Genomic DNA, 230686 nt, shown 5'->3' on the forward strand with positions numbered 1-230686 from the left:
AGAATCGGTTCCAGCGCTGCGGCCATATCGCGCCCCGCCAGAAACATCATGGCCTGCGCCAGCCGGAGCTGCTCTTCCCGCAGGAACAGCAGGCCCGCCCCGGCTTCATCATGCGGGCGATATCCGGTTGTCATCAGCGCCTGCCCTTTTGCCGCATGGCGTGGCGCTCAAACTGTAGCCGGACGCGCAACAGGCCGCCGGCCACTCAGCCGGGCCCGCAGCTTACCAAGACGCAGCACCCCGGCCAGACGACGGTCAATAAACGCCGCCAAAGCGGCTTCATTCTGCCCGCGCGCCAGCCAGTAGAGCAGAGTCGTGCCGTAAACTGCACCCAGCGTCAGACGCTTGGTGACGTAGGTCATGCCCGACGAGTCATCCTGCGCCGCCTGCCAGATCGCATTGATGGTCCGCATCAGTGACCGCCGCAACGCGCCGCGCGCACAGGGCGTGGCCAGCGTTGCAAATCCGGTTCTGGCCCCGGCCCGCATGGCCTGATCCACCGGCAGACGCAACAAAAGCGCCTCCCGCACGCGCTGGCTCAGGCGCGGTTCGGTTGTCTCCAGCATGGCGGCCACCATTTCGCGGTCACACAGGTCAGACCAGGCCTCCACCATTTCCACCGCCCCACCCGGGAACAGCAGGTCCGCTTCCGGCCCGGCTACATCCCGCAGCACCGGCACGCTCCAGCCGCGTTCTCCGGCTACAGCAGCCAGCTTGCGCAGAGCGTCATCCCGCACGGCATCCCGTTCTATGGGCGCGGGCATACTGCCTGTGGCCAGCCCTGCCACGGCAAGAGAAATTGCCTGCTCGACCTTGCCCCATCCTGTGGTCATGTCCGCACTCCGTATCGCGTTATCTCGGTATCAAATCCGAGCTTTCCCAGATCATCCATTCGCATGGGATAGAGAATCCCGTCCAGATGATCCATTTCATGCTGCATGACATTGGCCCGAAACCCCGAGGCTACGCCTTCCACGGGTTTGCCCATGTGATCATATCCCGCATAGCGGACCCGTTTGTAACGCGGCACTTCCCCGCGCAGGCCGGGAATAGAGAGGCATCCTTCCAGACGCGGCACCAGGTCATCCCCCACCGGCTCCAGAACCGGGTTAATGAGCACCTGCACACCGCACGGCGGATCATCCTCGCCCTCGCTTCGACTCTCCGGCACGGAATACAGAAAAATCCTTTTTGAAACATAGACTTGTGGTGCAGCCAGCCCAACGCCTCCGGCATCTGCCAGCGTTTCCATCATGTCCTGAATCAGTAGCCCGATGTCCGGCGCGTTCACGTCCGCCACATCTTCCGCCCGTTTGAGCAAAACCGGGTGCCCCATCCGCGCAATTTTCAAGATAGCCATACCCGCCTCCTTATAGCTCTGTTAAATAGTCACAAGAGTTTGTTGCTGAGAGGCAAGAACGAATTGTGTCTTTCCGCAAGCCCGTGCTATAGACGCCGCCAATAGAGGAATCGGTAGCACGCAGGTGCTTTACCGAGTCTTTTTCCATATCACGTCAAAACCGGGATTATCCGGGTTTTCTGAAACAGGGGTTAGTGGCCAAGTGCACGTTCTCGTCCGTGACAACAATGTCGATCAGGCTCTCAAAGCGCTCAAGAAAAAAATGCAGCGTGAAGGCATCTTCCGTGAAATGAAGCTGCGTCGTCATTTCGAAAAGCCTTCCGAGCGTAAAGCGCGTGAGTCTGCTGAGGCCGTGCGCCGCGCCCGTAAAATGGAACGCAAGCGTCTCGAGCGCGAAGGCTTCTAAAGCTTCCGCACTCCATGCGCTAAAAAGGGCGGGGCACAGCACGTGTCCCGCCCTTTTTTTGTTTTGCGCCAGACCAGTCAACGCGGCAGAACAGGATAGAACCGGAAACAGGCCACCCTGCCCCCGGCTCTCCCATCATCAGGCAACGAAGCGGCCTGACACAATTCCTCAGTCCGCATCCATCAGACGATGAGACAGGTAGATGGCTTCCAGCGCTCTCTCATGCGCCACTTCCGGTGCATTGACCGTGCCGGAATGACCGCCTTCAATATCTTCATAATAGAAGAACGGTTTGCCTAGCGCTTCCAGCCGTGCCGCAAAGCGACGGGCATGCACCGGGCCAACGCGGTCATCACTGGTCGCTGTAAAAATGAACGGCTCCGGGTAGGACACGTCTGCTTTCAGATGCTGCACCGGTGAAATGGAACGCAGGAAATCCGCCTCTGCGGGAACAGACATGGAGCCATATTCCGCAGCCCATGAAGCCCCGGCGGACATGGTTTCAAAATGCTCCATATCCAGCAGCGGCACGCCGATAATCACCGCATTCCACAAATCCGGGTGCTGCGTCATCTGCACGCCAGACAACAGGCCACCATTGGAGCGACCACGAATACCCAGACGGCGCGGGGATGTAATCTTGCGGCTTATCAGGTCCCGCCCAACAGATGCAAAGTCATCATAGACCTTCTGCCGCCCGGACTTCCGCCCAGCTTCATGCCAGGCCGGACCAAACTCACCACCGCCCCGGATATTGGCCACCACATACACGCCGCCACGGTCCAGCCAGAGCTGACCAATTTCCGGCGCATAAAGAGGGGTGTAGGAGACCTGAAAGCCACCATAAGCCGTCAGCAGCGTCGGGTTTGCACCGTTCAGCTTCATGTCGCGCCGATGCACGGTAAAATACGGAACCCGCGTGCCATCCGTGGAGGTCGCCCAGAACTGCTCTATCACCAGCTTGTCAGTTTTGAACCGAGCCGGAGCAGATTTGACCTTGTGCGGCTGCCCCTTACCTTCCAGCAACCAGAGCTGTGACGGCTCCAGATAGCCTTCTACGCTGAGAAACGCCGTATCCGACGCATGATCGGTATCCACAATATGAACCGACGTCATGTCCGGCAGCGCAAGAGCCGTAGCCTGCCAGGACTTGCCCGCCTGTGTGGGCGTAAAGCGCATGGCGCGGCCACGCACGTTATCAAACAGACTGACCAGAACGGTATTTTTAGTCACACCAACCTGATCAATCGACTGAGACGGACCAGGCGTGAAAATCACCTGCACACCCTGCTCCACCACACCCGGATCAACCGAAAGCAGGCTACCGGCAGGAATGGTAGCCTGTCCGGCCGGGTGCCAGTCTTCCTCAACAGAGACAATCAGACGGCCTTTGAGCAGCCCCTGAATTTCGCTTTTGGCCGGCAGCGCCAGCCAGCGCAGGGCTTTGCCTCCGTCGACCACGGCATAACGCGTTTCAAAGAAGTTCACGCTCCGCTGGATCATCACCAGTTGATGCCCATCGCCATCTGTCAGCACCATGGGCATGACGGCCATATCGGAGGCCTCTCCCCGAAAGAGTTCCTTTTCCTCTCCCGCAGTTGCTCCCCGCACCATGGTTTTAACCACAAACGGATAGCCGGATGGTGTCAGCGTGGTGCCTTTTCCATCCCAGTCACGGGCCAGAAGAATCGTGTTTGCATCCACCCAGGCTGCTGTCTGTTTGGAGCGTGAAAACACAAAGCCACCGGGCACAAACTGGCCGGTTTTTGTGTTGAATTCCCGCAGCGTCTCGGCATCTTCCCCACCATCGGACAGCGCCACAAGACAATGCTCATCCGCCGGGGCAAGACAGTTTGCACCTTTAAAGACCCAGTTCACGCCGTCCTGTTTCGCCAGAGCGTCCACGTCCAGCCGCACGGCCCAATCGGGTGTTTTTTTCAGGTAAGAGGCCTGTGTAGCTTCCCGCCAGATCCCATGCGGATGGGCGGCATCCTGCCAGAAATTCCAGATTGCCCCGCCCATAAGCGACGGCATGGCCAGACGATCCGGAGCCTGAAGGCCAGTCAGCACATCCTTATAAAACCCGGCATAGCGAGGGTCTTTTTCCAGTGTGCTGGTGGTGTGCAGGTTCTGGGCGCGCACCCACGCCATCGCCTGCTGCCCGTGGATGTCATTCAGAAACGTGGTGTTTGTGGTCGCCGTGATAACCGGTACAGCGCCTGCAGGCGCATCGGCTGCCTGCGCATCCGGGGCAGCAGCTGCCATGACAAGCGCAGAGGCCGCCCCTGCCAGAATCCAATGTTTCAAACGCATTCTCACCGTTCCCGGAATTCTCTGATGTGTCATGCGGACTGTTTTTCCACCGTATTGAAAAACAGTCCACCAAAAGAAAAACCCCCGATGCAAGGCACCGGGGGTTTAATCTGGTCAGGCTACAAAACAGCTAGAGAAAGGCAGTCTTATTTCTGAAGCTTGTCCAGTTCACGGACAATGGCTTCACCCATAACGGACGAGCCGACACGAGCCATGCCTTCGCTCATGATATCCGCCGTGCGCAGGCCGCTTTCCAGCACGCGGGAGACGGCTTCTTCCACCATCTTCGCTTCGTCCTGCAGGTTCAGCGAGTAACGCAGCAGCATGGCGAAGGAGAGGATCTGCGCAATCGGGTTGGCAATGCCCTGCCCGGCAATATCCGGTGCGCTCCCGTGGATCGGCTCATACAGCGCCGCACATTTCCCGTCAGCCCGCACTGCACCCAGCGTGGCGGACGGCAGCATGCCGAGGCTGCCCGTCAGCATGGAGGCCAGATCGGACAGGATGTCACCAAACAGGTTGCCGGTCACAATCACATCAAACTGGCGCGGGTTACGGACCAGCTGCATGGCGCAGTTATCGGCCAGCATGTGTGTGAGTTTCACATCAGAAAATTCACGCGCATGGAGGTCGGTCACAACCTCTTTCCACAGCAGGCCGCTTTCCATCACGTTGCATTTTTCAACGGAACAGACATGGCCAGACCGCTTGCGGGCCATTTCAAACGCTACACGGGCCACGCGCTCGATTTCCGGCGTCGTATAGACTTCCGTGTTAATGCCACGACGTGTGCCATCCGGCAGGGTTTCAATCCCGCGCGGATCACCAAAGTAAATGCCGCCCACTGTCTCGCGGACAATCATAATGTCCAGACCACGCACCACGTCGGGCTTCAGCGTGCTGGCATCAACCAGCGCATCAAACACCTTGGCGGGGCGCAGGTTGGCAAACAACTCGAGTTCCTGACGGAGCTTGAGAATGGCCACTTCCGGGCGCTTATCAAAACCGACATGGCCCCAGCGCGGGTCCCCCACGGAGCCAAACAGAACCGCATCCGCAGCACGGGCTTTTTCAATTACCTCATTGCGGATTGGCTCGCCATATTCTGCCAGAGACGCGCCGCCGACCAGATCTTCCGTGATTTCAAACGCAATGCCACGGTTCTTTTCCAGCCAGCTGATAACGCGGACGACTTCCCGCATCACTTCCGGACCGATACCATCCCCCGGCAGAACAAGCAGTTTTGCAGGCTGAGCACTCATGACTTTTCCAATTCTTCAATCAAGGGTGATTGTCGGCATCCAGGGGCGTTCCCCGGCAACCTTGTGTTCAAAGGACTTAATTTCAGTCTCGTGCTGAAGCGTCTGGCCAATATCATCCAGCCCTTCAAGCAGCATGTGCTTGCGGAACGGATCAATCTCAAACGGCACTTCCTCACCATCCGGGCGGATCACCACCTGCCGGGGCAGGTCAATGGTCAGCCGGGCATTGCTGCCCATGGTGGAGTCAGACATTAGCTGATCACACACTTCACGCGGCAGCTTGATGGGCAGGATGCCGTTCTTGAAGCAGTTATTGAAGAAAATATCCGCAAAAGACGGGGCAATCACACAGCGAATGCCAAAATCCAGCAGCGCCCAGGGGGCATGCTCACGAGAAGAGCCGCAGCCGAGATTGTCATAGGTGACCAGAATCTCGGCTTTCCGCCAGGGCTCCTTGTTCAGGATGAAATCCGGGTTTTCAGAGCCGTCCGGGCGATAGCGCATGCTGTCAAACGCATATTTGCCCAGGCCCGTCCGCTGCGTGGTTTTCAGGAAGCGGGCCGGAATGATCTTATCCGTATCAATGTTGTCTTCCGGCAGAGCCGCAGCAACAGCGGACAGCGTGGTAAATTTTTCCATCAGACCAGCTCCCTCGAATCCGTCAGACACCCTGTAACAGCCGCCGCAGCCGCCATGGCGGGAGAGAGCAGATGCGTCCGCCCGCCGGGGCCCTGACGCCCTTCAAAATTACGGTTGGAGGTTGAGGCGCAGCGCTGGCCGGGTGTCAGCTTGTCCGGGTTCATACCCAGACACATGGAGCACCCCGCCTCACGCCATTCAAACCCGGCATCCAGAAAAATCTGGTCCAGACCTTCTTCTTCCGCCTGCATTTTCACCAGACCAGAGCCCGGTACGATCATGGCGCGCACGCCGTCCGCAACCTTGCGACCTGCGGCAACCTGAGCGGCGGCGCGGAGATCTTCAATCCGGCTGTTGGTGCAGGACCCAATGAACACGACATCCACCGGCGTTCCGGCAATTTTCTGCCCGGCTTCCAGCCCCATATAATCCAGCATGCGCTGCATCTGGGCCCGTTTGGACTCTTCAGGCTCCTGCGCCGGGTCAGGCACTGTGCCCGTAATCGGCAGAACCGTTTCCGGGCTGGTGCCCCATGTCAGGCTCGGGGCAATATCTTCGGCCCGCAGAGAGACTTCTTTGTCAAAATGTGCGCCGTCATCCGTCGCCAGCGTGCGCCAGAACGCAACAGCTTTTTCGAAATCTTCCCCTTTGGGGGCAAACGGACGGTTGCGCACATAGTCAAACGTCGTGTCATCCGGAGCCACAAGCCCGGCACGTGCGCCAGCCTCGATGGACATGTTGCAGATGGTCATACGACCAGCCATATCCAGCCCACGAATGGCGGAGCCTGCGAATTCAATCACATGCCCGGTGCCGCCAGCGGTGCCGATATGCCCGATAATAGCCAGCATGACGTCCTTGGCGGACACGCCCGGTGCAAGCTGGCCTTCCACCGTCACGCGCATATTTTTGGCGGGACGCTGCAGGATGGTCTGGGTGGCCATCACATGCTCGACTTCAGACGTGCCGATACCGAACGCCAGAGAGCCCATCGCGCCATGTGTGGATGTATGGGAGTCACCACACACAATGGTCATGCCCGGCAGGGAAATGCCCTGCTCCGGTCCGACCACATGCACAATGCCCTGCGAGGCGGAAAGCAGCGGGAAATACGGAACCCCGAATTCCTTCACATTCCGTTCCAGCGTTTCAATCTGGTTCCGGCTTTCCGGTTCTTCGATGGGTTTGGTACGGTCAGACGTGGGAACGTTATGGTCCACCACAGCCATGGTCATTTCAGGATGACGCAGCTTACGCCCGGCCAGACGCAGGCCTTCAAACGCCTGCGGGCTTGTCACTTCATGAAGAAGGTGACGGTCGATATAAAGGATAGAGGTGCCATCCGGCAAAGTTTCGACAACATGGTGGTCCCAGATCTTGTCGAATAACGTACGCGGCGCCATGGCCCTCCCCTTTCATGGAACGGCACGGACTCGCGCAGATCAGCCTGAACTCAGCCCTGGTCTGACAGACGAAAAACCCGCGCCTTCATCTTCTCAGCACCCGAAAACCCGGCGAGCCGAAGCCCCACCGGGTTTTTGAGGTCAGGCAGGCCACCCGAAGGCAGCCTGCTTTAACGCGATATTAGCTGGCAGCTGCCGGAGCAACAACGTCACGCGGACGCTCAGCGATACGAGCGGACTTACCGCTACGGCCACGCAGATAGTACAGCTTTGCACGACGCACTTTACCGCGACGCACAACCTTGATTTCAGCAATGGTCGGAGCGTACAGCGGGAACACACGCTCTACACCTTCACCATTGGAAATTTTGCGCACGGTGAAGTTGCTGTTCAGGCCCTTGTTGGAACGGGCAATCACAACACCTTCAAATGCCTGAAGACGCTTACGCTCACCTTCAACAACCTGCACGGACACGCGCACCGTATCACCGGCTGCGAATTCCGGCACGGCGCGTGCGGCGGTCAGACGTTCGATTTCTGCAGCTTCATACTGCTGAATAATGTTCATTTCGGTATCCTTCCTCAAACCCCTGTTGGGTCTGTCTGCCCGTTTTTTCCGGTAGCAGCAGTCCCGTTTCTCTCCCTGCGAGCCAGCCAGGCAGACCACAGGTCCGGCCGTCTTTCCCGCGTGATTTCTTCCGCCTGCTTCTGGCGCCACGCTGCAATAGCCGCGTGGTTTCCTGACAGCAGGACTTCAGGCACGTTTTGACCTTCCCATACAGCAGGACGGGTATAGTGAGGATATTCCAGCAGGCCTTCGGAAAAACTTTCCTCAACCCCGCTTTCCTCACTCCCCATCACGCCGGGCAGCAGTCGGACGCAGGCATCCAGCAGCACAAGGGCGGCAGTCTCTCCGCCGGACAGAACATAATCCCCTATGGAGATCTGTTCGATTTTCCGGCTTTCAAGAACCCGCTCGTCCACCCCTTCAAACCGGCCACACAGCAGCACGAGGCCCGGCCCCTGTGCGTAACGCTGCACGTCCTGCTGGCGCAGTGGCCGGCCACGCGGTGTCAAAAACACCCGCGGCACATCCACCGGAGCTTGCGTGGCAGTCAGAGCAGCATCCACCACATCGGGGCGGATCACCATGCCTGCGCCACCACCAAACGGGGAATCATCCACCGCCCGATGCCGGCCCAGACCCTGCTCACGCAGGTCCTCCGCAGCACAGGACCACACACCGTTTTCCAGCGCACGTCCTGCCAGAGACAATCCCAGCGGACCGGGAAACATCTCCGGGAACAACGTCAGCACCGTTGCCTGCCAGCTCATGCCGCAGGCCCCGCTGCTTTAGCCGTTCCTACTCCACGCCCTTCCTCACCAGAGACCTCCACAGGGCGCACGATGGTGACCACCCGCCCCTTCAGATCAATCTCCGGCACGCAGGCGCGCGTGAACGGAACAAGCACGCCGCCGGTCAGCTCCAGACTGGCGCCAGCCCCGTAATCATGCACCATGACAACCTGCCCCAAAGAGCAGTCGCCTTCCCGCGCCTCCATGCCAATCAGATCAGCATGGTAGAATTCTTCTTCCTCAGGCTCGGGCAGCACATCACGCGGCACAAAAAGACGGGTATTGACCAGCGCCTGCGCTGCGGTCCGGTCGGCCAGCGGCTTACCCTGCGCATCGCGCAGCTCCGCCACACCGTCCGCCCCGCGCCAGCGCAGAGACCATTCCCGCCCCTTTTCATCCACCAGAACCTTATAGGCTTCCAGCGCGGCCGCATCGGCAGCGTAGCTGTGCACATGCACAAGCCCACGCACACCATGCGGTCTGCCAACAACGCCTATCTGGATAAGGTCTGCGCGCATGATCGGGTCAGCTTAGCTCGCTCTGGCCTCAGGCTGCGGCTTCAGCAGCTGCAGCAGCGGCTTTTGCGCGTTCCTGGGCTTTCTTCTTCGGAGCAGATTTTTTGGGCTGCTCGTTGTAAGCGGGCTTGGGAGCCAGACCGGCGTTCCCCAGGAAGCGAGCAACACGGTCGGTTGCCTGCGCACCCTGAGACAGCCAGTGCGTGATGCGCTCATCAACCAGACGCACGCGTTCAGCATGGTCGGACGGCAGCATCGGGTTGTAAGACCCTACTTTTTCAATAAAGCGGCCATCACGCGGGGAACGGCTATCAGCCACCACGATGTGGTAGTAAGGACGCTTCTTGGCCCCTGCGCGGGCAAGACGAATTTTAAGACTCATTCAGACTTCTCCAAAACCCTGAAAAACTTCGGATAGAAACAGGCCGCTTTAGCGGAAGGGAGAACCGCCACCCGGCGGCCCTCCACCCATTCCTTTAGGCATGAGCGCGGACATTCCCTGGCGCATGAGACCTTTCACGCCCAGCTTGTTAAAGCGCTTCATCATCGAGGACATCATATCAAACTGCTTGAGCAGCTTGTTGACCTCCTGAACACTCGTCCCTGACCCGGCTGCGATCCGCTTCTTGCGGGAAGCCTTGATAATGGCCGGCGCTTTGCGCTCGCCCCTGGTCATGGAAGAAATAATGGCCAGATGCGTCTTCAGGATAGAGGTATCAAGGTCCTTGTCGCCAATGGCTTCCTTGATTTTCCCCATACCCGGCAGCATGCCGACAATTCCGGAAATAGACCCCAGCTTGCTGATCTGCTTGATCTGCGATGCGTAATCATCAAGATCGAACTTGCCGGCCATCATCTTCTTGGCCAGCCGTTCCCCTTCTTCATGATCAAGGGTATCAGCCGCTTTTTCCACCAGCCCGGCAATATCGCCCAGACCGAGAATACGGCTGGCAACACGCTCGGGGTGGAATTCTTCCAGCGCATCCAGCTTTTCACCGGAACCGGTCAGCTTGATGGGTGCGCCGGTAATGGCCTTCATGGACAGGGCCGCACCACCGCGGGCATCACCGTCCATACGGGTCATCACCACGCCGGTCACGCCCACGGCGTCATTAAACGCCTTGGCCGTATTCACGGCGTCCTGCCCGGTCATAGCATCCACAACCAGCAGGGTTTCAGCAGGCTGGGTCACGGCACGAACCTGCCGGACCTCTTCCATCAGCGCTTCGTCAATGGACAGACGGCCTGCTGTATCGAGAATAACAACGTCGTAGCCTTCGCGCCGGCCCACATCCATCGCACGCTGTGCGATTTCAACCGGGGTCTGGCCCGCTACGATCGGCAGGGAAGCGACATGCGCCTGCTCGGCCAGCTGTGCCAGCTGCAACTGAGCTGCCGGACGCTGGGTATCCAGAGACGCCAGCAGCACCTTCTTCCGCTCACGCGTGGAGAGGCGCAGGGCGATCTTGCCGGAGGTCGTGGTTTTACCAGACCCCTGCAAACCCACCATCAGGACGGGCACCGGCGACGTGGCATTCAGGTTGAGCGGAACAGCGCCCGCCCCGCCAAGGGCATCAATCAGCGCATCGTTAACAATCTTCGCAACGGCCTGACCGGGGGAAATGCTTTCCAGCACCTCCGCACCCACGGCGCGTTCCTTAACCTTGTTAACGAAGTCCTTGACCACAGGCAGCGCGACGTCTGCATCCAGCATAGCCAGACGAACTTCGCGCATTGCCTCCATAACGTCGGCTTCTGACAGCGCGCCACGTTTGGCGAGTCCATCAAAAACCCCGGAAAGCCTGCCTGAAAGAGCCTCGAACAAAAGCGTAATACCCCAAAAGGAGACGCGCCACTGCGCGAACACTCGCGGAGTGGCGGTCCTGATTTGTGAGAGGGAGTTACAACCCCACTCTCACCGAGTCAAGAAACGTCTGTTTTTTACTTGTCAGACGTCGGCGGGGCCGGGTGTTCAACTTCGCGCAGCTGTTCCATCAGATCATGGATTTTAGCCTGACGTGCCTTGACCTGAGCCAGCTGGTCCGCCGTCAGCACATCATGGATGCGGGACGCAACTTCCAGATGGCGCGCCTCAGCCTGCGCACGCAGGGTTGCCTGCTGCTGCTGCAGAGTCGCGACCTTGTCTTTATCGACCGGACCCGGCGTCGTCAGGATGTCCTGAATCTGCTGATGAATTTTGGAGGATTCATCACGCATATCATCTGCATGATCCTGATCGTGCGCTTCACGCAGGATGGTGTCGATCTTCTTGCGCTGCTGCTTCGTCAGGTCCAGCCCTTCCAGCATGCTCATGCCGCCACCATGGCCACCCGGCATGCACGCACCCGGACCACCAGGACCACCCGGAGGCGGGAAACCACCACCCTTACCGGGGTGAGCGTGGGCAGGCAGAGCAGCAACAGACAGGCCAATAACCGCTGCGGCGGCAAGGAAACCGTTTCTGTAATTCATGGGCTCTTACAACTCCTGAAAAATTCTATGTCCTGATAGATACTTGGCGATCATTTCTGCAGACGCAAGGTGTGTCACCACAGTGTCATCAGGGAGCTTTTGTCTCAGCTCATGGAATAGATGATGACCAGAACCGGAATCAGTCCCAGCAAAAACCATGATCCCATGGCACAGGTCGCAACAGCGTGGGCAACACGCCCATGCAACCGTGCCCGTGAACCGGGACCAGACAGAACCTGACGCCGAGGTTCTCCACCTTTGGATTCATATCGCATCTGAATGCTCCTCATCCGGTGACATGACCTTCCTTTCAGGCTGAGAGAACGCGCTCGTTCATCAGTCTGTGAGGTCATATCTGGAAGGAGACCGGGGCAAATTCATGGCATGTCAGTGTCGATCAACACACAAAACACGGCCTCGTGTGGCAGGCAGACTCAGCCCGCGTGCAAAAGCTCTAAAAAATGCGCCGCATCCGTCACATCGCGCAGCCGCATGGCAATGCGGTCCGTCACGTCCGTATCCTCACCCCAGATCGCCATCTGTTCGCGCTCATCCAGTGTGGCACAGGCCACCAGCTCTTCCGGCGTGCCCTGCCCCTTCACCAGAGCCAGCCCCAGATACAGGCTCCCCAGCGCAGGCACAGCCACACCCAGCACCGCCAGCTCCGCGTCGGAAAGAGACTCGAGCAGGGCGCGCAGCGTCTTCATGGTGGCGTCCGGCTGGGTGATCGGCATCACCCCCTCCGTCGTGCGCAGCTCCATGCCGAAGGTATCCTGACACCAGTCCAGCCAGGGGCCCCACAGTTCACGCTGCCGCCGCGCCAGTCTGGAATTTCCGGCCTCGCGATAACACAGCAGGTCACTGCCCGCATACGCCAGCAGGCTATCAATCACACCGGCCCGTGCACCAGGAATACGTTCCAGCATGGAACCCGCGATTCGCGTCAGCGGCAGATCTTCCGGGCGGAAATGGCCGCCAACAGTCAGGCCAGCCGCCTGCCATTCCGCCGCCAGCGCATCAGCCAGAGCGCGGGAGGACACAGAGAGCATGGTCTTTTCCGGCAGCCGGACCGGCCTGCCGTCCAACTGCACGGCAAAGCCCTCGTCCTGCACCGGCACAACCGTCGCCTGTTTCCAGAACCGTTTACGCGCGCCGGCAGGGGCTGGTTTTTTCTCCAGATCACTCATTTAAACAGCCCCAGTCCGCGCAACATGTTCATCACCTTTCCATCTTTTCCGGCTTTGGGAGCAGACGGCGCGGGACCAGCGCCCCCTTCCCGCGCAGCAGAGAGCAGCGTGGGGCAATTATCATTCCCGCCATCATCCCCGCCAATATTCAGGCCATAGCGCCCGCCATAAGAGGGCTCCATTTTTGGCACGGGAGCCGCAAAGGTGCCCGTTACCCGCAAGTCAGACGCAGCAGACGCACCGCCCAGAAGCACGCGCGGCGAGAGATGCAGATCCAGCGCATGCGTCCCCAACCCAACCGTGCCGTGACCATGCAGGGAGAGGAACGGCGTTTCCATGGCCAGCAGATCAACCTGCGCGGCCCCATCAGCAATCTGCATGTGAGTCCCAAAACACCGCACGGGCATTTTGCCTTTCAGCGGAATATCCGGCCCGAGCAGATTACGGAGCGCCGCGCCCCCAATGGAGCCATCCACGACGGACGCGCCGATATGCCCTGCCAGCGTACGCCGACGGGTTTCATCATCATCGCCCTGCATGCTGACAGTGCCGACAAGCATCAGCGGCCCCTGCATCAGAGACGGCGCACCCATCCAGCCCTGCACGGCAGACACCGGCAGCACAACCGGGTGCATCGCGACCTCGTAGGCCGGGACATTACCGGATGCATCATAAACAAACCGGGCGGACTGCGCGGTGCCTGAGCCGTCAGCCTGCACCGGGTCCGCCACCAGTCGCCCACCCTGCACCACAACGTGGCTGGTGAGCTGTGTCCATGTGAGGTCACGCCAGGCAACGTGCGGTGTTTCCACATTGGCGTTCAGCGTCAGGCCACGCACCACGTCCTGCGGCGTATGCTCTTTCACCAATGCCAGCGTGGAGGCTGTTTCCACATGGCCGTCCACCTTGACGTTTTCAGCCGTCGGGAATGTGCCGCCGGGTGCGAGCTGGTCCAGCACACCATGCACCTCCACGGAGGAATGCCCCCCGCCCAGCGTTCCCGCCAGTTTCAGATTGGACGCCCCATCGACAAGGGTCAGATCCACAGGCGTTTCCGTTTTTTCCGGAGCCAGTACGAGGGCCGTCATCTGCGCCAGTGTGCCGAGCGTGCCGCGCAGCCCCAGAGCCTGCGCCCCAAGCTGGCCGTCAATCTGCACAGCCAGAGGGTCATCAGGCTTCGTAGCATCCAGCATGGCGCGGCTCAGCTTGCTACCGGGCACAAAGCGCCCAAGCTCAACCTGTCCTGTATGCACATGCAGCCCTTGGGCCACCGGCTGCTGACCGGCACCGGCAATCTGCGCATCAACGGAAATATTCTGTCCGTCCGGCAGATCAGCCCGTGGGAAGAACTGCTCCAGATCCCGCAACTGCCCCAGCGAACCACCGACCTGCAACGCATAAGCGCGTGCGCCATCCGGGTCCGTGACCGTGCCATCCAGATGCGCCAGTCCGGCGGGGTGACCGGCAATTGTCAGTGCCAGCTTGAACTGCACAGGGAAGTCTTTGGCGCACACCGGCAACAGGCGGCCTGTCTGGCCTGTCAGGACAAACTGGCCTTTGCCTTTCTCGCCCTGCACGTCAAAGCTGGGAGTCGCGCCGTCCAGATCTTTTGCCTGAATATGCCCAAAGCTGATCTGGCCAGTTTTGTGCCGAATCTGATCTTCCCACTGCACATCTGCCTTGGAAATGCGCACAGTGGACACACTGACATCCCAGTGCATCTTGCCGGAAGACGGGCTGCCCCCTCCGGTATCCGGTCGCACAGACGGCGTAAAGACCCAGTCCGCCCGACCATCTGCCAGACGTCGTAGAGACACGCGAGGCTGAATGATGCTGACATCATTAAACACAATACGATGCTGAAACAGCGGCAGCAGCCCGAGGCGGGCACGGACTTCCCCTGCGTCCACCATGTTCGGCGCGGGCTGCCCGCTTCCTGCTGCGTCTGCCTCTTCCACGCCGGAAAGATGCACGCCACGGGCTTCCACCCAAGGGAACGGCAGAAGCCACACATGCAGCTGATCAACCGTCAGATGGCGGCCTGTCTGTTCTTCCACAGCTGCCACCAGCCGCACCCGCAGCCAGTTTGCATCCTGCATGGCGGAGACAACGCTGCCCCCGCCGACCAGCAGCACAGCAGCCCCGGCTACCAGACCGATCTTCCATTTCAGCCGCATTGGCTTTCCTCCTGTGTTCCGGAAGTCGCTGTTATCCGCCGCGACGAGACGGTTTGGGCGTAGCCCCCGGCGCAAACCCCAGAGCACGGAAGGTCTCACACATATGCGGCGGGAGTTCGGCAGTCACAGTCAGCCGCCCCCCTGCCGGATGCGGCATATCCAGTTGCCGGGCATGCAGATGTAGCTGGTCCGTAAAGCCATCCACATGTGCGGTGGCGCCACCATATTTCGGGTCACCCAGAATGGGCGTGCCGAGCGATTCACAATGCACGCGCAGCTGATGCGTCCGCCCCGTAAGCGGAGAGAGCGCCAGCCATGAGAATTTGCGGGCTGCCGAATCCACAACCTCATAGGTCGTGCGGGCATACTGACCGTCCGGGTCCTTACGGTCCGCTGCCACCATAATGGCATTGGCACCCACACCAAGGCGCGCCAGAGGCTGGTCAATCTCGCCCGCCATCGGGTCAGGACGGCCCACCACAACGGCCCAGTAGGTCTTTTTCACATCCCGCCCACGGAAGGCTTCCGCCAGCTTGGCCGCCACACCGGGCGTGCGCGCCAGTAGCAGCAGGCCGGACGTATCCCGGTCAATCCGATGCACCAGACGCGGGCGCGGATCATCCGGCTCGGCCCGCAGGCCATCCAGCATCATGTCCACATGTTTGGTAATACCGGGGCCACCCTGCACTGGCAGACCTGCCGGTTTGTTCAGAACAATCACCTGTTTGTCCTGATACAGCACCATGCCCTTGATCTCGCGCACCAGCCGCTCATCCAGCGGGCGCGGAGCATCCTTTGCCGGTCGGGCCGCCATGGGGATGGGCGGCACGCGCACGGACTGGCCCGGCTGTAGGCGGGTAGAGGCCTCAACGCGTTTACCATCCACCCGAATCTGGCCGGTACGGCACAGCTTTTGCAGCGCCCCTTGCGTCAGATGCGGGTAATGGCGACGAAAATAGCGATCAAGGCGAATATCCGCCTCGTCCTCGCTGACAGTCAGAATCACAACACTCATGCGACGATATTCACGACTGACGCCGATCCCGCAAGCGGGCCCATGTTTCCAGACGGTGGCGGATCTCCCGCTCAAAGCCTTTTCCGGTCGGATTATAGAAGGTCTGGCGCTTCATCTCATCGGGAAAATAATTCTGCCCGGAGAAGCCTTCTTCCGTATCATGATCATACTGATAGCCCTTTCCGTAGCCGATTTCCTGCATCAGCTTGGTGGGCGCGTTCAGAATATGCGCAGGCGGCATCAGGCTGCCGGTGGCTTTTGCGGCACGGCGAGCAGCTCCATAAGCTTTATAAACCCCATTGGATTTAGGCGCTGTGGCCAGATGCACCACAAGCTGCGCCAGAGCCAGTTCCCCCTCCGGTGAGCCAAGGCGTTCGTACGTCTCCCACGCAGCAATGGCCAGCGGGAGCGCATGCGGGTCAGCCATCCCAACATCTTCCGCGGCAAAGCGCGTCATGCGGCGTGCAAGGTACCGCGGGTCTTCCCCGCCCTCCAGCATGCGCGCAAACCAGTAGAGGGCGGCATCCGGGTCAGACCCGCGCATGGATTTATGCAGGGCGGAAATCAGATTGTAATGCTCTTCCCGGTCCCGGTCATACAGCACAGCGCGTTTGGCCAGCAGACGGGCCAGAGCCTGAGCATCCAGCGGTACCTCCGTCTTTAGGCTGAGAAGCTGCTCCACCATGTTCAGCAGATAGCGGCCATCGCCGTCTGCCATGGCGCGGAGGGTGGCGCGCCCTTCTTCCGTCAGCGGCAGAGGTCGCCCGGTTTCTTCCTCTGCCCGCGCCAGCAAGGCCTCTTCCGCCGGGTCATCCAGACGGTTCAGCACCATCACCTGGCAGCGGGACAGCAAAGCGGAATTGAGCGCAAAGGACGGATTTTCCGTAGTCGCCCCAACCAGCACAATGGTGCCGTCTTCCACCACAGGCAGGAAACCGTCCTGTTGTGCACGGTTAAAGCGATGAATTTCATCCACAAACAGCAGCGTACCACCACCGGCTTCTGCCTGCCTGCGCGCGTTTTCAAAGGCTTTCTTCAGGTCTGCCACACCGGAGAACACAGCGGAAAGCTGCACAAACCGCAGCCCCGCCGCCTGCGCCAGCAGGCGGGCAATGGTCGTTTTGCCCACACCTGGGCCGCCCCAGAGAATCAGACTGGCGAGAGAGCCCCGCTCCAGCATCCGCGTCAGCGTGCCGTCCGGCCCCAGCAGATGCCCCTGCCCGACTACATCTTCCAGCCGGTTTGGTCGCAACCGGTCCGCCAGAGGCTGATTAGGCGCAGGCCGCCCCGGATGCGCAGAGGATGGCTCACGGTCCAGTGGCGGAGCCTGATTGCCAAAAAGATCCCCACCCGGAGCCATGTCCGAAGGTGTTGTGCGCCGTGCCGCCATACCTGCCTGTCCTGAAGAAATACTATCCCTGATATCGGGCTGCCGTGCCTGTTTTGCCACCTCTGCGCTCAGAAGAAAGTCCGGCAGCCCGCCTGCGCTGGTTTATTCCGGCTGCGCAGGCAGCGTGAAAGTGCCAGCAGGAATATTAATCCCGCTCTTCACATCAAACAGGGTCACGCGCGTTTCGCGCCCCTGTGCATCCACAACGCTCCATGAGCGCAACGCCACCGGGTTATCATAAAACACCAGCGTCAGACTGCCATCTCCGGGGGAAGACGTGCGCACGACCGTAACCTGCACCAGCCCGCCCTCATGCTGGAAACCGGTAATGGTGACATCATTTTCCAGACTGACATGCTGCCGGAGCAACAGGCCGAGCGGTGTGCGCTCCATGGGGATAACGGTTGTCTGATCAAGCTGGTTATCGCGGAACACCACCTTGCCCTGATTAGCCACCAGCAGAAGCGGCGTTGGCGGATCATACGCCAGCCGCATCTGGCCGGGGCGCTGCATCAGCACAACGCCGGTCGTGCGTTTTCCGTCCGCATCCAGCTGCTGCATATGCGCCTGAAAGGTAGTGACGCTGTTGAGGGCTTTTTCAATCTTCCCCAGCCAGACCTTATCGGACGCGGAAAGGGTAATACCCTGCGGTGCGTCGGCCTGCGGAGCAGCCTGAGCCGCCCCCTGCGCCATGGCAGGCGCGACAGGAGCCAGAGCGCTCACACCGCCCCCCACGGAAAGAGCCAGACAGAGGGCTGAAAATTTGCCGGAACGTGATGTCATACGCGCTGTCATTCCCATTGGTGACCACAAGCCGCCAGCAAACACCTTGCCCGGGCCTTTATTATGGCAGGCGCAGTATGCCACCTGCCGCAGCGGGATAACAGAGGTGCGTGTTCAGGAACTGCCGATCAGCACCCCGGCCAGAAAAACCAGCGCCCCGCCAAACACAATCTGCACAATAGCCGAGCCAAAAGGCGTGTCCTGATAGCGCCAGCGGATCCATGAGATCAGGAACAGTTCAATCACCACCACGGCAATGGCCACCGTCATGGCTGCACTGAAGGACTCAATCAGGAACGGCAGGGTGTGGCCAATACCACCAGCCATGGTCATGGCCCCGCACACCAGCCCGCGGATGAGCGGTTTGCCGCGACCGGACAACGCACCATCATCAGAAAGGGCTTCGGCAAACCCCATGGAAATCCCCGCCCCCAGTGAGGCCGCCAGCCCGACCAGAAACGCGCTGTGTGGGTCATGCGTGGCAAACGCTGCGGCAAACACCGGGGCGAGCGTGGAGACGGAGCCATCCATCAGCCCCACCAGACCGGGCTGGACAATCTGGAGCACAAAACGCCGCCGGGCATTTTCGTCCTCATCGTCCCGCTTGTCATCGGTCAGATGGCGGGAGGCCATATCGCTGGCAGCCCGACCATGCTGGTCTTCCGCTGTTGCGAGGTCCCCCAGCATTTTCCGGGTCTCAGCATCATTAGTGCGCAGGGCGGCCTGACGGTAAAAGCGGGCTGCATCCCGCTCCATGTCTTCCGCATAACGCCGCACAACCTCAATGCCCTGTCCCTGAATTTGCCAGGCAGGCTTACGCGCCATGAACCCGGCAATGTCCTGACGGCGAATAAGGGGAATATGATCCCCAAAGCGCCGGACATAGACATCAATCAAATGCCGTCTGTGGTCATTTTCCTCATGCACCATGTCCGCAAAGATTTTGGCGGTGTCGGGGTAGTTTTCCTGCAAGGCATAGGAAAAATCCGCATAGATGCGGCCGTCCTCTTCCTCATTGGAAATGGCCAGAGCAAGAATTTCCTGTTCAGTCAGGGCAGTAAATTTACGCATCTGCCCTGCATATACATTTTCAGGATAAGTCTCAATTTATTCTTACATAATGAGAATATTTCGCATTTTCAGAGCAACTCTGTCGCCGACTTTTCTACAAAAACAGATAAGGGCACGATCATAACCTGACCCTGCCCTTATCATTACTGTCCCGACAGAAAGAGAATGGCTGCTTTTAAAAGGCGACCAGACCCGCCAGCAGCGCCAGTGCTACTGCAAAACCGATTTCCCGGTTGGCGCGAAACTGGGCCAGACACAAGGCCGGGTCCGACGGATTAACCCCCACAACCTGCCGCCACAGCAGGAACACCGGAAGCAACAGGACCGGCCAGAACAGAAGCCCCACACCAGCAAGCAGGGCCGCCACCGCCAGCAACACCACCATCAGCGCGTAACAGGTGCCAATAAAAGCCTTTGCCCGCCCAGCCATGAGGCGTGATGTGGATTTCACACCAATGCGGGCGTCATCTTCCATGTCCTGAAAGCCATAGATGGTATCAAACCCCAGCTGCCAGACGATGGTTGCCGCATAAAGCGCCAGCTGCGCGAGGGAGAGATGGCCCGCCGCAGCCGCATAACCCAGCGGCGCGCCAAACCCGAAGGTAAAGCCCATGACCAGCTGCGGCCACCAGGTAAACCGCTTGGCCAGCGGATACAGCGCCACCAGCACCAGCGAGGACGCCCCCAGAATCTGAGAAAGACCGTTCAGTTGCAGCAGGATGGACAGACCAATCGCCAGCAGAATGGCCAGAAACAGTACCGCGTGCCGCATCCGCAGAGCACCGGACGCCAGCGGACGGCCAGCCGTGCGGGCCACCTGCCGGTCAATATCGCGGTCCCACATGTCATTCACCACGCAGCCCGCAGCCCGCATGACAAGACTGCCAATGCCAAACAGCACAATCAGCCGCACCCGCTCCACAGCAGGCACGCCCTGCGGCAGCAGAATCCCCCATATGCCCGGTAAAAACAGCAGCCACGTGCCAATAGGCCGGTCCAGCCGCGCCAGCAGAGCATAAGGGCGCAGGGCCGGAGGCAGGCGGGCAATCCAGCCCGTCACCCGGATGTCGGTATGACCGGAAGAAGCTGACACGATACGGGCGGTCCTTTAACCAAACACAGCAGTGCCGGGGGTATGCCATAAATTCCCCTCTGGCATGAACCTCTTTGCGCAGAACGGCATTACCGCCTAAACAACCAACTCATTGCGAGAACGATCCACCGGACCGCGCTCCCCTTCCCGTTTCAACCTGCCTGATCGCTGAATGCCATGAGTTCGCCCGAGCATCTTCCCCGTCTTTTTGTGCCGCAGGACGCCGCAGGTGGTCCGGCGGAAGCTGGCACGTCCTGCCTGCTCAGCCCGGCACAGGCACGTTATCTGGGCACGGTCATGCGCAAAAAGGCCGGGGATTCTGTCCGCGTCTTCAATGCAGAAATGGGCGAATGGCTGGCCAGTCTGGGCGAGATTCGCAAGGATCGCGGCAGCCTGACGCTCACGGAGCGCCTGCGGCCGCCCTGCCCGCAACCTGACCTTGTTCTGGCTTTCGCCCTGCTCAAGCGCGATGCGACCGATATGGTCCTGCGCATGGGCACAGAACTTGGGGTCACGCGCTTCCTGCCCATCATAACCGAACGCACCAATACCCACCGCACCAACCCGGAACGGCTGGCGACCATCGCCGCCGAAGCCTCCGAACAGTGTGAGCGGCTGGATATCCCGACCATTGCCGAACCCTGCCCGCTCGCCACCCTTCTGGGCGCATGGCCTGAAGATGCACGCCTGTTTACAGCCATGGAACGGGCTGAGGACCGTGGCGTTTCCCTCCACAGCTCCCTGCGGAATGTCCGTGCGGGAGATGGCCTGCTCATTGGCCCGGAAGGCGGCTTTTCCGATACGGAATGCCGCGCCCTGCTTGCACGCCCTGCGATTACCCCTGTTTCTCTGGGGCCGCTGGTTTTGCGGGCTGATACCGCAGTTGCCGCAGGACTGGCGCTTATGGGCGACGGCTTGCGCTCTGCTCAGGATTAGTCAGAATACCTTTACCTTCGTTCTGGCCCGTGTCCTGCTGCCGGGCTGTTTTTCAAGGAACAGTGATTTCTAATGTCTCACGCCGATGCCCACGACGACACACCCGTTCGCTCAGTTTCTCAGCTGGCTGAGGTTTTTGCCAAAGGGTGCAAGCCCCGCGACTCATGGCGCATTGGCACAGAGCACGAAAAATTTGGCTGGGTACGGCCGGAAGCTGCCGCCAACGGTTCCAGCCCGCAGGCTGGCCGTCCGGCTTACGCAACCCCACCTTACAGCCCGGCCGGGATTGAAGACCTGCTGAATGGCTTTCAGGAAGTAGAGCCGGACGACTGGGAGCCCATTCTGGATGAAGGCAAGATTATCGGCCTGAAGGGTATTGAAGAGGCCAAAGGCGCAGGCATTTCTCTGGAGCCCGCCGGGCAGTTCGAGCTTTCCGGCGCGCCCCTGCAAACGCTGCATGAAACAGCGGAAGAGCTGGACAGACATTATGAGTCCGTGCGCCCGCTGGCCCGCAAGCTGGGCTTAGGGTTCAGCCCGCTTGGTTTCCACCCGACCGCCACGCGGGAAGACCTGCCGTGGATGCCCAAATCCCGCTACGCCATCATGCGCAACTATATGCCCAAGGTCGGCAAGCTAGGCCTGGACATGATGCAGCGCACCTGCACCGTGCAGGTTAATCTGGATTTCGGGTCCGAGCAGGACATGGTCCGCAAGATGCAGGTCGCCCTCGCCCTGCAGCCGGTTGCCACCGCTCTGTTCGCCAACTCCCCCTTCTTTGAAGGCAAGCCGAACAACTATCTTTCCAACCGCGCCCGCATCTGGACGGATACGGACAACGCCCGCGCTGGCATGCCTGCCTGCGTGTTTGAAAAAGACTTCGGCTTTGAGCGCTATGCAGAATGGGTGCTGGATGTGCCCATGTATTTCATCATGCGTGACGGCAAGATGCGCGATGTCTCTGGCCGTTCCTTCCGCGCATGGATGAACGGTGAGCGTCAGGACGGTCTGGAAGACGTTACCCCCACGCTGGCCGATTTTGAAAACCACATGTCCACCGCCTTCCCGGATGTGCGCCTCAAGCAGTTTCTGGAAATGCGCGGGGCGGATGCAGGCTCTGCGGAAATGATGCTCGCCCAGTCTGCCCTGTGGGTCGGCCTGCTTTATGACGATGCCGCTCTTGAATCCGCCTATGAACTGGTGTGTGACCGCCCGTGGGAAGATTACGTCAAGCTGCGCTCGCTGGTACCCTCTCAGGCGCTGAACACGCCGTGGGGCCAGGGCACGGTGCGGGATCTGGCAGCCCAGGTTATCGGCATTGCCATGGATGGCCTGCAGGCCCGTGGCTTTGTGGATGAGAACGAGCGGGAAGAATGGGCCTACCTGGCCCCGCTGACCGCCATGGCCGCTGGGGGCCCCACGCAGGCCGAACGCTGGCTGGAGCGCTATTACGGCGCATGGAGCGGCGATGTGACCCGCATTTTTGGTGAAAGCGAGATCTAATCCCGCTTCCATTTTTTCGGGCTGGCCGCTCCCCGCGCGCCAGCCCTTTTTTAACCGTTTTCTCTCAGGCCCTTTTGCCAGCCAGCAACCGGCTGGAACTCAGCAGCGCCGCAAAGGTCGCCACACAGGCAGCCATAAACAGGCATTTGAGCGCCGCTCCCTGCGCAAACAGGGAGAAAAAAGCCGCAACCCCCATTGCCCCGCACGTTTGCCCGGCCTGACGCGCGACCTGCACCATTCCGCTCGCACCGCCGGCCCGCGCATGGGACGCCGAGACCATCATGGCGCGGTTATTGGGCGGCTGAAACAATCCGAACCCGCACCCGGCGAGCCATGTCCGCCAGACGATATCAAAGGCAGTGGGGTGCGCTGGCATCATCCACAGCAGGAAAAACCCTGTCGCCGTCATCAGCAGACCGATGGATGAAAGCACCCCGGCAGATATCGTATCCGCCAGCCGCCGCACGAGCGGCGCTGCGGACATGATGCCGATTGGCCATGGCGTAATGAGCAGGCCCGTCGCAGCGGGGCTCATCCCCAGCACATCATGCAGCGTAAACGGCATGGAAATGATGTAGAAATTGGAGGCCACAAAACCGCAAAAGCCCGTCATGAACGCAATGGCAAAATCCGGTTTCGCCAGCATATCAACCGGCAGAATAGGCTGCGGCAACCCGCTTTCCCGGTGAATAAGCAACAGGCCGGAGAGCAACCCGACGGCAATCAGAACACAGGACAGCAATGTGCCGGACTGATGCGCCAACCCGTCCCCGCCCATCACCAGCGCGCCAAAGGCCAGCATGCACAAAACGCTGCCGGTAATATCCGGGCGAGACTTACTACGCGGTGTGGTTGGCAGCGCCCGAAACGCCATGAACAGGGCTGCGGCCCCCAGCGGCAAATTCACCCAGAACAGCCAGGGCCAGGACGCCACTGTGAGAATAGCCGCCGCAGCCGTTGGCCCAAGTGCGACCCCCATGGCCACCACAACGCCATTCAGCGCAATGCCCTTGCCAATTTCCGCATGCGGATAAATGTAGCGGACCAGCGCAATATTCACGCTCAGAATGCACGCCCCGCCAATCCCCTGCAACACGCGGGCTGCCGCCAGCGCAGGCAGTGTTGTCGCCATCGCACACAGCACGGAAGAGCCTATGAACAGGATAATCCCGAACTGGCACATGCGGGAAAACCCAACCTTACTCCCCAGCGCAGCCAAAGGGAGCAGAGAAACAAGGCTAGCCAGCTGATACGCGTTTACCACCCAGATTGACGCTGAGGAGGACGCATGCAGATCCCGCGCAATGTCAGGCAAAGCCACGTTGGCAATGGCATAGTCCAGCAAGGCCATCAGTACGGAGAGAGACACTGCCAGCATGGCCCATGTCCGGGCCGGACCAAACAGACCATCGGTGCTTTTTGTTTGGGAAGAGCTGCCTGCTGGTTGCGCAAGTTCATTCATCAGCCTGATCGTTCCTTTTCTGATACGTAACGTCTTGCGCCGGGGGGCTTCTGTGCCACCCTGAGCCCTAAAGGGAAAGGCCAAACAGGCCGCAGCGGTCTTTAGAGGAGCTTCATCACGCAGGCGGCCATCGGAGACGCACACGCGATTGTGCTGACATTTGAAATATTACTTATTCATTTTACAAATAAAGAAAATCTCTTTTTCTTGATTGGTTTAGGGTTTCTCACCCCTCTTCCTTTCAGAAAGCACCCCGGCAGTAACCCAAGCAAATGGTTGACATTCGCGCCGCGTCCCGCTCCATCCTCAGGAGATGACGCCCTTACTCGCCTCTGGCCTGACAGCCGCCGCCATCGTCCTGCTCATGCTCCTGATCGGCGTGGCGCGCCTCAACCCTTTCGTCACGCTCTTTATCGTGTCTGTCGGGCTGGCTCTGGCCACCGGCATGCCAACCGAGCAGGCCATTGCCTCTTTTGAAAACGGCATGGGCCATGTGCTGGGGCACGTGGCAGGGGTTGTCGCACTGGGCACCATGCTGGGGAAAATTCTGGCCGAAACCGGCGGGGCGGATCAGATCGCCCTGACCATCTCCCGCATTGCCGGTAAAAAGCGGCTGAACTGGGCCATGATGGTTATCGGCCTGCTGGTCGGGCTGCCGGTGTTTTTTGAAGTCGGCTTTGTACTGCTCATCCCGCTGGTCATCATCCTGTCCCGCAGGAATAATCTGCCGCTGCCCGTGCTGGCTTTCCCGATGGCAGCAGCCCTTTCTGTCACGCACGCGATGGTGCCGCCGCACCCCGCCACCTTGCTGGCCATTACCGCCTACCATGCGGATACAGCCCGCACACTGTTCTGGGGCATTGTGATTGGCACGCCTATCGCAGCGCTCGCCGGGCCGGTTTACACGTGGTACATCGCGCCTCGTATTGGCACGCTGGCCCCAACAGCGCTGGAAGCCCAGTTTACCGGCCAGATCGAGCACGACAAACTGCCCTCTTTTGCCCTCTCCTGCGCCACCTTGCTGATGCCGGTTGTCCTGATGCTGGGTGGTGCGCTGGCGGAACTCCTCTGGCCCGCAACTGCCCTGCCCTATCGGGTTCTGCATTTTCTGGGCAATACGGACATCGCCCTGCTGGTGGCGACGCTGATGTCCTTCTGGCTGATGGGGAGCCTGAGCGGCCTGTCCCGCGAGACCATTCTCCGCTTCAGCAATGAGTGCCTTGCGCCTACAGCCACCATCATGCTGCTGATTGGCGCAGGCGGCGGCTTTGGGCGGGAGCTGATTGACAGCGGGCTGTCTGCCTCCATCACAAATCTGGCGCTGGGAGCCCATGTCCCCCTGCTGGTTCTGGCGTGGATGCTGGCATTGCTGGTCCGCATCGCCACCGGCTCGGCCACCGTGGCCACCACTACAGCGTCCGGCATTGTCGGCCCTATTCTGGCCACCTCACACTCTGTCTCGCCCGAACTGCTGGTGCTGGTCACCGGGGCAGGTTCCGTGGGCCTGAGCCTGATGAACGATGCCGGGTTCTGGCAGATGAAGGAATATCTGGGCATGAACCTCTCCCAGACCCTGCGCAGCTGGACGATGATTGAAACGCTGATTGCCATCCTCGGCCTGCTGATCTGCCTGCCTCTGTCCTGGGTCATTCATTAAGGCAAAAGAAAAGGGCCTCATGTTTCCATGAGGCCCTTTTGAGCAAACCAGCCTTATGACCGGGATTTGGTATTATACGGGTTTTTCGTGCCCCGCGTTTGCAGACGGATCGGCACGCCCGGCAGATTAAATGTCTCACGCAGGCCGTTCACCAGATAACGCTTGTAGTCTTCCGGGGTCTGCTCGGCACGGGTGCCAAAAATCACGAACGTCGGCGGGCGAGACTTCACCTGCGTCATGTAACGCAGCTTCAGACGACGGCCTTCCACCAGTGGGGCGGCATGACGTTCCAGAGCATCCTCAAACCAGCGGTTCAGCTCACCGGTCGGCACACGGGCGTTCCACACGGCACAGGCCTCGCGCACGGCAGGCAGAAGCCGATGGATGGAAGCGCCTGTCAGGGCTGAGAACGTCACCACCGGCACACCGCGCATCTGCGCCAGAGAAATGCTCAGACGGTCCAGAATGGCCTGACGGGTGGCATTTCTGTCTTCCACCGCATCCCATTTGTTCAGCGCCAGCACACAGGCACGGCCTTCCCGCTCAATCAGGCGGGCAATCTGCAAATCCTGCTCATGCACCCCCAGCGTGGCGTCCAGAACCAGCACCGCCACTTCCGCCATTTTCAGGGCTTCAATGGAGGCTGAGACCGACATTTTTTCCAGCGCTTCATCAATCCGCGCTTTACGACGCAAACCGGCGGTATCCACCACCTCGAACACATCGCCTTCATCATGCAGCGTCACCGCCACAGAATCGCGCGTCAGGCCGGGTTCCGGGCCGGTAATCATCCGCTCTTCACCCAGTAGGGCATTCAGCAGGGTTGATTTCCCCGCGTTCGGGCGGCCAACAATGGCGATACGGATCGGGCCGGCGGGCCGGGCAGGAAGAACGATTTCCGCGTCCGGGTCCTGTGGCTCCGCATCAGCCTCGAATTCGTCCTCTTCTTTCTCAAACTCTGCTTCCGGTTCCGGCGGCAGATGTTCGACAATTTCGCCCATCAGGTCGGACAGGCCTTCCCCATGCTCGGCAGAAACCGCAACCGGTTCACCCAGCCCGAGAGAATAGGCTTCCATTGCAGAAGCTGCACCACCGCGCCCTTCGGCCTTGTTGGCCACCAGCAGAACGGGACGCCCCTGCTTGCGCACCCACGCTGCAAAGTGCTCATCAGCCGGGGTAATCCCCGCACGGGCATCAATACAGAACAGGACGAGCACAGCCTCGCGCACGGCGCTTTCGGAAGAGGCGCGCATACGGCCAAACAGGCTGGTCGGCGCAGCTTCTTCCAGCCCGGCGGTATCCACCAGACGGATGGTACGGCCGCGCAGCAGGGCAAGACCTTCCTTACGGTCACGCGTTACGCCGGGAGTATCCGCCACCAGCGCCTGACGGCGACCGACAAGGCGGTTGAACAGTGTTGATTTCCCCACATTCGGGCGGCCAACAATGGCGACCAGAGGGAGATCAGCAGAAGGTACAGGCGCAACAGGCCGCATGGGCCGCCGGCGATCAGCCATAAGAGCGAAGCTTTCCGTCGTTGGTGACAATCAGCAGCTGCTCATCAACAACAATTGGGGGAACAAAAGAAACCTGATCCGTGGAATCCACGGAAATGATAGCGCCGGTTGTCGGGTTGACGCGCGCAATGCCGTTGCCCGGCATGGTGCTGACGCACACAAGCTGGCCACCGGCCATGACCGGCCCAATCCATGTCACAATATTTTTGCTGACATCAACGCGTTCAAAGCGACGGAGCTGCGTAATCCAGCGCACATGGCCAGAGAGGCGGTCGATACAGGCCAGCTGATCATCCTGAGACAGCACATAGAGCCAGTCACCCACACACAACAGACTGTTCTGGCTACCAACGGCACGCTCCCACAGGCGGCGACCGGTCCGGATATCCACCGCAGCCAGAACCTGCGCCATGCTGACAGCGTAAACCGTGCTGTCCACCACCACCGGCAGACCGCGCACACAGGTAAGGTTCAGCGTGCTGGCCTGACTGCCGACGTTGCCGAGCATATCGCTCCACACAACCTCGCCACTCTCTGCACGGAAGGCGACAAGATCGCCCCCGCCAAAGCCAGCGACCACAACACCATTGACCACAGCCGGAGCAGGCTGACCAAATGCGGTCGTATCTGCTGCTGTCGCCGTATAGGACCACAACTGGTTACCGGTTGCAGCATCCAGCGCAAACAGGCGCTCATCAATGGTGGCAAAGAACACGCGACCATCCGCAATGGTCGGCGCTGAGCGGCCGGGGGTCCCAAAGTCGGAACGCCACTTCACCTTACCCGTCGCAGCGTTAACGGCCAGCGCCTGCGAGATACCGTCAACGATATAGACCGTATCCCCGTCCACACCGATGCCGCCGCCAACATTGCTGGACTGGAGCTTTTTCGGTTTGGGGTTGATGGTCCACAGATGGGACATATGCGGCCAGCTAAAGGCCCGCACCACGCAGCGCGCATCCATGATGAACAGACGCCCGTTATGCACCACAGGCGGAGACTGGATCAGCCCGCGCCCGAAATCACCCAGAGCAGCCCATGCCAGCAGGTCAGGCTCGGAAATACCGGCGCCAATATCTTTCGTCCAGCGCGGATGCAGGCCGCCCCACCGGTAGTTGCTACCGACATGCGACGTTACGCGACCCACCAGCGGCCAGTCTGAAACCGAAATCGCTTCCGGCAAGGTAATGGCCGTATGGTCTTCCTTATCAACCGTCAGCCCGGCACCGGAAGAGAGCACATTCGTGCGGTGGCCCGCCAGAATGGGCTTTTCATCTTCATCAAACAGGCTGCACCCTGCCAGCACGGGCATCATGGCAGCCCCGGCCAGCAGTTTTCTGCGCGCTACAGACGGACGACCAAAAAAACCGGAACGTGTTTTGTTACTCATGGTGCCTTACCCTGCCGACGGATCAAGAGCCTGGGACAGCGCCTGAGCCCTGTTCCGCACGCCCGAAGGAACGTCCTGCGCCGCGGCGAGCACGGCAAATTTCTTGCGGGCATCATCCAGATGCCCTTCACGAATATCCAGCGTCGCCAGAGCTTCTGTCGCCAGACCATTCCATGCCTTACCGCTCCCGGTCAGCAGGGAAAGGCGGGACCGCAGCGTTGCCGGGTCTCCCGCATCAAGCTGTTTCTGGCACCACAGAAGCGTCGCCAGATCTCGCAGAACCGGGTCTGCGCTCTGGTCCGTCTGCACGGCATCCCATGCCGCAAGTGCTGCTTTCACGTCACCATGCGCAGCCTGCACGCCGCCTTCCTGCAGGCGCGCAAGAGTTGCAACGCCTTTCGGCCCGGTGGCCACAAGCTTCTGCAGGGCTGCCAGCCCGGTCTGAGCGGTTTCGCCAAGCGGGGTCGGTGTTGCGGGAGCAGGCGGAAGGTGATCTGTCTCGCGCAGGGCCGTCAGATAAGACCCGGTTGCCGCAAGAGAGGCAGACTTCAGGCTGGACAGGTGCCAGGACCACGCGCCAGCCCCAATCACGACGGCGGCAATCACCCCCAGCCCCAATCCGGCATAACGGCGAGCCGTCTGACGCAGGCGTTCAGCCTTCAATTCGTCATCAACTTCCTTGAAAACATCTTCTGCCACGTCTGGCTGGTCCCGTTCTGACTATGATGCGTGTGTAATCGGCACTTCTGCCCTATGCACACACATCATACAAGTCACCTGCGAGAAAGACACCCCTTATCCTACGCGGCAGAAGGAAGCGCTTTAGTGCGCTCCACCGCCGAATTTTGCGCTGGCCGCTTTCAGGGAGGCTGTCAGATGCACAAAATTCCCGGCAATCCGCTTCTGCACCACAGCGCTGCCTTCATGAATATGCGCGATTTTATCACGCGCTTCATTACTGATGGCTGTCTCTTCCTTGTTCGCCGCACGTGCCACGCAGGTATTGTACGCCCGGGCGGCCTTTTCATACGCCGTCACCTTGTCCACGCTGGCATTGTAACGCTCAACGGAAGACACATCGACAGACGGTGCCGTGGGCTCTGCCCCACATGCAGGGGCACCCCATGCGCCGGTTGCTGCCTGAGCGGCCCCGGAGTCTGCCAGGGCAGCGCCAGCCAGCAGACCACCCAAAACCAGAAAAAAACCTTTCCTCATTCCCAATTTCCCTGTCCTGCACGACGTGTCCTGCCCGAACCTTCGGGCGGCTGTCGGAATACCTGCGGTTCATGACACAGGCCGTGCAAATGTCCATCCCCAGCCCTTGTGGACCCGCTTGTGGGCCAGAATACGGCATAATGAGGCTATCTCCTTCTGACACTTGGAAAAACAGGACGAGGCCCGTATAGAATCCATCAAATGCGCATTCTCTTCATCACGGCCACACGGCTTGGCGATGCCGTGCTTTCGACCGGCCTTCTGGCCCACCTCATCCGTACTTATCCGAATGCGCGCTTCACCATTGCCTGCGGGCCTGTGGCGGCCGGATTATTTGAGAATCTGCCCGGACTCGAGCGCGTGATCGTCATGACCAAACGTACGCATGACCGGCACTGGCTGGATTTGTGGAAAGCCTGCATCGGCCAGAAGTGGGATCTGGCAATTGACCTGCGCGGCTCGGCCACCACATTTTTCCTGCGCACCCGCAAACGGCTGATTATGCGCGGGGGCCGCCGCCCCGGCCTGCGGCTGAACCATCTTGGCCAGTTGCTCCGCCTTTCCCCGCCGCCGATGCCGACCGTGTGGCTCTCCGAGGCAGATAAGACACTCGCCAGCCAGATCACTCCCTCGGATGCCGGGCCGATCATCGCCCTTGGCCCCACAGCCAACTGGACCGGGAAAATCTGGCCAACTGAGCGTTATCTGCCGCTTTGGGCCGAACTGTCCCGCCAATACCCCGCAGCCCGACCGGCTATTTTCTACGGCCCCGGAGAACAGGAACGTGCCCTCGCCCTCCCCGTGCTGGAAGCCTTGCCTAACGCCATTGATGCCGGAGGCCGCTTCTCTCTGACGCAGGTTGCTGCAATGCTGGCCCGGTGCAGTCTGTTTATCGGGAACGATTCCGGCCTGATGCATCTGGCTGCCGCTGCGGGCACACCCACTCTGGGGCTGTTTGGCCCCTCCCGTGCCTCGGAATATGCCCCCTCCGGGCGCTGTGCCACATGGGTTGCCGCTCCCGGTCCGGAGGGAGACGCACCTATTGCCGGACTATCTCTGGCTGTTGTTGTTCAGGCCGCGTCCACCCTGCTGGCGGAGACCCAATCATGACTGCGCATTCCCCCACCGCTGCCCCGCTTCGCGTTGCGCACGTCATGGCGGGCGCGCCCACCGGCGGGGCGGAATTGTTTTTTGAGCGGCTTTGCATCGCGCAGGCTGCGTCCGGCCTTTCCGTTCTGCCCGTCATCCGGCGTGACGCTGCGCGCGCAGCCCGGCTTCAGGCAGGCGGCGTCAAACCCTGTGAACTCAAATTTGGTGGCCTGACAGACTGGCGCACCCGCCCGCAGCTCCGCACACAGCTCAAACAGTTTGCCCCGCGCGTTACCGTCGCGTGGATGAACCGGGCTGCCCGCTTCACCCCGCAAGGGGACTGGATTCTGGCGGGCCGCCTCGGCGGGTTTTATGACCTCTCCTATTACCGCCGCTGCTCGCACCTTATCGGCAATACGCACGGGCTGGTGCGCTGGATGCGGGAACAGGGCTGGCCCCAGGACCGCGTGCATTACCTCCCCAATTTTGCAACGGAACTGGCCAATACCGCGCCGGTCCGCCCAGCGGGCCTGCCCCCCGGCGCACCCTTCCTGCTGGCATTAGGCCGCCTGCACACCAACAAGGCGTTTGATGTACTCATCCGCGCCATGGCGCATTTACCGGGTGTCTGGCTCGTCATTGCGGGTGAAGGCCCGGAACGCGCCGCGCTGGAAGATCTTGCCCGCAAGGAAGGTGTGGCAGGCCGCGTGCTGATGCCCGGCTGGGCGACGCACCCGGGCGGCCTGATTCGCGCCTGCACAGCACTCGTCTGCCCCTCCCGGCATGAACCGCTGGGCAATGTGGTGATTGAAGGCTTCTCGGCCCAAAAGCCGGTCGTCGCGGCAGCGTCTCAGGGTCCGACAGAGCTGATCCGCTCCGGAGAAAACGGCCTGCTGGCCCCTGTGGAAGATGACCGCACCCTCGCCCGCCAACTTGCCGCCGTGCTGGAAGACCCGGTGCGGGCCAGCAAACTCGCAGCCGCAGGCCGGGCGGATTATGAGCAGACATTTGCAACAGCACCTGTGCTGAAAGCGTGGTCGGACTTTCTCTCCACCGTGGAGAAAGCCTGATGTGCGGCATTGGCGGTCTGGTTTACACACGCGGCACACTGCCCTGCGGGCAGGATGTGCTGGACCGCATGGCCGCCGCCCTGCAGCATCGCGGCCCGGATGGCGCGCATTTTGCCCGCTTTCCGCACGCTGACCTCATCCATACTCGCCTGTCCATTATTGATATTGCTGGTGGAGACCAGCCTCTTTCCGCCGGGTCTGGCACGCTGATCGCCAATGGCGAGATTTATAATGACCCGGAGATTCGTGCGCAGATCGGCCCGGAACACTTCAGGACCGGCAGTGATTGCGAATCCCCTCTCCGGCTGTGGGAACGCCACGGTGCAGATTTCCCCCGCCACCTGCGCGGCATGTATGCCATTGCACTGTATGACAGCGCACAGGATGAGCTGCTGCTCTCCCGTGACCCGTTTGGCATAAAGCCGCTCTATTTCACGGAGTTTGACGGCGGTGTCGCCTTTGCATCGGAACCCGCTGTATTACTGGCGGCAAATCTCGCGCCCCGCACAGCCTCCTCCACCGCGCGGGATGAACTGCTGCAACTTCAGTTCACCACCGGCCGGGAGACCATTTTCAAAGGCATTTCCCGCGTGCTGCCCGGTGAGACCGTGCGCATTGTGCAGGGCCGTATTCTGGACCGCCAGCGCCTGTCGCCCCTGCCGTTTCAGCCCAAAGCCCAGTCCCCCCTGACAAAAGAAACCGCGCTGGCGCAACTGGATGAGGCGCTGATGAACAGCGTGCAGGCGCATGAACGCGCTGACGTACCGTTCGGCCTGTTTCTATCTGGCGGCATCGACAGCGCCAGCCTGCTGACGGCCATGAATCGCCTGCCGCGCCCTGAAAAACTGCGCACCTGGACTGCCGTTTTTGATGCGCCCAATGCCGCGAATGAAGCGGAAGCCGCAGCAGCCCTTGCCCGTGGCGCACAGGCCGAGCACCAGACCGTACACATTACCGCCAATAAAGTCTGGCAACATCTGCCCGCCATTGTGGCCTGCATGGATGATCCAGCCGCCGATTACGCCATTATCCCCACGTGGTTTCTGGCGCAGGAAGCCACAAAAGATGTCCGCGTGATCCTGTCTGGTGAGGGCGGTGACGAACTCTTTGCAGGCTATGGCCGGTATCGCTCCGCCATGCGCCCGTGGTGGCAGGGTGGCCGCCGCATGTGGCGACACGGCATGTTTGACAGTCTGGACATCCTCCGCAACCGCCCGACCCGCTGGCGCGATGGTATTATGGCAGCCGAAATGGCTGCGCCCTCTGCCCCAACCCGCCTTTCCGCCGCACAGGCCGTTGATATTGCCGAATGGCTGCCCAATGATCTGCTGCTCAAGCTGGACCGCTGCCTGATGGCACATGGGCTGGAAGGACGCACGCCCCTGCTGGACCCGGTGGTGGCCGATCTGGCATGGCGCCTGCCGGATAGCCTGCGCGTGCGTGGAGACAAGGGCAAATGGCTGCTGCGCCGCTGGCTGGAACAGCACTGCCCGGCAGCCCGCCCCTTTGCCCCCAAGCGGGGCTTTACCGTGCCCATTGGCGCATGGATTGCAGCAGACGGTGCGCGACTGGGGCAACTGGTTGCACAACAGGAGTGCATTCAGGAAATTGCCAAACCCGAACGGGTACGCGCACTCTTTCAGGCTGCGGCTGGCCGTAAAACCGGCCCTGCTGCCTGGACGTTACTGTTCTATGCCTTATGGCACCGGACACATATCCGCGGGCTTGCCCCGGCGGGTGACGTTTTTGAAACACTCAACCAGTCCTCTTGAGGTCTGCACCATCATCGGGAGCACCTGTCATGCCGACCCCTTCCCATAGTGCCCTGCTGGAAAACCGGACCGTCCTCAAACTCTCAGGCGCGGACCGCGTAAAGTTCCTGCAAGGGCTTGTAACAGCGGATGTCGCCGCCCTTGAACCCGGACAGGCCACATGGTCCGCCTGCCTCACCCCGCAGGGCCGCTGGCAGGCCGATTTCTTTCTGGTGGCCGACCCGGATGACACCTGCCTGCTGCTGGACTGCGCCAGTGAACAGGCGGAGGGCCTGCGCAAACAGCTGCTCCGCTTCCGCCTGCGCGCCGATGTGCAGATGGAAGCCACCGGCATGCGCGTTATGGTCGCATGGGGCGAGGCTCCCGATGCCGCCCTGATGGAAAACACCATCAGCTTTGCAGACCCCCGCCTGTCTGCCGCCGGATGGCGTTTACTTGATGTGCCGGAAGGCACGCAGCCTACCGACACCCCGCAGGACTACAATCTGCACCGGCTGGTTCTGGGCCTGCCCGATGGCGTGCAGGATTGTGAAGTGGGCCGCACACTGGCCGCAGAAGCCAACATGGATCTGCTTGGCGGCGTCTCATGGAGCAAAGGCTGCTATATGGGGCAGGAAGTCACCGCCCGTATGCATTACCGCACTCTGGTCAAACGCCGGATGGTCCCCGTTGCCTGTACTGGCCCCTTACCTGCCCCCGGCACCCCGATTCTTGCGAACGGGGTAGAGGTTGGCACGCTCTGTTCCTCGCAGGATCATGTCGGGCTTGCCTTGCTCAAAACCAGCGCAGCGACGGTACAAACACTCGACTGCGGCGGCCACCATGTTGTGCCCCGCCCGCCGGCCTGGCTTACCGCGGCCCTCACGCCGCCTCAGTCTCCCTCTTCCACACCCAACCCGGACTCATCTGCATCCTCATGACCTATCAGGCTCCAACCCCCGCCGCCCTTTCCAGCATGCTGGACGTTGTAAAATTTGACGCCTCCGGCCTGATTGCCGCCATTGCCCAGCAGCATGACACGGGCGAAGTGCTGATGATTGCGTGGATGACGCGCGAAGCCCTGCAGGAAACGCTGGAAACAGGTCGCGTCTGCTACTTCTCCCGCAGCCGCCAGAAACTGTGGCGTAAAGGCGAAACCTCCGGGCAGATTCAGCATCTGGTTGAAGCGCGTCTGGATTGCGATGCCGATGCCGTGCTGCTGCTGGTCAACCAGATTGGTGTGGCCTGCCACACGGGTCGCCGCAGCTGCTTTTACCGCGCCTTCGGCCCCGAAGGACTGGTAGAACTGACCAAACCGGAAATCGACCCGAATGCTTTGTATGGCAAAAAGGCCTGAACAGACGTTCGAGCGGGGCGGCAACTCGGCCGCCCTTTTCTCTAACAGACTTATTTAAAAACCCGACGTTCTCGGATGCACTGCGTCGCCAAGCGCCGCGCCCCCGCGCAAAAAAAACCGCCAAAATCAGGCCTTTTCTGCGTTGGCCTTCTCCTGCCCCCCGTCAGCCAGAAGCTGAAGCACAGCGTCCGCCGCCGCATCCGCTGGCAGCTTACCCCCCGGGCCCTGCAAACCATGCAGAACGGTTTTAAAGGCGTCTTTCTGCCCATTCGCCAGCTTTGGATTTTCGAACAGGGCCCGCACGGCACTGGCCAGCACGGAGGGGCGACACTGTTCCTGCAACAGTTCTGGCACAATAGCTCGCCCGGCCAGCAGATTGACCATGGCCACATACGGCACCCGGATCAGCCGCCGCGCCATGAAGGCCGTCAGCGGATTAACGCGATACGTCACCGCCATGGGCACGCCTGCCAGCGCAAGTTCCAGCGTTGAGGTGCCGGATTTGGTCAGAGCCGCACCAGCAGCGGCAAACGCATCATGCTTGTCCTGCACGTCCGTCACAATCACAGGCCGAACTGGCCAGCGAGCTGTCTCTCGTGCCACCGTTGCTGCCACAACGGGAGACACCGGAATAACCGGCACCACATCCGGCATGTCCCGCTGCAACAGGGCCAGCATCTTCCCGAAGACTGGCAACAGGCGCGGTGCTTCTGAACGACGACTACCGGGCATCAGGATCAACACCCGAGCGCCTTCTTTCAGACCGTGTTGCTGATAAAACCGCGCAGCATCCCCTGTCTCCGCACCGGATTGCAAAACCGGATGCCCGACAAATTTGGTCAGCAGACCATGTTTGCTAAAAAACTTTTCCTCAAACGGCAGCAGGCACAGCAGCTCTTCCCACAGGCCGGGGAATTCCTTCACGCGCTTCTGTCGCCATGCCCAGACCTGCGGCGCCACATAATGCACACGCGGGATGCCGAGCCCGGCAATGCGCTTCAGCAACCGCAGGGCAAAGCCGGGACTGTCGATCGTCACCACAAGGTCTGGCTTGCGGGCTTCAATATCCTGCACGGCTTCATTCAGCCGGGCAGAGAGGGAACGCAGGCGCGGCAGCACCTCCACCAGCCCCATCACGGCGAGATCCCGCATCGGGAACAGACTGTGCAGCCCCTGCTCTTCCATGCGCACACCGCCTACACCCGCAAAGCGGATGGCGGGGTTCCGGGCGCGCAACGCGTGCATCAGGCGGGCACCCAGCACGTCACCACTGGCCTCACCAGCCAGAATCCAGATGAGAGGGGCGACAGAAGAAGGAGCATTCACAACCATTCCTCACGCATACCGGGCCACCTGAGGCAGCACAATGTCCACTTTATGTTCGGTATCGGCTTATGACGTCATAAAGCCCGGTGCACCAACGGATAGCGGCTGCTCACACACGCCAGGTGGCCACAGGGAGGGCCAGCAAGCCTCAGAAAAACCTTTTCGTTACAGCCGCGTCCATCTTATGCCCTGCTGTATAGGGAAAAAACACCAGACATGGCAGAAAGGGGTCTCGTGACTGTTAGCCAATATCTCAAAGAATGGACGGACGATCCGGTCAAAAACGTTCTGGCCGGGATGGTCGGAACCTTTGCGCTGATCCCGGAAGTCATCGCCTTTTCTTACGCAGCGGGCGTAGCCCCTGCGGTGGGGCTGTTTGCCTCCTTTGTCATCAGTATTGCCATTGCCATTACCGGCGGCAGACCGGGGATGATTTCCGGGGCCGCCGGCTCCGTTGCTCTGGTCGCAGCGGACCTCGTGCACGGATATGGATTTGATTATCTGCTGCTCGCCACCCTGCTGGCCGGTGCGTTCCAGATCGTGTTCGGCCTGCTCAAGCTGCAAAGCATGATGCGCTTTGTCTCGCGTGAGGTGGAGACAGGCTTTGTGAACGCACTCGGCCTGCTGATCTTTTCCGCGCAGATTCCGCAGATGCTGCATGTCACATGGCATACCTATGCGCTGATCGCTCTCGGGCTGGCCATTGTCTATCTGCTGCCGCGTATCACCACCATCATCCCCTCCCCCCTTATCTGCATTCTGGTGCTCACCGGCCTGACCATGGCGGTGCCCATGCCGGTGCATGTCGTGTCCGATCTGGGCGCGCTGCCCACTGGTCTGCCGTCCCTCACGCTGCCGCATGTGCCCATGACGGTGGAAACCTTTAAAATCGTGCTGCCCTATGCCTTTGCCATGGCCATGGTCGGGCTGCTGGAATCCCTCATGACTGCCACCGTTGTGGATGAAATGACGGACACCCACAGCAACAAGCGCATGGAATGTACGGGGCTTGGTATTTCCAACATGTTTGTCGGCCTGTTTGGCGGCATGGCAGGCTGCGGGATGATCGGCCAGACCGTGGGCAACCTCCGGTATGGCGGACGCGGTCGTCTCTCCACCTTTACCGCCGGGGCTTTCCTGCTTCTGCTGCTGGTGGCCTGCCACGGGTTTGTAGCCCGCGTGCCGGTGGCAGCTCTCGTGGCCATCATGATCATGGTGTCCGTCAGTACGTTCTCATGGTCGTCCCTGCGTGACCTTGTGCGGCATCCGCGCCTGTCTTCCACCGTCATGCTGGTGACCGTTATCGTGGTGGTCCTCACGCATGATCTGGCCGCCGGGGTGGCCTGTGGCGTGCTGCTCAGCGGGCTGTTCTTCTCCTTTCAGGTCATGACACTTCTGAAAGTGAACAACACGCTGAGCACCGATGGCACCACCCGTACCTACCATGTGCAGGGGCAGGTCTTTTTTGCCTCTGCCAGCCTGCTGTCTGACGCCGTTGATTTTCAGGATACCGCCAGCCACATCGTGCTGGACCTGAAAGACGCGCGGCTGTGGGACATCAGTGCAGCTGATACGCTGGAGAAAATCGTCTCCCGCCTGCAAGGGCGCGGCAAGACGGTGCAGATCATGAACCCGGACGCCCGCGCAGCACAACTGCTCAACGCGCTGGGGCATGACACCCTTCTGGCGGACACACAGACGCACCCTGCGGCTTAATCCACGTTTTACACCACTCTGCAAAAAGCCCCGCCAGAACCAGCGTCTGGCGGGGCTTTTTGTATCTGGGCATTTCCTCTGATGAAAAACTCAAACCTCAGACGGTTCGTTTCCCCGGTTTCGGCACCAGCCGCAAGGAAAGCAAAACGGCAGCAATCGCCGCGTAAATAAACGGCTCCGTGTGCCAGGTTTTAAAGGCAATGGCGTAGTGAACAGAGGCCAGAATCATGGCCACATAAACCAGCTTATGCAACTTCGCCCAGCGCCGCCCCAAAGCGATGATAGCCTTTCGAGTGGAGGTCAGCGCCAGCGCCAGCAAGATCAGGAACGTCAGCAGGCCGAAGGTCAGGAACGGACGGCTGGTAAAGTCCTTCCACAAGACATGCGTATCAAAATGCCGTGCCACACCAACATAAAATACCACATGCAGCGCCGCATAACTAAAGGCCAGCAACCCTAACGGGCGGCGATAGACCATAAAGTCCAGCCCGACAAAACGCTTAAGCGGGCTAACCGCCAGCGAGATCAGCAAGAAGCGGAACGCCCAGCGCCCGAAATCATGTAGGCAGACAGAAACCGGGTTCGGCCCTAATGTGTTCGCCATCCCCTGTGCAATGTCAGACACGGCGGGAATCAGACAAAACAGATAGAGAAAAATCTGCCGTGTCAGCGGAGAAAAACGGGAACGCCGCCGCCGGCCAGAAGAGGGTGGTGCCATCCGCCTAAAAATCCTTCCGCAAATCCATACCGCGATACAAACCGGCCACCTGTTCTGCATAGCCATTGAACAGCCGTGTGGGTCGCCGCGCCGTTCTGAACAGGCTGCCCTCCCCGATAATCTGCTCACTCGACTGGCTCCAGCGCGGATGGTCCACGTCCGGATTCACATTGGCATAAAACCCATATTCATCCGGGGCCATCTGGTTCCAGCTCGTCGGCGGCTGCTGATCTGTCACAGTAATACGCGTGATGGATTTGATGCCCTTAAATCCATACTTCCACGGCACCACCAGCCGGATGGGCGCACCATTCTGCGCGGGCAGTGCCTCGCCATACACACCTGTTGCCAGCAAGGTGAGCGGGTGCATGGCTTCATCCAGCCGCAACCCTTCCACATAGGGCCAGCGCAGGGAGAACAGGCCTCCCCGCTGGCCGGGCATTTCAGAAGGCCGGACAACAGACGTAAACGCCACATATTTTGCCCCCGCCTTCACCCCGGCGGCCCGCAGCAACGCTCCCAGTTCAAACCCCTGCCAGGGAATGACCATGGACCACGCTTCCACGCACCGCATCCGATACAGCCGGTCTTCATGCCCAAAGCGGGCATTTAGCGCATCCAGATCCCAGACCTGCGGATGCTCCACCAGCCCATCCACCTGCACCTGCCAGGGGCGAGGATGAAAGCCACCGGACAGTTCTGCCGGGTCGCTCTTCTCCATCCCGAATTCATAAAAATTATTATAATGCGTGACATCATCCCGAGGCGTCGGAGTTTCCGCTGCGGGCCAACCGCGTGCAGGCGCATCAGCCTGCGCCATAACGGGCTTCAACCCGCCAGCCAGAACCCCGCCCACTGCTGTGCCAAGCAAAGCCCGGCGCGAGAAAAACAGCCGCCGTGGCGTAATGTCCGAGGAAGCCGGGCGAGGATAGCGATACACAGCCATAGGAAAGCCCCTTCCTTTTTACGTGAGCAGAACTGCTCCGTGCAGTGAAAACAAAAGTGCCGCCATTGTATATGGAAAAACGTCCTGAATACGCTTTCTTCTTATGCAGCATTCAGCGCAAAGGAACCATGCAGGAAACCGCATGAGAACTTCTGCCGTTTCTGCCATAGTTGCCGCACGCAAAATAACAGGGACTTGCAGAATGACCACGCAGCAGACCATTGGATTTATCGGCTTTGGGGCCATGGCCAGCCGGATGGGGGATAATCTCAAAAAAGCCGGCTACGTTCTGGTTGCCTACACGCCCTCCGGCAAAGGCGGTGACGGCTCCACGCCCTTCCTGCCCTCCCCTGCCGACGTGGCAAAAAAAGCAGACATCGTCCTCGTCTGCGTGCCGGACGATGAAGCCCTTGCCGCCGCCATGTATGGCGAGACCGGCGCACTGGCTGGCATGCATGAAAATCAGCTTTTGCTGAACACCAGCTCCGTCTCCCCCGAAGCCACGGATGCCCTGCAGAAAGCCGGGGAAGAAAAAGGCATCAGCGTGATTGACTGCCCCGTTTCCGGCAGCACGCCGGAAGCAGAAGCCGGGGCTCTGGTTGTGCTGGCAGGCGGGGATGACACCCTGATTGCCCGCGCCCAGCCTGTCTTTGACTGCATTGGCAAAACCACCGTTCATGCAGGCCCCTCCGGCAGCGGCGCACGGCTGAAGCTGGTGATTAACGGCATTATGGGCGCAGGTCTGGCCGCTGTGGCGGAAACCATCGCCTATGGGCTGGCCGCCGGGCTGGACCGTTCCATGCTGTTTGATGCGCTGGGCGAGGTTGCCGTTATTTCCCCTCACCACAAACGCAAAATTCGTGCTGCCAAGGATGGTGATTTCACGCCGCAATTCCCCACCCGCCTGATGCAGAAAGACATGCGCCTGCTGCTGGATGCCGGAGCGCGGCTGGCTGTGCCCATGCCCACCATGGCCGCAACCACGCAGCAACTCTCCCTGACGCGCCGCGCGGCCGCGAACGAGGATTACTCTGCACTGATTGGCGTGATGGAACACATCGTCGCCAACGATGCCTGACGGCTTTGCCCCGCAGCAAGACACCCGCTCCCTTGCCGACCTCCGCAATATCGGCAAGGCGGCGCTGGCGGATTTTGCCGTTCTGGATATTCACACCGTGCAGCAGCTTGCTGAGCAGGAGCCAGATGCTCTGTATCTGGCGCTCTGCCAGAAAACCCGGCAACGGCATGACCCATGCGTGTATGATGTTTTCGCGGCAGCCATCCATCAGGCGCGCACCGGAGAGGCGCTAAACTGGTGGCGCTTCACGCCAGATCGCAAAACACGTCAGAAGAACGGAACCTTTCCCGTTTATGAGTCTACCGCGCCAGCACGCTGAAAGGCGCGCGCAGCCTTCCATCCTGCGCGCATCACAGCCAGCCGGTCTCCCAGCCCTCGGGGCAGACCAGCCTGCGCGCTGCCCCGCTTCAGATCGCGCTCAGCCAGCACGGCAGGCAACGCGGCAAGTTGGCCAGAAGTAGAAAGAGAAGCAGCATCACACGCACTCAGGAACGCCTCGCCTTCCTGCCGCAGCCCGACCTCATCGCCCGGAAACAGATAACGCCCACTCTGTCGCAGGCGCGGCCAGTGCCGCAGCATGGCCCCCGCGCCATAAGCCGCACCACAGGCCTCCAGCCGGACAAGCACGCCCTCATCCCGCACGCCCAGTGCTTCCCCTATGGCGCGTTGCACACCGCCCGCGCCATCCAGCATCATCTTGCGCCAGACATTGACATCTGGCTGTGGGTCCAGCTCCACCTCCCGCGCAGCGAGAATACGTAACAGCGTCTCCCGACAAAACACACCACGTTCCAGAGCCAACAGAAGCGGAGGGGCAAGCTCATGGTCCGGCGTTCGTGCGCCCTCCAGCACATCTCGCCACCACTGGAGCCTGATCAGCCCCGCCATGGGACCGGCTATCGCCGCAGAGCGGGCCGGAGCAAGCGCACGGGTCAGTTCCGTATGGAACGCCAGCAGCACCTCCACATCGGGGCGGACAGAGGCTGGCAGAAAACGCGCGCACAGAGCCCGATCCGGGTCCGCACGCTGCACAGCATCTTCCAGATACCCCGCCCCCAAAACGTCCTGCTGCATACGCTGCCCGTCTTTCTTCATCCCGCCCCTTTCCACTCCTTTACCCATCCTGACCGTCACCGGCTCTTCAAAAGGCGTGTGAAGGATCTTTTTCCCGCGTGCGACGTTAACGGCAAAGACGGGGCGGCAGGGACAACACTGTGTGACTGGCCCGACAGAAAGCAACATTGTCACACCCCAGTCCCTTGACGCATCTGCCGCCGCCCCATAGCTCTGGATCATGGCGCATGGTCGCCCGCTTTTACCTTTATGGAGTATGTCATGGCTTTTGAACTGCCAGCCCTTCCCTATTCCTACAACGCTCTTGCCGCACGCGGCATGTGCCAGGAAACGCTTGAACTGCATCATGACAAGCACCATCAGGCTTATGTCACGGCTCTGAACAATTTTGTTGAAGCCAATCCCGCTCTGCAGGGCAAGTCTCTCGACGAAATCATTCTGGCTGTTAAAGGCGACAGCGCTCAGGCTCCCGTGTTCAACAATGCTGGTCAGCATTGGAACCACATCCTGTTCTGGCAGAACCTCTCCTCCACGGGCGGTGCGATTCCGGACAAGCTGGCGGCAAAAATCAACGGTGACTTCGGCAGCGTTGATGCCTTCAAGGACCAGTTCAAGAAGGCAGCCGCCTCTCAGTTCGGTTCCGGCTGGGCCTGGCTGGTTCTGGGTCAGGACGGCAAGCTGGCCGTGACCAAAACCGCCAACGGCTCCAACCCGCTGGCTGAAGGCCAGGGCAAAGTGCTGCTGGGTCTGGATGTGTGGGAACACGCCTACTATCTGGACTTCCGCAACCGTCGTCCGGACTACATCACCAACTACCTGGACAAGCTGGCGAACTACGAGTTCGCAGAAGCTCAGCTGAACGCTGCCTGAGTTTTCCAGACTTAGTCCGGAAAGAACGCCTCCCTCACCGGAGGCGTTTTTTTTGCCTGCTTGCCAGCAAAAAATAGCAGCCCTGCATTACCCCCTCTTGATTGTTGCAACAGATATTCCAATCTTTGTTAGCGAGAAAAGACCATGCCGCCATTGCCATAATGGGATGGGGACAAGGCCTTCAGTCGCCTGAGTAGAAGGGACAAGAGGGAAACGATGGATATCGCAAAATTTACAGAACGCTCTCGCGGTTTTTTGCAGGCCGCACAGACTATTGCCATTCGGGATTTTAACCAGCAGCTCACGCCGGAGCATCTGCTCAAGGCCATGCTGGATGATGAGGAAGGCGCTGCGTCTTCCCTTATTCGCGCCGCTGGTGGCACGCCTGACGCAGTAAGAGCTGCTAACGAACAGGCTCTGGCCAAACTGCCCAAAGTACAGGGCGGCGGGGCTGGCCAGCCTTCTGCCACACCGGATCTGGTCCGTGTTCTGGATGCCGCCGAACAGGGCGCGCAGAAAGCCGGAGATTCCTTTGTGGCGCAGGATCGTCTGCTGGTGGCCATTGCCGCCTCCGACAGCCCGGCAGGCCGCGCTTTGAAAGAGAACGGCGCCGCGCCGGACGCTCTGGACAAAGCCATTGCCACCATCCGCAAAGGACGCACTGTGACCAGCGAAAACGCTGAAGCCAATTTTGATGCTTTGAAGAAGTATGCCCGTGATGTGACGGAAGTTGCTCAGGCAGGCAAGCTGGACCCCGTGATTGGCCGTGATGAAGAAATTCGTCGTGCCATTCAGGTTCTCGCCCGCCGTAGCAAGAACAACCCGGTTCTGATTGGTGAACCCGGCGTGGGTAAGACCGCCATTGTGGAAGGTCTGGCGCAGCGCATCGTCAATGGTGACGTGCCGGAAGCTCTGAAGAACAAAAAGCTGCTCTCGCTCGACATGGGCGCGCTGGTGGCGGGTGCAAAATATCGCGGTGAGTTTGAAGAACGCCTGAAAGCGGTTCTGAAAGAGATTGAATCCGCCGAAGGGCAGGTCATTCTCTTTATTGATGAGATGCACACGCTGGTGGGCGCTGGCCGTACCGATGGGGCCATGGATGCCTCCAACCTCATCAAGCCGGAACTGGCCCGCGGCACCCTGCACTGCATTGGTGCGACCACGCTGGATGAATACCGTAAATATATCGAGAAGGATGCCGCCCTTGCCCGGCGCTTCCAGCCGGTGTTTGTCGGTGAGCCGTCCGTCGCGGATACCATTTCCATCCTGCGCGGGATCAAGGAAAAGTACGAGCTGCATCACGGTGTCCGGATTACCGACGGCGCACTGGTGTCTGCCGCCACGCTGTCCAACCGCTACATCACGGACCGCTTCCTGCCGGATAAAGCCATCGATCTGATTGACGAGGCGGCCAGCCGCCTGCGCATGCAGATTGACAGCAAGCCGGAAGAACTGGACGAACTCGACCGCCGCATCATTCAGCTCAAGATCGAGCGTGAAGCCCTGCGCAAGGAAGATGACAGCGCCAGCAAGGACCGTCTGGAAGCCGTGGAAGCGGAACTGGCCGATCTGGAAGAAAAATCTGACGCCATGAGTGCGGCCTGGCATGCGGAAAAAGACCGTGTGAATGCCGTGCAGAAGTTGCAGGAACAGCTGGATCAGGCGCGGTCTGAAGTGGAAGTCGCTCAGCGCAAAGGCGATCTCGGCAAGGCATCTGAGCTGATGTATGGCGTTATCCCCAACCTGCAGGCCCAGATTGCGCAGGCGCAGGAAACGCAGTCCGAAGCCGGTAAGACAGACCTTGTGTCTGAAGCCGTGACGGATCAGGGCGTGGCCTCCGTTGTCTCCCGCTGGACGGGTGTGCCGGTGGACCGCATGCTGGAAGGCGAACGTGCCAAACTGCTGCGGATGGAAGATGACCTGCGGAAATCCGTGGTCGGTCAGGAACCTGCCCTTAAAGCCGTATCTAACGCTGTGCGTCGTGCCCGTGCCGGACTGCAGGACCCTAATCGCCCGATTGGCTCCTTCCTGTTCCTCGGCCCGACGGGTGTGGGTAAAACCGAGCTGACCAAAGCTCTGGCCCGCTTCCTGTTTGACGATGAAAAGGCACTGCTGCGCATCGACATGAGTGAATTCATGGAGAAGCACGCCGTTGCCCGCCTGATCGGTGCCCCTCCGGGTTATGTTGGGTATGAAGAAGGCGGTGTGCTGACAGAAGCGGTGCGACGTCGGCCTTATCAGGTCATTCTGTTCGACGAAGTTGAAAAAGCGCATGAAGATGTCTTCAACATTCTTCTTCAGGTGCTGGACGATGGTCGTCTGACGGATGGTCAGGGTCGCACGGTGGACTTCCGCAACACCATTATTGTGCTGACCAGCAACCTCGGCTCCGATGTTCTGGCACATCAGCCGGACGGTGAAACGACCGACATGGTACAGGCCCAGGTGATGAAGGTGGTGCGTGAGCACTTCCGGCCGGAATTCCTGAACCGTCTGGACGAGATCATCCTGTTCTCCCGTCTGCAGAAAGCGGATATGACAAAGATTGTCGATATCCAGATGCGTCGCCTGCAGAACCTGCTGGATGATCGCAAGATTACCCTCGGCCTGGATGATCTGGCCCACGCATGGCTGGCGAATGAAGGCTATGACCCTGTGTATGGTGCCCGTCCGTTGAAACGGGTTATCCAGCGCAGCCTGCAGAACCCGCTGGCGGAACTGCTGCTGCAGGGGACTATTCACGATGGCGAGAATGTCAAAATCTCCGCCAACGGGGATGGCCTGCTCATCAACGGTCAGGAAGCCGCTGCTGCTCTTGCCTGATCGCCCCGCAAACAGGCACAACAGAAACGGGAAGGCTCAGGCCTTCCCGTTTTTTATTGCGCGCATCACAAAGGGAGTTTCCTTATGGCAGAACCCAACTGGCTGATCTGGGCCCGTGAAATTCAGGGCATTTCCCAGACCGGCCTGACCTACGCCAAAGACCCTTTTGATAAAGAGCGCTATGAAATGCTGCGCGCCCTCGCCGCCCGCATGATGGCGGAAGGCAGTGGTCTCCCTGCCGGGAAAATTGAAACCATTTTTCAGGAACAGGCTGGCTACGCGACACCAAAACTGGAAGTGCGCGTCGGTGTGTTTGATAAAGACGGCCGTATTCTGATGGTGCGGGAAGTGCTGGACCAGAATAAATGGACCGTGCCCGGCGGCTGGACGGATGTGAACCTGACCGCCGCAGACTGCGCCGCCAAGGAAGTGTGGGAAGAAACCGGCTATACCGTCCACATTACCAAACTCGCCATGGCGCTGGACCGCACCACACAGGGGCACCAGCCCCCCGAAGCTTTTACCGTCACCAAACTGTTTTTTCTGGGAGAACTGACAGGCGGCAGCCCCACTACCAGTATTGAAACCAGTGAAGTGCGTTTCTTCGCCCATGATGAAATTCCGACGGATCTTTCAATAGGCCGGGTTCTGCCCCAGCAGATCGAACGCCTCTTCGCGCACCACGCGACCCCTACCCTGCCCACCGAGTTCGACTGAATCACCTTCCCCGCCACCCTCTCAGCGTCTTCATGACGAGAGGGTGCCGCAGGTGCTAAGACAGGCTTCCCTACCTTATCGAGACCCAACCTATGCCGAGCCCAAACCCCCTGATCCTGTCTTTTGGAAGCATTAATATTGACGTCACCGCCCGGGCTGTCCGTTTGCCTCGCCCCGGCGAGACTGTGCACGGCGAAAGCTATGCCGTCATGCTCGGCGGCAAAGGAAGCAATCAGGCCGCCGCTGCGGGGCGACTGGCTGCCGGATCAGGCATTCAGGTGGCTTTGGCCGGGTGCATTGGTCAGGACAGCTTTGGTGCGCAGGCCCGTCGGGAACTTGAGCGCTTTGGTGTGGATCTTTCTCCGCTAAGGGAAGATCCCGCGCAGGCAACGGGCATTGCACTGATTGGAATTGATGGCAGCGGAGAGAACTGCATCACGGTGGTCGGTGGCGCGAACATGGCTGTGGATGAAACGGACGTTGCTGCCGCGTCAGAATGGCTGGAACGTGCAGCCGTTGTTCTATTGCAGCTTGAGGTACCTCAGCAGGCCGTTCTGGCTGCCGCCCGCAAAGCAAGAGCGGCAGGTGCTCTGGTCGTGCTTGATCCTGCCCCCGCTCCGGAACACGGTCTTCTGGATGCGCTCTGGCAGGAGATTGATATTCTGACGCCAAACGAAAGCGAGACGTTCCAGTTAACAGGTCTTCGGCCAGACACTGTAGAAGACGCTGCAAAGGCTGCTGACCTGCTTTTGGCCAAAGGCGTAAAAGCCGTCCTCGTCAAAATGGGAAGCCGGGGTGTGTTCTGGCATGATGGAACGCAGAGCGGCCATAGCGCGCCCTTCCGCATTGAGCCTGTTGATACTGTGGCAGCGGGTGACTGTTTTAACGCAGGCCTCGCCTTCGCGCTCGCGCAGGGGAAACCTTTCCCTGAGGCTGTCCGTATAGCGTCTGCATGCGGCGCGCTGGCCACGACACGTCATGGTGCTGCTGATGCGGCCCCTGAATGGGAGGCTGTCACCGCGTTAATGGCGGCTCAGCCAGAGGCATAAACCCGGCTCCCGTGCTGCTCAGTTACGGGATTGCGCCAAACGTCCCACGCTCTCGCGATACGTTAACTGCCCCAACAGAGCGACAAGTGTTTTGGCACAATGCCCGTCCGGATCTTTCTCCGGATCATAAATGGAAACTGTCATTCCCAGACAGCGTCTGTCAGAAACCAGTGGATTGAGAAGCGAGACCATATCAGCCGATGAAAGCCCCGGTGAGCCCGGGCAATCAACGGCTGGCATGACGACCTGATCCAACACATCGACATCAAAATGCACCCAAAAACCCGCCCCTGAGTGTGACGACAGAAGAGCTTGAATCTTTGCCGAGACCGCCGCTACGCCGATCTTTTGGAAGTCAAAAATATCAATCTGTGTGATGGCGGTGTCGGCAATATCGGGCCATGCGAAATCGGCGTCATGGCTTTCCCGCTCACCAATCTGAATAACATGGTCATCCTGCACCAGAGGGCCTTCGATATCAGGCCATTGGGTCAGAAAGGTTTCCCCGCGTCCTGTAGCCAGTGCGAGATCCATTCCCGCAACGCCACTCATAATCTGGCTGGCGTCATAATTCCCCGGATGCCGAAAATCGCTATGTCCATCAAAATGAATAAGAGATAGTGGGCCGTTCCGCCGCGCACCCGCAAGCGCCCCGAGTAGAATCGAGCAGTCCCCGCCCAGCACCAGAGCAAAATTCCCGTTCCGGACACTCTGCCCCACATGCTCGGCAAGTGTCAGACTGAAGGCGCGGATCGCGTAGCCGTTCCGGATGAGTGTTCCCGCAGGAGGCACCCGGCAATAGTGGGGACGAGCCAGCCTTGTGACCGAAGCATTAGCCCCCAAGGCATCAGCCAGCCCGGCAGCCATCAGCACCTCCGGTGCACGCCATGTTCCCGGTTCATGCCCCGGAGAGAGCGGGCTCAGGCCAAGATTGGTCGGCGCCAGAATAACATCCATCTTACCCAGCCTCCCGCATGAACCCCTGAAAATATTACGGAAAAAGAATTGTCAGGCAATATGATAAAAAAACGGTCAGGCTCACAGAGAACCTGACCGTTTCCAAAGTATCCACTCTGCGAAAATTTTACGCCAGCAGCGGTTCAACCTGTTTGAACAGCATTTCAAACCGTGCGCGGTCTTCTGCCTTGATGCGTACGGTAATGTTGGCCCCGCTTTCATCATCCGTGCGGTTCAGCACTTCCCCGTGCTGATAGAGCCATGCAGACGCCGCCCCGTCGGAGAGTGGCACGCGGTAGCGAACCTCTTCCATGGTGGCCGTCATCTGCTCGTCAATCAGCGCCATCAGTTCCGGCAGGCCGTCTCCGGTTATGGCGGAAATACCGATAGCATCACCCAGTTGCGCCAGTTCTTCCGGGCCGCCCAGCAGATCAACCTTGTTCAGCACTTCAATCATGCGGCCAGACCAGTCCGGCTCAATCATGTTATCCCGCGCCATGCCTTCCAGAACGTGGAACACATCTTTTTTCTGGGCAGCACTATCCGGATGCGCAATGTCCCGCACATGCAGAATGATGTCGGCTTCCGCCACTTCTTCAAGTGTGGCGCGGAAGGCGGCAATCAGTTCCGTCGGCAGATCACTGATGAACCCCACCGTGTCCGACAGAATGACCCGACGGCCTGATGGCAACGTGATAGCCCGCATGGTGGGGTCCAGCGTCGCAAACAGCTGGTCTTTTGCGTAAACCGCAGCACCCGTCAGCGCATTAAACAGGGTCGATTTGCCTGCGTTGGTATAGCCAACCAGAGCCACCACCGGGAACGGCACCCGCTTACGCGCCTGCCGATGCAGCCCGCGGGTGCGGCGCACCTGCTCCAGATCTTTCTTGAGGCGGACAATCCGATCACCGATCATCCGGCGGTCAGCCTCAATCTGTGTTTCACCCGGACCACCAAGGAAGCCGAAGCCACCGCGCTGACGTTCCAGATGGGTCCACAACCGCACAAGCCGGGAACGCTGATATTCCAGATGCGCCAGCTCGACCTGCAGCGTTCCTTCCTTCGTCGCAGCGCGTGCGCCGAAGATGTCCAGAATCAGGCCGGTCCGGTCAATCACCTTACAGCCAAACTCGGTTTCCAGATTACGCTGCTGGGCGGGGCTTAGCCGGGCATCCACCACCAGAACTTCAATTTTCTCAGCCTGAACGGCAATTTTGAGCGAATCGACCTGCCCTTTACCCAGCAGAGTTGCTGAACGTCTGGTCCGCAGCAGCAGTGTTGCCTGTAAAACAATTACCAGCCCGATGGAGGCTGCCAGACCCACGGCCTCTTCCAGCCGGGCTTCCGCAGCCCTTACATCCTGATCGTGGGCAGACTTTTCCCAGGGGAGAATAACCGCGCCACGGGTGGCAACGGGTTTTGTATCAGATAAAATCGTCGCCAAGTGTGGGCTCTCTGTCTGTCTGAGCACCGGAATTTGGTGCTTCGAAGATATTGATAGGCACAGTCGGCATGACCGTGCTGATGGCGTGCTTGTAAATCAGCTGTGTATGCTCATCGCGTTTCAGCAAAACGGCGGCATCATCAAACCACGTAATATTGCCCTGCAATTTTACGCCATTCACAAGAAAAACTGTCACAGATGAGCGCGAACGGCGAATCTGACTCAGAAACGCATCCTGCACATTGTATCCGGTGTCCTTATCCACGATGGGAGGCCCTATTCTCATTTTTTGTTACAGCCGGACGATGGCTTGCAGAAGAACTGCAAACACGTCAGCCGACCCCTCGTTCCTCGGACGTTACACCAAGCTGCTTCAGTTTGCGATGCAGCGCACTGCGTTCCATGCCAACAAATATTGCCGTCCGGCTAATATTGCCCCCAAAACGAAGCAGCTGGGCCTGCAAGTACTGCGTTTCAAACATATCTCGCGCCTCGCGCAGCGGCAGGCTCATGACATCGGCCGAGGCATCAAACTTCAGCAGGGCCGGAGCCCCTTCCCCGATGGTGGACGGCAGCATTTCCGCGCGGATGGGCTCAACACTGTTGCCCGGCATCATGATCAGCACGCGTTCCATCAGGTTCCGCAGTTCACGCGCATTACCCGGCCAGTCATACGCCTGCAGGGCCGCAACGGCATCGGCCGAGAGTTCACGCTGGGGCAGACCAGCCATCTCCGCAGCGCGACGCAAAAACAGTTCTGCAAGGCCCGGAATATCATCCCGCCGTTCCCGCAGGCCCGGCAGGCGCAACGGTACAACCGCAAGCCGATAATACAGATCTTCCCGAAAACGCCCGGCCATGATCTCGGCCTGCAAATCCCGGTTGGTGGTGGCCAGAACGCGGACATCCACTTTCACGCGGGTTGAGCCACCCAGCCGCTCAAACGTCTGGTCCTGCAGAGCGCGCACAATCTTGCCCTGCGTTTCCAGCGGCATATCCGCGACTTCATCCAGCACCAGCGTACCACCATGCGCCCGTTCCAGCACACCGGTGCGCCGGCCGGTGCCATCAGGCGCGCCTTCCAGCCCGAACAGTTCTTCCTCAAACCGGTTTGGTGCGAGAATGGCGCAGTTCAGGGCTACAAACGGTCCATCGGTTCGGCGGGAACGCGCATGAATCATGCGGGCCGCCACCTCCTTGCCGGAACCGGGACCACCTGTAATCAGCACGCGGGAGCCTGTGGGGGCCACACGCTCAATCTGGCCACGTACCGCAGTAATCAGGGCGCTATTGCCAAACAGTTCCGTGTCCTGCCCGGCACGCAGGCGCAGTTCCTCATTTTCTCTGGCCAGACGGGACGCTTCCAGCGCCCGCCGCACCACAACCAGTAAACGGTCTGCCTGAAATGGCTTTTCAATAAAATCATACGCGCCGTGCTGGAGGGCCGCTACGGCGGTTTCAATCGTCCCATGACCGGAAATCATGATGACCGGCACGGACGGTTCTTCCGCGTGCAGGACATTCAGAATCCCCAGCCCATCGAGCTGAGAGTCCCGCAACCAGACATCCAGAATGACCAGAGACGGCCTGCGGGCCCGGAATGCGGCTATGGCTGCATCAGATGTCGCAGCTACCCGTGTTTCGTAACCCTCATCTTCAAGAATGCCCTCAATGAGCATCCGGATATCGGGCTCATCATCAACAATCAGGATTTCATGAGCCATGGTCGTCCTTCATCGGCAAAATCAGAATAGCCACAGTTCCTGTTTCCTCCGCCCTGTCTTCCAGACGCACCGCACCCCCATGGTCTTCCATAATCTTTTTGACAATGGCCAGACCAAGTCCGGTGCCCTTAGCCTTGTGCGTCACGTATGGCTCGGTCAACCGATGCCTGTCGCCCGAAGGCAGGCCAACGCCATTATCTGCAACAGAAATTTCGACGTTGCCTTCACTGTCCTTCAGGTCAATCCATACCGCATTGGCTGTGTTTGAGCCATTTCCCTCAACATCACCCTGTTTTGCTGTCATGGCAATGGCATCCGCTGCATTCTGCAGCAGGTTGATCAACGCCTGGCTGATCAGCCGCCGGTCACACCGCACCACCGGCCCTCTGTCCGGCAGGCTGACGTGATAGGTAATTTCAGGGTGCGCGTTCCGCTGGAGCACCAGAACTTCCCGTATAATGCGGGAAAGATCCTCATTGGTCATCACCGGCTGCGGCATGCGGGCAAAGGCGGAGAACTCATCCACCATGCGCCCAATGTCCCCCACCTGCCGCACAATAGTATCCGCACACTGCGCAAATGTTTCCGGGTCCGAGGTAATTTCCCGCAGGAAGCGCCGCTTGAGCCGCTCCGCGGCAAGCTGGATCGGGGTCAGCGGATTTTTGATTTCATGCGCAATCCGCCGCGCCACATCCGCCCACGCGGCTTTTCGCTGGGCCTGCTGCAGGGCCGTGATGTCATCGAAGGTCATCACGTACCCCTCCGTCACCGTCCCGCGGAGCTCCGCGCCAATCCGCACCAGCAGCATACGCCGGTTGGTCTCCGGGCCGGTCTGCACTTCCCGCGTAATCACCTGATCGGGCACAGAACGCACGTCGGCCAGCAGTTCCGCAAATTCCGGCACGCGGGTCGCCAGGGCTTCGCCAATAGCGTCCATCAGATCTGTTTGCAGCAACAGGCAGGCCGCACGGTTGGGTAGTTCAATCCGCTGCTCCACATCCAGCCCGATCACCCCGGCAGACACACCAGAGAGGACCGCTTCCGTAAACCGACGCCGCTCATTGATCTGCCCATACGCCGCCATCAGTTCCGAGCGCTGGCTGGCCAGCTGTTCCGTCATGCGGTTGAAGGCGCGGGAGAGGCTCGTCACCTCATCATCCCGGTTGGCCTCGGGCACATGCACGCCCAGATCACCCTCACTAATCCGACGGGCCGCCAGAATGAGCAGGCCCAGCGGCTTGGCAATTTGGTTCGCCAGCGCCAGCCCAATCAGCGCCGCTGCGGCCAGTACCAGCAGAGCCACCAGCGCAAAAATCATCACAAACGTCAGCTGGATCTTTGCCCGGTTGCCGTTCAGGCGCCGGTAATCCGCAATCACTTTTTCCGTGCGGTGCATGTGCTCCAGAATGGTGGGGTCCACCAGACGGGTAATCACCAGCATCAGCGCGGGGGTCTGAGAAAGCTCGACCACCGCCCGCACTGTGCGTTGATCAGGAGAATCCAGAATGGCCACGTCATTGGAACGCGCCAGCATGGTCGCAGCCGGGGGCGGCAGAGCCTGATCTCCGGCACGGCTCATCAAACCGCCCGAGGCCACAATCTTGTTGGTAATGGGGTCATACACCAGCGCATCCGTCAGCCCGCGCATGGTGGCCTGACTGTCCAGCATTTCCCCCAGCGCATCATGATCCTGCAGCAGGTTCATGCCGCTGGCCGCCAGTTCGTTCTGCGCGCTCATGATGTAGTTGGACATGGAGAACGCATCGGTGCGGATATTGGCGTTATGTTCCGCCAGATAGCCGCGGGAGGCCTCCATGGCTTCATTCAGCGCCGTATTCACCCGGTCGGAAAACCAGATCTGAATGCCGTAATGGAAAAACAGAGTGGCGAACACGCCCACCACCAGCGTCGGCGCGACCGCCACAATCCCGAACAGTGTGACCAGCCGAACATGGAGTCTGGCCCCGGCCAGCCCTTTCCGATGCTCCACCAGCATCGGCCCCACGCGCATGGCCACGGCCAGCAGCAGCAAACCCAGCACCAGACTGTTCAGCAGCAACACCAGCGGCTCGATCACCGCATAATGCCCGAAGGACATCCCGCCCGACAGCACCACAAAGGTTGCAAAGCCAAGGCATAGCGCCAGAGCAGCCAGCGTAAGAGCCACGCTTTTCCGCTCCAGAGACCGTAAAAGCCAGTGGAGCCGGGTCCGGGCCAGAAGAGTGCTCAGAGAAGAGAGGAAGCGCTGCATAAAGGCAGGTTAGACCACACCGCGCACAACGGGAATTTCAAGCTCACGAATTTTTTTACGCAGCGTATTCCGGTTCAGCCCCAGCATGGCTGCTGCCTTGATCTGATTTCCACGCGTTTCCTGCAATGTCATCTGGATAAGAGGTCGTTCCACCTCTGCAATCACACGCGCATACAGATCATGCAAGGGCATCCCTTCCCGCCCTGCGGTCAGGTAGCGCATGATATGGCGGGAAATGGCATCGGACAGCGGTTCTTCCACCGCCGCCTTTTCCGCAATGACCTCATGCGCCAGCGGTTCGGCCAGTTCCGCATCAATCAGATCACTGCTGATAGTCTCCTGCGGATAAAGGGCCACAATGCGCCGCATGAGGTTTTCAAGCTCACGCACATTGCCCGGCCAGCGCCAGGATTGCAGGCGCGCCACGGCGGAATCATCCAGCACCCGGCTCCCGGCCCCAGCCTCCCGGCTCTGCGCCAGAAAATGGCGGGCCAGTAACGGAATATCCTCAAGCCGCTCCCGCAACGGCGGCAGGCGCAGCGGCACAACGTTCAACCGATAATACAAGTCTTCCCGGAAAGTACCGGCCCGGATAGCCTGCCGCAGATCCCGGTGCGTGGCGGCAATAATCCGCACATCCGCCCGGATGGGAGCGCGGCCACCCACGGTGGTAAATTCGCCTTCCTGCAGCACGCGCAACAGCCGCGTCTGCGCTTCCGGCGGCATATCGCCAATTTCATCCAGAAACAGCGTGCCGCCCGTCGCCTGTTCAAAGCGCCCCGGACTTCGGCCTGTTACAGCTCCCGGCACGCGCTCCTGCCCGAACAGTTCGCTCTCAATCTGGTCTCGCGGAATGGCGGCCATGTTCACGGCTACAAACGGACCACCCCGCCTGCGCCCATATTCATGCAGCGCACGCGCGACCAGCTCCTTACCCGTGCCGCTCTCACCGCTAATCATCACGGTCAGGTCAGACGTCGTCAGGCGGGCGATGCTGCGATAAATCCCCTGCATGACCGGGGACTGACCAATCAGCGGCAGGCGTTCTTCCGGGGGGGAGGCCACCGCTGGCTTATCCGCCTCATGCGCCGGGGCCACCAGCGCGCGGGCCACCACACCGAGCAGTTCTTTCAGATCAAACGGCTTGGCCAGATATTCAAACGCGCCACGCTGGGTCGCCTTGACCGCTGTCACCAGATTGGACTGCGCACTCATGACGATAATGCGCAGATCCGGCCGGGCCTGCCGGATACGCGGGATCAGATCCAGCCCGCTGCCGTCCGGCATCACCACATCGGTAATCACCAGATCGCCTTCGCCTTCCTCCACCCACTGCCAGAGCGTTGCGGCGTTAGGGGTGGACTGAACCTGATACCCGGCCCGCCCCAGCGCCTGCCCGAGCACGGTACGAATGGAGCGATCATCATCAGCAACAAGAATAGTCGGCAAAGGTGTCATAGGGGTCAGGTTACACTCAGATACGAAAAGATCATTACAAAAAAAGAACGAAGCTGTCAGATGCTTTCGTTGCCGTCCGGCACTACGGGCAGATACAGACTGATTTCCGTGCGTCCGGGGCGGCTTTCCACTTCAATCACGCCGCCGTGGTCGTCCATAATCTTGCCGACAAGGGCCAGCCCCAGCCCGCTCCCGCTCATCTTGGTGCTGATGAAGGGTTCAAACAGATGCGGGCGAATGGTCTCTGAAATACCCGGCCCCGTATCCCGCACCGTCACCACCAGCGGCAGATGCCGCCATTGCGAGGTGCCAGGGACGGCCAGGCGAATTCCGGGCCGATAACTGGTGCTCAGCGTAATCTCACCCGGCTTTTCCGTCTCCCGGATCGCCTCGGCAGCGTTTTTGACCAGATTGAGCAACATCTGCACCAGCTGGTCCCGATTCCCCCAGACATGCGGCAGAGACGGATCATACCGTTCCACAATCCGCAGTCCCGCTGCACAACCTTTGCTGGCCAGCAGCCGCACATGCTCCAGAACACGATGAATATTCAGGGAGCGATAATCTGCCGGGGCCTCATTAAACACGCCCATCCGCTCAACGAGTGCGTCAATGCGATCCACCTCATCACAGATCAGCGTCGCGAGTTCCTTGTCGCTTTCCCCCACGGAATGCTCAAGAATCTGCGCCGCACCTTTAATGCCGGAAAGCGGGTTACGAACTTCATGCGCCAGCATTTCGGCCATGCCGGACACGCTGCGCGCCGCAGAGCGGAAGGCAAGCTGACGGTCCAGCGCCCGTGCTGCCGAGGAATCATGGAACGTCAGCAGAATGGAGCCGGGATAATCCAGCACATCCGCCCCCTGCACCGTCACCCCTTCATGGTGAAAGCGCGGGCTGCTAAACACCAGCTCATGCTCGGTGATGGTGCCGCCTTCCTTGCGCACATGCTGCACAAGCAAAAAGACCGGATGATCTTCCGGCACCAGTTCATCCAGCGCGCTCTGACATAGCTGATGGCGGGACGTCGCAAAAAACTCCTCCGCCGCAGCATTGGCAAAACGCAGCCTGTTCGTAGGGCCGAGCTCCAGCACCGGCACAGGCAGGCTGTCCAGAAGCAGACCAGCGGACGGGCTCCCGTCCTGAGGCGATGCGGGGCGCTTCATGCAGCCGGCGTCATGCCGCGTGCGCCTGCGCATCGGCATGGCGGGAGGCACGGGGTTCGCGCACAGACCCGTCAGCAATCTGCTGATCGTAGAAATCAGAAATCATCGCAATGGCATCCGGCGCGCAGTCCACGCGGTTCACGGCAGCGCGGAACCCGGCAGAATTCGGCAGACCGGCGGAATACCAGGAGACATGCTTGCGCGCCAGACGCAGGCCGGGGCGTTCCCCAAAATGCTCCAGCATCATTTTGTAATGCTCCAGCACAATGGCTTTTTCCGCTTCCAGCGTGGGGTCCGGCACTTCCTCGCCCGTCCGCAGAGCGTGCGCCACCTGCGCCAGAAACCACGGACGCCCGTAACACCCGCGCCCGATCATCACGCCATCCGCGCCGGACTGCGCCAGCGCTGTACGGGCATCATCCACCGTCAGAATATCGCCGTTAACAATCACCGGCAGACCAACGGCTTCTTTCACATTCCGCACAAAGGCCCAGTCTGCCGTACCGTTATAAAACTGCTGGCGGGTTCGGCCGTGCACGGTGATCATGCGAATACCAGCCTCTTCCGCAATCCGGGCCAGAACCGGTGCATTCAGGTGGGAATGGTCCCACCCCATCCGCATTTTTAGCGTAACCGGCACAGGAACGGCTTTCACCACGGCATCCAGCAGGCGCGCGGCACCCACTTCATCCCGCATCAGCGCGGAACCGGCCATCTGGCCAACCGCAACCTTCTTCACCGGGCAGCCGAAATTGATGTCGATCAGGTCCGCACCCCGCCCCACGGCAATCCGGGCAGCCTCTGCCATGGCGTTCGGGTCACACCCGGCCAGCTGCACAGCATTCGGGCCACCGGCATCTGCCACTTCGGCCATCCGCAGGGTTGTGTCATTTTCCCGCACCATGGCCCAGGACGCGATCATCTCGGAGACCACCAGACCAGCCCCCAGCTTCCGCGCCAGACGACGGAACGGCAGGTCTGTCACGCCGGACATGGGAGCAAGGATAACGGGCGTTTCCAGGCGCACACCGCCCAGATCAATCGGCCGCAATAACGGTTGCGTTTGCACAGTCTTTTCCACTTTGCCTATGATTTAGGCAGATATACGCATTTCCGAGTCGGGAATCAATCTTTTATATCCGTAACGTTTTGTCCGCCCAGGGTTTCCGAACGCCCTTATTTTCAGGCCTTTTCCAGCAACTGACGCGCCAGAGCGTTGTGCTTCTCCGCCAGCAATGCAGGATCATGGTTTACAAACTGACCATCACGGATCAGCCAGCGCCCGTTGACCATGGAATACGCAATACGCTGAGGCGAGCAGAACAGCAAAGCTGCAAACGGGTCCGACTGCGCGCCAGCATGATCAATTCCGCGCAGATCAAACGCCACAAGATCCGCTGCCATACCGGGAGCGAGATGGCCAATATCATCACGCCCCAGCACTGCCGCCCCGCCACGCGTGGCCAGTTCCAGCACTTCACGCGCCTGCATCATGGGCCGTCCGTCTTCTGTTTCCAGCAACCGGCCAAGCAGCATAGCCTGCCGGGCTTCCCCCAGCATGTGGCTGCCGTCATTGGACGCCGAGCCATCCACGCCCAGCCCAACCCGCATGCCGGACGCCACCATACGCCGCACGGGCGCGATGCCTGAGCCCAGCCGCATATTGGAACAGGGGCAATGCGCCATTCCGGTATGCGTTGCGCCAAAACGGCTGATGCCTGCCTCATCCAGCTTGACGCAATGCGCGTGCCATACGTCCGCGCCAACCCAGCCGACATCCTCGGCATATTCCGCTGGCGTCATGTTGAAGCGCTCACGGCTATAAGCAATGTCACTGGCATTTTCGGCCAGATGCGTATGCAGCATGGTGCCGGTCGCACGCGCCAGTTGAGCGGCCTCACGCATCAGATCCGGGCTGACGGAAAACGGTGAGCATGGCGCCACCACCACACGCTGCATGGCCAGCGGTTCAGGGTCATGGAACGCCTCAATCACCCGCTGCGTGTCGGCCAGAATGGCGGCCTCATCTTCCACCACACTGTCAGGCGGCAAACCCCCTTTGCTCTCCCCGACACTCATGGACCCGCGCGCCGCGTGAAACCGCATCCCCATCTGTGTCGCGGCCTCAATCTGATCTTCCAGCCGGCTCCCATTGGGAAACAGATAAAGATGGTCACTGGTGGTGGTGCAACCAGACCATAAAAGCTCAGTCATGGCTGTGCAGGTAGAAACGCGGATCATCTCCGGGGTCAGACCAGCCCAGATCGGATAAAGCGCCTGTAACCACCCGAACAGCGAACTATCCTGCGCAGCGGGAATAACGCGGGTGAGTGTCTGATACATATGGTGGTGCGTGTTCACCATGCCGGGCATCACGATATGGCCGGTCATATCCTGCACCCTATCCGCCTGCGGCAACGGGTCTGAGGCTGCACCAAGAGCCACAACCTGCCGCCCGCGCACAAGCACCCAGCCGCCCTCAAGCTCCTCACGCTGGTCATTCATCGTCACAACACGCAGGGCATTTTTCAGCAGGATGGTCGTCATTGGTCTCTTTTTCCAATCACTGAGGCAGAACATGAAAAAGGCCGCACATCAGCCCGATGCGCGGCCTTTGCCAAAAACCTTTTTCCAGAAACGCTCAGAGCGCTGCCGGATCAGGGCACCAGAACAGACACCGCCGCCGTGCAGGCAATGCCTTCTTCACGTCCTGTAAAGCCCAGACGTTCAGACGTGGTTGCTTTAACCGAAATCCGGCCAACATCCACTTCCAGCAGATCCGCCATCCTCTGACGCATCGCCTGCGCATGCGGCCCAATTTTCGGACGTTCGCAAATGAGCGTCACATCGGCATTGATCAGCATACCCCCGCGCTCCCGAATACGCTGCCCGGCATGCACGAGGAAACGCGCGCTGTCCGCGTCTTTCCATTCGTTCTTACTGGGCGGAAAATGCGTGCCAATATCGCCTTCCGCCAGCGCGCCATAAATGGCGTCACACAGCGCATGAATGCCAACATCGGCGTCTGAATGGCCAGCCAGCCCCTTGGTGTGCGGCACGGTAATACCGCAGAGGATCAGCGGACGGCCTTCTTCAAAAGCATGAACATCATACCCCAGCCCGACACGCGGCAGGAGAGTCGGACCAATCAGTCGTTCAAGGCGCACGAGGTCCTCCTCATAAGTCAGCTTGATATTGTCTTCATCACCGGGCACCAGCGCCACGCTAAAGCCTGCCTCTTCCAGCAGCTTTGCGTCATCCGTTGCCGTAGCAGACGCAGCCCCACGATGCAGGTCTAAAAACAGCCCAAAGCGGAAACCCTGCGGCGTTTGCGCCCGGAAAAGATGATCACGCGGAACAGTCCCGGCAATCACACCCTTGTCTTCACGCTTGAGCGTATCGGCAACCGGCACAGCGGGAATGGCACCGGGATGCTCAGCCAGCGCGGAAACAACATTCTGCACCAGTCTGGCCGTCACGTAAGGACGCGCGCCATCATGCACCAGAACCAGATCAGGGTGCTCGCTCTCAGGCAGAGCATCCAGCGCCTCCAGACCGGCCAGCACGCTGGCCTGACGGGTTTCCCCACCTGCTACAGGAGACAGGACAGCAACGCCGTCCAGCGCTTGCGCCAGCATTTCGGGGTCACCCACCGGCTGCACACAGCTTACATGAGGCAAAAGGGCTTCCGCAGCATGGCGGATAACCGGCTGGCCCGCCAGCATCACATATTGCTTCGGCGTTGCAGACCCGCTGGTCGCGGCGTAACGGCTGCCTGTTCCGGCAGCCAGAAGAATGGCAGCTACTCGCATAGTCGGAGCAATGCTGCGGGAAGCCCGAGACGTCAAGGCACAAAATGCGCCTCACAGAACTCTGCCTGCACCACACCAGCCCTTACAAAAGCTGTTTGCTTTTAAAAATCTGCCTCTTCCGTTTTTACATGAAACCGTTTCTTTCTTTATTCACGTAAATCTTATGAAGCATTCGTCAGCATAGAAAATTTCATCCCTCCCTCTCAAAATAATGATATAGCTCGCACCAATCACAGCCCCTTATCAGGCCCCATTCTTCTGCGGCTCAGACCAGAGAAACCATGAAAACACTCCTGCTCACTTTTGAATGCCCTCCTGATGTGACCGGGGGCGGCCTGTGCACGTATGTTCAGGAATACATCAACGCCAAAATAGAACGGAGAGAACCGACTGTTATCCTGACGGCCGATTTCAATGTGCATGATGAAGTCTGCACGTATTTTGGCTGCGTCAAGGTGATCCGCTTCAATCCATCCACCGGTGACTCCTTTAAACATATGGGTCACTGGGCGGCGATGAGCTACGAGTTCTCCAATCAGGTCAAAAAAATCATCACGGATGGTTTCAAACCGGACTGGCTTGAAGTGTGCGATGGTTTCGGTCTGGGTTATTTTACGCTTCAGAGAAAGCTCTGCCTGGAAGCACCGTTTACAGACCTGAAAGTTCTGGTGACCGCCCACACACCCGTCACCATGATTGATGAATGGGATAAGAAAAACATCTATGAACTGCCAACATATTTCACAAAATATATGGAACAGTTCTGCTTTCAGGCCGCAGACAAAGTCATTTCCCCCAGCACTTTTCTGAAAAAGAAACTGCTCACGGAATTTCTGGAAAAAGATCTTCCGATTGATGTTGTGCCCAACCCTTACGAAAAACCCTCCACCAGTCTGGTTTCGGGAAAAGAGGCCAGTGATAACGCGCAGGTTTACGACATTCCTGATTACGCCATTGCCTCCCGCGTTTGTTACTGGAAAGGCATAGAGCATGCTCTGGCGGGGTTTGACCTGTACTGGGCTAATGGCGGCCAGTCATCCCTGTATGTCTACGGGTCTGACACACATTATTTCAAAAACAACAAATCCCTGACAGAAACTCTCAGCACCAAATACAATAAATGGATTGAAAAAGGCCTCCTCAAATTTGCGGGCCTAAAAGAACATTCCGAAATTCTTTTCATCAAAAAACATCTCAAGGCTCTCTTTCACCCGTCCCTATTTGAAAACTACCCTTATTCCGTTATCGAACATATGGCAGATGGTGGCCTTGTTGCCGCCTCTCTGAGTGGCGGACAGGCAGAACTCATCCGGCATGGAGAAAACGGTTTCCTGTTTGACCCGCACTCCCCGAAATCAATTCAGGATGCCATTCTGACAATTGATGCTCTGGAGGATGTTCAAATCCGTTCGATTACGGAAAATGCCATTCAGACCATTAAGGATACCTGCTCTTACACAGCGGTTATGACGCAGAAAGAACAGGTTCTGGCCACAGCCAAACAGAACGCGTCTGGCGCTGCCTTCCCCTTCACATCTGGGAAAGAGCTGACCCATGCAGACGCAAAAAATGGCTCAGCGGTGACGGTTGTCATCCCGCACTACAATCTTGGCACATTGCTGATTGAAGCCATTGAAAGCGTCAAATTCAGCAGCCTGCCGGATATCAAAATCCTTGTCGTCGACGATGGCTCAACGGACAAAGAATCCGTCATTATTTTAAAAACTCTTGAAGCGCGTTACACAAACCTGAAAGTTATTTATAAGAAGAACTCCGGCGTAGCGGAGACCCGAAATATCGGCGTCCAGCACGCCACGACAGACTATATTGCTCTTCTGGATGCCGATGACCTCGTCTGCGTTCCTTACTATGAAGCAGCCCTGAAGATCCTGAACCGTTACAGCAATGTCGGTTTTGTGGGTGCGTGGAATGAGGACTTCAACCAACACGGCCGGCTCCGGCTCTGGCCGACCTTTAACCCTGAAGTTCCGCTCCAGATGATCATGAACACCACGAACTGTCAGGGACTGGTTGTGCGGCGTGATGCCTATCTGGCACACGGCCAGCATGACCCGAACCTTGGCATGTTCCTGGATGACTGGGAATCAACCATTTCCATGGTCCTTAACGGCGTCCGCGGCGTGATGATCCCACACCCGCTGTTCAAATACCGCATCCGGGAAGACTCGATTTTCCGTGACAAATTCAGGATGTTTACTATCAACTATAACTATATCATCGATAAACATCAGTCACAGCTATCAGGCTGCTATGGCGAAATGATCAAATTCCTGAACGCCAACGGCCCCAATACGCAGTATCACAACCCAACGATCCCATCAGCAAACAACACCCATCACACCTCGGCTCCAGTTCCGACCACTCAGCACGAGGGAGGCAGGCTGGTCCAGTTGGTGCATAAATATTATGATAGTGTGAACCAGCCTGGGACCATTCGGAATATCCGTATGGGGTTGCGCAAATTTGGCCCTGGTCAGTTAGTAGCTCATTTTCGAAAATAAGCTTTTGCGTTTCCGATGGCGCTTTTACAGAGCGCCATCGGAAAACTTGCGGTTCATGTCAGGCTTATTTTTCCGCCCCCCCACACACATCAGGAATAACCAGATTTGTGTAGTTATTTTTCTTAAACCTTCCCGCTTATCTTACGACCACTTTACGAACCATACGCAGCACAAACCCGAATACTGGCAACCGGAATATGCTGTAATATTTCTCTCCTACCCGATGCAGCCGAGACGATTGAATTTTTTCAAGTTCCTGACGAACCAGATCAAACTCACGATCTTTACGTGATATTTCACGCTCAAGATGATTGATATGGTTTGTAAAATCAGTCTGCTTTTTTACGGCTTTCTTTTTTTCTTCAGAAATTTCAGTCAGCTTACTTTGCAATTTTTCCAAACGGGACAAAAGAGCGTCATTCTGGCGCAGGACAGTTGTGCGTTGCTCCCACTCTGCCTGCCGGTCGAGATTAATTCTTTTAACCGTATCCCGAAGCAACTGAACTTCCGCACGTCCACCCTGTTCCGCGAGGGTATAATCTGACGTGCGGTCTTCAAACGTAACAGTCGGAAAGCGATGCAAAGTATAATCAAAAATCGCTTTAATTTTAAAGTAACTTGAAGGTTCAAGCTTAACAGTACGCCCAATCAACGCAGCCAGAGCAGCCATATGGAGACGATCCGTCTCTACGCATTCAAACTGACTCATCAATCCAGCAACAGCGCGAAGAGGTTTCACGCACTGTTCGACTGTCGACCACTGGATGTCATTAAACAAAAGCGGCAAATCGACAGAGTCACGAGGAGGCGTTTTTCGGCCACCCTCTTCATCAAGCCGGAAAATTTGGAGAACGGGGTACTGACCGTCAATTTCCAGATCAGAGAAATGCTCTTCTTTGGTGTAAAACGCCATATCCGGACAAACGAAAATCTGGCTTTCCGGCATCCCCTGACGAAGCAGTTCGTCGTAACTCCGCTGTTCACGGCAGAAAATTGTTACCTGATCTGCATAAGGAACAAATTCAGACCCAAACCCTGAAAAGCTTGTTGGAAGAATGAGTAACTGGCCACCATTTTGAAGAAAGGCGATTGTCTGCTCAAGGTAGGTTTCCCACATTCCCTTGACCCAGCCGCCACTCCCACCCATCACAATATGGGTGTAGCCAGAAAAAGCCTCTTTATGTCGGCCCTGAATGCGTTTGGGGTCCCAATCCAGATCTGCAAACAGATCAAGTGTCCCTAACGCAATCAACCCGTCGCCAAGGTTGCCATAACCCGGATAGAAAACTGCATCGTTCTCGGCAAAGCGCTTCAAGGATTCAATCAGAGAAGAATTCTCTCGAATTTCTGCACGAACAGCTCGCCTGATATTTTTATAGTTTTCATCCATTTAAAGCATTCCCTTTTGCAAGCTGTTCTTCCAGACGCGCATACACCGCAGCAACTCTCAAGCCATAAATGGACTGAGCATGTTGCTGCTCAAAATGTTGATGCAGACAGTGAACCTTATTCTGAATTTCCGCCTCAGACGCATTAAGAAATTCTTTAACCTTAGCGACATACCGCGCCACAAGTTCTGCATCATCAGCGCTGCCATGCACCAGGAAGCCAGATTTGTCCTGAATCAATTCCGGAACCCCACCAACATCCACCGTGATGATTGGAATTTGCATCTGGGCAGCTTCCAGCAGCACATTGGGCAGGCCATCAAAAAGCGATGTATATAAAAAAGCATCCTTATTCGTAAAAGGAATGCTCCCCAACCCACTAAAACCACCTTTATAAACAACATTAGGGCAGTCATCGAAATATTCAGGTTCAAATTGATCCAGAACAGGACTTCCATAAACATAAATTTTTGTTGCTATATTTTCTGCCAGTAGTTCAACAGAAATTTTATGGAGCAGGTCAGGACGTTTTTGCGCATCCAGACGGGAGGCCCATATTAAGCGCCTCGCCCCATCGCTGTGCTGAAGAGGATGTGAAACCGGCTGACTATAGGTGTAAAGAGTTTCAGTTCGCCCCTGATAGGCCGGGATGCGGTATTCCAGCTGTTTAAGATTAAGGCCGTGATCTGAAACGACATAATCTATATAATTTCTATATTCACTCAGGAAACGATATTCAGCACCATCTTCGTAAATAACACTATCCATAATATAATAAGAGGAACAGAAGTAAAAATAAACTAACTGCCTACTCTTAAAGAATTCGGCGTAGGCCTTCATAACGGCTTCACAGAACGGGCAGAATTTCATGAAAATTCTTGCATCCACCGCAAAATTTTCAATAACCCGAATTGCCATCTCAGGTATCCGCACAGCATCATGCGCATCCAGAATCTCATACAGATCGAGAACGTCCAGCCCATCAGGAATCTGATAGCGTTCTTTAGAGTGGCAAAGCTCCTGCCCCAGGATCAATAAGCACGATCTGTTGCCTTCTTGAATGGCTGTTTCTATAAAATTCAGAACGTACTTCTCGCCGCCACCTTTGGAAAGGAACGGCAGGAAAAATACGTCCGTATAGTGTTTTCCTTGAACAACCTTGCAGATTTTTTCATAAGCCTGTCCGAACGCCTGCGAAATCCCAACATTGGTAAAAAACTGGGCATCCCGAAGACTATAAGGATGTATTTCCGGCTCAATCAGATTTGCCTGATGAATGAGCTCTCGTAAATAAAATGATTTGGTATAGGATTTTTTAAAATCAATATGAATTTGTGGAAGAACAGTCCCCTGATCCCTCTGTTCCAGAAGCTTTAAAAACTCATTTCCTTCAAAAAAAGCAGAATTAGGCACCATCCGCTTCTGGTCTCTGCCAAGAGATGCCATGATGCTACCGTTTCTCTGCCGGTAAAAAACAATTGTATCCTGCGCCACAAGCAGATCAAAGCCTGCGCAAATCAAACGTAAATTAATATCATAATCTTCATAAGCATAAACGGTGCCGGATGAGCAATCCCTGTAAGGTATGCTTAAGAGGTCTGCGCGTCTTGCCATAAAACGGGAAACATAAGGATGTTCACCCGCCATTCTGTACAGACCAACCCGGTCCAGAGAATAAAATTTGCAAACATAACTGCCATCCCCGAAAGAATGATAATACTCGGGGAAGGCTACTATTTTCTTATTTTGGGAAGCCTGATGAAGTTGATAAAGCTCATAAATGAAATTTCTGGAAACTAAATCGTCGGCATCAGCTGTGACGATGTATTCACCAACAGCGACCTCAATACCATAATTGCGTGCCAGCCCCAGAGAACGCACTTCAATATTTTCAAGCCTGATAGCATCAAAACCTGTGTAATCATAATTCTTTAAAAGGGTCAGCGTTCTCTCATCAGCATAGTCCGCAACAATTACCAGCTCAGATTTAATTTCATGTAATTGTGCATGCTGCACGGTATCAAGCAGAGAGCGTAGCGTGGGGTATAATAAATCCTGTTCACGATGAACGTTCAAAACAAGAGAGACATCTATACCTGACATAAAAAATTCCCACGCAACGCTAAAAGTAAAATTAAAAAAGTGCCTTCCTTAAGAAAAATACCCATACGCAAGGAAGAGAGTATTCATGCCGTCAGGCAGGATCGACAAAGAAAGAAGGCAAAGACTTATCATCACTTTGCAGCAGGGCATCAATCTGGTCACAGGCTGCCAGAGCTTCCGTAATGGTCACATCCATATCCAGATAGCGATAGGTGCCAAGGCGGCCCATGAAAGACACACCACTTTCTGATTTGGCCAGCGCAATATAGCTGTCCAGCATCTTCTTTTCGTTCACCAGACGGATGGGATAGTATGGAACATCCCCTTCATCTGCCAGACGGCTATATTCGCGGAAACAAACCGTTTTGGAGAATTTTTCCTGCTCCCACGGGGCAAAATGCTTGTGTTCTGAAATCCGGGTAAACGGCACCGTTTCATCGCAATAGTTGATAACAGCAGTACCCTGATGATCGCCTTCATCAACAAACCGTTCAAAATCAAGCGTCCGATAGCCAAGACGCCCGAGACGAAACTGGAAATAGCGATCAATCGGGCCTGTGTAGAAGACGTGATCGTACTTTTCTTCTAGGCTTTCAAAGGAACAGCCCAGCCGAATATCAATCCCGTCTACAGCCAGAATATTCTGGATAATGCTCGTATAGCCGTCTTCCGGCATGCCCTGATACGGATGATTGAAGTAGTTATCGTCATAGTTAAAGCGAAGCGGCAGGCGCTTCAAAATAGACGCCGGGAGTTCAGTCGGCTCCAGCCCCCACTGCTTGCGCGTATAACCGTAGAAAAAGGCCTTATAGAGCTCCGGACCAATCATGCTCAGCGCCTGCTCTTCAAAAGAGCGGGGAGCCTGAATTGAACGGTCGGCTTTATTTTCAATAAAAGCCCGCGCTTCCTTCGGTCCCATGGTTGTCCCGAAGAACTGATTGATCGTCAGAAGGTTAACCGGCAGCGTATAGACACGATCTTTGGAAATTGCCTTCACGCGGTTGACGTAAGGCTGAAATTTCCCGAAGCGCTGGACGTAATCCCACGCTCTTTTGTCTGCTGTGTGGAAAATATGAGGGCCATATTTGTGGACCATCACGCCGGTTTCTGCGTCTCGCTCCGTGTGGCAGTTCCCACCCAGATTCGGGCGTTCATCTACAACCGTCACCTTATGGCCACGCTCAGCCAGATGCCGGGCAATGATCGCCCCGCTAAAACCAGCACCCACAACGCAGAATGATCTCAAAATTTGACTCCCGACACAATCAAACATGCGTTCAGCCAGAGCGACTATTGTCGAGCCACGCTAAACGCCTTTTTTCTCTTAGCAGGCCTACCCTTGCCCTCCGCTTTGGGCAAGTAACAGCCAGAAAGAACGGCAGTATTTTTTGAAAAAGAGTTGGCGCGCCCTGCTGGATTCGAACCAGCGACCCACAGCTTAGAAGGCTGTTGCTCTATCCAACTGAGCTAAGGGCGCGTACTCTGCACCCCCCCGATAGTCGGAAATATCCGGAAAATCAATGGGTCCAGTTCTGGATCCGGTCAAACCGGAAGTTATCCGCATAGACTTTAGGCTTACGGATACGCTGAACAGGGGTTTCAACTTCGTAGCCTATCTGCTCACGCTGAGCATAAGCCACAGCGTCCTCACAGGAGGCAAAATACAAACGCAGCTGAGACTGGGTATCCTGACTCCCGGTCCAGCCCATCAGTGGGTCCTGATGCCTTGGAGCCGTTTGTCCGTATTCAAAAACCCACTCACGCGTGCCAGCCAGTCCTGACTGCCCCGCCGCTTTAGGCTGCTTATAAATCCGTGCCGGCATGGTGATGCCTCCAGATATATGTGGTCGGGGCGCCCGGACTCGAACCGGGGGCCTCGTGTACCCAAAACACGCGCGCTACCAGGCTGCGCCACGCCCCGAATGCAGCGGAACCTAAGCGGCATTCGGCAGGCTGGCAAGCCCATTGCGGTAAAAAATCAGTCAGCCTTGTCCATTGTCTTGCTGGCAAGCGGCGGAACAAACAGCGGAGCCGTGTCCCACGGGAATAAAACCCAGGTATCCTGCGGCACTTCAACCACAAAGTGATTCGTCAGATCCATTCCGGCAGGCTTGGCATACAGACAGGCAAAATAGGCTTTGGGCAGCCGCTCACGCACCACACGGGCTGTCACACCAGAATCCACCAGGTCATCAATAACAAGGAAGCCCTCGCCATCGCCCGCTGCATCAGGAGACTTGATGATGGTGGGCTTGCCGCGCTCTTCTTCATCATAAGTGACAACGGAAATGGTCTCGACCAGACGGCAATTCAGTTCCCGCGCAATAATAGCTGCCGGGATCAACCCACCGCGTGTGACGGCCACCACGCCTTTAAACGGCATTTTGGGCACAAGAGCCTCTGCCAGAATACGAGCATCTCTATGTAACTGGTCCCACGTGACAGTCGCGTAGTTTACGGCCATCTGGCTCTACTTCCTCTTCAAACAAACATACAGGCCAGACAGACCCAGCCAACAGGCCCCCTTTTGGGCCTTGCAGCGCCCTTCTGCCACTAGTCCGGGCCGCGCTGCAAATTTCCATTAAGAAAAATTTCCTGCTTCGGGGAATATGGCGGAATTTTCTTTCAATCGTTATGCTTCCCCCATGACTTTAGAAACCCCTCCCCCCCTCCCTCCTGTGGTGCTTGATCACCCGCTCATCCAGCACAAGCTGACCCACCTGCGCCGCAAGGAAACTTCTACAGCGGGTTTCCGGCGGCTGGTGCGCGAACTCAGCCTGCTGATGTGCTACGAAGCCACGCGCGATCTCCCTCTGGAGCCGGTCGAAATTACAACGCCGCTCGAAACGATGCAGGGCGAACAGCTGGCTGGCCCGGATGTCTGCTTCATTTCCATTCTGCGGGCAGGCAATGGTCTGCTGGATGGCATGCTGGACCTCGTGCCGTTCGCGCCTGTTGGGCACATTGGCCTGTATCGTGACCCCGATAGCCTTGAGGCTGTGGAATATTACCTCAAGCTGCCGACGCAGATTGCCTCACGCCGCTGCATTGTTGTGGACCCCATGCTGGCCACCGGCCACAGTGCTGCTGCTGCTCTGACGCGCCTGAAGGAACAGGGGGCCAAACGTCTGCTGTTTGTCTGCCTGCTCTCCACGCCGGAAGGCATTGCCTGCCTGCAAAAAGCCCACCCGGATGTGCCCATCCTGACGTGCTCGATTGATCGCGGACTGGACGAACACGGCTATATCCGCCCCGGTCTTGGGGACGCTGGCGACCGTCTGTTCAGCACCCGTTAATCCGCATGGCGTCCGCTCCGGTTTTGGCATCCGCTCGCCGCATTCTGCTTCTTGGTCTGCTGGCGGGCTATATCAATGCGCTCAGCTTTATTGATCTGGGCGGGATGTTCGCGGGCGCCATGACCGGAAACACCATCCATATGGACGCCACTTTGGCAGCGGGAAACTGGCCGCATGGTCTGCAGGTTGCAGAACTCATTCTGGTCTTTTTCCTGACTGCCATTCTTGCAGCCTGCCTCAGACTTATTGCTCTGCCAGTCTATGGCTTTGTGATAATGGCTGTCCTGCTAGTTATCGCACAGAGCGTTCATGGCGCACCCAATCAGGTGCGTTATGAATGCCTTGTACTGCCAGCCCTCATGGCCATTCAGGGACAGACGCTGGCACGTTTTTCCGGCAATGCCATTCAGACCGTCGTCATCACCAGCAATCTGCTGAAATGCGCTGCGGCCTTTGCTGCATGGCTCATGTCTTGCCTGCCGGGCAGCGCTGTTCCGCGCCCCCCTCGCAGTGCCATTTTTCTACCCGGCCTGTCATGGGTGGCCTTTCTGATGGGGGCCGCAACAGCCTCCATCGCTCTGAGCCTGAAAAGCAGCCTGCCCTTCCTGTGGCCACTGCCGCTGGTCGCCTTACTGTGCTGGGACATCAGCCGGGCAGAACGCGCCAACTGTCTTGACTGACCCGCTCCGCTTTCCCGAATAGCTGACATGCCCGCGGGCTCTTGGTGCCACACGCCGTTCTCAGTAGGACACTCAGATGACAAAGACTGGGGAACAGGGCGGCCAAGTATGAGCATATCGTGGGGTGATTTTCAGGCTGTCGTGCAGCTCTCTGCGGGTCTTAACGTCGCCATTCTCAGTTTTGTCGATATCAGCCTGCCCGCCATCAAGGAGCGGCGTCGGGTCTTTGTCAAAGCCCGGCAGGAACTGGATATTCACCGCAAAAACCCCCACATGCGCACGGACGCCCAAAAAGAAAGCCATGCCAACGCCATAGATGATGTGGATCGCCGGCTTTTTGACCTCTGGCGCGAAACCTCAGCTTTTGAAAGCATTGAGGATTCCCTGATAAAATCCACCGGCGTCTTTGGATTTTTTGGCGCTGTGCTCAGCATTGGCCTGCTCTGGTATTCCGCCCTGCACTATAATGAAGACATCTCTTTCACAGGCGAATTGCTGACTGTCCTGTCTTTTTTCTCATTGCTAGCCGCGTTTCTCATCAATTTCGTCACGGCCTCCAAGGCGTCGCAATATACCAAACGGTGCAACGCCCTGCGCGACCATATGCGGGTCAAGCTCTAACCCGCTGCCCATCCTTACGGGCTCCCGCCATAAGTCAGTTTGTAGATCGTGCCGGACAAATCATCACTGATCAGCACACTCCCATCCGCCATGGGCTGCACATCCACCGGACGCCCCCATGCGGTCTGACCATGCCGAAATCCGCTCACCAGCACGTCCGGCGCCTGCGGTTTTCCATCCGGCCCGAAATGCACCGTGACAACCTGATACCCGGCAAGCGAACTGCGATTCCATGAGCCGTGCTCGGCAATAATCAGCGCGTTCCGATACGATGCCGGAAACTGCGTCCCCTCATAAAAGCGCAGCCCCAGAGCCGCCACATGCGCCCCCAAAAGCAAGGCTGGCGGTGTGAACTCACTACAGGCATGCTGCTTTCCAAATTGCGGATCAGGCAGATTGCCCTGATGGCAATATGGATACCCAAACGATTCTCCGGGGCGGCCAACCCGATTCAGCTCGTCCGAGGGAGTATCGTCTCCCAGATTATCCCGCCCGTTATCGGTAAACCATAAGGCACCGTTTCCCGGTTGCCATGTGAAACCCACCGTATTGCGAATACCAAAGGCAACGTCCTGTCGGTCAGTCCCATCCGGCTTCATGCTGAGCAGGCGACCAAATTTATGCCCGACATCGCAAATATTACAGGGCGCACCAATGGGCACATACAGCCTGCCATCTGGCCCAAAGGCGATAAATTTCCAGGAGTGGTCCCCATCCTCATACGGCAACGCATCCGCGACCACCTCCGGTGCAGGCGGAGCATCCAGATGGTGCTCAATGTCCCGCAGAGCCACAATGCGCTGAGTATCGGAGATGTAGAGATCACCCCGGTAAAACGCCACGCCAACCGGCAGATCCAGCCCATGGGCAATGGTCCGGACTTTGGTGGCATGGCCAGCCTGATCAGTGGAAATGGCATAGACCACGCCCGGCCCCATTGTACCGACAAACACTGTGCCCTGCGCCCCAATGGCCATTTCCCGTGCGCCGGGCACCTGAGCGGAGAAAATCCCGATATGAAATCCCGTCGGAACGCGTAGTTCAGCGAGCTTGGCTGCGGCCAGAGCGTGCCCGGACGTCAGCACTGTTGAAACGGCACTCACCACACACGCGAACAGTGCGCCGGCAGATCTGTTTTTGAAAGGTCTCTGCATCGCTTTCCCCCGGCCACGAAAATCGGTCCCTTATCTGCTGTAAACGCGCCATCCCGCATCTTCAAAAACAAATACGCCCCGGCAGGTCGTTCTGACGCATTTATGAAGAGGCCCCGTAGAACGATAACCCGCTGAGCTGTGTCCCGTATCTGAGAGTTGTATGACGTCGCCACCCACCCAATATAGAGGGCGGAAAAGGGTCTTCCTCATTATAGCCCTTCGATATTGAAGAAACGGATCGTAACAATGCGTCTTAATACTAAAGCGTCTCTGGCCGCCCTGGCTGTTCTGACAGCCACTCCGATGCTGGCCCACGCAGAAAGCCTCCATACCAAATGGGAAAACCTCAAGGCTGGCCGCGCCTTCCATCACCTGTCTGCCGACGGTCAGCGCGCCATGGCGGATATTGTGCAGGCGCGTGAAACGCTTGCCGCTGGCAACACCGATGCCGCCATCCCGGCCCTTTACGACGCCCAGAAGCGTCTGACGGCAGCCAGCAAGGCGGAAACGAAATTTGATGCCGCAGAAAGCCAGCTTCAGCCCGCCCCTCAGCACCCGGTTTCTCCGTCCCACATGCCGGTGACAACTCCGACCACATGGCTCCCGGTTGGCGGTGAATTTATTGCCACGGAAACGCTGGCTCCGGAAAAGAAAGCCGCCGTTGCGACAGCCAATGGCCAGCTTAAAGCCGGTCAGCCAGATCAGGCTGCTCAGACCATGCAGGTTATGGGAGAAGATGCCGATTTCATTATCGCGCTGACCCCGCTGGCTCAGACACAGGGTGCCCTGAACCGCGCAACGGTCTTTACTGAAGGCAAGCAGGCTCCGGAAGCCGTCGCCGCCCTCGACCAGATCCTCAACGGTCTGGTTTTTGTCTCAGAAGATTTTGCAGAAACTGCAATGCCGGATAACGGTAAAGCCCCCGCAAAATCCAGCCACTAACCCGTTTAATACTAAAGGCCGGAGGAGCAGACTGCCCCTCCGGCCTTCAGAGTTTCCTTACGCACAATCGTGCGTAAGGCTGCCTGTCAGATCAGGCTTTTAGAAGTCGACGCTCGCCGAGCCCATCACCATAAACGGTGCGGCGATGGAATAGGTCGTGCTGCCGCCCTTGATCTTGGAACCATACATCCCAGTTGTTGCCAGCGCATTGGCCGCGGTGCCATTCACAAAGCCGAGATAGTGACGGTCTGTAATATTCCGCAGGTTCAGACGCAGGGTCGGGGATTTCATGATACCCCAATCCTTGAAACGATAACCCGCATTGATGTTCATCGTCAGATAACCAGGGATATGCTGGTCATTCACAAAGGTTGAATACTGTTTGGCGACATATTTCAGGCTGTAGCCCCCGAAGAAGTGCCCATCATCATAATCCAGGTTGAAGCCCAGCTGATATTTCGGCGTCTGCGGTGCAAACTTGCCTTTACTGAACACAAAGTCACTGGAGCCACCGGCCGCAATATTGCTGTCCGTACGGGCGTTAATGTATTCCGCGGAGAAATACGGACGCAGGTGATACAGAATAGGCCGCGTGCCGATTTCCATATCCACACCATCAGCGTGGGAGTTCCCACCATTGATACTACGGGTGTAGGTATAGCCGGAATCCGTTGTGATCGTCTGCTGATACAGGCGGTTGGTAAAGTTATAATGGAAGTACGACACAGAGCTCATGATCGTCGGGCCCTGATAACGCCAGCCAAATTCTTCGGAAATAGAGATTTCCGGCTTCATGTTGGCATTGGCCTGCGTGCTGTAGCCATGCAGCGTCGTGCTATACGTCCCGGAGTCATACAAAGACGTATTCATCGGAATACGGAAGTTGGTGGTGGAAGAGGCAAAAATCTGGTTTTCATCGTTAATTTTATAACGAATAGACACAGCCGGCAGCGGCTGCTGCCAGGACCCTTTGATGTACGGCCCGGTGGACGTATTCGGCAGGTTATTCTGCCCGTCACGGTTCACCACAGCATATTTCAGGCCAGCTTCAAGAGTAAGGCGATTATTCAGCAGAGACAGACTGTCCACAATGAACATCGTATGAATACGGGTCTGTGTCAGTGTATCGCGATACTGAGCGGTCACCCCGTTGGAATAGACCATGTTCGGGCCACCACCCAGCAGGTCATTAGGCTGGCCGGTTTCGTTATCAATCAGGCTGAACGGAGCCGTCTGGCGCTGCTTTGAATATTCAAACCAGTACCCAACGGTCAGACGGTTGATACCGGTGTGCAGAGACAGTTTTGTCACCGCACCGGGGCGATAGGTCTGCGTGTTGGACGGATTATACAAAATCAGAGATTTTGTGTTGGACGCATTATACGGCCCGATAGACCCGGTCACTTTCTGCTCGCCATACTGCTGGCTGGTCAGGTTTTCGCTATAGGCGCCGCCACCGTTCCCGTTCCCGTACCAGAAATACGGTGTTTCGGTCAGGGTCAGGTTATCGGTCAGCGTAAAGGTTGAAGGCGCACTGGCGTAAATGTTGGTGAACGGGTTCCGGTGCAGCTGGTAGTAGTTGCTGCTCGGGTTCTTCGGATCCCATTTGCTGGCGTAGCTATTGTGAATACCCTTCTGTTGCCAAGTATCCATATAGGTCGTCGGGAAGAGAACGCCGGTGGACTGGTTCCCCACCAGAGAGAAGGACATAACGTTGCCCTTACCCCAGGCGCTCACCCATTTGGTCTCACCATGCAGCTTGTTCTGGCCACCCGGCCCGCGCCAGGACTGCTCAGCGGCATCGGAGAAGGACACAAAGCCTTTGACGTTGGTATGGCCAATATAACCGGTATCCAGACGCCCAAAAATACGGCGGGCGTTATAGTTCCCGTAGGAACCAACAACTTTTCCGCCCAGATGATCTTTCGGGTTCATCAGATACATGTTCACAGCACCGCCGGTGGCGCTGATATGCGGGCTGTCCAGATCTGCTGAACCCTGCTCCACGTTAATGGTGCGCAGGTTTTCAGGGTCCACAATTTCCTGCGGATAGACAGCGTAGCTGCCGATATCGTTGATCGGGAAACCTTCGAGCGTGAACCCGATCTGGCTTTCCGTCAGACCACGCATGGTCACATGGCCACCGGAAAGACCCATCGGATCTGTCGAGGTGGTATTCACACCCGGCAGCATTTCAATCAGCTGCATCGGGTTCAGACCAGCGGCCTGCTTTTCAATATATTCTGCGGTGACGGTGGAGCGCGACTTGGGCGCGTCTTCCTTAACCATCAGACCACCGCCAACCTGCCGGTGGCGCGCACCCTTCACTTCGACCTTTTCAGGCCCCTGATCTGTCGGTGCGGTTGAGCCCATCATGGAAGGCTCGCTGGTGGAAACTTTTGACGATGAAGCAGCGCGCACATGCCCGCTGTTCTTTTCCGTCGTGTCAGGTTCAGCAGCGGCAAAAGCCACTGAGAACGGGAGCGTTGTAAAGCCAATCAGCGCGGAAGTGGCCAAAAGTTTCTGCATAGTGGTCAACAGTTCCATTCAAAATATCGTTAAGCGCAGCCCTCCTTAACATTAGTAAAATCGGTTTTATTTTAAATTTTTATGACACGCATACGAAAAGGAAAATCATGATGCTTTTTTGCAACAATTCGATATCAGAACGATAATTCCGTTGCAGAGATTCCAAAAAAAATACAGAATTTCTCGAAAATTTTTCCGTTTCTTATTTTTTTATGTTGTCTCACGCCTCTAAATTTTCTTCATAAAAAAAACGGACATTCTTTAATTTTTATACATCTCCCTCGCCTGCTGACGTGTCGCAGACGTCCTCCCGGCGCACCGGGAGGACGAGGCCTTATGCGTGGAGAATGGGCTTACCCAAAGCCGGGTCTGTAATGCTGGGCCGTCCCGTTTCAACATGCCCTGCAAATCGGCTTGTCATGCCCGGCTCCGCGTCAACAGAGACCGTCAGGTCATACCAATGGTCACTTTTTGTCAGCATAACCTGCTCCTGCCTGACGCCACGCGCTGGCAGCACCACAGTCCGCTGCGAAAGCCCATAAGCATTATCATGCATGTGCACGGTTTGCGGTCGGTTGGTACGGTTGGTCAGCGTCACGACGACGGCCCCGGCTTCTGTCTGGTCAGCAACAGAAATCCCCACACCCGAACGGCCTTTGCGATGAAAATACCGCGCAAACCCATTAGGTCCGATCACCATCAGTCGCAGCATCTCACCAGCCGGCACAGACCATTGATCCTGCAAAGAGGCCCCTGCCCCCACCGTGTAGCGCCGCGGTTTTTCCTCTGACCGCTCCTGGTACACATAGAAACAGGCACCCGTTGTGCCCTCATTCTCGAACTGAAGCGTGCAGAAGCCAGCGGCTCCGTCCACTTCGTTCACAGCCAGAACGTAAGGCAGAGGCCGCGCTGGCCGATGGCCTTTTTCCTGTTCACCAATGTCAGACACACTGCTTTGAGCCGGAACAGCCGGGTCCGGCAGTTTGCAGGACAGATCGGTTTTGCTCTTGTAATCAGCTGTATCAGGAAGGCCGCCCTTCAGGCCCTGCTTGCGCGAGAAATCGAACGCACTGGTCAGATCTCCACACACAGACCGTCGCCAAGGGGTAATATTGGTTTCACGCACCCCAAAGCGGGCCTCGATAAACCGCAAGACAGACGTGTGGTCGAACACTTCTGAACACACAAACCCACCCGCACTCCACGGAGACAAAGCCAGCATGGGAACACGTGGCCCAAGTCCGTAAGGCAGCAGATCAGCCTTATACCGCTTCGGCTCATAGGGCGTGATACGGTCATGAATCTCGCCCCGCGTATCCACAGTGCTCTTGCCGGGCAGAACGGGAGTGGGCGGCTGCGGTGGCGGCATATGGTCAAAATAGCCGTCATTTTCGTCATACATGACCAGCAGAACGGTTTTTGCCCACACGTCCGGGTTGGCCGTCAGCGCATTCAGCACCCGGGCGATATACGTTGCCCCATAACCGGGGGTCCAACGGGGATGCTCGGAATACGCGGCTGGCGGCAGCAACCAGGAGACCTGAGGCAAACGATCCGCCAGAACATCCTGCTTCAGCGTATCCAGCGTGCGCTTTGTCATCGCCCGCTGGAACAGCGGAGAGCCTTCAGGGGCATCAACATAGTTCCGGAAATTCAGCAGCACATTCGTGCCAAAATTGCCGTTTTCCACATCGGACGGAGAAAGACCCTGCTGGTAAACCTGCCAGCTCACCCCCGCCGCTTCCAGCCGTTCCGGGTAGGTGGTCCAGTTAAACGGACCGGGAACCTGCGGGTAAAACGCACGATCAACCCAGTCCACATTATCCAGAACGGGGCCGCCGCCCACACCTTCCCCATCGACTGTTCCGGTCATCAGATAAAAGCGGTTCGGATGCGTTTGGGTGGGGGTAGAGCAGAAATAATGGTCACAGACCGTAAATGCATCGGCCAGCGCGTAATGGTAGGGAATATCCTCGCGCGTGTAGTACCCCATTGTCATGTCTGTCTTGTGCCGGGGCCACTGGTCGTTCCATCCGGCATTGATGGCCGCATGTGTGGGCGCCCAGTTGTGGTCGAGATCCAGAACGCATTGCGCGCTTGTGACATGCGTGCGCAGCTGGAAGGGCAGAACTCTCCCCTGCTCAGGCTTTGCCCGCCACTGTGACCAGACTGGCGTACCGTCCGGAGAGCGGACCGGGTGACGATCCCCGACCCCGCGCACCCCATTCAGGTGACCAAAATAGTGATCAAAGGACCGGTTTTCCTGCATCAGCACTACAATGTGCTCAACATCTTCCAGCGTGCCGCTCCGGCGCTCCGCCGGAATAGCCAGGGCTCGGTTGATGGAGGACAGAAGACCCGCTGTAACAAGTCCACCTCCGCCCTTCAGAAGTCCTCTGCGTCCGATCACCGACATCCATGCCCTCTCAATTTCAAATGCTTACACCAGTCTTTTAAGACCGCCCCACTCGCTTCTTTAAAAATCGTTCCAAACAGTGAGGGCAAGCGACAGCTGCCCTAAACAGAAACAGCGCCCACAACAACCGTAACAACACATTTCATCATAATGTCACATATCGGCACAGCCTGCGGACAGTGCTCCGTGAAACAAAAACAGGTGGAGGCAGCACAGTAAAAAAATATTACAATTCCGAATAGATATATTTTTCTGAAAAAACTATAATCTCAAAAACAATGAGACTTTTTGAGAGTATTCTTCATGAGATCACGTTTTAATATTTTCGCTGTTACAGGCTGCATGTTGCTCGGTTTAGCCACTACAAGTTCACAGGCTCTGGCCTGGGGGCGTGAAGGGCATCAGGTTGTCGCCGCACTGGCGTGGGATTATCTGACCCCGGACGTCCGCCAGAAGATCGACCTCCTTCTGAAGCAGGATAAAGACACACTGACACAGCCTGATTTCCTCTCCCGTTCCACCTGGGCGGATGCCTGGCGCAGTGGCGGGCACAAGGAAACGGGCGAGTGGCATTTTGTCGATATTGAACTGGACCAGCCCGACATCCATCAGGCCTGCTACAACTTCCCCGTCCAGAACGGACCTGCGAGCGCAGGCCCCGCAAAAGACTGCGTCGTTAACAAAATTCCTGAATTTGAAAAGGAACTCGCAGCACCCGACACAACGCCAGCTGAGCGCATTCTGGCGCTGAAATATCTGGTGCATTTTGTCGGGGATCTGCATCAGCCGCTCCATGCCGCAGATAATCATGACAAAGGCGGCAACTGTGTGCGGCTCGCACTGGGCGGCCCACGCACAACCAACCTGCATTCCTATTGGGATACGGCGGTGGTCTCTGAACTGGACCCCAATCCCAAAAGCCTGTCCGACACGCTGTTCATGCACATTACGTACGATGACAAACAGGCATGGCAACAAGGCACACCCTCAGACTGGGCGCAGGAAAGCTTCGGCCTGGCCCGGGACTACGCCTACCACCTGACCAGCGTAAAAGCGGGTTGCAACCAGGACAGTGCGCCGGTTGAACTCCCTGCCGGCTATGATGCCGCAGCCCAGACCGTTGTGACACAGCAACTCATGAAGGCTGGCGTCCGTCTGGCTTATCTGCTCAATACCGCATTGGCTGACGTGCAGATCTCAAAATAAATGGAACGCTGACGCTTTGACCGCAGGGCGTCAGTCCCACACCAGCATACCCGCAGGACGGGCGATGCTGGCGCAGAAAACCCCTTGAATTATCCACAAAAAAATATCGATTTAATCAGTGGTTTTAAAAAATCACTCTACCGAGAAAAAGCGTTCGGCATTTTAATTTCCGGCCCCAAAGGCCGCGCCAGCAGCTGCTCAATGACATCTTTTAAAAGCACTCGTCCTGTGACGATCGCAGCGACAGCATCCATGACTGGCACACTCACCTGAGAGCGCCGCGCCAGTTCAGTCAGCGCCTGTGACGTCGCCACACCTTCTGCCACTCCACCCGCAGCAGCCTCCGCCTCCGCAGGCGGCAGACCTTCCCCCAACGCCCGACCCACACGGAAATTGCGTGAGGACGTGCCAGTGCATGTTAAAAGAAGGTCGCCCATCCCGGACAGGCCCGACACAGTCGCCGCCTCGCCCCCAAGCGCCAGCGCAAGGCGACTAATTTCCGCCAGCCCCCGCGTTACCAGAGCGGCACGCGCATTTTCCCCGAGCCCTGCACCAATCGTCACGCCCGCAGCAATGGCGATGACATTCTTGGCCGCGCCACCAAGCTGCACCCCGATGGTGTCCGTACTGTCGTAAAGCCGGAAAGCCGGGGTCCCGAGCATGTCGGCGAGAGAACGCGCCAGACCATCCTCTCTGGCCGCAATAACAGCAGCAGCAGGCAACCCGGCCGCAACTTCATGCGCAAAATTAGGCCCCGAAAGAACAGCCCCCGCATGACCCGGCCTGATGGCGCCCAGAATATCCAGCGGAAAGTGCAGACTGTCGGGCTTCACCCCTTTGCAGCACAGAACGAGAGGCGACGTCGTTTCAAGCTGTGCCAGCACGGAAGCCAGATGCTTCATCGGCACAGCCACGAGCGTCATGTCCGCCTGCGGCAAAAATTCGTCTGTCACTTTTATGGTTGCGGGCAGCGGAAATGCGCTCAGGCGAGGCATTGCACCATTCGCAAGCTGCGCACTCGGATTACGCGCCCAGAGATGAACATCCGCCCCTGCTCGGGCTGCATGCAACGCCAACGCCGTTCCCCAAGCCCCTGCCCCGATCACTGCGATGCGCTTCATTCTCAGCCTTCCCTGAATAAAGGTACCCTTCATACTTTCCCTCACCAGAAAGCACAGATGCCCATAAAAATTTCAGAACAAATTCGCTTTACCGACATGAGCGTTCCAACTGACGCAAGAACTAACACATTCAAGCCGATTGCTATTCACACCGCATCAGGCAGATCTATGAAATGAAAACAGGCCCTGCTCCTTTCGGAACAGGGCCTGCATCATAACCTGCAGAATTAAGAAGAGATCAGGCGCTCAGAACCTGAGCGTCTTCCTTCTGTGCTTCTTCAACATACGGGCCAGCAGACAGGATATTAAGGCTCAGCAGCCCCATATTGCCTTCCGTAAGACCAGAGAGAGGCAGAACTGCATTGCCGGTGGTCCAGGCAACATCAGCCTGGCTCATGTCAGCATGCCAGCCTTCCGGCTTGGCTTCTGCCAGATGCGCCACAATGTTTTCCTGGCGTGCAGCCGTTACAAACGTAACGCTACCCACAGCCACACCCATCTGACGACGGTCATCAACAAACGGGCCGATCACATCAGCCGGACGGCTGGCGCGAGAAACAATGCGAACAGATGCCACATTGGCAGGCAGCATAAAGTTGTAACGCTGGCCATCACGACGAACCGGGCGGATAACAGCTCCCGTTTCCGTAACCAGATGCAGATTTGCATCATTCGTCAGCGCTACGACGTCCGCATTCTGCAGACCTTCCGTAATGCTGCTCTTACGGGCTTCCAGCTTACGGAACAGCGGCTCCACAAATGCACGGTCAACGCAGAGTTCTGCACCGGCATCAGCTTCCCATGTCTTAGCGCGACCACCAATGCTCGCAACCTTACCTTCCTGGCGGAAGGAACGACGGTTACCTGTATCCAGATAGCTTTCCGTCAGCATACCATCGGCAACAATAACAGAGTGCTCCGCCGTTTCCAGATGATAGTAATCATAGGACATGATGGATTTGTCGTAGAAAATGGAACTTCCATTCACCAACATACGCACCGGAACAAACTTACCTTCAAAGAAGAGGCAATGTTCAGGTGTAATCAGCATGTCCTTGTAAGGCACACCTTCTGCAACCGCGTTTTTCAGAACGCGCACTGGGTAGGCTGCTTCGTCATCCGCCAAGTGCGGCTGAACTGTGGCATGCGACTTACCGATCCAGATTACGGGACGTACGGTTTTTTCCCCGGTCTTCCAGTCAAAAGCAACAACGTCGTCACCGATCTGGAGGTTCTCAACAGCAACATCACCTTCAGTCGTAAGAATCATGCTGCCGGGAAGAAAGCAGACAACGTCTTGAGCGTTAAGAACTGTTTTGGTCGTGGTAGTGCCGTTGCCGTTATCAACCGTTACGGTACTAACCGTAAAAGTGGTCCCTTCATTTGCGGCAGGTAGCTGAAAAGAAGACGTCCCGGAAATAGCAGTGCCATTGCTAGTAAGAGTATAGACTCCATCAACATAAGTATAACCATTAGCATTAAGACCATCAATAATGATGGTATCATTCTCTGTAATGTTTGTGATGTATTGAATGATACTCGGGGTCGTGCCAGCCGCAATTTCAATAGTGCCGCCAGATCCATCAAACTGGATTAGATCAGATGTCGTCGTAGCGTAACCACCGAGAATCAAGGTGCCACCGTTACCAACAACAACATGAGAGTTAGGTGCTATTTTATCAGAGTTATCAAGCGTCAAAGAAGCGCCACTATCAACGGTGACAATAGCAGAGCTTCCAGTTTGACCGATATTCCAGCCAGTAGCAGAAACGGCTGCATTATTGGTAATTATTACGTTGGTAGTAGTCGCTGATGATGTGTCCGGCAGAGGAAAACCATCATAATACGCTGCGGCAACAATTGACCCAGACGTAGAAATTGTGATCACACCATCAGTCGGTGCGAGCACAGTATTTGAACCACCGCTTGGTTTGAAAACGACTGACTCTGCCATTGCTGAGTTTCCTTTTGAAATTTACTGGGCGATAGCAAGCTTCTTGCAATCGCCTAATGTTAAAAACCTATGAACATATTAACCTTCCTTAAACGTTAAGGCAAGAAAAACATTATTGGTTAATAAAAGTTAATCGCTCGAGATCGATACTAGGGCGTGTCGTCAGTTAGCATCTGGCGCTATGAGGCTTGTACTCCCGTTTGATCTGTGATGTTTTCTCTCTGTTTTCAGGGGGAGAATGAATGCGACGATATGGCCTGAGTGAGAGGCAGTGGGAACGGATAAAAGATCTTCTCCCGGGTCGTGAAGGCCATGTCGGCGGAGCGTCCGCCGATAACCGTTTGTTTGTGGAAGCGGTGCTGTATCGCTACCGCGCAGGCATTCCCTGGCGTGACCTGCCAGCGCAGTTCGGGGATGGGAAGAATGTTCACAGACGTCTGCGCCGCTGGTGCGAAAGCGGTGTCATTGAGCAGGTTTTCCGGCATCTGGCCGCCGATCGTGACAACGGATATATGATGATCGACAGCACGATTGTCCGGGTTCACCAGCACAGTGCGGGTGCCCGTAAAAAAGGGGCGCGGATCAGGCCATAGGGCGGTCCCGTGGCGGACTGACCTCGAAAATTCACGCCATTGTCGATGCCGCAGGAAAGGCGGTCGCCCTGCCCCTGACGCCCGGGAAGAGAGCGGACATCACGGAAGCAGACCGCCTGCTGGATGAAGTCGACCCTACAACCTTTATCGCCGACAAGGCTTATGACGCTGATCCGCTTATCGAAAAGCTCGAAAAGCGGCAGATCACACCGGTTATCCCTTCAAGGAAAAACCGACGCGATCCACGGAAAATAAGCTCCCAACTCTACAAAAACAGAAACATCATTGAACGCTTCTTCGCCAGGCTGAAGCAGTTCAGAGGCATTGCAACGCGCTACGACAAGTTGAAGTCAACATTCTTCGCAGCAGCGCAACTCGTCTCCACCATCATCGGAATTAACTGACGACACACCCTAACCAGTAGGGCTATTCACACAATCGGACCGCCAAATTTCCAAGATAGAAATTTCGAACTCATACTCAACGCTATATTCAAAAATATCTAGAAAATACCGATTAGTTTCTCATAGACTGAAATATAGAAATCGTTCGACCATGCGAGATCATGAGGCCCAAAAGTCCTACAGAACAGAGCACCCTCTATACTCTTTAAAAACAAAGCCAGCTCAGCATCTCCCAACACAGCATCAATACGTGCAGATTAGGCATCTACAATTTTTATTTTTAATGGGATTTTTTTACTGATGGCGGAAGGGGTGGGATTCGAACCCACGGTACGGTTACCCGCACGCCAGTTTTCAAGACTGGAGCCTTCAACCACTCGGCCACCCTTCCTGCATCAGATTGAAAGCCTTATAACTATGCTCGCGTTGCCTGTCCAGCGGGTGAAAATGGCTTTTGTCGGGGTTGTTTGTCTTCGCTCGGCTTGCTCTAAGGCGTTTGGAGTTGTAAAAGCCCGGTCCTTACATCCATCCATTCAGGGACGAGTTATGAAACAGCAGGCGAACCTGATCCGGGCCGGACAGGTCATCGAGCATGATGGCCGTCGCTGGACGGTGCTCAAACAGCAGATCATTACCCCCGGCAAGGGCGGCGCTTTCATTCAGGTGGAAATGCGCGACCTCAAGACGGGCAACAAAACCAACGAACGCTGGCGTACAGCTGACAGTGTCGAGCGCCTGATGACCGAGGACAAGGAATACCTGTATTCCTATACCGACGGTGAATCCCTCGTGCTGATGGACCCTGAAACGTTCGAGCAGACCATGATTCCGGTCGATCTGCTGGGTGATCAGGCACCGTTCCTGCAGGACAACATGACCATCAACATCCACCTTGTGGAAGGCGACCCGGTTGGGATCGATCTGCCGCCGCAGGTCACGCTGGAAGTTGTTGAGGCTGATCCGGTGGTCAAAGGCCAGACGGCCAGCTCCTCCTACAAGCCTGCCAAACTCTCCAATGGTGTAAAGACCATGGTGCCGCCCTTCATTGAAGCCGGTGAACGCATTGTCGTCCGGACTGAAGACGGCTCTTACGTCGAACGCGCCAAAGACTGATCTTCCGCATTACTCCAGACAGGACAAAACATAGTGGCCATGCGTCTTTCCCCCGTCATGATGGTGATGCAAACTGCCGCCCAGAAGGCAGCAAAGCGTCTCCTGCGCGATTTCAATGAAGTCGAGCAGCTTCAGGTAAGCATCAAGGGGCCGGGTGACTTTGTTTCTCAGGCAGACCTGCGTGCAGAACAGACCCTGCGTGAAGAGCTGGAACGGGCCCGCCCGGGCTATGCCTTCCTGATGGAGGAATCTGGCAAATCCGGTGGTGACAACTGGACGTGGCGCTGGATTGTGGACCCGCTGGACGGCACCACCAACTTCCTGCACGGCATTCCGCACTGGGCTATCTCCATTGGCCTCCAGCGCCGGCTACCGGACGGCAAGATCGAACTGGCTGCCGCTCTGGTCTACAACCCGGCTGCTAACGAAATGTTCTGGGCGGAAAAAGGCACGGGCGCATTCCTCAACGAACGCCGCATCCGTGTCTCTGCCCGTCGGGACATGCAGGAAGCTGTTTTTGCAACCGGTATCCCGTTTGCAAAAGTGCCTGCCCGCCAGCGCCTGCCGTTTGCCCGCGTCATGGGGAACCTCATGCCGCGCGTTGCCGGTATCCGTCGTTTTGGCGCAGCCGCACTGGACCTCGCATGGGTCGCAGCTGGCCGGTACGAAGGCTACTGGGAATTCGGCATCAAGCCGTGGGATTGCGCTGCCGGTATCCTGATCCTGCGTGAAGCAGGTGGTCAGGTCACAGATCCGGCCGGGCTGGATCTGGATGACATGCCGGATGACGTCATGATCGTGGCTGGCAATGGCTACATGCACAGCAAGCTGCTGGAAATTGTAGCAGACAGCCTGAAAGACGCCTCCTGACGATTCCCAGAAGGGAGCCTGCTCAGCCTGAACTGGCTCCCTTTTTTAACACCCCCTAGCCACACACCGCAGATTGCGTAAGGTGGAACCTCCATGCAGGCGTCCTTCCCCTCTGCGCACGACGCGCCCGCCGTTACGGCGCATCATCGTGGCTTCTCCCTTCTGACAGAAGACGGCGAGTTTCTTACACTCTCCGCATCAGAACTCCGCGCCCGGCTGGACAGCATGCCCTGCCCGCTGGTGGTTCACGCGCCCTCCGTTGCGCGCAAGCTGGACCTGCCGCCTCCGGGCCAGCCTTCCCCCTGGCTGGACCTGCTGGAGCTGTTCACCTTTGTCTACCCGGCTCGTACAGCTGCCCCGACACCACGTGGGCTGGCATTAGCACTCGGAGTAGAAGATGACCGGATTGGCCGCGCCGAAGCGGACCTTCTCCCCTTACTAGTAGAGATCATGCTGGCAGAACTGGGCCGCCAGAAATCCGGGCCATTGGGAGAAATGCTGGCTGCCCTGACCGTTCGGCTGGCACAGGCCGGATGGCCATGGGCTGGCACCGTAGCCGAAACATTGGGCCTGCCAGACAAGCTAGACGGCAAGGGCAATCTGCCAGAAGACGCTCTGCAACCGGGTGACGCCCTGCGCGTTTGGCGCGTTCTGCCCAAATGGGAAGATGTCGCCCCTCGCCCACCACCAGCCTCGCATCCCATCACACCGGCAGAAGCTCGCACACGGCTGCGAACCCTGCTGGGCGAAGGCTCGGAAAGCCGGGCTGGTCAGGCTGATTTTGCCAGCGTTTCCACAGCAGCGTTTGAACCCCGCACGCATCGCGGCAATCCTGCGGTGGTGCTGGCGGAAGCCGGAACGGGCACAGGCAAAACCCTTGGCTATATCGCCCCAGCCAGCGTCTGGGCGCAACGCAATGGCGGCAGCGTGTGGATCAGCACCTACACGCGCCATCTGCAACGCCAGATTGAACAGGAAACGCATCGGCTTTTTCCCGACGACGCGACACGACGCCACCATATTGTACTGCGTAAAGGCCGGGAAAATTATCTCTGCCTGCTGAACATGGAAGAGGCCGTCAATAGTGCCGCCTCCCGCCCGGCAGGTGTGACCATCGCCCTTGCCATGCTGGCCCGCTGGACCCGCGCCACCGCAGATGGGGACCTGCTGGGAGGCGATCTGCCCGGCTGGTTTGGCGATCTGTATGGTCAGGGAAGCGTGTTTGGCGTTGCGGACCGGCGTGGTGAATGTATTCACGGGGCCTGCCCGCATTATCAGCGTTGTTTTGTGGAACACACCATCCGCCGGGCGCGGGAGGCAGATCTGGTCATTGCCAACCATGCCCTGGTCATGTCGCAGGCAGCGTATGCACAGGCCGCTATGGGCGACAATTCCGAAGAAACGGAAGAAGACGCCACCCCCTCCCGTTATATCTTTGACGAAGGCCATCATCTGGCCGACGCAGCCGATGGCGCGTTTTCTGCCGAACTCTCAGGCCTGGAAGCCGCCGAACTCCGCCGCTGGCTGCTAGGGGCGGAAGGCCGTCGCTCTCGTGCCCGTGGTCTGAAACGACGACTGGATGATCTGGTCGTGGGGTTCCCCAAGCTGGAAGCCCCGCTGGATGCGGCCCTTATGGCGGCTCATGCCCTGCCCGCTCCCGGCTGGTCCGCCAGACTGGCGGATGCTGAGTCGTCCGAGACATCACCACCCGAGCCCCCCCCGATTGATGATCCGGACGCGCTTTTTCCGCCACAGCCCATTCTTCCGGAACCGGTGCTGGAAAACCCGACCGAGAGCTTCCTCCGCCTCCTCCGCCAACAAGTGCTGGCACGCAGCGAGGACCGACGGCAGACACATCAGTATGGGGCTCTGGAATGTGATCTGCATCCGCTTATCCCGGACCTTCCAGAAACCGGGCAAGCTCTGGCCCGCGCGCTCAGCCGGATTGCTGAACCATTGCGCACGCTTGCGGAGCGTCTACAGGCCCGCTTGCAGGATGATGCGGACTCTCTGGATAGTGTGACTCGTGGCCGCATTGAAGCCATGGTGCGCGGTCTTCGCCGGCGCGCCATCACGCGGCTGGATGCATGGATTTCCATGCTCGATGCTCTGGACCAGCCACCACCGGCCGATACCACGCCAACCCACATTCACTTCATCCGGCTGGACAGGCGGCAACAGCAGCGCCCCGGCGAACATGATGTCGGTCTCCACCGCCACTGGCTGGACCCGACTATTCCTTTTGCTGCTGTCATGGCTATGCCTGCGCAGGGGATGCTCATCACATCCGCCACGCTGCGCGATCAGTCAGACACGCCGCATGGACAGGATGAGCCGGAAAGCGAGGAAGCCGAGCGTGCGTGGGAAGCGGCGGAAGCCCGCACCGGAGCCAATCACTTTCCCTCTCCGGCCATTCGCGCCAGTCTGACCAGTCCGTTTGATTACGCGCGGCAGACGCGCACCTTCATTGTCACGGATGTGGACCACGCCAGCATTGCCGATCTGGCCGCAGCCTATCGCACTCTGTTTGAAGCCTCCGGCGGCGGCGGACTGGGCCTGTTTACCGCCATTTCCCGGTTACGCGGCGTGCATAGTCGCATCGCTCCCGCGCTGGAAGATCAGGGGCTCCCACTTTACGCCCAGCATGTCGACGCAATGGATAACGCAACGCTGGTGGATATTTTCCGCACAGAGGAACATGCCTGCCTGCTGGGCACGGATGCCATGCGCGACGGGGTAGACGTTCCGGGCAATGCCCTGCGTCTGGTTGTCTTTGAGCGGGTGCCGTGGCCGCGTCCAGACATTCTGCATAGAGAACGCCGTATTCACCTCTCAGGAGGTGACACCACGGGATATGATGACCGAATTGCGCGCCTGCGGTTGCGGCAGGCATTTGGACGGCTCATCAGAAGCCAGTCAGATAAAGGTGTCTTTGTGCTGCTGGATCGTCGCACACCGTCTCGCCTGCTGTCAGCGTTCCCCCCCGGAGCGGAAGTCCGGCGTCTGGGGCTGGCAGATGTAGCGCGGGAAATCAGAGTATTTTTGTAAAATCGCGCAGTCCGGCTGCCAGCTGGACCCCAATAAGCAGACCAAACAGGCAGACCAAAACGCACGTCCGGGCTTTGTGGCCCTTCGTCTTAAGCCGACTTAGATCGGCTTAAGTTCAGTCGCGGCAACTTTACCACGCTCGGTCACGAGTTCGTATGAGACTTTCTCATTCTCATTCAGACCACGCAGACCAGCAGCCTGCACAGCTGTGATATGAACGAAGACATCCTTGCCCCCATCGTCAGGTGCGATGAAACCAAAGCCTTTAGTGGCATTAAACCATTTAACTGTACCGGTCGGCATAGGCGGGTAACTTTCCCTGATATCTCCTACCGGACAACCATATGACCGGTTACAGGATGTACTTATCGGGTCACGAAGATGCGGTCTTGTCAATCAAAATACCCTCTGCCGGTGCTCTGTGTCCGGCGTGAGACCGCAGATGCGCTTCCAGAAAGGCAACACTGCGCTTCTGCGCCAGTTCGTAGGCATCCAGATCAAACGAAGCCCGCTGTGAGCAGCCAAAGCCGTGCCCTGCTCCGTCATACATATAAATTTCAATCTCAGGATGAGCGGAGCGAATGGTACTCACATCTGTGTGTGGAATGGTGGTGTCGGCTTCACCAAAATGAAGCTGAACAGGGCAGCGCGGAGTCTCATTAATACGTGCTGCAATGCCAGCACCATACCAGCCAACGGCAACCGCAAAACTGTTGGTCTGGGAGGCCGCTTCCCACGCCAGCAGGCCACCCCAGCAATAGCCGATAATGCCAACCTTTGCGGTATTCAGCGCAGCCGAGACAGCCTCCAGATCCAGCAGCGTTTCCGCCAGCGGAATACGGCTACGTAGCGCCAGGCCAGTCTGAATATCAGCTTTTTCGTAGCCCAGCTCCACACCCGGCTCGGCACGGTCAAACAATGCAGGGGCAATAACGTGGAAACCATGCTCGGCAAATGTGTCGCACACATGCCGGATATGGCTGTTCACGCCAAAAATTTCCTGCACCACAACCAGTGCATAGGGCATGTCGGCATGGCCAGCTTCATAGGCTGAAAATTCGTGCCCATCCGCAGCCTTAAGTGTGATGATTTGTCCCATGGTGCGACTCCCTGTGAGTGAAAATTAAAGGTTGAAGAAAGTTTTCCACATTTCTTGACTCAGGAGGAGGACAAACCTATCTCCTGTTTTGGCACTCCCGGGGTGGGAGTGCTAACGCAACGCGGCGTTTATTACGCGCGGTAGATGCAGGTGGTGTCGCTTCCTGACAAGGGCGCCACCGCAGCAAAAAAGAATGTGGAGCGATCCATAATGACGAAGTTTCGTCCTTTACACGACCGAGTAGTCGTTCGTCGTCTCGCAAGCGAAGAGAAGACGGTTGGCGGCATTATCATCCCTGACACGGCAAAAGAAAAGCCGATGGAAGGCGAAGTCGTTTCCGCAGGTCCTGGCGCTCGTAATGAGCAGGGGCAGGTTGTGGCGCTTGATGTCAAGGCCGGTGACCGCGTTCTGTTCGGCAAATGGTCCGGCACGGAAGTGAAGATCGACGGCGAAGAGCTGCTGATCATGAAAGAAAGCGACATTCTGGGCGTGATTTCCGCCTGAGTGTGACGCGCTGATCCGCTTTTCGACCTTATAAACTGATCTCTCACAGGAGAATTTGATATGGCTGCCAAAGACGTAAAGTTTGGTGGTGACGCTCGCCAGCGTATGCTGCGTGGCGTTGACATCCTTGCTGACGCTGTAAAAGTGACGCTGGGCCCCAAAGGCCGCAACGTTGTGCTCGACAAGAGCTTCGGCGCACCGCGCATCACCAAAGACGGTGTGTCTGTTGCCAAAGAAATCGAACTGGCTGACAAGTTCGAAAACATGGGCGCACAGATGCTGCGCGAAGTGGCCTCCAAAACCAACGATATCGCTGGTGACGGCACGACCACGGCAACCGTTCTGGCTCAGGCTATCGTTCGCGAAGGCCACAAGGCTGTTGCTGCTGGCATGAACCCGATGGACCTCAAGCGCGGCATCGACAAAGCTGTCACGGCCGTTGTTGAGGAACTGAAGAAGAACACCAAGAAGATCACCACCCCGGCGGAAACCGCTCAGGTCGGCACGATCTCCGCTAACGGTGAAGCCGAAATCGGCCAGATGATCTCCGAAGCCATGCAGAAAGTGGGCTCCGAGGGCGTCATCACGGTTGAAGAAGCCAAGCACTTCCAGACCGAGCTGGACGTGGTTGAAGGCATGCAGTTCGACCGTGGCTACATCTCCCCCTACTTCGTGACCAACACGGAGAAGATGACGGCTGATCTGGAAAACCCCTACATCCTGATCCATGAAAAGAAGCTGTCTTCTCTTCAGCCGATCCTGCCGCTGCTTGAATCTGTTGTGCAGTCCGGCCGTCCGCTGCTGATCATTGCAGAAGACGTGGATGGTGAAGCTCTGGCAACGCTGGTTGTCAACAAGCTGCGCGGTGGCCTGAAAATTGCTGCTGTTAAGGCTCCGGGCTTTGGTGACCGTCGTAAAGCCATGCTGGAAGATATCGCCATCCTGACCGGTGGCCAGGTCATCAGCGAAGACCTCGGCATCAAGCTCGAAACCGTCACGCTACCCATGCTCGGCACGGCTAAAAAAGTCCGTATCGACAAAGAAAACACGACCATCGTTGATGGTGCTGGCAAGTCCGAAGAAATCAAGGGCCGTTGCAAGCAGATCCGTGCGCAGATCGAGGAAACCTCCTCTGACTACGACCGTGAAAAGCTGCAGGAACGTCTGGCCAAACTGGCTGGTGGCGTTGCCGTGATCCGCGTTGGCGGCTCCACGGAAATTGAAGTCAAGGAACGCAAAGACCGCGTTGACGACGCTCTGCACGCAACCCGCGCTGCCGTTGAAGAAGGCATTGTTCCGGGTGGTGGCACGGCTCTGGCTCGCGCTTCTGCTAACCTGTCTCACCTGCACTACCACAATGACGATCAGCGCGTTGGTGGCGACATCATCCGCAAGGCTCTGCAGGCTCCCCTGCGCCAGATCGCTCACAATGCTGGTGAAGATGGTGCGGTTATCGCCAACAAGGTGCTGGAATCCAAAGAATACGCCTTTGGCTTCGACGCACAGGCTGGCGAATACAAAAACCTGGTTGACGCCGGTATCATCGACCCGACCAAGGTCGTCCGCACGGCTCTGCAGGACGCAGCTTCTGTTGCTGGCCTGCTGATCACCACGGAAGCCATGGTTGCAGAACGCCCTGAAAAGAAAGCCGCTCCGGCTGGCGGCCCTGACATGGGCGGTATGGGTGGTATGGACTTCTAAGAGTAAAGTTTTATTACTCTTAGAAGCTTCTAAAGCCTCTCGAAAGGTGGATGCACTCCATAGTGCATCCACCTTTTTTATTTTAAAACACTCGACACACAACAAACACATTCGTAATTTTCTTTTGTAATAATACCTCCTTTATTTATTATTTTGCACACAAGTCGACACATCGTAACCCTTATGAACTTATGTAACATTTTTTGCCTCCAACCTTTATCGCTGGATAGGCCTTACTTTATAATTTAGAGTAAGATCCAACTTGTTTTTTTAAGCTCGGGTTGATTACCTAAGAGGAATAAAATGTCAGATTCGCCCGCTTCTCCCAAAACGTTTTTAGAAGATGTGGAATGGACATGGGGTCCTCTTAATCTCTCTCCCCTGACAACATCTTTGCGGTTTGGCTCTAATGGCCTGATTAAGGGATACGAGCATGCAAACGAACACTCCTGGACGCTGAAGGACGATATTCTCGAAATTCATGCTGCGGACGGGCGCTGTATGTGGCGTTTTGAACAGGCCCTTGATTCTGGAAACACGCTGACTTTCATTAGCTACCCTCAGCAAGACCCACTGTGGAATGTTTTCTTTGGCCTGAGTGCTTTAAAAGCAGATATTACCGCAGTTATTGCGGCCAAAGGAGAATCCTTAGAGCCTCAAACACCCTCCGAAAAAGCAGACAAACCTGAAGGTATTCGTCTCGTTATCTGGGACCTGGACGATACATTCTGGCAGGGCACTTTGTCAGAGGGGGAAATTACGCCAGTTCAGAAAACTATCGATATCGTTAAGACCCTTAATAGCCGAGGCATTGTGAATGCCATCTGCTCCCGCAATACGTTTGAAGACACAAAAGAACGTCTGGAACAGCTCGGAATTTGGGATGATTTTGTCTTCCCACGCATTGCCTGGGCTCCTAAAGGTCCCCTTATTCAGGATATTATTGAAAAAATTCAACTCCGTCCTGAAACCGTCCTTTTTATTGATGATAATGTTACAAACCTTAATGAAGCCAAGCATTTTGTCCCTAAACTGAATGTGGCTGAGCCCGACATCATTGAAACGCTCCTTGATGACTCCAGACTAGTCGGTAAACCTGACCCCGACCTAAGCCGCCTCAAACGCTATCAGGTGCTTGAAACAAAGCAGAACGACATCTCTGCCAGCGGGGATGACAACGAAGCCTTCCTGCGGAAAAGCGATATTCGTGTCAGCTTCCATGCTGATGTCGAAGCAGAGTTCCCACGCATTCATGATCTGGTTAATCGGACCAATCAGCTCAATTTCACAAAAAACCGGTGGCCTGAAGACATCGAAGAAGCGCGCCTCCGTTTTCAGGAAGAACTTGAAGCTGACTTTGATACAGATGTTGGCTACGTAAAAGTTGCTGATGCTTACGGAAATTACGGCATTTGTGGCTTTTACCTCTCCCGGAAAAATAAATTCCACCATTTCCTATTTTCGTGCCGAACCATGAATATGGGAGTGGAGCAGTTTGTGTGGCGCAAGCTTGGTGAGCGTCACGTTCCCATTCAGGGCAAAGTTGGCTCAAAACTGGAAACGCCCGTTGTAGACTGGATTGCCGTTGTCGATGATGTCGACAAAAGCTCATCTGAAGACAACACGGCCGGAAAGCGACTGCAGGTCTGCATTCGCGGTGCCTGCGATATGATGATGACGTCCAATTTCCTGCGTACGAAAGTCAATACGCTCGAAGAACTCAATTATGCATACGAAGGTTGGGAAATAATTGCCTCACCTCGGTTTGTTGCTCTTTGTAAAGATATGAAAGATGAGCGAAACCGGGAAATTGTTGCCCGCCTCCCGGGCATTCCCCCAAATCGTTTTGAAACAGATGTTCTTGCTGAGACTTCAGATGTATATGTGTTTTCTTTCTCGCAAGAATCTTTCCACGGACTTTATCAATCCAAAACAACGGGGATGATCATCCCGATGGGCCATTTCGGCCTTCCCTATCACCTGCCCGGTGGCCCGAAAGACAAGTTTGATTATACCGCCGTAACGTATGACGAACTGCTCAAATTTGGCGTGGAAGGTGTTTCAGAAGACCAGTGGAATTTCTTCCGAAATGAATTCACGTTCCTCGGTGGCTTCCAGAAAGATATATTCCTGCGTGACCTGCGTTATATGTTTAATCGCCTCCTGAACGCTCAAAAACGCGTCATTATTATTGGTCTTAACCAGTCTGTCGGTCGTGATCAGAATTTTCTGGAATTTTTTGGTGAAATCAACTCTCTGGTACGTCCACTCGCAACGAAATATGGCTTTGACTATATTGATATTGGTGATGTGCTAAAAACAGAAGACGATTTAGCCAAAGATGGGATGTTTGGGGGGGCCCACTTTGACCGTCCGGTCTATAAGGCTATTTCAGACAGAATTCTTAATTTGCTTCAGCCTGTGCACTAAGTCACAGTCCTATTCACTGGGTATCACGTCTGTTTTTACATCGTAGGTTGAATAATGATTGAAACGAAAAACTTTCAGGGGCAATCCGCCGTTGTGTCCCCACCGGTTACTGATTTTCGCTGGGCTTTTGGGCCAACCAAAGGGACTCTTTTGTCTGACCAACTGATCCTCAGTCCGTCTGGAGAAATCAAAGGATACTCGCATCCTAATGAGCGATCCTGGCGAATAGAAAATTACCGTCTTTTGCTCCTGAATGAAGGCGGTGACATCATGTGGCGTTCAATCGAAGCCTTCAAAGATCCGGAGGGTCTTCTTACAATTGTCCTGGAACACCCAGGCAATCCGGACACACGCTTCATTCTCAAACAACACGCTATTATCGTGCCCGATGATACTCCTGCCTCCCCTGTTATAAAGCAGGTCACAGCGCCCGTTGAAACGCAGCCTACCTCGCAGCCCTCAGCACCGCTCGCAGGTCTGTCCGATGCTGAATTCCTGTTCCCATCTGACCTTGAAGTCACAAACGTAAAAATCGGGAAAGTGCTACTGGTAGGCTCCTGCCTAACCGCGCTTTACCATGAGCAGCTTCAGGCACGGCACCCTGAAACGACATTTGATTATATCCCTTATAATTTCGTCAGTGTTCTTCCTGAGGCCCCGCCCTCCCCTGTCTCGGACTACGATTTTCAGTATCTGCAAATCCCACTACGCTCCGTATTGAGCGACCGCGTTATCTGGGGTTTTCGTTTTAACGAGGAAGGCTTCACCAAGACCATCCTGCAGGACGCTTACAGCATTATTGATGCCATGCTTTCCAGCGCGATGATCTACAATGAGCGACATGGCCTGCTGACATTCGTCTCCAATTTCATTGTGCCGCAGATGAGCACAGCGTCCAGCATGTATGAACGCGGCAGCAATAATGATCTGTCGACAATTGTTCAGCGATTGAATGACTATCTGAACGAAAAAGTCGCAGGCTATAAAAATGCTTATCTTCTGAATGTTGATGCCGTGGCATCAACAATTGGCAAGCGTTATATTCTGGATGACCTCGTTTATTTCTATTCGCACGGCGCTGTGACCTATCAGGATTGGGATGACTTTGGCTCCATTGCCAGAAACGAACCCATTCCTCCGCTGGAAACAGTTTATCCTGTTAAAAAAGATGAATTCCTCGATGCCATCTTTCGTCAGATGGTCACAGCTTACCGGACCACAAAGCAGGTGGATCAGGTTAAGGCAGTGGTGTTTGACCTGGATAATACGCTGTGGCGTGGTCAGATTGCCGAACATTATCGACCGGAAGCACAGCCCTGGCCCCGCACTGATGGCTGGCCGCTCGGAATCTGGGAAGCCATTCACTATCTGCGAGCCCGCGGCATCCTTGTCGCAATCTGCTCTAAAAATGACTATGACTACGTTAAGAACAGATGGGATGATGTCATTGAGCCCAAGCTGATTTCTCTGGACGATTTCTCGTCGGTCAAAATCAACTGGACACCCAAGGCTCAGAACATTTCTGAAATCTGCAAAGAGTTCAACATAAAGCCAAAGAGCGTGGTTTTTGTTGATGACAATCCTGTAGAACGTGCCGCTGTTGCGTCTGCTCTGCCGGATGTCAGGGTTATCGGCGGTAATCCGTATCTGACACGTCGTATTCTCCTGTGGTCTGCTGAGACTCAGATCGCACGCATGACAGAAGAATCTGGCAAACGTGAAGAAATGATCCGCGGCCAGATTGAGCGTGAAGAAACCCGTTCCACCATGGACAGGTCAGAATTCCTTGCGTCTCTTCACTGCGAGGTCTCGTTCATCAACATCACCAGTACAGATCAGCCTGAATTTGGTCGCGCACTGGAACTGACCAACAAGACCAATCAGTTCAACACCAACGGCCAACGCTGGTCTTTTGAAAATATTGCAGATTTTCTGAAGGCTGGCGGGAAAATTCTTGCATTCAAAGTCAAAGACAAATTCACCGAATACGGTCTTGTTGGCGTCCTTTACCTGAAAGGTACCGAAATCACGCAATACGTGATGAGTTGCCGTGTGCTGGGAATGGAAGTGGAAGAGTTTGTTGTGGCAGAAGCGGTCAGGCTCCTACGCTCCGCCCATACAGGCGAAACAGACATCACGGCCACTATCAAAGAAACGCCTGATAACACCCCCTGCCGGGAAGTTTATCTGCGTGCAGGCTTCCGGGAAATTGCGCCGCAAGATGGTGTCAGGCAATTCATTCTGGATGGTGACGAAGTGCCAATGCTTCCACTTCACATCAAGAAGGCCTGATATAAAAACCCCCCGTATCCTCAAAGATACGGGGGGTTTTTCTTAGATAATGTAATCAATCGGTGGAAGCATCTGATCCATGCTTAACGCTGGCATGCCAGAATGCCTGGTTCCCACCTTCCGTGCAGGATTGCCGACCACCGTTGTGAAGGGAGGTACCGATTCCAAAACGATTGAACCAGCACCTATTTTAGCCCCTTCCCCAACTTCAATATTTCCCAGTACCTTAGCGCCTGCACCGATCAACACCCCGCGCCGCACTTTGGGATGACGGTCCCCGGAATGCTTTCCCGTCCCGCCCAAAGTAACTTCCTGCAGGATGGAGACATCGTCCTCAATGATAGACGTCTCCCCCACCACAATGCCTGTTCCGTGATCAAAGAGAATACGACGCCCAAGGCGCGCCGCAGGATGAATATCCACTCCAAAAAGCTCTGAGCCACGACTCTGCAAATGCAAAGCTAAATGCCGCCGCCCCGCACGCCAGAGCCAATGCGCCACCCGATAGCTCTGGACCGCATGAAAACCTTTGAAAAACAAAAATGGCGTCACGTAATCCGGGCAGGCGGGATCACGCTCACGAATGGCCACCATATCAGCTGCGGCAGCACAGACGATTTCTGGCTGTGCGTCAAAACTCTCTTTCACCAATTCCGCCAAGGCATCCGCAGCAACAGACCTATCGCCCAGCTTCCGCCCCAGCAAAGCCGCCAGCGCCGAAGCAAAATCTGCGTGGCTTCGTATTCCGGTAGCCAACAATCCCCTTACCAGCGGGTCATGACAGACACACGCCTGCTCCACCATTTCCTGCCATAGGAGCTCCAGCTTAGGTGAACACAGACTGAATTCGTCAAAATGGCTGGAAAGGATAGAAGACACGTGCGGCCTGTTCATACGCAGGTCCTTTCGTTCAGAAAGCAGCTGATTTTCGCGGGTGTCGTTCCGCTTTAAAGCCCCATGGCATGCTTTACAAAGGCTTTTCTCAGCTTGGGGAGACGGTGAACACCAGCAATCCCCACGTCCCGAGCTAGTCGGATCAGAGGGTTATCATTGCTAAACAGCCTATCCAGCGCATCCGTCGCTGCAAGCATAAGCATATTGGCGGGCCGACAACGCGCCTGATAGCGCGCTAACAGAGCCGGTGCCCCCAGATCTTCGCCTCTGGCATGAGCCGTCAGCAAAATATCACTGAGGGCGATAATATCCCGAAAGCCCAGATTCAATCCCTGCCCCGCAATCGGATGAATACCGTGCGCAGCATCCCCAACCAGCAACAACCGTGTATCCGTATAACGCTGAGCATATTGAGCAGAGAGAGGATAAACCCAACGGCGACCAACAGGGGTCACTTTGCCGAGCCGGTTACTGCCCATACGCCGCTCAACTTCGCGGGCGAACATATCATCGGGTAGATCGGCAAAACGCTGAGCCAGAGCATCTTTGTCGCTCCAGACAATAGCGGAAAGATAAGGATGCTCTTCAGTCCCCGCCATAGGCAGCTGAGCGAACGGCCCCGCAGGCAGGAAATGTTCCAAAGCCCCGTTATCATGCGGAAACTCATGTGCAATCGCGCATACAATGGCCGTTTGTCCATAAGACAGCTTCGTCAGCGGAATACCTGCCTCAGAACGCAAACGGCTTTTGCGTCCATCGGCAGCCACCACCAAAGAGGCCTTGAATGAGCGACCGTCCTTCAGGTGAATATCAGCACCGTCCGATTTTCTGACCACTTTGGCTTCTGCGGGGGCCAGCACCGTAATATTCGGCGTCGTATGAAGCTGGGCATTCAAAGCCACACGCAAGGCCCGCGCCTCGACCATCCAGCCAAAAGGCTGATGCGCATCTTCCCGGGTGAATTCCAGAAACAGAGAAGACGCAGGCTCACCCGGCCGACCATCTGTTACCAGAATATCTTCAATCGGACCGGCAGGGAGTGGCAGAACATCCCAGATACCGGCTTTTTCCAGGAGCTTTTTAGGACCAGCAGCAATGGCATAAGCCCGACCATCAAAATCCGGATGTTCCATAGGAGGCAAATCGGCACGGTCAACAACCGCAACCCGTATGCCTTCCACAGCCAGGCGACACGCCAGAGATCCCCCGACTGGGCCTGCGCCGATAATGCACACATCGACATCCTCCACTGGCGGATGCGAAGACGTGACAGCATTCTGAACAGCAGATGCAGACGTGGCAGCCATGGTCGTTTTTCCTCATACAGAGTGCCCGCTAAAAATGGCCAGGAAACGGGCCACGAGCAAAAAAGCTTTCTTCTTTTATCCTATCCCAGCAGAAAGCCCAAAGAGGGAGGCTCGTCAATCAGCCAAAAATCTGGCATGTTTGCGCATACAAGGCCTAATATAGAGGCGGAATGCTGGCGGCCCTCTTCGCCCTTCAGCCCGAGAAAAAGACAAGGATGTGGATTTCATGAAGCTGGTGACCGCGATTATAAAGCCCTTCAAGCTTGATGATGTCCGTGAAGCCCTTGCGCCGCTTGGCATTCAGGGCCTGACAGTCTCTGAAGTTAAAGGTTTTGGCCGCCAGAAAGGCCAAACAGAAATTTATCGCGGCGCAGAATACAGAATCAGCTTTCTCCCGAAGATCAAGGTCGAGATTGCGGTTTCCGATGCTCTGGCGGATCAAGTCATTGAAGCTGTTTTAGATTCTGCACACACTGGCAAAATTGGCGATGGAAAGATTTTTGTGAGTGAACTGAACCAAGTCATTCGGATCAGAACACGCGAGACTGGAAATGAAGCATTATAAAATATTCATCCATCATGCAAAAAATAAAAAAAGATATTTTTAGAGGCAGACCAGTTATTCGATCACTCATACGGTTTAAAAGATCTCTTACAATTTGAAAGATTATGTATTTTTTCTTTCTGCCGTGGCTTTAAGCCATAGGGATATTCGTATGAAACACAGCCTAGTTTTTTGACATGGAGGGTTCGAAGAACCGTTGATTGCTAGTTCCTGGAGCTGATTTTCGCTCTGCGTTTTGAGCAGAGTGATGGTTTCATGCTCTGGATTGCTACGCGGCGGCGTTAATCCGCTCCAGGAGGAGAAAGCGGCGCATATTATAGACGATATTGGCCAGCCCGATCCTCATGGTGGCTCGCGTTATGCCTACGGTTCGGACGAACAGTCCTGTCTGCGATTTCTGATCGGCAAAAACATGCTCGACACGCGACCGGATAACGGATTTTCCGGCGTTGGATCTTTGGATATGTCGTGGCATAGGCTTGAGATGCGGCTTTTTCCTGTGAACCTTCGAGACAAAGCCATGCTTTTCCATGAAGTCCTCATTGGCTTTTGAGCGGTAAGCTGTATCCGCCCAGACTGTTGAGGCCATATTGGTTTTATCCAGCAGCCCCTCGCGTAGTCTGGCGCTATCGCTGGCCGCCGCATCGGTCGCCATCCATTTACGGATCAGCCTAAACTTCCAATCAATGGAGACGTGGGATTTGTAGCCAAAGAACGGGATGGCAATATCCGTTGCGGGGATCGTCCCGTCATCCTGTCGCTTCGCCTTGGTGAATTTCAACGTCCAGCGTGCATGACGATCCTTGTGAGACAGCTTTGAGGGCTTGTCCTGCCAGTCCTGTGGGATCCGTCCTGCCCGAATATCCGCCTTCTCCGCGTTGGCATTGCGCTGCTTGGGAGCGGCCACCAGCGTTGCATCCAGGATCTGGCCTGACATCGGGAGATAACCAGCGCTCCGCAGGGTTGCATCAAAGCGATTGAACAGACTATCGACCGCACCCGCCTGTGTCAGACGCTCACGGAACAGCCAGACCGTTTTGGCATCAGGCACGCAATCTGAAAGCCCCAGACCAAGGAAACGCATGAAAGACAGGCGGTCGTTGATCAGATATTCCGTCCGCTCGTCAGAGAGGTTATTCACCGTCTGGATCATCAGGGTTTTGAACATCAGAACCGGATCAAAGGGCGGACGCCCGCCTTTGCTTCCATCCGAATAGGCCAGAGCCTTCTCCAGATCAGCGCGGAACACCTCAAAATCCACAGTCCGGGAAAAGGCCTCCAGCTGATCGCCAAGCCCGCTCAACCGGGCAAGCCGCTCTTCAACATCAAAGAAACCAGACTGCTTCATGTAATCCCCCAATCAATATCGGAGAATATGGAATCACAGGCATACACTCAAAACCAGAGGGTTTTTCGAACCCTCCAGGTTCTATCCTATATTCGGATGAAAAAAGGATGAACGAACGACCCTCAAGCGCTTTCTGTGACTAGGCTTAGGACACATTCTTTGAGTTAAATGATGGAGGGTTCGAAGAGCCATTGATTAAAGCCCTTGAGACCTGTTTTTGGGCGTCACAAAAGACGATTTCGGTCTCTGTGTGACGGAGAGTTTCGCTCTGCGTTGGGAGCATCTAAGTGGGCAACTCAGTCTTTCTGGAGTGTTACGCAGCGGCGCTAATCCGCTCCAGAAAAAAGGAAGCCAAACCATAATGCTTACCGCTCTGCCCATAGGCAGAGCGAAAGTCACTATCCAGAACCACCAACATCTGATCGTCAAGCCCAAAATCAGAAACAACGACTTAAATCAACAGTTCTGCAATCTCTCCAGATTCTTGTCCCGCTCACACTTACTGTCACAAAAACCATCCCGTCGCATCTGCGTATCTCGCTTAAAACATAAAGAAACATCACAAAACAAGCAGAAGCAACAGGACCGTACCTAACGCTTAACTGACGACATGCCCTCGATATTTGAAGGATAGTTACGAAAAACGAATTATAACAGCTCAGCCTATCTGCTCAACGGGCACAGAACCCACTGGATAATAAGAAAAACCAGCTGCGAAAAATTCTTCCTTATCGTAAATATTCCTCAAGTCCACAATTACCTTACGCGCCATTATGCTCGCAAAATCCTCGGGCCTTAACCCGCAGAACTCTTTCCACTCTGTTACAACCACAGCAACATCTGCGTCATGCAGAGCAGTGCTTACGTTATTAGTATAACATATTTCACTTGGTAGAATTGTACGAGCAACGTCCATACCTTCTGGATCATATGCTTTTACAATAGCTCCATGTTTAATCAAAGATTCTGCAAGAGGAATACTAGGAGAATCACGCATGTCATCTGTCCCTTCTTTAAAAGTCAAACCTAGAAGGGCAATTTTTTTACCTTTAACACTTCCTCCGCAAGCATAAAGCACGCGATCAATCATCTGAGCTTTACGTTCATCATTGCTTTTAACTGTCGCCTCAACCAAGGTAGCTTTACAATCATGGTCTGCCGCAATATTAATAAGCGCCAACGTATCCTTAGGGAAACAAGATCCCCCATAACCCGGCCCTGCTTGTAAAAAATTTCTTCCTATCCGATGATCAAGTCCCATACCTTTTGAAATATCATCGATAACGGCGCCAGAACTTTCACATAAATTAGCTATTTCATTAATAAAAGCCACTTTCATTGCAAGAAAGGCATTTGACGAATATTTAATGAGTTCAGCACTTTTTACACTAACAATTAGTAGTGGGTAACCATTTTTGGTAATTGGCTCATATAACTGTTCCATTTTTTCACGCGCATTCTGACTTTGCAATCCCACAACCACGCGATCTGGTTTGATAAAATCTTCGATGGCGCAGCCTTCTCGCAAAAATTCTGGATTAGAGACAACGTCAATTGTTACATCAGGATTAATCTCTTGAATGATTTTTCCGATCGCATCTCCTGTTCCCAACGGAACTGTACTTTTGGTAACGAGCACAACTGATTGTTTCACATTCTGTGCAATATCTCGAACTGCATTAAATACGTATTCAGTATTAGCGCGCCCGTCTTCTTTGCGGGTGGGAGTTCCAACGGCAATAAATATAACACTCGCATCTTTTATGCCTTCTGAAATATTAGCACAAAATTGCAATCTCCCGGCACTCACATTGGAGTGCACCAACCCTTCCAATCCTGGCTCATAAATTGGCACACCACCATTTATAAGAACATCTAGTTTTTCTTTGGCACTTTCAACAACCGTAACATGATGACCAATTTCTGCAAAACAAGCCCCAGAAACCAATCCTACATATCCGCCACCAATAACAGCAATACGCATCGACATTTACTAAACTCCTACCAAAGAACTTAATTTACGATTTTGATACATTAGAAAAATACTCGATAGTATTCTTAATGCCATCCTCCAAAATAACTTGCGGCGTCCAACCAAGTAAATTTTCAGCAAAAGAAATATCTGGACACCTCTGCAAAGGATCATCAACAGGGAGAGGAAGGTAATCTACCGTAGAAGCTGAATTAGTAAGTTCAATGACCGCATCAGCGAGCTGTTTAATAGTCATTTCACGTGGATTCCCTAAATTTAAAGGGCCAGTCACTTCTCGCTCGGTATCCATAAACCGAATAAATCCGTCAACTAGATCAGAGACATAGCAAAACGCACGTGTCTGACTACCATCTCCGTATATGGTAATAGGCTTATTCTGAAGAGCTTGAAGAATAAAATTTGATACTACGCGACCATCCTCTGGGTGCATTTGAGGGCCATATGTATTAAAGATACGAACCACTTTTACTTCCACGTCGTAGCTTTTGTTATAATCATAACAAAGAGTTTCAGCCACACGCTTCCCTTCATCATAACATGCACGTGGCCCCATGGTATTTACATTGCCGCGATAGCTTTCAGATTGAGGGGAAAGTGTTGGATCACCATACACCTCACTTGTACTAGCCTGCAAAACTTTTGCACCGTAACGTCGTGCGTTTTCCAAAACATTCAACATACCCCATACACTTGTTTTCAGGGTGTAAATAGGATCTTTCTGGTAATGTGGAGGAGAGGCAGGACAGGCGAGATTGTAGATTTCATCAACATCCAAATCAAAAGAATCAATAATATTATGATTGATAACTTTGAAATTTTCATCACTCAACAGATGAGAAATGTTTTTTTCACTTCCTGTATAATAATTGTCCATACATATAACTCTCTGTCCTTTTTCCAGAAGAGCTTTACATAAATGCGACCCAACAAACCCCCCGCCGCCTGTTACTAAAACTTTTTTTTGCTTCCCAGACAATAACACCTCCCACACACAATCACATTTCAACTCGAAAACTTAACAAACTCACGATTACGAACAAATCTCCTACCACGTTCATCACTGGCTATGAAGAAGAAAATCCCATGACGGATTTTCTTCCATCTCGGAATAATCGCTCGTCAAAAATTTTTTGGACGTGTCCCGGTTTAGTTCCGGACCATGGGTTATCTGTTAAGCGGCATTGCGCTCGTAATCCAGAGGGCTTTTCCATTGGAGTGCGGAATGCAGCCTCTGCGGATTATAGAAATCATTGATGTAGCATGTGATAGCCTGTTCGACGTTCTGGCGCGTCCTCCATGCCTGCCGCCACAGGAGTTCAGCTTTCAGGGTCTTGAAGAAGCTTTCCGTGACAGCATTGTCCCAGCAGTTTCCTTTTCTGCTCATAGACACGATAAAGCCATGAGCAGAGAGGAGCCGCCGGTAAGCCTCTGAACAATACTGACTGCCACGATCCGCATGATGGACGCAGCCTGGTGGTGGCTGACGCAAGGCAATAGCGCGCTGTAATGCTGTCGTGGCAAGATCTGCGGTCATGCGGACCTCAAGGTTCCAGCCGATGACTCTGCGTGAGAAGAGGTCCGGCACCACAGCCAGGTAAACCCAGCCTTCACATGTCCAGATATATGTTATGTCCGCTGTCCATTTCTGGTTAAGCGCTGGTGCTGAAAAATTCTGTCCCAGAAGGTTTGGTTCAATATTGTGCCTGTGCGAACTGTTCGTGGTCACCTTGAAGCGTCGTGTCCTGACAACACGAATGTCATGCTCGCGCATCAGACGTCCAACGCGACGATGCCCTACAGACAGACCGGCAGCCCTGAGTTTCTCTGTCATGCGGGGACGTCCGTAGCTTCGCCTGCTCTGCGCGTGAATGGTACGGATATGCACCATCAGGATATCATCCTGTCTTCTGCGGGCACAGACCGGGCGGCATCGCCAGGCTCTTAAACCCCGGTCGCTGACGCCAAACAGGCGGCAGACCCGGTCGCGTGAAAGCGGCCCATGATATCGAGCGATAAAGGCAAACCTCACGACCTTTGGCTCGCGAAGAACTGTGTTGCCTTTTTTAACAGTTCCCTCTCCTCCCGCAGCAGAAAGTTCTCACGTCGCAATCTCTCATTCTCACGCAATAACGCTGTATGATCCGTTGCGTCAGAAACCACAGTGTCGTGCTGCTGCGCATCACGGATCCATTTCTTCAACGTCGAAGACCCAATCCCCAGATCCTGAGCAATACGCTCACGCGACAGACCGCTACTCAGCGCCAAACGCACCGCCTCGTGTTTGAACTCGGCCTTGTAAACTCGTCCCATTCCAAATCTCCTTCATGACCATCTTCGGTCTTAAAGGTCCGGAACTAAACCGGGACACGTCCAAACCCTCGACGCTCTTCAAAATACCGTCTGTGGAGCAATTGACGATATCTCTCATCGCCCGGCCGCCGCGTGCTTCACCGCCGCTGGATATGAACCAGACTGATCGGATTATGCTCTAGCCAAAAACACTCATGCGACGCCATCCGATTAAGCCGCTGCATCAAAGTCTTATGCAGCCATATATTTTAAGGCGTATGGCTACTAACGGCCATTACAGATTACACAAAAGACTCCTCTCAGAAAGCAGAAAGACGTCACTCACAGCTTGCCTCCCTCGGTAAGCCTGTGAATGACAACGGCGCACTCCAGAAATTAATAGGTCTCAAGCCTTACCAAATTTTGTTTATATTGCATTACAAAGCTACAAACACGTTCTATGTCTACGTACCAGCCATCACCTTCTCCGTTCTTGAAGAAGAGCATCGAACAATATTGAGCACCAGAACTCTGAGCCAAACGCATTGGTGCTACATTCTGATAGCTTGCCTGTATTAACTCAAGCATAATAGACGATTTATTCATGAATAATGAATTAGAAATTCCGGCACCATGCCCCCCAATTACAAGAGCAGCATCAGAAAATATCTGTATTTGTTCTTTTACAGATTTACCCGTTAGTTCAATTGTTTTTACCCCTAAATTTTCGAGTGATTCTATTAGCGCATTTTCATTTTGAATTTTTCTAGCTTTAGTATCTTTCCTTGATATGTAGATCATTTCACTGGGAACTCGTGATGTTTCTATATTCGCCTTTTCCATAATAAAATCTTTGAAGCTTTGTCGCTCAGCTAAAAGACAAGGCTGGTGCGTCGTAAAACCTAATAGCTCAGGGCTATAATAAACTTCATCTGCAGATATATATTCTGACTCAGCCAACTCAACAATATTCACATTGGGATCATCAGAAAACAGGATATCAAAATATTCCCTAGAAAATCCTTTCAATTTACATGTTACGATATTAATAATACCACTATTTATCTGTCTTATTTTTTTATAAAGCAAATAAGCCGCTTGTAGACATTCAGATAAAAAGTGATAGTAATTAATATACAAATGATTAAATGCAATAATAGTGGGTCCGCCTAAAGACCGCAGGGGATGCAGACGCTCCAACCCTCTCCATATAGGCTGATAGATAGAACTCGTCAAAAAAGGTAGGAGGTAATCCGATCTAGCGATAGGCTTGTTGTCTGAATATAAAAACCCACATCCTGTAATTATGCAATTATGCAATTTTACGATTGAAACTTTTTCATATGCAAATGATATTAAATTATTCCATTCTTTTAATTTTTCATTCATATCATTTGTTTTGATGAGATAGTTATCTAATACTATAGGTTTCTTGATAGATTTTTTTAACTCCTCTATGTCGTAATCTGTCGTTTCATAGATGATTTGACCTATTTCTTTAGCATCTCGAAAATCTTGCAACAACATATTTCCTGCACTAGCATTTGGCTGTAGCAATCTATACTGCACAAGATCTAAATCTGATGAAAAATCAACCTTAGGGGAGTTAAACTGAGATAAAACAAAAAACTCCATGTCAAAAACAGGAAATGAAAACACTAGATTTTCACGACTAGAGATATTGTGGTAATCTATACCTATATTATTATCTGTTGCAATCAGTTGAGTCGATCTTACATTATATATTGGGTTGCATCCATATTCAGATACTGATGTTACATGATTCCTAAGACCAATACCACAAATAACATCAAATGTTATTTCTCCGAACATCTTATTTTCGGAAAAAACCTCATGTGTACTTTTATACCCTAAATCCCAGAGTTTATCGAAAGATAAAGAACTCGGCTCGCAGAATACAACGGACCTATATTTAAGTAAGTATTTTTTTATCCGCTCTTCCGCTTCAGAAACAGTAGCGGAATGCGTTAATTCAAGTGAACAAATCAAAATATCAGATTTAGGGTAGCATGCTATATCATCACTATAATCAACTTCTGTGTAATCTATATATTTTAAATAATTTTGAAGAGTTTTTTTTATATCAACTCCAGACCTTACTATCGTTGCTGAAATTTTTCCCTTTGTCATATTCATATTTCCCTATTTTTGGTATGCAATGGCATACTTGTTTAATAAATTTTACAATCATCACAAGACAATGGCAATATGAATATAAACGGATTGAATGCCGTTGATTGATATTGTAGCTGCCTGATTTTAGGCGCAGTTCAGAATGATAGATGGGTTTGTCGACATTTTTCGCTCTATTTTTAGGCAGGGCGGTGATCTCTCCATTCTGAATGGCTATAACTGTTGTACTGATTGACTCAAAGAAGCAAAAGCGGCGCATATTATGCCGATATCGGCTGACCGATTCTCATGATAACTGGTTCCGATCTCCACATTACGGATCAACAACTCTATCTGTGATTTCTGGATGGACAAGGCCATGCGAGACGCGAGAACGAATTAGCAAATCGGGGCAGGATTGGACGTTACAGTTTGACACCATAAGGATATTGTCGGCCTGCCGGATTACCATAACAGCAGTGCTACTCAAGCATCTGATACGGCGATACTGGAGGCTTAGGCTTAGACGCAGGGTCAAGAGCCCCACCTTCGCCGCTCAGCTCGAACACAATCCGATTGGAATACTTATAACCGTTCACGCGCAATACATAGGACGCCCAAACAGGATATTCTGCGCTTACGACAATACCATCTATATCTGTCACTATGGATTGAACTAGGGCCTGTTAGATCTTGAATTTCTTCCCATATTGTAGGGATGGAAGAAGGAGACAGAAGAGGCACCTTTACGGACGAGACATGGGCGATCTGGGAACCTCTGATTGAGGCGGTTCTCCTAAGGGGCAAGACGCAGCCCCATGATCTGCGGCGTACGATAGCAGCAATTTTCTGGCGTGATGAGAATGGCGCGAAATGGTGGAGCATCCCCGCTGAACTAGGGCCGTGGTGGCGAGCGGCCCAGCTTTTCATCCGCTGGACGAAGCTGGGTGTGGGAACGCCTGCTCGCACTGATTCAGGAACAACAGGGAGTAGCACTCGGCATGACTTTTCTGGATGGCACGAATATCAGAGCTCACCACAAGGCGGCGGGAGCCCCAAAAAAAGGGGCTCTTTTGAAGAACGAGACCATCGTGGAGCACTTGGCCGCTCTCGCGGCGGCTATGGCACAAAAATCTGCGTGATAGCAGACGGGCATGGAAAGGCTGTTGGTTTTGCCCTGGAGTCCGACCCGCCATTCCTGCGAAACGACGCGATGGGCCGGTCGCCTGCCCAAAATGGGCCTATCGGTGTCGACATCTTGTCGAGAACCTCTGGGCTCGCCTCAAGGAGTGGCGCGCCGTCGCAACCCGATACGAAAAAACAGCAACGTCGTTCCTCGCAGTCATCCACATCGCTGTCGCAGCAGACTGGATCAAGTGCTAACAGGCCCAAGCACTACTTTGGCAGAATGTGTTGCGGCGTCTGGAGTAGAAGGTTTCCACAGTGCGGGCATTGCCCGATGGGTGGTCGCAGGATGCGATCAAGAATGGCCTGTCGTATTGCTGGCAGGCTGGGCTGTGATGGTGGGCCGCCGACTCTTTTTTTTCCGCCCGACCGCCGTGAGGCGCCGGGACTGGAGAAAGGCGTAGGCCATCATGGACATCAGGGCGTATCGGTGCAGGCCTGTCCATAATCGCCCCTCAAAGTGATTGAGGTCCAGTTCCTCCTTGAGTTGCTGATGCGCCTGTTCGCAGACCCATCGCTCCTTGATTGCAGCGGCCAGCAGCCTGAGAGAGGTGTCGGCAGGCAGATTGGACAGATAGTATTTCCGTTCTCCGGTGGAACGGTGCTCGCCAATCAGCCAGACTTCATTACCGGGCATATAGAGATGGACCCGTCTGTTCGGACAGTTTTGTGGGCTTGATAAGCTATATCCGGTTGTCGTTATGCCGCCGTTCTAACGGCGCTGCTGTTAGCCATCTGGTCGGGGGTTAACCCCATACCAGATGGTGTCGGCACGTCATGATACGCCTCATCGGGCGTGCGTCCAGCCAGTGCCGAGTGCGAATGCTGCCCGTTATAATGGGCGATCCACCCGGCAAGCCCGGCCCGTAGCTCCGATCCGGTCTCGAACGCCTGCAAATAGACGCATTCGTATTTCAACGACCGCCACAGACGCTCGATGAAGACGTTGTTGAGCCGGCGGCCGCGGCTGTCCATGCTGATACGGATACGGCGTTCTTCCGGCACCTTGGTAAACCGATGCGTCATGAACTGCGTGCCTTGATCTGTGTTGAAAATCTCCGGCGCGCCGTAGCGCGTCAGCGCATCCCGCAGAGCCTCGATGCAGAATTCCGCATCCATCGTGTTCGACAGGCGCCAAGACAGCACCTGGAGGGTTCGAAAACCCCTTGGCTCTGACTGTTGGCTGTGATTCCATACCCTGTGTGATGATTGGGGGGATGGCTCATGAAGCAACCGGGTTCTGTGATGTGACGAGCGGCTTGCCCGGTTAAGTGGGCCCGGCGATCAGTTCGAGGCGTTTTCCCGGACTGTGGATTTTGAGGTGTTCCGCCCTGGTCTGGAGAAGGCTCTGGCCTATTCAGACAGGAGCCGAGGCGGTCATCCCCCGTTCGATCCGGTGCTGATGTTCAAGATTCTGGTCATCCCGACGCTGAACAATTTCTCCGACGAGCGAACGGAATATCTGATCAACGACCGCCTGTCTTTCATGCGTTTCCTTGGTCTGGGGCTTTCAGATTGCGTGCCTGATGCCAAAACGGTCTGGCTGTTCCGTGAGCGTCTGACACAGGCGGGTGCGGTCGATAGTCTGTTCAATCGCTTTGATGCAACCCTGCGGAGCGCTGGTTATCTCCCGATGTCAGGCCAGATCCTGGATGTCACGCTGGTGGCCGCTCCCAAGCAGCGCAATACCAACGCGGAGAAGGCGGATATTCGGGCAGGACGGATCCCACAGGACTGGCAGGACAAGCCCTCAAAGCTGTCTCATAAGGATCGTCATGCACGCTGGACGCTGAAGTTCACGAAAGCAAAACGGCAGGATGACGGAACGATCCCCGCAACGGATCTCGCGATCCCATTCTTTGGCTACAAATCCCACGTCTCCATCGACCGGAAGTTTCGGTTCATCCGGAAATGGAAGACGATGGATGCCGCCGCCAGTGATGGCACGCGATTGAGAGAGGGACTGCTGGATAAAACCAATACGGCATCAACGGTGTGGGCTGACACGGCGTATCGCTCGAAAGCCAATGAGGACTTCATGGACAAGGAGGGTTTCGTCTCGAAGGTCCACAGGAAAAAGCCGCATCTCAAACCGATGCCCCGACATATCCGGAAATCGAATGCTGGAAAATCGGTCATCCGATCGCGGGTCGAGCATGTCTTTGCTGACCAGAAGTCACAGACCGGGCTGTTTATCCGAACAGTGGGTATCACCCGGGCCACAATGAGGATCGGGCTGGCCAATATTGTCTACAACATGCGCCGCTTCCTCTTCCTCGAGAGGTTGAACGCGAGCGCGTGCCCCTCCCGGTGGCGATACTCCCCCCCCCCTGAAATCACGAGCCAAGCGCATCAACCAACGGTTCTTCGATTCCTCCATCTACCGACCGTGACACCGCGCCGACTTCTGGCCGATAAGGGGTATGACAGTGACAGGATACGGGAGAGCCTGCTTTTTCGAGGTATTCTTCCTGTTATTCCGCTGCGTTTGAGCCGGACAGAGGATATCCCCTGCGACTTCCGTCGTTATCGAGATCGCAACCGTATCGAGCGGATGTTCAACAAGCTGAAGCAGTTCCGACGTATCGCCACACGCCATGACAAGACAAGACAAGACAAGACAAGAAAATCGTTCCTCGCCTTTCTTAACCCAGCAGCCGTAAAACTGTGGCTACCGTCTTTTGTCAACAAAACCTAACTCTAGATGTTAAACGGCTCCTTTGCTATAGTAGCCAAATCATAATCAGTCGATGCTAATATTCCTTGTAATCTGTTCGTAAAAATGAATAAAAAGCATACTATGTTGGCATCACTAAAAAATTTTTAAATCATGCTCTACTGAGAGTTTTATGGAGATAAAAGGTAGTATGAAAACAGATATAATTTGCTCCATCACTCCGTTAGGAAATGTTGGCAATCAAATTATACAGATGATGGTTGCAAAGACTTTAGAGAAATATTCAGGAAAGATATTTTTCTATAATCATTTGTGTCCAGATTTTGGATATAAATTTAATAGCAATATGCATGAGGAACTACTGAATTCAGAAGATTCTCTTATTTTAAGAGACAATGAAATAAAAAATATACATGAAATAGCAGATAAAATAAAAAATAATGGGATAAATAATATCGTTTTAGATGGCTATTTTCAGCATTATAGCTTTTTATTGGATAGAGATCACTATAAAAACTCTTTCGATATTCTTGGAATAGATAATGATTTACATATTGCAGACAATGAAATTCTAATCAATATTAGAGCCGGCGAGATATGCAACGGGATATGGGCATACCCTCTTGTGCCTATATCGTTTTATAAATATTTAGTCGAGCGTACAGGATATCATCCTGTTTTTATGGGGCAAATAGATGAATCGTATTATGTTAAAAAACTAAAAATAAATTTTCCTTATGCTCGATTTGTAAGCAGCGGCGGCGCATTACGGGACATGGTGCGGCTTAGAGCAGCAAGTCGAATTTGCATTGCCATTAGTACTTTTTCTTGGGTGAATGCTTGGCTATCTGAAGCATTGGAAATTTATTATCCTATACTTGGTCTTTTGCATCCAAATGTAATGAATGGGTATGCTAGATGCGATGTAAATCTTCTACCTGTTAATGATTCTAGGTATAAATACTACTTATTCCCCATTATTAAAGGGGAAAAAGAAGATAGATATTTTCATAGAATTAAGAAAATTCACCCCCTCTTCAAGGAAGTTCCACAAGATTTTGCACGCTTTTTATCTAAAAACAAGAGTTTAGTTGAAAGAAAGAAAAATGTACACTATGAAAACGTAGATGAAGATTGGTACATTTCTCAATATATATTGTCAGCTTGGGAAATTAGTGAAGGTTTTTATGTAGATGCACAGCATCATTATAATGAAATCGGCAAGATGCGAGGATATGAACCATACAAAAAGGTCGCCATAGATCATTATGATAATATTTATACTAAAATTTCTAAATTTAATCACGTCACACAAAGTTCTGTTTGTGAATCTTCACATGGCCTAAACGTCGATGACGATGCGAAAAATGCCTTATCCCAAGCAGAATATCGTGACTATGCATTCCATACAAATTTTGAAAAAAATCCATGGTGGATAGTACAATTCGAAGAAGAGATAAATTTGCGAGCTCTTGCTATTTACAATAGATGCGATGATTTGCATTGCTCTTATAGAATATTTCCCTTATCGGTGGAAATTTCTACAGATGGTGATAATTTTATAGAAATCGCAAAAATACAAGAAAATTCAGAGAATGTATCTATATTGAGAACATCAGGTTTATTCTTTATTGACTTTAAGGAAGCGCATAAAGCAAAATTTTTACGGCTGATCATATACAAGCAACACGAGGCTTTGCATCTCAGAAAAATTGATATATATGTATAAATATTTATTGACTTGATAAATTTCAGGCACTTCATCAGTTAAGCCATTAGTATTTCCGTCAAATACGGATTATACTTTATGGCTTCACTGTGCTAATTTTCTCCTCAATTCTTTTAGAGGAAGCTTTAGACAGATCCGGAAACTATGATTTGCTCGATGATCCAAACTGCTTCTTCGGATCTTGGAAATCATATCGGCGACACCGCCTATCAGTCAATTGCTGGAAAATCCGTCGTTCAGCTCCTTGTCGAGCATGTCTTTACTGATCAGAAATCACAGACGGGGCTGTTGAGCCGAACAGTGGTATTGCCCGTGCAACCGTGAGAATCGGGCTGACCACTATCGTCTACAATATGCGCCAATTCCTCTTTCGCTAGCAAATCAGTATGCAGTATAGCAATGCAAAATGGAACAACCACTCCCCTGCCTAAAAAACTGAGCAAAAATGTCGATAAACCCATCAATCATTCTTAATCATGCCTGAAAGCAGGCAGCCACAATATCAATCAACGGTTCTTCGATTTCTCCAGATTTCACTACTTCCCCTCAACCTCACAACACGACGTTAATTGAGCTTGAGAAATCATATCAATCATTTTACCCAACCTATAATTATGGTTTTAAATATGATACCAAATCGAATCATCTTACCTTAGAAATCTATGGTAAAATTCACACGGAGCTCCAGATCAATGAACTCGAGGTTTTTAACAGGTTCACCTCGTGCAAGTGTCTTTAGCAAGCTTACAGCGTTATCCGCTTTAGCTGGTAGTGTTGTCTTCTTTTTAAGTCCTCGCATAGCTCACGCAGCCGACACCGCTCCCGCCATTGATACCGGAGACACCGCCTGGATGCTGGTCAGCACTGCTTTTGTGCTGATGATGACCATTCCTGGGTTGGCGCTGTTTTATGCGGGCATGGTGCGTAAAAAGAACGTGCTGGCTACGCTGATGCAGTCGTTTGCATTGTGCTGCATCATGTCCATTGTCTGGATGGTGGCAGGGTATTCTCTGGCCTTTACCACCGGCACACCGTGGATTGGTGGCGCGTCTCGCATGTTCCTGAACGGGATTGGTGCGCATATCCAGAACGGGGCGGATATTGCCTTCACGCTTGGGGCGGATTCTCCCAATGCCACGACGATGACGATCCCTGAGAGCCTCTTCATGATGTTCCAGATGACGTTCGCCATCATCACCCCCGCCCTGATTTCCGGCGCGTATGCAGAGCGTATGAAGTTCAGCGCCATGTGCATCTTCTCTATTCTCTGGTCGCTGCTGGTCTATGCACCGATCGCGCACTGGGTCTGGAGCCCTATGGGCTGGCTGGCCGGTCTCGGCACTGCGGATTTTGCAGGCGGCACCGTCGTACATATCAATGCCGGTATTGCCGGGCTTGTCTGCGCTCTTGTGCTGGGTAAACGTAAAGGCTTCGGGCAGGATGATCTCTCCCCTTTCAATCTGACCTACGCCATTATTGGCGCATCTCTGCTTTGGGTCGGCTGGTTTGGCTTTAATGCTGGTTCAGCTGTCGGGGCGAACGGTCGTGCCGCCATGGCCATGGCGACCACGCAGATTGCAGCTGCCGGAGCTGGTGTGGCCTGGATGCTCGTTGAATGGCTGCGTAGCGGCAAACCGACCGTGCTGGGTGTAATTTCCGGGGCTGTGGGCGGTCTGGTGGCCATTACGCCAGCCGCTGGGTTTGTGCTGCCGGGTAGCGCATTGATCATCGGCCTGATTACCGGGGTAATCTGCTACTGGAGCGCCACATCGCTGAAGCACGTGATGGGCTATGATGACAGTCTGGATGCCTTTGGCGTGCATGGTGTGGGCGGCATTGTCGGGGCCATGCTGACAGGGCTGTTTGCTTACGGTCCGCTCTCCGCCACGGACGCTAATCCGACTGGCATTACCGGCTCTCTGCATCAGTTCATGGTTCAGGGGGAAGCGGTTATCGTCACTATTCTGTGGTGCGGCATCATCTCCTTTGTTCTCCTGAAGGCCATTGACCTGACCATGGGCCTGCGCGTGACACCGGATGAAGAACTGGAAGGGCTGGACATGTCTCTGCATGGAGAGCGGATCAACTAACCCTCTCCTCATTTTCATCGTTCTGCTGTTTGAGCCCCTTCCTGCCTCTGTGCCGGAAGGGGTTTCTTTTATGCGGCTTTTTCAGTGTGCTTCCCGTGTTGGATCACTCCTTTGCATTTTTTCTGACAAGCATTCCCCGGTGATAAAAAATCCGTATCAGCGAAGATGAGGCTCTGCCGCCAGCATGATGAGGTAAAGGACCAACGCTGGTTGGGGATAACCCTTTTCCAAACACATTTATTCATCATAAGATGTAACGATAGTCAGGGCGCTGCGGCATGGTGCTGCATCTTCCAGCCCTGGTATTTGGATGAGGTTTTTTCCTTATGACATCTTCCGCTCGCTTTGCGCTTGCAGCACTGGCTCTGAGCTGTGCCACCGCCCTTTCCGCTCCGGCTGCTCATGCCCTGAGCGCAAAGGAATGTCATGCCAGCTTTGCTGCGGCCCGTACCGCCGGCACACTGGATGGCCAGAGCTACAAGCAGTTCAAAGCTGCTAAATGTGATGCTGCCGCAACGCCTGCCACGACCGCAGCAACTCCGGCAGAAACCGCGAAAGAGGCTGCTCCCGCTGCCCCGGCAACAGCACCAACCGCAGCCAGCACAGCAGCTCCGGCAGCTGCCGCCACAACGGCTGGTGTTGTCTTCCCGAGCGCTGTTGCTCCGCAGTATGCCAAGCTGAGCGCCGGGAAAGCCCGCATGAAGACCTGCCTTGATCAGTACAATGCTAATAAAGCCAGCACCGGCAATGGCAGCCTGAAATGGATCCAGAAAGGTGGTGGCTATTACAGCCAGTGCAACACCCACCTCAAAGCAGGCTGATTCAAAAACCGGGGCATCCACAAGGTGCCCCGGTTTTTCTCAAAGCCCGCCGTTAATCGCGCCGCTTGAGCGCCGGCATAACGTAGAGCATGCCCGTCTGATACGAAATCCAGACACGGTGCGCTGCAAACCAGTCTGACCCCAGCAGCATATCCACAGAATCATGAATGGGCGCCACCGTCAGAACCGGAGCTTTTTCCTGTTCCTGCCCGATCTGGAATGTGTGGAACTTATGCCAGTGATAGACTTGCCGGTGACCATCCACGCCACTGGTCAGGCCACCCGGGTCCGCCGCCAAAGTGCGGGCCGTAACCCCCAGCCTTTCAGCGGCTTTGTCTGACAGAATACGGGATCGAGCCCCGCTATCCACCAGAGCACGCACCGGCATGCCGTCCAGCAGAACCTGAACAATCACACGTCTCCCGGCGGACTCTAGCGGCACGGCACGATAAATCACATGCCAGTCCACCGGCCCGGCACAGGCGGAAGAACCGCTTTTGACGGACCAGAAAGTCAGCCAGCCCTCGGCAACATTGAATTCCACATCATAGTGCGAAAGCAGATCTCCTCCGACCAGACCTTCAACCGGAGGTTGCGTGACAGGCTTTCCCGGCAGATCCCCCACAGGCATAGAAATAGGACCGGTTTCCAGCCCGCCAAGTGTGAGGGACCGCACCACACCATTTGGCACCATCCGCCCGACGCCGCCCGTGCCTTGCATGAGGGTATGAACAGACGGGTCCAGCTGCACGTCAAAACCCTCGGCAGCCTCGGGGGAGAGCAGACTGCCCTCTGCCCCGGTATCAACAATCATACGCGCCGCATGTTTGTTGATTTCGACCGGGATGTTCAGAAACCCCAGATCATCATGCAAAGGCACACGGGCAATCCGTTCATGATGGCACAGCCCTTCCGCAGCAGTGGCCGCCTGCGTTAAAAACATAGGTGAGGCCGCCGCACAGAATGCGGTAAGAAGTGCTGCCTGAACTGCCCGTGTGCGCATGATCAGCCTAATTCCCGCGCAAAGCGGTCTGTGGCATCCAGCAATGCGCTGAGAATGCCGGGTTCAAACAACGCATGGCCAGCGGCGTTGATCAGTTTGAAGTCTGCTTCCGGCCAGGCTTTGTGCAGATCCCACGCGGTACGCACCGGGGTCGCCATATCGTAACGCCCCTGCACGATGACGGTTGGAATATGCCGGATGCGATCCACATCGCGGATCAGCTGGCCTTCTTCCAGCCAGCCCCCATGCACGAAATAGTGGTTTTCAATCCGTGAGAACGCCAGAGCATAATCGGTCTCTTCATGCTGGTTTTCAATGTCGGGGGCTGGCAGCAGGGTGAGCGTACGCCCTTCCCACACGCTCCATGCCACAGCCGCTTCCTGCCGGACGCCCACATCATCAGAGACCAGACGCTTGCGATACGCCGCCATCATGTCCCCACGCTCTGCCTGCGGAATGGGCGCCTGAAAATCTTCCCACTTATCCGGGAACAGCCAGGACGCTCCCTCCTGATAATACCAGAGCAGCTCAGCCTTCCGCAGCGTGAAGATGCCGCGCAGCATCAGGGCCGTCACACGGGTCGGGTGCGTCTGGGCATAGGCCAGCGCCAGCGTGGAACCCCATGAGCCACCAAAAACCGCCCATTTATCAATACCAAAGAAAACGCGCAGGCGTTCAATGTCCGCTACCAGATGCCATGTGGTGTTATTCTCAAGCGAAGCATGCGGTCTGGAACGACCACAGCCACGCTGGTCAAACAGCACAATCCGATAACGGGACGGGTCAAACAGACGCCGCTGTGCGGGGGAACATCCGCCACCGGGGCCACCATGCAGAAACACTACGGGGATACCATGCGGGTTGCCGCATTCTTCCCAATAGATCTCGTGCCCTTCTCCAGTATCCAGATAGCCGTGGGCGTAAGGGTCTATAGCGGGCCAGGGAGCGCGCAGGGCCTCGGTCATCAGTCTCGTGTTCCTTCTCTCGGCTGAGCAGTTTTTTGCGCACGCGGGTGCGCGCGGCTCCACACATCAAGCAGGCGCGCTTCATCCGCAAGAGTGTATCGTTGTGTGGTGGACAGGCTGGCATGCCCCAGCAGCTCCTGAATGACGCGTAAATCCGCGCCGCCTTCCATCAGATGCGTGGCGAAAGAGTGCCGCAGAGCATGCGGTGTCACATGATCCGGCAACCCGGCCAGCGCCCGCCATTCGCGCATGGCTTTCTGCGCCACACCGGCCTGCAACCGCCCCCCCCGCACACCGGGGAACAGTGGCGACTCTGGCAACGGAGACGGATGCCGCTTGCGCCACGTCTCCAGCGCCTGCTGCACAGCGGGCAGCACGGGCACCAGACGCTCCTTATTACCCTTCCCTTTAATACGCAGAACACCGCTGCTGGTCAGCGTACCAAGGTCGGAAATATTGAGATTCAACGCCTCGGAAATACGCAGCCCGCACCCATAGAGCAGCAGGAACAAAGTCCCATCCCGCTGCTGCGCCATGGGTGTCAGGGCTAAGGCTGCTATATCTTCCGGCACCGCCTTGGCGTCCGTCACACTTAGGGGGCGCGGCAAAGGTTTTTTGCTGCGGGGCGTCGCCAGCAGGGCCACAGCCGGATTTTCCACCCCCTGCCTGCGGGCCAGATACCGGAAAAAGGACCGTACAGCCGACACACGCCGCGCCCGTGTACGGGCGGCCCGGTCTGGTGTGCTTTGTCGAGTGCGGGATGCTGCGGAGCGGGCCTGTTCCTGCGCCAGCCAGGCACGAAAATCTCTCAGGCTGATACGCGCCAACCCGGCCATGTCCGGCAGGCCATCCAGATGCCCGGTCATGAAACCCAGAAACCGCGCCAGATCCGCCCGGTAGGCCTCAATGGTCAGGGGAGATGCCCGCTTTTCCGTCGCCATCCACTCCAGAAATTTCTGGACGGCTTCTTCCGCTGTCATCGCACCCTCTCAAACAGATCTGCACTCTTCAGCATGCTCTGAATGCCCTGCTGACTTGTTCAGAGTTTTTATGGTTTCGCAAGCACTGTTCTTTAACCGGACCTCCGCTTACATAGAACCCCATGGCGCCTGCACCTTCTCCCTCTCCTCAGCCTGCCCGGCCTCCGGCTTCTACTGCCGGGTCTGCACGCCTGAGAGTGTCCGTGCTGCTGCCCATGCCCTTCCCCGGTCCATTTGATTATGCCGCGCCGGCGGAAATGGCGCTCCAACCCGGCGATATTGTGACGGTTCCCCTCGGCCACCGCCGACAAACCGGGGTGGTGTGGGATGCCACCAGTTCTCTACCGCCGGAATTCGCGCCCCCACCCCAGCGCACTGTGGATGCAGCGAAACTCCGCCCTGTGGCGGAACGGCTGGAACTACCGCCACTCACTGCCGAACTGCGACGCTTTGTGGACTGGGTGGCGGCCTATACGCTCTCTGCCCCCGGCATGGTGCTGGCCATGACGCTGCGGCTCCATATGCGCGGCGTGCCCACACCCTCCACGGGCTGGCTGGCGGCCTCCCCCCAGCCGGATGGACTACGCCTGACCCCTGCCCGCCAGAAAGTGCTGAGCTTGCTGGCCGATAGCATGGCCCGCACCACCACGGACCTTGCAACCGCCGCAGGCGTTGGCCCCGGCGTGGTGAAAGGTCTGGCAGACGCCGGTGCCCTCACACTCGTCCCCCTCGGGCCGGAACGCGCCTTTGCCGCACCGGACCCGCTCCATAACTTACCCGTGCTGGAAGGCGCACAGGCTGAGGCCACAGATGCCTTGCGCCAGACGGTGGCAGAAGGGCGCTTTTCCGTCACGCTGCTGGAAGGCGTGACCGGCTCCGGCAAGACCGAGATCTATCTGGAAGCCATTGCCGCCTGTCTGGAACAGGGGAAGCAGGCACTGGTTTTACTGCCGGAAATTGCTCTTTCCGCCCAGTGGATGGAGCGCTTTACCCGCCGCTTTGGCACGCAGCCCGCCATCTGGCATTCGGAAGTCGGCCAGCGTGCTCGTCGTCTGACATGGCACGGCACCGCAGACGGCAACGCCACGGTGGTTGTGGGGGCGCGGTCTGCCCTGTTCCTGCCGTTTAAAAACCTTGGCCTGATTATTGTGGATGAAGAGCATGAGGCCCTGTTCAAGCAGGAAGAAGGCGTCATCTACAGTGCGCGGGATATGGCCGTGGTGCGGGCGCGACTGGCGGGGTTCCCCATTGTGCTGGTCTCGGCCACACCCAGTCTGGAATCTCTGGCCAATGTGGAAGCCGGGCGTTACCGACATCTGGTTCTGCCCTCTCGCCATGGCGGCGCGGCCCTGCCGGAAACCCGTATTCTGGACATGCGGGACCATCCCCCGCCCCGCGGCCTGTTTCTCTCCCCGGCTTTGACGGAAGAACTGACCGCGACCTTTGAGCGCAAGGAACAGGCCATGCTGTTCCTCAACCGGCGCGGCTATGCCCCCCTCACCTTGTGCCGGAGTTGCGGGCACCGAATGGAATGCCCGCACTGCACCGCCTGGCTGGTGGAGCACCGGAACCGCAAAATCCTCTCCTGCCATTTTTGCGACCATACAGAACCTATGCCCGAAGCCTGCCCCTCCTGCGGGGCAGAGCAAAGCCTGACGCCCATCGGGCCGGGCATTGAGCGGATTACGGAAGAAGCCCGCCATCTGTTCCCCGATGCCCGCATTCTGGTGATGGCCAGTGACACACTGGGCGGCCCTGCCGCCACGGCGGAAGCGGTTGGCAAGATTTCCCGCCGGGAAGTTGATCTGGTGATTGGCACCCAGATTGTCGCCAAAGGCTGGCATTTTCCGCATCTGACACTGGTTGGCATTGTGGATGCGGATCTCGGGCTTGGCGGGGGTGATCTCCGAGCGGGCGAACGCACCATCCAGCTTTTGCATCAGGTGGCGGGCCGTGCCGGACGCGCCAGCACACCGGGCCGCGTGCTTCTGCAAAGCTACACGCCGGAGCATCCGGTGATGCAGGCCCTCCTTTCGGGCGATTTTGATGCCTTCATGACACAGGAAGCCGAGCAGAGACGCCCCGGATTCTGGCCGCCTTATGGGCGACTGGCAGCGTTAATTGTGAGCGCAGACACCGCCGTAGCTGCTGATGACGCTGCCGCAGCCCTTGGCCGCGTGGCCCCTTATGGGGAGGGCATTCAGGTTCTTGGCCCCGCCCCGGCCCCCATGGCCATTCTGCGCGGACGGCACAGGCGGCGTTTGCTGCTGCGCACCCGTAAAACCATTGCCGTGCAGCCCATCCTGCGCCGCTGGCTGGGGCTAGTGAAACTGGACCGGCAGGTGCGGGTGGATGTGGATATCGACCCGGTCTCTTTTTTATAAACCTCTCACGTCGTATGGGCTGGCCACAGGACCTAAAATCTCCTTATTTTATTTATAACGGCTTTGTATCGTTTTGTCGTAAAACTGTGACTTAACGGCTTTCTGTTCCTGCCATCCCGAGAACAGAAACCAGTGAGCCGCAGCGTAAAAGCACGGAAACGACAGTTGAGGGCCGTATTGTGAAGCACTATTCCCTGATCGGCATCGCCATCTATTTTTCATCCTGGGTGGGAGTAGCCCTGCTCGGGCTGGCCTATTGTAACTGGCATGAGGTGGCGTCCACGGTTGTGCTGATGCCGCTCATATCCCTTGCCATTGGCACGGCAATCGTCCTGTTTCTGAAATTCGTGCTGAAAAAAGAGCGGAGGCTGGCCACATTCTATCGGTCCCGCATCCAGAAGCCGATCTGGCGGGCGGTTTTCTGGCTTTTACCCCTGCCTGCCCTCACGCCCCTTGTGCTGCATATTCTGCACGGCCACCCGCAAAGCAACGATACGCTGGGCCTGAAAATTCTGGTACTGTTGAGCATCATCATGGCAGGCGAAGTTCTGGCTCTGGATGTGACTGAGGAAATTGCCCAGAACGACACGGCGGACACTCGTCTGGCAGCCGAAGACGAGCCTCTCTAATTTGCCCCCCGGCCATAAAAAAAGCGGGCCAGAAGCCCGCTTTCTATCACAGCACGCAAGGTGCGCTGCCTGATGCGCCGTACGCTTATTTCTTAGCGTCCGCTACATCATTCGCCGGTTTCGCCGTGCTGGTCAGAACCGTGGTGACGGTGCTGCGCAGAACCATGACGCGGACGTTCGGGGCGATTTCGACCTCAATTTCCTGACTGTCGTCCCGGGATTTCTGCACAATGCCGATAATGCCACCAGCGGTGACAATCCGGTCGCCACGACGCAGGGACTTCAGCTCGTTCTGAAGCTGCTTCTGCTTCTGCTGCTGCGGGCGAATCATCAGGAAATACATGATGACGAACACACCGATGAACGGCAGGAACGACATCAGACTCGAGCCAGCACCCCCGCCACCGGCGGACTGGGCATAGGCTGCAGGAATAAGAAAATTGGACATGATGGCAGGCTTTCCGGAAAGGCTGGTTGCGTAATTAAGATGCGTGACCATAATTTTCACGGCTCACACGTCAAGCATCCCTTGAAGATAAGCCGTCGCACCACCTCCTTTCCTGCCGGAAGTTCCCCGGCGGCACAACCATGGACCCTGCCCCTGATGGATACCGCCCCTCTCTCCGTCCTTGAACGTATTGCCTCAGCGCTGGAGCGCCTTTCCCCTCCGCCGCCAAGTCTGGACGGCGTGGATCAGGCTGATGCGTTTGTCTGGCTCCCCGAGCGCGGGCGGCTGCTGCCGGTAGCCCATGTGGCCCATGTGCCTGCCGGTTTGTTGCAGGGTGTGGACTCGCAGCGCCAGACGCTAATGGACAATACCGAGCATTTTGCCCGGGGGCTGCCCGCCAACAATGCCATGCTGTGGGGCTCTCGCGGCATGGGCAAGTCCTCGCTGGTTAAGGGTGCGCATGCGCTGGTCAATCAGGTGGACGGCAAACCGTGCGCCCCCGGTCAGGGCCGGGTGGCACTGGTGGAAATTCAGCGGGAAGATCTGGCCACCCTGCCGGACCTGCTGGCCATGCTGCGGGAAAGCCCGCGCCGCTTCATCATCTTCTGTGATGATCTGTCTTTTGAGAAAGAAGACCGCGACTATAAGGCCCTGAAATCCGTTCTGGATGGGGGCATTGCCGGGCGGCCGGAGAATGTTCTGTTCTACGCCACGTCCAACCGCCGGCACCTGATGCCGCGTGAGATGATTGAGAACGAACGCGCCAGCGCCATCAATCCGTCTGAAGCCACGGAAGAGAAAGTCTCCCTCTCCGACCGGTTCGGCCTGTGGCTGGGTTTTCACGCCTGCCCGCAGGATGTGTTTCTTGACATGGTGCGGACCTATGCGAGAGAACGCGCCCTTCCCATCAGCGATGAGGATCTGACAGCCCGCGCCAATGCATGGGCCATCACCCGTGGCGGTCGCTCTGGCCGGGTGGCCTTCCAGTTCATTGAAGACCTGACGGCAGAACTGGCCTCCAGCCGCTAGATCCTCCACTCGCGCCCACTGTTCTGGCAGCAAGGATTTTCCGCTTCATGGCCCTTCCCGTTTTGGCAGGCATCTCCGCCGAACCGATTGATAGCGTCGCGCATATCATCCAGATCGCGCTGACGCCGGTTTTCATGCTCTCGGGCATCGGCACGCTGCTCAACCTGTTCAATACCCGTCTGGCCCGCGTGTCCGACCATATTGAACAGGCCAATGCCCTGCTGACGGACGATAATGATGACCCGGACCGCAACCAGACACTGGAGAAGCACCTTGTTCGCCTGCACCGCCGCACCCTGATGCTGGACACGGCCATTCTGGCCGGAGGGCTTGGGGGCGCGGCCTCCTGCGGGGCAGCGTTTGTGCTGTTTATGGGCAGTGTGCGGGATTCCTCCGTCGCCAACTGGCTGGTCATTATGTTCGGGCTGGCTCTGGCCTGCACGGTGGGGGCGCTGGCTCTGTTTCTGGGGGACAGCCTGATTGCCTGGCATGGGCTGAAGCGTGAAGGACCTATGCCCAGACCAGCGCCAAAAGCAGCCTGACATTCAGTTTCTGAATAATTTGCAAATAAAAAGAGAATAACCGGGCATTCCGCTCCCTCTGCGTCTTGCCTCTTTGTGTGATATACGGTTGCATGCATCCGCTAATCGGCAGTGTCAGGATGACGCGGCCCCGAACGTCATGACATAGAGGCAAGATGGACCAGACCGTTCAGACTGACACACCAGACGACACACCCTCTTTTGGCGCGGGGCATAATAACACCACAGGTACGGATCTGCGGCGCATCCGCTCCAATCCGGACTTCTGGTACCCGGTTGCATGGTCCAAAGAACTCAAGCCGGGCAAGACCATCGGCACGCGCTATGCCGGCACACCCATTGCCTTGGTACGCCCGACGGAAGGCGCCATTTTTGCGCTGGAAGACCGCTGCGCGCACCGGCAGGTTCCGCTTAGCAAAGGCAAGGTTTGCGGTCAGTCCGTTCAGTGCTGCTATCATGGCTGGGCCTATGGCCGCTCCGGCCGCTGCATTGATGTGCCCTATCTGGGCAAGGGCAAGCTGCCCAACGGTGTGCGCACCTTCCCCTGCCGTGAGCAGGACGGCCTGATTTTCATCTTCCCCGGAGACCCGGATAAAGCGGATTCCGTGCCGCTGGCTCCGCGTCTGGCCCGCGTGGGAGACCCGGCCTACAAGACCCGCTTCTTCGGGCAGGAAGTAAAGTGCCATTACAGCTTCATGCATGAGAACCTGATGGATATGAACCATCAGTTCATGCACATGAAGCAGATGGGCCAGATGCGCCCCCGCTTTCTGGGCCAGAAACGTGAGCCCGGTCTGGTGGAAGCGCGCTATTCCTTCGCCCGCACCAGCGGAAAGCAGCCGCTGGGGGAAGCTCTGATTTTTGGCGAACGCCGCGATTCCTCGGAAAAATTCCAGCATCGTGACGTCATGACCATCCGCACGGAATATCCGTATCAGACCCTCCGCATCCAGACGGGTGATGAAGACCCGGTGATGGATCTGTGGATTGTCTACGTCCCGCAGGATGCAGAAGAGCTGACCAACCGGACCTTTGGCCTGCTGTCTGTCAGGCGCCCCAAAGTGCCGGGCGTTCTGGAGCTGGCATGGCCGTTTCTTGTTGCCTTCACCGAGCGGATTTTTGCGGAAGACCGCGAAATTGTGGAACTGGAACAGAACGCATGGCGTGAGCTGGGCGGCGACCACAATGTGGAAGTCTTCCCCGTGATTAACGCCCTGCGTGCTCTTCTGGCAGAATGCGGTGTTCCCGCCGCACCGGCTGTGAATGCCTGAGATCACGTCTCTGGTTCTGGAGGCGCCGCCTTACCGGCTGCGCCCTCTTCTGCCTGATGATGCCCCTGCGCTCCACAATCTGGTCAATGACTGGGAAGTGGTGCGCATGCTCAGCCGCCTGCCCTTCCCCTACCCGCGGGAACTGGCTGATGACTGGATTGCGTCCACGCTCTCCATGCATCGGGCCAGAGAAGGCTGTCATTTTGCCATTCTGGATGAAAACGACACCTTTCTTGGCTGCGTTGGCCTGCGTGTGCAAACAGTGCCGCAGGTTGGGCGTGTTGGCATGCTGGGCTACTGGATAGGCCGCACGTACTGGGGCCGGGGCATTGCCACCCTTGCTGCAGGGCGGCTGGCCCGCTGGGCTCTGGCCAATCTGGATATTACCTGCCTGCGCGCCACGGTTGCGGACGATAATGCTGCGTCAGCCCGTGTTCTTGAGCATGTCGGGTTCCGGGCTATCGGAACAGACAAACAGATGTTTGTTGCCCGAGGGAAAGACCATCCCGTGCGGGTGTTTGAAGCCACGCGGGATGATCTCGACACCCCTGCAGGCACGCAGGCGGACGGTATCGCTACTCCCCGCAAGCTCGTTCTTGTTTCTGCTGCCGCGCTGATTGATGCGGAAGGGCGCATTCTTCTGGCCAAACGGCCGGAGGGGAAAAGTCTGGCAGGCCTGTGGGAATTTCCGGGCGGGAAAGTCGAGCCCGGAGAAACACCGGAAGCTGCTCTGGTGCGGGAACTGGAAGAGGAGCTGGGGCTGGATGTCTCCCGCGCCTGTCTCGCCCCGTTTACCTTTGCATCACACTCCTACAAGGGGTTTGACCTGCTGATGCCGCTTTATCTGTGCCGCCGCTGGGCTGGAACACCGACCCCGAAGGAAGGGCAGACACTGGCATGGGTGAGCCCGGAACACCTGCATGATTACCCCATGCCGGACGCGGATATTCCTTTTGTGCCGCTCCTGCAGGAATTGCTCTAAAATACGCCCGCCCCCGCTGCATGGCTGAGGCCGCGGCAAGGCGGGCGGATAGATGCTTGACGAACAGAACCCGCCTTTGCATAACAAAATGCTTGCGGTGTGTTAAAACACGCTAAAACCTCGTGATTTGTACGGCCGGCTTGCGGCGAGGTAAAATAAACGCGCTAAAGAGGCCATGGCGACGCTGTGCCGACGCCACGGTTTCCACGGTCACACTGCGCTGTATGACAGCAAAAGAACCGGATACCTCATTATGAGTGACAGCAAGACACCCTCTTCCAAAAGCTGGCGCCCCGCCACCCGCCTGTTGCATGCGGGGCTGGAACGCACCGAATATGGTGAAACCAGCGAGGCGCTTTTCCTGACGTCCGGCTTTGTTTACGAAAACGCCGAGCAGGCCGCTAAAACCTTCACCGGTGAAATCTCCCACTACCAGTACAGCCGCTTTGCCAACCCGACGGTTGCAGCGCTGGAGCGCCGTCTGGCAGATCTGGAAGGGGCCGAAGCCTGTGTGGCCACCTCCACCGGCATGGGCGCTGTCTCTTCCGCCCTGCTGTCTCAGGTCAAAGCCGGGGACCGCGTTGTGGCCTCCCGCGCGCTGTTTGGCTCCTGTCACTGGATTGTGGCCAACCTGCTGCCGCAATACGGCGTGGAAACGGTGTTTGTAGACGGCGGCGATCTTGCTGCATGGGACGAAGCTTTCAGCAAACCGACAGCCGCCGTGCTGCTGGAAAGCCCCTCCAACCCCATGCTGGACGTGCTGGACCTCGCTGCCATTGCAGAACGTGCCCACAAGGCCGGGGCACTGGTGATTGTCGATAACGTCTTTGCCTCCCCCCTCTACCAGAAGCCGCTGGAACTTGGTGCCGATGTGGTGGTGTATTCCTGCACCAAGCATATCGATGGGCAGGGCCGCGTTCTGGGTGGTGCCGTGCTGGGCAAGGAAGACTGGATTAAAGAAACGCTCCAGCCATTCGTGCGCAATACCGGCAACGCGCTCTCCCCGTTCAACGCATGGGTCATGCTCAAAGGTCTGGAAACACTCGCCCTGCGCGTGGAAGCCATGACCCGCAACGCCGCAGCCGTAGCGGACTATCTTGCCTCGGCTCCCGGCATTGTCAGCGTGCGCTATCCGGGCCGCAAGGACCATCCGCAGCATGACATCGCCCAGCGCCAGATGACGGGCGGCGGTACCATGGTCGCGTTTGAAGTGGAAGGCGGGCAGGACGGCGCATTTGCGTTCATGAACGCCCTCCAGCTCATCGCCATCTCCAACAATCTTGGCGATGCGCGCTCCCTCGTCACCCATCCGGCCACCACGACGCACATGAAAATTGGTGCGGAAGAACGGGCCAAACTGGGCATTTCCGAAGGGGCGATCCGCTTCTCCGTCGGGCTGGAAGACAGCGCAGATCTGATTGATGACCTTGCCCGTGGCGTGGCAGCACTCGCCAAAGGCTAACGCCTGACCACCGCCTGTCTGCTTTGTGCCGGAACAGCAACAGACCAGACAGGCGGCTTCCCTTATCCAATCGCTTCGTGATACTGCCAGCGGACTGTGCCGTGACGTCTGTCTTACGGGATGCCCCCGGATGGCATGAAGCTGGCCATGTTATTCTTATGCAGGAGCAGAACACCCCATGCCTGACTGGCCGGACTCACCGCCCATGTCCCCCGATCATGATGACGCCCTGAGCGAACTCTTCGCCTCAGCGCCGATGTATGAAGCCGTGACGGACGATATGCGCGTCTGCGTGCAGGTATTCTGGCTCCCGGAACAGTCTGAACCGGACGAGGATGTCTATTGCTGGGTGTATCGCATCCGCATTGAAAATGGCGGCACAGCCCCCATCCAGCTGAAGGAACGTACCTGGCAGATTACCGATGGCGCTGGCCGCACGGAATATGTGCATGGTGAAGGTGTTGTAGGCGAACAGCCCGTCATCCGTCCGCAGAACGGGTTTGATTACACATCCGGCGTCTCCCTCACCACGGCAGGCGGCTTTATGCGCGGATCTTACCAGATGTGGAATGTCAATTCCGGTAAACGGTTTGATATTGCCATTCCGGCTTTCAGCCTTGATAGCCCGTTCCAGTTCCGCCAGATCCATTAACCCGAACTGGCCATGACCGCTTCATCATCATGCAGACCGCAGGAGAATGGCATGAGCGACCCTCTGCCCAAGACTGACCGCCCAACCCGTGAAGAGGCGGAAGACGCCATCCGCACCATGCTCCGCTGGGCCGGGGAAAATCCGGACCGCGAAGGCCTGCATGATACGCCAGCCCGCGTTGCCCGCGCCTATGAAGAGTTTTTTGAGGGCTACGAGATCGACCCCAAAACGCTTCTGGAACGCACATTTTCCGAAGTTGAAGGCTATGATGAAATCGTGCTGTTGCGCGATATTCGCTTTGAAAGCCACTGCGAACACCATCTGGCCCCCATTATTGGCCGCGCACACGTGGCCTATCTGCCGCGCCAGCGCGTCGTCGGCATTTCCAAACTGGCCCGTGTAGTGGATGCCTATGCCCGCCGCATGCAGATTCAGGAACGGCTGACGGCCCAGATTGCCAACACCATTAATGATGTCCTGCAGCCGCACGGCACGGCCGTCATTATTGAGTCCAGCCATGAATGCATGACGACCCGTGGCGTGCATCGCCCCGGTGTGTCCATGGTCACCAGCCAGATGCTGGGCGTGTTCCGCACCAACTCTGATACACGGCGGGAACTGCTGGCCATGCTCAACCGTCCGGGTGCGAGCGAATACTAAGACGACCTGCCCCCACACAAACGGGGGCGCAGACCTGAACAGGCGGCGCTGAATTTACCTCAGAACCGCTGTTCGGGCCTGAAAGCCTTAATCGTTAGCTTTTTCCGTCAGGTGATAAGTCAGCGTGACGCGCTCATCCTTATGGGGAGCGCGGCTTTCCGGCACGATGGTCACGCCGATATTCTTCTTCACATACAAAGCCTGAATAGCTTTCTCATCTGCCAGCACGGTTGCAGGGGTAACCTGTTCGCCCGGCTGACGATGCACGGCCTGTTTCAAAGCGGAAGTTGAGACGTGCAGATTGCCGTCAAACCCAAGGCTTTCCAGCACCAGCGGCTTGTCAAAATGTGCGGGGCCGCCTGTTTCTTCAATGGCCCATTCCACCTTCACCCTTTTGCCGTCCAGGTTAAGGCTCTGGTGGAATTTACCGCCAACATTCTGCTGCTGGTACAGCTTCATGATATCCTGCAGGCCCTGCGTGATCTGCGCCTGCGTGACCATGCTGCCAACATGGAACGGCACCACAGCCATAATGGCCCCGGTGCTGACCTGTTTATTGCCGGAAACCTTGATGTCTTCCACCCTGACCGGCGTGTTGAGGGTCGGAAGCCTGACGTCCGGATGCACGTTCGGCGCCGGACTTGGAGCGTCATTTGGCGGGAGGGAGGTCGCCTGCTGTGCCCATGCTGCGGCTGGCGGCATGGCACAGGCCAGACTGAGAACCGCAGGGATAAAATGGGCAGTAAGACGTCTCATAAGAGGCTCCATCCTGTTGAACACAATTCTCTATGATGCACAACGGAAGGAGCCTGCCAATGCACTATATTGTCACAGTCGCGCCCAGCACGCTGAGGAACTGGGCCAGCCAGGCCGGGTGAGCCGGCCAGGCCGGGGCTGTAACCAGCTCTCCGTCCGTCACGGCCTCTGTCACCGGAATATCGGCGTACGTTGCGCCGGCCATTTCCACTTCCGGGCGGCAGGCCGGGTAAGCCGAAACCTTGCGGCCCTTGATGATATCCGCCGCAGCCAGCAGCTGCGCACCGTGGCAGATGGCAGCCAGAGGCCGGTCTGCAAAGGCTTTGACAATCTCAATCACCCGCGGGTGCATGCGCAGGTGCTCCGGCGCACGGCCACCGGGGACGATCAGGCCAATATAATCGTCCGTATCAATCTCATCGAACGTCGCATTGAGCTGGAAGGCATGACCGGGCTTTTCGCTGTAGGTCTGCGCCCCTTCAAAATCATGGATGGCGGTCAGGACCTTGTCCCCCGCCTTCTTGCCGGGGCTGACCACATCCACTTTGTAGCCCACCATCAGCAGCGCCTGATACGGCACCATGATCTCGTAATCTTCCACATAATCGCCTGCCAGCATCAGCAGTCTGACGTCTTCAGTCATGGGAATGATCCTCCTTCAATCCTTCACGCAACCGGGGCATGAGCTCCACAAAGTTACAGGGGCGATGGCGGCTGTCGAGCTGGAACACAAGAATGTCATCCCAGCCGTCTTTGACGGCCCCGGTTGAACCGGGCAGCGCAAACAGGTATGTTCCGTCCGCAACACCTGCGACAGCGCGGGACTGAATGGTGGACGTGCCGATCTTGCGGTAGGACAGCATTCTGAACAATTCGCCAAAGCCTTCGATGCGCTTTTCAAGCACACAGTCAAAGGCTTCCGGCGTCACGTCGCGCCCGGTTACACCGGTGCCGCCATTCGTGATCACCACATCAACCAGAGGGTCTTTTATCCAGCTCTTCAGCTGTTCCGTTATCTGTTTGACATCGTCCCGCACAATCGTGCGGTCTGCCAGCACATGGCCTGCCTGCTCCAGGCGGGAAACCAGGGCCTGACCCGATGTATCTGTCTCAAGCGTGCGGGAATCCGATACGGTCATTACCGCAATACGCACCGGCAGGAAGGGGCGGTTTGTGTCTATTTTTGTCATAAGCGGAATTCATCATCTGACGCAGCATGCGTCAACGCATTCCGGGCGGCACGTGGCTGGCGGTTGTCGCCAAAATACCACCCAACAGGCCGAAAGACCCAAAAGAGTGAAAAAAGTTTTAGACATTATGGTGCCGCTTTGAAACAATATGAATACTCGCCTCATGCATCCTCAACAAAAACAAAAAGAAACATGACAAGATTTTCATCCGGCTTTTCTTTCTTTTGCGCGCTCTCCTTTGCCTGTTGCCTGACGCCTGCTTTCTCCTCCAAGGCCTCTGCGCAATTGCTGACAGGCGGGAACAGTGCTGCTGGCCTCTGGCCCAGTCTGGAAGCCAATAATGAGGCCAACCCGGTGGAAGACCCGGGCCCGATGTTCTCAGCGCCCTATGGGAAAAACCATTTTTTTGGAGACTGGTGGGGCGCTCAGCCCTGGCTGCTGGACCACGGTATTCATATTCTGGCCGACGTGCATGAAGAACTGGCGGGGAACTTCCGTGGCGGCATGCGGCAGGGTGTGACCAATGCCGGGCAGGTTGGTGTCGAGCTGGATGTGGACTGGGGCAAGCTGACGGACCTCAATCTGCTCAAAGGCTTCTGGACCCACATGATGGTGGTGAACGGCCACGGCCAGAACCTGAGCACCCAGTATATCGGGGATTCGATTGGCGGTGTGCAGCAGATTTACGGCGCACGTGGTAACGTGGTGGCCCATCTTGTCTATCTGTATGGCGAAAAATCGTTCCTGAACAACCATGTGGATATCAGCGCAGGCTGGATTCCGGTTGGCAGCTTTTTCGCGGCGTCTCCGCTGTTCTGTATGTATATGAACGTGGCCGTCTGCGGGAACCCTGCCCCGAACAAATACACTGAAGGCAACCGTGACTGGCCATCAGGCAACCTTGGTGCCGTGGCGCGTGTCATGCCCACCAATGACACCTACATCATGGCCGGCCTGTTTGCCGTCTCCCCCCATGCCTTTAACGGCGGGATTTCCGGCTGGGCCTGGGCACAGGATGGTCTGGGCAAGTTCTCCACCCCGGTGGAAATCGGCTGGATGCCGTCCTTCGGCAAGAACCACCTCGTGGGCCACTACAAGGCTGGCTACAGCTACGATAACTCCAAATATAAAGACCTGTATGAGGACATTAACGGCAACCCCTGGGTGCAGACCGGCCAGCCAGCCCGCTACCATGCAGGCCGCGCCAGCGCATGGGTGCAGGCTGACCAGATGCTGGTTCGCAATGGGGAAGGCCCGACCAACGGTCTGATTGCCATGGGCGGCTATATGTGGACAGACGGCAAGACCACCGCGATGTCCCACCATCTGTGGGGCGGCCTGCTGGAAACGGGGAAGCCCTGGGGCCGTCCGAATGACAGCATCGGCATGATGTATCAGTGGATGAAGATGAGCCGTACCGTCGCGTTGCAGCAGGAAGCGTCCATTGTTGCCGGGCAGGATTTCCAGTCCAACCAGTGGGGACAGGTCTGGGGCGTGCAGTCTCATGAAAACGTCTATGAGTTCTTCTACAACGCGCATGTCGCGAATGGCCTGACCCTTCAGCCAGACTTCCAGTATATCAACCGGCCGGGTGCCACGACGACGTTCCATGACGCCGCCGTGATGGCCCTTCAGTTCAACGTCGTTCTGTAATCTGCGGGATGGGCCGCAGGCTGAGAGGCCTGCCGCCCAGTCTGGCAAAAGCTTCCACGCGGCAGGTCAGCACCAGAATCTGGAACCGCGTGGCCGCATCCGCCAACACATCGAACATCAGTTCCAGCCGCTGAGAATCTGAAAAACTCAGCGCGTCATCCAGCACCAGAATGGCTGGGGACTGGCGGGCGTGCAGCAGTTCTGCAAAGCCCAGACGCACCAGCACGGCAATCTGCTCCCGCGTGCCATCCGACAACTTGCCAAACTCTTCCGCCGTCCGCCGCATCAGGCCACACAGACCAAACCCCGTATCCATCTCAAGAGACGCACCCGGAAACACCGTGGAAAACGCGGGCTGCAAAGTGCGCACAAGCGGGGCGAGATAGCGTTCGGTCTGGGTTTTTTCCGCATCACTCAGGGTCTGGTCCAGTAGAGCTAATGCGGCACGCTCCCGCTCATACCCTTCACAGTCCAGTTTAAGGCGGGAGGCCGTGCGTCCGGCCTCGGCGATTTTTTCATCAAGCCCGTCGCCTTCGGCCACGCGCACGCGGGTTTCCCGCTCCTTAATCTCCTCGCGCAAGCGTGCAATGGACGTGCGGGCGTTTTCCAGCCCCTGCTCCCGCCGCATAATGCGGGTTTCCACAACGGACAGCGGCTGCTCCGTCTCACGCCCGGCCTTGAGCGCCTGCACATGTGCTTCGGCCTGCGCCTGAGCCTGCGCGGCCTCGGCCGCCCGTGCTGCGAGAGCCTCATCGCTTTCCCGCGCCGCACTCACGGCCAGTTCCCGCCCGACCTGATCCCGCTCCGTCTGCTTTTGGCGGAGTGTTGCCTCAGCTTTATCCTGAAGATTTTGGGCCGCATTATACGCCGCCAGCTCCGCGCGCTCGGTCTGCCGGGCTTCGTCCGCGACGCGGGCGGCGCGCTCTTCCTCCTGTCGCGCCTTCTGCTGCAAGACCTGCAAAGTCGCCTCAGTCTGATCCCCCCGCGCGCTGCCTTCTACCTCTGCACTGCAAACAGTTTCTGTCCCCGTCTGAACCGCACGGGTACCTGCCGCCCCGGTCAACTCCGGCTGGCAGTCCTGCTCAAAAGCCGCCTGCTCCCGTTCCAGAGCAGCAACCTGATCCCTAAGCTCCTGCCGTAACGTCGCCAGAGCTTCGAACAGGGTCGCGTCGCGCTCATCCCGCGCCGTGGGCAGAGAGGCCACAAAGGCCGCACGTGCTTCCGCCACCCGTGTTTCGGCCTGTCGCCGTTCTTCAAACAGAGTCTCGGCGTCCTCCGCTCTCTGGCATCCGGCAGAGTGCAGGACGGACTGAAGATGTTGCCGGGCCGTATCGGCGGCGGCCAGAGCCTCATCATGGTCTTTGACAGCCGGTGTAATGCGGAACTGACCGATGCCTTCCACCTGCACGTCTGCTGCCTGTGTCAAAACCGTCTCACCCTGCGGGCAGGCAACTCCATCCAGCAGAACACGACCAGCCGCTGCGGGCTGCAAGGTCACCGTCAAACGGGTGGCGCGGGCGTTCAGCGCGGCCTGAGTGGCATCCTGCTCCCGCACGGCTTTCCGCACGCGGCGGATCAACGCTTCATCAACCTGCAAGGCCGCCAGCGCGGCACGAGCCTGTTCCAGCCGCGTGCAGGCCGCCTCGGCCCGGTGCAGCGTCTGTTTGCTCCGATCCAGTGCGGCGCGCTGCTGCAAGACTGTTGCGCGACGGGAAACCGCCAGCAACGCCTGCCGTGCGGTCTGCTGCTGCTGTTCCGCCTGCTCTCGCTGTGTGCGGCTTTCTTCATAACGCTGACGGGCCTGTGCCGCCCGCTGCGTGAGGGCTTGCAGATCATGCTGCATTTCCGCCGCCTCACGCTCCAGCTTGCGCTGGGTCTCCCGCCGTTCCTGCCGCCGCTCCTGCTCATCGCGGATGCTGTTGCGCGTGTGCGTCACTGTTGCGAGGGCTGCTCTGGCGGCCTGCTCTTCCGCATCTGCAACCCGCAGCTTGTCCCGCAACTGGCGTAAAGCGACCAGTTCGGCCTCATCCTGTGCCTTGCGTTCCGGATCTTCCTGCTCACGCAAGGCCCGGCGCGCCTGATCCAGCGCCGCCAGATCCTCTTCCAGCGCAGCCCGCCGGTTTTCGAGATCTTGCAGATAAGCCTGCTCCTGCGTTTCCTGCTCCAGCGCCTGCTTGTATTTGCCTGTTGGCTGACCGCTTTTTGCCGTCTGGAGCAGATGCAGCCGGTCCCGCACACGGCTCAGCACGGCGCTGGCCGCAGCCCCACCGGTCGCATGGTCTACACCATGCTCCAGACAACTGCGCAGACTGTCCTGCCCGGTCTGGTTCAGGTCCGGCTGAGCAAAGCTCTCGCCCTGCCCCACCAGCAGCGCGCTCCACAGCCCTGCGGCCTCACCCTTGCTGGCTTCTTCCAGCCCCAGAAGGTTACGCAGAGCCTCTTCTGCCTGATCGCCCTCAAACCGTTCTGATCCTAGCATCAGACGGGTAAAGGCCTTTGAGATGAACTGCTTTTCCAGATGGCAGTCCATGCCCTTCCATGTGAAAGAGACCGCCACATGCGGTGCGCCGCCACCATAAGGCTGAAGATCCTTAACGGGCTTGGCCTTTGAGCTGGACCGCACCATCAGAACCGCCTTCAGCGCGGCCAGCAAGGTGGATTTCCCGGCCTCGTTCGGCGCGGCCAGCACGTTCAGCCCCGGCCCCAGTCCATCCAGACGCACGGGGGACGCAAAGCGCCGAAAGCCTTCAATCTGTAAATCTGTCAGGATCATCCTGCCTGCGCTCCCATCTCCTGCCAGAACAGAAAAAGCCGTTGCAGGGCTTCCGAAGCCAGCTGCCCCTCCGCCCCGCCTGATTCTGACTGAGCCAGCAGGTGCTCAGCAGCGGCACGCACTGCCCCACCGGAACCAAACCGATCCAGATCATCCAGCCCGGCGGAAAGCTGCGGGGCTCCCGTCAGCCGCAAACAGGCGACGGCTCCGCTCAGGCGCTTGAGGATATTACTTTCATAAAGGGCCATATCGTCCACCGACAGCAGGCCCGACACCGCCGCCCAGACCAGCACCGCCCCCGGATTATCCGGCGCAATGCTGCGGATGCGGGCATCCAGCGCCAGAATATCCTGCTCGGATGTCAGCACCACATCATCCAGCTTCTTCCATATGTAGCGCCCGGTTCTGTGGCGTTTAATCTCCGGTTCCGCCCGAGGCCCGTGCAGCGTGACGACCACGGCTTCCCCTCCGCCACCGCCGCCAGTCGTAAAGCGGTCCGTCTCCGGGGTACCGGAATAAATCGTGCGGGTATCAATCTGACAAAAGCCGTGCCAGTCCCCCAGCGCCAGATAGGCCAGCCCGGCGCGTTTAGCACGGTCCAGCGCTACGGGGTTATGTTCAGACTCAACCTCACCACCAAACCCAACCACGGAGCCGTGCGCCAAACCGATTCGCAGCGCATCGGGAGGGGTTTCGGCCTCGTCCATATAAGCTGTCAGGTCCGTCAGAATATGGCGGCGTTTGAGCACGGCGGGCAGCACCCAGGCCTTATGCGCCGCATCAATCAGCACAGCACCCGGCTCCCGATGCACCGTTACATTCTCCGGCAGACCGCTGCGGGCCAACCGCGCCCAGACACCCTCTGGCAGATCCGCATCATGGTTGCCGGGGATCAGATGCCACTGGATGTCCGCAAAGTCGCGCATGCGCTCGATTGGCTGATGCAGGGTGCGCTCGGCTGGCGTTTCATGCTCATACACATCGCCCGCTACCAGCACATGCGCAGCGCCTTCCTGCCGTGCCAGCAGGCCGAGCCTTCGGATGACTTCCAGCCGTTCCGCCTGCAACGCGCCGAGCGTATCGTCGTCAGCAAAGCGGAACGTCCGGCCAATCTGCCAGTCTGAGGTGTGAATAAATTTCATAAAGGTCGCAGTTTTGAGAGGATGTGCCTTAATTCAGCACATCCTGCCGTGGCATCATACCCTTGCGGGGCACCCCAAGACTGGCCTTTTTGCCATGCACGCATTTTATGCAACCCGGCTCAGCGCATAAAAATTCCCCCATTGAATTATATTTTATTTTAATAGACTTCTGATTTTTGGGATTCGGCATAACACAGCCTGTTTTGCCCGACTCTGCGTGACCCAGACTGACCTCTTGAGCGGCAAGGACGACGGAAAGGATGAGCCTCAACACCCCAGCCGCCTCGCCTGTCAGATTCTGGAAGGGCCTTCGCCCGGCTCTCCCCGCCGCCATCTTTCCGCCTGGCTGGTTTCTGTTTTGCCTGCGAACATGGCTTTCCGCTGTGCTGGCCCTAAGCACCGCGTTCTGGTTGCAGCTTTCCTCCCCCGGCTCTGCCGCCGTTACGGTGATGATTCTGGCCCAACCCCTGCGCGGGCAAGTACTCTCCAAAGCGGTTTATCGTTTGATGGGCACCATGGTCGGGGCGTTTGTGGCGCTGTTTCTTACCGCCTGCTTCAATCAGGACCGTGTTGTCTTTCTGGGCGGTGTCGGGCTCTGGCTCACTCTGTGCACCATTGTCGGCACGCTGGAAAAGGACTTCCGCGCCTATGCGGCCATGCTCTCAGGCTACACCGTGGCCATTGTCGGCATTAGCTGCATTGATAATCCGGGCTCGATTTTTGATGTCACGGTCAACCGCGTCTCGGCCATTGTGGTGGGCATTGCCGCCACGGCCGCGGTCAATGATATTTTCGGCTCCCCCACGGCGTGGGAAAAACTGGCCAGCAACCTGCATCGCGTGGCCAATATGGTGCAGCGCATCAGCCGCGATGCCATGGCGGGACACGGCATTCCCGATGACATGGCCTGCGCAGGTCTGGCAGGCGAGATTATCGCGCTGACCTCTCAGGTCTCCTTTGCCAAAACCGAATTGCCCGATGCCCGTGTGCGGCTGGCAGGCGCACGCTCCGCCATGGTGGCCTTGCTGGAAATGCTCAGTTGCAGCCGGGCCATTGCTGCCGTGCTGCGCAAGGGCGAGATTTCCGGCCCGGTGCTGAACCAGATCCGCAGCGCCTTCGGGGATGGCACCCCCGTCGCATCCCCCCGTCAGGCCGTGTGGGATCTGGAAGATCTGGCGAAGGAAGCCCATGCGGAAGAGCTGGACCGTGGCCCGACACTGGATGAAGCCTGGCTGATTGAACGCTCCATGGCGCTGCTGTCCGATGCCCGCTGGGCTGCTGATGGCATTGACGCCTTTGAAAACGGTAAGCGTGCCCGCACGCAGGCCCCGGAACTGAAAATCGAGCAGCATCAGGATGTGATTGCCGCCCTGCTGGCCGGACTGCGTACCCTCACCGGGTTCTCTGTAGCCGCCGGGCTGTGCATCATCTCCGATATCCCTTCGACCTATACCGCGCTCTCCCAGGTGGCCGTGATCCTCACACTGGCAGCCACCACCTATAATGCCCGCGGCTTTGGCATGGGCGCATTGATCGGCACCCCTCTGGCCATTGCGGTTGCGGCTGTTCTGAACTTTGGCATTCTCCCCCACGGGGCGGACATGCCCTTTCTGGCTATGGCCATCATCCCGGTTATTTTTGGGGGCTGCCTGCTGCTGATGAACCCGAAGACGGCCACAATCGGCTTTAACGCCGGGGTGTTCTTCTTCGTCATTCTGGGCGTTGCGAACCAGCAGAACTATGAACCTTCGGCCTTTATTGACCGGAACGTGCTGTATCTGTTTGCCGCCATTGTCATCTTCATCTCACTGGTGCTGCTTCTGCCTCCTTCCGCTAACCGGCGGCGCTTCCGCGTGGCGATTACCATTGGGCACGATTTGCGGCTCCAGCTTGAAGGGCACGGGGAACAGGCGGGTTCCGCGCTCATCAGCCGCCATTACGATCGGCTGTGCAAAATTCTCGACTGGAACAGCTACCTGCCGAACACGAAATCCAAGGTCCGCGTGTTCAACCGACTGTCCAGTCTGGATGAACTGAATGTCGAACTGGCCCGCGCCCGGCGCCATTTGCAACGCGCCGCCACCATCCCGGCCATCCGGGCCGATGCTGAGGCGGCGTTCCGTTCCACAGTCGTCTACAACATCAACTCCGCTCTGTACCGCATGCGCAAACACGCGCGCATCCTGCTCGATCACGCCATTACCCTGCCGCATGGTGAGATGGCGACAGCGCTGGCAGCCGTCTCCGGGATGGTCGGGGCCATCCGGCTGCTGGAGCATAACCGCTCCGCGCTCCAGATTTACGACATCATTCCCCTGCCCGATCAGCAATGGAAGGCCTTCTGAGCATGGAGCTTCGCGCTGTTCTGGATATTGATGGCCTGCTGGTGTCCTCGTTTCTGGTCCATGCGGGTCTGGCCGTTGTCACGCTGCTGGTGCTCAACCCCATTTTAGCAAAAGTGGGCGCCCGCCGGGTGATCTGGAACCTGCCTCTGGCTGAATTCGGGCTGTTTGTCTGCCTGATCGGCCTCTACACCATTCTCTTGTAAAAGGATTGTCCAACCGTGTTTGAACGCGCTCGCCGCGCCCTGCAGTTTGTCACGACGGGGACAATTCTCGCCATTGCCGGCATTGTCGGTCTTGTGTTGTGGGACTACTACACCGCCGCTCCCTGGACCCGGAACGGGCAGGTTCGTGTGCAGGTGGCCGATATTGCGCCGCGTGTGTCCGGCCAGATTATTGCCGTGCGGGTCCGGGACAACCAGTTTGTCCATGCCGGGGATATTCTCTACGAAATCGACCCGTTCGATTTCAAAGTGGCCGTTGCCTCCGCCACCGCCCGCGTGAATGAACGTCAGGCCGACATGGTGCTGAAGGACACGCAGGAAAGCCGCCGGAATAAACTGACGGAAGTGGCCGCCTCCCGTGAGGAAAAGCAGGTCTATCAGGCCACTGCCGACATGGCCAAAGCCCAGTATGGGGAGGCCATGGCGGCTCTCTCTCAGGCCAGGATCAATCTGGACCGTACGTTTGTTCGCAGCACAGTGACTGGCTATGTCACCAACCTGATCATGCGGGTGGGTGATTACGCGACAGCCGGTAAATCCAATGTGCAGGTCATTGATGCCTCATCCTACTGGGTGGATGGCTATTTTGAAGAAACCAAAATCCGCTCCATCCATGTGGGAGACCGGGTGCGGATGGATCTGATGGGCTTTCGGGAACCCATGTGGGGCCATGTCATCAGCGTGACCCGCGGTATTGCCACACCCAACGCCACGCCCTCCACACAGGGCCTGCCCTCCGTGGACCCGGTTTATACCTGGGTGCGTCTGGCCCAGCGTATTCCGGTGAGGGTGCATATCGACAGCATCCCGCCCGGCACCCAGATTGCCGCTGGCATGACAACCACCGTCACCATTGTCGGCAGCAAGGGAAAGCGCGCGCATGATACGCTGGCAGAAACCTTCGACCGCTTGCACGACGCTCTGATGGGTGGAGCCGGGGGGAGTGGTGTACGGAATTAAGCGATAGGAAGCGGCAGGGCCAAAGCCTCACTCAGCACGGAGTTCCAGAGCGGCGAGAACTGGTCGGAATGGCCATACGGCGCAAAGTGGTCAAGATATCCTGCCAGATAGGAGGATTCCGGCCGGACATGCCCGATCAGATTCGGGTCTTCCGTATGCCGCACAACCAGCAGGCGGGCGGGCCCATGCTGCGCGATAGCCTGTGCCAGCTCTTCGGCCACCTCAGGCTGGACATTCTCGTTACATTTATAGACACAAAAAACTGAAGGGTCGCTCAGACGCTGCAGGAATTTTTCGACCAGATAGTCAATTTTTTCCTTCTCGGACTTGTAAATCTTCCATCGCTGCTCTTCAGAATCACACCACAGGCGGTCTTGGGAAAGCATGCCTGTATGGAAACAAAATCCATATCGGGAATCACGCACCATATTATCCCAGAACGCCGAGAGATTTTCAAAAGCATACAGGCCGGCAAAACTGTGGCGCAACGCCTCTATCAAAGCCTCCGGGCTGGCACGGGCCCACCGCAGCAATCCGCCACTTTCATCGCCATGGGCTCTTTTCACAAATCCGAATTCACAATTATCGCCGATATTCTCAAACCGCTCTGTCTTCATAAGTTACTGACCCGGAAAATTACTTGTATCTGTGGTTGCAGGTCATAGCGATGCAACAAAGCAAATCACAAGAACAGACACCTTGGGCTTTCTTTATTCCTGCCGCTGGACGCCTGTGCGGGCGACTGGCACAAATGGCACTATGTCTGGCCAGATCATCCTCCTCCGGCGCGTCGCTCTGGCGGCGTTCTGCCTTTTCCTCTCCGCGTCCGGCAGCTTTGCAGCAGCCGCCTCAGGGCAGAAAAGCCGCGGGCTGGTTGTCCACACGCCCTGCCTGGAGAGCCTGCATCTTGTCAGCAACAGAGCACAAAGTGAGATGGCGCGTGCTGAAGGGGCTTTGCCGAAGGATGTAACACTCACCACGGCGGCCGATGGCGTGACAACCCTCAGGCAGCAGACCTGCACCCGGAGCGGCACTTTGACGGTCTCTGTCCGGCCCGACATCAGCCTGACCATTGATGACGCCGGCACGACGAACATCACAGTGGCCGATCGCACCGGCCCCACCTTCATTCACGCAGGCAGCGGCAGCCTGACTCTGGGCAAAACCGGAGAACTGGGACTGTTCTCTGACTCCTCCGGCCCCATCACCATTTCAACGCTGGCTGAGTCTGCCCGTATCCGCTCGGAACAGAGCGCACCTGTCACCATTCATACGGTCGCCGCCCCCGCTCTGGCCCTGTATCTGGGAGGGAGCGCCAGCTTTACGGCCAATACGGGCCAACTCAAGGCTCTGGAGATTACGTCCAGCAGCACGGGAGACGCCGTTTTTCATGGTGTAACAGACGTTGGCATGTTCCATGTCGAGCAGAGCGGGGGGATCAGTGTTGACAAAGTCACAGGTCCACTGGCAACGGAACGAGACGGAAGCGGAAAGATTATCAGCGATGCCGCAGCGCCCCCGCCCCTTACCCGGGCAGACCGGGCCAACGTCCTGCCCTAAGGCGTGACACGGTTTTCAGGGCGTCAGGCATCACTGGCCGGTTGAAACATACCTAATATCAATCTTTTGGTGCTTCGTTTAACGCCACGCTGGCCATACCCGCCCGCCAGCCTTGATCCTGGGTAAGGAAGACCGCTTTTGTCCATCTGCCGGCTTTTTATCATGCGTCCCGTCGGCACTCTTCTGATGGCCATGGCTTTTGTTCTGGCTGGCATTTTTGCCTATCGCGCCATGCCCGTGGCCGACCTGCCCAACATCTCCGTGCCGGTTATCTATGTTGTGGCATCCCAGCCCGGCAGCTCTCCACAGCAGATGGCAAGCTCGCTCACAACTCCCCTTGAGCGCCATCTGGGCCAGATTGCCGGTCTGACCAGTATGCGGTCCGATTCAACGGACACCAGCGCCTTTATCCTGATGTTTTTTGACAACAGCCGGGACATTAACGGCGCTGCCCGTGACGTAGAAGCCGCCTTGCAGGCCGCTCGCGCAGATATGCCGCACACGCTGCTGATGCCGCCGCAATATTACAAGGCCAACCCGTCTGACAGCCCGATCATGCTGGCGACAATGACCTCCCCCACCCGCTCCCCCACGGCGCTGCGGGATCTGGCGGAAACACGCCTGAAGCCCCTGCTGGCAGGGGTAAAAGGCGTTGGCTGGGTGGAAATGGTCGGGGCGTCCAAACCCGCCGTGCGCGTGGAGATGAACCCGATGATGCTGTATAAATACGGCATCGGGTTTGAAGACGTACGCTCCGCACTCGCCTCGGCCAACGCCAACACTCCCAAAGGCTTTCTGGACTCCGGCGGCCAGCGCCTGACACTGGAAACAAACGATCAGGCCCGCACGGCAAACGAATATCGGGACCTTGTCATCGGCTACCGCAATGGCCGCCCCGTGCGCCTGACTGACGTGGCCATTGTGCGCGACGGCCCGCAGGATGAGCGCAAGGCTGCGTGGTATAATGAGAAGCCCGCTATTATCACCATCATCCGCCCGCAGCCCGGTGCGAATGTTATTGAAGTGACAGATGCCATCCGCGCCCGCGCCGATATTCTGGCCAATGCCCTGCCTGCGGATGTGGAGTTCAAACTGGTCTCGGACCGCTCCGTGTCCATCCGCGGCGCGCTGGAAGATACGCAATATACACTGGTCATTTCCGTTGTGCTGGTCGTTCTGGTCGTGCTGGCGTTTCTGCGCAGCTGGCGGTCCACGCTCATTCCGGCCATTACTGTGCCCATCTCACTGGCTGGTTCTCTGGGTGTCATGCACCTGATGGGCTTCTCACTCGATACCTTGTCCCTCATGGCGCTGACCATTGCCACCGGCTTTGTGGTGGATGACGCCATTGTGGTGGTGGAAAATATTGCCCGCCACATGGAAGCGGGCATGGACCGGATGGAAGCCACGTTGCTGGGGTCGCGCGAGATTGCGTTTACCATTCTCTCCATCACCATTTCCCTGATTGCGGTCTTTCTGCCGCTCCTGCTGCTGGGCGGCATTCCGGGCAAGATCTTCTTTGAATTTGCGATGACGCTGACCACAGCGGTCTCCGTCTCGTTCTTTCTGTCCATCTCGCTTACGCCCATGATGTGTGCCTACATGCTGGAGATCCATCATGAGCCGGACCCGAATGCGCCCCTCCCAAAAAAGGGCGTGTTCACGCAGGCCGCTCATCTGCTGGCAGATGGCACGGACAAGGGACTGGAATGGCTGGTGCGTGGGTATGAACGCTCACTGAACTGGGCACTGCGTCACCCCTGGCTGATTTTCTGCTCCCTGCCTGCCAGCTTTTTTGCGACCATCGGCATCCTGATTGTCATGTCCAAAACCGTGCTGCCTGCGGAAGATATTTCCCTACTGGAAAGCTATCTGAGCTCCGACCAGACCAGCTCCTTCGCTGCCATGTCCGGCAAGACGAAGGAGGTCATCAAAGCCATGATGGTGGACCATGATGTCAGCGATGTTCTGGGCTTTGCCGGGGAAGATGCCGCTAATGAATCTCAGGTCTTCGCCCAGCTGACAGACAAATCTGCCCGCAGCTCCACCCCGGAGCAGATTGCGGCCCGTGTGCGGGAACGCGTGAAAAACATTCCGGGCATGACCGCCAGCATTTCCAATGCCGGGGACATCAACGGCGGCGGCGGACGCCAGCACGAGGGCACCTATCAATATATTTTTCAGAGTGACAACGCGGAAGACATTTACACGTGGGTGCCGCGCATTACGGAAGCCCTGCGCAAAAGCAAGGTCATTGTTGGCGTAACCAGTCATCTGTCCGGCAATGGCACGGCCATGCATGTGCGCATCCAGCGTGATACGGCGGCGCGTTATCTCGTCACGCCGCAGCTGATTGGTAATGCGTTGTATGATGCCTACGGGCAGCGCACCGCCTCCGCCATCTCCACGCCGCTCACCACCTATTACGTGGTGATGGAAGTGGAAAAGCAGTTCCGGGAAAATCCGGACATGCTCAAAACCCTCTGGGTTTCCACCGCGGGCGGCACGGCAGCGGGGGCCACAGCATCCAATACGGTGCGTGTGGTCAAACCTTCAGACGCCACGGAATCCAAAGAGGCCTCCCTCAGCCAGCAATCCTTCCGCAACGCCATTGCCAACCGTCTGGCGGGCGGCGGTGCAGGTGCTTCCAACGGCTCTGCCGTCTCTTCCTCCTCCGAAACCATGGTGCCGCTCCCCACGGTGGCGACGCTGGAAACAGCTCCAACCCCGCTTCAGGTCAGCCATGAGAACGGGTTCATTTCCGGGTCAATCGCGTTCGACCTCGCCCCCGGGAAATCTCTGGGCGACGCCACGACCGAAATTCAGCACGCCATGCTCAGCCTGCACACCCCCCAGAGTCTGCGTGGCGATTTCTCCGGTCAGGCCGGGGATATGCAGAAAGACCTGATTAATGAGCTGCTGGTGTTCATCGCCGCGATCCTGACGATGTATGTCACGCTCGGCATTCTGTATGAGAGCTACATCCAACCGTTGACCATTCTTTCCACCCTACCTTCCGCTGCCGTGGGTGCGGTGCTGACGCTCTGGATCTGTCAGGAACCGTTCTCTCTCATCGCCATGATCAGCGTGATTCTGTTGATTGGCATTGTGAAGAAAAACGCCATCCTGATGATCGACTTCGCCCTGCATGTGGAGCGGGAACAGAACCTGGCCCCGGAAGAGGCCATCCGCACCGCCTGCCTGACGCGCTTCCGCCCGATCCTGATGACCACGCTGGCTGCTGCCTTCGGCGCGGTCCCGCTGGTCTTCGGCCATGGCTATGGTTCGGAACTGCGCCGCCCGCTGGGCATTGCCGTAATTGGCGGGCTGGCTACCAGCCAGTTGCTCACCCTGTATTCCACCCCGGTGATCTATCTGTTCATGCACCGGCTGGGCCGCTGGGTGCAGCGGAAAGGCGCGGCACTTGGGGCCAGATTGCGCTTTACGCGGGCCGCCTGAGAGGGCGATAGGCATTCCGGCCAAAACTCGCTAAGAAAACAGCGTTTAAGACCCTTATCTGCAAGGAATGGTTCATCATGACCGATACCACCGTCCCCGATCGCCTGTCCGTTAATCCGGCCAGCCCGTATTTTAATGAAGCCCTGCTGGAACGCGGCGTTGGCATTCGCTTTAAGGGCGTAGAGAAAACCAACGTGGAAGAATACTGCATCAGCGAAGGCTGGGTCCGCGTGGCTGTTGGCAAAACTGTTGACCGCAATGGCAACCCGCTGACCATGAAGCTGCAGGGCCCGGTGGAGGCATGGATTAAAGACTAACCTGCGTTACAAACATGCCTCCCCAATAATTAATGACTTTATTAAATTATTGATGTTTGGGATACTGCACTCATCAATCGGATGTGAACACGTCTCAGGGAGAGCATGAATGGCCCAGTCTGAAACCGGGAAAACCCCGGATCTCCGCTACACAGTTGTCATCGTAGGGGGTGGTGCTGCCGGTATCGCAGTGGCCGCCCGCCTGCTGCATGAGCGGCCGACACTGGATGTCGCCGTGATTGACCCCTCCACCACCCACGCCTACCAGCCCGGCTGGACACTGGTGGGTGCCGGGGTCATGACGCTGAAAAGCACGCTGAAGCAGGAAGGCGGGCTGATCCCCAATGGCTGCACATGGCTGCGGGCTGCCGTAGACTCCTTCCAGCCAGACGAAAAGCAGGTCACGCTGACCGATGGCCGGACGGTGGCTTATAATCGTCTGGTCGTCTGCCCCGGCCTCCAGCTGGACTGGGACAAGATTGAAGGTCTGCCCGAAACACTGGGCCGCAATGGCGTGTGCAGCAACTATTCCAAGGACACGGTGGAATATACCTGGACGTGCATCCAGTCCCTCTCCGGTGGCACGGCCCTGTTCACGCAGCCGCCCATGCCCATCAAATGCGCCGGGGCTCCCCAGAAAATTGCCTATCTGGCTGCTGACTACTGGCGCAAGGAAGGCACGCTGAACCGCACCAACGTGGAATTCTGCCTTGCGGGGGATGCGCTGTTTGGCGTGGCCTATTATCGCCCTGCCCTGCAACAGGCTGTGGATTATTACGGCATCAACCTGCAGTACAAGCACACTCTGATTGCTGTGAACGGCCCGGAACGCAAAGCAACTTTTGCCGTGACCGGCCCGGACGGTAAAACGGAAAATGTGGTCAAAGATTTTGACATGCTGCATGTCACGCCGCCGCAGAGCGCGCCTGACTTTATCAAAAAAAGCCCGCTGGCCAATGCAGGCGGCTGGGTCGATGTGGACCCCTCCACCCTGCGCCACACGAAGTATGACACCATCTTCGGACTGGGCGATGTAATCGGCACCTCCAACGCCAAGACCATGGCCGCTGCCCGTGCCCAGACACCGGTTGTGACGGCAAACCTGCTGGCCTCTCTGGATGGCAAGCCGTTCAGCGGGATTTATGATGGCTATGGTGCCTGCCCGCTGACGGTAGGGTATGGCAAAATTGTTCTGGCTGAATTCCTGTATGGCGGCAAACCCGCCCCCAGCTTCCCTTACGACCAGCGCAAGCCGAGCCGTTTCGCATGGTTCCTGAAAACCACCGTTTTCCCGCGCGTGTATTGGGACATGATGCTCAAAGGGCGGGACATCAGTGTGCCGCATCACCCGGAATGGATTAAGCCCTGAAATCTGGCTTAATCAGGCTTTTAAAACCCTCGCTTAACAGCGGGGGTTTTTTATTGCCTTTTCAGAACACCAGATCCGCACGCCGTTTTTATCGGAACTCATACCGTAACGAACCGTTCGTTGTTGTAAGAGAAACAATAAGAAAGGGCGTTATTCGTGAAAACCGCTGCACCAGAGCTCGCCTCTCAGGTTGACCCGGAAAGCCTGCGGCAGGGCAGACAGAACGCCTTTCTTTTTGCCGGCGCCGCGGGTCTTGCCGGGCTGATGTTTGGGCTTGATACCGGCGTGATTGCCGGAGCCCTGAAATTCATGGGGGCTGACCTCCATGCAGGTGACCGTGCGCAGGAATGGATTGTTTCCTCCCTGATGCTGGGGGCCGCTGCCGGGTCCCTGCTGGCTATCCCGGTTTCAAAACATCGGGGTCGCCGGGGGGCCATGTTTTATGCGGGCCTGCTCTTTCTGATTGGTACCGGTCTCTGCGCACTGGCTCCGTCCATTCCGGTCATGATTGCCGGACGTATTTTTCTGGGTGTTGGCGTGGGGTTTGCCTCATTTTCCGCCCCCCTTTATATTGCAGAAATTACTGAAAAAAGCCGTCGTGGTAAGATGATTTCCATCTACCAGCTCGTTATTACCGGCGGCATGTTGCTGGCTCTTTTATCAGACAGTCTGCTGTCCTACGGCGGCCACTGGCGCTGGATGCTCGGTATTCTGGCGGTACCAACCATCTTTTTCATTCTTGCAACAACACAGGTACCTTACTCCCCCCGCTGGCTGGCCATGCAGGGCCGCAAGCATGAAGCACATGGTGTTTTGCAAAAAGTACGCGGCTCTACGCAACAGGCCACGGAAGAACTAAACCGGATTGAACAGAATCTTAAAAAAACCAGCGGTAGTGGGCTGGCTTTGTTAAAATCCTCTCCCGGTTTCAGAAAAACCTTCACGCTGGGCATTCTGTTGCAGATGTTCCAGCAACTGGCAGGCATTAATATCCTGCTCTATTACGCCCCGCATATTCTGGAGCATCTGCATTTCTCCGCGCAGGCGGCCGTCTGGTGCACCACGCTTCTCGGGCTGGCCAACATGGTGGCAACCGGCATCGCTATCCTGCTGATTGACCGCTGGGGCCGTCGCCCGCTGCTGCTGACAAGCACCATTATCTCCACCATCAGCCTGACGCTGTTCGGGTTCCTGCTCTATTCCCATATGAGCGGCGGCTTTGCCAGCGCGGCCGTTGTCGCCCTTCTGGTCATTTTCACGCTGGGTTTTGCAACGGGTGAAGGCCCTATCCCCTGGACCATGTGCACGGAAATCCAGCCGCTTCAGGGCCGCGGGCTGGCCATTGCCTGCTCCACCTTTGCCAACTGGATTACAAACTGGCTGATCAGCAATGTCTTTTTGTCCGTTATGAGTGTCATCGGTGATTTTGGAATCTTCTGGTCACTGGCTGGCTTTAACGCCATATTTTTTCTGATCGGGTATTTTCTGGTGCCTGAAACCAAAGGTTGCTCTCTGGAAGAAATTGAACAGCGCGTGAAGGCTAACCTCCCGTTGCGCGAAATTGGCCAGCCCCTGTCTTCATCCTCCTCCACCACGCAACAGACGGTGCCTATGGGCATGCAGAAAGGGTAACCCATGAGCGTTCGTCTTGGTTTTATCGGCACTGGGGATCTGGGTGCTGACCATGTCCGGCGGTGTGCAAACATCATGTCCGGTGCAACAGTTTCCGCCCTTTATAATCGCACACAGTCCCGCGCAGAGAAGGTCGCCCGACAGTTCGCGCCGCAAGCGCGGGTGACGGCCACACCGGAAGAGCTGATTGAAAGCCCGCAGGTGGATGCGGTGGTGATTTCCTCCGCCAGCCAGACACATGAGGAACTTGTTCTCAAAGCCATTCAGGCTGGAAAATATGTGCTCTGTGAAAAACCTCTCGCCACCACGGCAGAAGGATGTGAGCGCATTCTGAAGGCGGAAAGTGCCATCGGAAAGCGACTGGTTCAGGTTGGATTCATGCGTGTGTATGACGAAGGCTATCTGAACCTGAAGTCTCTGGTCGACCAAAAAGCGATCGGCCCCCTTCTGATGGCCCATGCGGCGCACCGCAACCCAACCTCCGGCCCGCACTACACGCGTGAGATGCTGATCAGTGAAACGCTCATCCATGACGTGAATACGTTCCACTGGCTATTGGGCGAAAGCTTTACGGCAGCACAGGTTCTCTACCCGCGCTCCACCTCCAAAGCGGATGCCGCCCTGCAGGACCCCCAGCTTGTGATTCTGGAAACAGAAAGTGGTGTGCTTATTGATGTGGAAGTGTTTGTAAACTGCCAGTTTGGGTACGACGTGCAGTGCGCGCTGATTGGAGAGAGCGGAGAAATCCGCCTCCCCGAACCCGCAAGCGCGACCGTGCGGCGGAACTGCCAGAACCACACAGCCATTACTATGGGGTGCCAGGAACGGTTCGAGATTGCCTATGACCGCGAACTCCAGGCATTTGTGGATGGCGTTGCCGCAGGCAAACTCACTGGCCCGGATAGCTGGGCAGGCTACGTCGCCTCCGCCACAGCCGATGCCTGTATCCGGGCGCAAAAAAGCGGACAACGGGAAGACATCAGACTTATCCCACAGCCTGAGCTTTATCAGTAATCCAGCGGGGTACGTCCTGCCAACAGCGACCCCCCGTTTTCTGCCTGATATTACGCCTGTTTGTGGCAAGTTGCTTTGCTACTCCCTGCAAGCCTGTAAGGCCCCTGCTGTGCAAGAGTGAGTGTTAATTGAGCAAGGCCTTCAGACTGTCTCTGACCAAGACTCAGGACAGCATCGCCGGTTGTCCAGCGCATACCGCCTCCTTCGGGGGCGTGCCAGCCAGAAAGTGAAGCATCTGTGAGATGATCAGTTAATCTTGTGGTGTGCCCTTGCTCCACCAGCCGGATGTCTCCGACGGCAACACCCAGCATACGACGGTCATCCACAAACGGCCCGAAAACATCACAGGGGCGGCTTCTATTGGAAACAATCCTGACAGAATCAACCCCACCCGGAAGCATGAAGGTCACCTCATCCTCATGACGTCTGGTGGGGCGCAGGATCCCCCCTTCCGCCGTTACCAGATGCATATCTGAGTGATAAATCAGGTCTGGTTTTTCAACTTTCAGTGCAAATCCTCTAATTTTTGCACGGACCTCAATCTGACGAAAAATCGGCTCCACAAAATCACGCTTTACTCCTAATGGAGCCGCCGCGTGCCGGGCCCAGCTTTTGGGCTTCCCTCCAAGAAGGAAAACTTTACCATCCTGCCGGAAAGAACGCCTATTTCCTGTATCAAGATAGCTTTCAGTCAGCACACCATCTGCCATAATGACGGAATGTGCTTCTGTCTCAATATGATAATAGGTGTAGTCCGTCACTGAACGATCATAAAAAATCGAACGACCATTAACGAGCATCCGGACCGGGATAAAGTGGCCGTTTAAAAACAGACAATGTTCCGCCGTAATCAGCATATCTTTATTGGGAACACCCTCCGCCAAAGCACCTTTAAGAAGCCGCACCGGATATCCTGCTTCATCATCAGCAAGATCCGGACGTATGATGGACTGTTTTTTACCAATCCAGACAATGGCACGCGGCGTCTTCGGTCCCTGCTGGTACGTCAGAACTTTCTGCCCAACAGTCAGATCCTGCACCGGGCAAGCCCCGGACACAGTCTCGATCATGCTGTCTGCCAGAAAACAGACAGGGAGATACACGTCATTTCTCTGGCTGCTCAGGATATTGGTCATATCCACAGCCTCGTCGTCAGGGAGGTTAAAAATGTTCTCCGAATACTGGAAAGTAAAAATTTTTTGGTATGGGCTGCCATTCAGGAAGGAGAGAAACGTGCTTTTGGTCGCCGAAGAATAAGCACCCTGAACCGTCTGATACAGATTTTCGGGAATAACGATATTCCCCAGTCCTCCAGAAGCATCGACCACTTTAATAAGAGCCTGCCCCTGCCCGCTCGTCATATCAACGTTTGTAACGTTTAGGGTACCCCCATCATTTTGAAAGGTGACGGTATACATCGCCTCTTCATCAGGCTGGTCAGGAAACGTAATAGTACAATCCTGCGGAATTCCATTTTCAACGGTGACATCTTCCATAGCAGGCTCCACAATAAGACACGTTACAACAAGACTAAATATGTTCCTTTTTGTAACCTGGCAGGTCAGGAACTCACTATGGATGCTGGTATCTTCCGTCTTTATTCAATAATATTGAATACTCCCCTGAAATTTTCTTTCAGACCATAAAAAAAGCCGCCCCCAGAATGGAGGCGGCTTTTTTTTATGCAATGGCCTGACGTTCTCAGGCTTCGTCCGTTGGACGCTTTGGCAGCAGAGCAGGAACAAACACCAGCGTCGCCAGAAGCGTGCAGCCCAGCGAGAGCAGCAGCAGGCGGCCCATGCTGGCCGTGCCAGGGTGATGCGAGAGCGCCAGAGAGCCAAAGGCTGTGCCGGTTGTCAAAGCCGAGAAAAGAACGGCACGAGCGGTAGGAGACGCCAGCGGGAATTTCACCCCGTCCCGCCAGTTCATGACGAAATAGATGTTGAAAGAGACGCCAACCCCCAGCAGCAGCGGCAGGGCGATAATGTTGGCGAAGTTCAGTGTTTCCGGCAGCAGCACCACCAGAATGACCGTCATCAGGGCAGACAGCATCAGCGGAGCCAGAACCAGCAGCATATCCTTCACCCGGCGCAGGGCGAGGAAAAGGATGAGCGCAATCATGATGATGGCCGCAGCCGCAGCCTGTTCAAACGCACGCACAATGGAGCGAGCACTTTCCACAATATCAACAGCCGTGCCGGCAATTTCCGGCTCGACCTTTTGCAGAGCTGTCACAAATTTCCGCAGAGCCCCGCTGCTGGACATCACGCCCGTGGGATGCACTTCCACAAGTGCCCGGCCATCTGGCAGCAGATAGTCATTGGCGATGGACGGCGGCACGTCTTTCAGAGTCACAGGCGTAGCCTGCAACATGGTGCGCAGCTGGTCGAGCTGGAGCGGCAGGAACCGTACCAGAGCGTTATTGGCGGCCAGAACCTGCGCATCCGGTGCGGTAGAGAGTTTGGCCAGGGCGGCCTGAATGCGCCGCAACGGGTCCTGCGCAGAGAGTTTGTCCAGCACGCCGCCCAATGCCGTCGCCGTTGCTGCGGCAGAAGCCCGCAGTTCATCCGCGCTCGGAGCAGGTTTGGGGTTCGGCACAATCAGGGTTGGCAGCAAAATGGAGCTGGCATCCTGAATCAGCGCCAGCTTCTCATCCTGTTTGGTCGGCACAAAAGAGCCCAGCCACAGCACATCATGCACCTGCGGCACGCTGGAAAGCCGGTCAGCCTGCTTCTGCGCGTCATCCAGAGACTTCACCAGCAGTTCCGCGCTGTAGGGTGAAGACTGCGGATTGCTCATCAGCAGATGCAGGGCGCGCATCCCTTCAGAGTTCGGGTTTTTGGTGTGCAGCGGGTCCCCGTCAAACTGGAGTTTGGGCACCAGCGCGATACCCACCACAGCCACGACACCAAACACCCCCAGCAGCAGCGTGCGATGATGGCGGATTTTGACATCAACCGGCTTCATGAAGCTGTAGCCCATGTCCGGGCAGTCAAGCTTGGGGTGGAAAATTTTCAGCAGCGCAGGCAGCAGGCTTGTGGTGGAAACAAACGCTACCAGCATGCCGATCCCGGCAATCAGCCCCAGCTGCGCAACACCCAGAAAGGCCGTGGGGGTGAAAGCCAGAAAGCCCGCAGACGTGGCCAGAGCTGCCACCAGAATCTGGTGCCCGGTTTCTTCACCCGTCTCACGCAGTGCTTCCAGAATACCGGCATTGCCTGAATCGGCATGCTGAGCCCGGAAGCGGACTGAAAACTGGATGGCGAAATCCACCGCAATGCCAACAAACAAAATGGCAAAGGCCACGGAAATCAGATTAAGCGTGCCCACTGCTACGGCCGCAAAGCCGGTTGTGAGCAGAAGCCCCACAACCAGTGTCACCACAATCGGCAACACCACGCGCCATGAGCGCACAGCAAGGGTCAGCCAAAGAGTAACGAGTACCAGAGAGCCGAGCAGACCGCTGACCATGCCTTCAGCCACGGTCGCAAACTCTTCATCATCCAGCTTCACCTGCCCGGTCATATGCACTTTGACCTGGCCGCTTTTGACAAATTCGAGGGATTTGATGGCCTGCACCATGGCGTCAGACGCCGCACCACCCGGCTGGAAAGAGCCATAATCCAGCTTCGGCTTGGTGATGACGAACTGATACCGCCCCGCCAGATCAGACAACTGGCCGCCCAGAAGCTGCTGCCATGAGAGCGGTTGAGGCTGGCCTGCCGCGGCCTTTTCAAGATTATCAGCAAACCCGGCCAGCGGGGTCTGGAAGCTTTTCAGGCCGTCCGCCTGCCCCTGTTTGATCCCCTCGGAAATCAGGGACATCGCGCCAAACAGGCCACGGGCAGACGGGTCCTGCGCCAGTGCGGACAGAAACGGCTGAGCCGTAATGGTGTCATTCAGCACTTGTGAGAGCGGCTGCGGCTCCAGAAACATCAAGCCATTGCGGATCAGATACGGGTTGGCATCCGGCCTCTCGGCAAAATTGAAGTGCGTATGGTCTGCGGAGAGCTTTTCAGCCAGTTCCCGGGCCGTCTCCCGCCCCTCTTCCGGCAGGTCGGCTTCAATCACCGCAACCAGCAGGTTTTCCTTCTGCGGGAACAGACGGCCCATCTCATCCGAGCGCTGCTTCCACTCCAGACGGTCGGACAGCATTTTGCTGGTGTCTGTGGTCACGCCAAGGCAGGTCATGCCCGCATAAACCGCCCCGCAGGACAGCAGCAGGAACAAGGCCACCACCGCATAGGCATGACGAGCACAGAATGTAATGAAGCGACCTATGGGGGCAGAGAGCATGACTGACGATCAGATCCTGAAAAGTTCACGGCACAAGGCCCAAAGCTGCTTTCGTTTGGACCAACCCACTGGCCCGATGCAAGGGAGGATATGCAGATCACGCCTGAGGGGCCTACAGACCAGAGCGGGAAAGCGGATTTTTGCACCCGTTCTGAGACCGTGCATCCCACCGGTGTTCCAGCCATTGCCAGACCAGCAGAGACGGCACACCCCATGCAATTTCCCGCACACGTTTGATGAGAGACAGCGCAATGGCCAAAGCCGGACTAATGCCAAACAGGCTGCCTATCAGCAGATAACCGCCCTCTGAAACACCCAGCGCGCCCGGCACGGCAAACCCGACAGACTTGGCGGCCTCGCCCACGCCTTCAATAACAAAGCCGACCGAGAGCGAGCAGTCATGCCCCATGAAATGCAAAATGAGGCAGACTTCCACCGCCCCCAGCGCCCAGGCCACAAACTGGAGCCACAGGGCCATAACCGCGTTCCGCTTGACCTTGTACAAGCCCAGGACGGCCTGATGCAGTCCTCGGATGCCATCCACGCCACTCCAGCCCAGATGCCCGGCAATTTTAACCAGCAGCACTTCCACAAAGGCCACCGCCCCCAGCCACTGGCTGATAAACAGCGCAAGACCAACAGCGAGCGCAATCAGCGCGCTTTCCAGCAATTCATCAGTAATAGGGGAGCGTTTGACCAGAAACAGCAGAAGGCCCAGCCCCATGAAGGTAAACAGGACCTGACTGAGCAGTTCGAGCGTGAGATCACAAATGGTTGCGGCGGCAGCGTGTTTGGTACCTAAGCCACGGCGCGCCAGCAGGCGGCTGGACCAGACCTCGCCCCCCACCTGTGCCACGGGGAGCAGGTTATTGATGCCCTCCCGCACACAGCGCAGCAGAAAATAGTCACGCCAAGGCAAAGAGGGGGAAAGACTGTTGCCTGCAATCGTCCGCCAGGCCTGAGCGGAGAGTGCGACCTGCACGGCATGGAACAGTGTGGCGGCCAGAATGCCCCAGCCACCCGTCATGATAAGCGAAAGAATGGAGCGCGCGCCGAACTGCATCAGCATCCACACAGTCAGCCCCAGACCTAAAAGACCCGCGATGACGGTAACCCGCTTCATTCTTCCCCCTGTGTTAGAGGGCCGCTGACTCCGTACGGCAGCCCTTTTGCATCAGACCCTGATCTGACGCAGCAAAGCAAGAGACTCCACGCAGGCAGCGGCTGCTTCACGCCCTTTGTTATGAATATCATCGCGGGAGCGGACTTCAGCCTGCTCATCCGTGTAGGTGGTCAGCACACCAAAGGCGATGGGCGTTTCCGTCGCCAGAGAGGCCTGCATCAGCCCGACCGTGGTGCCCAGGCTGATGAATTCAAAATGCGCCGTATCCCCCTTGATCACGCAGCCAAGGCAGATCACCCCTTCAAAGCGGCCGCTTTTAGCCAGTGTCTGCGCCAGCAGCGGCATTTCAAACGCGCCGGGAGCCGCAAAAATATCCTGCTCCGCAACCGTAATGCCGTGCTCACCCAGCCATGCCAGAGCGCCATCCCGCAGGCCGCCCGTCACCTCCTCGTTAAAGCGGCTGACGATCAGAGCCAGACGCGGCATGGGCGTGAGGTTGAGGTCCGGGAGAGAGACAGGAATCCGTGTGCTCATGAAATTATCCTTAAAGAAAGCTATGTAAAATCAGACTGCGGCGTCGGCTGGCGCATCGCTCACAGAAAAGTGACTCAGGCTATGCCCCATCCGCTGCCGCTTGGCATGCAGATACGCCCGGTTGTGCGGATTAACGGGGGTTTCCAGACCGATTCTCTTGCGAACATGGAAACCACGTGCTTCCAGCGCCCGCACTTTGTCCGGATTATTGGTCAGCAGATCGAGCTGCCCCACGCCCAGATCCCGCAGGATTCCGGCCGCTGCCGTCCAGTCCCGCACATCCGTGGCAAAGCCCAGCCGATGGTTGGCATCGACCGTATCCAGACCGGCATCCTGCAATTCATACGCGCGGATCTTGTTGACCAAACCAATGCCCCGGCCTTCGTGCCCGCGCACATAAACCAGCACGCCACAGTCCGCCTTGCCGATAGCTTTGAGTGCTGCGTGCAACTGCGTGCCACAGTCACAGCGCAGAGACCCAAGCGCATCGCCCGTCACACATTCAGAGTGCATGCGCACCAGCGGCACAGCACCCGCTGCAGCAGGATTGCCTTTGACCAGCGCCACGTGCTCCACACCCCGTGAATCCCGGAAAGCATGAATCGCCAGATCTTCCCCGCCATAGGCACTGGGCAGCGCTGCGGTGGCGAGATCCGCCATGGCTTCTTCAGCCGCACCGTCTGCATCCACCGTTTCATGAGGGGCTGACGGAGCCGCTGCGGTGTCCGCATCAGACGCAAGCGGCGTCAGGCCGTGGGCGCTAATCCATGTGACCAGTTCCGCGATGGAGATGATCGGCATGTCATGCTGCTGGCCGTAAACCTCCAGCGCCGGACGGCGGGCCATGGTGCCGTCTTCATTCAGGATTTCACAAATCACCGCAGCCGGACGGAGGCCAGCCAGGCGCAGCAGGTCAATGGAGCCTTCCGTATGCCCGATGCGTTCCAGAACCCCTCCGGGGGCAGCGCGCAGCGGGAAGATGTGGCCCGGCGTTGCCAGATCCATCGGCTGAGCGGTGTCAGACGCCGCCACCTGAATGGTATGGGCGCGATCCGCGGCGGAAATGCCGGTTGTCACCCCTTCCCGCGCCTCAATGGACACAGTGAAGGCCGTGCCATGCCGGGCGGTATTGTCCCGCACCATCATGGGCAGTTGCAGCTTGTCCACCTGGGAGGGGGTCAGCGGCAGGCAGACCAGCCCGCGGGCATGGGTGATCATGAAGTTCATGGCGGCTGGCGTCATGAATTCCGCCGCCATGACGAGGTCACCCTCGTTTTCACGGTCTTCATCATCCACCATAATCACCATGCGGCCCGCGCGCAGAGCCTCTACAGCGCGACGCATAGCTTCAGACGGCTGAGCCGCCACGGGTGCGACGTTTTTCACCGGTTCTGACATAGAACCTCCACATATTTGGCAATCACATCAACTTCCACATTCACCGCGTCGCCCGGCTGAAGTTTGCCGAGGTTGGTGTGGGTCCATGTGTGCGGGATAATCATCAGCGCGATGCGGAACACGTCGTCTTTCACGTCGCTGAGTTCATTCAGGGTCAGGCTGATACCATCCAGCGTGATGGAGCCTTTTTCCACCATGTAGCGCCGCAGGCTGGCAGGCACTTCAAACACCACACGATGCGCATCACCGGAGGGCGTGCTTTCTACAAAACGGGCGGTGCCATCCACATGGCCCTGCACGATATGGCCAGAAAGACGGGTGGCAGGGGTTACGGCGCGCTCCAGATTCACGTGGCTTCCGGCCCGGAGCGCACCCAGCGTGGTGCGGTCCAGCGTCTCACTACTGACAAAAAACTGCACAAGGCCGGTCTCGGACGGCGCCGTGGCGGTCAGACACACACCGTTGACGGCAATGCTCTCCCCCTCGGCTACATCCCGCAGGCCGGTTTCCACTTCCAGCATGACAGATTTGGCACCGGGTTCGACTTTAAGCACAGGGCCGAGTGATTCGATGATTCCGGAAAACATTGTTACTCCTCAGCGCACCGTGCCCACTCCGAAAACAGAGCAAGCGGCGTTGTTACATGACGGGTTGTGACGGAAAAATGGTCTGTGCCCTGGGCATCCTGACGAATGGTCAGCCAGTCGTCCCACAGGTTTTGCTCCCGCAGGGCGGCCAGCACGCCCGGGCCGGCTTCCACCATCGCCCAGAGAGCGGTCGTTTCGGCCAGCAGAGCGGGAAGCTTTTGAATATCCGGGCAGAAGTGCACATCAAAACGTGTGCGGGCCTGCTCCAGCCAGTGCGTCGGCACATGCGCGGAGTGGCCGCACACCACCAGATCTCTGCGGCGCTCGGCATGGTCCTGCACATGGCGCACCGTAAAGGAGGGGTTATCTGCCACCACCGTGCCCGTGCCGGTAATAACCAGATCCGTCGCCCGACGCAGGGCATGCGCAAAGCGGAGCGACTCTGGCGTTGTGAAGGTTGTCTGCCCGGCAGGCGGCACCATGCTGCCGTGCTGGTCCAGCGCCTGTTTGACCGTAATCCATGGCCGCCCCTGCGTCATCCGCATGGCGAACGGGGCCAGCAGAGCGCGGCACCGGGCGGCAAGGTCCGCGCCGTTCGGGCTTTCCGCCAGCCAGCGCACGGAAACGCCAGCCTTTGTCAGAGCAGCAGCTCCGCCGCCGGCGACATGGGGATTGGGGTCGGGGCAACCGATCCAGACAGTTTGAACGGGAGACTCCAACAGGGCTTCCGTGCAGGGGCGCGTGCGGCCTGTGTGGTTGCAGGGTTCGAGCGTAACAACCGCTGTATGCACACGGCCAAACACCCCGGCGCGCTTGGCCTGCTCCAGCGCCAGCCGTTCCGCATGTAACTGCCCGGCCCGATGATGGGCCGCGACAATCAGCACCTCACCGGCCTCATCCAGCAGCGTGCAGCCCACGGCGGGGTTGGGAGCCGTCTGGCCCACAAATCGCCATGCTTCTGCAATCGCCGCCTCAAAGGCCTGCGCGACACAGTTCGGCATCATTTTTGAAGGGTCTTGCGTCACACCCTGCACCCATCTGCCAAAAACAAAACCAGACAGACTCAGGGCAGATAGCAGGGAACACCCCTTACGCCTCCGCTGTGGACGCGGAGACCCAAAGGCCTGCACCGTTCTCTCTCATCCGGACTATAACCGTCGGCTCCGGAATCACACCGGATCTGCTGACCCTGCCGAAGCAGGCGCTCGCGGGCTTATAACGGAGAACCGTTACTTACCGCCGGTAGGGACTTGCACCCTGCCCTGAGAACGTCACGATCATACAAAAGATGACCGCACTTGTTATGATGGGGTGAATAAAGCCTGCTTGCAAGAGAGAATGCGCGCAGAGCAGGCCAAAGAATGCGTGAGGTCGGCTGGACTCGTCGCGCTTTCAAAAAGCCCAGATCGCGTCACAACTGAACCAGAGCATATTATTGGTGCCGTTATTCACGATCGGATTGGACACCGTGCCAGCCTGATTGAACGGGTGGGTGCCGTTCAGCGATTTATCCAGACGAATTTCCGGCCGAATGGTCAGAGCGCCAAGACCAAGGCGTTTATTGATGAATTCCGGCTGGTAGGATGCCCCGACTGTCAGTTCCCCATAAGTCGTGGGAGGGGCTGCATAATAGGGATAAGGCTGGTTGCTGAGGGAGCGTGTGTAAGACGTAAAACTGGAATATTGCGCCGTTACAGCACCCGTATTGTCCCGGTAGATTTCGCCACGCGCATTCAGGGTCAGCCAGGGGCGAATAGCCCAGGCCAGATAGGAGGAAACCCCATACACATCATCATGCGTGAGATCATCATGCAGATAGATGCCGTCTACCGTGACAGTCACCTTCTTGTTCACATGATACGCCGCCATGATGTTCCCGTTATACTGCATCTTCTCGTTTGCAAGCGGTCCCATCCCGGCACTTGACCATCCATCCGGAGACATGATGGCGCGCCCGTTATTGCCCTGCGGCCCGAAATGCCCAATGGCGTGCACATCCAGCTTGCCATCCAGAAGATGATTGAACGCAAACCCGAAATAGCCTTTGGGTTTATTATTGTTTCCGGACCGTCCGAACGTGGTGGAATTGCCCGCATCCACCCCCAGAATCCAGTCCATATGTTTTGTCAGATGCATGGTGGCAAGAATGCCAACCGTCTCAAACGGCACGATATAGTCGGATGCGTAATTGAAGGTGTAGAACGGACGCGCCTGTGCAGGGGTGCCCTCCACCCCCATTATTCCGTACATCTGCCCCACCTGCACATCTATCCCGTGGCGGAACAGCCAGGGCAGATGCGCATCAAGATGCGCCTGCGTGGGCGCCCACTGATACAGGCTGTTCAGAGAGCCGGACCCCATCCCTATGGTCGGGTCAAACCGGGCATCCGAACCATACATGGCCTCAAAAACAAAGCCGATGCCATAGCCGCCACCCACACTGGTGACGGGATGAGAGAGGGATCCCATAATCTGGTTGAGCGTAAAGGTGTTGGCACGGTCCGTATAATACTGCGCGAAGTTTCGACCGGAGCGCGTCCATGGGTTTCCGGAAATCCCGGCTTCAACACTCAGATGTCCTTCCAGGCCGTCCCAGTATGTCAGCTTATGCCCGGGCTTGGGGTGAAACAGATTGCCGACATGCAGCTTTGGCATATCCCCCTGATCCGAGGTGCTGGCGGGAGCTACCAGCTCACCATCTGACGGCGTGCCAGCTGATTTTTCCGCTTTGGGGGGCTGAGACGCTGGCTTTTGCACAGCGCCCGGCTGCACCCGCTTTTTGGGCACGGACGCACGCGGCGTGTGGGGCTGATCAGACGGAGCGGCACTGATATCCGGGGAGAAAGCAGCACAGCCCACCAGCAGCAAAGAAACCAGAGACATTTGTTTCAGTCTGTTGTGCTTTGCCATCCACCTCAGTCCATTCCAGAAGATATCGGGGTCACAAGACATGATTTGGCAGCCCTATTGAACTGGCTGTTTTCTGGACAGAGCCATGAACAGAGCAGACAGCACCACCATGAAGCCCAGATAAATGCAGAAGATTGTGCCATTGCAGGAAATGACCGCCACCAGAGCGATCAACGCCCCAATCAGCGCAATACCGGGCAGAACCGGATAGAGCGGCGCGCGATAGGAGCGATGCAGATCAGGCTCCGTGCGGCGCAGGCGGAACAGGCTGATCATGCTCAGCACATACATGGTCAGCGCCCCAAAGACCGACATGGTGACCAGCGTTGCGGTGAGCGACTGCCCGTTAATGGAAATGAAATCGTCCGAGAAAATAGCGGCGATGCCGATCACGCCGCCAGCGATGGTCGCCATATACGGAGTCTGAAACCGGGGGTGTAGCTGCCCCAGCACTTTCGGCAGGAAGCCTGCGCGAGCCAGCGCAAAAATCTGCCGGGCATAGCCCATGATAATCCCGTGCAGGGACGCCACCAGCCCGAACAGCCCCAGCCAGACCAGCATATGCAACCAGCCGCTATTGCTGCCGACCACACGCTTCATGGCCTGCGGCAACGGGTCATTCAGGTTGGCGAGACTGTGCCAGTCCCCTACTCCGCCCGCAAACAGCATGACGCCGAAGGCGAGAGACACCAGCGTGAGCACCCCGGCAATATAGGCAATGGGAATAGCACGTTTGGGGTCTTTGGCTTCCTCCGCCGCCATCGCGACGCCTTCAATGGCCAGAAAGAACCAGATAGCAAAGGGGATAGCGGCAAAAATGCCTCCCATGGCTTCCCAGCCAAAATGCGGAGCAGCACCCCAGCCATGATGCAGAAAATTCTGCCATGAAAAGGCGGGGGCCACAACGCCCATAAACACCAGCAATTCGATAATAGCCGCAATGGTAATAAAGAGTTCAAAGGTGGCCGCGATATGCACACCAACAATATTCAGCGCCATGAACACCAGATACGCCCCGCAGGCCGCCACCTTTGGCGAAAGCCCGGGAAACTGCACATTCAGATACGCGCCAATAGCCAGCGCAATGGCAGGAGGCGCAAAAATGAACTCCACCAGCGTCGCCAGTCCCACAACCAGCCCCCCCCAGCGTCCCAGTGCGCGGGAACTGTAGGTAAACGGGCCACCCGCCTGTGGAATGGCGCAGGTCAGTTCCGTAAAGCTGAAGATGAAAGCCGTATAAATCACCGCGACAAACACGGTAGCGACCAGAAAACCCAGCGTGCCCGCCGTAGCCCAGCCATAACTCCAGCCGAAATATTCACCCGAAATAACCAGACCGACGGCAATGCCCCACAGATGGAAGGCCCCCAGCGTTTTGTGCAGATTGGTGGGGCTCTGGCTCATGCGTGCGGGTCCTTTTCTATTGAAGGAATGGAAGTTTCAGGAAGACTGCTGTCAGGTGCGGCATCTTTCAGCCCTACGCCCGTCAGCTTCAGCTGCATGGCTTCCTGCATCAGCCATGCCAGCTTGTCCGCCGCCACGGAGGTCGGCAGGCCATGTTGATGGATATTGGAAAGACAATTCCGCGCGGAATCCGGGCAGCCAACGTAGGGCGCGTATGTCAGATAAACGCCCATACTATCGGCCACACTCAGGCCGGGGCGCTCACCAATCATCATCACCACCATGCGTGCGCCGAGTGCCGAGGCAATCTCATCCCCCAGCGCCACACGGCCCTGTGTAGCGATCACCAGTGGCGCAATCCGCCAGCCTTTCAGCCGTGCCTGCATGGCCCGAAACAAGGGAATAGCGCCTTTCTGCGTCGCGATGGAGGAGAGACCATCCGCAGCGACAAACACAACGTCCCACTCGCCTTTTTGCAAAAAAGCGAGACTTTCCGGCGCCAGCCTGCGGCCCAGATCAGGCCGCCGCAGATAGGTGGAACGGTCCGCAGCGCGGCTGCGCACACACAGGCAGGAGATCCCGTTCAACTCCTCCAGCATGGCCTGCACATCCAGCGGCGTATGCACGGCATCCCGCGCCTGCGCGTGGGCGGCCTGAAACGTCAGAACATCCGTTGTGCGCTGCGCATTACCGCTGCGACCCAGACCAATCCGCGCCCGGGTGAGAGACCGCAGATCCTGCCAGACGTCCGGCGCGCCATCTTTGTTTTTTGAAGGAGGAAGAGGGTTTTTGGTCATGGGTCAGCCAACCAGCTGCGCAAGGCGGGTCTGGTTCGGTGCAAGTTCCCGCATGCGGCCAGACTGCGCGTCAAACAGACCCATCTGCTCCAGCCATGCCGCAAATTCGGGCGCGGGCCGGAGGTTGAGCATGCTGCGCAAGGTCAGAATATCGTGGAAAGACAGGCTCTGATAATTGAGCATGATATCGTCTGCACCGGGCACCCCAATCAGGAAGGTAATGCCCGCGGCACCCAGCAGAACCATCAGATTGTCCATGTCATCCTGATCAGCCTCGGCGTGGTTGGTGTAGCAGGCGTCACACCCCATCGGCACACCCAGCAGCTTGGCGCAGAAATGGTCTTCCAGCCCGGCGCGGATAATCTGCTTGCCGTCATACAGATATTCCGGGCCGATAAAGCCCACGACCGTATTGACCAGCAAAGGCCGGAACGCGCGGGCCACGGCATACGCACGGGCTTCCACGGTCTGCTGGTCCAGCCCGTGATGCGCCTCGGCTGAGAGCGCAGCCCCCTGCCCTGTTTCAAAATACATGACGTTATCACCCACCGTGCCGCGTTTGAGCGACAGAGCGGCTTCATGCGCTTCTTTCAAAATATCCAGCGTAACGCCAAAGCCCTCATTGGCTTTCTGCGTTCCCGCAATGGACTGAAAGACCAGATCCACCGCGCCACCCTTGTTCATGATCTCAAGCGTGTTGGTGACATGGGTCAGCACACAGGTCTGGGTCGGGATGTCATACCGGCGGCGGGCATGATCCAGCATGTCCAGCAGGGCCAGACCATTGGCGACACTATCCGTCGCGGGGTTAATGCCAATCACGGCATCGCCCATGCCGTAGAGCAGACCGTCCAGCGTGGACGCGGCAATTCCCTTCAGGTCATCTGTCGGGTGATTGGGTTGCAGGCGTGACGCCAGACAGCCTTCCAGACCGATGGTATTGCGGAAACGGGTCACCACCCGCATTTTCCGCGCGACACTCATCAGATCCTGATTGCGCATGATCTTGCTGACGGCCGCCGCCATTTCCGGCGTAAAGCCGGGCGCTGCGGCTGTCAGAGCGGCTGGCGTAGCCTCGTGTGAGAGCAGCCAGTCCCGCAGATCCCCCACCGTCATGGACGCAAACGGAGCAAAGGCAGCCCTGTTGTGCGTATCCATAATCAGACGTGTGACGTCATCAGCCTCGTAGGGAATCAGTTCAGTCCGCACAAAAAGGTCGAGCGGCACATCCGCCAGCGCATAGCGGGCAGCAATGCGCTGCGCATCAGACGTGGCAGCAAGCCCGGCCAGTTCATCCCCGGACCGCACGGGCGATGCTGCGGCCATCAGGGCCTTGAGATCATCAAAGACATAGCGTTCACCGCCAAGACTGTACTGAAAGCCCATGCCAGCATGCCTCCCGAGACCCTGCGGAAATCCGCCGGGAACCAAGCCGGGACTCGGCGTTGTGCCCGGCTCTCTCCATTTCGTTCGATACTGAAATGATACCTGTTCCGGGGGCTGGCTGACTTGACGGATACCAACAAACTTTTGACACTTTACAACGTTCAGACTGGTAAAGACCGCCACTACTATACTGAGGACACCATGCCCCGCTTTTCCGGCACAGGAGAAAACGCCAGCGTTCTCGCCGCCGCCGCGTGGGGGGTGGAACGCTTCATGCAGGACCGTGGCGGGGATATCGACCGCATTGCGGGGCGCGCAGGCCTCTCCACCCGCCAGTTTTCCCTTCCGACCGATGCGCTGGATCTGGGTGCCTATTGCCGCCTGTTTCATGAAGCCGCAGCCGATACGCAGAATGGCAATATCGGCCTCTGGTTCGGCCAGCAGTTTGACCCGCGCAAGCTGGGGCTGATCGGCTATGTAGCGCTTCTCTCCCCAACAGTCTCCGATGCCCTGCACAATCTGGCCTCGCATTTCGGCTATCATCAGGCCCGCACAGAAACCCGATTTGTGCAGCAGGGGGATCTGCTCCGGCTGGACTATGCCATTCGGGACCCGGCCATTCTCACGCGGCGGCACGACGCCGAACTCACCATGGGGATGTTCTGCAACATTCTACGCCATGCGCTGGGGCCGGACTGGGCGCCGGAAGAAGTGCATTTTGAACACAGCCAGCCAGAACAGGCTGAAGAGCATCGGCAGGCGTTTCAGGCCAATATCCGTTTCCAGTGCCCCACCAATGCTCTGGTGTTCCGCAAAACAGGGCTGGATCGCCCGATGCCAGACGCGGACCCGATTATGCTGGAAGTCATCCGCTCGTCCCTCATCTCTCTTGCCCGCAGCAGGCCGGAGTTGGCTGCCCCGCATCTTTCCCTGAAAGAACAGGTCGTTCAGCACATCCGGGCGGCGCTTGAAGATGGACATATCGAATTTCCCGATATTGCCGCCCGGATGACCCTGCCGCCCTGGACCCTGCAACGCAGGCTGGCGCAGCTCAATCTGTCCTATTCCGCTTTGCTGGAAGAAACCCGCTACGCAGAAGCCCTGCGCTATCTCGCCATACCCATGCATGACATCAGCGAAATTGCCCGCACGCTGGCCTATACGGAAACCAGCGCCTTCAGCCGGGCCTTCCGGAAATGGAGCGGCATGTCGCCCCGCGCATGGCGACAACAGAACAAGAGTGATTTCACTCCCTGAGTTGGAGATGACATCTTAAAAACGGTTCTTATCGCGTCCCGGTGTGGATGGCATGGTGGCCTGACCACTTCACAAACGCGCCTCCAACGCGGCACATTCCGATAAGGATTTAAAGAGACATGTCCGACGTTCTTGTTGTTTATCATTCCGGCTATGGTCACACGCGCAAAGTGGCAGAGCATGTGGCACAGGGTGCGAACGCAACCCTCATCACCATTGATGAAAACGGCGACATCCCGGAAGACGCATGGGACAAGCTGAACGCCGCCAAAGCCATTATTTTCGGCGCACCGACCTACATGGGCAATGCCAGCTGGCAGTTCAAAAAATTTGCTGATGCCACGTCCAAAATCTGGTTCATCCGCGGGTGGGAAAACAAGATTTTCGGCGGCTTTACCAATAGCGCCAGCCTGAATGGCGATAAAGCTGTGACGCTGGAGTGGCTAAACACCCTTGCCTCTCAGCATGGTGGCATCTGGGTCAGCCTTGGCCTGGCCCCGGCCAACACCAAAGCCGCCAAGCGCACGGACATTAATAATCTTGGCGGGTCTGTCGGCCTGCTGGTGCAAAGCCCGGCTGATGCCAGCGTGGATGAAATTCCGCAGGGCGATCTGGATACCGCTACTCTGTATGGCAAACGCGTAGCCGATATCGCTGCCCGTTTTTCTGCGGCGTAACGCGCAGCCGCTTTCCTAAGGGGAGGTCTCTCATCAGGGTCTGCTCATAGCCGACCCTGAAGCCCTCGCCTGCTCCCCGGCCCGGATCTTTCAGGGAACCAACGGCGCGACGAAAGAGAGCGGAGGGCTGCATGGCAGGGCTGCCATAAGCTGGCCGCAGATTGACCGGGGCCAGAAAAGAATGGACAAGCTGCGATCAGAAAATTCATACCAGTTCAGACAACACGATGAAGGCGGAAGCGTAATGACTGTAGGAAAAAAAGTAGCCTTGGTTGTGCTGGTCGCATTCACACTGTCGGGCTGCAAAAACTTCTATCACAGCAGCTGCCCCGGCTATGCAGGCGAAAATCCTGAAGCCCGCGATGGCATCAAATCAGTTATCCAGACCTGCAACTAAAGCTCGTTACGGTTAAATTCTGACATTTCTATAAAGAATGAACACTCTACTGGCTTATACACCCCCCTGTAGAGAATGTGTTTTCATGTCCTCTATTTCGGACAAGACGAGTTACACGTCGCAGCTGATTACCTCATGACGGTACACTCTTAAGACGTAATGAGCCGCAGCCTGAATTCACACCAGCGCGGGCAAACATTGCTCACCTGACTAACTAATACTTTGTATGGAATTCATCATCTGGCGGAGAGGGAGGGATTCGAACCCTCGGTACGATTGCTCGCACAACGGTTTTCGAGACCGCCCCGTTCGACCGCTCCGGCACCTCTCCGTTGGGCGGCTTATAAGCAGGGTTTTTATGGTGCGCAAGCAGAGATCCCCGGCTTTAGCAAGTTCTTGTTGACGAGCGGGGGAGACTCCCCGTAAAAAGCCGCACCACTCCACACAGATGGAGCCATGCCGCCAATGCGGCCAAGGAACAAAAAGCGACCAGACCCTTCGCCTGCGCCTGTGCCGCGGAAGGTCAAGAGATCGGAAAGAGAGACAGGTTTTATGTTCGCAGTTATCCGCACCGGCGGCAAGCAGTATCGGGTTGAGCCCAACATGGTGCTCAAGGTTGAAAAGCTGGAAACCGAAGCTGGCGCTACCATCACCTTTGATGAAGTTCTTGCCGTAGGTGGCGAAGGCACTACCACCATTGGCGCCCCCACCGTTGCTGGCGCAAAGGTGACGGCAACCGTCATCGCTCAGGACCGCCTCAAGAAGGTCATCATCTTCAAGAAGCGCCGCCGGCAGAACAGCCGCCGCAAGAATGGCCACCGCCAGCCGGTTACCGTTCTGCGCATCCAAGAGATTAACGCCGCCTGAGCCCCATAGGGTTCGGCTGGTAAGACCAAGGAGGACTTAGGTCATGGCACAAAAAAAAGCAGGCGGTTCATCCCGTAACGGGCGCGACAGCGCCGGACGCCGTCTTGGCGTCAAAAAATTTGGTGGCGAACAGGTTATCGCTGGCAACATCATCATCCGCCAGCGCGGCACGAAGATGAAGCCGGGCGCTAACGTTGGTGTTGGTCGTGACCACACCATCTTCGCTCTGGTTGACGGCAGCGTGCGCTTTGAGCGTCGCGCCGAAGGCCGCGTGCACGTTTCCGTGGACGCGCTGCCGGCAGCTGCTGAATAAGTATTCGGCAAGCTCCACCACGCGTTTTTCCCGTGGCCGGAATGGCAAGGGGCCGGTCCTCACAGGATCGGCCCTTTTTCATGTTCAGGCGTTGAAAGTATCCCATGAAGTTTCTTGATCAGGCAAAAATCTACGTCCGCTCCGGCGATGGCGGAGATGGTGTCACCGCCTTCCGCCGGGAAAAATATATTGAATTCGGCGGTCCGGACGGGGGCAATGGCGGCCGTGGTGGCGATGTTATTTTTGAAGCCGTCCCCAACCTCAACACCCTGATCGACTTCCGGTACACCCAGCATTTCCGCGCCCGTAAGGGTGGCAACGGGGCCGGGTCTGACCGTACGGGTGCTGCTGCGCAGAACGTGGTCATCAAAGTGCCTATCGGCACGCAGATTTTTGATGATGACCGGGAAACCCTGCTGGCTGATCTGGATGAAGCGGGAAAGACCATCACCCTCTGCCGGGGCGGCGATGGCGGCTATGGGAACGCGAATTACAAAAGCAGCACCAACCGCGCACCGCGCCGGTCTGATAAGGGCTGGCCGGGTGAAGAACGCTGGGTCTGGCTGCGCCTGAAGCTGATTGCCGATGTCGGTCTGGTCGGCCTGCCCAATGCCGGGAAGTCCACGTTCCTTTCAGTTGTATCCGCCGCACGGCCTAAAATTGCCGATTATCCCTTCACCACCCTGCACCCCCAGCTGGGCGTTGTGCGCCTGTCCATGACAGAAGAATTTGTGGTCGCGGATATTCCGGGGCTGATTGAAGGTGCGCATGAGGGCACTGGTCTGGGTGACCGCTTTCTGGGTCACGTGGAACGCTGCGCCATTCTGCTGCATCTGATTGATGGCGCAGCAGGTGATGTTGTGGATGCCTGGCGCACCATCCGGCACGAGCTGGATGCCTACGGCGGTGGGCTGGCCGATAAGCCGGAAATTATTGCCCTGAACAAGAATGACGCCATGACCCCGCGGGAAGCCTCTGCCCGCAAACGGGCGCTGGAAAAAGCCAGCGGCGCTCCGGTCATGCTGATTTCCGCTGCCACGCGGCAGGGTGTTCCGGAACTTCTCCGGGCCATTCAGACACAGGTCACAGCCATCCGTAAGGATGAAGAAAACCCCGCTTAAGCCTGCAAGCCCCTCCGGGGGCCACGACATAGAATGGATTGTTTTCCATGACCGGACGCCCCACCAGCCCCTCCCTTTCTTCCGCCCGCCGGCTTGTTATCAAGATCGGCAGTGCGCTGGTGGTGGACCCGGATAAAGCTGCCCCACGGCAGGCCTGGCTGGCCAGTGTGGCGGAAGACATCGCCCAGCTGCGGCGGCAGGGCACGGACGTGACCGTTGTCTCCTCCGGGGCCATTGCACTGGCCCGCCATACGCTGGGATTAACAAACCGCACCCTCCGCCTGCCGGAAAAACAGGCTGCTGCTGCCGTCGGCCAGATCAGTCTGGCACAGGCATGGAGCCATGCCCTTTCCACACAGGGCCTTACGGCGGCTCAGCTTTTGCTGACACCGGAAGACACAGAAGACCGCCAGCGTTACCTGAACGCGCGCGCCACGCTGGACACGTTGCTGGGTCTGGGCTGTGTGCCGGTTATCAACGAGAATGACACCATCGCCACGGCAGAAATCCGGTTTGGCGATAATGACCGCCTCGCCGCGCGTGTCGCCCAGATGACCGATGCGGATCAGCTCATTCTGCTGTCCGATATTGACGGCCTGTACACAGCAGACCCCCGCACAAACCCGGATGCCCAGCATCTGCCGGTCATTGAGACCCTGACCCCGGAAATTGAAGCCATGGGAGGCGAACCACCGCCGGGCTATTCTTCCGGCGGCATGCGGACCAAACTTCTGGCGGCGGGCATTGCCACCCGCTCCGGCTGCGCTATGGCCATCGCACTTGGTAAACAGAACCACCCGCTGCGCGCCCTGCTGGACGGCGCGCGCTGCTCATGGTTCCTGCCGCAAGCCTGCGCGCAGACAGCCCGCAAACAGTGGATTGCCGGAAGCCTGACCCCTGCGGGTGAAATCATGATTGATGATGGGGCAGCAGACGCCCTGCGTCATGGTGGCTCCCTACTGCCCGCAGGTGTGCTGGGCGTCAAAGGCGAGTTCACGCAGGGTGATCTGGTTGTGGTGGTGGATAATGGCGGCCGCGTTCTGGCGCGTGGCTTGTCCGCTTATGATGCCGACGATGCCCGCCAGATTGCCGGACATCGCTCCACAGAACTTCACGATATTCTGGGCTGGCAGGGACGAGACGAGATCATCCATCGTGATGACCTCGTGATGGTCTGAGGGAGGGGACATCCCCTCCGGTTGTTAGAAATCAGCAGGCTTACGGGGCGGCCAATTTAGCACAGGCTCAGCCCGTCCTGTCTCCTCATCATAAGACCGATTAACCCGCGGCTCTGCAGGCTGCTCGGCGTTCCGTAAAAAATCAGGGCGATAAGGCGGCTGGTCGGCATCTGGCGCACGGTAACGGCGCATGGCATCCGCCAGCGGCTCTTTGCGCCCGGACGCATCTTTCTGCGGCTCATGCCAGGGCATGACACGGCGGGTCGCACCATCCCGCGGCTCCGGCTCCAGATTAGGGGCCGGTGGTGCCTCCCGGCGCGGTTCATACGCATCGGAAACCTTGGGGGTGCGCAGAGGCGTCAGCACAGGGGCTGACAGAATGGGAGATGGCCGGGTTGGCTCCGGCGGACGGATTTCTTCCACCTGCACACCGTCCGGCACGGACGGACGGCTCAGCGCCTCATCTCCTACCGGACGCGTAGCCTGCCCCTGCCCTGCCGCCAGACGCATGGCCAGAGCCCGCACCTCGGCCTGCATTTCCTGAATTTGCAGCTCCAGCTCCGCCAGACGCCCTTTTACGCCAAAGACAGCAAAAGGCATCATCAGGAACGCCAGCCCGAAGACGATAACAACCGCTATCACCAACAGCTGCGCCCAGAGCGGCATCCAGTCTGGAAACACCACAGACATCATTTCCTACAGACCCCACATGTCAGGATTCCATGCCGTGCCAGCGGCCTCCCTTGCGGCAACCCGCTGCCCGGCACGGTCTTCATTACATTCCAAGGGCGCGACGATAGATATCAAGCAGGGTTTCCTGCTCTTCCACTTCACTCGGCTCCTGCTTGCGCAGACGGATGATCTGCCGAATGACTTTGACATCAAACCCGGCGGACTTGGCTTCGGTAAAGATATCCTTGATATCGCCGGCAAGTGCTTTGCGTTCTTCTTCCAGACGCTCGACCCGCTCGATGATGCTTCTCAGCCGATCGGCGGCAATACCACCCACAGCGGCATCGTCACCACCGGAAAATCCTTCGGTATCCATGCTCAAGTTCCCCCGTTTACAGACCGTGTTCAGGGCCTGACTGCGGCAGGCCTTTCGCCCGCCACGCCCGAACACCAAAGGCGCGGGCTTATCGCGAGCCGCCCGCGCGGTCAATTACCTTGACAGCCAGAAGCCTTATGGACAAACCCTCTGCCACAACGCTTTCCCGACTGCCCCGTTCTCAAAGCACACTCAGGGGGAAGAAAGTCTTTGTTTGGGGCTTTTCAAGGGCACCCACGATCTTGCGGGAGTACTATGGCCATGGCGCATATTAATCGGATTGACCCTTTCGATTTCATTATTTTCGGCGCCACGGGCGATCTGACAATGCGCAAGCTGCTGCCTGCATTTTTGCGGCGGTTCCATGCGCAGGATTTTCAGGAAGATGCCCGCATCATCTGTGTGGCACGCTCCGCCCATTCCCCGGATCAGTACCGCGAACAGGTGCGCAAGGCCCTCAGCGAATTTGCCCCGGCTGCTGCACGGGATGCGGACACGCTGAACAAATTTCTTGCCCTGGTGCAGTATGTTGCTCTGGATGCCACCAAAGAAGGCAGCGACTGGAGCGGGCTGGAAGAACATCTGAATGACCCGCAACGCACGCGAGTCTTCTATCTGGCCACCAGCCCTGCTTTGTATGCTCCGCTCTGCGCCGCCCTTGCAGACCATTCCCTGATTACGCCCGTTACGCGCGTGGTGCTGGAAAAGCCCATTGGCGTCAGCATGGAAACCGCGGCGGAAATCAATGACGGTGTTGGCCGCTTCTTCCCGGAAGAGTCGATCTACCGCATTGACCATTATCTGGGGAAGGAAGGGGTTCAGAACATTCTGGCCCTGCGGTTTGCCAACCCGGCTCTGGAAAAACTGTGGTCTTCCGATGCGATTGCCCATGTGCAGATTACGGCGGCTGAGACAGTCGGCGTCGGCAAGCGCGGCCCCTATTATGACGAATCCGGCGCGCTACGCGACATGGTGCAGAACCACCTGCTACAAGTACTGTGCATGGTGGCAATGGATGCCCCGGCCTCGCTCCAGGCGGATGACCTGCGGAACGAAAAGCTCAAGGTTCTGAACGCCCTCCGCCCGATGACGCCCGATATGGTCCGCCACAACGTCATCCGCGGGCAGTATACCGCCGGCCGTATTGATGGGCAGGACGTGCCGAGCTACGCCGATGATCTGGGGCAGGACCGCGCCAGTAATACAGAAACCTTTGTGGCCATCCGCACAAAAATCCGCTCCGCGCGCTGGGGTAACACCCCGTTCTATCTGCGCACCGGCAAACGACTTGCCGCCAAGACGACGGAAATCGTGCTGCAATTCCGCCCGCAGATGTGGCCCATTTTCACCAACACGCCCTCACCGGGACGGCTGGTGATTCGCATTGCGCCGGACGAGGGGCTCTCACTGGTTCTGGCCACCAAGGACCCCAGTGCAGGCGGTTTCCGGGTGCGGAATGGGGTTCTTGATATGTCGTATGAAAACCAGTTCACCATCGAATATCACGATTCCTATGAGCGCCTGCTTCTGGATGCCGTGCGCGGCAATCCGGCTCTATTCATCCGCCGGGATGAAGTGGAAGCCTCCTGGCGCTGGATTGAACCGATTCTGGACTCCTGGCGCCATGCCCTCTCGCCACTGGAACCCTACCCTGCTGGCAGCTGGGGGCCTGCTTCAACCCGCGCCCTGCTGGCGCGTGACGGTGCCCTCTGGCATGAAGATATGCTGACATGAGCTCAAACTCTTCCAAACCCTCCCCCTTGTCCCAGCGCGGCCCCTTCCGCAAACGGACGTTGCGCCAGCATGTTCTGCGCCGTCTGGCACTGGTCGTGCCTATTTCCGTGCTGATGATTGTGCTGGCCAAGACGGGGGTTATCGACACCCTGACGGATCGCTACACTTTCCGACCGGAAAGCTGGTTTGATGATACCGCTCTGGTGCGCCACCTGCGCGTGGTGGTGACACATAACGGCATGACGAATATCAAGCCCGACTGCCTGCTGTTTGTGGTGAACGGGAATGACCCGCCAACGGGCTCCCGCATTGACGTAATGCAGAAAACATCCGGCTCCTGCCCCGGCCCCAAAGGCGAACTGCCAAAGCTGTTCACCCTGCGGATTGACCGGATGAACCACGTCATCATGTCAGATCAGGGTTCCCCCACCCAGTTCCACCCGATGCCCTAAGGGCCTTTTGAGGCAAAGGCTTTCCGCAAGGCGCGCCCACCAAACCGGAGCGCGGCCTTGCCCTGGGGCATGAGCGCATAAAAATTCAAGAAGCCATGCACCGCGCCGCGATAGCATTTATACTGCACCGGCACGCCCGCCTGCCGTAGCGCCTGCGCGTAGGCCACGCCTTCATCCCGCATCGGGTCACATTCCGCCGTGACAATCACAGCAGGGGCCAGGCCGGACAGATTGGGATTGAGGCCGGGCACAAAGCGCGGGGCAACCCAGTCTTCCTCCCGCGCGATATACTGATCCCCATACCACTGCATGGACGCACGAGAGAGGAAATACCCCTCTGCATACAGATCATGCGACGGGAAAACCTGCGCACCATACAAGGACGGATAATACAGCAGTTGTAACGCCGGGACCGGCCCTTCCCCCGCCGCGCCATCCTGCGCCAGAACGGCAGCCAGATTCCCCCCGGCACTATCACCCGCCACAGCAACCTTGCCGCCCCAGAAGCGGGCGGACACACCAGCCAGCCAGCGCAGGGCCGCCTGACTGTCATCCGCCGCAGCGGGATAAGGATGTTCCGGGGCCAGCCGATAATCCGGCAACAGCACCGCCGCACCGGACACCCGTGCAAGACGACAGCACATGCCGTGATGCGAATTCAGCCCGCAATGCACAAACCCGCCACCGTGCAGATACAGCACAGCGCCCCTCACCCGCCCATAGGGCAGATAAAGCCGGGCCTGCATGGGGCCAGTTGCACCGGGCACGGAAATGGTCAGAACTTTCCTGATACCCAGCGCAGAAAGACGGGTTGGGAAAGACGGCGTATCCATCGCCTTGCGGAGCACGGCCAGAAATTCTGCACGCTCTGCGCATTCATCCCGGAGAGTCTTTGCCACAGGCTGAAATTTTTGGGACGGTCCGGCTTTGCTACGCGCCCCCTGCCAGCGGATCCACCCCAACAGAATGCGGGAGTAGAAATTGGGACGAGCGGGAATACCCTGAGCGGTCTCAGGCTCTGCAGAAACTCTCATGACACCAGCATACTGCATTCTTGCGCCATGCCGAGACGATTCCGTCATGCTTGCCCCTTGACCTGCTGTGCCGCCCGACGCAGGGTGGCGCCGCCAGACGGTCGGACGGTCGCTGTTCTGCATGATGTGCAGGAGGGAGGAAAGTCCGGGCTCCACGGGAGAACGGTGCCAGCTAACAGCTGGCGAGGGTGACCTTAGGGAAAGTGCCACAGAAAACAAACCGCCTTCCGGGCGATGATCCGTGGGAAACCATGGGCCTGAGCTGGAGGTAAGGGTGAAACGGTGCGGTAAGAGCGCACCGCTCCTCTGGCAACAGAGGAGGCAGGGTAAACCCCACCGGGAGCAAGACCGAATAGGAGCGGCGGAAACCTGCAAGGGTTTCAGGGGTTCTCCCGCCCCGCTGCTCGGGTTGGTTGCGTGAGGCATGTCGCGAGGCATGTCCCAGACGAATGACCGTCCAGGCTCTTCGGAGCTGGACAGAACCCGGCTTACAGACCGTCTGGCATTTTCTGTTTCTGCCTCATTTCATTACGCCGGGCACGGTGTTCTGCCGATATCTGCGCATATATGCAGAACATTTGAAGAACATGACGTGGCAAAGTTTTGTTGGTCTCTATTTTACCATTGCTTTCACGGCCTCAAACAGTTCTGCGCAACTACTTCATAAATGGCGGTTTTCTGCTGTTTTTTCTGCCTTTTTAATTTGCGTCCCATAAAATCCCATGCTATCCCACATTACACCATGAAAGTGGTGGAGGCGGCTTCGTTCCCCGCTGTTCTGCGAACGGAAAGGCCTGAATCAGAAGGACATCGTCTTACGTGAGTGTGTTTCTCGGCACGCATGAGAATCGGTTTGACGCGAAAGGTCGCGTTTCGATTCCTGCCGGATTCCGCACTGTTCTGAAGGCGCAGCATACGGAAGGCGATTCACTGGTGATCCTGCGACCATCCCATACAATGCCCTGCATTGAAGCGTGGCCTGCCGGAGCCTTCTCACGCCTGACCCAGCCGCTTGATCGGCTGGATATGTTTTCTGATGAGCATGATGACCTTGCCGCCGCCCTGTACGCGGATGCCTACCCGCTTGATCCGGACCGTGAAGGTCGCATCATTATTCCCGATTTTCTCCGTGAGCATGCAGGCATTACGGAAAGCACGACCGTTGCCTTTATGGGCGTAGGCCGCACCTTTCAGATCTGGGAACCCGAGGCCGCCCGCCAGCGCCGCGCCGAAGCCCGTCAGCGGTCCCGCCGCATCAGCATTCCCGCTGCGCGTGATGGACAGGAAGGAGGGTCTGCATGAATGCCCTGACCACCTCCTCCACTCTGCATCCGGCCTCCGGCGCACCTGCTCCGGGCCATGTGCCCGTCATGCTGGCCGAAGTGCTGGAAAGCCTGAAACCTGCTGATGGCGATGCCATTCTCGACTGTACCTTTGGCGGCGGCGGTTATACATCCGCCATTCTGAAAAGTGCTGACTGCGCCGTATGGGCTATCGACCGGGACCCGGACGCCATTGCACGCGGACAGGCCATGGCCGCCAGCTTTACCAACGCAGAAGGCCAGTCCCGCCTGCATATGCTGCATGGTGGGTTTGGCAGCATGACGGACCTGACAGAAGCAGCCGATGCCCCGGCTTTTGACGGCATTGTGCTGGATCTGGGCGTGTCCTCCTTCCAGTTGGATGAAGCCGAGCGCGGCTTTTCCTTCCGCATGGATGGTCCACTGGATATGCGCATGGCAAAAAGTGGTCCCTCTGCTGCGGATATCGTGAATAAGGCACCGGAAAGCGAACTGGCTGACATTTTCCATTTTTATGGCGAAGAGCGCCATGCCCGCCGTGTGGCCCGCGCCATTGTGGCCGACCGTGTGGAAACGCCGTTTGAAACAACCGCGCAACTGGCCGGCCTGATCCGCCGCGTGGTGCCGTCTGACCGTTCAGGCATTGATGCCGCAACCCGTTCCTTTCAGGGCCTGCGCATTGCCGTTAATGACGAGCTTGGCGAGATTGAGCGCGGCCTGACGCAGGCGCTTGATCTGCTGGCCCCCGGTGGCCGTCTGGTTGTGGTCTCCTTCCATTCTCTGGAAGACCGCATCGCCAAACGGGTGATGGGCGCTGCAACCGGCAAAACCACAAGTTTTTCACGCTATGACCCGCGTGCAGCATTGACGAAGGGGGATGAAGCCGCCTTTATCGCGCTCACCGGGAGGCCCCTCCGTCCAGGTGACGCTGAATGCGCCGCCAACCCGCGTGCCCGCAGTGCCCGCCTCCGCGCTGTAGAAAAACGCTCGACCGATGTTTCCTCCTTCGGCAAAGGATTGATCCCATGATCCCCCGGCCCTTTACCTGCTGCTGCGCTGTCCTAGCCATTGCCTCGGGATTTTTCCTTTATACAAAGAAGCATCAGACCACGCTTCTGGATCAGCAGATTTCCAAAATCGTGTCTGATACAGAGCGCGTGCGCTCCCAGACAGCCATGCTGCGTACGGAATGGGCCCTGGAAAACCAGCCGGAACGGCTAACCCGTCTGGCGGAACATCATCTGGTGGGCCTCCACACCATGGACCCGGCTCAGTTTGTCCGTATGGCGGATCTTTCTGCCCGCCTGCCCGCACCGACAGTCAAGATCCCGGCTGAAGATCCGCGCGCTGGCATGACAGCCGCAACACTGGCCTCTGCTCAGCCGACCGCGCCTGTGGCAGCAGCGCATCCGGCTGTTGTCGCAGTTGCCGATGCCAAACCGGTACGCCCTGCTCCGCATCATGATCGTAGCGTGGACGGCGAGGAAGCTCAGACACCCCACGCTGCTATGACCGTTGCAGAAGAAACACCGGCACGCACGGCTCCGGTTATCCGTCCTGTTGCGCATCATGACCGCGCACCGCGTCCGGCTCTGGATGATGCGGACGATGCTGCGGTCCGCACGGCACAGCTCACCGCGCCCGCTCCGGCAGCCCGGCCTGTGGCTCCGCGCCGCGCTGCAACGCAGATGGCGGATGCTGCACGCGCCAGCCAGCCAGCAACCCGCGCGCCTGTCACTGTCGCCAGTGCCGCAGATGCACCGCAGCCTGTACGCCACGCTCAGACTACACCAGTCCCGACCCGTGTGGCGGCTGTCACACCCAAACCCAGCGTGACGGACAGCGACAGCGATTCTCAGGTCCGGCATCCGCTGCCTGTTACAGTGGCGAGCTGGCATGCAACCCGGCAGCATCGGGCTGCAACGCCCTCCGCAGGCTATGTTGAAGCACGGGCAACGTCCTCCTACAGCAGTGGCTCTCTACTGAGCCACAGCAGTGATGCGTTGCCAGCCCCGGTCCCGATGACCAACTAATTTTCCAGACGATAAGGTGACTTCAACCCGATATGGCCGTTCCGCCGCACGATTATGATACCCCGCCCCCCGTGACGCGCACTGTGCGTGTTACGGGTGAGGATCTTCGTGCGCGTGCCCATCGGGACCAGATGCATGTCAGATTGCTGGGGGTTGCAGGCGGATTTTGCCTGCTTTTTGCTGTTGTTGCCGTCAAACTGTCCATCGCGACAGTTCTGCACCCCATGGCACCGGAAAAGCGGCAAATTGCCTCTCAGGTTCCGGAAATTCCCAAAATCGACCCTAAAGGCAGTCTGGCCGGAGACTTCTCTCTCCCGCAGGTGCATCGGGCATCCATTGTGGACCGCAATGGCCAGACGCTCGCGCTGTCTTTGCCGGTTGCGCAGGTTTACGCTAACCCGCAGGAACTGATTGATCCGCAGGACGTCACCAAAAAACTGAAAACCGTCCTGAAAGATCTGGACGAGGAAGAGACTACCCGCCGGCTCTCCCTGCCCAAACAGTTTGTGTATATCGCCCGTAATATTACGCCCCAGCAGGAACTGGCCATCAACAGCATGGGTATTCCGGGGATCTATTTTGAAGCAGGCGAACGCCGCCACTATCCGCTGGGCCACATGGCTGCGCAGATTATGGGCACCGTGGATATTGATGACCACGGCGTTGCCGGCGTTGAGCGTTACTTTGACAAACGCCTGATGAGCGACCATCGCCCGCTACGGCTCTCACTGGACGTACGCGTTCAGTCCGTGGTGCGGGATGAACTCGCCAATGCCATGAGCACCTTCCAGGCCATTGGGGCCTGCGCCATTGTGATGGATGTGCGCACGGGTGAAATCATCGCCATGGTCAGCCTGCCTGATTATGACGTGAACGAATTTTCGCACGCCACGAATGATGCCCGTTTTAACCGTGCCGTCACCGGCCTGTATGAACCTGGCTCAACCTTCAAGCTGCAAACCGCCGCCATGGGGCTGGAGACCGGCACCATTCATATCTGGGACCGTTTCTCCTCCACGCCGATCCATATTGGTCGCTTCACCATTTCAGATATGAAGAACGACCATTTCGCACCGTGGATGACCCTGCCGGAAGTGATGGCGTTTTCCTCCAACCCGGCAGCCGCCCATATCGCGCTGGATGTAGGTGGCACGCGGCAGGCGCAATGGTTCCGCGATATGGGCTTTTTTGCCCCCGTGCCGATTGAACTGCCGGAGGCCGCCCGCCCGCTGGTGCCGCATCAGTGGGGCATTTCCACCACCATGACGGTCGGGTTCGGGCACGGTATGGCCGAACCACCGCTGGCCATTGTGCGCGGCACGGCAGCCACGGTGAATGGCGGCATTCTTGTCACCCCTACCCTCTTGGAAAAGGAAGAAGGCCCGGCTCCCACGCAGGAAGCAGCCCTTGCCCAAGGTGTGCAGAACGCCGCACTGGAACAGGCGGAAGCTGACACCAGCATGGATCAAACCACCGTCGGGAGTGACGGTCTGGCTGTGCCGCAGGGCCAGCGGGTTATTTCTGAAAAGAATTCTGCTCTCCTGCGCCGCCTGCTGCGTCTGGACGTCACCGGCGGTACGGGCCGTACGGCAGAATCACCCGGCTATTTTGTCGGTGGGAAAACCGGCACGGCAGAAAAAATCGGTCCGCATGGCGGCTACCTGAAACACGTCAACATCTCGGCCTTTACTGGTATTTTCCCGATGAACGCGCCGCGCTACGCCGTGTATGTCATGCTGGATAGCCCCAAGCCCACACCGCAGACCCATGGCTGGACCACGGCTGGCTGGAACGCGGCCCCGACCGTTTCCAAAATTGTCTCGCGTATTGGGCCAATGCTGCAAATCTTCCCCGATACGGCACACGCAGCCCAGATTGACGCCAGCATGGCGCTGCCTATGCACCCGGCGGTGCCGCGTGGCGTACGCCCACTTGGCCCGGGTAATGACCCCGGAGACCCGCGCAAAGCCGAAGCTGAACACCGCGCTGCCAAGGCTGCGGAACAAAAAGAACGCGCAGCCCAGAAAGCTGCTCTGAAAAAACAGGCTCAGGAGGTGATGGACGAATGACCACACGCCTTTCCACCCTTCTCAAGACGATGAGCCTTACGGCGACCGGACCGCAGGGTGATCCGGTCATTACCGCCATCACGCCAGACAGCCGTGCCGTCAAACCCGGCACGCTGTTTGCCGCCCTGCCCGGCGTTAAGGTCGATGGTCGGGCTTTTATCTCGGCTGCTGTGCAGAACGGAGCCGCTGCTGTGCTGGCGCCAACTGGCACGGTCTGGCCTGCGGATACGGCACCCTGTCCGCTGGTGCTGGCAGACAACCCGCGCCATGTTCTGGCTGTTCTGGCCACAGCACTGGCTGGGCGTCAGCCGGAGTGCCTCGTGGCCATTACCGGCACCAATGGCAAAACCAGCACGACGGATTTTCTCCGCCAGATTTGGGCCTTGCAGGGGCTAAAAGCTGCTGGCGTGGGCACACTCGGCCTGACCGGTGTGAACGGTCTGGGCATTACCATGCCGTCCCTCACCACGCCGGCCCCCGTGGCACTGGCCAACGGTCTGGCAGCCCTTGCGCAGGCTGGGGTTGAGCATGTGGCGCTGGAAGCCTCCTCTCACGGGCTGGAACAGGGGCGGCTGGATGGCCTGCATCTGTCTGCTGCCGGTTTTACCAACCTGACACGCGACCATTTGGACTATCACGGCACAGTGGACGCCTACCGCGCAGCCAAGCTGAAACTGTTTGAGACGGTGCTGCCCGAAGGTGGTCTGGCTGTTGCCAATGCGGACATGGATACCCAGACGCTGGCAGAGCTTCGCGCAATTGCCACGAGGCGCAAGCTCACTCTGCGGCTAACCGGCGAGAACGGCACCACGCTGCGCCTGCTGCGCCACACACCTTTACCCTCCGGGCAGGAGCTGGAACTGGACGTTTGCGGCCAACGTCAGACTGTCACGCTGGCGCTGCCGGGCCGTTTCCAGACCGACAACGCCCTGCTGGCCGCGGCCCTTGCGGCACCGGATGAGGCATCCCTGCCCGCCATTATCGCTCTGCTGCCGCAGCTTACAGGTGTGCGCGGGCGCATGGAACGTGCCGTGGTGCTGCCCAACGGGGCCAGTGCCTATGTAGATTATGCCCACACACCGGATGCCCTTGCCCGCCTGCTTGCCTCTCTGCGTCCGCACGCTCGGGGCAAATTGATTGTGGTGTTTGGCGCGGGCGGTGACCGTGACCGGGGCAAACGCCCGCTCATGGCGCAGGAAGCCGCACGCGGGGCAGATATCGCCATTATTACGGATGACAATCCTCGCACGGAAAACGCCGCCGCCATCCGCGCCGAAGTGCGCACCGGCGCGCCGGATGCGCTGGAAATTGGTGAGCGCAGGCAGGCTATTGCCGACGCCCTGAACATACTCGGCCCGGATGATGTGCTGGTTGTGGCCGGCAAAGGGCATGAGCAAGGGCAGATTATTGGCACGGAAGTCCATCCGTTTGATGATGCCGCCGTGCTGCGCGAACTGGCCGGAGCTCAGACCAGCGACACCTCAAAACAGGCAAACCCGGCATGACGGCTCTCTGGACACGCGACGAACTGGAAGCTGCCACCGGTGGCAGGTTTGCAGGCCCCTGCTCACCGGTTGTGACTGGCATTTCCATTGACACCCGGACGCTGGCTCCCGGTGATCTGTTTGTCGCTCTGAAAGGCGACAACAGCGACGGGCACGCACATATCGCCATCGCTCTGGATAAAGGGGCAGCCGCGGTGCTGGTGCATGACACCGCCGGCTGCACGGACCCACGCCTGCTCGTGGTGACGGACACCATGGCTGGCCTTCAGGCTCTGGCCCGTGCCGCACGGGCGCGCTTTACCGGCAAGATGGTGGCAGTTACCGGCAGTGTTGGCAAAACCACCACCAAGGAAATGCTGCGGCTGTGCCTCGGAGCCCTCGGCCCAACCCACGCTGCGGAAGCCTCCTACAATAACCACTGGGGCGTGCCGCTCACGCTGGCGCGGATGCCGCGTGATGCAGAATTCTGTATCAGTGAAATTGGCATGAACCATCCCGGGGAAATCCTGCCGCTGGCCAGCATGGTGCGCCCGGATATTGCCGTCATCACCACCATTGGCTCGGCGCATCTGGGCTATATGGGCAGCGTGGACGCCATTGCGCAGGAAAAGGCGGAGTTGATTACCGCCCTGCCAACTGGCGGCGTGGCCATTGTGCCGGATGACGCTCAGGGCCAGTCGTTTTTTGCCGCAGCGGCCCGGCAGGCCAATGCCACCCTGTGGCATACCGGCCTGAAGCGGGACAGCTTTGTGCATCTTTCCGGCCTGAAGGCCCTCGAAGGCGGTAGCCAGTTTACCGCCCACGCAGGCAGCCGTTCTGTGCCGGTTACGCTCCACGCACCCGGCACGCATCTGGCCCGCAACGCGCTGACGGCGCTGGCCGTGTGTGCGGCTCTGGGAGGGGATCTGAGCAAAGCGGCTCAGGCTCTCACCAGTTTCCGCCCCGGCAAAGGGCGCGGTGCGCTAGCGCAGATTGCCGGTGGGGACGTGACCCTGCTGGATGAAAGCTATAATGCCTCCTCCGCCTCCATCCGCGCGGCGCTGGATGTGCTTCGTCATCTCCCGGCTACACGCCGCATTGCCGTTCTGGGCGATATGCGTGAACTGGGCGATTTTTCCATCTCCGAGCATCAGGCGCTGGCTCAACCCGCCGCCGACGGTGCCGACCTTGTTTTCTGTTGCGGACCCCACATGAAATCCCTTTTTGATGCCCTGCCCAAAACGGCGCAGGGTGCCTGGGCGCAAGACGCCGCCACTCTGGCTCCTCTGGTTTGCGCGGCTCTGCGCAAGGGGGACGCCGTTCTGGTGAAAGGCAGTCTGGGGAGCCGCATGCGGGATGTGATTACGGCTCTGAACAGCCTGAGCGCCGTGGAGCCTGCCTGATGTTGTATTTTCTGGTCTCTCACCCGCTGACAGACGCGCATATCCCACTGCTCAATCTGCTCCGCTACATCACGTTCCGGGCCGGAGCAGCCTGCTTTACAGCACTCGCCATCAGCCTGATGCTGGGCCGCCCGCTGATTGCCATGCTGCGGCGTATTCAGCGCGGCGGTCAGCCGATCCGCGCCCTCGGCCCGGAGCGGCACCTGCTGGAAAAAACCGGCACCCCCACCATGGGCGGTGTGCTGATCCTCATTGCCCTGTTCGGCTCAACCCTGCTGTGGGGCGACCTTGAAAATGGCTTTGTGTGGGCCGTCATGCTCACCACACTGGCGTTTGGCGCGGTAGGCTTTGCGGATGATTACCGCAAGCTGGCCCGCCGCAATACGGATGGCGTGTCCAAACGGATGCGGCTGGGGTGTGAGTTTTCGGCGTCGCTGCTGTGCGGCTGGTTCCTGCAAAGCCTGATGCCGGATGACCTGACCAACCAGCTCGCCTTCCCATTTGTGAAAGACCTGCTGCTGCCGCTGGGATTTGCCTACCCCATCTTCGCCATGATCACCATTACCGGCTTCGGCAACGCCGTAAACTTTACGGACGGTCTGGATGGTCTGGCCATTGTGCCCGTGGTCATTGCCGCTCTGGTGTTTGCCATCCTGTCCTACATTGTCGGCAACCATGTGTTTGCGGATTATCTGCAGGTCCATGCTGTGCCGGGGACCGGGGAACTGGCGGTTTTCTGCGCTGCACTCGTGGGGGCTGGCCTTGGCTTCCTGTGGTTTAACGCCCCTCCCGCTTCCGTCTTCATGGGCGATACCGGCTCTCTTTCTCTGGGTGGTGCTCTGGGTGCGCTGGCTGTGGCCATCAAGCACGAGCTGGTCCTGTGCATTGTGGGCGGCCTGTTTGTGGTGGAAACGCTCTCCGTCGTCATTCAGGTCTTCTGGTACAAGCGCACCGGGCGGCGTGTGTTCCTGATGGCTCCTATCCATCACCATTTTGAAAAGAAGGGCTGGGCCGAGCCCAAAATTGTCATCCGGTTCTGGATTGTTTCCGTCATTCTGGGGATGTGTGGTCTGGCCACGCTAAAATTGAGATGAGCAATTTTCCCGCCACTCTTTTTACCGGCCAGCATTTTGCTGTGCTGGGGCTGGGCCGGAACGGTCTGCCCGCCGTGTGTGCCCTCGCACAAAGCGGGGCCACAGTTCAGGCGTGGGATGATGGCGAGGCTGCCCGTGCAGCGCTCGCCAAAGCTGTAACAGCCCTCCCGCAAGACGCTGCCGCCCGGATTAGCTGCGCGCCGATCGAGAGCCTGACTGGCGCCGATGGTCTCGTCCTCTCCCCCGGTATTCCGCATGTGCTGCCCAAGCCGCATCCCGTCGCCATCATGGCGCAGGAGGCTGGCGTGCCGATCCTGTCCGATGCGGAACTGCTGTACCGGGCGGTCCGCAAGGCAGGCAGCAAGGCGCGGTTTGCGGGCATTACCGGCACCAATGGCAAATCCACCACCACCACGCTGCTGGCCCATATTCTGGCTGAAGCCGGTGTGCCGGTTGCCGCTGGCGGGAACCTTGGCCCCGCCGCATTAGCGCTCCCTCTGCTGCCCGATAACGGCGTGTATGTGCTGGAAATGTCCTCCTACATGCTGGAACGGTTGGACACGCTGCATTTTGACGTGGCCTGCCTGCTGAACCTCACCCCGGACCATTTGGACCGCCACGCTGGCATGGAAGGCTATGCCCGCGCCAAAACCCGCGTCTTTACCCATCAGACCGCGCAGGATCTGGCAGTGATTGGCGTGGATGATGACTCCTGCCGGGACATTGCCAAAACCCTTCAGGCTGGCCCCGCGCAGTGCGTGACTATTTCCGGCACCAACCCGGACTGTGATGCGTACGGGCAGGCCAACGCCATCTGGCAGGCAGGCGCGTGCCTTGCGCACCTTGGCCCCTCTCTGCCCGGCAGCCATAACGCGGAAAACGCTGCCGCTGCCTGTGCCATGGCGCGCTTTCTGGGCGTGGCGGACGCCGCACTCGCTGCGGCTGTTCTCTCCTTCCCCGGCCTGCCTCATCGCCAGAAGCTCGTGGCAGAGCAGGACGGCGTGGCCTTTATTGATGATAGTAAAGCCACCAATGCCGATGCCTCCGCGCGTGCCCTGGGCTGTTATGACCGGCTGATCTGGATTGCTGGCGGAATGGCCAAAGAGGGTGGCATTGCCTCGCTCACGCCCTATTTCCCACGCATTGTGCATGCGTTCCTCATCGGGCGGGATGCCGCACAACTGGCGGAAACGCTGGCAGCGCACGGCGTGGCGTTCACACTTTCCGGCACGCTGGAAAGCGCTGTGTCCGCAGCCTATGACGCAGCCCGGAACACGGGCACGCCCGTCGTGCTGCTGTCCCCCGCCTGCGCCAGTTTTGACCAGTTTTCCGGGTTTGAAGCCCGTGGGCTGCGCTTTCTGGAACTGGCCCGCGCGGTGACGGAACAGCCGCAAACAGGAAAGGCCGACTGATGGCAGGCTCCCGCATTGATGACTCCCGGTTTGGGCGCTGGTGGCGCAATGTGGACCGGACGACGCTTATCTGCGCGTTCATCCTGATCGGCTTCGGCTATATCCTGATGCTGGCCGCAAGCCCGGCGGTTGCGGTGCGTATTGGCGCATCCCGCAACATGTTCATTTTCAAACAGGTGATGTTCCTTACAATCGCGGGTCTGATTGTGGTGAGTGTCTCCATGCTCTCCCGCAAGACAGTGCTCAGGCTTTCCCTTGTGGGGGGCGCGCTGATGCTGGGGGCAACGGCCCTCACGCTGGTGCATGGGATTGAAATCAAAGGCGCGCGGCGGTGGATTGCCCTGCCGCTCATGTCGCTTCAGCCTTCGGAATTCCTCAAGCCCTGCTTTGCTGTGGTGACCGGCTGGCTGCTCACGCAGCGCCGCGTTTCCCGCTATTTTCCGGGTATGCTGCTGGCCTTCGCGCTGTTTGGCGTCATTCTGATGCTGCTGAAATCCCAGCCCGATATCGGGATGCTCACAGTCATCACCACAGTGTTCATGACCCAGCTTTTTGTGGACGGGCTGAACCTGATTCTGGTTGGGCTGGGCGTTGGCGTCATGATTGGCGCAGGCATTGCCGCCTTCTTCCTGTTCCCGCATGTGCGCTCCCGCGTGGAGCGCTTCCTGCATCCCAACGTGGGCGACCATTACCAGATTGATACAGCACTCCGCGCCTTCGGCAATGGCGGCCTGACGGGCCGTGGCCCTGGTGAAGGCCGCGTGAAGGATCTGCTGCCCGATGCCCATGCGGACTTTGTGTTTGCTGTGGCCGGGGAAGAATATGGTCTGATTGTCTGCATGCTCATCATCTGCGTATTCGGCGTGATTGTGGTGCGCACCCTGCTCCGGCTGATTCGGGAAGATGACCCGTTCATCGTCATTTCCACCACCGGACTGGTGACGGGCTTTGGCTTGCAGGCCTTTGTGAATATGGCGTCCTCCTTGCATCTCATCCCCACCAAGGGCATGACGCTGCCTTTCATTTCCTATGGCGGCTCTTCCGCTATGTCCGTGGCGCTGGCCGTGGGCATGGTGCTGGCTCTCACACGGCATCAGCCGGGTGAACGGTTGCCACGCAGCGGAGGCTTCATGACCACTCTCAGACAATGGCGGCCCGTATGACCCAACGCACTATCGTCATTGCCGCAGGCGGCACCGGCGGACATTTCTTCCCGGCTGAAGCGCTGGCCGATGCTCTGGCTGAACGTGGCCACCGGCTGGTTTTGATGACCGATGCCCGCGCCGGTGCGCGCACGGCAGGCGTCTTCTCTCGCGGGCCGCAATATGTGCTGCCCGGTGCCGGTGTAGCCGGACGCGGCCCGATGCGTGCTTTCAAGGCAGGCCTCACCCTGCTGAGCAGCGCATGGAAGGCCCGCTCCATTCTGCGCAGCGTCCAGCCGGACGCCGTAGTGGGGTTTGGCGGTTATCCCTCCGTGCCGCCGCTGCTCGGCGCGCGCCTGCTGGGCCGCAAACATCCGGCCCTGATTATTCATGAAGGCAATGCCGTTCTGGGCAAGGCCAATGCTGTGCTGTCCCGCTTTGCGGATGTCATTGCCACGTCTTTCCCTTCCGTCGCCAAACTGCCAATTGGTGCGCGCACGGCCTTTACCGGCATGCCGGTGCGCCCGGCGATTGCAGCACTGGCGGGGGAAGGCTGGACCATGCCGGATCAGACCATCAACCTGCTGGTCTGGGGTGGCTCTCTGGGGGCCAGCGTATTTGCAAAAGTGGTGCCCTCCGCCCTCGGCAAGCTGCCCGAAGAGCTGCGTGCCCGCCTGCACGTTACGCAGCAGGCGCGGAAAGATGATGTGGAAGCCACGCGCAAGGCCTATGCCGATATGGGCATTACTGCCCGCGTGGAACCGTTCCTGAATGATGTGCCTGCCCTGTTGCAGAGCGCGCATCTGGTGATTGGGCGGGCTGGTGGCTCCTCTGTTGCAGAGATTACCACCGCTGGCCGTCCCTCCATTCTGGTCCCCCTGCCCATTGCCGCGAGCGATGAGCAGACCGAAAACGCCCGCGCCATCACCACAGCGGGCGCGGGCTGGATGATCCGCCAGCCGGACTTTACCGCCGCCACACTGGCAGACCGCCTGAATGACCTCCTTACGGCCCCGGAAGAGCTGGCGCGCGCAGCGGCCGCCGCAGCCTCACTCGCCCGCCCGGATGCCGCCACCCGCCTGGCCGATGTTGTAGAAGAATGCTTGCACCTTTCCCCCTCGCCCGCCTATCCGACACCTCCCAGCCAGACGGAGTTCAGCGCATGAGAGCCCTGCCCCTTTCCATCGGAACCATTCATTTTGTCGGGATTGGTGGCATCGGCATGTCCGGCATTGCCGAGGTGCTGTCCATGCTGGGCTATTCCGTGCAGGGGTCGGACATTGCTGAAAACGCCAATGTCAAACGGCTGCGCGCTGCGGGTATTCCCATCAGCATTGGTCACGCTGCGGAAAATCTGGGGGAAGCTCAGGTTGTCGTCATCTCCACGGCTGTCAGCCGGGATAACCCGGAAGTGGTTGCTGCCCGCAGCCGCCTGATCCCGGTGGTGCGGCGTGCGGAAATGCTGGCCGAACTGATGCGCCTGCGCTGGTCCGTGGCGGTTGGCGGCACACATGGCAAAACCACCACCACCAGCCTGATTGCAGCGGTGCTGGAAGCCGCGCGGCTGGACCCCACCGTGATTAACGGCGGCATTATTGAGGCCTACGGCACCAACACCCGCATGGGCAAAGGCGACTGGATGGTCGCAGAAGCAGATGAGAGCGATGGCTCCTTCCTGCGTCTGCCCTCCGTGATTTCCGTTGTGACCAACATGGACCCGGAACATCTGGACCACTGGGGTTCCGCCGAGGCCATGGAAGCAGCGTATGACCAGTTTGTCTCCAACGTGCCGTTCTATGGCTTTGCCGTACTGTGCATTGACCACCCCGCCGTGCAGCAGATGATCCCCCGCATGTCCGACCACCGGATTGTCACCTACGGGTTCTCCCCGCAGGCAGACGTGCGGGCTGAAAAGCTGATTACCGACAAGATGGGGGCGACGTTTGAAGTCACCCTGACCGACCGCTCCACCCGCCGCACCCGCAAGGCCGGACCGTTCCGTCTGCCCATGCTGGGTTCCCATAACGTGCAGAACGCGCTGGCCGCCATTGCCGTGGCGACCGAGATGGATATCAGCGATGATGTCATCCGCTCCGGTCTGGCCGCCTTCCGGGGTGTGAAACGCCGCTTTACCCGCACCGGTGAATGCAACGGCGTGACGGTGATTGATGATTACGGCCATCACCCCGTAGAAATTGCTGCCGTGCTGAAAGCTGCGCGACAGGCCGGAGCCAATAACGTAATTGCGGTCATGCAGCCGCACCGTTATTCGCGCCTGAAAATGCTGTTCCCTGATTTCTGCACCTGCATGAACGATGCCGATACCGTCATTGTTTCCGACGTCTATGCCGCAGGCGAACAGCCGGACCCGGAAATGAGCCGCGACAAGCTGATTGAAGGCCTGCGTGAACGCGGCCACCGCTCCGTGGTGCCGCTCTCCAGCCCCGACCATCTGGCGGAAATGATCAACGCCATCGCCAAACCGGGTGATTATGTTGTCTGTCTGGGTGCAGGCACCATTACCAACTGGGCGCAGGCTCTGCCGGAACAGCTTAAGGCGCTGCACGCAGCCGATGGCGGGCGCGCAGCATGAGCCTGTCTTCCGCCTCCATGACGGATCTGGTGCAGCAGGCATTTGCCCAAACCCGTGGCCGCCTGACCCCGCAGGCCCCGCTTGGCCCGCGCACATGGTTCCGCGTGGGCGGGGCAGCGGAATGGCTGTATCAGCCTGCGGATGCGGAAGATCTTGCGTCAGTCATGCAGCGCCTCTCTCCTGAACTTCCCGTAACGGCACTGGGTGCCTGCTCTAACGTGATTATCCGCGATGGCGGGCTGGATGGCATTGTCATCCGTCTGGCACGTGGGTTCTCCGACATCACGGTGGAAGAGGACGGACTGGTGGTCGGCAGCGCCTGTCTGGATGCCACCGTGGCCGAGTATGCCGCACAGGCCGGTCTGGCCGGTCTGGAATTTCTGGCGGGAATTCCCGGCTCCATTGGCGGGGCCGTGCGGATGAACGCCGGGGCCTATGGGTCCGACATCGCCACCGTGCTGGACTGGGCAGAAATCATCACGCGCGATGGCAGTCTGATACGGCTGGATGCTGGCGCACTGAAGTTTGGTTATCGGCGCTCCGGCCTGCCGGAAGGCGCTCTGGTTATCCGCGCCCGCCTGCGTGGCACGCCGGACAAACAGGCGGATATTTCCGCCCGCATTGCGGAAATCCGCGCAGCGCGTGAACTCTCCCAGCCAGTGCGGGCCAGAACCGGCGGGTCCACCTTCCGCAATCCGGACCCGGATATTTCCCTCCATAAGGCCTGGAAACTGATTGATGCCGCTGGCTGCCGTGGTCTGAAGCGCGGGGATGCGCAGGTGAGCGAGAAGCACTGCAACTTCCTGATCAATCTCGGTCAGGCCACCGCCGCCGACCTTGAAGGTCTGGGCGATGAGGTGCGGCATCGTGTCGCGCAGCAGTCCGGCGTCCAACTGCATTGGGAAATCAAACGCATCGGCAAGGCAGAAGGACCCTCCGCATGAGCAACAGCAAACGGATTACCGTTCTGATGGGCGGGATTTCTTCTGAACGTGAGGTTAGCCTCGCCTCCGGCAAAGGGGTGGCCGAAGCTCTGCGCAGCCTTGGCCATACCGTCAGCACGCTGGACCCCGGGGCCGATCTGGCGGCACTCGTCACAACGCTGACCGAACAGAAGCCCGATGTGGTCTTCAACGCCCTGCACGGACGGTATGGCGAAGATGGCTGTATTCAGGGTGTGCTGAACTGGATTGGTGTGCCTTACACCCACTCCGGCGTGCGCGCTTCCGCCACAGCCATGGACAAGGCCGCTGCCCGCGCTGTCTTCCTTTCCGCCGGGCTGCCGGTGGCCGAAGGCAAGCTGGTTGCTATTGAGGATCTGGCTAAAGCTGACCCCCTGCCCACACCGTATGTGGTCAAACCGGTGAGCGAAGGTTCTTCCGTCGGGGTTTCTATTGTCCGGTCCGGCTCCAATACGCGGCAGGAAATTGTCGAAAACTGGCGCTATGGCCCGCATGCGCTGGTGGAAGCCTTTATTCCCGGCAAGGAAATCACGATTGGTGTGCTGGGAGACCGCGCCCTGACCGTGACAGACATCACGCCCGCGCCCGGTGGCGGCCATGATTTCTATGATTATGACGCCAAATACACTAGCGGCGGCTCCAGCCATGTTCTGCCTGCGGCCATTGATGACGCCGTGAGCAAACAGGCCTGCGCAATTGCCGTTGCAGCGCATCAGGCGCTTGGCTGCTCCGGTGCCTCCCGCTCGGATTTCCGGCTGGATGATACCGGCCCCGGTCTGGCCCGGCTTGTGCTGCTGGAAGTCAACACCCAGCCGGGGATGACGGCCACCTCTTTGCTGCCGGAACAGGCCGCCTATTGCGGCATCAGCTATCCGGAACTGTGCGGCTGGCTGGTTGAGCAGGCAACCTGTCCCCAATGAGAATCCCCTCTTCTCCTTCTGATCGTCCGTCACGCTTCGGGCTGTTTGCCCGACGGCAGAAGCGGCTGATCCGCCCCTTGCTTGGCGTGCTGTTTCTGGCGGCGCTGGGGGGAGGAGGCTACCTGTATCTCCAGCAACCCGGCGCGCAGGAACGCCTGGCTCCGCTGCGGGAGAAGGTTCTGAGCGCTGCCCCACTGCGGATCACCAAAATTCAGGTGCAGGGTGCGCAACTCACCAGCGATTCTGCCATTCACAAAGCACTTGGCGTGTCCGTCGGCGAGCCGGTGCTGAATTTCAGCGTCTCCGATGCACGGGACCGTCTGAACGCCCTGCCCTTTGTGGATCATGTCACTGTTGAGCGGCATCTCTCGGGCGAAATTGACGTCACTATTACAGAACGTCCGCCCTTTGCCGTCTGGCAGCATCAGGGACATTTTGAACTCATTGACCGGCAGGGCAAACGCGTGCCGGATCAGGGCATGACCGGCAAGGATGCCGAAGCCTTTACCAAGCTACCTCTGGTAGTCGGTGATGGCGCGAATGATGCCGCCTCCGCCCTGATTGATGCACTGGCACAGGAACCCTCCGTGCGCGACCATGTGACGGCTGCCGTACGGGTGAGTGACCGCCGCTGGAACCTGACCTTGCGGGATGGTGCGACGGTCTTTCTGCCAGAAGGCGAGGAAATTCCGGCCATTCACCGACTGGCCAAGCTGGATGCCTCCACGCATCTGCTGGACCGGCCTGTGGTGCTGATTGATATGCGTCTGCCCGACCGTCTGACCATTCGGGAGCGCCCCCCGCAGCCCGCTCCGGCCCCCTCCGGCACAGATGCCGCACCGCCTCCATCACAGCCCGGCAGCACGTCCCCCGCTGGCCGGCAGGGAAGTCCTGCATGACGAACCGCACGCGCCCGTCCTTCTCGCTCAATTCCGCTGCGCAGTCCCGCCTGCGCAAGAAGGCCAGCACGACATCCGCCTCCTCCAGTCTGCGGATGAGCGGGGATGACACCATTCTGCCGCTGCCCCCTTCCGAAACCAACAAGCGGCCGCGCACCTGGCGGAATGGTTATTCCGCCGTGCTGGATATTGGCTCCACCAAAATCACCTGCCTGATTGGCAAGGGAGAGCCGAACGGCAGTCTGAAAGTTATCGGCTGCGGCTGGCGGCGCTCCGCCGGCGTGCGGAACGGCGCCATTACAGACCTGCAGGCAGCAGAAGCCGCCATTCGCGCCACCGTCGGGCAGGCGGAACTGATGGCCGAACGGACGATTGACCGGGTGGTGGTCAACCTCTCCTGCGGGCATCCAGCCAGCCGGTTGTTCAATGTGCGCTGGCCGGTTGGCGGGCGTGTGGTGACGGAAGCTGATATTCGCCGCGTCGTCACGGAAGGCCGCGTTCAGGCCACCGTGGAAGGACGGGATGTGGTACACACCCTCCCGATTGATTTCACCGTGGATGATACGGAAGGCGTAGCCGACCCGCGCGGCCATCTGTGTGACACCCTGAAAGCGCGGCTGCATATTATTGATGCCGCCTCTACCGCGTTGCTTAATCTTGAAACAGTCCTGAGCCGTGCGGAACTCAAGATGGAAGCGCTGGTGTCTTCTCCCCTCGCCTCTGGCCTGTCCGTGCTGGATGCGGATGAGCGGGAGTTGGGTACTACAGTTGTGGAGATGGGTGGCGGCACAACGTCACTCGCCGTGTTTGGAGAAGGACAGATTCTCCATACTGCTCAGATCAGCGTCGGCGGCCTGCATGTCACGCGTGATATTGCGCGGGGCCTGAGCACATCTTTAGAAAATGCAGAACGGCTCAAGACAGTTTACGGGAGTGCCGATCTCTCCTCCGATGTCGAAGATGAAATTCTGACCGTTGAGCTTCTGGGCAATGACGTTCCTCATTTTGAACAGATTTCCCGCGCACAACTTGGCCGTATCATCCGCCCCCGCATGGAAGAAACACTGGAGCTGGTGCGTGAAAAACTGGATGGTGCGGGGCTGGGGAATGCCGCCAGTGGCCGCATTGTGCTGACAGGCGGTGCCTCTTTGCTAGACGGCATGCGTCCGCTGGCAGAACGTATTCTGGGGGCCTCGGCATCCAAAGGCCGCAGTGGCGGGCCGGCCTTTACACGGTCCGTGCGGCTTGGACGACCTAAGCATATTCTGGGTCTTCCGGAAAACACGGCTGCCGCCGCGGGGTTTGCTACAGCGGCTGGCCTGCTCTCCTGGGCAGCCAGTGCAGAGCGCCCCTTCGGCGATGTCGAGTTCCGCGAAGCACCGCCCTCAGGCATGTTACAAAGACTCGTCGCTTTTATTCGTGACAGAGTTTGATATACTTAGAGAAATATTGATAACTTCGCTCTAGCATCCACCTGAAGACTTCGTTAGTTTGCCGCAGCTGCCCGGGAGAGCCACATGACACTGAACCTGACCGTTCCACCTCAGACACATGCTGATTTTTCACCGAGAATTACGGTTTTCGGTGTTGGGGGCGGCGGCACGAACGCAGTTGACAACATGATTGCGTCCAGCCTTCAGGGTGTGGAATTTGTTGTTGCCAATACCGATGCACAGAGCCTTGCCAAGAGCCGTGCAGACCGCCGCGTGCAGCTTGGCCCGCACCTTACCCACGGTCTGGGTGCTGGCGCAAAACCGGAAGTTGGCCGTGGTGCAGCGGAAGAAGCAGCAGACGAGCTGGCCCGGTATCTGGATGGCTGCCACATGGTGTTCATCACCACCGGCATGGGCGGCGGCACCGGCACCGGGGCAGCACCCGTTATTGCCCGCATGGCGCGTGAGCGGAATATTCTGACGGTTGGCGTTGTCAGCAAGCCGTTTGATTACGAAGGCAAACGCCGCGCCCGCATTGCGGAAGAAGGCATCAAGGAACTGCAGCAGTACGTTGATACGCTGATTGTGATCCCCAACCAGAACCTGTTCCGCGTGGCCAGCGAGCGTACAACTCTGCGTGAAGCCTACAAGATGGCTGACCATGTGCTCTACATGGGTGTGCGTGGCGTGACCGATCTGATGATGGCTCCCGGTTACATCAACCTCGATTTTGCCGATATCCGCAGCGTTATGGCGGAAATGGGCAAGGCCATGATGGGCACGGGTGAAGGCGAAGGTGAAAACCGCGCTGTTGAAGCCGCCGAGGCCGCCATCGCTAACCCGCTGCTGGAAGACACCTGCATGTCCGGCGCGCAGGGCCTGCTGGTCAACGTGACCGGCGGTGAAGACATGACGTTCTTTGAAGTGGACGAAGCCTGTAACCGTATCCGCCGTGAAGTGGCGGAAGACGCGAACATGATCTTCGGCTCCATTATTGATGAGAACATGAACGGCAAGATCCGCGTGTCCGTTGTGGCAACGGGGATTGATATCGGCACGCAGGCAAATGACCGCCCGCATCTGGTCGCTGTGGAGGGTGACGCGCAGGCTGAACAGCAGACACTGGCAACTGGCACGGGTCCGTCCGTCATGGCCAATCCGGCTCAGCCCACCTCCACCATGCAGCAGCCTGCCGCTCCGCGTATGGATGCCGGCATGCAGCAGCCCCGTCCTGCCGCAGCGCCTGCTCCGCAGTCTTATCAGCCGCAGCAGGGTGGGCAGCATGTCTCGCCGCCGCCCGCACACAGCGTGCCCGGCCAGATCAACACGGCTCCGGCAGCACAGGCTCCGGCGCAGGCTCAGCCGCAGCGTCCGGCAGCCTCCCCGCGGGCCGGCCTGTTTACTGAAGCCCCGCGCTCTCCGTATCTGCCGGAATCCAGCCAGCCGTCCTCACGCAGCCTGTTTGGCCGCGTAACCGGTGCTTTCCGTCGCGCTGGCGGTGCTGAAGAACAGCGGAGCGAACCGGCTATTGAACCGCAGCGTCCGATGGTCAGCCCGGCTGGTCAGCAGGGTGCAAGCGTGCGCCCGGCTGATACAGATGATGCAGGGCTTGAAATCCCGACCTTCCTGCGCCGCCAGTAAAAAAGCGCAGTTTTCTGCCGCGCTGCTCGTCCCGGGCAGCGCGGTTTTTTTATGTAATAGACGGCAATAATGATTGACTCGCCAGAACAGCAGGCGGGCTTTAGCGTTAACCTGCACGTCTTTTAAACCGCGCAGGAAAGAAGCCAGAGCCATGGACAGTCTGCTTATGGAACCCACAAACCGCTCCGCCACGCTGGAGCCCGTTTCTGGCCCTGCCCAGCCCTCTGCAAAACATCTGCCTGCGGTCCAGCATACACTGCACCACGCCATTTCCTGCGTAGGCACGGGTTTGCACACAGGGGCGCGTATTACGCTCACCCTTCAGCCTGCCCCTGCCGGACATGGCGTTGTGTTCAAACGCTCGGATCTGAACGCAGCTCTTCTCCCTGCGCGATTCGATTATGTGGTCGACACCCGCCTCAGCACGGTTCTGGGGGATGTGACCAACCCTGCCAACCGGATTGCCACCATCGAACATCTGATGGCCGCCCTGAATGGCTGCGGGATTGATAATGTTCTGGTGCTGGTCGATGGGCCGGAAATTCCGGTATTTGATGGTTCCGCTGCGGATTTTGTCTTTCTGATGGACTGCGCTGGCCGCGTGGCGCAGGAAGCGGTGCGGCACCGGATTGATGTGCTGCGCCCCGTGCGGGTTGAACAGGGCGATGCGTTTGTTGAACTCAGCCCGGCCCCTGTCCAGAACCTGCATCTGGACCTGAGCATTGATTTCCCGGCGGAAGCTATCGGCAAGCAGACCTTCTCCACCGAACTGACTCCCGCCACCTTCCGGCAGGATCTGGCGCGCAACCGCACCTTCACGCTGCGGCAGGAAATTGAAGCCCTGCATAAAGCCGGTCTGGCCCGTGGTGGTTCGCTGGATAACGCTATTGTTGTGGATGGCCCCGAGATTCTGAACCCCTCCGGCCTGCGCTGCCCGGATGAGTTTATCCGCCATAAAGTGATGGATGCGGTGGGGGATCTGTATCTGGCCGGCGCCCCTCTGCGCGCCCGTTTTACCGGCCACCGCTCCGGCCATTGTCTGAACAACAAGGTGCTGCGCGCCCTGTTTGCAGACCCGGCTGCCTGGCGCTATGTGCCTGCCCATGCGAGCTTTTCTCTCGCTGCGGCGTAAGATGCATTTCCCCAAAATACAAAGAGCGTCTTCATTCTCTTTTCTTGAGCGCCATGCGTGCTATAAGACACGTTCAATTTGAAGAGCCGGAATGTCTGTGAGCCTCATTAATTCTCTTTCCGTTCGCTGCCGCATACGCCGCCTGGCTTCGGCTGGTCTGCTTTTGGGCTTGTCCGGGTGCAGCCTGTTTGGCGGAGGGAAACCCGCTCCGGCTCCTAAACTGGCATCACCGGAAACCCTGTATAATAACGGGATTGATGCTCTGCGGACTCAGCGCTACACGCTGGCCTCTGCCGAGTTTGAGGTGTTGCAGCAGAATTACCCCTATTCTGGCTACATTGCGAATGCCCAGCTGATGGAAGGGTATTCCTACTACCTTAAAGGGAAATACCCTGAGGCCGTGCAGCAGCTGAACCGCTTTATTGGCCTGCACCCTACCAGTGCCGACGCAGCCTATGCCTATTACCTGCGCGCTCTGTGCTTTTATGAGCAGATTGCTGACGTGAAGCGTGACCAGCAGGGCACCGTGGAAGCCATGGATGCGCTGGAAGAAGTCATCACCCGCTTCCCACAGTCTCAATATGCGCGTGACGCCCAGCTGAAAATTGACCTGTGCCGTGATCATCTGGCCGGTAAGGAAATGCTGGTTGGCCGTTACTACCAGCAGGAACGCAATTACGAAGCCGCCATCAACCGCTATCAGCGCGTGATTCAGGATTTCCAGACAACTAACCATGTGCCGGAAGCGCTTGAACGCATGGTCGAAGTCTATCTGGACCTCGGCCTGACAGATCAGGCCCGTAAATCCGGCATCGTTCTGGGCTACAACTATCCGGGCAGCAAATGGTATCGGTACGCCTATAGCAACCTGAAGCGTTACAAGCTGCTCAGCAGCAACTTCCCCATCCCGGGTAAAGTGATTAACGCGCAGCCCAAGCCGCCTGCCGAAACAACGCAGCCGCCCACGGCAGCCGGAACTGCACCTGCTCCTGCGGCCATGGATATCAAGGCCGCACCGGTTCAGCCTGTTAAAAAACAGCGTATTGAACCGCAAGTCGATCAGGCGCCGGTCCTGCGTTAAGCCGAGCGGAATGAGACAAAAACCAGACCCACGCCGGAGCCACAGCCTCCGCGTGGGTTTGTTGTTTTTATAGGCAGACAAAGCGGCGGATGAAGGCTATAAGCCGCAAGAACGTATAGTGAACAGTCTTTCAGACCGGACATCATCATGCTGACAAACCTTTCCATCAGGGACGTCGTGCTGATTGAAGCACTGGATCTTTCCCTGCACGCCGGTTTTACGGCTCTGACGGGTGAAACCGGGGCGGGTAAATCCATCCTGCTGGACAGTCTCGGGCTGGCTCTGGGTGAGCGCGCCAATGCCGGGCTCGTCCGTGCCGGGGCACAGGAAGCCCGCGTAACGGCCAGTTTTGACATCCCGCAAACTCATACAGCCTACGAGCTGCTGAAAGAACAGGGTATTCCGGCAGAAGCGGGCGAACCGCTGATGCTGCGCCGGATTGTCTCTAAGGAAGGCCGGTCCCGCGCCTGGATTAATGACCAGCCGGTTGGCATTACGCTCATGCGCCGGGTGGCGGTCTCTCTGGTGGAAATTCAGGGCCAGCATGAGCAGATGGGGCTGGCCGATTCCAGCACACATCGCGGCCTGCTGGATGCCTATGGTGTGTCCGGCAGCCTGCTGAAAGATGTAGCCCGCGCGTTTGACACCTGGCAGACCCTGAGCCGGGATCTTGAGGCTGCGCGCAAAAGCCTGCATGACGCCGCGCGGGAAGAAGAGTGGCTGCGCCATACGGTAGAAGAACTCAGCACGCTCAACCCGCAAACGGGGGAAGAAGAGCAACTGGCCGTGCAGCGCCACAGCCTGCAACAGTCAGAACGACGGGGCGAAGCTATTGCCGCCGCTCTTTCAGAACTCACGCCGCGTGACAGACGCAACAGCGGCCCGGCAGCGGCCCTCCGTGGAGCAAGCCGCGCTCTGCAACGCCTGCTCCCTGCCCCCACGGCAGAAAAAAACACGATCGATCCTCTGGAAACCCGCACGAACGAGGCGCTGAACGCGCTGGAAAGTGCGGAAAACGCACTGGCCGAGGCAGAAAATCTTCTTTCCCGTCTGGCCGACGATTCTGAGGCCAATCCGCGCCTGCTGGGAGAAATTGAAGAGCGTCTGTTTGCCCTGCGCGCCGCCGCCCGCAAACATGATGTGACGGTGGATGATCTCCCCACCTTTCTGGCCGACCTCTCAGCCCGCCTGACCGCACTGGAAACCGGAGCCACCCAACTGGATGCGCTCGAACAGGCCGTCAAAGAAGCCCGCGCTCAATATGAAGAAGCCGCGACCCGCCTTTCTGCTGCGCGTGAAAAAGCTGCCCGCAAGATGGAACAGGCGGTCACCAAAGAACTCAAACCCATCAAGCTGGATAAAGCCCGGTTCTTCGCCCAAATCCAGCCGCTCACGCCGGAAAACTGGAGCCGGCAGGGCATGGAACAGGTGATGTTCCTGATTGCCGCCAACCCCGGCCAGCCCCCCGGCCCGCTGGCAAAAGTGGCCTCAGGCGGTGAATTGTCCCGCCTGATGCTGGCGCTCAAGCTGGTGCTGGCCGGCCAGTCCGGCATCGGCACTCTGGTGTTTGATGAAATTGATGCGGGTGTTGGGGGCGCGACTGCCGCCGCCATTGGCGAACGCCTGCACCGGCTGGCGCGCTCCGTGCAGGTTCTGGCCGTGACCCACAGCCCGCAGGTTGCCGCCAGTGCCGATGCGCACTTACGCATTGGCAAAATTGTGCGTGACGGGCAGACTGCGACCCACGCAGCCCCTCTCAGCCACGCAGAACGACAGGAAGAAATTGCCCGTATGCTGGCCGGGGATGTGATTACCGATGCCGCCCGCGCCGCTGCCGCCAGCCTGCTGAAACATGAGAATGACTGACTTCCCGGACCTCACCTCCCTCGACGCCACACAAGCCAAAGCCGAACTGACCCGGCTTGCGGACCTCATTGGCCGTTACAATACCGCCTATTATGCGGAAGACGCGCCCGAGGTGAGTGATGCGGAGTATGATGCCCTCCGCAAGCGTTACGATGCCCTGCTGGCCCTGCACCCCGAAGCTGAACCGGAAAACAGTGCAGCCCGCACCGTGGGGGCAACGCCAGACAGCGCGTTTGGCAAGCACCGCCATCTGGTGCCCATGCTCTCGCTGGATAACGTGTTTGATCAGGACGAATTTGAAGCCTTCATCAGCCGCGCCACCCGCTTTCTGGGACTGAGTGAAGACGATGCCGGGAAACTGGCTTTTGTGGCAGAGCCCAAAATTGACGGGCTTTCCATCAGCCTGACCTATGAAAACGGCGTGTTTGTACGTGGCACAACGCGAGGCGATGGGACTGAGGGCGAGGACGTCACCGCCAATCTCCGTACCCTGAAAGATCTGCCGGAACGTCTGCACGGTCCTGCGCCGGAACTGATCGAAATTCGGGGCGAAGTCTTTCTCTCAAAAGAGCATTTTCTCGCACTCAATGCCGCGCAGGAAGAACTGGGCCGCAAACCATTTGCCAACCCGCGCAACGCGGCCGCAGGGTCTCTGCGCCAGCTGGATGCGCGCGTCACGGCGCGGCGACCCCTTTCGCTGTTTGCATACGCCATGGGGTTCTGCTCGGAAAAAGTAACGCTCAGTCACTGGGACTATCTGGAACAGCTGAAAGCGTGGGGGGTCCCGGTCAATCCGCTATCCCGACGTCTGGAAGCTGCCAGCGGCGCGGAAGCATTTTTTGACACGGTCAGTCAGGAACGTGCAGCGCTGGCCTATGATATTGATGGCGTTGTCTACAAAATTGACAATCTCACCTTACAGGAACGACTAGGCTTCGCCGGTCGCGCACCACGCTGGGCTGTTGCGTGGAAGTTTCCGGCGGAACAGGCTGTCACAACCCTGAAAGCCATTGAAATTCAGGTTGGCCGCACGGGCGCGTTGACGCCGGTGGCCCATCTGGAACCGGTCAATGTGGGCGGCGTGCTCGTCACCCGTGCGACTTTGCATAATGAAGATGAAATTGCCCGCAAGGATGTGCGGCCCGGTGACAGGGTGCAGATTCAGCGGGCCGGGGATGTCATCCCACAAATCCTGTGTGTTGTGCCCCCTGGCGCTGACGCGCCGCCCCGGCAGGAACCGTTCCATTTCCCCGACCACTGCCCGGCCTGCGGCGCACTGGCGGTCAGACCGGAAGGCGAAGCCGTGCGCCGTTGCACCGGCGGCCTCACCTGCCCGGCCCAGATTATTGAACGACTAATCCACTTCGTCTCCCGCACGGCGTTTGACATTGATGGCTTAGGCGACCGCAGCATCCGGGAATTTTACGATGCCGGGTTCCTGCATACGCCGGGCGACATCTTCCGCCTGCATGAGCATGCCGATGAGATCATGAAGCGGGATGGCTGGGGAGAGCAGTCTGTCCGCAACCTCATGCAGGCCATTGAGGCCCGGCGCGCCATTCCCCTCTCCCGCTTTATCTATGCGCTGGGCATCCGCCGCGTGGGGGAAAGTAATGCCCGCCTGCTGGCCCGGCATTACGGATCTTATGAGAACTTGATGGAGCAACTCCGCAAGGCCGCCATCATCGGGTCGGATGAGCGGCTGGAGCTGGGGTCCATTACCGGCATTGGCAGCGTGATTGCGGATGATCTGGTCGCCTTCATGCAGGAAGATCACAATCTCGCAACTTTGGCCGACCTGCGCGCCTCCCTGACCATTACGGAGGAAGAGGCCGTCTCGGGTGGGGCACTGGCTGGTAAGACCGTGGTGTTTACCGGCACCCTGCACACCCTCACCCGGCAGGAAGCCCGTGCCATGGCCGAACGGATGGGCGCAAAAGTGTCTGATTCCGTCTCCAAAAAGACAGATCTGGTCATTTTGGGAGAAAAAGCCGGATCAAAAGCCAAAAAGGCAGAAGAGCTTAAAATTGCCACTTTGGATGAGGCCGGCTGGAACGCCTTTTGCGCCGGTGAGCAGACTGATTTTTCTGCCTGACATGCCAAAAAGAGTCGTTGCCCGGACAAAAAATCTGCGCCATGCTATCGGGTAGCGAAGGGGTGGAATTCGTCGTCCAAAATAAAAATAAAATTTCGACCGCAGACCTGCCTGTTTTCCCGTTAGTTCCCCCTCCCCCTCTCGTACGGGGTAAATAAGGCTTCTGCGTTCGCAACAACAAAGTGAACGGCAACATGACCAAGTGGATCTACAGTTTCGGCGCAGGCCAGAACGACGGCAACGCCGGAATGCGCAATCTTCTCGGCGGCAAAGGCGCGAACCTCGCCGAAATGTCTAACATCGGCCTGCCGGTGCCGCCCGGATTTACCATCACCACTGAAGTCTGCTCCGCCTTTTATGAAAATGGCCGTAAGTATCCAGATGACCTGAAGGCGCAGCTGGATGACGCCATGACCCGCGTGGAAAAGGCGATGGGTCTGCGCTTTGGTGATGCGGACGCACCGCTGCTGGTGTCCGTGCGCTCGGGCGCTCGTGTTTCCATGCCCGGCATGATGGACACGGTGCTGAACCTCGGCCTGAACGACCAGACGGTTGAAGGGCTCGCCCGTTCTTCCGGCGATTCCCGCTTCGCGTGGGACAGCTACCGCCGCTTTATCCAGATGTACGGCTCAGTCGTGCTCGGTGTCTCTCATCATCGCTTTGAAGATCTGCTTGAACAGACCAAGCGTGAACTCGGCAAGCATGATGACACCCAGCTGACAGCCGAAGAATGGCAGATGGTCCTCAAGGGCTATAAGGACATCGTGCTGAATGAAACCGGCACACCCTTCCCCGAAGACCCGCAGGACCAGCTCTGGGGCGCGATTGGCGCCGTGTTTGGCTCCTGGATGAACCCGCGCGCCAACACCTACCGCAAGCTGCACGATATTCCGGCAAGCTGGGGCACGGCTGTTAACGTGCAGTCCATGGTATTCGGCAACATGGGTGAAGACTGCGCCACCGGCGTCTGCTTCACGCGTGATCCGTCCACGGGTGAAAACGTGTTCTACGGTGAATATCTGATCAACGCGCAGGGCGAAGACGTGGTGGCCGGTATCCGCACCCCGCAGCCCATGGCAGCTGAACGCGCAACGCCTGACCAGAACCCGATGGAAAAGGCCCTGCCGGAAGCCTATCAGGAAATGCTGAAGGTGCGTGACCTGCTGGAACGTCACTACAAAGACATGCAGGACATCGAGTTCACCGTGCAGAGCAATACGCTCTACCTGTTGCAGACCCGCTCCGGGAAGCGCACGGCCGCCGCAGCGCTGCGCATTGCCATCGACATGGCGCAGGAAGGCCTGATTACCAAGGAAGACGCAATCTCCCGCGTGCCGCCTGCGTCTCTGGACCAGCTCCTGCATCCGGTTCTGGACCCCAAGGCTGAGCGCAAGCAGCTTGCTCGTGGCCTGCCGGCCTCCCCCGGTGCAGCCACAGGCGTAATCGCCTTCTCCGCAGAAGATGTGGAAGACCGCGCCAGCAAGGGCGAGGACGTCATTCTGGTCCGTATCGAAACGTCGCCGGAAGACGTGCACGGCATGCACGCAGCGCGCGGTGTGCTGACCACCCGTGGCGGCATGACCTCTCACGCTGCCGTTGTGGCGCGTGGCATGGGTCGTGTTTGCGTCGCTGGTGCTGGCAGCATCATGGTGGACTACAAGGCACAGACCCTGACGGTAAACGGCCACACGCTTAAAGCGGGTGACTGGCTAACGCTGGATGGCGGTACGGGTGCCGTCTATCTGGGCCGCGTGCCGACCATTCCCCCGACGCTGTCTGGTGACTTCTCCACCCTGATGGGCTGGGCTGACTCCGTGCGTCGTCTGGGCGTGCGCGCCAATGCGGAAACGCCGGAAGATGCCGAAACGGCCCGCCGCTTTGGCGCGGAAGGTATTGGCCTGTGCCGCACGGAGCACATGTTCTTCGGCCCGGACCGTATCGGTCACGTCCGCCAGATGATCATGACGGAAGAAAAAGACGCCCGCGCCAAAGCGATCGGTGCTCTGCTGCCGTTCCAGCGGGATGACTTTGCCGCTCTGTTCCGCATCATGGCCGGGCTGCCCGTCACCATCCGTCTGCTGGACCCGCCGCTGCATGAGTTCCTGCCGCATGGGGAAGCGGAACTGAAAGACGTTGCGAAGGCTCTGGGTCAGGATGTGGAAGCTCTGCGCGCGCGTCGCTCAGCTCTTTCCGAATCCAACCCGATGCTGGGGCATCGTGGCTGCCGTCTGGGCATCAGCTACCCGGAAATCTACGCCATGCAGGTGCGGGCCATTACGGAAGCCGCTCTGGCCGTCTCTAAGGAAACGGGCAAGGCTGTGATCCCGGAAATCATGATCCCGCTTGTTGGCACCAAAGCCGAGCTGGATCTGGTCCGCAAAGCTAGCGAAGCCGTGATTGCGTCCGTTCTGAAAGAACAGAACGCAACGCTCGACTATCACATTGGCACCATGATCGAGCTACCGCGTGCAGCCATCACGGCGGATAAGATTGCGGAAAGTGCTGACTTCTTCTCCTTCGGCACCAATGACCTGACGCAGACGACACTCGGCCTCTCCCGTGATGATGCCGGGTCCTTCCTGCCTGAATATGTGGAAAAAGGCCTACTCCCGCAGGACCCCTTCATCTCCATTGATCAGGAAGGCGTTGGCGCTCTGGTGCGCATGGGCGTTGAAAAAGGCCGTGCCACCAAGCCGGATATCAAGCTGGGCATCTGCGGTGAACATGGTGGTGACCCGCTCTCCATCTCGTTCTTTGAATCCGTGGGGCTGGACTACGTCTCCTGCTCTCCCTTCCGAGTACCCGTCGCGCGGCTGGCGAGCGCACAGGCCGCTCTGGCTGCGCGTAAAGCTGTCAAAGCCTGAACAACAAAAGCGTGGCTGCCTCCTTCACAGGGGGCAGCCACGGCCTTGTGTGACCAGACATGCAGCAAAATACCATAACCCTTCATCTTGTTTCTGAAGCCACTGGCCAGACGCTGGATGCTGTCGCACGGGCCTGTATTGCCCAGTTTCCCAACACAGATGTGCGGCTGCGCCACTGGAACCTGATCCGCTCGCGCCTTCAGCTCCGCCGCGTTCTGCGCCATATCGCGCTGGACCGCGGCCCGGTGATGTCGTCCCTGACAGACCCGGCCTTACAGGCTGATATGGAAGCCGGGTGCGCCAGCCTTCAGGTGCGCCTGCTGGACGTACTGGATAATGCCGTGACGTTCCTGACTGAAGAAACGGGCGAGACCGCCACCCGGCATCCCGGCGGCCAGTATATTATGGACGAGAACTATTATCAGCGGATTGAGGCCATGCATTATGTGCTGGCCCATGATGACGGGCAGGAAACAGATGACCTGAACGACGCTGATCTGGTGCTGGTTGGGGTCTCACGCGTTTCCAAAACGCCAACCTGTTTCTATCTGGCCAACCGCGGCATCAAAGCCGCCAATATCCCGCTGGTCATGGGCATTGAGCCACCGCCAGCTCTGTTCAAGCTGAAATGTCCGGTCATTGGTCTGACGATTGACCCGGAAACGCTGATCGAAATCCGCCGGACCCGTCTTTCCCAGATGATGCCGAACAGCCGCCACATCGAGCCCTCAGCGGACTACGCGTATATCGATCTGGAAAAAGTGCAGGAAGAACTGCGCTGGGCCCGCCGCCTGTGCCGACACCATAACTGGCCGGTTATTGACGTGACCCGACGCTCTATTGAGGAGACGTCAGCCTCCATTCTGGATCTGACGACGCCTCAATAAGCTGTTCAGTCTTCCAGTTCGGACGCTTCCAGTCGCTGCACGCGAATGGCCTGCCCCTGTGCATTGTAATAAATAATGCTGCTGCCCCGGCGTTCGGCATAGCCATCAGGCTTGCCGTCCTGCGTCCAGAACAGCAGGCGGTTGGCATCAGCCTGTTCCTGCACCTTGTCCCCTGCCGGGCGATAGCGGAACTTGCTGAAATCCTTATGCGCACGCGGCAGCGGCGGCTTGGCGGCCAGATGGTGCATATCCGGGCCTTTATGGCCTTCTTCACCACCGTCATCGTCATCATCCGCCAGAGCGGGAGAGACTGTCAGCACTGGCAAAGCGACAGTCCACAGACCAGCAAACAGAACACACCCTTTACGGAACCACTGTGCCATAGCGCGTTGACCTCCCGCGTCCAAACTGCCTCAAACCTGCCGATCTTTGCCCGGTTTTAAGCCAGTGCGCAATGCAGGAGCGCCATAGCACATAACCGCCCGGAGGCGATTCCGCAGATCAGTCGCTCTCTTTTGCTGCCAGCTTCTGGAAAATGGCTTCAAACTCAGGATCTGCAAAGCGCCCGACTTCCCGGAACGCAATAGCCTCTTCCACTTCCGGCTCATGCCGCAGGCGCTGTTCCAGCAGCTTCATCACACCCTCCGCCGTGTTGCCCTCGGCATAGAGAATGAAGGGCATATCAAACCGTTCATGATACGACTTGTTCAGGGAACGGAACTGCGCAAATTCTTCAGGCGACAACTGATCGAGCCCCGCAGGCGCGGTTGTGCCGGAGATAATCTGCTCACGCGGAGAGGCCACCGCCACCACACTGTCCAGCCCCGGATAAGACCGCAGAACCCGCAGGCGTGCTTCTTCCGGCGCGCCACGCACCATAGCCATCATCGTGCTTTTCAAGCCCGAATAGTCTGAAAACGGCCGGCATTCATAGGCTTCTTCCGCCGCCCAGGGGGCGTCCTTGAAAACAGACCCGAATGTCGCAACAAACTCAGAGCGGCTCATGGCGTTGATCACGCGCATCACGGACTCGTTCATACAGATATGTCTCCGTTTCAGTCCTGCTCTGGCAGGTCTGGCATATTCCATTCTTCCCCATCCGGTGCAGACCCGGCCTGAAGCAGTCCCTACCAAGATGGGAGGCTGAGGGAGAACAAACAACGCCTGCCAGCACCTATCGTTCATGCACAGCATGCACGGCGCGACAGATGCCCTTTAAATGCCTGATTTTTCGCCTGCGCGGGCCTTGTCGGCCCTCTGGCTGGCCCTTTATCATGCGCGCCATGACGGAAACACTCACCGGCCCGTACACCTTGGAACGGGAGATCAAAAAAAGCCGGTTTGTGGCCAACGCTGCACCTGTGCACACTATTGAAGACGCAAACGCGTTTATTTCAGCCATTATCGCAGCAGAACCGGATGCCACCCACCATTGCTGGGCCTGGCAGGTTGGGCCGCATTGCCGCTGCCATGATGCCGGTGAGCCCTCCGGCACGGCGGGACGGCCTATTTTACAGATGATTACGGCGCAAAAGCTGGATCTTGTCGCCATCGTCGTCACCCGCTGGTTTGGCGGGATCAAGCTTGGCGCGGGCGGCCTTGTGCGCGCCTATGGCGGCACAGCAGCCGAATGTTTGCGGGAAGCCCCGAAAGAAGAGCTGATTGAGCGGATCCGGCTCAGTTTTCATTGCCCGTTTTCGCTTCTGTCCCTCATGCAGGCCCGCATGCAGGACTGGACGGGAACAGAGAGCGCACCCCCTGAGTTTGACAGCACGGGCGCACAGATTGTGCTCACCCTGCCTGCGGAACAGCAGGAGATGATCACACATCGCATTCAGGATTTAACCAGTGGCCAGACCACAGTGGCCGTCGTGGAGGAGGATTAGAAGCCCCGCCCGCACTTCTTATGCAGGCAGGCTTCACGCCACAACCATATTAGCGGGGCGTAACCCAGCCGTTCCCGGTGGAATCCCCAAGCTGGCCAGAACCATAAGGGCCACTGCTTTCATACGCAGAGCCATAGCGGGACAGGTCAGAACCCGTCACGGCATCACGATGCACTTTTGCCAGATGGTCAGGGTCAGCGCCGTGATTGAATTCCATGGACGGCGCATCCTGATAGCCCGGCGGCAGGCTACGGTGACCATGCACAGTCTTCTTTTCGGCAGATTTCTTGCCGGACTGAGAAGACGCGTCATCCCCGAACGAAATGTTGTCATCAGGCGTCAGTGCCGGGTCAGCATGAGCAGCGGACAGGCCCGTCGCCAGACTGAAACCAAGGCAAAGCCCGGTGAGCAGAAGTAAAGATGGTTTACGCAGCTGCGCCATTGCGCGTCACCCCGCGAAAGAAATGAACCATAACCTGCACTCAGAGACACTGGCGCGGGCGACAAGTTCTCAGTATCGCACCAACCCGCGAAAAAATCCAATCAGCTTTCATCACATCCTGTTCTGCGGCCCCCCGCCTGCCAGACCAGAGCTATCATGCTGGAAACATTGGAAGTCTGCCGTTCCGGTTCACTCCCGGAACAGCCATACGCCAGCCACACGGGCGCCATTCCCCATACGCAATACGTATTGCAGTCATTAAAGAACGATCCCATTTTCCCTTAAGAAAATTTGCGTATTGCGGCGGTTTTAGACATAAAGGCACCCCTTCACGCTTACTGAACGTGTAAGGCCCTTCCTTTTTCCATCAGGCCTTCCCTTTTTTATCTCCAGTATGAACAGACAGGATCGACCCATGAGTGCCTCGCTCAACCAGCCCCACCCGACGTCTAAAGCCTGGATGCCGGATAGCTGGCGGTCGTTTCCAGTCCGGCAAATGCCCACCTATCCGGATCAGGGCGCCGTCAAAACGGTTGAAGGCCGCCTGAGCTCCTATCCGCCGCTGGTGTTTGCCGGTGAAGTACGCCGCCTGCGTGCGCAGCTTGCAAAAGCTGCCAAGGGTGAAGCCTTTGTTCTGCAGGGCGGCGCCTGTGCGGAAAGCTTTGGTGAATTCAAAGCCGATGTGGTGCGCGACACCTTCCGCGTTCTGCTGCAGATGGCGGTTGTGCTGACCTTTGGTGCGAAAGTACCGGTCATCAAACTGGGCCGTATGGCGGGCCAGTTCGCCAAGCCGCGCTCATCCGACACGGAAAAGCAGGGTGATGTGACGCTTCCATCCTACCGTGGCGACATCATCAACGGACCGGAATTCACGGCTGAAGCCCGCATCCCGGACCCGCTGCGTATGGAAACCGGGTACTTCCAGTCCACCGGCATCCAGAACCTGCTGCGCGCCTTCTCTCGCGGGGGCTATGCCAACCTGCATGAAGTGCATCGTTGGAATCTGGGCTTTGTGGAACGCTCTCCGCTGGCAGACCGCTACCGCGTGATGGCCGAACGGATTGGCGAGACGCTCTCCTTCATGCAGGCCTGCGGGATTGACGCAGCCTCCGCCCCGCAGGTGGATGAGACGGAATTCTACACCTCGCATGAAGCCCTGCTGCTGCCATATGAGCAGGCTCTCACCCGCATCGATTCCACATCTGGCGAATGGTATGACTGCTCCGCACATTTTGTGTGGATTGGTGACCGCACCCGCCAGCCGGACGGCGCGCATGTGGAATTCCTGCGTGGCGTGCGCAACCCCATCGGCATCAAGGTTGGCCCCACCACCACCATTGACGATCTGGAACAGCTTCTGGAAATCCTGAACCCGCAGGATGAAGCCGGGCGCATTACTCTGATCTCCCGCATGGGCGCTGAAAAGCTGGGCAACCACCTGCCGCAGCTGATGCGCGCTGTGAAAGGCACGGGCCGCACCGTGACCTGGCTGACAGACCCGATGCACGGCAACACCATCTCCACCTCCCACAAGGTGAAGACGCGCTCCTTTGATGCCATCATGAAGGAAATCAAAGGCTTCTTTGATGTCAGCAAGGCTGAAGGCGTGCATGCCGGTGGCGTGCATCTGGAAATGACGGGCCAGAACGTGACGGAATGCGTGGGTGGTGCAAACTGCCTGACGGAAGATGATCTGGGCAGCCGCTACGAGACCTTCTGTGACCCGCGCCTGAATGCGGAACAGTCTCTGGAAATCGCTTTCCTGCTGGCGGAAGAGCTGACCGGCAAACGCTAAAATCTGACTGACTGGTCTGTGATCACAGAACCGGGGGGTGCCTTTACCGCACCCTCCGAACAGACCATCATCCGTGCACCAAAAACCGGAACGGAGCGCTGAGAGTATGACGCATTCCCCCCAGGGCACGGATGCGCCCGGCCTGACAACGGCTTACACATCGGCCCCGCTGCCCGACGCGACCATTCATGCGCGGACGGATTCCTACTTCAATCGCACGCGGGAAATTGTCTCCCATTTTGGCGATTGTCAGGTGACGTATGCTTTCTTCATCCGCCGTCCGGTCATTTCCGCACCGGGGCTAATGCTGGAATGGCTGAAAAACGTCATGGCAGAACGCAACAGCCCTTATTCGGTCGATCTGGTCCACCCGGAAGGCGACTGGGTGGGTGCGGGTGAGCCGCTGGTCTATATCACCGGCTCTTTCACCCATCTGGCGGACCTGGAAACGCTGCTGCTGCAAAAACTCGGCAGCCCGTGCGTTGCAGCCCATCGGGCCTATCAGATTGCCATTTCCTTACCCCAGACCAGATTTCTGGCCATGGATGCGCGCCACTGTGCCGGGTTCGAGATGCAGGAACTCATGGCTTATGCCGCTTCCGTTGGTGGCCGTGCCGCACAGCGCGACGGCGCGACGGGCTTTGTGGGCACCGCGAACGACGCCGTAGCGCCCTTCTTCGGCACCAGAGACGGCGCAGGCACCATGCCGCACGCCCTGATTGGCTATGCAGGTTCGACTGTTCGTGCGGCGGAAATGTTCCACGAGATGTATCCCGACGCGACGCTGGTCGTGCTGGTGGACTATTTCGGGCAGGAAATTACGGATGCGCTGGCCGTCTGCCGTCGCTTCCCGCACCTTGCGGCAGAAGGGCGTCTGGCCATGCGGCTGGACACCCACGGTGGCCGCTTTCTGGAAGGACTAAACCCGCAACTCTCCTACGCCGTGCTGGACCGGCACGCACCGGAGTCGTTGCGCCGCTATCGCTCAGATTCCGAACTCCGCTATCTGATTGGCACAGGCGTCTCCGCTGCTGCCGTCTGGCGGATGCGGGATGCGCTGGATGAGGCGGGCTTCCCGCAGGTGAAGATTATCGCATCCTCTGGCTTTGGCGTGACCAAATGCGCCTGTATGGCGGATGCGCGGGCACCCATTGATATTGTCGGCACCGGATCTTTTATCCCCGACCGATGGAACGAAACCTACGCCACAGCCGATATTGTCTCCTATAACGGCGTGGAACGCGTAAAAATCGGGCGTGAGTTTCTGCTCCCGTCCGCACAGAAGACACAGAAAGGCAAAGAGGCATGACGGACACCCCCTCCCCCGAGGACAAAACGTGGCGCGTGCGCATTCTGGATCTGTCCGGCGGTGCGGAAGATAATATTTCTGAAGAAGTCGGCGGCTTTCATGATCTGGCCCACGCCAACGCCTTTGCCCGCACCTATGTGCGGGACAGCGTGGAGCGGTGCCGCATGCCCGGTTCTTCCGCCAAGGATGTGCTGACAGCCTGGATGAGCTTTGGGGAAGACGCCCTTGTGATTGATGCCGGAGACAGTGGCTGGTCTTCCGCCAACGAACTGGATGACTTTGCCGCCACCCGCGCCACCCCGATGGAACGCGACTGGCGCGCTCTGGACCCCCGCCGTCTGGTGGAAGATGAAGACGCCGACGAGGACCTGCCCGGCGAGCCGGAAGAGCCTTCTTTCCACTAAACCCATTCTACACTCTGGCGGAGGCTGGTATTTCGCCTCTGCCCACGGCATAGAGACCCCATGAAGCTTCGTTTTGCGCCCAGCCCCACCGGCATGCTGCATGTCGGCAATGCCCGTCTTGCTCTTGCTAATGCTCTGTTTGCCCGCCGCCACGGCGGCAGCTTTCAGCTCCGTATTGATGATACGGACACCGAGCGGTCCCGCGAGAGCCACGTTGAGGCCATCCGCACGGATCTGACGTGGATGGGCATTACGTGGGATGAAACCTTCCGCCAGACCGAGCGGCTGGACCGCTACGCGCAGGCTATCAAGAAGCTGAAGGCCTCTGGCCGCCTCTATCCCTGCTTTGAAAGCGAATATGAACTCGCCGCCAAGCGGGAAACGCAGATCCGCCAGCGCCGCGCCCCGGTCTATGACCGCGCCATGCTCAAGCTGACGCCAGAGCAGCGTGCCTCCGCAGAAGCCAACGGCAAGGTGCCTTACTGGCGCTTCAAACTGTCCGATACGGTTGTCCGCTGGCGCGATCTGGTGATGGGCGATTGTCAGGTCAAACTGCCATCCGTGTCCGACCCGGTTCTGGTCCGCACCGATGGCACCGTGCTCTACACGCTGGCCTCTGTGGTGGATGATCTGGAAACAGACGTCACCCACATCATCCGTGGTGAAGACCATGTGACCAATACTGGCGTGCAGCTGGATATTGCAGAAGCCCTCGGTGCCCGCCCCGACCATTTCCGCTTTGCCCATCTGCCGCTGCTGCTGGATGAAAACGGCGGCAAGCTTTCCAAACGCTTTGATGCACTCTCTCTGCGCACCCTGCGGCAGGATGGCATTGAAGCCGAAGCGCTGATTTCCTATCTGGCCCGCCTCGGCAGCTCGGATGATCCGGTTCTGCTGCCGTTTGCCGAGCAGGCAGCGGTGTACGATATTTCTCACATCTCCCGCTCTGCTGCGCGCTTTGACACGCACCAGATGCTGGGGCTGAACCACAAGCTGCTGGGCCAGCTTCCGTTTGACGCCGTGAAGGACCGTCTGCCGGAAGGTGCGACCGAAGCCTTCTGGCTGGCCATCCGCGGCAATCTCGATCTGCTGTCCGAAGCGCGCCTGTGGCACACCGTGACCGATGGCACACTGATCCCACCCGTGCAGGAAGACGAACAGGACTTCCTCAAACAGGCTGCGGACCTGCTGCCTGCGGAACCGTGGGACACCACAACATGGAAAGCCTGGACGACCGCTCTGCGTGAGCAGACAGGCCGCTCCGGCAAAGCTCTGTTCCGCCCCCTCCGTCTGGCTCTGACAGGTGAGGAACATGGCCCGGAACTCGGCGACCTGCTGCCTCTGATTGGCCGCGCCCGCGCCCTCTCCCGTCTGGTTCCCGGAAACGCCTAAAGCCCATCACGGCTCCTGCAGAAGAGGATGTGTCCCATGACATCAGGCTCCCACCCTCTTCTGCACACACCCGTACCAGATGCAGCAGACCTGACACCCCGGCCGTCTGACGCGCTGCTGGTTATTGACGTACAGAATGATTTTCTGCCCGGCGGCGCGCTCGCCGTGCCTGAAGGCGATGCCATTCTGCCCGTTATCGGAAAGCTGCTCCGGCTCCCCTTTGGCCTGATTGTCACCTCGCAGGACTGGCACCCGGCGCAGCACATCTCTTTTAAAACAGCGACCCCGGCTGGCAAATGGCCGCCCCATTGCATCGCACACACGCAGGGTGCCGCACTGGCCGCTGACCTGGCCCTGCCGGCCAACACACTGGCCGTCTTCAAAGGCACGCAGGCCGATCAGGACAGTTACTCCGCGTTTGGCGGGAGAGACGCGCAGGCAACATCACTGGCCACCCTGTTACAGCATCACGGCATCACCCGTGTTTTTGTGTGCGGACTGGCGCTTGATTACTGCGTGCAGGCTTCCGCGCTGGATGCCCGCACAGCAGGCTTTCAGACTGTGGTCATTACAGACGCCTGCCGGGGCATTGCTTCAGACCTCACGCCAATTCTCGTCAGGCTGCAAGACGCTGGCGTAACGCTTTGCTCTTCCGCACATCTCATGCCTCGCCTCTAACGGCTGCCTTTCTGGCTCCCACACGGCGCAGCTGGAATACGGCGTGCTCCCGCCTGACACGAAGCGTATGCCCAGCTCCTGGCCGCCAGCTCCCTCGCACTTTCCAGATTAAACACTTTCCAGCTTTCGGGCCGTGACAGCCTCTGGAACATCAGGCACTCTTTCATCAGTTTTGATCAAATCAGTGTTCGACAGTCCGGAAGCCGTATGTTGCCGCCTCTCTCCCGCCGCTCTTTTGGTCTTGGCCTGACCGGCCTGCTGGCCGCCCCACGTCTTGCTGAGGCTTCAACGCCCATCATGACTTCTGATGTGCCGCCCCCTACGCTGGAAGTCCTGAAATGGGCTCCTGCCACACGGGCTGCCCTGCAAAGTGTGATGGATGCACACGGCCACTATTCCGAAGGGTATGATGCCAACCAGCGCCCCTATGCGGTGTTTGACTGGGACGAGACCGCCATTGTCGGCAACGTGCAGGAAACCCTGTTCCATTTCATGCTGGAGCATTTCAGCTTTCTGCTGCCTGCCGAGCAGTTCCGGCACCTTCTACATGTAGGCGGCTCAGACCATCCTCTCCCTGCTCCGTTTAAAAATCTCGCTGGTCAGCCCATTATTTTTTCCGAGCTGATACAGGATATTCTGGAGGACTACCGCGCCCTTGCCGCGCATTACGGCCACATGCCGCACCCGCTGCCGCGAGAAGAACTGGCGGATGATCCTGCCCTGCAGGCCTTCCGGGCCAGAATGGCGCTGTATCACCAGGCCCTGCGCGCCACACATGGAGAGGAAGTGGCTCAGCGCGGGCTGATCCGCTTGCTGGCAGGCCAGACCGTGCAGGATGTTGTCGCCCTCACCCGTGCGGCCAATGAGAGCGCGCTTGGCCAGTCCATTGAGCGCGTCACGTGGAAAAGCCCTGTCACTCGCCCCGGCAGAACCGGCCCGCTCAGCGTGACCATCACGCAGGCCCTCCGCCTGACACCGGAAATGGCGGACCTGTTCCAGATTTTGCAGGAACAGGGCATCGACCCGGTCATCTGCACATCCTCGCTGGAAGAAAGCGTCGCCATTTTCGCAACGTCAGCTGAATATGGCTACAATTTACGCCGCGAGCATATTTTTGGCGCGCGCCTCACCCAGCATAAAAAGCTGTATGGAACCACTGAAGAAGCGAATTACCCCTTCCCGTTCGGCGTTGGCAAAACCACAATCCTTCGCACCCATCTGGCCCACCGCAAACAGCCGCCGCTGATTATTTTTGCAGGGGAAGACAGTTCGGGCCACCTGCTCTCAGCCTTTCCGGAAACGCGGCTGTGTTGCCTGATCAACCGCAAACAAACGGCGGACATGCAGCCCTTCCTGCAAGAAGCCGTTAAACAGCGCGGCACTGCAACCCCGCGCCTTGTGCTACAAGGGCGCGATGAAAACACCGGGGAATGGCGTCCGGATGAAGCCAGTATCTTTCTGGGGGAAACCAGCCCCAGCCTGCCTTAAGGCATAGAAAAAGGGCCTGCCGGATTAACCGACAGGCCCTTTTTTGAAGCAAACCAGAAGCTGGCTGTCTTCTTAGTTCTTGGTTTTGTCAACCAGACGGGATTTTGCAATCCACGGCATCATGCCACGCAGTTTTGCACCAACAGCTTCAATCTGGTGGGCATCGTTACGAGCGCGCGTTGCCTTGAAGCCAATGTTGCCGGACTGGTTTTCCAGAATGAAGTTCCGGACGAACGTGCCGTTCTGGATGTCCGTCAGAATGCCTTTCATGGCCTTCTTGGTTTCCGGCGTAATCACGCGCGGACCGGACACATATTCACCATACTCAGCCGTGTTGGAGATGGAGTAGTTCATGTTGGCGATACCGCCTTCATAAATCAGATCCACAATCAGCTTCGTTTCGTGCAGGCACTCGAAGTAAGCCATTTCCGGGGCGTAACCGCCTTCAACCAGCGTTTCAAAGCCAGCGCGGATCAGCTCGACCAGACCACCACACAGAACAGCCTGCTCACCAAACAGATCAGTTTCAACTTCTTCCTTGAAGCTGGTTTCGATCACGCCTGCACGGCCGCCGCCAATAGCAGAAGCGTAGGACAGAGCGATATCCAGAGCGGAACCGGACTTGTCCTGAGCAATTGCCACGAGGCAGGGCACGCCGCCGCCACGCTGGTATTCAGAACGCACCGTGTGGCCGGGGCCTTTCGGGGCGATCAGGAACACGTCCAGATCCGGGCGGGCTTCAATGATACGGAAGTGGATGGCCAGACCATGAGCAAATGCCAGAGCGGCACCCTGCTTCAGGTTCTTTTCCAGAGACTCCTTATAAAGAGCGCCCTGCCCTTCATCCGGCGTCAGCACCATCACAACGTCAGCCCATGCGGCGGCTTTGTCCGGCGTCATGACCGTAAAGCCAGCCTGCTGTGCCTTTTCAATCGCGGAAGAGCCTTCACGCAGGCCGATCACGATATCCTTAACGCCGCTGTCTTTCATGTTGTTGGCGTGGGCGTGGCCCTGACTGCCGTAACCGATAACAGCAACTTTTTTGGATTTAATCAGATTCACATCAGAATCGCGGTCGTAATACACACGCATTGTCATATCGTTTCTTCCTTATTCTGTCAGAGCGCGGACGCTCTGCTCTTTCACCTTCAGAGGGACTGAATCGTCTGGGGGCCGCGGCAGATTGCGGCGACTCCGGTACGGGAGACCTCAACTAGCCCAAGCGGACGCATCAGCTCGATGAAACTGTCAAGTTTATCGGTAGACCCCGTCAGCTCGAACACGAAGGACGAGGCCGTTGTATCCACCGCCCGCGCCCGGAACGCCTGCGCAATGCGCAGCGCCTCGGTACGGGGTTCGCCAGAGGAGACAACTTTGATCATCGCCATCTCACGCGCAACATGCGGGCCATCTGCCGTCAGATCCGCCACGCGGGAGACCGGCACCAGCCGCTCCACCTGTGCCTTGATCTGCCGGATATCGGCCGGGGTGCCGGTGGTTACAATGTTCACACGGGACTGCTTACCATGCTCGTCCACCGGAGCCACCGTCAGGCTGCGGATATTGTAACCACGGCCGGAGAACAGGCCGACAATACGGGCGAGTGCCCCGCTTTCATTATCGACCAGAAGAGAGATGACCGCAGAGCCGGGAGCTTCCTGCTGCATTGAAAAAATTCCTGAAAACACGCCAGAACAAGCCGTGCGCTTCACACGGCGAAGAAGGAAGGAGGGGCAATCAGACGAGCATCATGCCCTCACGCGTGACCTTTGCCCCGCGTTCTTCCTGGTCCGGACCAAGGATCATCTCATTATGCGCCGCACCGGACGGGATCATGGGGAAGCAGTTTTCCCCTTCCGTCACGCACAGATCCACAACCACCGGACCATCATCCTCCAGAGCAGCACGAATGGTGTCATCCAGCTCTTCCATCCGCGTAGCCCGCAGGCCTTTGGCATGGAAGCTTTCTGCCAGCTTCACAAAGTCCGGCAGGGCATCACTATAGCTTTCGGAATAGCGAGACCCGTGCAGCAGTTCCTGCCACTGGCGCACCATGCCCATATAGTGGTTGTTGATAATGAACAGCTTAACCGGCAGGCGATACTGCGCGATGGTGCCCAGTTCCTGAATATTCATCAGGGTGGACGCCTCACCGGCAATATCCAGCACCAGCGCCTCCGGGTGTGCAATCTGCGCGCCAACGGCTGCGGGCAGGCCGTAGCCCATGGTGCCGAGACCACCGGACGTCAGCCAGCGGTTCGGGTCATCAAACCGGAAGAACTGGGCCGCCCACATCTGATGCTGGCCAACTTCAGTGGAGACATATGTGTCCCGGCCAGTCTCACGCGCCAGCTCATAAATCCGCTGGATGGCCTGCTGCGGCTTGATGACAGCATCCGGGGCCTGATCCTGCGAGAACCGCAGGCAGTCCAGCGCACGCCATGCTTCAATCTGCTCCCACCATGCGGCGAGATCGGGCTGATGGGCGTAAGCGGGTTCTTTTTCCCACTCTTCGATCATCATTTCGATAATCCGCCCGGCGTCGCCCACAATCGGCTGATCAACGGGGATGATCTTGTTGATCTGGGACGCATCAATATCGGCATGGATCTTGAAGGAATCCGGGGAGAACGCATCCACCCGGCCCGTCACGCGGTCATCAAACCGGCTGCCCAGAGCAATCAGCACGTCACAACCATGAGTAGCCAGATTGGCCTCATACATACCGTGCATGCCCAGCATGCCCAGATACTGCTGATCGTTCCCCGGATAGGCCCCAAAGCCCATCAGCGTGGAGGTGATGGGAAAACCCGTCAGCTTCACCAGCTTGCGCAGGTTTTCACAGGCCTTCGGGCCAGCGTTGATCACCCCGCCACCCGTATAAAACAGCGGACGACGCGCCTTTTTCATGGCAGCGACGGCGCGTTTCACGGCCTCACGGTCCGGTTCAGCCGTGCCTTTGGCAACGCGCATTGGCGTCTGGCTGGCTTCAACATACGGGGCATCACCCACCGTGATGTTCTTGGGCAGATCAATCAGCACGGGGCCGGGGCGGCCAGAGCGGGCAATCGTAAACGCCTCATGCACCGCAGGGGCCAGATCTTCCGGCCGGCGCACCAGATAATTGTATTTCGTCACCGGGCGGGTAATGCCTGTGGTGTCAGCTTCCTGAAAGGCATCATTGCCGATCAGGGAAGAGGGCACCTGCCCGGAAAGGCAGACCAGCGGAATGGAGTCCATCAGGGCGTCCAGCAGGCCGGTCACCGCATTGGTGGCACCGGGGCCGCTGGTCACCAGCACAACGCCCACCTTGCCGGTAGAGCGGGCATAGGCTTCCGCTGCATGCACGGCAGCCTGCTCATGCCGCACCAGCACGTGGCGAATACGGTTCTGTTTGAACAGAGCATCGTAAATCGGCAGCACTGCGCCACCGGGATAGCCGAAAATAACTTCCACACCCTGCTCATCTAGCGCGCGCATAAGCACTTCCGCGCCCGGAAGGGTCTGCGGTTTCTGTGCATCGGGTGCTGAAGAGGCGGTTTGCGGTGTCATCTTATCCTGTTCTCCCATGGAGGGGCTGGGCCGCATCTTTAGGGAACCTGTTGGCAACCGTCAATCCCGGAAAGAATAAAAGAAATAATTTCGTGCCATTTTCTTTCCGAAAATTTCTCAAAATCCGGCATACACATATCAAGATCGTATGTGAAACCAGATTGCGTCAGGGCATGATGCGCAAACCACGTCGCCTGACGCCGCGTATAACGGCCAGTTGCAAGGGTCGCGAGGCGGATCGCCTCCTCTTCCGACATCTCTCCGCGCAACATGGCCGCAAGTTCCGGCACGCCATGCGCCCGCATGGCTGGCAGGGCTGGGTCCAGTTTTTGTAATAACAAAGCACGTACTTCTTCCACCGCGCCATGCTGCATCATGGCTTCAAACCGCAGAGCGATTCTCGCACGCAGGTCTGGGCGGGGCGGCAACAGACGCAGGGCAATAAACCGACACGGCGCAGGTGGCAGCCCCGGCTGAGCCTGCCACCATGCCAGACTCCGACCCGTCCCCCGCCAGACCTCCCACGCACGGGAGACACGCTGCGAATCAACCGGCTGCAAGCGGGCTGCCATCTGCGGGTCCACCTCCGCCAGCCGGGCATGCAGAGCGGGTGCGCCTTCCTCCGCCACCAGCGCGCGGGCTTCCGTCCGGGCGGCTTCCCCACAATCGGGAATTTCCGCCAGCCCGTCGGTCAAAGCGCGCATATACATCCCGGTGCCACCGCACAGAATGGGCAGGCGGCCCGCAGCCCATGCCTCTTCCATGGCGGCAAGCGCCTGCGTGCGCCACCAGGCCACGCTGCCTTTTTCCGCTGCGGGGAGAACACCATAGAGGCGATGCGGCACTGCCTGCTCATCCGCCGCGCTCGGGCGGGCCGTGAGCTCATGCAGGTCTTTGTACACCTGCATGGAATCCGCATTGATAATGGTGCCACCGAGTTCCTTCGCCACCGCAAGTGCGAGAGCGGATTTGCCCGAACAGGTCGGTCCGGCAATGATCAGGGCCGGGGGTTGGGTTGTCTGGTCTTCCGCTTGCTTCATGCGGGCATTCCTGTCACACACCGATCTGAAATGATGAGCTTTGTTCTGACACTTGTCGCACAACGCGACGCCACCACCCTTGATAACGCCACCATTGCCCTTGCGCGGGATGCTCTGGATGGCGCACGGGACATCACCGTTCTCTCACCCGAAGAAGCGGTTGATATCCCCTGCCCCACCACAGCAGCAGAGCGCCTGCCTGCCCTGCATGCTGCACTGGAAGGCCGGGCGATTGATGCGGTCCTGACACATCAGGCCAGCCGACGCAAACGCCTGCTGGTGTCGGACATGGACAGCACGATCGTGGCGAATGAAACGTTGGATGATCTGGCTGCGCATGCGGGCATTGGTGAGAAAATTGCCGCCATTACCACCCGCTCCATGAACGGTGAGCTGGATTTTGCCACTGCCCTGCGCGAACGCGTGGCCTTGCTGAAAGGCTTTCCATCGGCTCTGCTGGAAAAGGCGTGGAAAGATGTCACGCTGAACGAGGGTGCTAAAGAAATGGTGCAGACCATGCACGCGCACGGGGCGCATACAGCCCTTGTGTCCGGCGGCTTCACCTTCTTCACGTCCCGCGTGGCAGGTCTGTGCGGCTTTGATGAAGACCACGCCAATACGCTGATTGTGGATGAGGCTCAGGGTATTCTGACGGGTGAAACCGGGCACCCGGTTCTCGGGCCGGATACCAAGCTGGCTCTGCTGGAACGTCTGGCCGCTGAGCATGCCATCCCGCTCGTGGAAACACTGGCGATTGGGGATGGAGCGAATGATCTGCCGATGCTGAAAAAGGCCGGTCTGGGGCTGGCCTTCCATGCCAAGCCGGTTGTGCGCAAAGCTGTGACTGCGCAGATCAACCAGACATCACTCAGGACAGCCCTGTTCGTACAAGGCTACCCTGTCTCGGCTTTTTCAGGCACATAAGACGAAGACTTAGGCTCGGAGGGAGGAAACCACACCATGCAGCTTGACCCGCGTGATTTTTCTTCCTTCCCCATTGCCCGCACCATTCTGGTGATCGTCGGCTGTGGCCTGCTAATCTACTGCTTTCAGTATTATCTGATCCTGCCGCCAGACTCTCCCGAGCATGTCATGCGCCATGTGGCCGCCCTGATTGTCGGGACACTTATTCTGCTCGGCACAATCTGGGTCTAAAAAAACGGCCCTGAACACTCAGCCAGAAAATTCTGTGCCGGACATTCGGGCCGCTTCTTTCATCTCGACGCAACAGGCAGGTTTCCCTGCCTCAGTGTCAGGATTTCTTCACGAACTCAGATTTCAGGTTCATGGCCCCGATGCCGGGGATCTTGCAGGCAATGTCATGCCCGTCTCCGCCATCTGCCAGACGGATGCCTTTAACCTTCGTGCCGCCTTTGACCACCAGAGAAGATCCTTTGACCTTCAGATCCTTGATCACGGTCACAGTATCCCCATCCGCCAGCACATTGCCGTTGGCATCGCGGATTTCCGCTGTGCCTTCTGCGCCATCAGCCTCGGCGGCCTGATCCTGCTGGCTCCATTCATGCCCGCATTCCGGGCAGATCCACAATGCGCCATCCTGATACGCATAGGCGGAACCGCATTTGGGGCACTTAACGTCACTATCCATCATCAACCTCGTTGTTATGGAGTGTCCTAAAGCACGGATCCTGCGCCTCTCCTACCCCTGAAGGGCCCGGACGCGTGGCTTAGCGTGTTACTGTTTATCTGACGTACGGCCTGTCCACAGCCAGAGTGCGAGCGGCGGCACAAAGAAATACAGAGCAACCGCTACAATCAGCAGTCGCAGTTCAAACAGCAAATCCGTATGCAAAATGCTGCGGCAGAAAATATTAGCCAGCCCCAGCATCAGGACGACGCAGGCAAACCCGCCCAGATTGGCCAGAAAAGACCGCCCGGCATTAATCTGCACAAGGGTTCTGAACACCACGCCACCCGGTTGCTGCTTGTTCATGGCTTTTCCTTTTGGTTCTGCTTTGTGTGTTTCTCTTAAGCGCCTGCCACCGGGAAGTCACTGACCGATCTGGGAAACGCTGCCCCTAGAAACCCAGTCGCCGATGCATTTCCGCCACCAGGCCCGGCGTATCATCCAGCGGGGTGACAGCCCATGGTACCAGACCTTGCGCGGATACATCATCTTCCAGCATCCGGATGCGCCCCGCTGCTTCCAGTCCTTGCAGGAAGCGGGTAATCCGCCGGGAGCGGCCCGGCAGAGGGAACACAAACACGCTGGCCGGCCCGGCCACAGCTTCGGACACCATGGAGACACTATCCATGGTCACCACAAGGCTGTCCGCACAGGCCACCAGCCCCCTATAAGGATTGTCTCCCTCGCCATTCCAGACCGTGCCCCCTGCGCCTTCCACCAGGTCCGTCAACACCCGCAAGGCGTCCGGGTCCGTCCGGCGGGAGGGCGTGACAATCAGGCTTCCGCCCTGCTGCCTTACAGCCTGCGCCAGCAGCGCCCCCAGCTTGCGGGCTTCCGGCACGCCAAACTTAAACCGCCCGTTGGAGCCGCCCACCAGCCCGGCAATCAGCGGGCGCGGGAGACCAGCAAAACGCGGCATCCATTCTTGCCGCGCCTGCGCCAGCACCTCCGGCGTCAGTCCATGCAGAGCCGTGCGGCCCAGCAGCACATTGGGGCCGGAAATTTCGTCATGCTCACACGCCACAATCAGATCAAACCGCTCCAGAGACTGACGCGGATTTTGCACCTGCACCACCGGGCGGCCCGGCGCACGCAGGGCCGCGCCAATCGCGCCGCCTTTGCCACCAATGCTGATCACCACATTCGCCTGCGCCAGTCCCGGTATAGCTCCAAACGACGCGCCGGAGGCTGTGCGCAGAAAAGGACGCGCCAGGACAGGCGGACCGGCGAGCATCAGACGTGCCAGACGGCCGGGGCTGACAGCCTGAAAGCAGCTTTCCCACCCGGCCCGGCTTGCCAGCCCCAGAGCCTGAGAGCGCATCCCGGCAAAATCTTCCCCCACCACCAGAGCGGAGACAGGGTTTGAACCCGGCACCTTTCCGGCATATACGTCTTCAGCCATCAGGCTCCCCTGCTTTTTTCGTTTCAAACCCGGTCAGGACGGATACCACACAGCATGTCCAACAGCTTTGAGGCAATGGGCCTTCTGCCGTCTTTGTGCACATGGGCCGCACAAGCAGGCATGGAAGAGCCCACGCCTATCCAGCAAGCCGCCATTCCCGCAGCCCTTGCGCAGAAAGATATTCTGGCCATTGCCCCAACGGGCACGGGCAAGACCGCCGCCTATGCTCTGCCGATGCTGCAACAGCTTCTGGAAAGCAAACGCGCGCAGGATGTGCTGGTGCTGGTCCCCACGCGTGAGCTGGCTTTGCAGACAGCCCGTGTTTTCCGCACCTGTCTGGGCCAGAAGGCCGATAATTCCCGCCAGAAAGCAGGCACCGTTGCCGTCGTGCCGCTTTATGGTGGCGCAGACAGAGCGCATCAGGCCGAGCGCCTGCTTCATGACGGCCCGCGCGTGCTGATTGCCACCCCCGGCCGCCTGCTGGATTTTGCCGATGGCGGGGAAATTATGCTCGCTTCCTGTACCCGCGTGGTGATGGATGAAGGCGACCGCCTGTTCTCCCCCGAGTTTTTTGAAGAAAGTGCGGCTATTGTCAGCCAGCTGCCGCCTGTCCGGCAGACGCTGTTTTTCTCCGCAACGCTACCAGCAGCCCTCAAACAGACTGTGCAGCAACTGCTGCGGCGGCCAGAAGAAATCCACATTACCCGTGCGGCAGAAAAGCGTGGCCCCATTCGTCAGGGCGCACTCTTTATAGAGCCTGCACAGAAAACCGGTTTCCTGCGGCAGTTCTTCATGCGGGACCGCACCAACCGGGCGATTGTTTTCGTCAAAACCAAAGCCGAAGCGGATCAGCTGGCCGCCACGCTTAAAAAAGCCCGCGTTCAGGCTGCCCCGCTGCATGCCGATCTCTCTCAGGCTCAGCGCAACGCAACAGTGGCCAGCTTTGCAGCCGGCAAAATTCTGGTGCTGGTAGCGACCGACATTGCCGCCCGCGGGCTGGACCTGCCCTCCGTGAAAAACGTGGTGAATTATGATCCACCAGATCAGCCGGAAGCCTACCTGCACCGCATCGGCCGCACAGGCCGTGGCGGCCAGACCGGTTCAGCTCTGACGCTGTGCGCAGCAGCCGAGCGTAAAAAGCTGCGGCAGATTGAACTAGGCGCGTCTGTCCGCCTGCGTATTCTCTCGCAGGAACAGGCGCTGCCGGACGCTGCGGAACCTAAACAGGCATCCGGAACGCCACGCGGCAGAAAACCCGCTCCTCGTCGCACATCCGGCACTTGAACGCAGGCCCAAAACAGTGGACCATAATCTCATGATTTGCACGAAGAGCGCCCGATGAGCACACGTCAGACTGGCCTAGGCCCGGTTCATATTTATGTCTGCCATCATGCTGCGGGCATTACGTTTGAAGATGACGTGTTTCGCCCCATTCAGGTGGGCCGGGCTCTGGCCAATACGCACCTGCCCATCCGGGGGGATGACACGGGCGACACGATTTCCAGCAAAAACCGGGAATATTGTGAGCTGACAGCCCTGTACTGGGCGTGGAAGAATGACCCGGATGCCGCATGGATCGGCTTCATGCATTATCGGCGGTTTCTGGATTTTGCGTGCACAGGCCTCAAGACCGACCAGTTTGGCTGCATTACCCTGCAGGACATGACGCCTCAGACGCTGAAGCAGATGGGCCTGAACGCCGCCACCGTCCGCAAGACGATTGAAAACACGCCTAACGCCTGCGCCATTCTTCCGGAGAAGTGGTCCGTGCGGAATGTCGGCTTTACGTCGTTCTACCAGCATTATGTGGAGGCCGATTACCACTTTGCGCATGATCTGGCCCTGACCCGCGCCGTGATTGCCGACCTGTACCCGGATGATCTCCCCGCGTTTGATACGGTCATGGCGGCGGATGAAGGCTACTTCACCAATGTCTTTGTCTTCCGGCGGGACCTGTTTGACACCTATTGTACGTGGCTGTTCGCCATTCTCTCAGAAGTCGAACGCCGGGCCGATCTGACCAATTACTCCGCACAGGCACGCCGAATTTATGGCTATCTGGGCGAGCGGCTGTTCAATGTGTTCATGGCCTCCCCGCATGTGCCCAAAGAGGGCGTGATTGAACGCGCACGCTGCTTCTTTGAAAACACAAAAACCGGCAAGGAGGTCATCCTCCCCAAAAGCCCGCCAGCCCCGGCGGCGAATGCCGTTACCATTGTCACCGCTGCGGATGAAAATTTTGTTCCGCATCTGGCGGCCTTACTGGAATCCATCAAGGCCTCCTTCAACCGGGACCATTTTCTGGAACTGGTTGTGCTGGATGGGGGTATTCCGCCCCTTAAGCGCAATCTTCTCAAACGGCAGTTCCATATCGACCTGCCCGCCAGCAAAGGCAGCCTGACCTTTCTGGACTGCCAGCATATGTATCGCGGCATCAGCACGCATATGCATTTCTCGCCGGCCACGTTCTACCGGCTCTCGCTGGGACAACTTCTCCAGCACCATCCGCGCGCTCTCTATATTGATTGCGACACCATTGTTCTGGCCGATCTGTGCCGCCTGTGGGACACACCGCTGAATGGCGCAGTGATTGCGGCAACACCAGACCTGATCATGAAGAATTTCGTGAACGCAGGCATCCGCTCCATGGAAGAAACCGGCGCACTGCCCGCCAGCCGCTATCTGAGCGAATATCTGGGGCTGCAGGGCCGGGGCGATGCCTATTTTCAGGCCGGTGTCATTTTGTTTGATCTTGATGCCTTCCGGGCCGCCAATATTTCCAATGCCGCCATCAAGGATCTGAGCAACCGGCGCTACTGGTTCCTTGATCAGGATATTCTGAACAAATATCTGATCGGCAAAGTCAAAATGCTGGATACGTCATGGAACTGTGTAAACAGCATCCGCGACATCTTCCCGCATCTGAATGCCGACTGGCGCGCCAAGGTTCTGGAAGATCTCAAAGACCCGAAAATTGTGCATTATGCCGGGTATGAAGCCAAACCCTGGAACAACCGCAACGCGCCTCTGAGCTTCTTCTATTGGTTCTTCCTACGGAAAACCTTCTGGTATGAAGCCATTTTCCATGGCGGCACGGCCCCGGGGGATGAACCGGCCCCCTTCCGGCACAGCCTGTTGCGCCGAGTGCTGACACGGGGCTGGCATCTCCTGCCGCGCCCCCTACGCAGACCTTTGTCCGGGGTTGCGTCACGCATCAAGCAAGCATTGTAAGGCCCGATATGCCTCCTCAACCTGCGCCATCAGCCGGACAAAATTTATGCAAGGTGACAGCCGTCATTGTCACCTGCAACCGGCTGCCCATGCTGAAAACAGTTCTGGAGCACACGCTCGCACAGAATTTTTCAGCCGTGGTGGTGGTCAATAACGCCAGTCAGGATGGCACGCGGGACTGGCTTGAAACCCAGATGGACCCGCGCCTGCATTGCGTGCATGAAACCGTAAACAGCGGTGGTGCAGGTGGATTTGCACGCGGCATGGACTATGCCGCCCGCCAGACAAACTGTGACTGGCTTGTCTGTTTTGATGATGACGCCTGGCCGCAGCCTGACGCACTCAGAATCTTTCAGTCCCTGCCGTTGCCCCCTACGGTGGGCGGGGTAGCCGCCGCAGTCTATTTCCCCAACGGGACTGTGTGCGACATGAATCGCCCCGGTCTGAACCCGTTTGCCAGTATTGGGAAATTTTGCAGCCTTCTGAAAAGCCGCAGACGTACCTTTGCCATAGATCCAGCCGCCTACCAGCAGACCAAACCTCTGCCTGTCGATTATGCATCCTTTGTGGGCTTTTTTGTGCGGGCCGCTCTGGTGCGTGGCCCGCTGGGATTGCCGCAGAAAGACCTGTTCATCTACGCGGATGATATTCTCTACGCATGGAAGTTACGCAGTCTCGGCCTGAAAATTTTGTTTGTGCCAGCCATCCGGTTTTCTCATGACTGCAAAACCACCGTCAGCTTTGCGCGCAACCGGTGGAAAATCTACTACATCGTCAGAAACCGAATTCTTTTTTACAAGAAAATTGCCGGATGGCTTTTCCTGCCGTTTGCCCCACTGCTGCTCCTCAGCACGCTGAAGCTTTACTGGAAAAACCGGACAACTCCACGTATCCGCTCCCTGATGCTCGCTGGCCTGCGGGACGGTTTGCGCAATGATACCAGCCGCGCACATACCAACATTGTGACCCTTGCCGACGAGTCCTGAGACAGATGGGATTGCAGCATGAGCCAAGGGGGATAATACTTCCTCCGCCATGCTGTGTCTTACCCCCTCATCTGGCGAAAACGCCCTCCTGATTTTCGGCTGCATAACAGGCTGGGTTTCGTCATGAGTTGTGCGTCCCGCCGCCAGAACACGCAACAGGGACGCATCCGTCTTCGTACCCTCTCAGAAACACTCCCCCCGCCGCAGCTTCCCCTGCCGCATTTTGATATCGCCCTCCCGCCGCTGGAACTTACCCGATGGCAGGACGGGAATTGCGGTATTCCCGGCGCCTATCACTTTGAAGCCACACGCCCCGGCCCGCACGTCGCGATAACAGCGCTCATGCACGGCAATGAATATGCCGGAGCCTATGCGCTAGACCATTTACTTACTCACGCTGTTCGTCCGGAACGGGGCCGACTCACTCTGATTTTTCTGAATCTGGACGCCTATGCGCGGTTTGACCCGTGTCGTCCTACCCTGTCCCGCTTTATTGATGAGGACATGAACCGGCTTTGGCAGCCAGACCTCATTGCCTCGGCACATACATCGCATGAGATGGACCGTGTGCGTGCCGTAGCGCCAATCCTCAACACGGTTGATGCGCTGCTGGATCTGCATTCCATGCTGTGGCCGGCTGACCCACTTTTTTTGAGCAACATGACAGAAAAAAGCCGCGTGCTGGCCTCAGCACTTTCGGCTTTTCAAACCCCTCCGCCGCTGGTGGTGCAGGATAGCGGGCATGAGGATGGCCCCCGGCTGATTGATTACGTGCGCTTCGCCTCCAACCGCACAACCGCCAAGGCCTGCCTGCTGGAAGCCGGGCAGCACTGGCAACCCGCTGCCGCCACACTGGCTCTGAGCGTCTGTCAGACTTTTCTGGAACAGATGGGCACCGTCTCGCCAAGTGGCAGCACCAACAGCACAGCTAGCCGCCAGAAGGTGCGGCATGTCACGGTGACAGATAACGTACAGGCTCTCACGCCCCGTTTTGTGTTTGTCAAAACGTTTCGCAGTGGCGACATTATTAAAAAAGCAGGAACTTTACTGGCATTTGACGGGTCTGAAGAAATCAGAACCCCTTATGATAACTGCCTGCTGGTCATGCCCAACCTCAGGCCGATGCGCGGGCATACCGCAGTGCGGCTGGCCCGCTACACCTGAAGAACCCTGAGGCCGGGACCAAAGCCCCCGCCTCAGTTTCCATGTTTTAGCGGTTATAGATCGGGAAACGGGCGCAGAGTTCACGCACGCGCTCATGCACAGCGTTTTCAACTGCGGCATCACCTTCCCCGCCGGAAGCGGCGAGAGCGGTCAGCACTTCGTCAATCATTTCACCAATCTGGCGGAATTCCGCTTCACGGAAGCCACGGGCCGTTGCTGCCGGGCTGCCCAGACGCACACCGGAGGTGATGGCAGGTTTTTCCGGGTCAAACGGGATGGCGTTCTTGTTGGCGGTAATGCCTGCGCGTTCCAGAGCATGCTCGGCAGCTTTACCGGTCACTTTCTTGGGCCGCAGATCAACCAGCAGCAGATGCGAATCTGTGCCACCCGTTACAATATCAAACCCGCGTTCCACCAGAACTTCGGCCAGAACATTGGCGTTCTTCTGGACGGCTTTCTGGTATTCCTTAAATTCCGGCTGAAGCGCTTCACCAAAGGCCACGGCCTTGCCGGCGATCACATGCATCAGCGGGCCACCCTGCAGACCGGGGAAAACGGCGGAATTGACCTTCTTGGCCAGCGCTTCATCGTTGGTCAGGATCAGACCACCACGCGGACCGCGCAGCGTTTTATGCGTGGTGGACGTCACCACATGCGCATGCTCAAGCGGGTTCGGATACAGGCCAGCGGCCACCAGACCAGCAAAATGCGCCATATCAACCATCAGGAACGCGCCAACTTCATCCGCAATACGGCGGAAGCGGGCGAAATCGATGATGCGCGGATACGCAGACCCACCAGCCACAATCAGGGTCGGCCTGGTCTCACGCGCCAGACGCTCCATTTCCTCGTAGTCCAGCAGGCCGTCGTCTTTGCGCACGCCATACTGGACAGCGTTAAACCACTTGCCGGAATAGTTGGGCGCCGCACCGTGCGTCAGGTGGCCACCAGCTGCCAGGCTCATGCCCAGAATGGTGTCACCCGGTTTGGACAGCGCCATGAAGGCGGCCTGATTGGCATTGGCACCGGAGTGCGGCTGCACGTTGGCAAAACCTGCGCCAAACAGGGTTTTAACGCGCTCAATGGCCAGTACTTCGATCTTATCGACCTCAGAGCACCCGCCATAATAACGGCGGCCGGGGTAGCCCTCCGCATATTTGTTGGTCAGTACGCTGCCCTGAGCCTGCAACACGGCTTCAGACACCATGTTTTCGCTGGCAATCAGTTCAATGCCGTCCTGCTGCCGCTTCAGCTCACTGGCGAGCGCTGCTGCAACATCCGGATCCGTCTTTGTAACCGGCGCATGAAAAAAACGATCCAGATCCGTCTGGCTCATCAGGAGCTCCTCATTTCATCTCGTTCAACCGGCCTGTGCACTGTCCTGTAAGTGCCAGGCCGTTCGTTACGTTTAAAACACATCTTGCTAAGAGAGATACTCTAGCCTCTCTATGGGACGAAGACCACCAATTGCTCTATACGTCGTTTTCTTCACGGTCGAGACAGGAGAGAAAAGTCTATGACGCAAAGGCCTGCATCTTCCGCAGCGTCATTCATTACGCGCTGCATGCCTTTGGATAAGCTGGAATCCTCGCAAGGCCTCAAGCGTGTTCTTGGTCCGGGCAGCCTTGTTGCCCTTGGCGTGGGGGCTACCATTGGCGCTGGCCTTTTCTCTCTGACAGGCATTGCCGCGTCTGAAAATGCCGGACCGGCCGTTATCCTCTCGTTCCTGATTGCGGCCATAGCCTGCGGATTCGCTGGGCTGTGCTACAGTGAACTCGCCAGCATGATCCCCATTGCCGGCAGCGCCTACACCTACGCCTACGTCACTCTGGGTGAGCTGATGGCGTGGATTATCGGCTGGGATCTGGTTCTGGAATACGCAGTGGGTGCCGCTACGGTGGCGGTCAGCTGGTCACGCTATGTGGTCTCGTTGCTGGATTCGTGGGGCCTTGTGCTCCCTCCACGCCTGACAGCCTCCCCTTTTGAGACTGTGCAGATGCCAGACGGCAGCCTGACAGTCGGGCTGATGAACCTGCCCGCCGTCTTCATCATCGGGCTGGTCTCCATGATCCTCATCCGCGGCATCTCCCAGTCTGCCAAGGTCAATGCCGTCATCGTCGTTATCAAGCTGCTGGTGATTGCCGCCTTTATCGGGTTTGGCATTTCCTACATCCACCCGGCCAACTACCACCCCTTCATCCCGCCGAATGACGGCACGTTCGGCCATTATGGCTGGTCTGGCATCATGCGCGCCGCTGGCACGATCTTCTTCGCCTATGTCGGCTTTGATGCGGTTTCCACCACAGCGCAGGAAACCAAGAACCCGGCGCGGGATATGCCCATCGGCATTCTGGGCAGCCTGCTGGTCTGCTCGCTGGCCTATATCGCGTTCTCCTTCGTCATGACCGGTCTGGTCAATTACAAGGACATGCTGGGTGATGCCGCCCCGGTTGCCACAGCCATTAACCGCACACCCTACCACTGGCTGCAACTGGCGGTAAAAATCGGCATTATCTGCGGCTTTACCTCTGTGCTCATGGGCATGCTGCTGGGCCAAAGCCGGGTGTTTTTTGCGATGTCACGAGACGGCCTGCTGCCGCCCATGTTCAGCCGCACGCATCCGAAGTTCCAGACGCCCTGGCTGTCCAACATCTTCTTCATGATCATCACCTGCCTGCTCAGCGCCTTCCTGCCCATTTCCGACCTTGGGCATATGACGTCCATCGGCACTCTGCTGGCCTTTGTGCTGGTCTGTGCGGGTGTGATGGTGCTGCGCCGCAAATCTCCGGATGCTCCCCGCGCCTTCCGCGTACCGGGTGGGGACCTTATTCCGGTTCTGGGCATTCTCAGCTGCTCCGCCGTCATGATCTCACTGGACAAGCTGACATGGATCCGGCTGGTCGTGTGGCTGGCCATCGGCATGGCCATCTATCTGGGTTACGGACGCTATCGCAGCGTTCTTGCGCGGTCCTGACCCCCGCGCGCATGGGGTTGCATAACGCGGGAAGCGGCGCATACTCGCTTCCCGCTGTTCACCCCCGTCGGGTTTCTGCCTGATCTGGCCTCGCATTGCCCGGCCCATCAGGCCCGCCCGACACGCAATGGAGATCCCGCCCATGCTGGCTGGTCGCTTCCCTCAGGCCCGCCCTCGCCGTAACCGGTTTGATGATTTCACGCGCAGACTGGTCGCTGAATCCTCTCTGGGCATCAACAATCTGATCTGGCCGATTTTCTTCATGGAGGGCACCAACTCCGTGACAGATGTGGCCTCCATGCCCGGCGTACAACGCGTCACGCTGGACCGACTTGCTGCCCATGTTGAACCTGCCGCCAAACTGGGTATTCCCGCACTGGCCCTGTTCCCCATCACGCCGGCTGAAGCCCGGAATGAAACAGGCTCTGAAGCCCTGAACCCGGACAACCTGATGTGCCGGGCCGCGCGCCTGCTGAAAAAAGAATTCCCCAATGTGGGTCTGATTGGCGACGTGGCGCTGGACCCCTACACCAGCCATGGTCATGACGGCATTATCCGGAATGGCTATGTGGTGAATGATGAGTCCGTCACCATTCTCGCTCAGCAGGCTGTCAATCAGGCTGCTGCCGGGGTGGATATCCTTGCTCCGTCCGACATGATGGACGGACGCATTGGCAGCTTCCGCACGGAACTGGACAAGAACGGGTTTGTTGATACCCGCATCATGTCCTATGCCGCCAAATATGCCAGCGCCTTCTACGGTCCGTTCCGTGATGCTCTGGGCTCCGGGGATCTCCTGAAAGGCGACAAGAAGACCTACCAGATGGACCCCGCCAACAGCGATGAAGCTCTGCGTGAAGTGGAAATGGATATTGCCGAGGGCGCGGACATGGTCATGGTCAAGCCGGGCCTGCCGTATCTGGACATCATCCGCCGCGTGCGGGACACGTTTGCCGTGCCGACCTTCGCTTATCAGGTCTCCGGTGAGTATGCGATGCTGATGGCCGCCATCCAGAATGGCTGGCTGGACCATGAGCGCGCCGTAATGGAAAGCCTGCTGGCCTTCCGCCGCGCTGGTGCTCATGGCGTGCTGACATACTTTGCGATTGAAGCCGCAGAGCGCATCAAACAGACATACGGCGTCTGAACAGCAGCCGAAGCCCCGCGCTTCGGCTTCCGCCCGCATCGCCTTTCTGTGAAACCTCTTTTGGCCGGAAAGCCAGTGCGTTACGGGCGGCGTTCCTGTTACAGTCTGGCAGGCTGTTTGTTTTACCAGCCTGCCACTCCTTTTCCGGACATGACGTATGGTTTCTACACTGCGGCAATCGCAGTTTTTCTACACCACAGCGCCCCAGCCCTGCCCTTATCTACCGGGACAGATGGAGCGGAAGGTGATTGCGGATCTCGCCGTCCCCAATGCGGACGCCCTGCATAACCGCCTCTCCCGCGCTGGCTTCCGGCGCAGCCATACGCTGGCTTATGCGCCTGTGTGCGCCACCTGTTCGGCCTGCACGCCTATCCGCATTCCCGTGCATCGCTTT

Annotated in this window: 194 protein-coding genes, 4 tRNA genes, 1 other RNA gene, 6 pseudogenes and 2 riboswitches (2 of these 207 cut by a window edge); of the genes and pseudogenes, 105 read left to right on the plus strand and 100 right to left on the minus strand. The window is 57.8% G+C overall.

Annotated elements, in window-relative coordinates:
- The 3 genes in view from ACHQGU_RS10370 to def are tightly spaced (at most 33 nt apart) and all read right to left on the minus strand, a layout consistent with a single transcriptional unit that may run on beyond the window.
- On the minus strand, window positions 1-134 hold the start of the coding sequence (locus ACHQGU_RS10370) for a MarR family winged helix-turn-helix transcriptional regulator (RefSeq protein WP_062141934.1). Its footprint begins 397 nt before the window's first position; 134 of the gene's 531 nt are visible here — the first part of the coding sequence; its start codon is at window positions 132-134; the stop codon falls past the left edge of the window.
- A 33-nt stretch (window positions 135-167) separates the two neighbouring features.
- Entirely contained in the window at window positions 168-833 is a 666-nt protein-coding gene (locus ACHQGU_RS10375) for a rpsU-divergently transcribed protein (RefSeq protein ID WP_062141933.1), read from the minus strand.
- Complete coding sequence (gene def, locus ACHQGU_RS10380; protein ID WP_395494975.1) at window positions 830-1360, minus strand: peptide deformylase; 531 nt, start codon at window positions 1358-1360, stop codon at window positions 830-832. The genes ACHQGU_RS10375 and def overlap by 4 nt, the downstream gene beginning before the upstream one ends.
- Before the next feature lie 202 nt (window positions 1361-1562).
- On the opposite strand from def, the gene rpsU reads away from it, so the two are divergent.
- On the plus strand, window positions 1563-1766 hold the full coding sequence (rpsU, locus tag ACHQGU_RS10385) for a 30S ribosomal protein S21 (protein WP_006557524.1): 204 nt from the start codon (window positions 1563-1565) through the stop codon (window positions 1764-1766).
- 168 nt (window positions 1767-1934) lie between these two features.
- Here the strand turns inward: rpsU and ACHQGU_RS10390 are convergent, their stop codons facing one another.
- The 18 genes from ACHQGU_RS10390 to ubiA all read right to left on the minus strand — a co-directional run bounded on the left by ACHQGU_RS10390 (window position 1935) and on the right by ubiA (window position 20442).
- Window positions 1935-4079 (minus strand): prolyl oligopeptidase family protein, encoded by a 2145-nt coding sequence (locus ACHQGU_RS10390; RefSeq protein WP_395494976.1) that lies wholly within the window; start codon window positions 4077-4079, stop codon window positions 1935-1937.
- A gap of 146 nt (window positions 4080-4225) precedes the next feature.
- Entirely contained in the window at window positions 4226-5341 is a 1116-nt protein-coding gene (leuB, locus tag ACHQGU_RS10395) for a 3-isopropylmalate dehydrogenase (protein ID WP_395494977.1), read from the minus strand.
- Window positions 5342-5356: 15 nt separating this feature from the next.
- Window positions 5357-5980, minus strand: a complete 624-nt coding sequence (gene leuD / locus ACHQGU_RS10400) for a 3-isopropylmalate dehydratase small subunit (protein ID WP_062141930.1) — start codon at window positions 5978-5980, stop codon at window positions 5357-5359.
- Window positions 5980-7383 carry a 3-isopropylmalate dehydratase large subunit gene (gene leuC / locus ACHQGU_RS10405; RefSeq protein ID WP_215753886.1) on the minus strand — a complete coding sequence of 468 codons (1404 nt, stop codon included), beginning with the start codon at window positions 7381-7383 and terminating at the stop codon, window positions 5980-5982. The genes leuD and leuC overlap by 1 nt, the downstream gene beginning before the upstream one ends.
- 181 nt (window positions 7384-7564) lie before the next feature.
- A complete protein-coding gene (gene rplS, locus ACHQGU_RS10410) occupies window positions 7565-7951 on the minus strand; it encodes a 50S ribosomal protein L19 (protein ID WP_043550578.1) in 387 nt (128 codons plus the stop codon).
- Window positions 7952-7965: 14 nt separating this feature from the next.
- Entirely contained in the window at window positions 7966-8718 is a 753-nt protein-coding gene (trmD, locus tag ACHQGU_RS10415) for a tRNA (guanosine(37)-N1)-methyltransferase TrmD (protein WP_279184347.1), read from the minus strand.
- On the minus strand, window positions 8715-9257 hold the full coding sequence (gene rimM / locus ACHQGU_RS10420) for a ribosome maturation factor RimM (RefSeq protein WP_395494978.1): 543 nt from the start codon (window positions 9255-9257) through the stop codon (window positions 8715-8717). Before rimM ends, trmD begins: the two co-directional genes overlap by 4 nt.
- A 28-nt stretch (window positions 9258-9285) precedes the next feature.
- Window positions 9286-9636 carry a 30S ribosomal protein S16 gene (gene rpsP, locus ACHQGU_RS10425; RefSeq protein WP_061491761.1) on the minus strand — a complete coding sequence of 117 codons (351 nt, stop codon included), beginning with the start codon at window positions 9634-9636 and terminating at the stop codon, window positions 9286-9288.
- Window positions 9637-9684: 48 nt separating this feature from the next.
- Window positions 9685-11079, minus strand: a complete 1395-nt coding sequence (gene ffh / locus ACHQGU_RS10430; protein WP_395496420.1) for a signal recognition particle protein — start codon at window positions 11077-11079, stop codon at window positions 9685-9687.
- Between the two features lie 116 nt (window positions 11080-11195).
- Complete coding sequence (locus ACHQGU_RS10435) at window positions 11196-11726, minus strand: Spy/CpxP family protein refolding chaperone (RefSeq protein ID WP_395494979.1); 531 nt, start codon at window positions 11724-11726, stop codon at window positions 11196-11198.
- A 104-nt stretch (window positions 11727-11830) separates the two neighbouring features.
- Entirely contained in the window at window positions 11831-12001 is a 171-nt protein-coding gene (locus ACHQGU_RS10440) for a hypothetical protein (RefSeq protein WP_395494980.1), read from the minus strand.
- 159 nt (window positions 12002-12160) lie between these two features.
- Complete coding sequence (locus ACHQGU_RS10445; RefSeq protein ID WP_395494981.1) at window positions 12161-12913, minus strand: ATP12 family chaperone protein; 753 nt, start codon at window positions 12911-12913, stop codon at window positions 12161-12163.
- Window positions 12910-15090 (minus strand): AsmA family protein, encoded by a 2181-nt coding sequence (locus ACHQGU_RS10450; RefSeq protein ID WP_395494982.1) that lies wholly within the window; start codon window positions 15088-15090, stop codon window positions 12910-12912. Before ACHQGU_RS10450 ends, ACHQGU_RS10445 begins: the two co-directional genes overlap by 4 nt.
- Window positions 15091-15121: 31 nt before the next feature.
- Window positions 15122-16105 (minus strand): RluA family pseudouridine synthase, encoded by a 984-nt coding sequence (locus tag ACHQGU_RS10455; RefSeq protein ID WP_395494983.1) that lies wholly within the window; start codon window positions 16103-16105, stop codon window positions 15122-15124.
- Between the two features lie 10 nt (window positions 16106-16115).
- The gene (locus ACHQGU_RS10460) at window positions 16116-17495 is read right to left on the minus strand and encodes a replication-associated recombination protein A (protein WP_395494984.1); all 1380 of its coding nucleotides are present in this window, start codon (window positions 17493-17495) and stop codon (window positions 16116-16118) included.
- A gap of 102 nt (window positions 17496-17597) precedes the next feature.
- Window positions 17598-18188 (minus strand): outer membrane lipoprotein carrier protein LolA, encoded by a 591-nt coding sequence (locus ACHQGU_RS10465; RefSeq protein ID WP_395496421.1) that lies wholly within the window; start codon window positions 18186-18188, stop codon window positions 17598-17600.
- Between the two features lie 204 nt (window positions 18189-18392).
- Window positions 18393-19349 (minus strand): iron exporter MbfA, encoded by a 957-nt coding sequence (mbfA, locus tag ACHQGU_RS10470; RefSeq protein WP_395494985.1) that lies wholly within the window; start codon window positions 19347-19349, stop codon window positions 18393-18395.
- Window positions 19350-19524: 175 nt separating this feature from the next.
- Window positions 19525-20442, minus strand: a complete 918-nt coding sequence (ubiA, locus tag ACHQGU_RS10475; RefSeq protein WP_062272913.1) for a 4-hydroxybenzoate octaprenyltransferase — start codon at window positions 20440-20442, stop codon at window positions 19525-19527.
- A gap of 177 nt (window positions 20443-20619) precedes the next feature.
- On the opposite strand from ubiA, the gene ACHQGU_RS10480 reads away from it, so the two are divergent.
- Both ACHQGU_RS10480 and ACHQGU_RS10485 read left to right on the plus strand, forming a co-directional pair.
- Window positions 20620-21378 (plus strand): 16S rRNA (uracil(1498)-N(3))-methyltransferase, encoded by a 759-nt coding sequence (locus tag ACHQGU_RS10480; protein ID WP_395494986.1) that lies wholly within the window; start codon window positions 20620-20622, stop codon window positions 21376-21378.
- Between the two features lie 72 nt (window positions 21379-21450).
- On the plus strand, window positions 21451-22878 hold the full coding sequence (locus ACHQGU_RS10485) for a glutamate--cysteine ligase (protein ID WP_215753894.1): 1428 nt from the start codon (window positions 21451-21453) through the stop codon (window positions 22876-22878).
- 64 nt (window positions 22879-22942) lie between these two features.
- Here ACHQGU_RS10485 and ACHQGU_RS10490 read toward each other — a convergent pair whose 3' ends face one another.
- Window positions 22943-24340 (minus strand): MFS transporter, encoded by a 1398-nt coding sequence (locus tag ACHQGU_RS10490; protein WP_395494987.1) that lies wholly within the window; start codon window positions 24338-24340, stop codon window positions 22943-22945.
- A 313-nt stretch (window positions 24341-24653) separates the two neighbouring features.
- Here ACHQGU_RS10490 and ACHQGU_RS10495 point away from each other — a divergent pair, with 313 nt between their 5' ends.
- Window positions 24654-25997 carry a gluconate:H+ symporter gene (locus ACHQGU_RS10495; protein WP_062141916.1) on the plus strand — a complete coding sequence of 448 codons (1344 nt, stop codon included), beginning with the start codon at window positions 24654-24656 and terminating at the stop codon, window positions 25995-25997.
- A 53-nt stretch (window positions 25998-26050) separates the two neighbouring features.
- On the opposite strand, the gene der is transcribed toward ACHQGU_RS10495, so the two are convergent.
- The 4 genes from der to ACHQGU_RS10515 all read right to left on the minus strand — a co-directional run bounded on the left by der (window position 26051) and on the right by ACHQGU_RS10515 (window position 30119).
- Window positions 26051-27514, minus strand: coding sequence for a ribosome biogenesis GTPase Der (gene der, locus ACHQGU_RS10500; RefSeq protein WP_395494988.1), 1464 nt, complete (start codon window positions 27512-27514; stop codon window positions 26051-26053).
- Window positions 27507-28904 carry a PQQ-binding-like beta-propeller repeat protein gene (locus tag ACHQGU_RS10505; RefSeq protein WP_062141915.1) on the minus strand — a complete coding sequence of 466 codons (1398 nt, stop codon included), beginning with the start codon at window positions 28902-28904 and terminating at the stop codon, window positions 27507-27509. The genes der and ACHQGU_RS10505 overlap by 8 nt, the downstream gene beginning before the upstream one ends.
- A 6-nt stretch (window positions 28905-28910) precedes the next feature.
- Window positions 28911-29603, minus strand: a complete 693-nt coding sequence (locus ACHQGU_RS10510) for a tetratricopeptide repeat protein (protein WP_043550558.1) — start codon at window positions 29601-29603, stop codon at window positions 28911-28913.
- A gap of 123 nt (window positions 29604-29726) precedes the next feature.
- Window positions 29727-30119 (minus strand): hypothetical protein, encoded by a 393-nt coding sequence (locus ACHQGU_RS10515; RefSeq protein WP_395494989.1) that lies wholly within the window; start codon window positions 30117-30119, stop codon window positions 29727-29729.
- 201 nt (window positions 30120-30320) lie between these two features.
- On the opposite strand from ACHQGU_RS10515, the gene ACHQGU_RS10520 reads away from it, so the two are divergent.
- The 5 genes from ACHQGU_RS10520 to hisI are packed head-to-tail and all read left to right on the plus strand — an operon-like array spanning window position 30321 to window position 35386.
- Window positions 30321-31229: a glycosyltransferase family 9 protein gene (locus ACHQGU_RS10520; RefSeq protein WP_395494990.1), complete on the plus strand. Its 909-nt coding sequence runs from the start codon at window positions 30321-30323 to the stop codon at window positions 31227-31229.
- Complete coding sequence (locus ACHQGU_RS10525) at window positions 31226-32278, plus strand: glycosyltransferase (protein ID WP_395494991.1); 1053 nt, start codon at window positions 31226-31228, stop codon at window positions 32276-32278. The genes ACHQGU_RS10520 and ACHQGU_RS10525 overlap by 4 nt, the downstream gene beginning before the upstream one ends.
- Entirely contained in the window at window positions 32278-34050 is a 1773-nt protein-coding gene (gene asnB / locus ACHQGU_RS10530) for an asparagine synthase (glutamine-hydrolyzing) (RefSeq protein WP_395496422.1), read from the plus strand. Before ACHQGU_RS10525 ends, asnB begins: the two co-directional genes overlap by 1 nt.
- A 29-nt stretch (window positions 34051-34079) precedes the next feature.
- Window positions 34080-34970 carry a YgfZ/GcvT domain-containing protein gene (locus ACHQGU_RS10535; RefSeq protein ID WP_395494992.1) on the plus strand — a complete coding sequence of 297 codons (891 nt, stop codon included), beginning with the start codon at window positions 34080-34082 and terminating at the stop codon, window positions 34968-34970.
- A complete protein-coding gene (gene hisI, locus ACHQGU_RS10540) occupies window positions 34967-35386 on the plus strand; it encodes a phosphoribosyl-AMP cyclohydrolase (RefSeq protein WP_062141909.1) in 420 nt (139 codons plus the stop codon). The genes ACHQGU_RS10535 and hisI overlap by 4 nt, the downstream gene beginning before the upstream one ends.
- A gap of 126 nt (window positions 35387-35512) precedes the next feature.
- Here the strand turns inward: hisI and lpxB are convergent, their stop codons facing one another.
- Window positions 35513-36712: a lipid-A-disaccharide synthase gene (gene lpxB, locus ACHQGU_RS10545; protein WP_395494993.1), complete on the minus strand. Its 1200-nt coding sequence runs from the start codon at window positions 36710-36712 to the stop codon at window positions 35513-35515.
- A gap of 234 nt (window positions 36713-36946) precedes the next feature.
- Here lpxB and ACHQGU_RS10550 point away from each other — a divergent pair, with 234 nt between their 5' ends.
- The gene (locus ACHQGU_RS10550) at window positions 36947-38428 is read left to right on the plus strand and encodes a SulP family inorganic anion transporter (protein ID WP_395494994.1); all 1482 of its coding nucleotides are present in this window, start codon (window positions 36947-36949) and stop codon (window positions 38426-38428) included.
- A 97-nt stretch (window positions 38429-38525) separates the two neighbouring features.
- On the opposite strand, the gene ACHQGU_RS10555 is transcribed toward ACHQGU_RS10550, so the two are convergent.
- Complete coding sequence (locus ACHQGU_RS10555) at window positions 38526-39146, minus strand: sulfite oxidase heme-binding subunit YedZ (RefSeq protein ID WP_215753904.1); 621 nt, start codon at window positions 39144-39146, stop codon at window positions 38526-38528.
- Window positions 39147-39150: 4 nt separating this feature from the next.
- Window positions 39151-40092 carry a protein-methionine-sulfoxide reductase catalytic subunit MsrP gene (gene msrP / locus ACHQGU_RS10560; protein WP_395494995.1) on the minus strand — a complete coding sequence of 314 codons (942 nt, stop codon included), beginning with the start codon at window positions 40090-40092 and terminating at the stop codon, window positions 39151-39153.
- 142 nt (window positions 40093-40234) lie between these two features.
- Here msrP and ACHQGU_RS10565 point away from each other — a divergent pair, with 142 nt between their 5' ends.
- Window positions 40235-41170, plus strand: coding sequence for an NAD(P)-dependent oxidoreductase (locus ACHQGU_RS10565; RefSeq protein ID WP_395494996.1), 936 nt, complete (start codon window positions 40235-40237; stop codon window positions 41168-41170).
- On the plus strand, window positions 41163-41489 hold the full coding sequence (locus ACHQGU_RS10570; RefSeq protein ID WP_395494997.1) for a helix-hairpin-helix domain-containing protein: 327 nt from the start codon (window positions 41163-41165) through the stop codon (window positions 41487-41489). The genes ACHQGU_RS10565 and ACHQGU_RS10570 overlap by 8 nt, the downstream gene beginning before the upstream one ends.
- Here ACHQGU_RS10570 and ACHQGU_RS10575 read toward each other — a convergent pair.
- Complete coding sequence (locus ACHQGU_RS10575) at window positions 41462-42466, minus strand: squalene/phytoene synthase family protein (RefSeq protein WP_395494998.1); 1005 nt, start codon at window positions 42464-42466, stop codon at window positions 41462-41464. The genes ACHQGU_RS10570 and ACHQGU_RS10575 overlap by 28 nt on opposite strands.
- Before the next feature lie 39 nt (window positions 42467-42505).
- Here ACHQGU_RS10575 and ACHQGU_RS10580 point away from each other — a divergent pair, with 39 nt between their 5' ends.
- From ACHQGU_RS10580 to ACHQGU_RS10595, 4 genes are all read left to right on the plus strand, one after another.
- Complete coding sequence (locus tag ACHQGU_RS10580) at window positions 42506-43114, plus strand: superoxide dismutase (RefSeq protein WP_062141943.1); 609 nt, start codon at window positions 42506-42508, stop codon at window positions 43112-43114.
- 216 nt (window positions 43115-43330) lie between these two features.
- Complete coding sequence (gene clpB, locus ACHQGU_RS10585; RefSeq protein WP_395494999.1) at window positions 43331-45937, plus strand: ATP-dependent chaperone ClpB; 2607 nt, start codon at window positions 43331-43333, stop codon at window positions 45935-45937.
- Window positions 45938-46021: 84 nt separating this feature from the next.
- The gene (locus ACHQGU_RS10590; protein WP_253554427.1) at window positions 46022-46654 is read left to right on the plus strand and encodes an NUDIX hydrolase; all 633 of its coding nucleotides are present in this window, start codon (window positions 46022-46024) and stop codon (window positions 46652-46654) included.
- Between the two features lie 92 nt (window positions 46655-46746).
- Window positions 46747-47703 (plus strand): ribokinase, encoded by a 957-nt coding sequence (locus ACHQGU_RS10595; protein WP_395495000.1) that lies wholly within the window; start codon window positions 46747-46749, stop codon window positions 47701-47703.
- Window positions 47704-47721: 18 nt separating this feature from the next.
- On the opposite strand, the gene ACHQGU_RS10600 is transcribed toward ACHQGU_RS10595, so the two are convergent.
- The 10 genes from ACHQGU_RS10600 to ispF all read right to left on the minus strand — a co-directional run bounded on the left by ACHQGU_RS10600 (window position 47722) and on the right by ispF (window position 60515).
- Window positions 47722-48660, minus strand: a complete 939-nt coding sequence (locus tag ACHQGU_RS10600; protein ID WP_395495001.1) for an arginase family protein — start codon at window positions 48658-48660, stop codon at window positions 47722-47724.
- A 127-nt stretch (window positions 48661-48787) separates the two neighbouring features.
- Window positions 48788-50131: a GTPase HflX gene (gene hflX, locus ACHQGU_RS10605; protein ID WP_395495002.1), complete on the minus strand. Its 1344-nt coding sequence runs from the start codon at window positions 50129-50131 to the stop codon at window positions 48788-48790.
- On the minus strand, window positions 50085-50369 hold the full coding sequence (gene hfq, locus ACHQGU_RS10610) for an RNA chaperone Hfq (protein ID WP_043550541.1): 285 nt from the start codon (window positions 50367-50369) through the stop codon (window positions 50085-50087). The genes hflX and hfq overlap by 47 nt, the downstream gene beginning before the upstream one ends.
- Before the next feature lie 67 nt (window positions 50370-50436).
- Window positions 50437-51828 (minus strand): sigma-54 dependent transcriptional regulator, encoded by a 1392-nt coding sequence (locus ACHQGU_RS10615; RefSeq protein ID WP_062143904.1) that lies wholly within the window; start codon window positions 51826-51828, stop codon window positions 50437-50439.
- Window positions 51818-54079, minus strand: coding sequence for a PAS domain-containing sensor histidine kinase (locus ACHQGU_RS10620; RefSeq protein ID WP_253554418.1), 2262 nt, complete (start codon window positions 54077-54079; stop codon window positions 51818-51820). Before ACHQGU_RS10620 ends, ACHQGU_RS10615 begins: the two co-directional genes overlap by 11 nt.
- 9 nt (window positions 54080-54088) lie before the next feature.
- Window positions 54089-55537, minus strand: coding sequence for a nitrogen regulation protein NR(I) (gene ntrC / locus ACHQGU_RS10625; RefSeq protein WP_395495003.1), 1449 nt, complete (start codon window positions 55535-55537; stop codon window positions 54089-54091).
- Between the two features lie 56 nt (window positions 55538-55593).
- A complete protein-coding gene (locus ACHQGU_RS10630) occupies window positions 55594-56703 on the minus strand; it encodes a nitrogen regulation protein NR(II) (protein WP_061502982.1) in 1110 nt (369 codons plus the stop codon).
- A 10-nt stretch (window positions 56704-56713) separates the two neighbouring features.
- Window positions 56714-57772, minus strand: a complete 1059-nt coding sequence (gene dusB, locus ACHQGU_RS10635; RefSeq protein WP_215753914.1) for a tRNA dihydrouridine synthase DusB — start codon at window positions 57770-57772, stop codon at window positions 56714-56716.
- Between the two features lie 113 nt (window positions 57773-57885).
- Window positions 57886-59250, minus strand: coding sequence for an 8-oxoguanine deaminase (locus ACHQGU_RS10640; RefSeq protein WP_395495004.1), 1365 nt, complete (start codon window positions 59248-59250; stop codon window positions 57886-57888).
- Between the two features lie 110 nt (window positions 59251-59360).
- Window positions 59361-60515, minus strand: a complete 1155-nt coding sequence (gene ispF / locus ACHQGU_RS10645) for a 2-C-methyl-D-erythritol 2,4-cyclodiphosphate synthase (RefSeq protein WP_395496423.1) — start codon at window positions 60513-60515, stop codon at window positions 59361-59363.
- A 281-nt stretch (window positions 60516-60796) separates the two neighbouring features.
- On the opposite strand from ispF, the gene ACHQGU_RS10650 reads away from it, so the two are divergent.
- Window positions 60797-63037 carry a glycosyltransferase gene (locus ACHQGU_RS10650; protein WP_395495005.1) on the plus strand — a complete coding sequence of 747 codons (2241 nt, stop codon included), beginning with the start codon at window positions 60797-60799 and terminating at the stop codon, window positions 63035-63037.
- A 136-nt stretch (window positions 63038-63173) separates the two neighbouring features.
- On the opposite strand, the gene ACHQGU_RS10655 is transcribed toward ACHQGU_RS10650, so the two are convergent.
- From ACHQGU_RS10655 to gpt, 7 genes are all read right to left on the minus strand, one after another.
- Window positions 63174-64427, minus strand: coding sequence for a polysaccharide pyruvyl transferase family protein (locus tag ACHQGU_RS10655; RefSeq protein ID WP_395495006.1), 1254 nt, complete (start codon window positions 64425-64427; stop codon window positions 63174-63176).
- Complete coding sequence (locus tag ACHQGU_RS10660) at window positions 64420-66528, minus strand: glycosyltransferase (RefSeq protein ID WP_395495007.1); 2109 nt, start codon at window positions 66526-66528, stop codon at window positions 64420-64422. The genes ACHQGU_RS10655 and ACHQGU_RS10660 overlap by 8 nt, the downstream gene beginning before the upstream one ends.
- A 91-nt stretch (window positions 66529-66619) precedes the next feature.
- Window positions 66620-67774 (minus strand): UDP-galactopyranose mutase, encoded by a 1155-nt coding sequence (gene glf / locus ACHQGU_RS10665; RefSeq protein ID WP_395495008.1) that lies wholly within the window; start codon window positions 67772-67774, stop codon window positions 66620-66622.
- Window positions 67775-67928: 154 nt separating this feature from the next.
- Window positions 67929-68005 (minus strand) — tRNA-Arg (locus tag ACHQGU_RS10670).
- A 40-nt stretch (window positions 68006-68045) separates the two neighbouring features.
- Window positions 68046-68351 carry an ETC complex I subunit gene (locus tag ACHQGU_RS10675; RefSeq protein ID WP_253554401.1) on the minus strand — a complete coding sequence of 102 codons (306 nt, stop codon included), beginning with the start codon at window positions 68349-68351 and terminating at the stop codon, window positions 68046-68048.
- A gap of 21 nt (window positions 68352-68372) precedes the next feature.
- Window positions 68373-68449, minus strand: a tRNA-Pro gene (locus ACHQGU_RS10680).
- Window positions 68450-68506: 57 nt separating this feature from the next.
- Window positions 68507-68992, minus strand: a complete 486-nt coding sequence (gene gpt, locus ACHQGU_RS10685) for a xanthine phosphoribosyltransferase (RefSeq protein ID WP_062143990.1) — start codon at window positions 68990-68992, stop codon at window positions 68507-68509.
- Between the two features lie 181 nt (window positions 68993-69173).
- On the opposite strand from gpt, the gene upp reads away from it, so the two are divergent.
- The 3 genes from upp (at window position 69174) to ACHQGU_RS10700 (ending at window position 71125) form a co-directional block, all read left to right on the plus strand.
- Complete coding sequence (upp, locus tag ACHQGU_RS10690) at window positions 69174-69824, plus strand: uracil phosphoribosyltransferase (protein WP_062144009.1); 651 nt, start codon at window positions 69174-69176, stop codon at window positions 69822-69824.
- 5 nt (window positions 69825-69829) lie between these two features.
- Window positions 69830-70504, plus strand: coding sequence for a YoaK family protein (locus tag ACHQGU_RS10695; protein ID WP_395495009.1), 675 nt, complete (start codon window positions 69830-69832; stop codon window positions 70502-70504).
- 108 nt (window positions 70505-70612) lie between these two features.
- On the plus strand, window positions 70613-71125 hold the full coding sequence (locus ACHQGU_RS10700) for a hypothetical protein (RefSeq protein WP_043550527.1): 513 nt from the start codon (window positions 70613-70615) through the stop codon (window positions 71123-71125).
- 14 nt (window positions 71126-71139) lie between these two features.
- On the opposite strand, the gene ACHQGU_RS10705 is transcribed toward ACHQGU_RS10700, so the two are convergent.
- A complete protein-coding gene (locus ACHQGU_RS10705) occupies window positions 71140-72279 on the minus strand; it encodes a PQQ-dependent sugar dehydrogenase (protein WP_395495010.1) in 1140 nt (379 codons plus the stop codon).
- A gap of 246 nt (window positions 72280-72525) precedes the next feature.
- Here ACHQGU_RS10705 and ACHQGU_RS10710 point away from each other — a divergent pair, with 246 nt between their 5' ends.
- Complete coding sequence (locus ACHQGU_RS10710; RefSeq protein ID WP_395495011.1) at window positions 72526-73221, plus strand: YfdX family protein; 696 nt, start codon at window positions 72526-72528, stop codon at window positions 73219-73221.
- A gap of 99 nt (window positions 73222-73320) precedes the next feature.
- On the opposite strand, the gene ACHQGU_RS10715 is transcribed toward ACHQGU_RS10710, so the two are convergent.
- Both ACHQGU_RS10715 and ACHQGU_RS10720 read right to left on the minus strand, forming a co-directional pair.
- Window positions 73321-75750, minus strand: coding sequence for a TonB-dependent receptor (locus ACHQGU_RS10715; protein ID WP_395495012.1), 2430 nt, complete (start codon window positions 75748-75750; stop codon window positions 73321-73323).
- Between the two features lie 334 nt (window positions 75751-76084).
- The gene (locus tag ACHQGU_RS10720) at window positions 76085-78166 is read right to left on the minus strand and encodes a phosphocholine-specific phospholipase C (protein WP_395495013.1); all 2082 of its coding nucleotides are present in this window, start codon (window positions 78164-78166) and stop codon (window positions 76085-76087) included.
- Between the two features lie 342 nt (window positions 78167-78508).
- Here ACHQGU_RS10720 and ACHQGU_RS10725 point away from each other — a divergent pair, with 342 nt between their 5' ends.
- Complete coding sequence (locus ACHQGU_RS10725) at window positions 78509-79372, plus strand: S1/P1 nuclease (protein WP_395495014.1); 864 nt, start codon at window positions 78509-78511, stop codon at window positions 79370-79372.
- A gap of 137 nt (window positions 79373-79509) precedes the next feature.
- Here ACHQGU_RS10725 and ACHQGU_RS10730 read toward each other — a convergent pair whose 3' ends face one another.
- On the minus strand, window positions 79510-80493 hold the full coding sequence (locus ACHQGU_RS10730; RefSeq protein WP_395495015.1) for an NAD(P)H-dependent glycerol-3-phosphate dehydrogenase: 984 nt from the start codon (window positions 80491-80493) through the stop codon (window positions 79510-79512).
- Window positions 80494-80731: 238 nt separating this feature from the next.
- Complete coding sequence (locus ACHQGU_RS10735; RefSeq protein ID WP_395495016.1) at window positions 80732-82447, minus strand: Hint domain-containing protein; 1716 nt, start codon at window positions 82445-82447, stop codon at window positions 80732-80734.
- 242 nt (window positions 82448-82689) lie between these two features.
- On the opposite strand from ACHQGU_RS10735, the gene ACHQGU_RS10740 reads away from it, so the two are divergent.
- A protein-coding gene (locus ACHQGU_RS10740) for an IS5 family transposase (RefSeq protein WP_395495017.1) occupies window positions 82690-83444 on the plus strand; the annotation gives its coding sequence in 2 pieces (ribosomal slippage) (window positions 82690-83020 and window positions 83020-83444; 756 coding nt in all).
- A gap of 301 nt (window positions 83445-83745) precedes the next feature.
- On the opposite strand, the gene ACHQGU_RS10745 is transcribed toward ACHQGU_RS10740, so the two are convergent.
- Window positions 83746-83835 (minus strand) — tRNA-Ser (locus ACHQGU_RS10745).
- Between the two features lie 155 nt (window positions 83836-83990).
- Between ACHQGU_RS10745 and efp the strand changes: the two genes are divergently transcribed.
- From efp to ACHQGU_RS10760, 3 genes are all read left to right on the plus strand, one after another.
- Window positions 83991-84557 carry an elongation factor P gene (gene efp / locus ACHQGU_RS10750; RefSeq protein ID WP_062143947.1) on the plus strand — a complete coding sequence of 189 codons (567 nt, stop codon included), beginning with the start codon at window positions 83991-83993 and terminating at the stop codon, window positions 84555-84557.
- A gap of 39 nt (window positions 84558-84596) precedes the next feature.
- The gene (locus tag ACHQGU_RS10755; protein WP_043550719.1) at window positions 84597-85427 is read left to right on the plus strand and encodes an inositol monophosphatase family protein; all 831 of its coding nucleotides are present in this window, start codon (window positions 84597-84599) and stop codon (window positions 85425-85427) included.
- Window positions 85428-85520: 93 nt separating this feature from the next.
- Window positions 85521-88475 (plus strand): ATP-dependent DNA helicase, encoded by a 2955-nt coding sequence (locus tag ACHQGU_RS10760; RefSeq protein WP_395495018.1) that lies wholly within the window; start codon window positions 85521-85523, stop codon window positions 88473-88475.
- 99 nt (window positions 88476-88574) lie between these two features.
- Here ACHQGU_RS10760 and ACHQGU_RS10765 read toward each other — a convergent pair whose 3' ends face one another.
- Window positions 88575-88778, minus strand: a complete 204-nt coding sequence (locus ACHQGU_RS10765; RefSeq protein WP_043550519.1) for a cold-shock protein — start codon at window positions 88776-88778, stop codon at window positions 88575-88577.
- Between the two features lie 70 nt (window positions 88779-88848).
- Complete coding sequence (locus ACHQGU_RS10770; protein WP_395495019.1) at window positions 88849-89574, minus strand: dienelactone hydrolase family protein; 726 nt, start codon at window positions 89572-89574, stop codon at window positions 88849-88851.
- Window positions 89575-89784: 210 nt separating this feature from the next.
- On the opposite strand from ACHQGU_RS10770, the gene groES reads away from it, so the two are divergent.
- From groES to ACHQGU_RS10790, 4 genes are all read left to right on the plus strand, one after another.
- A complete protein-coding gene (gene groES / locus ACHQGU_RS10775) occupies window positions 89785-90078 on the plus strand; it encodes a co-chaperone GroES (protein ID WP_043550518.1) in 294 nt (97 codons plus the stop codon).
- Window positions 90079-90138: 60 nt separating this feature from the next.
- Window positions 90139-91779 carry a chaperonin GroEL gene (gene groL, locus ACHQGU_RS10780; protein ID WP_062143938.1) on the plus strand — a complete coding sequence of 547 codons (1641 nt, stop codon included), beginning with the start codon at window positions 90139-90141 and terminating at the stop codon, window positions 91777-91779.
- Window positions 91780-92082: 303 nt separating this feature from the next.
- Window positions 92083-94209, plus strand: coding sequence for an HAD-IIIC family phosphatase (locus ACHQGU_RS10785; RefSeq protein WP_395495020.1), 2127 nt, complete (start codon window positions 92083-92085; stop codon window positions 94207-94209).
- Window positions 94210-94479: 270 nt separating this feature from the next.
- Window positions 94480-96501, plus strand: a complete 2022-nt coding sequence (locus ACHQGU_RS10790; RefSeq protein WP_395495021.1) for an HAD-IIIC family phosphatase — start codon at window positions 94480-94482, stop codon at window positions 96499-96501.
- A gap of 42 nt (window positions 96502-96543) precedes the next feature.
- Here ACHQGU_RS10790 and cysE read toward each other — a convergent pair whose 3' ends face one another.
- Complete coding sequence (cysE, locus tag ACHQGU_RS10795) at window positions 96544-97305, minus strand: serine O-acetyltransferase (protein WP_373687504.1); 762 nt, start codon at window positions 97303-97305, stop codon at window positions 96544-96546.
- Between the two features lie 143 nt (window positions 97306-97448).
- A complete protein-coding gene (locus ACHQGU_RS10800; protein ID WP_395495022.1) occupies window positions 97449-98702 on the minus strand; it encodes a UbiH/UbiF/VisC/COQ6 family ubiquinone biosynthesis hydroxylase in 1254 nt (417 codons plus the stop codon).
- A 226-nt stretch (window positions 98703-98928) separates the two neighbouring features.
- Here ACHQGU_RS10800 and ACHQGU_RS10805 point away from each other — a divergent pair, with 226 nt between their 5' ends.
- Window positions 98929-99267, plus strand: a complete 339-nt coding sequence (locus ACHQGU_RS10805; protein WP_395495023.1) for a P-II family nitrogen regulator — start codon at window positions 98929-98931, stop codon at window positions 99265-99267.
- Between the two features lie 268 nt (window positions 99268-99535).
- Here the strand turns inward: ACHQGU_RS10805 and ACHQGU_RS10810 are convergent, their stop codons facing one another.
- From ACHQGU_RS10810 to ACHQGU_RS10830, 5 genes are all read right to left on the minus strand, one after another.
- On the minus strand, window positions 99536-100615 hold the full coding sequence (locus tag ACHQGU_RS10810; RefSeq protein WP_395495024.1) for an IS5 family transposase: 1080 nt from the start codon (window positions 100613-100615) through the stop codon (window positions 99536-99538).
- Between the two features lie 658 nt (window positions 100616-101273).
- Entirely contained in the window at window positions 101274-102599 is a 1326-nt protein-coding gene (locus ACHQGU_RS10815) for a UDP-glucose/GDP-mannose dehydrogenase family protein (RefSeq protein ID WP_253551228.1), read from the minus strand.
- 34 nt (window positions 102600-102633) lie between these two features.
- Window positions 102634-103584, minus strand: a complete 951-nt coding sequence (locus ACHQGU_RS10820; protein ID WP_395495025.1) for a UDP-glucuronic acid decarboxylase family protein — start codon at window positions 103582-103584, stop codon at window positions 102634-102636.
- Window positions 103585-103779: 195 nt separating this feature from the next.
- Window positions 103780-104918 (minus strand): IS3 family transposase gene (locus ACHQGU_RS10825; protein WP_395495026.1). Its coding sequence is split into 2 segments (ribosomal slippage): window positions 103780-104666 and window positions 104666-104918, totalling 1140 coding nucleotides; the frame shifts between segments, so codons are not numbered across the junction.
- Between the two features lie 375 nt (window positions 104919-105293).
- Window positions 105294-107048, minus strand: a complete 1755-nt coding sequence (locus ACHQGU_RS10830; protein ID WP_253551251.1) for a DUF563 domain-containing protein — start codon at window positions 107046-107048, stop codon at window positions 105294-105296.
- A 700-nt stretch (window positions 107049-107748) separates the two neighbouring features.
- Here ACHQGU_RS10830 and ACHQGU_RS10835 point away from each other — a divergent pair.
- Window positions 107749-108413, plus strand: a pseudogene (locus ACHQGU_RS10835) (transposase).
- Here ACHQGU_RS10835 and ACHQGU_RS10840 read toward each other — a convergent pair.
- Together ACHQGU_RS10840 and ACHQGU_RS10845 are read right to left on the minus strand one after the other, a co-directional pair.
- Window positions 108403-108855, minus strand: a pseudogene (locus ACHQGU_RS10840) (IS701 family transposase); the annotation flags it as partial. The pseudogenes ACHQGU_RS10835 and ACHQGU_RS10840 sit on opposite strands and share 11 nt — an antisense overlap.
- A 59-nt stretch (window positions 108856-108914) precedes the next feature.
- A pseudogene (locus ACHQGU_RS10845) lies at window positions 108915-109370 on the minus strand (transposase); the annotation flags it as partial.
- A 94-nt stretch (window positions 109371-109464) separates the two neighbouring features.
- Between ACHQGU_RS10845 and ACHQGU_RS10850 the strand changes: the two are divergent.
- The 6 genes and pseudogenes from ACHQGU_RS10850 to ACHQGU_RS10875 form a co-directional block, all read left to right on the plus strand.
- Window positions 109465-110493, plus strand: a pseudogene (locus ACHQGU_RS10850) (IS5 family transposase); the annotation flags it as partial.
- A 120-nt stretch (window positions 110494-110613) separates the two neighbouring features.
- Window positions 110614-110913, plus strand: a pseudogene (locus ACHQGU_RS10855) (transposase); the annotation flags it as partial.
- A gap of 169 nt (window positions 110914-111082) precedes the next feature.
- Entirely contained in the window at window positions 111083-112621 is a 1539-nt protein-coding gene (locus tag ACHQGU_RS10860; protein ID WP_395495027.1) for a discoidin domain-containing protein, read from the plus strand.
- A 210-nt stretch (window positions 112622-112831) separates the two neighbouring features.
- Window positions 112832-112998: pseudogene (locus ACHQGU_RS10865) on the plus strand (IS5/IS1182 family transposase); the annotation flags it as partial.
- 315 nt (window positions 112999-113313) lie between these two features.
- Complete coding sequence (locus tag ACHQGU_RS10870) at window positions 113314-114711, plus strand: ammonium transporter (protein WP_395495028.1); 1398 nt, start codon at window positions 113314-113316, stop codon at window positions 114709-114711.
- 326 nt (window positions 114712-115037) lie between these two features.
- Entirely contained in the window at window positions 115038-115532 is a 495-nt protein-coding gene (locus ACHQGU_RS10875; protein ID WP_395495029.1) for a hypothetical protein, read from the plus strand.
- 52 nt (window positions 115533-115584) lie between these two features.
- On the opposite strand, the gene ACHQGU_RS10880 is transcribed toward ACHQGU_RS10875, so the two are convergent.
- Genes ACHQGU_RS10880 through ACHQGU_RS10890 form a run of 3 tightly spaced genes read right to left on the minus strand, consistent with a single transcriptional unit; the run spans window position 115585 to window position 118480 of the window.
- Entirely contained in the window at window positions 115585-116535 is a 951-nt protein-coding gene (locus ACHQGU_RS10880; protein WP_395495030.1) for a retroviral-like aspartic protease family protein, read from the minus strand.
- Window positions 116536-116537: 2 nt separating this feature from the next.
- Window positions 116538-117500, minus strand: a complete 963-nt coding sequence (gene pip, locus ACHQGU_RS10885) for a prolyl aminopeptidase (protein ID WP_215754655.1) — start codon at window positions 117498-117500, stop codon at window positions 116538-116540.
- Window positions 117500-118480 (minus strand): tyrosine recombinase XerC, encoded by a 981-nt coding sequence (locus ACHQGU_RS10890; protein WP_062141721.1) that lies wholly within the window; start codon window positions 118478-118480, stop codon window positions 117500-117502. The genes pip and ACHQGU_RS10890 overlap by 1 nt, the downstream gene beginning before the upstream one ends.
- A gap of 122 nt (window positions 118481-118602) precedes the next feature.
- On the opposite strand from ACHQGU_RS10890, the gene ACHQGU_RS10895 reads away from it, so the two are divergent.
- Entirely contained in the window at window positions 118603-120864 is a 2262-nt protein-coding gene (locus tag ACHQGU_RS10895) for a primosomal protein N' (protein WP_395495031.1), read from the plus strand.
- Between the two features lie 179 nt (window positions 120865-121043).
- A complete protein-coding gene (locus ACHQGU_RS10900; protein ID WP_395495032.1) occupies window positions 121044-121493 on the plus strand; it encodes a hypothetical protein in 450 nt (149 codons plus the stop codon).
- Between the two features lie 85 nt (window positions 121494-121578).
- Here the strand turns inward: ACHQGU_RS10900 and yajC are convergent, their stop codons facing one another.
- Window positions 121579-121944 carry a preprotein translocase subunit YajC gene (gene yajC, locus ACHQGU_RS10905; RefSeq protein ID WP_197056220.1) on the minus strand — a complete coding sequence of 122 codons (366 nt, stop codon included), beginning with the start codon at window positions 121942-121944 and terminating at the stop codon, window positions 121579-121581.
- Between the two features lie 153 nt (window positions 121945-122097).
- Between yajC and ACHQGU_RS10910 the strand changes: the two genes are divergently transcribed.
- From ACHQGU_RS10910 to folE, 7 genes are all read left to right on the plus strand, one after another.
- Window positions 122098-122970, plus strand: coding sequence for an ATP-binding protein (locus tag ACHQGU_RS10910; protein ID WP_061505512.1), 873 nt, complete (start codon window positions 122098-122100; stop codon window positions 122968-122970).
- 47 nt (window positions 122971-123017) lie between these two features.
- Complete coding sequence (locus tag ACHQGU_RS10915) at window positions 123018-123512, plus strand: DUF2721 domain-containing protein (RefSeq protein ID WP_215754659.1); 495 nt, start codon at window positions 123018-123020, stop codon at window positions 123510-123512.
- Window positions 123513-123667: 155 nt separating this feature from the next.
- Window positions 123668-124783 (plus strand): aromatic ring-hydroxylating dioxygenase subunit alpha, encoded by a 1116-nt coding sequence (locus ACHQGU_RS10920; protein ID WP_062141717.1) that lies wholly within the window; start codon window positions 123668-123670, stop codon window positions 124781-124783.
- Window positions 124776-125765, plus strand: coding sequence for a bifunctional GNAT family N-acetyltransferase/(deoxy)nucleoside triphosphate pyrophosphohydrolase (locus tag ACHQGU_RS10925; RefSeq protein ID WP_395495033.1), 990 nt, complete (start codon window positions 124776-124778; stop codon window positions 125763-125765). Before ACHQGU_RS10920 ends, ACHQGU_RS10925 begins: the two co-directional genes overlap by 8 nt.
- A gap of 109 nt (window positions 125766-125874) precedes the next feature.
- A riboswitch (SAM riboswitch) is annotated at window positions 125875-125954 on the plus strand.
- A 64-nt stretch (window positions 125955-126018) separates the two neighbouring features.
- A complete protein-coding gene (metZ, locus tag ACHQGU_RS10930; RefSeq protein WP_395495034.1) occupies window positions 126019-127227 on the plus strand; it encodes an O-succinylhomoserine sulfhydrylase in 1209 nt (402 codons plus the stop codon).
- Between the two features lie 178 nt (window positions 127228-127405).
- Window positions 127406-127879 (plus strand): Co2+/Mg2+ efflux protein ApaG, encoded by a 474-nt coding sequence (apaG, locus tag ACHQGU_RS10935; RefSeq protein WP_043550495.1) that lies wholly within the window; start codon window positions 127406-127408, stop codon window positions 127877-127879.
- A 51-nt stretch (window positions 127880-127930) separates the two neighbouring features.
- On the plus strand, window positions 127931-128539 hold the full coding sequence (folE, locus tag ACHQGU_RS10940) for a GTP cyclohydrolase I FolE (protein ID WP_062141713.1): 609 nt from the start codon (window positions 127931-127933) through the stop codon (window positions 128537-128539).
- 87 nt (window positions 128540-128626) lie between these two features.
- Here the strand turns inward: folE and ACHQGU_RS10945 are convergent, their stop codons facing one another.
- The 3 genes from ACHQGU_RS10945 to moaB all read right to left on the minus strand — a co-directional run bounded on the left by ACHQGU_RS10945 (window position 128627) and on the right by moaB (window position 130485).
- Window positions 128627-129295: a POTRA domain-containing protein gene (locus ACHQGU_RS10945; protein WP_062141712.1), complete on the minus strand. Its 669-nt coding sequence runs from the start codon at window positions 129293-129295 to the stop codon at window positions 128627-128629.
- Between the two features lie 64 nt (window positions 129296-129359).
- A complete protein-coding gene (locus ACHQGU_RS10950) occupies window positions 129360-129938 on the minus strand; it encodes a DJ-1/PfpI family protein (RefSeq protein WP_215754663.1) in 579 nt (192 codons plus the stop codon).
- The gene (gene moaB / locus ACHQGU_RS10955; RefSeq protein WP_043550490.1) at window positions 129931-130485 is read right to left on the minus strand and encodes a molybdenum cofactor biosynthesis protein B; all 555 of its coding nucleotides are present in this window, start codon (window positions 130483-130485) and stop codon (window positions 129931-129933) included. The genes ACHQGU_RS10950 and moaB overlap by 8 nt, the downstream gene beginning before the upstream one ends.
- 192 nt (window positions 130486-130677) lie before the next feature.
- Here moaB and ACHQGU_RS10960 point away from each other — a divergent pair, with 192 nt between their 5' ends.
- Window positions 130678-132138 (plus strand): carbohydrate porin, encoded by a 1461-nt coding sequence (locus ACHQGU_RS10960; RefSeq protein WP_082779539.1) that lies wholly within the window; start codon window positions 130678-130680, stop codon window positions 132136-132138.
- Here the strand turns inward: ACHQGU_RS10960 and ACHQGU_RS10965 are convergent.
- Both ACHQGU_RS10965 and ACHQGU_RS10970 read right to left on the minus strand, forming a co-directional pair.
- Complete coding sequence (locus ACHQGU_RS10965; RefSeq protein ID WP_395495035.1) at window positions 132122-134911, minus strand: GTP-binding protein; 2790 nt, start codon at window positions 134909-134911, stop codon at window positions 132122-132124. The genes ACHQGU_RS10960 and ACHQGU_RS10965 overlap by 17 nt on opposite strands.
- Window positions 134908-136053 (minus strand): exonuclease SbcCD subunit D, encoded by a 1146-nt coding sequence (locus ACHQGU_RS10970; protein ID WP_395495036.1) that lies wholly within the window; start codon window positions 136051-136053, stop codon window positions 134908-134910. Before ACHQGU_RS10970 ends, ACHQGU_RS10965 begins: the two co-directional genes overlap by 4 nt.
- A 260-nt stretch (window positions 136054-136313) precedes the next feature.
- On the opposite strand from ACHQGU_RS10970, the gene ACHQGU_RS10975 reads away from it, so the two are divergent.
- The 3 genes from ACHQGU_RS10975 to ACHQGU_RS10985 are packed head-to-tail and all read left to right on the plus strand — an operon-like array spanning window position 136314 to window position 139579.
- A complete protein-coding gene (locus ACHQGU_RS10975) occupies window positions 136314-138398 on the plus strand; it encodes an FUSC family protein (protein WP_395495037.1) in 2085 nt (694 codons plus the stop codon).
- A gap of 2 nt (window positions 138399-138400) precedes the next feature.
- A complete protein-coding gene (locus ACHQGU_RS10980) occupies window positions 138401-138601 on the plus strand; it encodes a DUF1656 domain-containing protein (RefSeq protein ID WP_043550706.1) in 201 nt (66 codons plus the stop codon).
- Window positions 138602-138616: 15 nt separating this feature from the next.
- Window positions 138617-139579 carry an HlyD family secretion protein gene (locus tag ACHQGU_RS10985; RefSeq protein ID WP_062273416.1) on the plus strand — a complete coding sequence of 321 codons (963 nt, stop codon included), beginning with the start codon at window positions 138617-138619 and terminating at the stop codon, window positions 139577-139579.
- On the opposite strand, the gene ACHQGU_RS10990 is transcribed toward ACHQGU_RS10985, so the two are convergent.
- Complete coding sequence (locus ACHQGU_RS10990; RefSeq protein WP_395495038.1) at window positions 139576-140196, minus strand: hypothetical protein; 621 nt, start codon at window positions 140194-140196, stop codon at window positions 139576-139578. The two genes, ACHQGU_RS10985 and ACHQGU_RS10990, sit on opposite strands and share 4 nt — an antisense overlap.
- An 82-nt stretch (window positions 140197-140278) precedes the next feature.
- On the opposite strand from ACHQGU_RS10990, the gene ACHQGU_RS10995 reads away from it, so the two are divergent.
- The 6 genes from ACHQGU_RS10995 (at window position 140279) to ACHQGU_RS11020 (ending at window position 148930) form a co-directional block, all read left to right on the plus strand.
- Window positions 140279-141139, plus strand: a complete 861-nt coding sequence (locus ACHQGU_RS10995; protein WP_395495039.1) for a hypothetical protein — start codon at window positions 140279-140281, stop codon at window positions 141137-141139.
- Between the two features lie 162 nt (window positions 141140-141301).
- The gene (locus ACHQGU_RS11000) at window positions 141302-144598 is read left to right on the plus strand and encodes an efflux RND transporter permease subunit (RefSeq protein WP_395495040.1); all 3297 of its coding nucleotides are present in this window, start codon (window positions 141302-141304) and stop codon (window positions 144596-144598) included.
- 77 nt (window positions 144599-144675) lie between these two features.
- Window positions 144676-144915, plus strand: a complete 240-nt coding sequence (locus ACHQGU_RS11005; protein WP_043550482.1) for a DUF3297 family protein — start codon at window positions 144676-144678, stop codon at window positions 144913-144915.
- Window positions 144916-145024: 109 nt separating this feature from the next.
- Complete coding sequence (locus ACHQGU_RS11010) at window positions 145025-146284, plus strand: FAD/NAD(P)-binding oxidoreductase (RefSeq protein WP_062141704.1); 1260 nt, start codon at window positions 145025-145027, stop codon at window positions 146282-146284.
- A 156-nt stretch (window positions 146285-146440) separates the two neighbouring features.
- Window positions 146441-147916: a sugar porter family MFS transporter gene (locus ACHQGU_RS11015; protein ID WP_395495041.1), complete on the plus strand. Its 1476-nt coding sequence runs from the start codon at window positions 146441-146443 to the stop codon at window positions 147914-147916.
- Between the two features lie 3 nt (window positions 147917-147919).
- Entirely contained in the window at window positions 147920-148930 is a 1011-nt protein-coding gene (locus tag ACHQGU_RS11020) for a Gfo/Idh/MocA family protein (RefSeq protein WP_395495042.1), read from the plus strand.
- A gap of 50 nt (window positions 148931-148980) precedes the next feature.
- On the opposite strand, the gene ACHQGU_RS11025 is transcribed toward ACHQGU_RS11020, so the two are convergent.
- From ACHQGU_RS11025 to ACHQGU_RS11075, 11 genes are all read right to left on the minus strand, one after another.
- Window positions 148981-150426 (minus strand): Hint domain-containing protein, encoded by a 1446-nt coding sequence (locus ACHQGU_RS11025; protein ID WP_395495043.1) that lies wholly within the window; start codon window positions 150424-150426, stop codon window positions 148981-148983.
- 205 nt (window positions 150427-150631) lie between these two features.
- Window positions 150632-153226: an MMPL family transporter gene (locus ACHQGU_RS11030; protein ID WP_395495044.1), complete on the minus strand. Its 2595-nt coding sequence runs from the start codon at window positions 153224-153226 to the stop codon at window positions 150632-150634.
- Between the two features lie 112 nt (window positions 153227-153338).
- Window positions 153339-154349, minus strand: a complete 1011-nt coding sequence (locus ACHQGU_RS11035) for a flippase-like domain-containing protein (protein WP_062274646.1) — start codon at window positions 154347-154349, stop codon at window positions 153339-153341.
- A gap of 51 nt (window positions 154350-154400) precedes the next feature.
- Window positions 154401-154883: a 6,7-dimethyl-8-ribityllumazine synthase gene (ribH, locus tag ACHQGU_RS11040; protein WP_253558024.1), complete on the minus strand. Its 483-nt coding sequence runs from the start codon at window positions 154881-154883 to the stop codon at window positions 154401-154403.
- A 30-nt stretch (window positions 154884-154913) separates the two neighbouring features.
- On the minus strand, window positions 154914-156281 hold the full coding sequence (ribB, locus tag ACHQGU_RS11045) for a 3,4-dihydroxy-2-butanone-4-phosphate synthase (protein ID WP_395495045.1): 1368 nt from the start codon (window positions 156279-156281) through the stop codon (window positions 154914-154916).
- Window positions 156266-156868 carry a riboflavin synthase gene (locus ACHQGU_RS11050; protein WP_043553675.1) on the minus strand — a complete coding sequence of 201 codons (603 nt, stop codon included), beginning with the start codon at window positions 156866-156868 and terminating at the stop codon, window positions 156266-156268. Before ACHQGU_RS11050 ends, ribB begins: the two co-directional genes overlap by 16 nt.
- Before the next feature lie 2 nt (window positions 156869-156870).
- Entirely contained in the window at window positions 156871-157902 is a 1032-nt protein-coding gene (gene ribD / locus ACHQGU_RS11055) for a bifunctional diaminohydroxyphosphoribosylaminopyrimidine deaminase/5-amino-6-(5-phosphoribosylamino)uracil reductase RibD (protein ID WP_395495046.1), read from the minus strand.
- Between the two features lie 93 nt (window positions 157903-157995).
- A riboswitch (FMN riboswitch) is annotated at window positions 157996-158142 on the minus strand.
- Window positions 158143-158260: 118 nt separating this feature from the next.
- Window positions 158261-159751 (minus strand): outer membrane beta-barrel protein, encoded by a 1491-nt coding sequence (locus ACHQGU_RS11060; protein ID WP_082782839.1) that lies wholly within the window; start codon window positions 159749-159751, stop codon window positions 158261-158263.
- An 81-nt stretch (window positions 159752-159832) separates the two neighbouring features.
- Window positions 159833-161182 (minus strand): ethanolamine permease, encoded by a 1350-nt coding sequence (eat, locus tag ACHQGU_RS11065; protein ID WP_395495047.1) that lies wholly within the window; start codon window positions 161180-161182, stop codon window positions 159833-159835.
- A complete protein-coding gene (eutC, locus tag ACHQGU_RS11070) occupies window positions 161179-161979 on the minus strand; it encodes an ethanolamine ammonia-lyase subunit EutC (protein ID WP_395495048.1) in 801 nt (266 codons plus the stop codon). The genes eat and eutC overlap by 4 nt, the downstream gene beginning before the upstream one ends.
- A gap of 3 nt (window positions 161980-161982) precedes the next feature.
- Entirely contained in the window at window positions 161983-163365 is a 1383-nt protein-coding gene (locus tag ACHQGU_RS11075) for an ethanolamine ammonia-lyase subunit EutB (protein ID WP_395495049.1), read from the minus strand.
- A gap of 201 nt (window positions 163366-163566) precedes the next feature.
- On the opposite strand from ACHQGU_RS11075, the gene ACHQGU_RS11080 reads away from it, so the two are divergent.
- The 3 genes from ACHQGU_RS11080 to ACHQGU_RS11090 all read left to right on the plus strand — a co-directional run bounded on the left by ACHQGU_RS11080 (window position 163567) and on the right by ACHQGU_RS11090 (window position 165696).
- The gene (locus ACHQGU_RS11080) at window positions 163567-164622 is read left to right on the plus strand and encodes an AraC family transcriptional regulator (RefSeq protein ID WP_395496424.1); all 1056 of its coding nucleotides are present in this window, start codon (window positions 163567-163569) and stop codon (window positions 164620-164622) included.
- 119 nt (window positions 164623-164741) lie between these two features.
- A complete protein-coding gene (locus tag ACHQGU_RS11085) occupies window positions 164742-165299 on the plus strand; it encodes a flavodoxin family protein (RefSeq protein ID WP_395495050.1) in 558 nt (185 codons plus the stop codon).
- A 181-nt stretch (window positions 165300-165480) separates the two neighbouring features.
- The gene (locus tag ACHQGU_RS11090; protein ID WP_215755464.1) at window positions 165481-165696 is read left to right on the plus strand and encodes a hypothetical protein; all 216 of its coding nucleotides are present in this window, start codon (window positions 165481-165483) and stop codon (window positions 165694-165696) included.
- 241 nt (window positions 165697-165937) lie between these two features.
- Here ACHQGU_RS11090 and ACHQGU_RS11095 read toward each other — a convergent pair.
- Window positions 165938-166027, minus strand: a tRNA-Ser gene (locus ACHQGU_RS11095).
- A gap of 221 nt (window positions 166028-166248) precedes the next feature.
- Here ACHQGU_RS11095 and rplU point away from each other — a divergent pair.
- From rplU to proB, 4 genes are all read left to right on the plus strand, one after another.
- Entirely contained in the window at window positions 166249-166563 is a 315-nt protein-coding gene (rplU, locus tag ACHQGU_RS11100; RefSeq protein WP_006559166.1) for a 50S ribosomal protein L21, read from the plus strand.
- Window positions 166564-166606: 43 nt separating this feature from the next.
- Window positions 166607-166876 (plus strand): 50S ribosomal protein L27, encoded by a 270-nt coding sequence (rpmA, locus tag ACHQGU_RS11105; protein ID WP_043553668.1) that lies wholly within the window; start codon window positions 166607-166609, stop codon window positions 166874-166876.
- Window positions 166877-166980: 104 nt separating this feature from the next.
- Window positions 166981-167997, plus strand: a complete 1017-nt coding sequence (gene obgE, locus ACHQGU_RS11110; protein ID WP_395495051.1) for a GTPase ObgE — start codon at window positions 166981-166983, stop codon at window positions 167995-167997.
- Between the two features lie 47 nt (window positions 167998-168044).
- A complete protein-coding gene (proB, locus tag ACHQGU_RS11115; RefSeq protein WP_395495052.1) occupies window positions 168045-169175 on the plus strand; it encodes a glutamate 5-kinase in 1131 nt (376 codons plus the stop codon).
- 24 nt (window positions 169176-169199) lie between these two features.
- Here the strand turns inward: proB and ACHQGU_RS11120 are convergent, their stop codons facing one another.
- On the minus strand, window positions 169200-169868 hold the full coding sequence (locus tag ACHQGU_RS11120) for a hypothetical protein (RefSeq protein ID WP_395495053.1): 669 nt from the start codon (window positions 169866-169868) through the stop codon (window positions 169200-169202).
- Window positions 169869-169950: 82 nt separating this feature from the next.
- The gene (locus tag ACHQGU_RS11125; protein ID WP_025825221.1) at window positions 169951-170223 is read right to left on the minus strand and encodes a DUF2312 domain-containing protein; all 273 of its coding nucleotides are present in this window, start codon (window positions 170221-170223) and stop codon (window positions 169951-169953) included.
- A 261-nt stretch (window positions 170224-170484) separates the two neighbouring features.
- Here ACHQGU_RS11125 and zwf point away from each other — a divergent pair, with 261 nt between their 5' ends.
- Together zwf and ACHQGU_RS11135 are read left to right on the plus strand one after the other, a co-directional pair.
- Window positions 170485-171957 carry a glucose-6-phosphate dehydrogenase gene (gene zwf / locus ACHQGU_RS11130; protein ID WP_395495054.1) on the plus strand — a complete coding sequence of 491 codons (1473 nt, stop codon included), beginning with the start codon at window positions 170485-170487 and terminating at the stop codon, window positions 171955-171957.
- Complete coding sequence (locus tag ACHQGU_RS11135; protein ID WP_062271577.1) at window positions 171954-172409, plus strand: hypothetical protein; 456 nt, start codon at window positions 171954-171956, stop codon at window positions 172407-172409. The genes zwf and ACHQGU_RS11135 overlap by 4 nt, the downstream gene beginning before the upstream one ends.
- On the opposite strand, the gene ACHQGU_RS11140 is transcribed toward ACHQGU_RS11135, so the two are convergent.
- Complete coding sequence (locus tag ACHQGU_RS11140) at window positions 172406-173443, minus strand: alpha/beta hydrolase (RefSeq protein ID WP_395495055.1); 1038 nt, start codon at window positions 173441-173443, stop codon at window positions 172406-172408. The two genes, ACHQGU_RS11135 and ACHQGU_RS11140, sit on opposite strands and share 4 nt — an antisense overlap.
- Before the next feature lie 93 nt (window positions 173444-173536).
- Here ACHQGU_RS11140 and rnpB point away from each other — a divergent pair.
- From rnpB to ACHQGU_RS11255, 23 genes are all read left to right on the plus strand, one after another.
- Window positions 173537-173950: RNase P RNA component class A (gene rnpB / locus ACHQGU_RS11145), an RNA gene on the plus strand.
- Between the two features lie 312 nt (window positions 173951-174262).
- Window positions 174263-174745 (plus strand): division/cell wall cluster transcriptional repressor MraZ, encoded by a 483-nt coding sequence (mraZ, locus tag ACHQGU_RS11150; protein ID WP_062141681.1) that lies wholly within the window; start codon window positions 174263-174265, stop codon window positions 174743-174745.
- A complete protein-coding gene (gene rsmH / locus ACHQGU_RS11155; RefSeq protein WP_395495056.1) occupies window positions 174742-175773 on the plus strand; it encodes a 16S rRNA (cytosine(1402)-N(4))-methyltransferase RsmH in 1032 nt (343 codons plus the stop codon). Before mraZ ends, rsmH begins: the two co-directional genes overlap by 4 nt.
- The gene (locus ACHQGU_RS11160) at window positions 175770-176777 is read left to right on the plus strand and encodes a hypothetical protein (RefSeq protein WP_395495057.1); all 1008 of its coding nucleotides are present in this window, start codon (window positions 175770-175772) and stop codon (window positions 176775-176777) included. The genes rsmH and ACHQGU_RS11160 overlap by 4 nt, the downstream gene beginning before the upstream one ends.
- Before the next feature lie 32 nt (window positions 176778-176809).
- Entirely contained in the window at window positions 176810-178846 is a 2037-nt protein-coding gene (locus ACHQGU_RS11165) for a penicillin-binding protein 2 (RefSeq protein ID WP_043553659.1), read from the plus strand.
- Window positions 178843-180351: a UDP-N-acetylmuramoyl-L-alanyl-D-glutamate--2,6-diaminopimelate ligase gene (locus ACHQGU_RS11170; protein WP_395495058.1), complete on the plus strand. Its 1509-nt coding sequence runs from the start codon at window positions 178843-178845 to the stop codon at window positions 180349-180351. Before ACHQGU_RS11165 ends, ACHQGU_RS11170 begins: the two co-directional genes overlap by 4 nt.
- Entirely contained in the window at window positions 180348-181733 is a 1386-nt protein-coding gene (murF, locus tag ACHQGU_RS11175; RefSeq protein ID WP_395495059.1) for a UDP-N-acetylmuramoyl-tripeptide--D-alanyl-D-alanine ligase, read from the plus strand. Before ACHQGU_RS11170 ends, murF begins: the two co-directional genes overlap by 4 nt.
- Window positions 181733-182827, plus strand: a complete 1095-nt coding sequence (mraY, locus tag ACHQGU_RS11180; RefSeq protein ID WP_062141675.1) for a phospho-N-acetylmuramoyl-pentapeptide-transferase — start codon at window positions 181733-181735, stop codon at window positions 182825-182827. The genes murF and mraY overlap by 1 nt, the downstream gene beginning before the upstream one ends.
- Window positions 182824-184239, plus strand: coding sequence for a UDP-N-acetylmuramoyl-L-alanine--D-glutamate ligase (gene murD / locus ACHQGU_RS11185; RefSeq protein ID WP_395495060.1), 1416 nt, complete (start codon window positions 182824-182826; stop codon window positions 184237-184239). Before mraY ends, murD begins: the two co-directional genes overlap by 4 nt.
- Entirely contained in the window at window positions 184239-185402 is a 1164-nt protein-coding gene (locus tag ACHQGU_RS11190) for an FtsW/RodA/SpoVE family cell cycle protein (RefSeq protein ID WP_395495061.1), read from the plus strand. The genes murD and ACHQGU_RS11190 overlap by 1 nt, the downstream gene beginning before the upstream one ends.
- The gene (gene murG / locus ACHQGU_RS11195; protein WP_395495062.1) at window positions 185399-186547 is read left to right on the plus strand and encodes an undecaprenyldiphospho-muramoylpentapeptide beta-N-acetylglucosaminyltransferase; all 1149 of its coding nucleotides are present in this window, start codon (window positions 185399-185401) and stop codon (window positions 186545-186547) included. The genes ACHQGU_RS11190 and murG overlap by 4 nt, the downstream gene beginning before the upstream one ends.
- Window positions 186544-187974, plus strand: coding sequence for a UDP-N-acetylmuramate--L-alanine ligase (gene murC, locus ACHQGU_RS11200; RefSeq protein WP_062250889.1), 1431 nt, complete (start codon window positions 186544-186546; stop codon window positions 187972-187974). The genes murG and murC overlap by 4 nt, the downstream gene beginning before the upstream one ends.
- Window positions 187971-188918 carry a UDP-N-acetylmuramate dehydrogenase gene (murB, locus tag ACHQGU_RS11205; protein WP_253554056.1) on the plus strand — a complete coding sequence of 316 codons (948 nt, stop codon included), beginning with the start codon at window positions 187971-187973 and terminating at the stop codon, window positions 188916-188918. Before murC ends, murB begins: the two co-directional genes overlap by 4 nt.
- Window positions 188915-189856, plus strand: a complete 942-nt coding sequence (locus ACHQGU_RS11210; RefSeq protein ID WP_062271557.1) for a D-alanine--D-alanine ligase — start codon at window positions 188915-188917, stop codon at window positions 189854-189856. The genes murB and ACHQGU_RS11210 overlap by 4 nt, the downstream gene beginning before the upstream one ends.
- Window positions 189853-190755: a cell division protein FtsQ/DivIB gene (locus tag ACHQGU_RS11215; RefSeq protein ID WP_062141669.1), complete on the plus strand. Its 903-nt coding sequence runs from the start codon at window positions 189853-189855 to the stop codon at window positions 190753-190755. The genes ACHQGU_RS11210 and ACHQGU_RS11215 overlap by 4 nt, the downstream gene beginning before the upstream one ends.
- Window positions 190752-192188: a cell division protein FtsA gene (ftsA, locus tag ACHQGU_RS11220; protein WP_062141668.1), complete on the plus strand. Its 1437-nt coding sequence runs from the start codon at window positions 190752-190754 to the stop codon at window positions 192186-192188. The genes ACHQGU_RS11215 and ftsA overlap by 4 nt, the downstream gene beginning before the upstream one ends.
- A gap of 84 nt (window positions 192189-192272) precedes the next feature.
- The gene (gene ftsZ / locus ACHQGU_RS11225; RefSeq protein ID WP_395495063.1) at window positions 192273-193829 is read left to right on the plus strand and encodes a cell division protein FtsZ; all 1557 of its coding nucleotides are present in this window, start codon (window positions 192273-192275) and stop codon (window positions 193827-193829) included.
- A 151-nt stretch (window positions 193830-193980) separates the two neighbouring features.
- Complete coding sequence (lpxC, locus tag ACHQGU_RS11230; RefSeq protein WP_062141666.1) at window positions 193981-194961, plus strand: UDP-3-O-acyl-N-acetylglucosamine deacetylase; 981 nt, start codon at window positions 193981-193983, stop codon at window positions 194959-194961.
- Between the two features lie 91 nt (window positions 194962-195052).
- The gene (locus ACHQGU_RS11235) at window positions 195053-196042 is read left to right on the plus strand and encodes an outer membrane protein assembly factor BamD (RefSeq protein ID WP_043553647.1); all 990 of its coding nucleotides are present in this window, start codon (window positions 195053-195055) and stop codon (window positions 196040-196042) included.
- Between the two features lie 147 nt (window positions 196043-196189).
- Window positions 196190-197908, plus strand: coding sequence for a DNA repair protein RecN (gene recN / locus ACHQGU_RS11240; RefSeq protein WP_395495064.1), 1719 nt, complete (start codon window positions 196190-196192; stop codon window positions 197906-197908).
- Window positions 197901-200003, plus strand: a complete 2103-nt coding sequence (gene ligA / locus ACHQGU_RS11245) for an NAD-dependent DNA ligase LigA (protein WP_395495065.1) — start codon at window positions 197901-197903, stop codon at window positions 200001-200003. Before recN ends, ligA begins: the two co-directional genes overlap by 8 nt.
- Window positions 200004-200197: 194 nt before the next feature.
- A complete protein-coding gene (gene ppdK, locus ACHQGU_RS11250; protein WP_395495066.1) occupies window positions 200198-202867 on the plus strand; it encodes a pyruvate, phosphate dikinase in 2670 nt (889 codons plus the stop codon).
- A gap of 59 nt (window positions 202868-202926) precedes the next feature.
- Complete coding sequence (locus ACHQGU_RS11255) at window positions 202927-203754, plus strand: pyruvate, water dikinase regulatory protein (RefSeq protein WP_062141545.1); 828 nt, start codon at window positions 202927-202929, stop codon at window positions 203752-203754.
- A 5-nt stretch (window positions 203755-203759) separates the two neighbouring features.
- On the opposite strand, the gene ACHQGU_RS11260 is transcribed toward ACHQGU_RS11255, so the two are convergent.
- Together ACHQGU_RS11260 and uraD are read right to left on the minus strand one after the other, a co-directional pair.
- Window positions 203760-204137, minus strand: a complete 378-nt coding sequence (locus ACHQGU_RS11260; protein WP_156470197.1) for a hypothetical protein — start codon at window positions 204135-204137, stop codon at window positions 203760-203762.
- 118 nt (window positions 204138-204255) lie between these two features.
- Window positions 204256-204792, minus strand: coding sequence for a 2-oxo-4-hydroxy-4-carboxy-5-ureidoimidazoline decarboxylase (gene uraD / locus ACHQGU_RS11265; protein WP_062271543.1), 537 nt, complete (start codon window positions 204790-204792; stop codon window positions 204256-204258).
- A 245-nt stretch (window positions 204793-205037) separates the two neighbouring features.
- On the opposite strand from uraD, the gene ACHQGU_RS11270 reads away from it, so the two are divergent.
- Window positions 205038-205640 carry a YigZ family protein gene (locus tag ACHQGU_RS11270; protein WP_253554076.1) on the plus strand — a complete coding sequence of 201 codons (603 nt, stop codon included), beginning with the start codon at window positions 205038-205040 and terminating at the stop codon, window positions 205638-205640.
- Between the two features lie 49 nt (window positions 205641-205689).
- Here the strand turns inward: ACHQGU_RS11270 and ACHQGU_RS11275 are convergent, their stop codons facing one another.
- Complete coding sequence (locus ACHQGU_RS11275; RefSeq protein ID WP_043553642.1) at window positions 205690-206082, minus strand: hypothetical protein; 393 nt, start codon at window positions 206080-206082, stop codon at window positions 205690-205692.
- A gap of 415 nt (window positions 206083-206497) precedes the next feature.
- On the opposite strand from ACHQGU_RS11275, the gene ACHQGU_RS11280 reads away from it, so the two are divergent.
- The 6 genes from ACHQGU_RS11280 (at window position 206498) to ACHQGU_RS11305 (ending at window position 213148) form a co-directional block, all read left to right on the plus strand.
- Window positions 206498-207877 carry a class II 3-deoxy-7-phosphoheptulonate synthase gene (locus ACHQGU_RS11280; protein WP_395495067.1) on the plus strand — a complete coding sequence of 460 codons (1380 nt, stop codon included), beginning with the start codon at window positions 206498-206500 and terminating at the stop codon, window positions 207875-207877.
- Between the two features lie 106 nt (window positions 207878-207983).
- Window positions 207984-209186, plus strand: a complete 1203-nt coding sequence (locus tag ACHQGU_RS11285; RefSeq protein ID WP_082779365.1) for a nicotinate phosphoribosyltransferase — start codon at window positions 207984-207986, stop codon at window positions 209184-209186.
- Window positions 209183-209590: a hypothetical protein gene (locus tag ACHQGU_RS11290; RefSeq protein WP_061502067.1), complete on the plus strand. Its 408-nt coding sequence runs from the start codon at window positions 209183-209185 to the stop codon at window positions 209588-209590. Before ACHQGU_RS11285 ends, ACHQGU_RS11290 begins: the two co-directional genes overlap by 4 nt.
- A 60-nt stretch (window positions 209591-209650) precedes the next feature.
- Window positions 209651-210982: a glutamate--tRNA ligase gene (gene gltX, locus ACHQGU_RS11295; RefSeq protein ID WP_395495068.1), complete on the plus strand. Its 1332-nt coding sequence runs from the start codon at window positions 209651-209653 to the stop codon at window positions 210980-210982.
- Window positions 210983-211018: 36 nt separating this feature from the next.
- A complete protein-coding gene (locus ACHQGU_RS11300; protein WP_395495069.1) occupies window positions 211019-211660 on the plus strand; it encodes an isochorismatase family protein in 642 nt (213 codons plus the stop codon).
- Window positions 211661-211867: 207 nt separating this feature from the next.
- Entirely contained in the window at window positions 211868-213148 is a 1281-nt protein-coding gene (locus ACHQGU_RS11305) for a lipoprotein pyruvate-formate lyase (protein ID WP_395495070.1), read from the plus strand.
- Between the two features lie 72 nt (window positions 213149-213220).
- Here the strand turns inward: ACHQGU_RS11305 and ilvC are convergent, their stop codons facing one another.
- The 4 genes from ilvC to miaA form a co-directional block, all read right to left on the minus strand.
- Window positions 213221-214240 (minus strand): ketol-acid reductoisomerase, encoded by a 1020-nt coding sequence (ilvC, locus tag ACHQGU_RS11310; RefSeq protein WP_062141580.1) that lies wholly within the window; start codon window positions 214238-214240, stop codon window positions 213221-213223.
- Window positions 214241-214296: 56 nt separating this feature from the next.
- The gene (gene ilvN / locus ACHQGU_RS11315; protein WP_062141530.1) at window positions 214297-214815 is read right to left on the minus strand and encodes an acetolactate synthase small subunit; all 519 of its coding nucleotides are present in this window, start codon (window positions 214813-214815) and stop codon (window positions 214297-214299) included.
- A gap of 70 nt (window positions 214816-214885) precedes the next feature.
- Window positions 214886-216700, minus strand: a complete 1815-nt coding sequence (gene ilvB / locus ACHQGU_RS11320; RefSeq protein WP_395495071.1) for a biosynthetic-type acetolactate synthase large subunit — start codon at window positions 216698-216700, stop codon at window positions 214886-214888.
- A 38-nt stretch (window positions 216701-216738) separates the two neighbouring features.
- Window positions 216739-217740: a tRNA (adenosine(37)-N6)-dimethylallyltransferase MiaA gene (gene miaA, locus ACHQGU_RS11325; protein WP_395495072.1), complete on the minus strand. Its 1002-nt coding sequence runs from the start codon at window positions 217738-217740 to the stop codon at window positions 216739-216741.
- A gap of 30 nt (window positions 217741-217770) precedes the next feature.
- On the opposite strand from miaA, the gene serB reads away from it, so the two are divergent.
- Both serB and ACHQGU_RS11335 read left to right on the plus strand, forming a co-directional pair.
- Window positions 217771-218664: a phosphoserine phosphatase SerB gene (gene serB / locus ACHQGU_RS11330; protein WP_395495073.1), complete on the plus strand. Its 894-nt coding sequence runs from the start codon at window positions 217771-217773 to the stop codon at window positions 218662-218664.
- Window positions 218665-218700: 36 nt separating this feature from the next.
- Window positions 218701-218895 (plus strand): hypothetical protein, encoded by a 195-nt coding sequence (locus ACHQGU_RS11335; protein ID WP_062141525.1) that lies wholly within the window; start codon window positions 218701-218703, stop codon window positions 218893-218895.
- A 97-nt stretch (window positions 218896-218992) separates the two neighbouring features.
- Here ACHQGU_RS11335 and ACHQGU_RS11340 read toward each other — a convergent pair whose 3' ends face one another.
- The 3 genes from ACHQGU_RS11340 to ACHQGU_RS11350 form a co-directional block, all read right to left on the minus strand.
- Window positions 218993-219349 carry a zinc ribbon domain-containing protein YjdM gene (locus ACHQGU_RS11340; RefSeq protein WP_062141576.1) on the minus strand — a complete coding sequence of 119 codons (357 nt, stop codon included), beginning with the start codon at window positions 219347-219349 and terminating at the stop codon, window positions 218993-218995.
- Window positions 219350-219436: 87 nt separating this feature from the next.
- On the minus strand, window positions 219437-219694 hold the full coding sequence (locus ACHQGU_RS11345; RefSeq protein ID WP_043553626.1) for a hypothetical protein: 258 nt from the start codon (window positions 219692-219694) through the stop codon (window positions 219437-219439).
- A gap of 85 nt (window positions 219695-219779) precedes the next feature.
- The gene (locus tag ACHQGU_RS11350; protein ID WP_395495074.1) at window positions 219780-220790 is read right to left on the minus strand and encodes a mitochondrial fission ELM1 family protein; all 1011 of its coding nucleotides are present in this window, start codon (window positions 220788-220790) and stop codon (window positions 219780-219782) included.
- A 54-nt stretch (window positions 220791-220844) separates the two neighbouring features.
- On the opposite strand from ACHQGU_RS11350, the gene ACHQGU_RS11355 reads away from it, so the two are divergent.
- From ACHQGU_RS11355 to ACHQGU_RS11370, 4 genes are all read left to right on the plus strand, one after another.
- Window positions 220845-222074, plus strand: a complete 1230-nt coding sequence (locus ACHQGU_RS11355; protein ID WP_395495075.1) for a DEAD/DEAH box helicase — start codon at window positions 220845-220847, stop codon at window positions 222072-222074.
- Between the two features lie 54 nt (window positions 222075-222128).
- Window positions 222129-224021: a DUF4422 domain-containing protein gene (locus ACHQGU_RS11360; protein ID WP_395495076.1), complete on the plus strand. Its 1893-nt coding sequence runs from the start codon at window positions 222129-222131 to the stop codon at window positions 224019-224021.
- Between the two features lie 53 nt (window positions 224022-224074).
- Window positions 224075-225007, plus strand: a complete 933-nt coding sequence (locus ACHQGU_RS11365) for a glycosyltransferase (RefSeq protein ID WP_395495077.1) — start codon at window positions 224075-224077, stop codon at window positions 225005-225007.
- 123 nt (window positions 225008-225130) lie between these two features.
- Window positions 225131-226171 carry a succinylglutamate desuccinylase/aspartoacylase family protein gene (locus ACHQGU_RS11370; protein WP_395495078.1) on the plus strand — a complete coding sequence of 347 codons (1041 nt, stop codon included), beginning with the start codon at window positions 225131-225133 and terminating at the stop codon, window positions 226169-226171.
- A gap of 46 nt (window positions 226172-226217) precedes the next feature.
- Here the strand turns inward: ACHQGU_RS11370 and glyA are convergent, their stop codons facing one another.
- Window positions 226218-227507 (minus strand): serine hydroxymethyltransferase, encoded by a 1290-nt coding sequence (gene glyA, locus ACHQGU_RS11375; RefSeq protein ID WP_395495079.1) that lies wholly within the window; start codon window positions 227505-227507, stop codon window positions 226218-226220.
- 180 nt (window positions 227508-227687) lie between these two features.
- Here glyA and ACHQGU_RS11380 point away from each other — a divergent pair, with 180 nt between their 5' ends.
- The 3 genes from ACHQGU_RS11380 to ACHQGU_RS11390 form a co-directional block, all read left to right on the plus strand.
- The gene (locus ACHQGU_RS11380; RefSeq protein WP_062141512.1) at window positions 227688-229145 is read left to right on the plus strand and encodes an amino acid permease; all 1458 of its coding nucleotides are present in this window, start codon (window positions 227688-227690) and stop codon (window positions 229143-229145) included.
- 142 nt (window positions 229146-229287) lie between these two features.
- Window positions 229288-230292, plus strand: coding sequence for a porphobilinogen synthase (gene hemB, locus ACHQGU_RS11385; RefSeq protein ID WP_395496425.1), 1005 nt, complete (start codon window positions 229288-229290; stop codon window positions 230290-230292).
- Window positions 230293-230449: 157 nt separating this feature from the next.
- Window positions 230450-230686: the 5' portion of an arginyltransferase gene (locus ACHQGU_RS11390; RefSeq protein WP_395495080.1), read on the plus strand. 489 nt of this gene lie beyond the right edge of the window; 237 of the gene's 726 nt are visible here — the first part of the coding sequence; its start codon is at window positions 230450-230452; its stop codon lies beyond the right edge, outside the window.

The sequence above is a fragment of the Acetobacter sp. KSO5 genome, assembly GCF_044094635.1.
In the GTDB taxonomy this organism is placed as follows: domain Bacteria; phylum Pseudomonadota; class Alphaproteobacteria; order Acetobacterales; family Acetobacteraceae; genus Acetobacter; species Acetobacter cerevisiae.

Excerpts from the sequence above, each read along its gene's own strand:
- ACHQGU_RS10375 (WP_062141933.1), bottom strand. The coding sequence starts at position 833 with ATGACCACAGGATGGGGCAAGGTCGAGCAGGCAATTTCTCTTGCCGTG.
- def (WP_395494975.1), bottom strand. The coding sequence starts at position 1,360 with ATGGCTATCTTGAAAATTGCGCGGATGGGGCACCCGGTTTTGCTCAAA.
- ACHQGU_RS10390 (WP_395494976.1), bottom strand. The coding sequence starts at position 4,079 with ATGCGTTTGAAACATTGGATTCTGGCAGGGGCGGCCTCTGCGCTTGTC.
- leuB (WP_395494977.1), bottom strand. The coding sequence starts at position 5,341 with ATGAGTGCTCAGCCTGCAAAACTGCTTGTTCTGCCGGGGGATGGTATC.
- leuD (WP_062141930.1), bottom strand. The coding sequence starts at position 5,980 with ATGGAAAAATTTACCACGCTGTCCGCTGTTGCTGCGGCTCTGCCGGAA.
- leuC (WP_215753886.1), bottom strand. The coding sequence starts at position 7,383 with ATGGCGCCGCGTACGTTATTCGACAAGATCTGGGACCACCATGTTGTC.
- rplS (WP_043550578.1), bottom strand. The coding sequence starts at position 7,951 with ATGAACATTATTCAGCAGTATGAAGCTGCAGAAATCGAACGTCTGACC.
- trmD (WP_279184347.1), bottom strand. The coding sequence starts at position 8,718 with ATGAGCTGGCAGGCAACGGTGCTGACGTTGTTCCCGGAGATGTTTCCC.
- rimM (WP_395494978.1), bottom strand. The coding sequence starts at position 9,257 with ATGCGCGCAGACCTTATCCAGATAGGCGTTGTTGGCAGACCGCATGGT.
- rpsP (WP_061491761.1), bottom strand. The coding sequence starts at position 9,636 with ATGAGTCTTAAAATTCGTCTTGCCCGCGCAGGGGCCAAGAAGCGTCCT.
- ACHQGU_RS10435 (WP_395494979.1), bottom strand. The coding sequence starts at position 11,726 with ATGAATTACAGAAACGGTTTCCTTGCCGCCGCAGCGGTTATTGGCCTG.
- ACHQGU_RS10440 (WP_395494980.1), bottom strand. The coding sequence starts at position 12,001 with ATGCGATATGAATCCAAAGGTGGAGAACCTCGGCGTCAGGTTCTGTCT.
- ACHQGU_RS10445 (WP_395494981.1), bottom strand. The coding sequence starts at position 12,913 with ATGAGTGATCTGGAGAAAAAACCAGCCCCTGCCGGCGCGCGTAAACGG.
- ACHQGU_RS10450 (WP_395494982.1), bottom strand. The coding sequence starts at position 15,090 with ATGCGGCTGAAATGGAAGATCGGTCTGGTAGCCGGGGCTGCTGTGCTG.
- ACHQGU_RS10455 (WP_395494983.1), bottom strand. The coding sequence starts at position 16,105 with ATGAGTGTTGTGATTCTGACTGTCAGCGAGGACGAGGCGGATATTCGC.
- ACHQGU_RS10460 (WP_395494984.1), bottom strand. The coding sequence starts at position 17,495 with ATGGCGGCACGGCGCACAACACCTTCGGACATGGCTCCGGGTGGGGAT.
- ACHQGU_RS10465 (WP_395496421.1), bottom strand. The coding sequence starts at position 18,188 with ATGGCGCAGGGGGCGGCTCAGGCTGCTCCGCAGGCCGACGCACCGCAG.
- mbfA (WP_395494985.1), bottom strand. The coding sequence starts at position 19,349 with ATGCGTAAATTTACTGCCCTGACTGAACAGGAAATTCTTGCTCTGGCC.
- ACHQGU_RS10480 (WP_395494986.1), top strand. The coding sequence starts at position 20,620 with ATGAGTTCGCCCGAGCATCTTCCCCGTCTTTTTGTGCCGCAGGACGCC.
- ACHQGU_RS10485 (WP_215753894.1), top strand. The coding sequence starts at position 21,451 with ATGTCTCACGCCGATGCCCACGACGACACACCCGTTCGCTCAGTTTCT.
- ACHQGU_RS10490 (WP_395494987.1), bottom strand. The coding sequence starts at position 24,340 with ATGAATGAACTTGCGCAACCAGCAGGCAGCTCTTCCCAAACAAAAAGC.
- ACHQGU_RS10495 (WP_062141916.1), top strand. The coding sequence starts at position 24,654 with ATGACGCCCTTACTCGCCTCTGGCCTGACAGCCGCCGCCATCGTCCTG.
- der (WP_395494988.1), bottom strand. The coding sequence starts at position 27,514 with ATGGCTGATCGCCGGCGGCCCATGCGGCCTGTTGCGCCTGTACCTTCT.
- ACHQGU_RS10505 (WP_062141915.1), bottom strand. The coding sequence starts at position 28,904 with ATGAGTAACAAAACACGTTCCGGTTTTTTTGGTCGTCCGTCTGTAGCG.
- ACHQGU_RS10515 (WP_395494989.1), bottom strand. The coding sequence starts at position 30,119 with ATGAGGAAAGGTTTTTTTCTGGTTTTGGGTGGTCTGCTGGCTGGCGCT.
- ACHQGU_RS10520 (WP_395494990.1), top strand. The coding sequence starts at position 30,321 with ATGCGCATTCTCTTCATCACGGCCACACGGCTTGGCGATGCCGTGCTT.
- ACHQGU_RS10525 (WP_395494991.1), top strand. The coding sequence starts at position 31,226 with ATGACTGCGCATTCCCCCACCGCTGCCCCGCTTCGCGTTGCGCACGTC.
- asnB (WP_395496422.1), top strand. The coding sequence starts at position 32,278 with ATGTGCGGCATTGGCGGTCTGGTTTACACACGCGGCACACTGCCCTGC.
- ACHQGU_RS10535 (WP_395494992.1), top strand. The coding sequence starts at position 34,080 with ATGCCGACCCCTTCCCATAGTGCCCTGCTGGAAAACCGGACCGTCCTC.
- hisI (WP_062141909.1), top strand. The coding sequence starts at position 34,967 with ATGACCTATCAGGCTCCAACCCCCGCCGCCCTTTCCAGCATGCTGGAC.
- ACHQGU_RS10555 (WP_215753904.1), bottom strand. The coding sequence starts at position 39,146 with ATGGCACCACCCTCTTCTGGCCGGCGGCGGCGTTCCCGTTTTTCTCCG.
- msrP (WP_395494995.1), bottom strand. The coding sequence starts at position 40,092 with ATGGCTGTGTATCGCTATCCTCGCCCGGCTTCCTCGGACATTACGCCA.
- ACHQGU_RS10565 (WP_395494996.1), top strand. The coding sequence starts at position 40,235 with ATGAGAACTTCTGCCGTTTCTGCCATAGTTGCCGCACGCAAAATAACA.
- ACHQGU_RS10570 (WP_395494997.1), top strand. The coding sequence starts at position 41,163 with ATGCCTGACGGCTTTGCCCCGCAGCAAGACACCCGCTCCCTTGCCGAC.
- ACHQGU_RS10575 (WP_395494998.1), bottom strand. The coding sequence starts at position 42,466 with ATGATCCAGAGCTATGGGGCGGCGGCAGATGCGTCAAGGGACTGGGGT.
- ACHQGU_RS10580 (WP_062141943.1), top strand. The coding sequence starts at position 42,506 with ATGGCTTTTGAACTGCCAGCCCTTCCCTATTCCTACAACGCTCTTGCC.
- clpB (WP_395494999.1), top strand. The coding sequence starts at position 43,331 with ATGGATATCGCAAAATTTACAGAACGCTCTCGCGGTTTTTTGCAGGCC.
- ACHQGU_RS10590 (WP_253554427.1), top strand. The coding sequence starts at position 46,022 with ATGGCAGAACCCAACTGGCTGATCTGGGCCCGTGAAATTCAGGGCATT.
- ACHQGU_RS10595 (WP_395495000.1), top strand. The coding sequence starts at position 46,747 with ATGCCGAGCCCAAACCCCCTGATCCTGTCTTTTGGAAGCATTAATATT.
- ACHQGU_RS10600 (WP_395495001.1), bottom strand. The coding sequence starts at position 48,660 with ATGGATGTTATTCTGGCGCCGACCAATCTTGGCCTGAGCCCGCTCTCT.
- ACHQGU_RS10615 (WP_062143904.1), bottom strand. The coding sequence starts at position 51,828 with ATGGCTCATGAAATCCTGATTGTTGATGATGAGCCCGATATCCGGATG.
- ACHQGU_RS10620 (WP_253554418.1), bottom strand. The coding sequence starts at position 54,079 with ATGCAGCGCTTCCTCTCTTCTCTGAGCACTCTTCTGGCCCGGACCCGG.
- ntrC (WP_395495003.1), bottom strand. The coding sequence starts at position 55,537 with ATGACACCTTTGCCGACTATTCTTGTTGCTGATGATGATCGCTCCATT.
- ACHQGU_RS10630 (WP_061502982.1), bottom strand. The coding sequence starts at position 56,703 with ATGAAGCGCCCCGCATCGCCTCAGGACGGGAGCCCGTCCGCTGGTCTG.
- ACHQGU_RS10640 (WP_395495004.1), bottom strand. The coding sequence starts at position 59,250 with ATGACGACCATCCTGCTGAAAAATGCCCTGCGTGTTGTGACGATGAAT.
- ispF (WP_395496423.1), bottom strand. The coding sequence starts at position 60,515 with ATGCGAGTAGCTGCCATTCTTCTGGCTGCCGGAACAGGCAGCCGTTAC.
- ACHQGU_RS10650 (WP_395495005.1), top strand. The coding sequence starts at position 60,797 with ATGAAAACACTCCTGCTCACTTTTGAATGCCCTCCTGATGTGACCGGG.
- ACHQGU_RS10655 (WP_395495006.1), bottom strand. The coding sequence starts at position 64,427 with ATGGATGAAAACTATAAAAATATCAGGCGAGCTGTTCGTGCAGAAATT.
- ACHQGU_RS10660 (WP_395495007.1), bottom strand. The coding sequence starts at position 66,528 with ATGTCAGGTATAGATGTCTCTCTTGTTTTGAACGTTCATCGTGAACAG.
- ACHQGU_RS10675 (WP_253554401.1), bottom strand. The coding sequence starts at position 68,351 with ATGCCGGCACGGATTTATAAGCAGCCTAAAGCGGCGGGGCAGTCAGGA.
- gpt (WP_062143990.1), bottom strand. The coding sequence starts at position 68,992 with ATGGCCGTAAACTACGCGACTGTCACGTGGGACCAGTTACATAGAGAT.
- upp (WP_062144009.1), top strand. The coding sequence starts at position 69,174 with ATGACTTTAGAAACCCCTCCCCCCCTCCCTCCTGTGGTGCTTGATCAC.
- ACHQGU_RS10695 (WP_395495009.1), top strand. The coding sequence starts at position 69,830 with ATGGCGTCCGCTCCGGTTTTGGCATCCGCTCGCCGCATTCTGCTTCTT.
- ACHQGU_RS10700 (WP_043550527.1), top strand. The coding sequence starts at position 70,613 with ATGAGCATATCGTGGGGTGATTTTCAGGCTGTCGTGCAGCTCTCTGCG.
- ACHQGU_RS10705 (WP_395495010.1), bottom strand. The coding sequence starts at position 72,279 with ATGCAGAGACCTTTCAAAAACAGATCTGCCGGCGCACTGTTCGCGTGT.
- ACHQGU_RS10710 (WP_395495011.1), top strand. The coding sequence starts at position 72,526 with ATGCGTCTTAATACTAAAGCGTCTCTGGCCGCCCTGGCTGTTCTGACA.
- ACHQGU_RS10715 (WP_395495012.1), bottom strand. The coding sequence starts at position 75,750 with ATGCAGAAACTTTTGGCCACTTCCGCGCTGATTGGCTTTACAACGCTC.
- ACHQGU_RS10720 (WP_395495013.1), bottom strand. The coding sequence starts at position 78,166 with ATGTCGGTGATCGGACGCAGAGGACTTCTGAAGGGCGGAGGTGGACTT.
- ACHQGU_RS10725 (WP_395495014.1), top strand. The coding sequence starts at position 78,509 with ATGTTGCTCGGTTTAGCCACTACAAGTTCACAGGCTCTGGCCTGGGGG.
- ACHQGU_RS10730 (WP_395495015.1), bottom strand. The coding sequence starts at position 80,493 with ATGAAGCGCATCGCAGTGATCGGGGCAGGGGCTTGGGGAACGGCGTTG.
- ACHQGU_RS10735 (WP_395495016.1), bottom strand. The coding sequence starts at position 82,447 with ATGGCAGAGTCAGTCGTTTTCAAACCAAGCGGTGGTTCAAATACTGTG.
- efp (WP_062143947.1), top strand. The coding sequence starts at position 83,991 with ATGAAACAGCAGGCGAACCTGATCCGGGCCGGACAGGTCATCGAGCAT.
- ACHQGU_RS10755 (WP_043550719.1), top strand. The coding sequence starts at position 84,597 with ATGCGTCTTTCCCCCGTCATGATGGTGATGCAAACTGCCGCCCAGAAG.
- ACHQGU_RS10760 (WP_395495018.1), top strand. The coding sequence starts at position 85,521 with ATGCAGGCGTCCTTCCCCTCTGCGCACGACGCGCCCGCCGTTACGGCG.
- ACHQGU_RS10765 (WP_043550519.1), bottom strand. The coding sequence starts at position 88,778 with ATGCCGACCGGTACAGTTAAATGGTTTAATGCCACTAAAGGCTTTGGT.
- ACHQGU_RS10770 (WP_395495019.1), bottom strand. The coding sequence starts at position 89,574 with ATGGGACAAATCATCACACTTAAGGCTGCGGATGGGCACGAATTTTCA.
- groES (WP_043550518.1), top strand. The coding sequence starts at position 89,785 with ATGACGAAGTTTCGTCCTTTACACGACCGAGTAGTCGTTCGTCGTCTC.
- groL (WP_062143938.1), top strand. The coding sequence starts at position 90,139 with ATGGCTGCCAAAGACGTAAAGTTTGGTGGTGACGCTCGCCAGCGTATG.
- ACHQGU_RS10785 (WP_395495020.1), top strand. The coding sequence starts at position 92,083 with ATGTCAGATTCGCCCGCTTCTCCCAAAACGTTTTTAGAAGATGTGGAA.
- ACHQGU_RS10790 (WP_395495021.1), top strand. The coding sequence starts at position 94,480 with ATGTGGCGTTCAATCGAAGCCTTCAAAGATCCGGAGGGTCTTCTTACA.
- cysE (WP_373687504.1), bottom strand. The coding sequence starts at position 97,305 with ATGGTGGAGCAGGCGTGTGTCTGTCATGACCCGCTGGTAAGGGGATTG.
- ACHQGU_RS10800 (WP_395495022.1), bottom strand. The coding sequence starts at position 98,702 with ATGGCTGCCACGTCTGCATCTGCTGTTCAGAATGCTGTCACGTCTTCG.
- ACHQGU_RS10805 (WP_395495023.1), top strand. The coding sequence starts at position 98,929 with ATGAAGCTGGTGACCGCGATTATAAAGCCCTTCAAGCTTGATGATGTC.
- ACHQGU_RS10810 (WP_395495024.1), bottom strand. The coding sequence starts at position 100,615 with ATGAAGCAGTCTGGTTTCTTTGATGTTGAAGAGCGGCTTGCCCGGTTG.
- ACHQGU_RS10815 (WP_253551228.1), bottom strand. The coding sequence starts at position 102,599 with ATGCGTATTGCTGTTATTGGTGGCGGATATGTAGGATTGGTTTCTGGG.
- ACHQGU_RS10830 (WP_253551251.1), bottom strand. The coding sequence starts at position 107,048 with ATGACAAAGGGAAAAATTTCAGCAACGATAGTAAGGTCTGGAGTTGAT.
- ACHQGU_RS10860 (WP_395495027.1), top strand. The coding sequence starts at position 111,083 with ATGAAAACAGATATAATTTGCTCCATCACTCCGTTAGGAAATGTTGGC.
- ACHQGU_RS10870 (WP_395495028.1), top strand. The coding sequence starts at position 113,314 with ATGAACTCGAGGTTTTTAACAGGTTCACCTCGTGCAAGTGTCTTTAGC.
- ACHQGU_RS10875 (WP_395495029.1), top strand. The coding sequence starts at position 115,038 with ATGACATCTTCCGCTCGCTTTGCGCTTGCAGCACTGGCTCTGAGCTGT.
- ACHQGU_RS10880 (WP_395495030.1), bottom strand. The coding sequence starts at position 116,535 with ATGCGCACACGGGCAGTTCAGGCAGCACTTCTTACCGCATTCTGTGCG.
- pip (WP_215754655.1), bottom strand. The coding sequence starts at position 117,500 with ATGACCGAGGCCCTGCGCGCTCCCTGGCCCGCTATAGACCCTTACGCC.
- ACHQGU_RS10890 (WP_062141721.1), bottom strand. The coding sequence starts at position 118,480 with ATGACAGCGGAAGAAGCCGTCCAGAAATTTCTGGAGTGGATGGCGACG.
- ACHQGU_RS10895 (WP_395495031.1), top strand. The coding sequence starts at position 118,603 with ATGGCGCCTGCACCTTCTCCCTCTCCTCAGCCTGCCCGGCCTCCGGCT.
- ACHQGU_RS10910 (WP_061505512.1), top strand. The coding sequence starts at position 122,098 with ATGGATACCGCCCCTCTCTCCGTCCTTGAACGTATTGCCTCAGCGCTG.
- ACHQGU_RS10915 (WP_215754659.1), top strand. The coding sequence starts at position 123,018 with ATGGCCCTTCCCGTTTTGGCAGGCATCTCCGCCGAACCGATTGATAGC.
- ACHQGU_RS10920 (WP_062141717.1), top strand. The coding sequence starts at position 123,668 with ATGGACCAGACCGTTCAGACTGACACACCAGACGACACACCCTCTTTT.
- ACHQGU_RS10925 (WP_395495033.1), top strand. The coding sequence starts at position 124,776 with ATGCCTGAGATCACGTCTCTGGTTCTGGAGGCGCCGCCTTACCGGCTG.
- metZ (WP_395495034.1), top strand. The coding sequence starts at position 126,019 with ATGAGTGACAGCAAGACACCCTCTTCCAAAAGCTGGCGCCCCGCCACC.
- apaG (WP_043550495.1), top strand. The coding sequence starts at position 127,406 with ATGCCTGACTGGCCGGACTCACCGCCCATGTCCCCCGATCATGATGAC.
- folE (WP_062141713.1), top strand. The coding sequence starts at position 127,931 with ATGAGCGACCCTCTGCCCAAGACTGACCGCCCAACCCGTGAAGAGGCG.
- ACHQGU_RS10945 (WP_062141712.1), bottom strand. The coding sequence starts at position 129,295 with ATGAGACGTCTTACTGCCCATTTTATCCCTGCGGTTCTCAGTCTGGCC.
- ACHQGU_RS10950 (WP_215754663.1), bottom strand. The coding sequence starts at position 129,938 with ATGACTGAAGACGTCAGACTGCTGATGCTGGCAGGCGATTATGTGGAA.
- moaB (WP_043550490.1), bottom strand. The coding sequence starts at position 130,485 with ATGACAAAAATAGACACAAACCGCCCCTTCCTGCCGGTGCGTATTGCG.
- ACHQGU_RS10960 (WP_082779539.1), top strand. The coding sequence starts at position 130,678 with ATGACAAGATTTTCATCCGGCTTTTCTTTCTTTTGCGCGCTCTCCTTT.
- ACHQGU_RS10965 (WP_395495035.1), bottom strand. The coding sequence starts at position 134,911 with ATGATCCTGACAGATTTACAGATTGAAGGCTTTCGGCGCTTTGCGTCC.
- ACHQGU_RS10970 (WP_395495036.1), bottom strand. The coding sequence starts at position 136,053 with ATGAAATTTATTCACACCTCAGACTGGCAGATTGGCCGGACGTTCCGC.
- ACHQGU_RS10975 (WP_395495037.1), top strand. The coding sequence starts at position 136,314 with ATGAGCCTCAACACCCCAGCCGCCTCGCCTGTCAGATTCTGGAAGGGC.
- ACHQGU_RS10980 (WP_043550706.1), top strand. The coding sequence starts at position 138,401 with ATGGAGCTTCGCGCTGTTCTGGATATTGATGGCCTGCTGGTGTCCTCG.
- ACHQGU_RS10990 (WP_395495038.1), bottom strand. The coding sequence starts at position 140,196 with ATGAAGACAGAGCGGTTTGAGAATATCGGCGATAATTGTGAATTCGGA.
- ACHQGU_RS11000 (WP_395495040.1), top strand. The coding sequence starts at position 141,302 with ATGCGTCCCGTCGGCACTCTTCTGATGGCCATGGCTTTTGTTCTGGCT.
- ACHQGU_RS11005 (WP_043550482.1), top strand. The coding sequence starts at position 144,676 with ATGACCGATACCACCGTCCCCGATCGCCTGTCCGTTAATCCGGCCAGC.
- ACHQGU_RS11010 (WP_062141704.1), top strand. The coding sequence starts at position 145,025 with ATGGCCCAGTCTGAAACCGGGAAAACCCCGGATCTCCGCTACACAGTT.
- ACHQGU_RS11020 (WP_395495042.1), top strand. The coding sequence starts at position 147,920 with ATGAGCGTTCGTCTTGGTTTTATCGGCACTGGGGATCTGGGTGCTGAC.
- ACHQGU_RS11025 (WP_395495043.1), bottom strand. The coding sequence starts at position 150,426 with ATGGAAGATGTCACCGTTGAAAATGGAATTCCGCAGGATTGTACTATT.
- ACHQGU_RS11030 (WP_395495044.1), bottom strand. The coding sequence starts at position 153,226 with ATGCTCTCTGCCCCCATAGGTCGCTTCATTACATTCTGTGCTCGTCAT.
- ACHQGU_RS11035 (WP_062274646.1), bottom strand. The coding sequence starts at position 154,349 with ATGAAGCGGGTTACCGTCATCGCGGGTCTTTTAGGTCTGGGGCTGACT.
- ribH (WP_253558024.1), bottom strand. The coding sequence starts at position 154,883 with ATGAGCACACGGATTCCTGTCTCTCTCCCGGACCTCAACCTCACGCCC.
- ribB (WP_395495045.1), bottom strand. The coding sequence starts at position 156,281 with ATGTCAGAACCGGTGAAAAACGTCGCACCCGTGGCGGCTCAGCCGTCT.
- ACHQGU_RS11050 (WP_043553675.1), bottom strand. The coding sequence starts at position 156,868 with ATGTTTTCCGGAATCATCGAATCACTCGGCCCTGTGCTTAAAGTCGAA.
- ACHQGU_RS11060 (WP_082782839.1), bottom strand. The coding sequence starts at position 159,751 with ATGTCTCTGGTTTCTTTGCTGCTGGTGGGCTGTGCTGCTTTCTCCCCG.
- eat (WP_395495047.1), bottom strand. The coding sequence starts at position 161,182 with ATGAGCCAGAGCCCCACCAATCTGCACAAAACGCTGGGGGCCTTCCAT.
- eutC (WP_395495048.1), bottom strand. The coding sequence starts at position 161,979 with ATGACCAAAAACCCTCTTCCTCCTTCAAAAAACAAAGATGGCGCGCCG.
- ACHQGU_RS11075 (WP_395495049.1), bottom strand. The coding sequence starts at position 163,365 with ATGGGCTTTCAGTACAGTCTTGGCGGTGAACGCTATGTCTTTGATGAT.
- ACHQGU_RS11080 (WP_395496424.1), top strand. The coding sequence starts at position 163,567 with ATGCCCCGCTTTTCCGGCACAGGAGAAAACGCCAGCGTTCTCGCCGCC.
- ACHQGU_RS11085 (WP_395495050.1), top strand. The coding sequence starts at position 164,742 with ATGTCCGACGTTCTTGTTGTTTATCATTCCGGCTATGGTCACACGCGC.
- ACHQGU_RS11090 (WP_215755464.1), top strand. The coding sequence starts at position 165,481 with ATGGACAAGCTGCGATCAGAAAATTCATACCAGTTCAGACAACACGAT.
- rplU (WP_006559166.1), top strand. The coding sequence starts at position 166,249 with ATGTTCGCAGTTATCCGCACCGGCGGCAAGCAGTATCGGGTTGAGCCC.
- rpmA (WP_043553668.1), top strand. The coding sequence starts at position 166,607 with ATGGCACAAAAAAAAGCAGGCGGTTCATCCCGTAACGGGCGCGACAGC.
- obgE (WP_395495051.1), top strand. The coding sequence starts at position 166,981 with ATGAAGTTTCTTGATCAGGCAAAAATCTACGTCCGCTCCGGCGATGGC.
- proB (WP_395495052.1), top strand. The coding sequence starts at position 168,045 with ATGACCGGACGCCCCACCAGCCCCTCCCTTTCTTCCGCCCGCCGGCTT.
- ACHQGU_RS11120 (WP_395495053.1), bottom strand. The coding sequence starts at position 169,868 with ATGATGTCTGTGGTGTTTCCAGACTGGATGCCGCTCTGGGCGCAGCTG.
- ACHQGU_RS11125 (WP_025825221.1), bottom strand. The coding sequence starts at position 170,223 with ATGGATACCGAAGGATTTTCCGGTGGTGACGATGCCGCTGTGGGTGGT.
- zwf (WP_395495054.1), top strand. The coding sequence starts at position 170,485 with ATGGCGCATATTAATCGGATTGACCCTTTCGATTTCATTATTTTCGGC.
- ACHQGU_RS11135 (WP_062271577.1), top strand. The coding sequence starts at position 171,954 with ATGAGCTCAAACTCTTCCAAACCCTCCCCCTTGTCCCAGCGCGGCCCC.
- ACHQGU_RS11140 (WP_395495055.1), bottom strand. The coding sequence starts at position 173,443 with ATGAGAGTTTCTGCAGAGCCTGAGACCGCTCAGGGTATTCCCGCTCGT.
- rsmH (WP_395495056.1), top strand. The coding sequence starts at position 174,742 with ATGAATGCCCTGACCACCTCCTCCACTCTGCATCCGGCCTCCGGCGCA.
- ACHQGU_RS11160 (WP_395495057.1), top strand. The coding sequence starts at position 175,770 with ATGATCCCCCGGCCCTTTACCTGCTGCTGCGCTGTCCTAGCCATTGCC.
- ACHQGU_RS11165 (WP_043553659.1), top strand. The coding sequence starts at position 176,810 with ATGGCCGTTCCGCCGCACGATTATGATACCCCGCCCCCCGTGACGCGC.
- ACHQGU_RS11170 (WP_395495058.1), top strand. The coding sequence starts at position 178,843 with ATGACCACACGCCTTTCCACCCTTCTCAAGACGATGAGCCTTACGGCG.
- murF (WP_395495059.1), top strand. The coding sequence starts at position 180,348 with ATGACGGCTCTCTGGACACGCGACGAACTGGAAGCTGCCACCGGTGGC.
- mraY (WP_062141675.1), top strand. The coding sequence starts at position 181,733 with ATGTTGTATTTTCTGGTCTCTCACCCGCTGACAGACGCGCATATCCCA.
- murD (WP_395495060.1), top strand. The coding sequence starts at position 182,824 with ATGAGCAATTTTCCCGCCACTCTTTTTACCGGCCAGCATTTTGCTGTG.
- ACHQGU_RS11190 (WP_395495061.1), top strand. The coding sequence starts at position 184,239 with ATGGCAGGCTCCCGCATTGATGACTCCCGGTTTGGGCGCTGGTGGCGC.
- murG (WP_395495062.1), top strand. The coding sequence starts at position 185,399 with ATGACCCAACGCACTATCGTCATTGCCGCAGGCGGCACCGGCGGACAT.
- murC (WP_062250889.1), top strand. The coding sequence starts at position 186,544 with ATGAGAGCCCTGCCCCTTTCCATCGGAACCATTCATTTTGTCGGGATT.
- murB (WP_253554056.1), top strand. The coding sequence starts at position 187,971 with ATGAGCCTGTCTTCCGCCTCCATGACGGATCTGGTGCAGCAGGCATTT.
- ACHQGU_RS11210 (WP_062271557.1), top strand. The coding sequence starts at position 188,915 with ATGAGCAACAGCAAACGGATTACCGTTCTGATGGGCGGGATTTCTTCT.
- ACHQGU_RS11215 (WP_062141669.1), top strand. The coding sequence starts at position 189,853 with ATGAGAATCCCCTCTTCTCCTTCTGATCGTCCGTCACGCTTCGGGCTG.
- ftsA (WP_062141668.1), top strand. The coding sequence starts at position 190,752 with ATGACGAACCGCACGCGCCCGTCCTTCTCGCTCAATTCCGCTGCGCAG.
- ftsZ (WP_395495063.1), top strand. The coding sequence starts at position 192,273 with ATGACACTGAACCTGACCGTTCCACCTCAGACACATGCTGATTTTTCA.
- lpxC (WP_062141666.1), top strand. The coding sequence starts at position 193,981 with ATGGACAGTCTGCTTATGGAACCCACAAACCGCTCCGCCACGCTGGAG.
- ACHQGU_RS11235 (WP_043553647.1), top strand. The coding sequence starts at position 195,053 with ATGTCTGTGAGCCTCATTAATTCTCTTTCCGTTCGCTGCCGCATACGC.
- recN (WP_395495064.1), top strand. The coding sequence starts at position 196,190 with ATGCTGACAAACCTTTCCATCAGGGACGTCGTGCTGATTGAAGCACTG.
- ligA (WP_395495065.1), top strand. The coding sequence starts at position 197,901 with ATGACTGACTTCCCGGACCTCACCTCCCTCGACGCCACACAAGCCAAA.
- ppdK (WP_395495066.1), top strand. The coding sequence starts at position 200,198 with ATGACCAAGTGGATCTACAGTTTCGGCGCAGGCCAGAACGACGGCAAC.
- ACHQGU_RS11255 (WP_062141545.1), top strand. The coding sequence starts at position 202,927 with ATGCAGCAAAATACCATAACCCTTCATCTTGTTTCTGAAGCCACTGGC.
- ACHQGU_RS11260 (WP_156470197.1), bottom strand. The coding sequence starts at position 204,137 with ATGGCACAGTGGTTCCGTAAAGGGTGTGTTCTGTTTGCTGGTCTGTGG.
- uraD (WP_062271543.1), bottom strand. The coding sequence starts at position 204,792 with ATGAACGAGTCCGTGATGCGCGTGATCAACGCCATGAGCCGCTCTGAG.
- ACHQGU_RS11270 (WP_253554076.1), top strand. The coding sequence starts at position 205,038 with ATGACGGAAACACTCACCGGCCCGTACACCTTGGAACGGGAGATCAAA.
- ACHQGU_RS11275 (WP_043553642.1), bottom strand. The coding sequence starts at position 206,082 with ATGGCGCAGCTGCGTAAACCATCTTTACTTCTGCTCACCGGGCTTTGC.
- ACHQGU_RS11280 (WP_395495067.1), top strand. The coding sequence starts at position 206,498 with ATGAGTGCCTCGCTCAACCAGCCCCACCCGACGTCTAAAGCCTGGATG.
- ACHQGU_RS11285 (WP_082779365.1), top strand. The coding sequence starts at position 207,984 with ATGACGCATTCCCCCCAGGGCACGGATGCGCCCGGCCTGACAACGGCT.
- ACHQGU_RS11290 (WP_061502067.1), top strand. The coding sequence starts at position 209,183 with ATGACGGACACCCCCTCCCCCGAGGACAAAACGTGGCGCGTGCGCATT.
- gltX (WP_395495068.1), top strand. The coding sequence starts at position 209,651 with ATGAAGCTTCGTTTTGCGCCCAGCCCCACCGGCATGCTGCATGTCGGC.
- ACHQGU_RS11300 (WP_395495069.1), top strand. The coding sequence starts at position 211,019 with ATGACATCAGGCTCCCACCCTCTTCTGCACACACCCGTACCAGATGCA.
- ACHQGU_RS11305 (WP_395495070.1), top strand. The coding sequence starts at position 211,868 with ATGTTGCCGCCTCTCTCCCGCCGCTCTTTTGGTCTTGGCCTGACCGGC.
- ilvC (WP_062141580.1), bottom strand. The coding sequence starts at position 214,240 with ATGCGTGTGTATTACGACCGCGATTCTGATGTGAATCTGATTAAATCC.
- ilvN (WP_062141530.1), bottom strand. The coding sequence starts at position 214,815 with ATGCAGCAGGAAGCTCCCGGCTCTGCGGTCATCTCTCTTCTGGTCGAT.
- ilvB (WP_395495071.1), bottom strand. The coding sequence starts at position 216,700 with ATGACACCGCAAACCGCCTCTTCAGCACCCGATGCACAGAAACCGCAG.
- miaA (WP_395495072.1), bottom strand. The coding sequence starts at position 217,740 with ATGAAGCAAGCGGAAGACCAGACAACCCAACCCCCGGCCCTGATCATT.
- serB (WP_395495073.1), top strand. The coding sequence starts at position 217,771 with ATGATGAGCTTTGTTCTGACACTTGTCGCACAACGCGACGCCACCACC.
- ACHQGU_RS11335 (WP_062141525.1), top strand. The coding sequence starts at position 218,701 with ATGCAGCTTGACCCGCGTGATTTTTCTTCCTTCCCCATTGCCCGCACC.
- ACHQGU_RS11340 (WP_062141576.1), bottom strand. The coding sequence starts at position 219,349 with ATGGATAGTGACGTTAAGTGCCCCAAATGCGGTTCCGCCTATGCGTAT.
- ACHQGU_RS11345 (WP_043553626.1), bottom strand. The coding sequence starts at position 219,694 with ATGAACAAGCAGCAACCGGGTGGCGTGGTGTTCAGAACCCTTGTGCAG.
- ACHQGU_RS11350 (WP_395495074.1), bottom strand. The coding sequence starts at position 220,790 with ATGGCTGAAGACGTATATGCCGGAAAGGTGCCGGGTTCAAACCCTGTC.
- ACHQGU_RS11355 (WP_395495075.1), top strand. The coding sequence starts at position 220,845 with ATGTCCAACAGCTTTGAGGCAATGGGCCTTCTGCCGTCTTTGTGCACA.
- ACHQGU_RS11360 (WP_395495076.1), top strand. The coding sequence starts at position 222,129 with ATGAGCACACGTCAGACTGGCCTAGGCCCGGTTCATATTTATGTCTGC.
- ACHQGU_RS11370 (WP_395495078.1), top strand. The coding sequence starts at position 225,131 with ATGAGTTGTGCGTCCCGCCGCCAGAACACGCAACAGGGACGCATCCGT.
- glyA (WP_395495079.1), bottom strand. The coding sequence starts at position 227,507 with ATGAGCCAGACGGATCTGGATCGTTTTTTTCATGCGCCGGTTACAAAG.
- ACHQGU_RS11380 (WP_062141512.1), top strand. The coding sequence starts at position 227,688 with ATGACGCAAAGGCCTGCATCTTCCGCAGCGTCATTCATTACGCGCTGC.
- hemB (WP_395496425.1), top strand. The coding sequence starts at position 229,288 with ATGCTGGCTGGTCGCTTCCCTCAGGCCCGCCCTCGCCGTAACCGGTTT.